Genomic DNA, 187,015 nt, shown 5'->3' with positions numbered 1-187,015 from the left:
CCCCCTGCTTGGTGGCATGGGCCCCACCCCACGATCAGGCGTCGTGGATGATGACGCCGCGGATGTTCTTGCCGTCCCGCAGGTCCTGGTAGCCCTGGTTGACCTCCTCCAGGCTGTAGCGGTGGGTGACCAGCTCGTCGAGCTTCAGCTGGCCGGCATCGTAGAGCCGCAGCAGCCGCACGATGTCGTACTGCGGGTTCGCCGAACCGAACAGCGAGCCCTTGATGGTCTTCTGGAACAGGGTCAGTTCCGTTCCGGACACGTGCACGGTCAGCTTCTCCGGATTGGCCAGGCCGGTGATGACGACGGTGCCGCCCTTGCCCACGATCGAGGTGGCCGCCGAGACGACCTCCTCGTCGACGGTGCCGACGAGGATCAGGGCGGCGTCGGCGCCCTGGCCCCAGCTCAGCTCGTTGACCTTCTCGGCCGCCTCGGCGGCACTCGCGAAGGCGTGCGTGGCACCGAACTTCAGGGCGGTGTCGCGCTTGAACTCCACCGGATCAACGACCACGACGTACTTGGCGCCCGCGTGCACGGCACCCTGGACGGCATTGACGCCGAGGCCGCCGATGCCGTAGATCACGACGATGTCGCCGGCGCGGACGTCCCCGGCGTACACCGCGGTGCCCCAACCGGACGGCACACCGCAGCCGACGAGCACGGCGGTCTCGAGCGGGAGCCAGTCGTCGACCTTGACCACCGAGTGCTGCGAGATGGTGGCGCGCTCGGCGAACGTGCCGAGCATGCACATCGCGCCGAAGTCGGTGCTGCCGGAATGGAACCGGAACGAGCCGTCCGGCATGCAACCCTCGAGGATGGTGGCGCCCATGTCGCACAGGTTCTGCCGGCCCGTCGAACAGTACCGGCAGGTGCCGCAGTTCGGGATGAAGCTGCACACCACGTGGTCACCGGGCTTGACCTTGGTGACGCCGGGGCCGACCTCCTCGATGATGCCGGAGCCCTCGTGGCCACCGACGATCGGGAAGCGCGGAGGCAGGTCCCCGTCGGTCAGGTGCAGGTCCGAGTGGCACAGGCCCGCCGCGGTGTACTTGATCAGCACCTCGCCGGGGCCCGGACCGTCGAGGTCGAGTTCCATGATTTCGAACGGCTTGCCGGTCTCGAGCAGGACTGCGGCTTTGGTCTTCATCGTTGTTCTCCTTGGGTGTGGCGGGTGACAGGGGTCAGAGGGCGATGTTCACGGCCTTGGTCTGGGTGTAGAGGTCCAGCGCTCCCGCGCCGAGCTCGCGTCCCCACCCGGACTGCTTGAACCCGCCGAACGGCATCGCGGTGTCGAAGCCGTTGTACTGGTTGATCCACACCGAACCGGCCTTGAGCCGCCGCGCGGTGCGGTGCGCCTTCGACAGGTCCCGGGTCCAGATGCCGGCGGCCAGCCCGTAGATCGAGTCGTTGGCCGCGGCGGTGATGCCCTCGTCGGCGTCGAACGGCATGGCGGCGACGACGGGGCCGAAGATCTCCTCGCGGACCACGCTGAAGTCGGGCTGCACGTCCACCAGCACGGTCGGTTCGACGAAGAAGCCCTTGTCGCCCCAGCGCTTTCCGCCGGTGAGAGCGCGTGCCCCGTCGGTCAGGCCCTCGCGCAGGTAGCCGGTGACCCGGTCCAGCTGCTCCTGGGAGACCAGCGGGCCGAGCTGGGTGGCCGGGTCGAGACCGGGGCCGATCTTCACCTTGCTCGCCGCCTCCGCGACGGCCTCGGTGAACTTCTCGAAGATGGGGCGCTCGACGAACAACCGGGTGCCGGCGACGCAGCACTGGCCGTGGTTGAACAGCCACGCATCGAGCGATCCGGCGACGGCGGCGTCGAAATCGGCGTCGGCGAAGACGATGTTCGGGCTCTTGCCGCCGAGTTCGAGAGAGACCTTCTTCAGGTTTCCCTTGGCGGCGTCGACGACCTTCTTGCCCACCTCGGTGGACCCGGTGAAGGCGATCTTGTCGACGTCGTCGTGGGCGGCGAGCGCGGCGCCGGCGTCGCCGAAGCCGGGCACGATGTTCACCACGCCGGGCGGGAAGCCGGCCTCTTCGAAGATCTCGGCGAGCAGCAGCGCCGTGAGCGGGGTCTGCTCTGCGGGCTTGAGGATGACCGTGTTGCCGGCGGCCAGGGCCGGCGCGAGCTTGAACGCGGCCATCAGCAGCGGGAAGTTCCAGGGCACGATGAGCCCGCACACGCCCACCGGCTCGCGCAGCGTGTAGGCGTGGAACTCACCGCCGGGCACGAACGGCATCGTGACGTTGACCGTGCTGCCCTCGATCTTGGTGGCCCACCCGGCGTAGTAGCGGAAGATGTCCGCCGACCACGCCGTGTCCACTGCCGCGGCGATCACGGCGGACTTGCCGTTGTCGAGGGCCTCGAGCTGGCCGAACTCCTCGGCGCGTTCGGTGAGCAGATCACCGACCCGCCAGATCATGCGCTCACGCTCGGCGGCCTTCATCGTCGGCCAGGGGCCCTCGTCGAACGCCTTGCGGGCGGCCCGCACGGCCCGGTCGACGTCTTCGGCGGCGCCGTGGGCGACGTCGGTGAGCTTGTCCCCGGTCGCGGGATCGTAGGTCGCGAAGACGCGACCCGAGGCGGCGTCGACCCATTCGCCGCCGATGTAGAGCTGCCTGGTCCCGGAGAGAAATTCCCGGACCCGCGGAGCGACGGTGTGCTCGGCAACAGCTGTCATGCCCAACCTCCTGAAGTAGTGTGACACGGGTCATACTGCTTCGGGCAGGCCTGCGGGAACTGTTCAAGGATTGGACAGTGCGCACATGTGCATACGACGGTCAGCCGGCGATGCCGAGTGCGCGGATCCTGCTGTAGAGCGTGGTGCGGCTGATACCGAGCCGCGCCGCGGCGTGCACCTTGTTGCCGCCGCTCTCGCGCAGCGCCTCGATGATGGCCTCCCGCTCGGCGCGCTCGCGCCCGCCCAGGCGTGAGACCCGGCTCGTCGCGCGGTACTCGACCGGCAGATCCTCCACCCGTACCGGCAGCGGGGACTCCCGCTCCGGGATGGCGGCCAGCACCGCCCGCAACTCGGCGAGGTTGCCGGGCCACGAGCGTTCCGACAGTGCCGTCAGGGCACTGGGGCCCAGGCGCAGGTCCGGCCGGTCGAGTTCCCGGGCCAGCGCGGAGGCCAGGTCGCCGAGTTCCCGGATCCGTTGCCGCAGCGCGGGCACCCGGACCTGGCCGGGGCAGCGCGCCAACAGTTCTCGCACCGGCGGGCGGACGTCGTCCAGGGGGTCCGCGGTGAGCACGAGGCGGGCCGCAGCCGGGTCGGAGAGCATCGACGAGAGCAGCGCCAGCACCGGATCCGGCGCCAGGTGCACGTGTTCGACGACCACGACGCCGCCGTCCGCCCCAGCGGCGACCGACAGCAGCCCGGCCGACCACTCGTGTTCGCCCTCGCCGACGATCCGGGCGGCGTCGAGGAAGGTGACGGTGTCACGTACGAGTTCCCTTGCGGCCCAGGTCCGCCCACTCCCCGGCTCGCCGAGGATCGCCACGCCACCGGTGCGCCCGCGCAGCCGTCCGAGCCGCTGCCGCAGCCGCGTCGTCGCGTCCTGCGCGACGTCGCTGCGGGGCACGGGTTCCCGCGCGGCGGCGGCGTCGAGCAGGAACAGCGCCCCACTGCCGATGCCCGGGATGCGGTCGATCCGCAACCGGGTGCGCCCGCCGGCGGACAGCGCGAAGTCCATCGTGCGGGACTCCCCCGCCGGCAGGTCGACCGCGATCGCGCGCAGCGCCGCGTGGTCGGCGGGCACGAGCAGTTCCACGGCGGCCTTGTTGGTGAGCATGATGTCCTCACCCATGGCCGCGACCGCGACGCCGCGCTGCTGCGCGGCCCGCTGGAACGCATCGACCACCCGCCGGTCCGATTCGCGGGCCCCCTCGAGCAACCGCGCCTCGATGTCGCGGGCCGCGCGGGCGAGGAACGGCACGAACAGCGGATTGGCGATCTTGCCGGCGGCGGTGATGTCGAGGATGCCTTCGATGCGGCGGGTGACGGGATGCACGAGCGGGTGCCCGTAGCAGCTGAAGTCCTTGAGGGACTCGAGGTAGTGCTCCTCGCCGTGCACCACGAGGCTCTGCCGGACCTCGAACGGGGTGCCGAGAGCGTTGGTGCCGTAGGTGTCCTCGCTCAGGGTCGCGCCGGGGACCACGCCGATCTCCTCCATGGCGCGCTGCATGGGTGCCGCGTCGAACAGCCGGGCCACGATCCGGCAGTCCCGGTCCACGAGGAGGATGCAGCAGCCCGTGCCGGCGAGCTGCGTGCGCAGCTCGTCGAGCACCGGCCGGGCGGCGTCGAGCAGCCGCCCGGCCGCGTCCGAGGGGCCCAGCAGGGTCGGCTCGGGGAGCCGTCCCGGGTCGATCCCGCTCAACTGCGAGCGTTTCCAGGACAGCGCGATCTCCGGCCGCAGACCGTTCACCCCCGCTCGGCCTCCCCGAGCAGGGCCGTGGACAGCTCGCGCATCTCGACCTTGCGGATCTTGCCGGTGACCGTCATCGGGAACTCGTCGACGAGGTGCACGTAGCGGGGAATCTTGTAGTGCGCGAGCTTGCCCGTGCAGTACTCGCGCAGCGACTGCGCGTCGAGCGGCGCCGCCCCCTCCCGCATCCGGATCCACACCATGAGCTCCTCCCCGTACTTCTCGTCGGGCACGCCGACGACCTGGGCGTCGAGGATGTCCGGGTGGGTGTAGAGGAATTCCTCGATCTCCCGCGGGTAGATGTTCTCGCCGCCACGGATGACCATGTCCTTGATGCGGCCGGTGACCGAGACGTACCCGTCGGCGTCCATGACGCCGATGTCGCCGGTGTGCATCCACCGGGCCTTGTCGATGGCCTCGGCGGTCTTGTCGGGCTGGTTCCAGTAGCCGAGCATCACCGAGTAGCCGCGGGTGCACAGCTCGCCCGGTTCACCGCGCGGCACGGTCAGGCCCGTGGCCGGGTCGACGATCTTGACCTCGAGGTGCGGGCCGACGCGGCCGACGGTGGACACGCGCTGGTCGATGGTGTCGTCGCTGCGGGTCTGCAGGGACACCGGCGAGGTCTCGGTCATGCCGTAGCAGATGGAGACCTCGGTCATGCCCATCCGCTCGATGACCTGCTTCATCACCTCGACCGGGCACGGGGAGCCGGCCATGATGCCGGTCCGCAGGCTCGACAGGTCGTGGGTTTCGAAGGTGGGGTCGGCGAGTTCGGCGATGAACATCGTCGGCACCCCGTACAGGGAGGTGCAGCGCTCCTCGGCGACGGCGGCCAGGGTCTGGGCCGGGTCGAAGGCGGGTCCCGGGATGACCATCGTCGCGCCGTGGCTGGTGCAGGCCAGGTTGCCCATGACCATGCCGAAGCAGTGGTAGAAGGGCACCGGGATGCACACCTTGTCGTTCTCGGTGTAGTGGCACAGCTCGCCGACGAAGAATCCGTTGTTGAGGATGTTGTGGTGGCTGAGGGTGGCGCCCTTGGGGAATCCGGTGGTGCCGGACGTGTACTGGATGTTGATCGGATCGTCGGCCGACAGGTCACGCTGGGCGGCGTCGAGCCGGGTGCGGTCCTCGGCGAGTGCGGCGCGTCCGGATTCGGCGAGTTCGTCCCATTCGGGGTATCCGAGCAGCACCACGTGCTCGAGGTCCGGGCAGTCGCCGCGCACCTCGGCGATCATCGCGGCGTAGTCGGACGTCTTGAAACTCGGCGCGGAGATCAGCATCCGGATCCCGGCCTGGGTGAGCACGTACTGCAGTTCGTGCGAGCGGTAGGCGGGGTTGATGTTGACCAGGATCGCGCCGATCTTCGCGGTGGCGTACTGGACGAACACCCACTCCGCGCGGTTCGGCGCCCAGATGCCCACCCGGTCGCCCTTGCCGATGCCGGCGTGCAGCAGACCGAGCGCGAGGGCGTCGACCTCCGCGGCCAGTTCGGTGTAGGTCCAGCGCCGGCCGGCGGCGCGGTCGACGAGCGCGTCGCGGTCGCCGTGGCGGGCGACGGTGCGGTCGAAGTTGTCGCCGATCGTGTCCCCCAGCAGCGGGGTGTTCCACGCCCCCGAGGTGTAGCTGGGCAATTCGGGTGTGGCGAAACCGGTCATGGGTGCTCCTGCAGTGTGCGCGGCCCGGGGCGAGCGAGGGGATCTCGTGGACTCGTCCACCATGCTCGTCGATCCGGCGCCGCAGGTGTTCGGATTCTGGACAGTTGGCGGTGCGGTGGCAGCACGAGGCGCCCTCCCCGGGGTGTCGGGGAGGGCGCCGGTGGGATCAGAGCGCTCGGTCGCGGGTCTCGACGAGGGCCTTGGTGCACACGAAGCTCAGCACGCCGAGCACGGAGAGCATGATGCCGATGGCGATGCCGCCGTAGGACGCCGCGAGGGGCGCGGCCAGCATGGGCGGAATCGCGCCACCCAGGACGCCGGCGAGGTTGTAGCCGAGTCCGGCGCCGGTGTACCGGTACCGGGTGTGGAACATCTCCGGCAGCAGCGCCCCGCACGGTCCGTAGGCGATGCCGAAGATGGCCAGGGTGACCATCATGCCGACGACGAACGCGACCGGCGATCCGGTGTCGAGCAGCGGGAACAGCGCCAGCGCCCACACGACGGAGAAGCCGCAGGAGATCATGATGACGCGCCGGCGGCCGACCCGGTCGGAGTAGAGGGCGGAGAGCACGATCGCGGCGCCGAAGACGAACGAGGCGACGATGCCGACGGTGAGGACGAACGGCCGGGAGAAGCCGAGGGTCTTGGTCGCGTAGCTGGTCAGGTACGCGGTGCCCATGTAGAAGAAGGCGAACATGATCGCCAGTGCGCCGGCCGAGAGGAGGATCTCCTTGGTCTGGTAGCGCAGGGCGTCGAGGAACGGCAGGGTGCGCTTCTCGGCCGGGGCGGCGGCGCGGGCCTCGCTCTCGGCCCGGAACACGGGGGTCTCCTCGATGGCGAGGCGCATGTAGAGACCGATGGCCACGAGAACGATGCTGAACAGGAAGGGGATACGCCAGCCGTAGTTGAGGAAGGCCTCGTTGGTGTCGCCGAGGGCCAGGCCGGTGAACAGGAAGGTGGCGCTCGACAGGGCGAAGGCGATGGCGGGGCCGAGCTGCGGGAACATCGCGTACAGGCCGCGTTTGCCCGGTGGCGCGTACTCGGCGGTGAGCAGCGTCGCGCCGGCCCATTCCCCGCCGACGGCGAAGCCCTGCGCGAATCGCAGCAGCACGAGGATGATCGGGGCGGCGACGCCGATCGTCTCGGCGCCCGGCAGCAGCCCGATGAGCAGGGTCGAGATGCCCATCAGCAGCAGCGTGGAGACGAGGGTCTTCTTGCGGCCGATGCGGTCGCCGAAGTGCCCGAACAGCATGGCGCCGACCGGGCGGGCGATGAAGGCGACGGCGAAGGTCGCGAACGAGGCGACCGTGCCGGCGGTGGCGCCGAGAGCCGGGAAGAACACCGTCGGAAAGACCAGGGCTGCGGCGGTTCCGTAGATGAAGAAGTCGTAGAACTCGATGGTGGTGCCGATGCAGCTGGCGATGGCGACGCGTCGGATGCCGGGTCCGCCCGGGGCGGGGGCGGTCGGCGCGGCGGGCTTCTGCCCCGCCGGTACCACGGGGGGTTCGGCCCCCGGTGTCGACACTGTGGTCACGTCTGTCCTCCGTATTTCCGTTCGAGCCGCGGCGGGCCTGCGCCGCGGGATGGAAGGAAAGGTAGTGATCCGTCTCACTCCCCCACTACCCCCGAAAGGGGGGTGGCTGTGAGCCGGATCACGTAGTTCGCCGAACGAAGGACTTGATCGTCGCAGGACGCCCCGCACCCGCACCACGCGTGGTCGTCCGCGCGGGAACCGCGTGGATCCCGAGGCACACGGTGGCCGAACAGCTTTCGCGCCGTCTACGCTCCGTTCATGGCGACGACGACCTGGGACCCGAGCGCCCCGGGGATCCTGGCACTACCGTCGGGCCGGTACGTCCGGGGCCGTGGCGTCCGACGTCCCCCTCCGGCCGGACCGCTGCCCGCCCTCGGGGTGTACCTCGCGGGCCGGACGCCGCCGGCGGTCCCGTGGGACGCCCGGTGGATCCGGTGGCCCGACTTCCGCCTCCCCACCGAGCCCGGCGCTGCCCGCCGGATACTGCACGAGGCGTGGCAGCGGTGCGCGAGCGAACGCGTCGAGGTCGCCTGCGGCGGTGGCCAGGGGCGCACGGGCACCGCCCTGGCCTGCCTCGCGATCCTCGACGGCGTACCGGCCGGCGAGGCCGTCGCCTTTGTGCGCGAACACTATTCGCACCGAGCAGTGGAGACGCCGTGGCAGCGGCGCTTCGTCGCCGCGTTCCGGTGACCGGCGGCGCCGGTCAGCGACCGGCGGCGCCGGCGAGCTCGGCGCGCATCTCGCTCCACACGGTCGCGTACGAGTCGATGTTCGGCGCCGTGGCCCACGCCAGCGCGCCGGACTTGACCTTCCCGAGCGCCTCGGCGAACAGGTCCTGATACCGCGACAGGCGCGGAACGAACGCCGACACGTCGTCGAAGAGGTTCTGCGCCTTGCGATCCAGCTCGATCAATTCGTCGAGGAAGTTGGCGGATTCCGGGTCGGCGAGCAGCGCGGAGAGCTCTTCGTCGAGCGGGCCGAACTGCTCGAACAGCTCCGCGAGAGAATCCTCGTCGATCGAGACGCGCTCCGCGTCGAGCTGATCGGTCAGTTCCGCGACCCCCGCGTCGGTCAGGGAGATGCCGTTGCCGGTCTCCTTCGCCTTGCCCTGCGTGACGAGCGCGTCGTACGCCGCCCGCCCGGACGCGACGGACACCCCCAGATGCGCCGCGATCACCTCGGCGGTGACGGTCTCCTTCAACCGCACCGTCTGCAGCAGAGCCAGCTCGTCGACATTGCCAGCGAACGCCATCGTGTCTTCTCCTCGTCGCCCGGTCGCGGGCGGTACGTGTCACCCGGTCGGGCGGAGTACATGATTTGGCGCTTCCGGTCACGATGTCAACCTGCCCACGCGGGTACGTCGCACTCTCGCCCCCCTACAACTCCCCCACCGTCGCGGAATCGAGCCGGTCCGCCCGCGTGGTGTCCTTCAGGTCCACACCGGAACGCCCGAGCCGGCGCGCCCCGTCGACCAGCCCCGCGACGACGCGCGCGGCCGCGGCATACCCGAGCCCCTCCGGCGGGTGGATGTTGGACACGCAGTTCCGCTCGGCGTCAGCCCGACCGGGCCGCGGCTCGTGGGTCAGGTACACCCCGAGGCTGTCGGCGACCGACAACCCGGGCCGCTCCCCGATCAGGACCAGCAGCGTGCGCACCCCCAGGGCGGCGCCGACGTGGTCGCCCAGCGCGACCCGTGCCGACGTCGCGATCACCGGCGGCGCCACGGACAGGTGCCGCGGCAGGGCCGCCACGACGGCCTCGAGCAGGGCGACGCCGTGCTCGGCCAGGGCCCGCGGCGAGAGCCCGTCGGCGAGGACCACCCCGACGTCGGCGCCGGTGCCGGGGACCGCGGACAGATCCTCGGGCAGGCGGCCCAGGTCCGGGCGGCGCAGGTACTCGCCGCGATCGCTCACCCGGCTGGTGACGACGATCGGCGCGCCGAGTCCGAGGCGTTCGACGTCGGTGGCCAGCGCCGGCACGTCGAGGGGCTGGTGCACCGCGTCGCGGGCCGCGGCGTGCGCGGCCCGGAACTCGAGCACCCGAGCGGTCGGGAGGCCGTCGCCGGCCCGGCCGAGCCCGATGCGGGCCTGGGTCGCCGACCGCAGCGGTGCCCAGAAGTCACGGTCGACGGGCCCGCTCACGCCGCACCTCCCGCGAGGGCGCGCAGCGGGGAGGCCGCCGCGTCCACCGGCAGGATATGCCCGGCTCCGTCCACCATGCCGAGCCCGGAGAGCCACCGCTCGAACTCGGGGGCGGCGCGCAGGCCCAGCGCGCGACGCACGTACAGCGCGTCGTGGAACGACAGGCTCTGGTAGCCGAGCATGACGTCGTCGGCTCCGGGCACCGCGATGACGAACGCGGCGCCGGCCACCCCGAGCAGGGTCAGGAGGGTGTCCATGTCGTCCTGGTCGGCCTCGGCGTGGTTGGTGTAGCAGACGTCCACGCCCATCGGCAGGCCCAGCAGCTTGCCGCAGAAGTGGTCCTCGAGGCCGGCCCGGACGATCTGCTTGCCGTCGTAGAGATATTCGGGGCCGATGAACCCGACCACCGTGTTGATCAGCAGCGGGTCGAGCGCCCGGGCGACGGCGTACGCGCGGGTCTCGAGGGTCTGCTGGTCGACGGGGCGTCCGCCCGTGCCGAGGTGCGCGCCGGCCGACAGCGCCGAGCCCTGCCCCGTCTCGAGGTACATGACGTTGTCGCCGACGGTGCCACGCCCCAGAGCGCGACCGGCCTCGTTCGCCTCCCGCAGCAGAGCCATGTTCACACCGAAGCCGGCGTTCGCCCCCTCGGTGCCGGCAATGGACTGGAACACCAGGTCCACCGGGGCACCGGCCTCGATGAGGCCGAGCGTGGTCGTCACGTGGGACAGGACGCAGGACTGCACCGGGATGTCGAAGCGCAGCCGCATCTCGTCGAGCAGGTGCAGCAGGTCGGCGGTGGCCTGTGGCGAGTCCGTGGCCGGGTTGATGCCGATGACGGCGTCGCCGCAGCCCATCAGCAGCCCGTCGAGGGTCGCGGCGGCGATACCGCGTGGGTCGTCGGTGGGGTGGTTGGGCTGCAGCCGGGTGCCGAGCCGGCCGGGCAGTCCGACGGTGGTGCGGAACGCCGAGGTGACCTCGATCGCGCGGGCCACCGCGATCAGGTCCTGGTTGCGCATGAGCTTGCTGACGGCGGCGACCATTTCGGGGGTCAGGCCGGGCGACATGGCGGCGAACGCCGCGGCCGCATCGGTTTTCGTGACGGTGTCGAGAAGCAGGTCGCGCAGTCCCCCGACCGTCAGGTGCTGCACGGCCCGGTAGGCGTCGCGGTCGTGATCGTCGAGGATCAGCCGGGTGACCTCGTCGGTCTCGTACGGCACCACCGGCTCGGCGAGGAACACGTCGAGCGGCACGTCGGCGAGGACCCACTGCGCGGCCGCGCGCTCGGCGTCGGATTCGGCCGCGCAGCCGGCGAGTTCGTCGCCGGAGCGGCGCGGGGTGGCCTTGGCGAGCAGGTCGACGAGGCCGTCGAAGGTGTAGGTGGTGCCGGCGAGATGCTGGGTGTAGACGCTCACTTCAGCTCGGCCCCCGCCTCGGCGAGCGCGGCGAACTCCTCGTCGGGCGAGTTCGCCACCAGCCGGTGCCGGCTGTAGAGCCCGAAGTAGGCCATGAAGGCGGCGAAGGCACCGAGGGTCCACAGGGCGGCGACGGGATCGACCAGGAAGGTGGCCACGACGGCGGCCGCGGCGACGACCAGCGCGAAGGAGGTGGTGACGACGCCGCCGGGGGTGCGGTAGGGCCGCGGCATGTGCGGTTCGCGCCGGCGCAGCACGATGTGGCTGACCATCATCAGCACGTAGCTCACCGCGGCGCCGAAGACCGCCATGTTGAGCAGCATCGCTCCCTCGCCGGTGAGCGAGAGCGCGAACCCGATCACGCCGGGGACGATCAGCGCCAGCACGGGCGCCTTGCGCTTGTTGGTCAGCGACAGGCTCGTGGGGAGATAACCGGCGCGGGAGAGCGCGAACGTCTGCCGCGAGTACGCGTACATGATCGAGAAGAAGCTCGCGATCAGGCCGGCGAGCCCGATGTAGTTGACCACCTTCGCGGCGCCGGAGTCGCCGAGGGCCTCGACGAGCGGGTTGCCGGACGTGGACAGGGCGTCGGCGCCGAGCGCGCCGGTGGCCAGGAACAGCACGGTCGCACCGGTGACGAGCAGCACCAGCATGGACACGATGATGCCCTTGGGCACGTTCTTCTCCGGCTCGGTCGCCTCCTCGGCGGCCAGGGGCACACCCTCGACGGCGAGGAAGAACCAGATCGCGAACGGCACGGCCGCCCAGATGCCGAACAGACCGAAGGGAAGGAACGACGACGCTCCGGCGGCGGTCTCGTCGACGGCGATGTCGGTCAGGTTCGCGGTGTCGAACAGCCCGACGGCGGAGACGGCGAACACCACGAGCCCGACGAGGGCGATCGCAGTGATCACGAACATCGCCTTGAGGGCTTCGCCGGCGCCGGTGAGGTGGATGCCGATGAACACCGCGTACACGGCGAGATAGATCCACCATCCGTCGGTGATGCCGAACAGGTTCAGCGACTCGACGTACCCGCCGATGAACGTGGCGATCGCGGCCGGGGCGATCGAGTACTCGATGAGAATTGCTGTGCCGGTAGCGAATCCACCCCACGGTCCGAGGGCGCGACGCGCGAAGGTGTAGCCGCCGCCGGCGGCGGGCAGCGCGGAGGACAGCTCGGCCATGCCGAGCACCATCGCGAAGTACATGGCCGCGATGACCACCGAGGCGACGAGCAGTCCACCGAATCCCCCCTCGGCCAGGCCGTTGTTCCAGCCGGCGTAGTCACCGGAGATCACGTAGCTGACACCGAGGCCCGCGAGCAGTACCCAGCCCGCCGAACCCTTTCTCAGACTGCGCTTTTCGAGATACGCACGACTCTCGGCGTGGAAGTCCGCGCCGTCGTGGTGGGCCGGGGTCTCGGCCCCGGTCCTGGGCGGGTCGGTCAACGACATGATCTCTCTTCTCGACGGAGGATGGCGACGTGTCGAGCGGGCACGTCGAGGACACCGCGCGTACTCACGGTACGAGCGGTAGGTACACACCGCGTCAGTACGCGGTCACGGAAGTGTTACGAGGAGGCGCCCCGGGGCGTCGGCACCGGGCACGCGTCGGCGGCCTCGGCCACGACGGTCGGCTCGGCGGCCGGCTCCGGACGGGCGCCGGCGGCCCACCGCTTGCCGAGCACGGGTGTGTCGCGGGCGAGGGCGTCGTTCTCGTCGGCGGTGAAGGCGCGGCCGCGGCTGAGGAAGCGCAACCCCTCGGGCGATTCGAGGCTGAACCCGGAGCCGCGGCCGGGCACCACGTCGAGAACGAGCTGCGTGTGCTTCCACGCCTCGAACTGGGACCCGGAGATCCACACCGGGACGGCGTCGGCGCCCGCGGGCAGGTCACCGGCCGTCGCCCCGACCTGCAGACGCAGGTCCAGCACCCCCAGCAACACGTCCAGGTCGCCGACGACGAAGTCGCCGTCCGGGTAGCACATCGGCGCCGACCCGTCGCAGCAGCCGCCGGACTGGTGCATCATCAGCGGCCCGTGCCGCTCGGCGAGACGGCGCAGGAGAGCAACCGCGTCGGCGGTGGCGACGAGGCGGAGCGGGACGGACATGGGGTGCCTTCCGGTTGTCGGCTTGCGCCTCCCCCGAGCGAATGTATCGCTCACCTCGACTGATCGAGTGGGCGATACATTCGCTCGACTCGGGGCAGGGCGGAATGGGAACGGCGCCTGCCACGTCGCAGGGGGATGACGTGACAGGCGCCGAGTCTTCGGATCAGAAGAAGCCCTGGGCCTTCGGCGCGTAGGACACCAGGAGGTTCTTCGTCTGCTGGTAGTGGTCGAGCATCATGTGGTGGTTCTCGCGGCCGATGCCGGACTGCTTGTAGCCACCGAACGCCGCGTGCGCCGGGTACTGGTGGTAGGTGTTGGTCCACACCCGGCCGGCCTGGATGGCGCGGCCGGCCCGGTAGGCGACCCCGCCGTCACGGGACCAGACGCCGGCTCCGAGGCCGTAGAGGGTGTCGTTGGCGATGGAGATGGCGTCGTCGAAGTCCTGGAAGGACGTCACGGAGACCACCGGTCCGAAGATCTCCTCCTGGAAGATGCGCATCTTGTTGTGGCCGCTGAACACCGTCGGCTGGACGTAGAAGCCGCCGGACAGGTCACCGCCGAGGTCGGCGCGCTCGCCGCCGGTGATCACCTGCGCGCCTTCGCTCTTGCCGATCTCGATGTAGGACAGGATCTTCTCGAGCTGGTCGTTCGACGCCTGGGCACCGATCATCGTGTCGGTGTCGAGCGGGTCGCCCTGGCGCACGGCCTTAGTGCGCACCGCGGCCAGCGACAGGAAGTCGTCGAAGATGTCCTGCTGGACCAGGGCGCGCGACGGGCAGGTGCACACCTCGCCCTGGTTGAGGGCGAACATCGTGAAGCCCTCGAGCGCCTTGTCCTGGTAGTCGTCGTTGACCGAGAGCACGTCGGAGAAGAAGATGTTCGGGCTCTTGCCACCGAGCTCGAGGGTGACGGGGATCAGGTTCTGCGAGGCGTACTGCATGATCAGGCGGCCGGTGGTGGTCTCGCCGGTGAACGCGATCTTGCGGATGCGCGGGCTCGAGGCCAGCGGCTTGCCGGCCTCGACGCCGAAGCCGTTGACGATGTTCACCACGCCCGGGGGCAGCAGGTCGCCGATGACGGAGATCAGGTACAGGATCGAGGCAGGCGTCTGCTCGGCCGGCTTGAGGACGACGGCGTTGCCGGCGGCCAGGGCGGGGGCGAGCTTCCACACGGCCATCAGGATCGGGAAGTTCCACGGGATGATCTGGCCGACGACGCCGAGCGGCTCGTGGAAGTGGTAGGCGACGGTCTCGGCGTCGATCTCGGAGATCGAGCCCTCCTGCGCCCGGATCGCGCCCGCGAAGTAGCGGAAGTGGTCGATCGCCAGCGGGATGTCGGCGTTGAGGGTCTCGCGGATCGGCTTGCCGTTGTCCCAGGTCTCGGCGAGGGCGATCGACTCGAGGTTCTCCTCGAGGCGGTCGGCGATCTTGTTGAGCAGGATGGAACGCTCGGCGACGGACGTCTTGCCCCAGGCCGGCGCGGCGGCGTGGGCGGCGTCGAGGGCCAGCTCGATGTCTTCCTCGGTGGACCGGGCCACCTCGGTGAACGGCTGACCGGTGACCGGGGTGACGTTCTCGAAGTACTGACCCTTCACAGGCGGTACCCACTGGCCGCCGATCCAGTTGTCGTAGCGGGACTGGAAGGACATCAGGGCGTCGGGCGAGCCGGGACGGGCGTACACGGTCATCGGTGTTCACTCCTCGGATGGTCTGGCACCCCCCATGCGGGGCGTGTGATCCGGAACACTACGAACGTGCGGGTTGCAACTACGTTGCGTAGCTCCGAACCTCAGATCCCGAGCTGGCGGTCCAGCAGCTCGATCCGGGCCTTGACCTGGGCGAACAGCGTCGAATGCGGATCGAGGGTGGTCAGGTACGCCTCCCATGCGGCGATGTCGTCGCGCCCGTGCACCGACGCGGTCCACCGCGCGAGCAACTGGGCGTCGCCGGCCCGGAGCAACGCGGCCTGCACCCGGGCGCGCAGCTCGTCCCGGATCTCCTCGATGCCGGGCGCGGCCGATCCGGGCAGCACCGGTCCGGCATACAGACGCACCGCCGTCGCCACATCGCCGCGATCGAGTGCGCCGCGGACCTCCGCGACGTCGGTGACGAGTTCACCCAGGAGCCGGTATGGGCGCGAGCCGAGCCCCTCGGGTCCGAAAACCTTTCGCAGGCGCGACATCTCGGCACGGATGGTGACGGAGTCGAGCTCGGCCTCGTCGAGCAGCACCGCAAGCCGGTCCGAGCTCAGGCCCTCGGGGTGTTCGGCGAGTAGCAGCAGGATCTCGGCGTGGCGCTGGGAGAGGGGGATCCGTTCGCCGTCGCGGTGCAGAGTGGGCCGGCCCGACCCGAACGTGTCGAGGCTCGTCCGGGCAGCCGACAACAGCCGCGGCGAGCTGAGCAGGTGCAGCCGCAGTTCCGACTCGGCGGCGGCGACCGTGGCCCGCACGAGCTGCAACACCTCCGGCGCGGCGACGCGGAGCCCGCCGGTGATGTCGATGGCGCCGAGGATCCGGCCGGTGCTCGGGTCGTGCACCGGCGCGGCCGAGCAACTCCATTCGTGCACGGTGCGGTTGAAGTGCTCGGCGGCGACGATCTGGACCGAGTGGTCGACAGCGAGAGCGGTGCCGGGCGCGTTGGTGCCCACCCGCTCCTCACTCCAGTCGGCGCCCTCGACGAAGCTCATCGACAGCGCCCGGTCACGGGCGGCGTGATCACCCTCGACCCACAGCAGCCGGCCCTGTTCGTCGCTGATCGCGACGAGCAGCCCGCTGTCGGCGGCGTCCTCCACCAGCAGCTTGCGCACGACGGGGCGGATCAGCGCCATCGGGTGCCCGGCCCGGTACCGCTCGAGGTCCAGGCCCGTGAGCAGGCTCGGCTGTTCGACGGCGTCGGGACTGATGCCGTTCCTGCGGCTGCGCAGCCAGGATTCGCGGACCACCGAGCGCACGGAGGCAGGTACGACCGACGTGTCGGCCGCGTCGAGGAACGAACTGTGCGCCGAGGACGCGCGTTGCGCCAGCTGCGACGGGTCGTCGCCGGGCCGCAGCGCCACCCAGGGGTTGGCCGAGCCGGATCGTTCGTCGGTCATGCGCTGCTGCTCATCTGCCGGTTCCTCCTCCGAACAACTGTAACCCGAGTCACAAGCACGTCCGGGTGCCCACCCGTTCGGCCAGCATCACGGCCGTCGCGTGCGGCCCACGGCTGGGCACCTGCGGGAACACGGACGTGTCCACGACGCTCAGCCCCTCGGCGGCGTGCACCCGGCACCGCTCGTCGACGACGGCCGAGGCGTCGCGGCCCATCCGGCAGCTTCCGGACAGGTGCAGCGACGTCCCGAGGTGCCGCTCGAGCCACGCGTCGCCGGGGTCGAACGCGTCCGGGTCGAGGCCGGTGCGGTCGACGACGTCGGGCATCGCCGCGAGCAGGTGCGCGGCGCGCGCCACCCCCTCGCGCAGGTCGGCACGGTCGGCCGGGTCGTCGAGGTAGCGGTAGTCCAGCAGCGGCGGCCGGAACGGGTCGGCCGGGTCGAGCCGGATCGCGCCGCGGCTGCGGGGCCTGGTGAGCACCACCCCCAGGACCGGGTCGGCGACGCCGCTACCGGGGACGGACGCGGCGAACGGTGCGGTGTAGGGGCGCAGCTCGAGGTTGCCGGCGTGCAGGACGACCTGCAGGACGGGGGCGGGCCCGGGCAGCGGCGCGCGGTACCGGTAGGGGACGGCGATCTCCGGGTGGTCGGTGTAACCCCTGCCCACGCCGGGGATCTCGATCCGGGGGGTGATGCCGTGGCGGGTGAGCTCGGCGCCGTCGCCGATGCCGGAGAGCATGAGCAGCTGCGGGGAGCCGATCGCACCGGCGGCGAGCACGACGTGGCCGGCACCGACGGTCTCGCCGTCCTCGGTCTCGACGCCGACTGCGCGCGCGCCCGAGAGCACGACCCGCCGCACGCGCGTTCCCGCGCGCACGGTCAGGTTCGGCCGGGCCAGCGCCGGCAACAGGTACGCGTGGGCGGGACCGACGCGCATCCCGTCGCGGATGTTGAGCGGGACGGGGCCCACCCCGTCCGGGCCGGGCGCGTTGAGGTCGTCCACACGGCGATGGCCGGCGGCGAGCGCCGCGTCGTGGAACGCGGCGCTGACCGGGTGCAGCCGCTCCCAGGGTGTGCGGGCGACGGGCACGGGACCGGCCGCGCCGTGCCATCGCCGGCTCACTCCGGTCTCCGCGGCGTCCACCGCGTCGGCGTCGGTCTCGGTGGCGCGGAAGTGTGGCACCACCCGATCGAACGACCAGGACGGCGGCCAGGCCTCGAAGTCGTCCGGGCGGGCCCGCACGAAGTACGCGCCGTTCACTGCGCCGGAGCCGCCCAGCAACCGGCCGCGGGTGACGACGGAGCGACGACGTCCGGTCAGCCGGGCCGGGTAGGCGCAGGTCCACGGGCTGTCCGGACCGACCGGCAGGACGGTCGCGTCGAGCACCGCGGGCGGGGTGTCGGCGGTCGTGCGGTAGCCGGGGCCGGCCTCGAGCAGCAGGACCGTCCGGTCGGGGTCCTCGCTGAGCCGGGCGGCCAGCACGCAGCCGCAACTGCCGCCGCCGACCACGACCACGTCGGCGTGCACGGGATCGGCCATGGATGCGGGTGCCCCGGCTCAGCCCCGGATGCGGGGCGCGAGCGCCGCCGGATCCCGGGCCTCGACCGCGCCCCACCACAGTCCGGCGCCGTAGGCGATGTCGTCGAGGCGCTTGTAGAACACGTAGCGCAGGGGGTCGAGGCCGCCCTCCTCACGGTGGCCGTACCAGTCCCACAGCCCCTCGGCGACGGCGAAGCCGAGGACCGCGCGACGCACCTTCGGCGAGACCACCGCGGCGACGAGCGTGACCGGCCAGTAGTGCCGGCACAGCGCGGAGGCGACCTGCCACATCCCGCCGACGAACCCCTGCGCGGTGAGCACCGCCGCGATGCGGGTCGGCTGGTCGAGTTCGGTGAACATCCGCCGCAGCCGGAGCATCGTCACCGACAGCGACGCGACCGAGCCGACGACGCCGAGGCGGGTGCGGCTCGCGGCGGCCACGCACGCGAACAACATCGACCCCGACATCGACATGGTGGGCACCGAGCCGGGGTGCCGGCTCGCGAGGGGCGCCGCACCCGTGCCGTAGAAGGCCTTGCGGGTGAACCACTTCCGGAATCCGACGCGGTGGTCGTGGGCCACGTGCGCCACCGGTTCGTAGCGCAGCCGCCAGCCGGCCTCCTGCAGCCGCCAGCACAGGTCCACGTCCTCGGCGACGTGCATGGCCTCGTCGAAGCCGCCGGTCGCGGTGAGCACGTCGCGGCGGACGATGATCGCGGCGCTCGGTACGTACGAGACCGGGCTGCCGGACTTGACGGCGGCCTCGCGGCGGCCGAGATCCAGCGACGAGCGCGCGTGTTCGTAGCGCCCCAGGGCGCCCTTGTCGGGCTCGAGCGCGACGACGCGCGGGGCCACCAGGGCCACCGCAGGGTCGGAGAAGTGCCCGAGCATCACCTCGAGCCATCCCTTCCGCGGCACCACGTCCGAGTCGAGGAATGCGACGAACGGCGTTGTGGCGGCGCGCAGTCCGGTGTTGCGTGCCGCGGCCGGACCACGGGATCGCTCGTGCCGCAGCACCCGGACCGACGCCCTGGCCGGGGCGGGCACCGGGACGTCGGAACCGTCGTCGACGACGATCACCGTCAGTCCCTCGACGGCCGCCAGCAACCGCTCGAGCCCGGCCGTGTTGTTCTTGACGGGAATCACGACGGTGACGTCGGACGTGGCAGGCAGGGCCGTGGGACGGGGGTTTCCGACCCCGGAGTCGAGCAGCCGCCGCGCCACGACGGCGGTCTGCGAGTCGACGACCTTCACGTAGCCGTCGCCGATCATCGCCGCGGCCGCCGGAGCGAGCTTGAGCATGCGGGTGGGCGAGCCCCCGATGAGCACGCGGCCGTCGGAGTAGGCGCGCACCCGCGGGTCGATACGGACGCCGAATCCGTCGGGCAGTCGGGCCGTGCTCGTCAACGGAGTCTTCCTTTCCCATCCGGCTCCCACCGGGTTACCTGTGCCGTTGCTCGATCGACGAGTTCGGCGAACCATCGTGCCCCCTGCGCCGCGCTCGCGGGCGTCGGATCCCCCAGCACGCCGTTCGCGGACACGGCGACGATACCGCCCTCGCGCATCCGTGGCATCAGGTCGGCGAGTGTGCCGGTGTTGCCCTTCTCGGCGCGGGCGGTGTCCACCACGCGCGGATCGAGGTGCAGCAGCAGGCTGGTCTCGGTGACCCCGGCGTGGGCGTCGCCGCCGGGCACGGCGAACGGCAGCCACGCCACGTCGCGGCCCTCGTAGCGCAGCAGGGACACGGCCCTGGTCAGCGGGTGCACGTTGCCGCCGTGCCAGTTGACGAACAGCAGGCGCGCGGCCCACCGGCACACCGAACGACCGTATTCGACGAGGACGGTCTCCATCGCCTCCGCGCCGAGCGAGACGGTGCCGGGGAAGCCCTCGTGCTCGCCGCTGGACCCGTACTCGAGGGCGGGCGCGACGAGCACACCGGGCAGGGCGGCCGTCAACGCGCGGGCGATGCGGGTGTCGGTGTCGAGCGGAAGGTGCGGCCCGTGCTGCTCGAGCGCGCCGACGGGAACCGCGACCGTGGCCCGGCCCGGCTCGAGGTCGGGCCAGTAGGCGGTGGCGAGTTCGCGGGTCACCGGTCCGATGGTAGGGGTGCACCCTCCGGGTCGCCGTCGGCAGTGGCGAGAGCGCGCTCGACCGGGGCCAGCGCCCCCTGCCGGTGGGCACGCTGAGCAGCGCGTTCGTCCGGGCCGGCGAGGCGCACCTGAATGGAAGCGGAGCACGGTGCCGCGGGGCGCGGCCGAGACGGCCACCTGCACGGTACTGTCGTGGTTCCAGCCCGCGGGCCGCCAGGTCAGGCGCACCCGGTCCCCCTCGTGGCGGCTGCGCAGCTCCCCCGGCGTGCCGTCGGCGCTGCGCCACTCGGCACCCGGGGCGCGCGGGCATCACTTCTCCTTCCTCCGATGGGCACGGACCTTGTCGCGGTTGCCGCACCGCGCCATCGAGCACCAGCGCCGCGTTCCCGCGCGGGAGGTGTCGGCGGAGACGATGGCGCAGTCGTCGGCGGCGCACCGCTTGATGCGCTCGGCGTACGGACCGGTCAACACCGCGACGAGTTTTCGTCCGTCCGGCGGTCGGTACGGACAGAATCGAGACACCGCGAGCGGAAGGCAGGCCGATGAGCAAGCTGCTGTACTCGGCGACCATGTCGGTCGACGGATTCATCGCCGGTCCCGGCGGCGACATGTCGTGGCTGGTGCCGTACCTGGGGCCGGATCCGGCGATCGACGAACTCGTCGGCGAGATCGGTGCGCTCCTCGTCGGCAACCGCACCTTCCGCGGCGACGACCCGCACAAGGGCACACCCGCCGAGGGCGAGGCGTTCGGTGGCGGCTGGAGCGGACCGCAGTTCGTGCTCACCCACCGCCCTCCGGCCGAGCCGGTCCCGGGCGTGACGTTCGTCGGTGACCTCCACGCGGCCGTGGCCGCGGCCACCACGGCCGCGGGCGGGAAATACGTCAACGTGCTCGGCGCCGACGTCGCCCGGCAGTGCCTCGAGGCCGGCCTGCTCGACGAGATCTTCGTCTGCATCGCGCCGGTCCTGCTCGGCGACGGCGTCCGGCTGTTCGACCGCCCGGGCGGAACCCCGCTCGCGCTGGAACGTCTCGTCGCGACCCAGGGGCCCGTTGCGACCGACATCCGGCTGCGGGTCGTGCGGTGAGGCCGCTATCCGCCTTCGACGGAACTCTCGTCGCCGGACGGCGGAGGGAGCCGGATCCCGGCGACGAGGCCGTGATGATCGGAGCCGGGCAGCTCGATCCGTTCGAGGGAGGTCGCCGTGGCGCCCCGCGTGAGGATGTGATCGATCCCGACGAGGGCCGGGTAGCGGCGGTCCGCCGGATACGTCGGCACGAGCCCGCCGCCGACCCGGTCCGCGGCGTGCACGTACCCGTCGTCGAGCAGGTCGCGGAAGCGGGTGTGCGAGTACGTCGCGTTGAAGTCCCCACTGACCACGACCGGGGCCGTGCCGGACACCGACTCGAGCTCCGCGTCCAGTCGTTCCAGCTCGGCCGCCCACGCCGGAGCGGGTGTCAGGTACGGCGGCGCGGGATGCACCGCGTACAGGATCAGCGGGCGTCCGGAACCGGTGTCCAGAGTCGCGGTCAGGTTCGTCGGCCCGAACCCGTCGAGCATCCGGCCGGCCGAGACGGGAAACCTGCTGTAGATCCCGGCGCCCGCACCGCCGGTCGGCGTCGGGGCCAGGAAGCGATGCGGAAGCAGGTCGTCGAGCCCCGCGACCTGCAGCGCGGCCACCGCGTCGTCGGTCAGCTCCTGGACGGTGAGGACGTCGATCTGTCGCTCGCGCACCGTCCGGACCAGCGCATCGGAGTCGGCCTGCCCGACCATGAGATTGGCCTGCATCACGCGGATGATGGGACCGGATGCGGCGTCCGGCCGGTCGCCCCGGACGCCCGGCAGGTACAGCGGTCCCAGGGTCCATGCGCCGGCCGCGCCGACGACGAGTGCCGACGCCAGCAGTACCGGTCGCCGGGCGAGCGCGGCGGCGATCGCGCCCGCCACCGTCCCGAGCAGCAGGTACGGCCCCAGCGACGCCCAGGCGATCACGGCGTTGTTCTCCACGTCTGAGGCGAAGGCCACGAGCGCGGTGAGCCCTAGCGCCGTCGTGACGACCGCGAAGAGGACGGCGATCCGTCGCGCCGGCGGCGGCCTCACCATCCGGCGTGACGGTAGGGCCGGATTCTGCGGCGGGGCCGTACCCGCAGCAGGTGCCGCCGCCACAAGGCTCGGCGACCCTGCACCACCACCGCGGGCGGCGGCTCCGAGACAGGGGCCGATTCCGAGTCAGGGACCGCGAACGCCCGATCGATCGCCTCGAGCGCGGTGGCCAACGCCTCCGCGTCCCCACCGACGTCCGGATGCAGCCGTTTGGCCGCGGTCCGGCGCGCCCGGCGGCGTTCGCGCTCTGTTTCGCTCACCATCATCACAACCTCGCATGCCGCAACCGCGCCGAGCTGCCGGCCCCCGATCCGGGACACCCGTCGGCACCGCTACCGGACTGAGCGGGCGTTCCGCCGGAGATCTTCAGTATCGCGCACCTCCCCCCGGGACGGGAGTGCGCAGCGACGTCCGCGCCCCGAACCCACCCGCGTCCGTGGTTCGGGCGCGCGGGAGCCGGCGGGTCACGCCGGGACGAGACCCGCCGGTGAAGGATCGGGCCCCGTCGCCGAGGGCCCTATCGGCGTGCTCAGTTGTTCGGACCGAGGCTCTGCCTGTCGTCCGTCGTCGGAGGAACGGTCGGTTCCATGGTCGCCGGAGCGGATGCCGCAGCCTCGGTCAGCGGTACACCGGTGGCAGTGCCGGTGTCCGTGCCCGAACCGCGGTGGGCCGCCTTCTTCGCCAGCGCCTCGACCCTGTGCTGCACCTGTGGCACCTTGTCTTTCGCGGTGTGCGTCGCACCGCTCACCTTCTCGTGCACCGTGGGGTTGTGCCAGAGGCCGAGGGACTGATCCCTCATCTTCTCGTAGGTCTTCCGCCCGGCACGGGTACCGAGGACGAAGCCCACGGCCGTCCCGGCGGCGAAGATCACTGCTCGGACCGTGATTTCTCTTCCTTGTTCGACGAGTGCCGAGATTCGATTCGGAGGCCGTGACGAATTCCTACGGACCGGTCGCCTCTACCCGGTCGGCGCCGCCACCGCCGCGGGTACGGCAACCGACGGCGTGTGTGCCGGCGCAGACCAGCACTACGACCACCGTCCACAGCAGTGATCCGAACACCCATATGCCGACGGTGATCCCGCTGCCCACCCACAGGCCGTCGAGCACCGCGATCGACAACGGCTGCAGCACCAGCGCGTCCTCGTCACCGACAGCTTTCCCCTGCATTCGACCGCTCCTCGCCCTGTCCCCCTGTGAACCGCGAGCCCCCGCCTCTTCTCAGCGCCGTCGCCTCACCCCGCAACCGCGATCGATCCCCCCGACGAGGATGCCCCGGGAAGCCGATCCGAGGAAAGCCGACCACCCCGTCGCCATCCGGAAACTGCTGGGGCAAAACCGAGTTCAAGACCGGAGAGGTGGCGGTACCGATGTCGCCGCGCACGTGGATCGCCGGAGGCCGCCCGATTCGTCGATCCACCGCCGTATCGAACTGCTCGTGCTCGAGAACTCACCGAGCGCCCCGCCGAGGTCCGCACCGGCCCGTGCGCGAATACAGCAGCACCATCGCAACCCTCCGGTCCCGGTCCCCTGCCAGGACCAGCCTGGCACGTGGCCCTGCAACACATCCCGGAGTCGGCGACCGCCCGCCCTGTCACCCGTCACAACGATAGAGCAGGCAGCGGGGCTGTCGCAGAGGAACGGAGCCCGCATGTTCTGGGCGGCCCCTGGACACGCCGGTAGTCCGCGCGGCAGCACGGGCGGGCCGATGTCGCCGACAATGTCGTTGTCGGGATCGCCCGCACCGGCATGTATGGGTACACCACGGCGACGACAGGATCGGAGGGCCGGAAGTGGTTGTCGCGACACTCGGCCGACGTCGGATCCTCGCCTACCGGGCCGCGGCGCAGGGACTCGACCGGACCTCCGCCGGGCGAGACCGGGTGCTTGCGCTCGGAGTGCAGGACACCCCGTACGGATCGGCCCGCGACGCGCTCGCCGCACGATCGGACGACGCCGCGACAGAACAGGATTCGCTCGTCCTCGTATGGTCGTGGCGCGGGGCGCCGCACCTGCATCGACCCGGCGATCTCGCGTTTCTCGCCGCGGCCCTCTGGCCGGTGAACGACACCGACGCCACGACACGTATCGGGACCGGGCAGATCCGCGAGGGCGCCCAGCGCGGCCTGCGCGCATTCACCGAGGCGGCCGAGGCCATGGGCGCCGCGCTCACCGGCCCGATGACCAAGGGAGAGCTGAGTGCGGCGGTCAGCGCGGCGGTTCCCGCCGACCTCACCTATCACTGCCCCTCGTGCAGATCCCGACACATCTCCGGTGCGCTGTTCCAGCAGGTCGGCCTCGCGGCGCGCGTGCGGGTCTGCCCCCAGGGCCGCAGCACCCACCTCGACGTCCTGCCCACAGGGATCGGACCGGATGCGGTGCCCGAGCGCGCCGAGGGCACCGCTGCCGCCCTGCACCGGTACGCCGTCGTGCTGGCGCCGGTCACACCGGCCGGGCTGGCGGCCTTCCTGGGCACCGACATCGCAACGATTCGCGCGGTCCTGCCCGACGATCTGGTTCCGGTGAACGGCCCGGCCGGGAAGGGCCTGGTGCCGGCCTCGGCGGTCGCTGACCTCGACGGGGCCGCCGACGTGCGAGCGACCCGCCTGCTGCCGCCCGGCGATCCGTGGCTGCAGGCCCGGGACAGGGAGTTCCTGGTGCCGGACCGAGCGCGCCGGAAGGCGATCTGGCGCCCGATCGGCAGCCCCGGTGTCGTCCTCGTCGACGGGGAGATACGAGGGATCTGGCGGGCGAGGGCCACGCCCCGGGACACGCTCGCGGTGTCGGTCGAGCCGTTCGAGCCGCTGTCCGTGCGGACGCGGGACGAACTCGAGGCCGAGGCGCAGCGACTGGCCCGCGCCCGGGAGCGCACCGGCGCGACGGTGGGGTATGCCGGCTGACGATCCGGCGACCGCGCCCGGACGTGCCACCGGATGTCGGGGTCGCCGTCGACAATGAACCGGTACCCCTGTCGATCCGGCCCCGTCCCGTTCGTCGTCATGTCGTACGGCAACTCTGCCGCACAGGACACTCACCCAACGAGAGGTGCTCACCATGAAGTACATGCTGCTGATCAACGCCGCATCGGCCGACGCAGGCGACCAGTGCAGCGTCGAGGAGTGGATGGTCTACGACAAGCAGATCCAGGAGACCGGAATCGTCGTTGCCTCGGAGTCACTCGCGGACCTGACCACCGCGACGACCGTGCGGGTCGGCCCCGACGGTGCGCGTGTCGGCCCCGACGGTGCGCGTGCCGTCACCACCGACGGGCCGTTCGCCGAGACGCGCGAGGTCCTCGGGGGCTTCTACGTCGTCGACGTGCCCGACCTCGACGTCGCGCTGGACTGGGCGGCCCGCTGTCCCGGGGCGCGCGGCGGCGGATCCGTGGTGGTGCGGCCGATCGCCGACTTCGGGCAGTGACCGCGACGGACGGGCCGGGCGCCGGCGCCCGGGTCGACGCCGCCGTGGAAGCGGTGTTCCGGGAGGAGCGCGGTCGGCTGCTCGCCGCGCTCGTCCACCGCTTCGGCGACCTCGATCTGGCCGAGGACGTCGCCGCCGAGGCGATCGAGGCGGCGCTGGTGCACTGGCCCGTCCGGGGCGTACCGGCCAAGCCGGGGGCCTGGCTGCTGACGACAGCGCGGCGCAAGGCCGTGGACCGGCTCCGGCGGGATCAGGTGTACGCCGCCCGGCTCGCCGTTCTGCAGGTGGATTCGGAACGGGCCGCCCCCTCCCCCACCCCGGACACCGGCAGTGAGATGCCCGACGAACGCCTGCAGTTGTTCTTCACCTGCGCCCACCCGGCGCTGCCGGCCGAGGACCGGGTGGCGCTGACCCTGCGGTGCCTGGCCGGGCTCGAGACACCCGAGGTGGCGCGCGCCTTTCTCGTCCCGACCGCGACGATGGCCCAGCGGATCGTGCGGGCGAAGAAGAAGATCCGGCAGGCCCGCATCCCGTTCCGGGTGCCGGATCCGGACGAGCTGCCGGAGCGACTGCCGGGCGTGCTACAGGTGCTCTACTCGGTCTTCACCGAGGGATACGTAGCCAGCTCGGGACCGGACCTGCAGCGTCTCGACCTCGCCGAGGAGGCGATCCGGCTGGTCCGGATCCTGCGCCGACTGCTGCCCGGCGAGCGGGAGGTGACCGGGCTGCTCGCCCTGATGCTGCTGACCCATGCGCGACGCGACGCCCGGACCGGCCCGGACGGCAAGATCGTTCTGCTCGCGGACCAGGATCGCGCACGGTGGGACCACGCCCTGATCGCCGAGGGCACCGCCCTCATGCCCGTGGCGCTGACCGGCGGCCCGCCGGGCCCGTACGGAGTGCAGGCCGCGATCGCGGCGCTGCACGACGAGGCCCCCGGCGTCGCATCCACCGACTGGCCGCAGATCGTCGCGCTCTACGACGTCCTGTCCGCCCTGGCACCGTCGCCGGTCGTCGCGGTGAACCGCGCCGCGGCGGTGGCGATGCGCGACGGTCCCGAGGCCGGCCTGGCGCTGCTCGATGCACTCGCGGACGAGCCCCGACTGCGCGGCTACCACCCGTATTCCACGGCGCGCGGCGAACTGCTGCACCGGCTCGGCCGCGACGACGAGGCCGCCGTCGCCTACCGGCGGGCGCTCGAGCAGGCCGGAACCGAACCCGAACGGGAGCACCTGCGCCGGCGGCTGGACGAGACGGGCCGGGCGTGACCGGGACGAACCCGCGTCCATTCGGGCGCCGACACCGCCCGCACCGACACCGCCGGTGCAGTGACCCGGGCCCGCTGCCGGCCGAACACCCAAGCCCGAGCATCGAATCGGCGCTGGTGCCGGCGGTCGGACCCCGATCGCTTCGGGGGTCGGGGAGGACGGTCAGTGTGGGGCGGCGGTCGACCCACCGGATCGATTGCCGAACGGATGGCGCCAATCGGGTGAGCTGGACGGCGAGCCCCCGGACGGCGAGCCCCCGGGCGGCGGCGGGGCGGCGCTGCCGGGCTGCGGTGCGGAGGACCGGTCGTACTCGTGCCTCGCGGCGGTGGTCTCGAGGCGGGATTCTTTCAGTTCGCGGCGAGCGAGCCGACCTCGGCGCGAGGTCCGCTGCGCACCGGCGAGCAGGAGACTCAGCCCGACCGCTCCGACCGCACCGACGACGATGCCGTAGAGGAACAGTGCCCCGGTCGAACCGGTGACGTGGTATCCGAATACGACGAAGCTGTCGTCGGTCAGTGCATGGGCGGCGCCGGTGTTGCCCAACACCCCGGCCACACCGATGATCACGGCGGCGAGCAGAACGACGAGTCCGAAGATGATGAGCATGACGGCCTCCGTGGCCCGGGGAGTATGTATCTCTCCAGTCAACGCCGGGTTCTCACCGTTGTCGACCCGGCTGTCGTGGAAGTCGTTGCTCCTGCCGCTAGCCGTCGAAGCCGCTGCGGGCGGCCCAGCCCGACGCGGCGAACGACCGTCGCAGGGCGGCGCGCAGGCCCGCTTCACTCGCAAGTGCTTTCATCGCGGACCGGTACTCGTGCGGGCGCCGGCCGACGAGCGCCGCGAACCCGGCACAGTGGCGCAGGAGCGCGGCGAACAGCGCCTCCTGGGACTGCAGCGGCAGCGGCGGCGCCCCCGGCGGCGCGAGGGCGCCCCACTTCGAGACGTACACTCCGAAGGACGCCGGCCGCTGCCCGCCGTCGATCTCCAGCGGGCACTCGTCGGCGGTCACGGTACGTCGCGTGTAGTTCGGCTCCGTCGCGTCGAGGCACGCGAGCTGGTCTCGATCGAGCAGCGACGCGAACACCGCGGTGCGGGTCCCCGGCCGCCGGAACGCGGTCGCCGCGACGTAGCCGGACACGCTGACGTGGGCGCTGTGCCCGACGGCCATGCCCACGACCGTCGCGCGCAGGAACGGCACGGTGGTATCGACGTTTCCGGCCGTGAACTTGCGCCGCACGACCGCCGGACACGCGTTGGAGCCCACCGCGACGACGAGGTGCCGGTCGCCGACGCCGGCGACGCCGGCCCGGCGCAAAGCCTCGTCGAGCGTCGAGTCCTCGCGCCCGTCCAGCCGTGCCGCGCCGAGGCCGGCGCCCGGGCAGGGGTGTGCCCGGTGATAGCCGTCCTCCCGGAGCAGGCCACTGCCCGGCGCGGCCGTCCCGGGATAGAGCCAGGGGGCGGCCGCGAAATCACCACAGTCCGTTCCGGCGGCAGAAGCCACCTTCCCAGTATGGCGCCGCGAACGCGCGGTACCCTCCGGCCGTGCAGATCGAACCGCGTCCCATCGACGACGCCGAGGTGCAGTCCCTGATCGGCGAGGTGCAGCTCGAGTACGTCCGTCGCTACGGCGGACCGGACCACACGTCGCTGCATCCGGAGGAGTTCACCCCGCCGCACGGCGTCTTCCTGCTCGCCCGCGGCGGCGGCTCGCCGGCGGGGATCGGTGGCTGGCGGGCCCGCGACTCGGCGCATCCGGGGCTGCGCGACGGCGACGCCGAGATCAAGCGCATGTACGTGCGGGAAGGCGCCCGCCGCCGGGGCGTGGCCCGACGGATCCTGGCCGAACTCGAACGCACCGCCGTCGAGGCGGGCCGGCGACGGATGGTGCTCGAAACCGGCACCGAGCAGCCCGAGGCTCTCGCCATGTACGCCGCGGCCGGATACGAGCCGCTGCCCGAACGGTTCGGCAAGTACGCGTACTCCGCATCGTCGCTGTACTTCTTCAAGGACCTCGCGCTGCCCGGCGACGACGCGCCCCGCGTCCGTCCCGCGCACGCGGCGGACCTGCCGATTCTGCAGGACATCGAGCGCGCGGCCGGCCGCGCGTTCGCGGACCTCGGAATGGACGCCGTCGCCGACGACCCGCCGCCCACGCTCGAGGAGCTGCACGAGTATGTGACCGGCGGGCGCGCCTGGGCGTGCCTCGACGGCCACGACCGCCCGGTGGCCTACCTGCTCGCCGATGTCGTCGACGGCAACGCCCACATCGAGCAGGTGTCGGTGCATCCGGACCACGCGCGCCGCGGGCTCGGCCGGGCCCTGATCGACCATCTCGCCGGCTGGGCGCGTGTCCGCGAACTGCCCGCGCTGACGCTGACCACCTTCGCCGACGTCCCGTGGAACGGGCCGTACTACCGGCGGCTCGGCTTCCGGTACCTGCGCGACGACGAACTCGGCCCGGGGCTGCGACAGATCCGGCGCGACGAGGCCGCCGGGGGCCTCGACCGGTGGCCCCGCGCGGCCATGCGACGCGAACTCTGAAGTCCTGCGCGGTGTCTCACGTGCGGCGCGGTACCGCGGCGGCCCAGAATCGCCGCACCAGGTCCGTCGTCTCGGCCGGCACCTCGAGCGGGACGAGGTACGCGGCGCCGTCGACGACGGCGCAGGACCCGTCGGGTAGCAGCAGGCTCGCCGCGCGTGCCTGCTCGGGCGTCCAGCCCTTGTGATCGCTGCCGGTGACGAACAGGGTCGGGACCGACAACCGTTCGAGCCGATCGGTGAGGTCGGGCCGGTGCAGCGAGATGGAGACGACGGCGTTGCGCAGCGCGGCCCGGTCCGCGTGGACGAGACAGTCCTCGACGAGTGCGACCGCCTCCGGGTCGCGCTCCCTCGTTGCGGCGGAGAGCAATACGTCCGTCACGCCGGACCGGATGAACCCGGCGGCGCCGAGCGCCCGGTAGGCGGCGAGGAGGAACAGCGTGCGTGCGCGCTCCGCCCGGTTCAGCGCCTGGACGGGCGTCCCCAGCGTCACCAGTGTCCGGCATCTCGACGCCCCGTCGGTCGCGAAGACGATGCCGACGTGGCCACCCCAGGCGTTGCCGACCCAGTCGACGGGTTCGTCGATGCCCAGGGCGTCGAGCACGGTGACGGCCGCCGCGGCGCATTCCCCGGTGGTGTAGCGCCGGCCGGGGTCACCGCTCGCCCCGTGCCCGGGCCCGGTGACCACGACGAGGCGCCGGTCGACCCCCAGCGCGTCTTCGACTCTGCCCCAGGATCTTTCGTCGACGAACAGGCTGTGCCAGAGCACCGCGGGCCGGCCCTCCCCGTGCACGCGGACGGCGAGCGAACCCACCTCGGTCGAGATCTTCTGCATCCGTGTCATGACCGCCACCACCTTCGGTGCGACTCGGGTTGACACTGTCAATTGCTATGGTCCCGCGGGAGGTTGACACTGTCAACAGGCGGAGCCGCGCACCGCCGGGAGGGGCTGGTGGACGGATGACCGACACGCTCGACGAACGCCTGCTCCGGGCCGCGCTCGAACTGCTGAGGGAGCAGCCGGCCGAACGCCTCAGCCTCCGCCGAGTGGCGCAGCAATTGGACGTGAGCCACCAGGCGCCCTACGTGCACTTCGGGAACAAGCGCCGGTTCCTCGCGGCCGTGGCGGGCACCGGGCTGCAGGGCGCCGCGGCGGAGGCGGCCGCCGCCGTCGAGGCAGCCGGATCCGATCCACGGTGCCGACTGCACGCGCTCACCGACGCCTACGTGCGGTTCGTCCGGGAGCGCCCGCACGTCCACGACCTGGCCTACGGGCCCACGGTCGACAAGGCCGATCACCCGCGCCTGCAACAGGCGGCCGCGGACTACTGGCGCCTGCTGCGCGGCACCGTGGCGGCCTGCCAGCCCGAGGGTGTCGAGGAGGCCGAGGTGCTGCGGCGGTGCGCCGCCACGTGGGGCACCGTCTACGGCATCGCCCGGCTGACCACACTGCACCAGATCCCCGCATCGGTCCCCGGCGACCGCGACGGCCTGTTGCACGAGGCCGTCGACGTGCTCCACCGGGGCTGGCAGGCCGGCGACTCGGCCGGGACTCCGGGACAGGACCCGTCTTCCCCGTCGCCGCCGGGTCGGCGGTGACCGCGCCGGCCCGACACCGCCGATAGCAGACTTGTTCTATTTCAAATAGAACAATATGCTTTGTCCCGTGCTCATCAGACTGGATCCGAACTCGCCGGACCCGTTGTTCGTGCAGCTGGCCGCGGCCGTGCGCGGCGCGGTGGCCCGGGGCGAGGTTCGGGCGGGCGAGCGCCTCCCCGGCGCGCGCGACCTCGCCGCATCGCTCGGCCTCAACGTCCACACCGTGTTGCGGGGGTACCAGCAACTGCGCGACGAAGGCCTAGTGGAGCTGCGCCGCGGACGCGGTGCGGTCGTCACCGACCGCGCCGAAACCGGTTATGCTGCTTTGCATTCCGCCGTCGCTCAGGCCATCGCGCACGCCAAGCGCGTCGGCCTGAGCGCCGACGACCTCGTCGACCTGATCAGAACGGAGTTCACATGACAGACGATCCCGGCACCGACCGGCGCCCCACCGGCCGCATCCTCCTCGGCTCCACGGCCGCCCCCCTGGCCGTCGCCGCTGCGGGCGCACTCGTGCTCCGGAGCTGGCATGCGCAGTTACCGGATCCGATCGCAACACATTGGAACCTCGACGGCACCGCCGACGGATTCGCCGGCCTCCCTGCGACGATCGCACTGTTGCTGGGGTTCGGCGTCCTGTTCGCCGCCCTCGGTTTCGGTCTCGCCCGGGCCGCCGACACCGACCCCGCCCTCACCCGCGCGGTCGCCGCGACCGTCACGGGGACGGTCGCTTTCGTGACCGCCCTGATCGTGCTGGTCACCGGCTCTCAGCGGGGACTCGCGGACGCCGCCGCAGCCTCGCCGCCGGGGACGTCTCTCCTCGCAGCACTCGGCATCGGCGTCGCCCTCGGGGCCGTCGCCGCCGCGGCGGTGCCCCGGTGGTCGCGCGGACCTGCCACTCCCCCGGCCGCCGACGCACCGCGAATTCCCGTCGGCGCAGACGAACTCGTCGCGTGGACCCGATCGGTGGCCACCGGCAACGTCACGACGATCGTGCTCGTCGCGGCGATCGGTATCGTTGCCGCCCTCGGCGTGCTCACACGCCTGTGGATCCTGCTGGGCCTGGCCGTGCTGCTCGCCGTGCTGGTCGCGCTGACCTGCTCGATCCGCGTCACCGTCGACGTCCGCGGGGTCACCGTCGCGGGCCTGTTCGGGTGGCCGCACCTGCACACCCCGCTCAACGCCATCGCCTCCGCCTCCGTCACCGACGTGGCACCGCTGAAGCACTTCGGTGGCTACGGATACCGCATGGCGGTACTGGGCCCGCTGCGCGGTGCCCGAGGGTTCGTCCTGCGCGGCGGCCCCGCGCTGGTGCTGCACCGGCACGACGGCGCGCGCACCCTGGTCGTGGTCGACGATGCCGCGACCGCCGCCGGACTCGTCAACACCCTCGTCGAGACAGGACCGATGCACTCCCACTAGATTCCGTGGAACGTGCCCCTGCGGGCGGCGCAGAACGAGGTTTTCGAGAGGCTCGCTGCCAGAGGATTCGCATCGTCTTGGCACAATCCCCAGGACAGCGCTGTGGTCCGTCTCGTGATCCGCAAGTGGTGACAGCTGCCGGCAGCCCGGGGCGGCGGGCCCGCGATTGTTCCCGATGGTGGTTGCTTTCGCTACGTGCAAGCGGGGACTTCGGGGGTCGCCGATCGGCACATTGGTGCAGGAGTTCTACCGCGATCATGCCGACGTGCCCTGGCCGCACCTGGGGGCGCGGCTCGCTGCCGCGAACACCCGCATCGTCGCCCTGGTCCGCGAGCTCGACAACGACGAACTGTACGGGGCGCCCTGGTGCCGCACGTACACCGCGGGGGGATGATCCAACTCAACACCTCGTCGCCCTACACCACTGCGCGCCGCCGCCTCCGCTCCTGGCTGCGCGACAACGGTCTGTGAACCGTCGCACCATCGACCGTGCGCACCGCTCGCGGTGACGACGCTGTGGTGGTCCGCTGCTGGACCGTATTTCTCACCTTGCCTGCCTCGCCGAGATCAAGCCAACCGACACCCAACACATCGACAACTGACCGGCGCAATTTCCGGCGCGGGACGCTGGTTCGCACCACCGACCCTCACCGCTGGAGGATTTCGGAGAGTCGCCTGATGCCTTCGGCGATCTGGGCTTCGGTTGCGGCCCCGTAGGAGAAGCGCAGGAACGGTGCGGGCGGTTCGTCCACGAAGAAGTGACTCCCGTCTCCGATGAGCACCCCGGCCGCGTACGCGGCGGTGCAGATCTCGCGGGTATCTGCGTCCTGGGGCAGCCTGGCCCAGAGGTGAATGCCACCGTGCGGGACGCACGGGATGCGGATGCCGGGCGTCGTGGCGTGGATCGCGGAGGCAAGTGCGTCGCGTCGCGTCGCGAGCTCTGCGCGCAGGCGTTTCAGGTGCCGGGGCCACACATTCGAGGTGAGGAGACCGCAGGCGATTTCCTGCACCAGCGGCGCGACGCAGAGGTCGTCGGCGGTGCGAGAGGCCCGGAGCCGTTCGCCTGCCGGGCCGCGCGCGATGACCGCGCCGAGCCTGAGACCTGGGGAGGCAGGCTTCGAAAGGGTGAGGATCGATACGACGTGTCCGTGGGGGTCTTCGGTGAAGAGGGGGGCTGGGGCCTGTCCGTCGATGCCGAGGTGTCTGGCCCAGTCGTCCTCGATGATGAACGCGCCGTGCCGGGCGGCGAGTTCGAGCACCTGCTTCCGGCGCTCTGCACTGAGGACCGCGCCGGTGGGGTTCGCGTAGCTCGGCTGGAGGTAGACCACTCGCGCTCGCGTGCGTTCGAGTTCGTCGGCGAGACGGTCGACCAGGATCCCGTCGGCGTCGGCGGGTACCGACGAGAGGTTGAGGCCCGCGCTCTGCGCAGCGAGGATCGCGCCCGGATAGCTCGGACTCTCGGTGATGACCGCCGACCCCGGCTCGGCGAGTGTGCGCATCGTGAAGACGAGGCCCTGCTGCCCGCCGGAGACCACAAGCACGTCGTTCGGGTCGGCGCGGTATTCGGAGGCGAGGATCCGCCGCAGTTCCGGCGATCCCGCCGGCGGCGTCATCATCCAGGCACGACCGCTCTTCGCCGCACGCGAGCCGATGCGATGCAGTTCCTCGTTCGGCAGTAGTTCGGGGGCGAGGTATCCCCAGGAGAGCGGGATGTGGTCGGGAGTACCGTAGCCGCCCAGGCGAGCGGCCCGGTCGGCGTCCACTCTGGCGCGGCCGAGCGCCTGAGACTGCCAGGAAAAGTCCGGTTCCGGTAGTCGTTCGCGGCCCGCCACGAACGTTCCCCGTCCGGGCTCAGCCCGGACCAGCCCGAATGCGCTCAGTTCCGAGAGAGCTGCCGAGACGGTGGCTGCACTCGCCTGGAACTCTCCCGAGAGTTCTCGCACACCTGGCAGTTTCTCCCCAATACGCATCGTCGCGATCCGCTGGCGGAGGCGTGCCGCAATTTCCGAGGCTCTGTTATCATTCGACATGAAACTAGTGAATAACGTTACTCAAGTTTCTGCAAGATTGTTACGCCATCGAGTGGGCGTGATGTCAGCAGTCTCGGTGGCGCACCGATGAGCCGGGGTTCCTCTGTGCTGCGGGATGTCTCAGTCTCCGCGGTCGTCGCGGGCTTCCTCTCGGCGCTCATCAACTTCGCAGGCCCGTTCCTGATCGTGCTCGAAGCCACCCGTGCCGCGGGTCTGAACGAGGCGCAGACCGCGTCGTGGGTCTGGGCGGTGGCGATCGGCAACGGCGTGTGCAGCATCGCGCTGAGCCTCTTCACCCGTATCCCGGTGATCGTCGCTTGGTCGACGCCCGGAGCGGCGCTGCTGATCGCCTCGCTCGGCGGCTTCTCGTTCGCCGAGGCCGTCGGCGCGTTCCTCGCCGCCTCGGTCGCCGCCGCAGTGGTCGGGTACACCGGCTGGTTCGGCCGGCTACTCGCCAGGGTGCCCGGCCCGGTGCTACAGGCTCTGCTCGCCGGGATCCTGCTGCCCTTCGTCGTGACCGCAGCGGGCGCCTTCACGAGCGCGCCGCTGATCGCGGGGAGCATCGTCGTCGCCTTTTTTCTCGGCAAGCGCTTCTTCGACCGATACGCAGTGCTCGCCGGACTCGTCGCCGGGCTCGCGGCGACCGGGGCGACCGGATCCTTGCGCGAAGTCGCGCCGTCGCTCGCGCTCGGCGGCCCTGTGTTCACGATGCCGGCGTTCACCCCGGCCGCACTCGTGAGCATCGCGCTGCCGCTGTTCATTGTCACGATGGCCTCGCAGAACGCACCCGGGCTCGCCCTGCTCCACTCGCAGGGGTACGAGCCGGACGACCGCCTGCTCGTCGGTGCCATCTCGACGGTCTCGGCGATCCTCGCGCCCTTCGGCTGCCACGGCATCAACCTCGGCGCGATCACGGCGGCGATCGCGCTCGGCCCCGAGTCGCACCCGGATCGCGCAAAGCGCTACATCGCGGGCCTCTCGGGCGGCCTCACCTACCTGCTCGTCGGCTCGTTCGGGGGCGTGCTCGTGGCCGGGTTCCAGGCGATCCCGAGCGAAACGGTTTCGGTACTTGCTGCCGTCGCCCTGCTGGGCTCTGCCCTCACCGCACTGAAGGGTGCGATGGGCGGCGATACCCACACCGGGATCGCGGCCCTGACCACGCTCGCGGTCACCATGTCGGGCGTCGTGTTCTTCAGCGTCGGTGCCGCGTTCTGGGGCCTCGTCGCGGGCAGCGCCGTGTACCTCCTCCTGGCCCCACGCCAGCTGGGAACCCGAGCAGGCAAGGCAAGAAAGGAGAACGCAGTGATGACGTGACCGAAGCCTGGGCGCGGCGCATCCCGCATCGAATATTCAATCCTCGCGGGCAGAGAACGCTCAGACAGTAGCTGGCAGTACCGCTCTGCCGAGACCTTCAACCACCGATAGGAGCCACCCATGGCAACGACCACAATTCCGACGATCCGGCCGCTCGCCCCTGCCGACGAGTGTCGCTGGCGTGTCCTCTTCCGCGAGTACCGCGAGTTCTACAAGCTGCCCGAATCCGAGGACATCGTCTCCCGCGCATGGGGATGGTTCATGGATCCCCGACACGAATGCAAGGCTCTCGTTGCGGAAGCGGACGGCGAGATCCTCGGGTTCGCACACCATCGCCGGTTCTCCTCGCCCTACACCGGCACCACCGGCCTCTTCCTCGACGACCTGTTCACCGACCCCGCAGCCCGAGGCCGGGGCGTCGGACGTGCACTGATCGGCCGTCTCACCGAGATGGCCACCGCCGAGGGTCGCGCCGTGGTGCAGTGGGTGACCGCCGAAGACAACCACCAAGCCCAGGCGCTCTACAACACCCTCGCCACGCGAACGAGCTGGGTTACCTACGAGGCCGAACCGTCTGCGAAGTGAGCACTGCACCATGAACCCGCTGTCGCCGGAGACCCTCTGAGTGGTAGCACAGGGCGGCGGAAATGCGAGTTGATCCATTGGCCTGCCCTCGACGGTATTGGGGCCGCCCAGAGCCGGCCCTAATACCGTCTAACCATGTCCTCCCTGCGGATCCTCGACCGGTATGTCGTCGACGATGATCGGTGCGTTGGCTCGTCTCCGTACCAGCCTCGAAAGCCGGTGCAGCAGCACCGCATCAGGCAAGCTGACGGAGTGACGGATCATCACATGCAGTGGCGTCCACCAACTCACCTGCCGGTGTTGGTGACCGAGTTGCCGGGTGAACGGCGCGTACCGACCCGACCCGACCCGACCCGCTGAACCTTGCACAGCGCCTGCGGGCCGGCCGGGAAAACCCCGACGAGCGAACCGGGTTCGACGACGACCGGTCCGGCCGCGGTGCGGCGCTCCCCGTCGCCCGCCGCGCGCCTGCGGGTCACCAAGCCAGCCCGAGATCGACGGCGGCCAGGCCGGCCCGCGTGCGGTTGTCCACACCGAGCTTGGCGTAGACGCGCTCGACGTGGTTGCGGGCCGTCTTCTCCGCGATGCACAGCTCGTCGGCGATCTGCCGGTTGGACCGGCCCCGGGCGACGAGCCGCAGCACCTCCACCTCGCGGGCGGTCAGCCCGGCCGGCCAGGGCGCGCGCCGCACCTGCCGGTGCCCGGCCGCCGTCAGCACCGCCTCGACCGCCTCGGCGTCGAGGCGCCCGCGGCGTGCCTCCTGCCGCAGGCGGTCCGCCGCGTGTTCGGGGGTGAGCGCACCGCGATGCGGCCGGGGTTCCCCGAAGCGCTGGTACGTCTCCGCCGCGGCGAGGAGGCGATCGGCGACACTCAGGTCGCGGCCGCGCACGCCGCTGGGATATCCGGAGCCGTCGAGGCGTTCGCGGTGCGTCGTCGCGACGGCGACGACGTCCTCCATGCCGGTGACGCGGCTGAGGATCCGCCCGGTCAGGTACGGGTACAGCCGGACCCGCTCCCATTCGGCGCCGGTGAGCGGACCGGGCTTCTCCCAGATCCGGTTGGACACCCCCATCCGGCCGAGGCCGTGCACGAGCCCGGCCCGGTAGAGCACCTCGACGTCCGTCGCCGGCAGGCCGCGCAGGCGGCCCGCGGCCGCGGTCAGGTCGGCCACCGCCCGTGAATGCCCGAGCAGGCAGGGAACTTTCAGGTCGACGAAATCCGCCATCGCCCGCAGCAGCGCGTCGAGTTCGTCGCCGGCGAGGACGCGCGCGCGGTCGGGCGCCCGATCCAGCGCCGCCGCCCACGCGTCCTGCTCGAGCAGACCGTCGGTGAGCTCGCCCGCGGCCTCCTGGAACACCCGCGCCACCCGCGGACAGAACTGGGTCCCGCTGCGCGCCCGCGCGACCTCGACGGCCCGCCCCGGACCGCCGGCCCGCAGATGGACCTCGGAGACCTCCGCGAGGTGCACGATGTGCATCTCGAGCGGGATGTCGTCGCCGCGCACACCCGCGGGCAGCCCGGCGCCGTCCCACCGTTCGAACGCGTAGGCCAGGGCCGCGCCGACCTGCCGGTCGAGCCCCACCCGGTCGGACAGCGTCCCCGCCGAGGCGCAGTGCGAACCGATCAGCTCGGCCATGCGACGGCGGGCGGTCAGCAGGAACGCGACGACCTCGACCCCGCGACGCGCGCCGTCGAGCCCGCGCCCGACGTGGCTGGTCAGCATCCGCAGGAACGGCAGCCCCGCCATGTCGACCCGGTAGGTGTCGGCGCGGAGTGCGATGTCGTCGCCGAACAGCTGCGCCAACTCGTGCGAGTCCGCGTGACATCCGATCCAGGCGACGAGGTTCGCATAGTAGATGACGGCCTGCTGCTGGGCGTCCAGGCCCATGCGCTCGGCGATCCGTCCGGCCAGCACGGCGGACCGCAGCATGTGCTCCATCGGCTGCCCCAGGCCCAGATCGATCGCCAGGGACAGCGCGGCGAGCAGCTCGGCGCGCCGCGGCCCGTCCCGCGGGCCCGGAGACGACTCGCTCCTGCGCTGCACGGCCCCATTGTCCTCCGCTGCCGGGGCCGGGGCGCCCGGCCGGACGGATGCCGAAGATGAGGCATCGGCCCCATGCTTCCGGTCACGACGCGGCGCACGATCGGGAGGACCGTATTCGTACGCCGAGGGAGGACGACATGAAGACCACACCGCAGACAGCCGCCGAGGAGCCCCGCGCCCTGCCCCGGGTCGCCGGCGAGCGGTTCACCGGGTACGCGGTGATCGGGGCGCCGTTCGCCAGCGGGCACTGTCTGGCGCTGCGCCGGTTCACCGCCGGGTCGGTGGGCCCCGCCTTCACCGCGGTCTGGCACCGCGACCCGCAGGGCCACTGGACCGTCTACAGCGATGCCGCGCCGGAGCACGGATGCGCCCGCTACCTCGGCGCCGCCCTGACCCGGACGGTGCGCACCGACGTCGCCGCCGAGTGGGCCGGCCCGTCCCGGTTGCACATCACGGCGGGCGACGACGTCGTCTGGGACGTACGGGTGTCCTCGTCGCCGGCCACCACCCTGGCGACCCTGGCCGGCCGGCTGCTGCCGGGCGGGGCGCGGCACAACCCCGCGGTCCTGGCCGCCGTGGCGCGCGTCGCCGGCCCGGTCCTGGGCGCCGGCCGGATCCGGCTCACCGGCGACGTGCCGAACGGACAGTGGTTCCGCGCCGCACCGCGCCGGTTGTGGTCCGCCCGCACCCTCGCCGCGGTGGTGGGCGGCGTCGACCTCGGCCCCGACGGGCCGCTGCCCGAACAGGAGCGGCTCGGCGATTTCCGGATTCCCCAGCGCGCCCTGTTCGCGACCGTCGATGCCTGGTTCGAGCCGTTCGATCCGCGGCGGCACGCGCCGGCGTCCCCGGGCGGTGCGCTCACCTGCTGACCCGCGCCGGCACTTGCGCGTGCGATGATCTTGTGGACCATCGAGGGGGTGCCATTGTCTGAAAGCATCGTGCCGGTGACGGGTAGACGAACCACGCGGGGGGCGTCCGAGGACCCCGTGTACGTTCCGCTGCGCAGCATCTCCGAGGCGGCGGCGACGCTGCAGGAGTCGGTGTCGCGGCAGAACGCCACGGACTACTACGAGGTCCGGGCGGCGATGGATGCGGAGTACTACTGGCGCGCCGTGGTGCAGACCTTTCAGATCGCCGACGAGTCGTTCCTGCACGCCTCGCGCGGCACCCAGGACGGTGCCGACATCTCGGCCCACGTCATGGCCCGCGCCGCGGACTGGGTGGCGAAGACGGAACTGGCCGTGGAGGGCTCCCGGATGTACGGGGCGCTGGTCGCCTTCACCCAGGGTGTGGGCGACGGGTACGCGGCGGTGGAGTCGTGGGCCGACGCCACCAAGCGCGCGAGCCGATAGGCCGCTGCGCGGCCGGTGCGTCCTTTGGGTTGCTCCTGCCGCCCAAAGGACGCACCGGGCTACAGCCCCACCGCCGCCCGCTCCCCCTCGACGATCGCGGCGTGTGCCCGTCGCGGCGTGACCGCGTCGCCGATCCGCACGACGTGGAAGGCACTGTCGCGCAGCGCTACCCAAAGCTCGTCCACGGGGTCCTGATGGGTGGCCACGACCACCGCGTCCACCGTGCGGGTGTGCGCGACGGCGGTCGGGTGGTGCCACAGCGCGACGTCGAGCCTGCCGCCGGTCTCGGTGACGGCGGTGACGAGCGTGTCGGTGAGCTGCGCGATGCCCTCGGCGTGTGCCCGGCGGGTCCAGCCCTCCATGTCGAGGGTCAGGCCGAGGTCCTGTCCGACGATCATCCCGGCCGTGCAGACCGTGACCGCGGCGCCGCGGCCGGCGAGCAGTGCGGCCACCGACGTCGCCTGGTGGAAGCCGACGTCGTCGACGACGAGGACGTCGCCCTGCGGGGACACGCGGCCGTCGAGCACGTCGCGGACGTCGACGACGAGCGCGGTGTCGCCGGCCCAGTCCGGGCGCCGCGGGCGCGCCCCGGTGGCGACGACGACCGCGTCCGGTCGGTGCTCCTGCACGAAGGCGGCGTCGACGTGCACGCCGATACGCATCTCGACGCCCGCGCGGCGGCATTCGACCTCGAGGCTGTCCACCATGCCGGCGAGTTCGCCGCGGCCCGGAGCGGTGGCGGCCGTGCGGATCTGACCACCCAGGGCGGGTGTGCGCTCGCACAGGGTGACCCGGTGCCCGCGCTGCGCGGCGGTCGCGGCGGCGCGCAGGCCGGCCGGGCCGCCGCCGACGACCAGCACGCGCCGGCCGGGGACCGCCGGATCGGGTAGCAGCTGCGCCTCGCGGCCGGCGCGGGGGTTCTCCACGCAACCGATCCACCGGCCGAGCCCTACCCGGCCGATGCACTCCTGGTTGCAGGCCAGGCACGGACGCACGGCCTCGTCGTCGCCGGCGAGGGCCTTGGCGGCGAAGTCGGGGTCGGCGATCTGCCCACGAACAACGCCGACGAGGTCGCAGCGCCCCTCGGCGAGGGCCGCCTCGGCCTGGGCGGGGGTGGTGAAGCGTCCGACGCCGACGACCGGCAGCCGCACCCGCCGCCGGATCGCGTCGGGCACGAACAACGCGTAGCCGTGGGGCGTGGCCATGGACGCCTCGATCAGGTGCAGCGTCTCGGTGGCCACGCCGATCGAGGTGTTCAGGTAGTCGACGTGCCCGCTGTCTTCGATCATGGCGGCGACGGCGACGGCGTCGTCGAGGGTGATCCCGCCGTCGGTGCCGTCGTGCCCGCTGAGGCGGACCCCCACGACCAGGTCGGACCCGACCGCCGCGCGCAGCGCCGCGACGACCTCGAGCAGGAACCGCGCCCGGTTCTGGAGCGGTCCGCCGTACCGGTCGGTGCGCAGGTTGGTGCCCGGGGACAGGAACTGCCGCACGATCGACGCCTGCGAGCACTGCAGTTCGACCCCGTCGAATCCGCCGGCACGGCAGTGCTCGGCGACGCGGGCGTACCCGCCGACGAGGTCGCGGATCTCGTGCTCCTCGAGCGCCTTGGGCACCTCCCGGAACAGCGGGTCGGGCACGGCGCTGGGCGCCCACAGCGGCAGGCCGGTGTACATGCCGCAGCCCTGGGCGCCGTTGTGGTTGAGCTGGGCGAAGATTCGCCCACCGCGGGCGTGCACGGCGTCGGTGATCCGCCGGTACCCGGGCACCACCGCGGGGTCGTACCCGCGGATCAGCTTCTCGTAGGGCCGGTCCGTCGGGTGCACGGTGTGCTCCTCCGAGACGATCAGCCCGGCTCCACCGCCGGCCCGCGCCGCGTAGTACGCGGCGTGCTGCGCGGTGGGCAGCCCGTCCTCGGCGAAGTTGGTCAGGTGCGCGGAGAACACCACCCGGTTGCGCAGCGTGACCGGGCCGAGCCGCAGCGGGGCGGCCAGCCGTGGGTGCGGTCCGGCGGAGCAGGTTTCGCTCACACCTTCGAGTTCCCCTGGTCGAGGGCCATCTGGCTGCCGGTGACGGTCCGGGCGCGGTCGCTCGCGAGATACAGCACGGCCTCGGTGATGTCGTCGACGTCGGCGATCGGCTTCTCGGTGAGGATCGGGGCGAAGCTCGGCAGCCAGTGCGGGTACTTCTCGAACAGCGTCAGCGCGCCCTGGTCGGTGCCCATCGGGGTGTTCACGCCGTACGGGTGGATGGAGTTGACCCGGATGCGGTATTCGCCGAGTTCCTTGGCGGCGCTCTGGGTCAGGCCGACGAGGCCGAACTTCGCGGCGGCGTAGTTGGCCTGGCCGGGCATGGCCTTCAGCCCGGCGACGGAACTCACGACGATGATCGACCCTCCGTTGCCGGCCTCGATCATGGCGGGCGCGGCGGCCTTGAGGGTCTTGAAGACGCCGGTGAGGTTGATGTCGATCAGTTCCTCGAACTGCTCGTCGGGCATCTCCCAGAAGCGGTTCCAGTTGCAGATGCCCGCGTTGGCGACGACGACGTCGAGGCGGCCGAACTGGGCGACGCCGTCGTCGACGACGGACTTCAGGGCGGCGCTGTCGCGCACGTCGGCGATGCGCGCGTGGATCTTCGCCCCCTCGGCCTCGACGAGCTGGACGGTCTCGTGGAAGTCGGCTTCGGTGACCGGTGCGTAGGAGTTGTACTCCGAGACGGGACCGGCGATGTCGACGCCGATGATCGACGCGCCCTCCCGCGCGAACCGGATCGCGTGGTTGCGCCCCTGACCGCGCGCAATGCCGGTGATGAACACGACCTTGCCGTCGAACTCGCCCATTCGTCGATCCTTCCGATCCGTAGCAGTCTGCAACAGGTTACAGTTCGGATCCGAGCGTGTGACCCTCCCGCACCGCCTGGTGGACACTTCGCGGCGCCAGGCAGTCGCCGATCCGCGTCAGCCCGGTCCGGTACAGGGTGTCCTCCGGCAGCCCCGGGGCGCAGTCGACGAGCAGCGCGCCGGCGACGTCGGTGCGCCGTCCGGTCAGCCGGTGCTCGAGTTCGACCGCGTCGGCGCCGACCCGTCGCACCGTGACCCCGAGGTGCCGGGCGACCCCGGCCCGCTGCAGCCGGGTGTTCGCCGCGACCAGGTCGCCCGTCGGCGCGAGCCGCGCCCCGGCGATCGGGTCCGTCGTGGCGTACGAGACGGTATAGCCCTGGGCGGCAAGCTGTTCCGCGATGCCCACCGCCACGGGACCGCCGACGGGATCCCACACCACGACCGGCCGCACGGCGATCGGGCCACCGGCCAGCAGGCCGGCTGCGGTGACGTAGTGGCCCTCCTCGGCCGGGTACTCGGGCGGCCGGTCCCGGCTGCCGGTGGCGAGCACGACGGCCTCGCCCGCGGCCACGGCGTCCTCGAGTTCGCCGGCGGTGACGGCACGACGGGTGTCGATCCGCACGCCGAGCGCGCGGCAGCGGGCCTCGAGCCAGTCGACGAGCGCGGAGAGCGTGTCGCGCCCCGTGCCCACCGCCGCGGTGCGCAGCATCCCGCCGACGCGTCCGGCGCGCTCGACGAGGCGGACCCGGTGACCGCGCTCGGCGAGGACCCGGGCGGCCTCGAGCCCGGCCGGTCCCCCACCGACGACGAGGACGTCCCGCGCGGCGGCGGCCGGAGGCTGCGGTGCGCGCGTCTCGTGCCCGGCCTCCGCGTTGCCGATGCAGCCGACCCGGGGATTGCGGAAGTCGCGCACCAGGCAGGCCTGGTTGCACAGCACGCACGGCCGCGGCGAGCGGCCCTCGCGCACGGCGGTGACGAGGTCCGGATCGGCGATCTGCGCGCGGGTCATCTCGACGAGGTCGCCCACCCCCTCGGCGAGGGCGCGCTGCGCGGCGGCGGGGTCGACGACGCTGCCCTGCAGGACGACGGGGACGGCGCCCGCCACCGCGTCGCGGACTGCGCGGCACAGTCCGGCGTTGAACCCGGCCGGTGTGTGCGCGTCGGGCCGGTACGCGCCGGGGGCGTAGAGGCCGCCTCGCACGACGGTGAGCAGATCCAGGTCCGGCGCGAGGTCGCGGGCGTGACCGGCGGCGTGCTCCGGAGTGATGCCGGCCCAGGGCGCCTCCTCGTCGCAGCTCAGGCGCAGCGCCAGGATCCGCCCGGGACCGAGTTCGGCGCGCACGGCCGCGACCACCCGCCGCAACAGCAACGACCGGTCGGCGCCGTAGCGGTCGGTGCGCCGGTTGGTCAGGCCCGAGAGGAACTGGCGCAGCAGCGCGGTCGGCCCGGCGTCCAGTTCGATCCCGTCGACATCGGCGGCGACCGCGACCGCGGCGGCGGCGCGGAATCCCTCGATCACCGCATCGATCTCGTCGTCGCCGAGCTCCATGGGCAGTTCCCGGACCGCGGGGTCCGCCACCCGCGACGGGGCCCACAGCGGTGCCTGGGTCCACGCGCTCGAGCCCTGCAGCCCGGCGTGGCCGAGACCGGCCAGCACCAGGGTGCCGTGCGGCCGGCAGGCGGCGACGACGGCGGCCCATCCGGGGCCGCACTCCGCGGCCAGGGGTGCCCGCTCGTAGGGCTGGTCGTGCGGGTGCACGGAGGCGACCTCGGTCACGAGCACCCCCGCGCCACCGCGCGCGCGGCGCTCGTAGTACGCCACGTGTTCGGACGAAAATCTCCGTCCGGCACCGAGATTGGTTTCGTGCGGCCCGAAGAGCACCCTGGCCGGCGCAGGGCGTCCGGCCAGGGTGATCGGTTCGGTGAGGGTGCCCATCGGCAGGTGGGACCGCTCAGATTCCGAGATCGCGCCGGAAGCCCGGCGGGACGACGATGTCGTCGGGGGTCAGCTCGTGGATCGACGTCTTGCCGAGGCCGATGAGCGCGGACCCGATGCCGCCGGCGAAGATGTCGAGGACGTTCTCCACGCCCGCCTGCCCGTTCGCGGCGAGGCCCCACAGGTAGGCGCGGCCGAGCATCACGGCCTTGGCGCCGAGGGCGAGGGCCTTGACCACATCGCTGCCGCGGCGGATGCCGCCGTCGAGCAGCACCTCGATGTCCTTGCCGACCGCGTCGGCGATCGCCGGCAGTGCCCGGATCGGGGCCGGCGTGCCGTCGAGGTTGTTGCCGCCGTGGTTGGACACCGAGATCGCGGTGACGCCCGCGTCGACGGCGCGCTTGGCGTCGTCGACCCGCATGACGCCCTTGAGCATGAACGGTGCGTCGCCCCACTGCTCCCGCAGCCACGCCACGTCCTCCCAGGTGGGCAGCGGGGTGCCCATCCACTCGCCGTAGGCGCCGAAGAACGTCGGGGCACTGCCGCCGGGCGGGGTCAGGTTCGGGGTGGTCAGGTCCGGCACCTTGCCGGTCTTCGCCCAGTCGAGCAGCCAGCTCGGCCGCAGGATGCCCTCGGGGGCGAACCGGAACATGGCCTTGAGGTCCATCTTCTCCGGGATGGCGGGGCTGCCCCAGTCGCGGCCGCTGGAGAACGACCAGTCCAGGGTCATGATCAGGCCCTTCGCGCCGGCGGCGCGGGCCCGCTCCATCCGCTGGACCAGCACGTCGCGGCTGCCCACCCAGTACATCTGGAAGAAGGTCTTGTCGTTGGCCGCGGCGACCTCCTCGATGGACTTGCTCGCGAACGAGCTCAGCCCCATCGCGGTACCGCGGGCCGCGGCGGCACGGGCGACGGCGACCTCGCCGTCCGGGTGCACCGCCTGCACTCCGGTCGGGGAGATCAGCACCGGCAGGGCGATGTCCTGACCCATCACGTGGGTGCCCATCTCCCGCTTGTCGGACAACCCCGCCACGTGCGGGGCGAAGCCGAGCTCGCCGAATGCCGTCAGGTTGTCCTCGACGGTGATGCCCTTCTCGGAGCCGGCCACGAGGGCGCCGTAGACGGACTTGGGGAGCTTCTTCTTCGCCCGTTGCTGCGCGACCGCAACGGTTTCGAACCATTCCTTGGACATGGATCTGCCTCTCCTACTTACACGAACGGGGCCGGCTAGTGCATTCCGGCGAGCGGGTTTTCGTCGCAGGCCCGCGACGGCGGGCGCACCATCAGCTGCAACGGGACGGGGGCGCGCGGGGTGCGGCGCTCACCGGTGCGCGAGTGGTCGACGCTGGACTTGGGCACGGTGCGATCGGCGCTGAGCGCGGATTCGCCGTAGCCCTGGACACATTCGGGATCCGGCCCGTCCATCGGCAGACCGGTGAAGAACTTCGCGGCCATGCAGCCGCCGCGGCACGAATCGTAGAAGGTGCACTTGCTGCAGGCCCCGCCGGTCTGCGGCGACCGGAGTTCGGTGAACAGCTCGGAGTGCTGCCAGACCTGCTGGAAACCGCCGTCCGACAGGATGTTCCCGGCGAGGAACTTGTCGTGGATGGCGAAGGGGCAGGCGTACACGTCGCCCACCGGGTCGATCAGGCACACCACCCGGCCCGCGCCGCACAGGTTCAGCCCCGGCAGCGCACCGGCGCCGTCGCTGCCACCGAAGGCGGACAGGTGGAAGAACGAATCGCCGGTCAGCACACCCTCGCCGTGTGCGACGAGCCAGTTGTAGAGCTGCCGCTGCTGCTCGTGGGTGGGGTGCAGGTCGTCCCACACGTCGACGGCACGGCCGGAGGGACGCAGGCGGGTGATGCGCAGCGTCGCGCCGTACTCGTCGGCCAGGGCCTTGAACTCGTCGAGCTGGTCGACGTTGTGCCGGGTGACGACGACGGAGATCTTCGCGTCGCGGAATCCGGCCTCGGCGAGGTTCTCGAGGGCACGCACGGCCATCGCGAACGAGCCGGGGCCGCGCACGGCGTCGTTGACCTCGGCGGTGGCGCCGTCGAGGGAGATCTGCACGTCGACGTAGTCGGAGGCCGCGAGCCGCGCGGCGACCTTCTTGTCGATCTTGACGCCATTGGTGGAGAACTTCACGCCCACCTGGTGCTCGGTGGCGTAGTCGACCAGCTCCCAGAAGTCCGAGCGCACGGTCGGCTCTCCGCCGCCGATATTGACGTAGAACACCTGCATACGCTGCAGTTCGTCGATGATCGCCTTGCACTGTTCGGTGGTCAGCTCGCGCGGATCACGCCGGCCGGACGAGGACAGACAGTGCACGCACGACAGGTTGCAGGCGTAGGTCAGCTCCCAGGTCAGGCAGATCGGGGCGTCGAGACCCTTCTCGAACTGGTCGACCAGGCGGCCGACCTTGGGCGGGCCGGAAGCTTCTCGTACTGCGGCGGATTCGAGCACAGAGGTCATGGGCTGCGTCCTCGTCGGTGGGGCGGGCGGGAGGGGGACCGGCGGGGTCTAGGCCGGCACGATCATGTGGGAGTCGGCCAGGGTGGCCAGCGCCCGCAGGTACGGACGTGCAGCCGACTCGTCGATTCCGTGCGCGGCGAGCGCGGCCCGCACGGACGGATGCTGGTGCAGGGATTCGACGATCTCGACGATCGTGGTGTTCTTCAGGAACGAGAGCTTGCGGGTCCCGAAGTGGTAGAGCAACGCCCCGAACGGCTCGGGGCGAAGCGCTACCTGCGGGTGCAGCCTCCACGTCGTATCCGGATCGAACCCTGCCGAGTCGACCTTCTGCGAGTCGAACACTGTGGTGGCGGCGTCGGCGGACACGATCAGTACACGCCGCACATGCCGTCGATGGACACCTCTTCCACGAGGGACTCCTCGACCAGGTCGGACTCGACGACGGTGTTGTCACGATCGGACATCAACTACCTCCTCGGATGGGGACTCCACGAGCGGAGCCCGGCGTCACAGACCCGTTGCGCTGTGACTCGGTTCACCACTGTAATGGCATCGAGTGCACAATGTCACCCATGGAAGGCTCACACCATGCGTAGCCGCCGGAAACCGTCCGCTCGGATAGGTCGCCGCCCCTCCACCACGAGAGAGGGGCTGAGCGCGATCGGGATCGAACTGTTCCGCGCCCGGGGATTCGACGAGACCAGCGTCGACCAGATCGCCGAAGCCGCCGGCATCGCCCGCCGCACCTTCTTCCGGTACTTCCCGTCCAAGAACGCGGTGCCGTGGGGCGACTTCGACGGCCACCTCGAACAGATGCGCGCCCACCTCGACGCACTGCCGGGCCACGTTCCCCTCGCCGAGGCGCTGACCTCGGCGCTGCTCGACTTCAACACCTTCCCCGAGTCCGAGGCGACGCTGCACCGCGACCGCATGGACCTGATCCTGCGGGTACCGGCGCTGCAGGCGTACTCGGTGGTGATGTACGAGGGCTGGCGCCGGGTGATCGCCGAGTACGTCGCGCGCCGCGTCGGCGCCTCCGCCGACGACCACTTCCCGCGCACCGTCGGCTATCTCGTGCTCGGCGTGGCGATGGCGGCGTACGAGCAGTGGCTCGCCGACGACTCGCTCGCGCTGCCGGAACTCTTGTCCGCCGGCATGCGCGCCCTCTACAGTGGCCTCGACGCGGCCGTCCCGTCCGCCGACGGTCCCGACGCGTCCCCCTCCTCGAAAAAGGCTGCGCTGCAATGACTGTGCTCGACTCACTCGCCCCCTGCCCGCCGGGCCGGTGGTCCCACGCCCACGTCACCGTCGAGAAGGTGAGCTCGGGCCCGATCGCCCTGCGCCGCGAGGGCGACCGGCTGCACGTGACCCACTCGCTCGGGCCCGACGACCTGAGTGAACGCCTCGTCGCCGGGGTCACCGCGTCGATCGCCGGCAGCGACCTCGGACAGGAGGAGTTCGAGTTGACGATGGTCGGGCTGGTGCGCTCCACCCTGCCCGACGCCCTCGACGCGTGGGTCACCTACTACCGCAACTCGCTCACCGAACTGCTGGACGGCACCGCCGGGTTCGCCCCGATCCACGACAAGGCCGCCGAACTCGTCCGCGGCCGCGTGCTGGATCTCGGCTCCTGCTTCGGATTCCTCCCCCTGCGCCTGGCGCGCGCCGGGATCGCCGTGACCGCCACCGACATCCTGCCCGGCACCATGACCCTGCTCGACGCCGTCGCGCCGCGGCTGGGCCTCGAGGTGGACACCGTCGTGTGCGACGCGGCCCATGTGCCCGTTCCCGACGACAGCGCCGACACCGTGACCGCGATCCACCTGCTCGAACACGTCGACGCCGCGACCGGTGCGGCCGTCGTCGCGGAGGCGCTGCGCATCGCCCGGGAGCGCGTGGTGATCGCCGTGCCGTTCGAGGACGAGGCCACCGCCTGCCACGGCCACGTGCGCACCTTCGACCTGCCCGCCCTGCGCACCCTCGGTGAATCCACGGGTCTCGCGTTCGAGGCGTTCGAGCACCACGGCGGCTGGCTCGTGCTCGACGCGCGCTGATCCTGAGTCGGCCTCCCACGCAGTGACCGAATGTCACATCGCAGCAGTCGGATCGACGCGATGTGACATTCGGTCGCCGCCGCGGGCGGTCACTGGACGACGAGGTCGCGGCGGCGCATGGCGCTCACCCCCGCCGTCGCGGTCGCCACGGCGACGACCAGCAGCACCAGCAGCGGCAGCGGGCGCATCTCTGCGGCCGGCAGGGCCGGGACGTGGACGAACGGCGACAGGTCCAGCACCGCCTGGGGCAGGTCCAGCAGGGCGCCGAGCTGCCCGATGATCAACCACACGGCGAAGACGCCCCATGCGACGCTCGACGCCCGGCGCGGCGCCACCCCGACGCACAGCACCGCCATCGCGCCGACCACGAGCACGGCCGGCACGAACGCCAGCGCGGCGGGCAGCAGATTGCCGAGCGGACCGGTGACGTCGCCGATCGTCATTCCGTAGGAGACGGCCAACGCGACGCCCGTGACGACCTGGAGCACAATCACTCCCACCGTCACCACGGCGATGTGCGCGAGCATCCACGGCACCCGCCCGAGGGCCGTCGACAGCACCGGCTCGACCCGGCCGGACGTCTCCTCCCCGTGCATCCGCAGCACCGCCTGCACCGCGTATCCGCTGGCGAACAACGCCATCATCAGGAAGATCATCGCGAAGTACGCGTCGGTGATCGCCTCGGCCCCGCCGCCGAGCTGCTTCATCATGTCGGCGACGGCACCCTCCTCGTCGAGGAAGTTGTCCATCTCGTTCGCGACGCTGCCGTAGGTGGCGGCGAGGACCGCAATGCCGAGCGCCCACCACATCAGCGTCGTGCGCTGCACCCGCCACGCGAAGCCCGCGGCGGTGGGCAGCCACGTCGCCGCGCGGTCCGGCCCCGGCCGCGGCTGCACCAGCCCGGCTCCGTGATCCCGTCTGCCGGTCAGCACGTACGCGGTCCACGTCGTCGCGACGGTGAACGCGGCAAACAGCAGCAGGATCCACCACGCGTCCACGTCGTACGGCCGGATCTGCTGCGCCCACCCGATCGGTGACAGCCACGACAGCCACATGCTCGTGACGCTGACCCCGCCCGGGTCGACGGTGCCCGCGCTGTCGCCGACGGCGCGAAGCAGGAACGCGACCCCCAGCGCCGCGCCGGCCAGCCCGTTCGCGGCCCGGGCACCCTCGGCGACCTGCGCGGTCACTGCCGCGACGGCCGCGAACGCGACACCGGCCGCCCCGGTGGCCGCTCCGAGCGCCAGAGACCCGGACAGCGGCAGTCCGAAACCGAGGGAGACGACCGTGAGCAGCAGCGCGAGCGCGACATTCGCCGCGGCGACAACGATCAGGGCGGCGGTGAGCAGGGCCCGCCGACCGACCACATTGGCCCCGACCAGTTCCGCGCGGCCGGTCTCCTCGTTCTGCCGGGTGTGCCGCACCACGGCCATGGTGCTCATCAGGCCCGCCGCCAGAGCGAGGAACAACAACGTCTGGGCCGCGACGACCGCTCCGAAGCTGTCGCCGGAGACCAGGCCGTTGGTGGCCAGCACCACCGGGGACACGGCGGAGCTGACGGCGATGAGGTGCAGGTCTTCCTGCGCCGGATAGAGCCCCTTCAGGCTCGACACCGAGATCGCGTAGACGATCGTGATCGCGGCCAGCCACACCGGCAGCTGCACGCGGTCGCGGCGCACCGCCAGGCGTACCAGCCGGCCGGTGCCGACGAAGGCGGCACTCATGCGCCGGCTCCCTCGCCGGCGGCCGGCCGGCCGTGCGCGAGCCGCTCGCCGGGCATGTGGATGTGCTCGCCCGGCAGTTCGTCGCCGTAGTGCCGCAGGAACAGTTCCTCGAGGGTGGGCGGGGTACTGGTGAGCGACGTGATGCCGAAGCCGAGCAGCTCGCGCAGCACCGGGTCCATGTAGGCCGTGTCCACCTCGCACCGCACCCGTAGTCCGTCCACCTGCAGGTCGTGCACCCCGGGCATCGCGTCCAGCCCGGCCACCGGGCGCACGGTGTCGGCCACCACCGAGGTGCGGGTCAGGTGCCGCAGTTCGGTCAGCGTGCCGGATTCGACCGTGCGGCCCTGCCGGATGATGGTGACCCGGTCGCACAGCGCCTCGACCTCCGCGAGGACGTGGCTCGACAGCAGCACCGAACACCCGTCGGCGACGGCCTCGCGGACGCAGTCCCGGAACACCTCGTCCTTGAGCGGGTCCAGGCCCGAGGTGGGCTCGTCGAACAGGAACAGTTCCACGTCCGAGGCGAGCGCGGCGACGATCGCGACCTTCTGCCGGTTGCCCTTCGAGTACGTGCGGGCTTTCTTGGTGGGGTCGAGCTCGAAGCGTTCGAGCAGTTCGGCACGGCGGCGTTCGTCGATGCCGCCGCGCAGGCCGGCGAGCAGATCGATCGCCTCGCCACCGGTGAGATTGGGCCACAGATTGACTTCGCCGGGCACGTAGGCGAGCCGCCGGTGCAGGTCCACCGCGTTGCGCCACGGGTCGCCGCCGAGCAGTTCGGCCCGGCCGGAATCCGCGCGCAGCAGCCCGAGCAGGACGCGGATGGTGGTGGATTTCCCGGAGCCGTTCGGGCCGAGGAACCCGTGTACCTCGCCCCGGCGGACCTCGAGGTCGAGACCGTCGAGAGCGCGGGTGGTTCCGAACGACTTGACGAGTTGTTCCACGGAGATCGCCGCCGACATGCTGCCGAGGCTACGCCCCTACCGGCGTCCGTGTGGCGACGAATCGCGGAGAGGGCGGGGTCGGGTGAACCCTCGCAAATCGGTCGCCTAGGCTTCGCCGGGATCACTGGTTTTCGAGGAACGGCACCGGTCGGTGCGCTGGAGAGGTGGGGGACGTGGCCGGACGGCTCGGTCGGGGAATCCGCAATGCGGTGGCGGGCGCAGTGGCGGCGTGCGCCGCGGTCGCCGGTGCCGGCACCGCGGTGGCCACACCCGTCTACCCGGCGTCGCCGACCGACCCCTTCTACCGCGCGGCCGCCGACGTCGCCGTCGCCCCTGCCGGCGATGCGCTCGAGGTGCGGCGCGTGCCCGCGCCGCCGGGCATCGTCGACGTCGAGGCGTGGCAGGTGCGTTTCCGGTCGACGGATTCGGCCGGTCACCCGATCCCCGCGGTGACGACGGTCCTCGCCCCCGTCGGCAAGGCCCCGGACGGCCCGCTGCTGTCGTTCCAGCACGTCATCAACGCCCTCGGCACGCACTGCGCGCCGTCGCAGACGCTGTGGGCGAGCGACCCGAACCTCGCCGTCCGGGAAGCCCCCGCCCTCAACCTCGTTCTCCGGCGGGGCTGGACGGTCGCGATCCCGGACCATCTCGGGCCGAACAGCGCCTACGGCGCGGCGCGCCTCGGCGGGCAGATCACCCTCGACGGCATCCGCGCCGTGCAGCGGGTCCCCGAGCTGCAGCTCGCCCACAGCCCTGTCGCGCTGGCCGGCTACTCCGGCGGTGGGATGGCCACCGGGTGGGCCGCGGCGCTGGCCCCGACCTACGCCCCCGAGCTGAACCTGGTGGGTGCGGCGATGGGCGGCGTGCCGATGAACATCCGCAAGATGGCCGAGGCTCTCGGCGAGAACCCGCACCCTGCCTTCGGTCTCGCGTTCGCCGCCGCGCTGGGTCTGGAACGCGAGTATCCCGAACGGATGCGGATCAGCGCCGACCTGACCCCGGCGGGTGTGGAGATGCGTGACGCGCTGGCCAACGCCTGCACCAACGACATCCTCGCGCGCGGCGCCGGGGGCAGCCTGCGGCAGGTGAGCACCAACGCCCGCCTGGCCGACGACGCCGCCGCGGTCGCCGTCGCGGAGGAGAACAGCCTCGAGCTGTATCCGGGCGTGCCGACCGTGCCGGTATTCGAATGGCACAGCCCCACCGACGCACTCATCCCGGTGGACGCCATCGACGCCACGCTCGACCGCTATTGCGCCGCGGGTGCGCCGGTACGCCGTGTCGAGACCCCGAGCCCCGACCACATGTCGGCGGCGGTGCTCGGCCTGCCGGATGCGTTCGAGTTCCTCGGCGAGCGGTTCGACGGGGTGGCCCTCACCGGGACCTGCTGAACTACGTACCGGGCTTCCCGCCCCCGGCTCGACGGAACCGTCGGGCCCCCCGGGGGGCGCGTCAGGCGTCGAAGCGCCGGCGGGATTCCTCGATATCGCGGAGGTATCGCTGCGTCCAGTCGCACATCCCGTCGACCGTCGCACGGAGCGCTCGCCCCGGCTCGGTGAGGCAGTACTCGACCCGCGGCGGAACCGTGGGATACACCGTCCGCTCGACCAGGCCGTTGCGCTCCATCATGCGCAGGTTCTGGGTGAGCATCTTGTGGCTGATGCCGTCGACGCCCTTGCGCAACTCGCTGAAGCGCAGGGTGCCGTCACCGATCGTTTCGATGATCAACAGTGCCCACTTGTTGGCGACGTCGGAGAAGATCTCCCGCGCCAGCGAGTCTGCTCGCGTCAGGTCCGCATCCTCGGGCAGGCCGCTGAGCTGCTTGGTCACCATCGAGTTCCCCAGTCACTGAAAAGTGCGTTCTTCCACGTCAGGGAACACTCTCCTACGGTTACCGAGTAACCACAAGTGACCGAGAGAAAGTGGGCAGCATGTCCATCACCCTGGTGAACCCGAACGAACTGCCGAAGATCGACGCCTACCGCCAGGTATCCGTCGCCACCGGCTCGAAGCTGGTCTTCATCGCCGGGCAAGTCGCCTGGGACGCCGACGGCAACACGATCGGCGCAGGTGACCTCGCCACCCAGGTCGAGCAGAGCTACCTCAACGTCGGAGCCGCCCTGGCCGAGGTCGGTGCCACCTTCGCCGACGTGACGAAGCTGACCGTCTACGTCGTCGACTGGACTCCGGACAAGATGAGTGGGTTCGTCGACGGCGTCGCCCGGGCAGCCGCGAAGCTGGGCGTCACCCCCGTAGCGCCGGGCACGCTGATCGGTGTCGCAGCACTGGCCTCTCCCGAGCACCTGGTCGAGGTCGAAGCCACCGCAGTCCTCGACTGAACCGAGTCGCCGCACCCATGCAACGTGTCTGCCGTCGACCACGACGGAACCTGCGAAAACCAAGCCGATCGGTCGCTTTTGCGGCAGGATCGACCAGGACACACGCACATCCGACAAAAAGGACACAGATGCGACCGATCGCCCGCGCCGCGCTCATAGCGGTGGCGTCCGTTCCCTTGGCCCTGGCAGCCCCCGCCCTCGCGTCGGCGGCCGGCGCCACGGACGTCACCTTCGCCTTCACCGTCAGCGGTTCGACCGTGACCAACACGATCACCAACAACTCGGGCACGCCCCTGGACTGCATGACCGGGCTCGCCCCAGCTCCCGGCGGAGTACTGCCACCGGTCGCCGAGGTCATCCGGAACGGTCAGACCCTGGGCACGTCGGCCGAGGTGCAGCCGGGCGTGACCACCCAGACCGTGACCGAGATTCCCGACGGCTCGTACGTCGTGCTCGCCTCGTGCTCGACGGACGGCCTGGCAACCATGTGGGTCTCCGACTACCCGGGCATCGCAGACCACCTGGCGCCGCTGCCCGTCACCGCCTACACCGTCCAGGAGGCCTCGCCCGTCGTCACCGTTCCCAGCACCCCGCCGATCTTCGGCAGCAGCTGACCCTCGCCCCGACCCGCGGCCTGCACCGATCACCGGTGCAGGCCGCGGACTCGTCCGGGCCGGGCACCGCACGCTGCGTCCACGCCCGCCCGCGCTGCACGGGCCTCGGCACGACCGGTCAGATGAGCCCGCGCTTGCTGGCGGCGTATACGGCCTCGGCGCGACGGCTCACCCCGAGCTTGCGCATGATGTTGCTCACGTGGAACTTCACGGTGGTACCCGAGATGAAAAGGCGCTCACCGATCTTCGAGTTCGACAGGCCCGCGGCCAGCAGACGCAGCACCTCGAGCTCGCGATCGGTGAGCTGTTCCTGCGGCGTGGTCTGCCCGTTGAGGGACCGCACCACCGCCGCGGCACTGCGCGAGTCGAAGGCGCTCTCGCCGCGCGACACCGCGCGGATGGCGCGCACGAGTTCGGTGGTGTCGACGTCCTTGACGACGTAGCCGCGCGCCCCGGCGTGCACGGCCCGCACGACCAGCTGCTCATCGAGGAATGTGGTGAGCACCAGCAACCCGAGGCCGGGGCGGGCCGCCGACAGCTGCCCGCACAACGCCAACCCCTCGTAGTCGGAGCCGGCCGAGAGCTTCAGGTCCATCAGCACGATGTCGGGCCGGACCCGGTCCACCAGCGCGACCGCCTCGGCCTCGTGCGACGCCTCGCCCACCACCGCCAGGTCCGGCTCCCGCTCGAGAATCGAGCGCAGTCCCTGGCGCAGGATCGCGTGGTCGTCGACGAGAACGATGCGGACCGTCCGGTTCACCGTCCCGGGAGGGGTTGCCACGTTCATCGCTGTGCTCCTGTCCGCGCCGCGTGTGCCGACGCCGCACTGTTCCCGTTGTTTCCGGTCGCCTCGTCGGCGCCCCGCTCCGCATCGACGGCCGGTTCGGGCACCGGGATGCGCACCGCCACCCGCACCCCGCCGAGGCGGGCGCGGCGCACCTCGAGGGTGCCGCCGAGCTCGTGCGCGCGGGCCTGCATGTTGGCCAGACCGCGATGCCGGCCGTCCCAGTCGTTGTCCGCAGCCAGGCGCAGCATCAGCCGCATCCGGGCCGGGTCCCCGTTGCCGTCGTCGGCGACCGCCAACAGCACCGAGTCGGGCCGGTAGGTCAGCCGCAGCACCACGCGCCGGGCATTGGCGTGCACCGCGGCGTTGAACAGCGCCTCCCCCGCAATGCGCAGCAGCGAATGTTCGGCCTCGCCCGGAAGTTCGACCGGCGTGCCGCCCACCCGGACCGTGATGTCGAGTTCGCCCGGCGTGTGCGCGACGCAGAGCTGCTCGAGCATCTCGGGCAGCGACGTGCGATCCGAGTCGGACGGGTGGTTGAGCGCGTAGATCGCCGACCGCAGCTGCTCGACCGCGCGCCGCGTGAGCTCCTTCGCCAGATCGAGGCGCTCGCCGCGCTCGGTGTCGGGAATGTCGCTGCGGCACACCTCGATCTGCATGCCGGCGGACAGCACGGCCTGGGTGACGCTGTCGTGCAGCTCCCGCGCGATGCGGTGGCGTTCCTCGTCGAGCGCCTGGTGCCGATGGGCGGCGCCCAGCTGCCGTTGGGTCAGCTCCAACTGCCGGAGCGTGGCCTCGAGTTCGGCATTGCGGGCCTGCAGGTCCGCCGCCGCCCGGTTCGCCTCCTGGTAGGCCTGCTCCGCGCGTTCGAGCAGCAACTGGCCCCGCTGGTAGAGCGCGGAATTCTGCAGCGCCACCGCGGTCTGGCTGGCGAGGATCGACAGCACGGCGTGATCGGTGCCGTCGAGCGTGCGGTGCTCCGGGGTCCACGCGGCGATCGCGCCGGCCACTCCGCCGCCGAGGACGATGGGCACGAACGCGTGATGGGTATCGACGGCCGCGTCCCGGCCGATCGACCCCGACCGGATGTCCTCGAGGCAGCGCACGACGTCGTCGGGCAGGGGCGGACCTTCGACGTTGTCGACGAGGAACGGGGTGGCGTCGGGGCCGAGGACCAGGCGGCGCGGCCCCGCGTCGGGCAGGGTGCCGTCGGTGAGGGCGAAGACCACCCATCGGGCGCTCAGGTGGGCGCGTGCCGCCTCCGCTACGGCGCAGATCAGGGTCTCGGGGCCCTCGACGGTGCGCACCAGGGCACGCGAGATCAGCTCGAGCGCATGCACGACCCGCTCGAGGCGTTCGGCGGCCCCGCGGTACTGGGGATAGAACGTGGGCTTGCCGGAGCGCAGGCCGGTCAGCCGGGACAGGTCGGGCGCGGTCACCGGGCACCGCCCGCCCCGGTCACAGCGCCGCCCGGAACAGGGCCACCATCTGCTCCTGGGTGGCCTCGCGCGGGTTGGTGGACATGCACGCGTCGCGCAGCGCGCCGGCGGCCAGGCGTTCGAGGTCGGTCGCCTGCACCCCGAGTTCCCGCAGCCCGCGCGGCACCCCGACCTCCCGGGCGAGCCGTTCGACCCGGTCCGCGACGGCGAGTGCCGCTTCGACGGCCGAGCCGCGGTGCTCGTCGAGTCCGAGAGCGGCGGCGATCGCGACGAACGGCTCGGGATCGGACGCGGCGTTGAACCGGATGACGTGTGGGAGCAGCACCCCGTTGATGACGCCGTGCGGCAGGTCGAGCAGGCCCCCGACCTGGTGGCTCATCGCGTGCGCGGCGCCGAGGATCGCGTTGGTGAAGGCCAGGCCGGCCTCGAGGCTGGCCTGCGCCATGATCGACCGGGCCGCCATCTCCTGCGGGTCCTCGATCGTGCGTACCAGCGTGTCGGTGACGAGCCCGACGGCACGCAGGGCGTGGTGGTCGGTGAGCGGGTTGTGGGCGCGGGAGACGAAGGCCTCCACGCCGTGGGTCAGGGCGTCCAGCCCGGTGGCGGCGTTCAGGTCGTCCGGCATCGTCGTGAGCAGCCGCGGGTCGATCACGGTCAGGTCCGGGACCAGCGAACGACCGATGATGGTGATCTTGGTGCCGCGGACGGTGTCGGTGACGACGCAGAACTGGGAGACGTCGGCGCCCGTGCCCGAGGTCGACGGCACCACCACCATCGGCGGGATCGGGGCCGCCGCCCGGTCCACGCCCTCGTAGTCGAGGATGCTGCCGCCGTTGGCGGCGAGCACCGCGATGCCCTTGGCGGCGTCGATCACCGAGCCGCCGCCGAGCGCGACGAGCACGTCGCAGCCGTGGGCCCGGTACGTCTCGTGCCCGGCCGTGACCTCGTGGTCCTTGGGATTGGGGGTGAGGTCACCCCACACGATCGGGGTGAGTCCCTGCTCGACGAGGTGGCCGCGAAGCTCGTCGGCCCAGCCGGCCTCGATCAGGCCCGGGTCGGTGACCAGCAGGGGCCGGACCGCGCCGAGCCGCACCGCCGCGTGCGCCGCCTCGACCAGCGAACCGATCCCGAACACGATCTCCGGGGCGTGGAACTTGGCCAGCGTCGTCGCGGTGTGCTCCGATGCGACGGCCACTGCGCACTCCTGACGATCCCGATTGCTGTGATCCAGCTTACGTGGCTTCGAGCCTAGCCCCTCCACGACGGGGCGGCACCGGGCCGAACGGCAGGTGCGGTACCTGCCCGATCGGGCAGGTACGCCCGAGTTTGCCCGGGAGCCTCCGGAGGCCGACCGCGGGGTGAAGACGAAGTGAATGCCACCACCGCGCCCCCACCGGAACGGGACATATAGGATGCACGTCGCAGGGGTGGACCGGATACGCAGGAAACGGGCTGCGCACCGGCGGAAACGACCCTGGGAGAGCATCATCGACGGCCGATGGATCGTGTGGTGGCACGAGGTGGACGGCGTCACATGGCACGTCCACGACGACGAGAACGCGGCGCTCGACTCGGCGTACCGGGCGCTCCACTCCGATCGGCGGGTCGGGGATCCGGTCATCGAACGCCCCAACCGCACCCTGGTGCTGGGCAGTGAGTTCGCCGCGTACGTCAGGGCGCGGGAGGACGCGGAGGGCCGCCTGGCGATCCGCGGCACCCACCGGGTCGAGATCCGGTACCCGCTCGGCGTGGACCGGTGGATCTCGCAGGGGTGGACGTCGGAGCGGCTCGCACGGGCGAACTACGACGAGGCCCTCGAGCACTTCCGCCCCGACCGGGTCCGGCTCACGAAGCGCGACCACTGATCCCTCGCCGGCCTACCTGTCGAACTCCACGATCGGCGCGCGGCGCACGCCGGAGATCGAGGCGTGCACGACGGACATCGGCAGGAACGCAAGGACGATCAGCAACATGGCGACCTCGTACGCCACGCTGCTGCGCGGATCCGGGTTGCCCTTCAACCGGCCGCGGAGCGCGGTCCATGCGATTCCGTGGGCGTTGCCGACCATGATCGCCCGTACCGCCCCGAGCATCCCCTCGGCGGCGGACTTCCCGTAGACATCCACGAGACGGTGCCACGACTCGGGCGTGGGGTTGCCCCGGGTGTCGGCATAGTGCTGGGCGAACAGGACCGCGGCGACCTCGGAGTCGGGAACGTCGTCGAGGACCCCCGACAGGATGTTCCGGATCTCGGCGCTGCTCATTCCGGCCTCGAGGGCCATCTTCGTGTGGGCGTAGGAGCAGGCGCCGCAGCCGTTCACCTCGGTCACCGCCAGCATGATCCGTTCGACGAACTCGGGGCTCAGCTCGGCGCGCTTCCTGGCACCGATCAGGTGCTTCATCGATCGAACGCCCCGGTAGAAGATCCAGTAGGCCTCACGGATCGAATAGTGCTTCTTCGCGAACTGCATCGTCGTCTTCCTCAACTGTGCCCGGGATTCCGATGTGCCGGAGCACTCTCCCGTAAGCCGGCCGGTCCGCCGGCGGTGGCGTGGGCGGACGGCGCACGCACACCCCGGGGGGTATTTACCGGTCCATGGTAACCATCGGCCGTTCCCCCGCCGGAGCGGGGCCGGAGGCGGCCGGCACGGGGCGCGCACTCAACGCAGTGCGTGCCCGAGCTCGGCCGCGCGGGAGAGCAACTGGGCGGCGTCCCGGGCGACGACGACACGGTCGCACTCCGGCGCGTACTCGGGCATCGCGCACGTTGCCTGGGCCCAGTAGCGCTGCGGTTCCGGGGTGACCCAGGCGAGCCGGTGCACGCGACGGCGCAGGTCCGCGAGACGGTCGGCGCGGGAGGGCAGGCCGTTGCAGCGGCCGTCGCCGACGACGAGCACGCTGGTGCGCGAGTCGACGATCCCGGCGTGCTCGGTGAGCAGCTCGTCGAGGACCCGGCCGTAGTCGCTGCTCGCCTCGAGGTCGAGGCCGGGGTGCGCCAGGACCGCGGCGAGGGCGCCGTCACCGGTGCTCGCCAGCAGCTCCCGCGTCACGTCGACGGGACGGTCGACGAAGGCCAGGACCCGGCAGCGGTGGGCCCGGCCGTGCATGGCCTGGGCCAGGCGCAGCGTGAACGCGGTGATCGGGCGCACCGACAGGGACACGTCGGCCAGGATCAGCAGCCGGACCCGGTCCGGACGCGGGGCGCGGACGATCAGGTGAAACGGTACGCCGTCGGTGCGCATCCCGGCGCGGGCCGTGCGGCGCATGTCGAGGCGGCCACGGCTGAACTCGCGCGGCACCGGCCGGGCCGGTCCGCGCATCCGCCGCAGCACCTCGTGGCACGCCAGCTCGATCTCGGCTCGGGACGCGACGTCACCGGCGGTGTCGGGGGCGTCGGGTTCGCCGTCCGGCAGCGGGCCGCCGAGTCCGGCCTGGGACAGTGCCGCGACGAACGCCTCGACGGCCTCGACGAGCCGGTTCAGCTGCGCCGCACTGAGAGGTTCGTCGGCCTGGTCGTCGCCGTAGGCACGACGCGGATCGTAGGCGTCGAGCCACGCGAGGATGGATTCCGGATCATCCCAGGACAGCGAGCCGACCACGGCGGCACCGGGATTCGCGGCCAGCTCGCCGACAGCGGCGGCGCCGGCCCGATCCACGTCGACGGTGTAGGTGACCCCGCGCCGCCCCGAGTCGGCTCCGGTGTCCACGGACAGGGCGGCGTCCGACGACGTCATGGAGACGTCGTCGTCGTCCTTGTGCGGATTGAAGCCCTTGTCCGCCTCGGGGGTGTCGAAGTGGTCGCCGACCTCCGCGGCACGATCGTTGTATTCGGCGTAGCGGGCGATCTCCGGATCGTCGTCGAGTTCGAGCGCGGTGGGCAGGGCCTCGGCGAACTGCGCCCGGGGCGTGGACTTCTCGCCCGCGGCCCCGGCCGCATCCGTCGCCGCGAACAGCGCGTCGAAGGCCCGGTCGAAGCCGGGCTGCTCGTGCGGGTACTTCGCGCACACCGCACGCAGGCAGGCCCGCAGGACGTCGCGGTCGCGGGCCCCGACCAGACCGAGCACGCGGCGCACCTCGATGGTCTCGGCGGGCGAGGCGGACACCCCGTGCCGGCGCAGCAGGCGCCCGAACACGGCGGCGACCACGTCGAGGGGATACGAGGTGCGCATCGTCGCCAGCGGCGTCACGGGCATCGCGTCACCGCCGCGCGCCGATGCCGACGCCGCCGCGGCCACCGCCGCGCCCCCGGAACACCGCGGTGGTGGTGTTGGCCGGCCGGGACGCGACGGTGGCCCGCTCGGGCCGCTCCCCCGCCGGTTCGGCCGGGGCCGGGGCGGCCTCGGCCGGACTCCCGTCGAGACGTGCGCGGACCAGGTCGGCGTCGCCGGTGTACTTGAGGAGCGTCGCGAGCAGGATGTCGCGGATCTGCCGGAGCGAGGTGTGGTCGCCGCCGCCTCGCCGCAGGACGGTCGCGGCGCGCGCGGCGTCGATCACCTCCGAGATGGACGGGCTCTTGCGCAACGGCAGGTCCCGGAGGGTGCGGGCCAGGTCCACCACCTCGGCGGCGGTCACCGTGTCGACCTCGGGGGCCCGGGCGGTGACGATCTCGCGCTCGCGCTCGGGGGTGGGATAACCGACGTGGTAGTGCAGGCAGCGGCGCTTGAGGGCGGGCGAGAGTTCGCGGGTGTCGTTGGAGGTCAGGATCACCCACGGCGAGGACCGGGCCGTGAAGGTGCCCACCTCGGGAATGGTGACCTGCCCCTCGGCGAGGACCTCGAGCAACAGCGCCTCCATGGACTCCTCGGTGCGGTCCACCTCGTCTACGAGGAGCACCACCGGTTCCGGGGAGAGGATCGCCTCGAGCAGGGGGCGCACGGCGAGGAACTTCTCGGAGTACAGGCCGAAGTCCTGCGCGGCGAGGAACCGGGACGCCTCGGCGACGTCGGGGTAGGCGGCGAGCTGCTCGCCGATGCGGTCGCGCAGCATCTGCACGTGCAGCAGCTGCTTGGCGTAGTCCCACTCGTACAGCGCCCGGCTGTCGTCGAGCCCCTCGTAGCACTGCAGCCGCACCAGCCTGCGCCCACCGGCGGCCGCGAGCGCCTTGGCCAGCTCGGTCTTGCCGACGCCGGCCGGCCCCTCGAGCAGCAGGGGCCGCTGGAGCGCGGTGGCGAGGTGGACGACGACCGCGAACTCGTCGTCGGCGATGTAGTCGTGGCGGCGCAGCGCGTCGGCGAGTTCCGGTCCGCTGGCGAAGCTGGTCATCGGTGCTCCTGTGTCGTCGGCACTCGAGGGAGGTGGGTGTGCCCGGGGCGGGTCGCCCCGCCCCGGGCACGGGATCGGTCGAGCAGGTGGGTCAGTAGGACCGGTTGATGCAGTGGTCGACGACCGGGATCATCGACTCGACCGTCACCTCGCGCGGGTTGCCCGGCGTGCACCAGTCGCCCTGGATGTGCTCGGAGATGGCCCGCACGGTCTTCTCGTCGCCCTTGATGACGTCGCCGCGGCCGGCGTACTTGCCGGTGTTCATGCGGTTCTTCTCGTACGAGTCGACGCGCACCTGACCGAAGTTGTCGGGGATCCCGACGTCCTTGGCGAGCCGGATGGCGGCCTCGACCGCGGCGTCCGCGGCCTGGACGGTGGTCATGTTGCGGGTGTCGACGCCCATCGCGGTGGCGATGCGGGCGTAGTGCTCGTAGCGCGAGGGCAGGTTGTACTCCCACACGCGGGGCAGGGCGATGGCGTTGTTGAGGCCGTGGTGGCTGTCGAAGAAGGCGGACACGGCGTGCGAGATGGAGTGCACGATGCCCAGGCCGCCCGAGTTGAAGGCCTGCGCGGCGATGTACTGGGCGTTCATCATGCCCTCGCGCGCCTTGAGGTTGCGCGGCTCGAAGGTGGCCTCGCGCAGGTGCTTGGCGACGAGTTCGATCGAGTACAGGGCGTTGCCGAGCGACGGAGCGAAGTCCAGCCGCGAGACGAACGGCTCGGAGCCGTGGGCGAGGACGTCGAAGCCGCAGTAGGCGGTGAAGTGCTGCGGGCAGGTGTAGTACAGCAGCGGGTCGTCGATGGCGAGGGTGACGATCGTGGCCTCGTCGAAGCCGACCCACTTGTGCGGGTGGTCCATGTCGGAGGTGTCGGTGATGACGTATGCCCAGGAGGTCTCCGAGCCGGTGCCGGCCGTGGTGGAGACGGCGATGTGCGGCGGGTTCTCCTTGTTGGTGGACTTGGCGAAGCCCTCGAATTCGTTGATGTTGCGGCCGTCGTGGGCGATGACCACGCGGGCGCCCTTCGCGGCGTCGTGGCTCGAGCCGCCGCCGACGGAGATGATGGAGTCGCACTTCTCCTGCTGGTAGAGGGCGGCGGCCTCCATGACGTTGTAGTCCTTGGGGTTGGATTCGACCTTGTCGAACAGGACGACCTCGACACCCTGGTACTCGATCTTGCCGATGAGCTCCTCGATGATGCCCGAGCCGCGCAGGCCGGTCGTCATCAGCAGGGTGCGCTTGAAGCCCAGGTTCTTCGCCTCGACACCGATGATGTCGTGGGCACCGACACCCATCAGCGCCCGGGGGAAGGGGTGGAACTCCTTGATGGGAAAGTCCCAGATCTGGTTGAGTTCGATGGCCATCGCGTTTCTCCTGGTGTGTCGGCCGGAAGTGGTGGTTCGAAGGGGGCGGCCGGTGTGACCGGCGTCTCTTCCCTTCCCCACTTTCGGGCTCGATCACGCTCACGGAAAGGGGTTCGAGCCCGAACCGTCCGGTCGCGGGACCGAAGCCGTCCGGTCGAGCGCGCGGGCCTACCCGTTCGGGCAGGTGCCGTTCCCGCTGATCGGGAGCCGACCGGACCCCGGCGCACCCCGTCCCGGTAGCGTCGTCTTGCTGATATCCTGAAACTAGAACGCGTTCTAGATTGCTTCACCCGCACCACGGAAGGACCGACCTGGCCATGACGACAGTCGAGGTGCCGCACGGCTCGCGATCCGCGATCCTGACCGTCTCCGCAGTCATCGAGGAGACGCCGGACTCGCGCTCGATCGTCTTCGACGTGCCGGCCGAGCTCCAGGACAAGTTCGCGTACAAGCCCGGACAGTTCCTGACCCTGCGCATCCCGAGCGAGCAGACCGGCTCCGTGGCCCGCTGCTACTCGCTGGCCAGCTCCCCGTACACCGACGACGCCCCCAAGGTCACGGTCAAGCGGACCGTCGACGGTTACGGGTCCAACTGGCTGTGCGACCGGATCTCCGCCGGCGACCGCCTCGAGGTTCTGCCGCCGTCGGGAGTGTTCACCCCGAAGTCCCTCGACCACGACTTCCTGCTGCTCGGCGCCGGCAGCGGCATCACTCCCGTCATCTCGATCCTCAAATCGGCACTGACCCAGGGCTCGGGCACGGTCGTGCTGGTCTACGCCAACCGCGACGAGGCGTCGATCATCTTCGCGGACGAGCTGCGGGCGCTGGCGGAGAAGTACCCCACCCGGCTCACCGTCGTGCACTGGCTCGAGTCCGTGCAGGGCATGCCGTCCGCCGACCAGCTCGCCACCCTGGTGACCCCGTACACGAGCCACGAGGCGTTCATGTGCGGACCCGGTCCGTTCATGGACGCCGTGCACCGGGCGCTGCAGGCCGCGGGCATGCCGCGCTCCCAGGTGCACGCGGAGGTGTTCAACTCCCTCGCGGGAGACCCGTTCGCCGACCACACCCCCGTCGAGGTGAGCGACGAGGAGGCGGCCGACGCCGCGACCGTGGAGGTCGAGCTCGACGGCGAGACCCACACGATCCCGTGGCCGCGCTCCCAGACCCTCGTCGACATCATGCTCGCCAAGGGGATCGACGTGCCCTACTCCTGCCAGGAGGGCGAGTGCGGCTCGTGCGCCTGCACCGTCCTCGAGGGCAAGGTCGAGATGGACAACTGCGAGATCCTCGACCCCGAGGACATCGAGGCCGGCTATGTGCTCGGCTGCCAGGCCCACCCGGTGACGGACACGGTCAAGATCGTCTTCTGAGACGGTGAAGGGACCCTCCGTCCGGCTCGTCCGGCTCGTCCGGACGGAGGGTTCTTCGAGTACGGGCCCGGCAATCCTCGCCTCAGACGAGAACCGGTGCCTCCGCGAGCTGTGCGCCCGGCCGCCGCGGGCCGCGCAGCGCCACGCCCGCCCCGGCCCCGAGCGCGAGTACGATCACGGCACCGCCGTAGCCCAGCGTCGTCGCGGTCAGCCCGAACGCGCCCGTCGCCAGGCCCGCGAGCACCGCGGGCACGGAGAACGCGAGGTAGCAGACGACGAACGTGGTGGCGAACAGGCGCCCGCGCTCGTGCGGCGCCGCCAGGGCGCCGATGACGTTCATCGCCCCCAGGAACGCCGCCCCCCAGCCGAAGCCCGCGACGGCGGTACCGGCGAAGTACGCGACGGCCCAGCCACCGAGCACGGCGGACACGACGACGCCGACGCCGGTGGCGAGGATCGCGGTCCCCGCGACGACGACGCGCCGCGGGTCGGAGCCGCGCAGCACCGTCGCGGCAACCGAACCGGAGGCGAAGAGGGTGAAGATCGCCAGCCCCGCGACGAGGCGGTTGTCGATACCGAAGACCGTGCCCACGATCGACGGGCCGAGGGACATGTAGAGGCCGCCGAGCGACCACGCCGACAGCAGACCGGGCAGGATCACCAGGTACGGGCCCCGCACGTCCGCCGGCACCGACGCGCTCGGCAGCAGGCTGCGCAGCGCGGCCCGGCGGGACGCGAAGCCCGGCGCGGGTGCCCGGTCGGGGACGAAGACGAGCACGACGGCCAGCGCCAGCGCGATCACGACGACGAGGGCATAGACGAGGACGGTGGGAAGGGGCGCGAACTGCACGAGCAGGCCCGCCCCCGCGGCGCCGAGGGCGAGCCCGAGCGACGGCGCCACGCTGTTGACGAAGGATCCGAGGCGCGGGTTCGGTTGCAGATCGATCACGGCGGCGCTCACGGCGCCGGTCGCCGCGCCGACCGCGAGACCCTGGAGCACGCGGGCCAGCACGAGCCAGCCCACGTCGTCGGCGAGGACGAACACGCCCATGCTCACCACGAGCAGCAGCAACGCCCCGATCAGGACCGGTCGGCGGCCGACGTGATCGGAGATCGAGCCGATCGTCAGCAGCGTGGCGAGCAGGGCGAGCGCGTAGACGGCGAAGACGGCGGTCAGCATTCCCGCGGAGAAACCCCATTGCTGCTGGTACAGCGGATAGAGCGGGGAGGGAGCGGACGACGACGCGGTGAGCAGGAAGCTGGCCGTGCCCACCGCCGCGAAACCGTAACGGCGTGGCAGGGAGCGGCCCGGCGTCGGCTCCGGCATCGGACCTCCTGAGAACTCGTGCGAGAACGGCCGACAGTTCGTTGGCCAAGGCAACGATCTAGTGGAACACACGTCCCGCGGAGATCATTCCCGCACCGGTCACCGATCCGTAAAAACCGCCTCCCAACTGCACGGGAGCGTTACCGCAGTGCAATCGCCCACACCATTGACCGACCGGTCGATCAGGTCTATACCGAAGGCAGGACACAATCCGCACTAGGAGGCTCGACATGTTCTCCGACAGCCGGCTACAGGACTACGTGGCCGTGATCCTGGGCGTCTTCACCGCCCTCTCCCCGCTGTGGGTCGCCAACGACAACACGACGATGTGGACCCTGATCGTCCTCGGCGTGCTGATCGCGCTGACCGGACTGGCGCAGATCGTCCGGCCCACCATGGCCGCGATCGACTACGCGATGGGCGTCTTCGGCGTGCTGCTGTTCCTCTCCCCCTGGGTCATGGGCTACACCGAGTACAGCGGTGCATCCTGGACGGCCTGGGTGGTGGGCGTGCTCACCGTGGTCGTCGCGGTGGCGGCACTGCCCGTGATGAGCGCCCGGATGCACGGACACGGCGGACTGGCCACGCACCACTGATCACGGCGCGGAAGGCCGTGACACCGACCTTCCGCACGCGGAGGGCGGGAGCCGAGGCTCTCGCCCTCCGTCCCACACCGCCCTCCGTCCCACACCCCGGCGCCTTCACACCCTCGCCTGTGCACCCGGAGGTGAACGCCATGAGCACCCCGGGCTCGACACCGCCGCGCCGTCGCGCGCGGCGGGACAACGCTGCGCGTGTCCACATCCTCGACGCCGCCGAGACCCTGTTCGCCGCCCACGGCTTCGACGCCACCTCGACGACCGCGATCGCCGTCGCCGCGGACGTGCCCAAGGGCCTGATCTTCTACTACTTCCCCACCAAGGAGTCGATCCTCGAGACGCTCGTCGCCGAGCGGCTGCCGGCCGAACCGATCCAGGACGTCACCGGCCTCGTCTCGCCCGGCGACCCGGCGGCCAGCCTCGTCAACCTCGACGCCGCCCTCGACCTGCGCACCCACCACTCCTCGCTGCTCCGGGTGATCTGGCGTGAGGCGGAGACGCACCCCGGTCTGCGCGCCCCTCTGCGCCGGCTGCGGACGTCCCTGCAGGAGGCCACCATGCGGGTGCTGCAGGCCAGCGTGCCCGGCCCGATACAGCCGGGCACCCTGCGCACCTGCGCGACGACGTGGGTGTCGGCGATGTTCTCCGCCGCCACGGTCGACCGGCTGTTCGGCCTCGACGGGCCCTCCCCCGACGAACTCGGCGGCATCGCGCGGCTCGTCGCCGCGGGCATGACCGGGATGGGTTGAGCAGGGCGGCGGATCAGCGCGTCTCGGCGCGGGGAGCCTCGTCGCCGGGCAGACCGGCGGTCGGGTCACCGATGCCGTCGACGAGCTGCCGGCCCGCCGGGAAGCTGAGGGCGCCGGGGGGCAGCTCGCCCGGCCTCCCGCTCAGGAACACCTCGACCCGCCCGCTGCCCGCCCACGGCCGGCCGAGGGCGTCGATGCGGCGCAGGGTCTGGGCCGCCACCGCCTCGGCGCTGTCGAACAGGCGCACACCGGGCGGCAGGTGCGCCGCGATGGCGTCGGCCACCAGCGGGTAGTGGGTACAGCCGAGGACGACGCCACCCACGTCGGGCGGGGTCCGCTGCGCTGCGGCCGCGATCGCCGCGGCCGCAGCGGTCGTGTCGCCGCGGTCGATGGCATCGGCGAGCCCGTGGCAGGCCACCCCCACCACGTCGCGGTCCCCGGCGAACCGGGCGACCAGGTCGGCCTGGTAGCGGCTGGCGGTGGTCGCGGCGGTGGCCCAGATCGCCACCGACTCGCACGCCGCGGCGGCCGGCTTGATCGCCGGCACGGTTCCGATCACCGGGATCTCGTCACCGAGCGTCTCGCGCACGTGCTCGAGCGCGGTCACGGACGCCGTGTTGCACGGCAGGACGACCACCTCGGCGCCTCGGGTGACGGCCCGCTCCGCGGTGCTCACGACCCGCTCGATCACCCAGTCCCCGGGCTTCGGTCCCCACGGGGCGCCGTCCGGGTCCATCGACAGCATCAGATCCAGTTCGGGACGCAATCGGCGCAGCCATGCAGACGTCGGCAGGAGGCCGAGACCCGAGTCGATGAGCGCAACGATCACCACACGAATCTAGCGCTCGCCGTCCCGGCGGCTAGGACGTGGGCGCGAGGATCTCCGTGATCGGCGCGCCCTCGGCGATCTTCCCGCGCATTTTCATCACCGGTCCGGCCAGTCCCGCGCCGACCACACCGGTGAGGCGACCGTCGCGCTCGTAGTAGGCGAGGAACTTGCGGCCGTCGTCGCGCACCACGTGCACGGTGTCGTCGGCGCGGACCGCGCCGAGGGCCTGGATCTTCACGTCGTACTGGTCGCTCCAGAAGTACGGCACCTGCGCGGCGTCGGCGACGGTGGACCCGAGCAGCGCACCGGCGAGCACCTTCGCCTGCTCCCCCGCGTTCGTCCAGTGCTCGAGACGCGCGCAGCGACCGTCCGAGACCTCCCAGGCCGCGACGTCCCCGACCGCCCACACGTGCGGGACCGAGGTGCGCCCCACGCCGTCGCACACCACACCGTTGTCCACCCGCACCCCCGAACCGTCGAGCCAGTCGGTGACCGGCACCGAGCCGATCCCCACCACCACCAGGTCCACGTCGAGGTCGGTGCCGTCGCTCAGGACCGCGCCGGTGACCCGCCCGTCGCCGCGCAGGGCGCGCACCCCCACGCCGGCCCGCACGTCGACACCTTCGTCGGTGTGCAACCGGGCCACCAGCGCGCCGACCCGCTCGCCGAGCACCGACGCCAGCGGCGTCGGCTGCGGCTCGACCAGCACCACGTCCATGCCCCGCGCCCGCAGGCTCGCCGCGACCTCGCAGCCGATGAACCCGGCGCCGACGATCAGCGCCCGCCCGCCCGGGACGACCGCCGCGCGCAGGGCCCGGCTGTCGTCCACGGAGCGCAGCACGTGCACCCCGGCGAGCCCGGCCGTGCCGGGCAGCCGCCGCGGCCGCAACCCGGTCGCGACGATCAACTCGTCGAACCCGAGGACCGCACCGTCGGACAGCGCGAGGGTGCGGGCCGCCGCGTCCAGCGCCTGCACCCGCACGCCCAGGCGCAGCTCGATGCGCTGGTCGTCGAAGAACTCCCGCGGCCGCAGGGTGGTGTCGTCGGTCCCGCCACGGACGACGTCCTTCGACAGCGGGGGCCGGTCGTAGGGCAGATGCGGCTCGTCGCCGATCAGGACGAGTTCGCCGTCGAATCCGCCGCGGCGCAGTTCCTCGGCGGCGCGCACCCCCGCCAGCCCCGCCCCGACCACGACGATCCGCTGTGTTCCCGTCTCACCCACCCGTTCCACCCTCTCCGCCAGCAGTGACCCACGCCACCGTAATCCGTGCAACTGTTTTACCAAATACATGGCCGTCCGGACAGGGCGCCGTTCGTGCGAACCGCGCGCCCCGCACCCGGGGCGGCCTGGAGTTACTACAGTCGGAGGGGACAGACCTTCATCCGGCAGGCCGACGAGGAGCCCCCATGACCAGCGACAGCGGCGCAGGCGTCAGCCGCGTGCAGTTCGGCAACGGAATCGCGCCGGGACCGGTCGACACCCAGGGGCGCACCATCATCGCCGACGCGGTCGTGGCGAAGATCGCCGGAATCGCGACCCGCGAGATCAGCGGCGTCTACGACGTCGGCGCCGGCACCGCACGCGCGGTCGGGGCCCTGCGGGACCGCATTCCCGGCGCGCGGATCAACCACGGTCAGGGCGTCGCCGTGGAGGTCGGGGAGAAGCAGGCCGCGATCGACATCGGCATCGTCGCCGAATACGGCGTGGCCCTGCACGAACTCGCCGTCGCGATCCGCCACAACGTGATCGCGGCCGTCGAACGGATGACCGGCCTCGAGGTTACCGAGGTCAACATCACCGTCTTCGACGTCGTGCTGTTCGACGAGACCACCGGTGTCGCCGACGACCTGAAACCCCGCGTCCAATGACCACTCCCGCCGAGCCCGCAGAACTCGCCGCGGCCGCCGCCCGGACCGTGCCCGGCGTCGCCGACCTCCACGGCGGAGCCTTCGGCGAGGTCGCGACCTATCTGCCGGGCCGGCGCGTCACCGGGATCCGCCTCGGCTCCGACAAGTGCGCGGTACACATCGTCGTCGAGTACCCGGCCGACCTGTACGCCGTCGCGGCCGCCGTCCGCGCCCGGCTCGAGCCGCTGCTCGGCGTCCCCGTGGACGTGACCATCGAAGACCTACGGATCCCGTCACCCGACGGCGAGCACCCGACCAGTGAGGTGACCCAGTGAACCACACCCCTGTCAGCAACACCGCCGTCGGACTCCTCGCGGGACTGCTGCTGGCCCTCGCGGGCATCCTCGGCGGCTTCAGCGGCCTGCTGTTCGGCATCCTGCTCGGCGCCCTCGGCATGGCAATCGGCGCGCACCGGGACGGGCTCCTCGACCTGGGCGCTCTGCTGCGGAGCCGGGGCCGTGGCTGACCCCACGCCCACCGACCCGAGGACCCTGCCGGCCCAGGCCGGCGGCGACGCGGTCGCCACCGAGACGATCGACCCCGTCGGGCACCGCGGCCAACTGGTGATCAAGGACCGCGCCGTCGAACGGATCGCCGCGGCCGCCGCCCTCCAGGTGCCCGGCGTGGTTCGTCAACGTGGTGGCCTGAGCCTGTTCACCGGGCGGGACCTGCCCCGCGCCGACGTCACCACCGGCGGCGGCGCCGTCGCGATCAACCTGTACATCGCCGCGGAATGGCCCTACGACGCCGCCGCCCTCACCCGGCGTGTGCACGACGCGGTGGACCGTCAGCTCCACGAGCTGACCGGCCTGCCGGTGCACGAACTCAACGTGCTCGTCGCGGCCACGTCCGTCGCCGGGCCGGCCGAGCGCAGCGAACCGGCGGTGCCGGTCGAGTACACCGAGGCCGATATCGTCGCCCGGACGGAGTACCGGGCCCCCGTACCGGTCGTCGCGCCGCTGCCGCCCCTGGCCCATCCGGCCGCGGCCCCGGCGGCCGCGCTCATCGCCGTGGGTGCTCTGGCGCTCGCGTTCGCCGCCGCCCGGGAACTGCTCATCGTCCGCGGCACGTACGCGGGCGCGCCGTGGCTGCGGAACTCCTTCGAGTGGTTCGGCCGGCTGCACTGGCAGAGCTGGATCGCGCCCGTCGCTGCGGTCCTCGTGCTGCTGGGTGTCGTGCTCGTCGTGGTGGCGGTCAAGCCGCGGCGCCGCACCCACGTGCCCCTGCAGGTGTCCGGTCCAGTCCCGACGGTGTGGATGCGCCGGACCGACCTGGCCCGGATGTGCAGCGCCCACGCGTCCACGCTGCCCGGTGTGTACGCGGCCCGCACCGTCGTCGATCGCCGTCGCGCGCTCGTCAGCGTCGTGGGCTCGGGTGAGGAGTCGACCGCCGATCTGGTCGCCGCGGTCCGGGGCGCGGTGGCGCCGAACCTGGCTCTGCTCGCCGAGCCGATCGCTCTCGTGGTGCAGGTGCACCGGCTGAGGACGGCGCGATGAAGCTGCGCACCGTCCTGGTCAACCGGATGCTCACGTTCGCCGTGGGCGCCGCGCTCCTCGGCGCCGGGGCCTTCGCACTGGCCTGGGTGTGGCAGGTGCGCTTCGCCCGGGAATGGCTGGCCCGCCTGGACCGGCCGCGCATCATCGACATCCCGGACCAGTCCTGGTGGGAGGGCGCGTTGTGGACCGCCGTCGCGGTGGGCGTGACGATCGGGATCGTGCTCCTGGCGGTCAACTTCTCCCGGCGCCGGACGTCGCGGGTGCAGCTCTACGACGAGGTCACCGAGGCCACCCTGGCTGTGGAGCTCGGACCGGTGGCCGACGGCGTCGCCGGCGAGCTCGCGGCCCTGCCCGGTGTGCGGGCCACGCGCAGCCGGGCCGTGGTGGAACGCCATCTGCCGACCCTGTCGATCACGGTGTACGCGGACCCGAACATCGACGTCGCCGACTTCACCGCTCGCGCCGAGGAGACCGCCGAGCGGGCCGCCCGGGCACTGGGCGGGGCCCGCGTGGCGACGCAGGTACTGCTGCACCTGGATCCGGCCCACCCCGAATCCGGCGGACAGGGGTAGGCCGCCGAGCGAAGGTGGCATTTCGTCGGCGTACGGAGATGAACGATACATTCGCTCGTTCCCCGGGGACGGAAACGCCGAACGGCGCCCACCCCGAAGGGTGGACGCCGTCCGACGTCAGCGAGAACTAGCTCACTTGATGATCTTCGTGACGCGACCGGCGCCGACGGTGCGGCCACCCTCGCGGATCGCGAAGCGCAGGCCCTCGTCCATGGCGACCGGCTGGATCAGCTTGACGGACATCTCGGTGTTGTCGCCCGGCATGACCATCTCGGTGCCCTCGGGGAGGGTCACAACGCCCGTCACGTCCGTGGTACGGAAGTAGAACTGCGGACGGTAGTTGTTGAAGAACGGGGTGTGGCGGCCACCCTCCTCCTTGTTGAGGATGTAGGCCTGGCCCTCGAACTCCGTGTGCGGGGTGGTGGTGCCCGGCTTCACGACGACCTGGCCGCGCTCGACGTCCTCGCGCTTGATGCCGCGGACCAGCAGACCGACGTTGTCGCCGGCCTGGCCCTGGTCGAGCAGCTTGCGGAACATCTCGATGCCCGTGACCGTGGTCTTGGTCGAGGTCGGCTTGATGCCGACGATCTCGACTTCCTCGTTCACGTTGATGACACCGCGCTCGATGCGGCCGGTGACGACCGTGCCACGACCCGTGATGGTGAAGACGTCCTCGACGGGCATGAGGAACGGCTTCTCGGTCTCACGGACCGGGTCCGGGATCGACTCGTCGACGGCGTTCATGAGCTCGAGGATGCTCTCGGTCCACTTCGGATCGCCCTCGAGCGCCTTCAGGGCCGAAACCTTGACGACAGGAGCCTCCTCGTCGAAGTCCTGCGCAGCGAGGAGCTCACGGACCTCCATCTCGACGAGCTCGAGGATTTCCTCGTCGTCGACCATGTCGGACTTGTTGAGCGCGACGAGGATGTAGGGCACGCCGACCTGGCGGGCGAGCAGCACGTGCTCACGCGTCTGCGGCATCGGGCCGTCGGTGGCGGCCACGACCAGGATCGCGCCGTCCATCTGAGCCGCACCGGTGATCATGTTCTTGATGTAGTCGGCGTGACCCGGAGCGTCGACGTGCGCGTAGTGGCGCTTCTCGGTCTGGTACTCGACGTGGGAGATGTTGATCGTGATACCACGAGCCTTCTCCTCCGGAGCCTTGTCGATCTGGTCGAACGCGAAGCTCTGGTTCAGCTCGGGGTACTTGTCGGCCAGCACCTTGGTGATCGCCGCCGTCAGAGTGGTCTTGCCGTGGTCGACGTGACCGATGGTGCCGATGTTCACGTGCGGCTTGGTCCGCTCGAACTTCGCCTTCGCCACTTGAGGGTCCTCCTGGACTGTTGTTGCTTGCAGTATGCAGCAGTGCGGTTGTTACTTACTTGGTCGTGCAGCCGACCGGTTCGGAACCGAGGTTACTCGCCGGTCGCCTTGGCGATGATTTCCTTCGAGACGTTCGAGGGAACCTCAGCGTAGGAATCGAACACCATGGAGAAGTTCGCGCGACCCTGGGTCTTCGACCGCAGGTCACCGATGTAACCGAACATCTCCGAGAGCGGAACCAGCGCCTTCACGACACGGGCACCACTGCGTTCCTCCATGGCCTGGATCTGGCCACGGCGGGAGTTGAGGTCGCCGATCACTTCACCCATGTAGTCCTCGGGGGTGGTGACCTCGACAGCCATGAGCGGCTCGAGGATGACCGGCGCGGCCTTGCGCGCGGCCTCCTTCAGGGCCTGCGAACCGGCGATCTTGAACGCCATTTCCGACGAGTCGACGTCGTGGTACGCGCCGTCGAGCAGGGTGACCTTGACGTTCACCAGCGGGTACCCGGCGAGCACGCCGTACTGCATCGCGTCCTGCGCACCGGCGTCGACCGAGGGGATGTACTCGCGGGGCACGCGGCCGCCGGTGACCTTGTTCTCGAACTCGTAGGTCGCGCCGTCCTCGCCCACGAACGGCTCGAGGGCGATGATGACCTTCGCGAACTGGCCGGAACCACCGGTCTGCTTCTTGTGCGTGAACTCGAGCTTCTCGACCTTCTTGGTGATGGTCTCGCGGTACGCCACCTGCGGCTTTCCGACGTTGGCCTCGACCTTGAACTCACGACGCATGCGGTCGACGAGGATATCGAGGTGGAGCTCGCCCATGCCGCCGATGACGGTCTGGCCGGTCTCCTCGTCCAGCTCGACGGAGAAGGTGGGATCCTCCTCGGCCAGCTTCTGGATCGCAGTGCCCAGCTTCTCCTGGTCGGACTTGGTCTTCGGCTCGATGGAGACCTGGATGACCGGATCCGGGAAGGTCATGGACTCGAGCACGATCGGGGCGTCCTGCGCGCACAGGGTGTCACCGGTCGTGGTGTCCTTCAGGCCGATCATCGCGTAGATGTGGCCGGCCACCGCCTCGTCGACCGGGTTCTCCTTGTTGGCGTGCATCTGGAACAGCTTGCCGATGCGCTCCTTCTTGCCCTTGGTGGCGTTGAGCACCTGGGCACCCGGCTCGATGCGGCCGGAGTAGACGCGCACGAAGGTCAGCTTGCCGAAGAACGGGTGTGCGGCGATCTTGAACGCCAGCGCGGAGAAGGGCTCGTCCTTGCTCGGCTTGCGGGTGAGGGTCTCTTCCTCGTCGCCGAGCTTGTGGCCCTCGACCTCGCCGATGTCGAGCGGGTTCGGCAGGTAGTCGATGACCGCGTCGAGCATGGGCTGGATGCCCTTGTTCTTGAACGCGGAACCGCACAGCACCGGGTACAGCTCGGAGGAGACGGTCAGCTTCCGGATGGCGCCCTTGATCTCGGCGACGGTGAGTTCCTCGCCACCGAAGTACTTCTCCATGAGCTCTTCGTCGCTCTCGGCGACCGTCTCGAGCAGCTTCTCGCGGTACTCGGCGGCCTTGTCGGCCAGGTCCGCGGGGATCTCCTCGATCGTCGGCTCGGCGCCGATGTCGACGGTGCCACGCCAGGTGTAGGCCTTCATCTCGACGAGGTCGACGACGCCGTCGAAGGCATCCTCCGCGCCGATCGGGAGCTGCAGGACCAGCGGCTTGGCGCCGAGGCGGTCGATGATGGTCTGGACCGTGAAGTAGAAGTCCGCGCCCATCTTGTCCATCTTGTTGACGAAGCAGATGCGCGGAACGTCGTACTTGGCGGCCTGCCGCCAGACCTGCTCGGACTGCGGCTCGACGCCCTCCTTGCCGTCGAACACGGCGACCGCGCCGTCGAGGACGCGCAGCGACCGCTCGACCTCGACCGTGAAGTCGACGTGGCCGGGGGTGTCGATGATGTTGATCTGGTTCTTGTTCCAGAAGCAGGTCACGGCGGCGGAGGTGATGGTGATACCCCGCTCCTTCTCCTGCTCCATCCAGTCGGTGGTCGAGGCACCGTCGTGGGTCTCACCGATCTTGTAGTTCACACCGGTGTAGAAGAGAATGCGCTCGGTCGTCGTGGTCTTGCCGGCATCGATGTGCGCCATGATGCCGATGTTGCGGACCTTGTTCAGGTCGGTCAGCACTTCCTGTGCCACAGGTAACCCCGCTCGTAGCTCGTGTCGGTCCTAGGGTGCGGACCAGTGTTCTCGGATGTTCAGCCGGCCTTCAGGGACCGACACAGTTGTGCGAACGGCCGGCCGGGAGGATTTCGGGAGTACCGGATCCGCCCGACCGGCATCGACTCACCAGCGGTAGTGCGCGAACGCCTTGTTGGCCTCGGCCATCTTGTGGGTGTCCTCGCGACGCTTCACGGACGCACCCAGACCGTTGCTGGCGTCGAGGAGCTCGTTCGCGAGGCGCTCGACCATGGTCTTCTCACGACGCTGACGCGAGAAGGTGACCAGCCACCGCAGGGCGAGGGTGGTCGAACGACCGGGACGAACCTCGACCGGCACCTGGTAGGTGGCGCCACCGACACGGCGGCTGCGCACCTCGAGGGCAGGCTTGACGTTGTCCAGAGCGCGCTTGAGGGTGACGACCGGATCGGTGCCGGTCTTCTCGCGCGCGCGCTCGAGTGCCTCGTAGACGATGCGCTCGGCGGTGGACTTCTTGCCGTCCAGCAGGATCTTGTTGACCAGCTGGGTGACGAGCGGCGACCCGTAGACCGGGTCGGCGATCAGGGGACGCTTCGGAGCGGGACCCTTACGTGGCATCAGCCCTTCTCCTTCTTCGCGCCGTAGCGGCTGCGCGCCTGCTTGCGGTTCTTGACACCCTGGGTGTCGAGCGAACCGCGGATGATCTTGTAGCGGACACCGGGGAGGTCCTTCACACGACCACCGCGCACGAGCACCATCGAGTGCTCCTGCAGGTTGTGACCCTCACCCGGGATGTAGGCGGTGACCTCGACGGAGCTGGTCAGACGCACGCGGGCGACCTTCCGGAGCGCCGAGTTCGGCTTCTTCGGGGTGGTGGTGTACACGCGAGTGCACACACCGCGGCGCTGCGGGCTGCCCTTGAGGGCCGCGGTCTTGACCTTGGCGGCCTTGTCGCGGCGGCCCTTACGGACCAGCTGATTGATGGTTGGCATCTACCGGCTTTCTCGTTGTCTGAAGACTGCTCGCACGAGCAACCTTGGCTGTTCTGAAATTAGGGATCCATCGGTTGGGGCAAGAGAGCCGCTGCCCCGCACCCACCCCTCGCGTGCACACGAGGTCGGGCGTGTCGCGTACCCCCACACAGGCAGCCGGGGGCTCGCTCCTGCGGTGATTCCACAGACCGCGCGCACGGCACTACCTCGCATAGGCACACAGATCGGCCCGGGCATGCCGGACACGACCCACAACGATACCCGGCGGCGCGGCGCAAGGTCAAAGCGAGCTGCGGGGGTCCGCTCGTCGCTCAACTGCTGAGGTCGAGGGTCAGTCGGGCCAGCGTGACGGCCGCCGCACACGGATCGGGAGGCACCGAGCCGGGCGCGTACTGCACCCACCAGCCGAAGATCCCCGTCGTGGACGCTCCGGCGGAGATGCCGCAGGACGCCGGGTCGTCGGGCGGGCGCATCAGCACGGCCCGCCGCCCCTCCACGGTCGTGTTCTCCACCGCGTATCCCAGCCGCTGCGCCGTCCCCCGCTCGGTGTCGAGGGACCCGGTCTCGAACCAGTTGAAGGTGACCTTCGCCGTCGCGCCCGCACCTGCGGTGTCCCACCGGCAGATCGCCCCGAAGAACCCGCGCTCGATCGCCTCGACACCGACCGCCTCCGCGATCTGCTCGTCGGTGACAGCATCGCACTCGGTGAGCAGGCGCGTGAACTCGGCGGAGGCGCCGCCCGCGCCGGCCCCCTCCGGCACGGCCTGCCCCTCGATCGTGCTGCCGCACCCGGCGAGCACCGCGGCCAGGGCCAGCAGCGACGGCAGCGTCGCCACCCGCGCCACCCGCGTCATCCGCGTCGTCCGCTTCACCGCTGTGCCCTTTCCGCGCTGAGCTCGGCCAGGTCGCGGGCCACCACGCACGCGTCCGCGGCCGGCGTGAAGAGCCCGTACGTGACGGACCAGTGCACGAAGTCGCCCCCGAACTGCACGCCGATCTCGCACAGCACGGTCTGCCCGAAGTCGTTCTGCGCCGAGCCCTGGAAGCCCGGGTTGCCGTCGATCTCCACGTCGATCGCGGGCCGGCCGATCAGGTCGGAACCGGCACGTTCGCGGCCGATCGGGCTGCCGCGGTACCAGGAGAACGTCACGCTCGGGCCGCCCGCCCCGACGAGTTCCCATTCGCATCCCACCGAGTTGCGGGTGACCTGCACGAACGACCCCAGCCCGAAGGCCCGGGCCACCTCGTCGTCGGTGACCGACCCGCATGCGCCGAAGAACGGGCCCGGCTCGGTCACCTGCAGAGTGGGCGACGCGCCGGCCGGACCCTCGGCCGGGTCCGAGCCGCACCCGGCGACGACGGCACCGACGAGTCCGAGGACCGCGACCGTGGCCAGCTTGGGAGGCATGCCACAAACCTAACCGGCCTGGTGCTGCGCCGCCGAACGCTGCCGGGCCGCGTCGAGCACCGTGTCGAGCTGCGCGGCCCAGTGCCGGACGATCTCGGCCCGGCGCCGCGAATCGTCGGTGAGGACGTCGGCGAGGCCGAGGCCGCGCGCGAGGTCGAGGGTGGCCTGCACCATGCGGTGCACCGTCGCGTCGGACTCGTCCACGCCGAGCTGCTCGACGGCGACGCGGTGGGCGACGCGGCCGAAGTGTTCCTCGAGGGGAACGATGCGGGCCCGCAGTTCCGGATCGGCCGCCGCGGCCGTCCACACCTGCAGCGCCGCCTTGAACAGGGTGCCGGTGTAGTAGCCGACGAGCCGGCGCACCACGGCCTCGGTGCGGGCGGCCCCGAGGGGCAGGTCCACGGTGTCGCGGCGGGCGAGATCCATACGACTGTCGAACATGAACTCGAGCGCCGCGGTGATGAGGTCCTCCCGGGTCGGGAAGTGGTGCTGGGCCGCGCCGCGGGACACGCCCGCCCGTTCGGCGACCACCCCCACCGTGGTCGCGCCCCACCCCAGCTCCGCGAGGCAGTCGATGCTCGCCTCGAGCAGCCGGCGGCGCGTGACCCGGCTCCGATCCTGCTTGGGCTGACGTGTCATCGCAGCGCGCCCCCGGCGGCGGAATCCGCGGGTGCGTCGTCCACCAGGACCCGTTCCATCTGGCGACGCCACACCGCCAGCTGGGGTTCGGTCAGCGGATCGCGGGGGTCGATGGCGTACCCGAGGGCCGCCCCGCGCATCGCCTGATAGATCAGGTCGCGCACCTCGACGAACCGGGGGCGGTTCGCGATCTCCGGACCGAAATTCGCGGTCGTCTGCTCCTTGATCATCCGGCCCAGGATGCGTTCGAGCGGCAGCAGCTCGGCCCGGAGTTCCTCGTGGCCGCGCGCGGCGAGCCACAGCTCCATCGACGCCCAGAAGTACGGCTGCCGGAAGTTCCACCACATCCGGTCGACCGCGGCGGCGATACGTTCGACCGGGTCGGCGGGCCAGGGATGGTCGCCGTCGAGGCCCTGGACCCCCTGGGCGGCGAGATGGTGCACGGCGGCGACGAGCAGGGCGTCCCGCGACGGGTAGTGGTGCAGCAGCCGCCCGCGGGACACGCCGGCCGCCTCCTGGATGCGCACGGTGGTGGCGTTGGAGTAACCGTGCTCGACGAGCACGGCCACCGCCGCGTCGAGGATCCGCTTGCGGGTGACGCGGCTGCGCTCCTGCTCGCCGCGACGGCGGACATCCGGGGACGGGCTGCTCATGGCGATCAGACTAGGCAGGTCGGCGCGTCAGCTCGCGGAGGGTGACCGTCGAGGCGAGACGCCCGGCCCGGGTGTCCTCGAGGGCCATGATGTTGATCGTGGTGACTCCGGCGGCCTCGAACGCGGCGAGGCGCTCGGCGACGTGACTGCGCGGGCCGACGAGGCACACGCCGTCGATCAACTCGTCCGGGATCGCCGCCTCGGCCTCCTTCTTCCGCCCGGCCAGGTAGAGGTCCTGAACGGTCTCGGCCTCGCGCTCGAAGCCGTAGGTGCGGGCGAGCTGGTTGTAGAAGTTCTTGCCCTTGGCGCCCATCCCGCCGAGGTACAGCGCCAGGTGGGGCCTGGCGCGGTCGCGCAGCTCGGCGACGTTGTCCCCGATCCCGACCTGGACGTTGACCACCACCTCGAGCTCCCCGAGCGCCGGGTCCCGCTTGGCCTTGCCTTCGGCGAGCGCGTCGCCCCACACCCGGTGCGCGTGCTCGGGGAAGAAGAACACCGGCTCCCAGGCCTCGGCGATCTCGGCGGCGAGGGCGACGTTCTTCGGGCCGAGCGCGGCGATCATGATCGGAATGCGTTCGCGCACCGGCTGATTGATGAGCTTGAGGGGCTTGCCGAGCCCGGTGCCGCGGTCGGCCGGCAGCGGGATCGTGTACTTGCGGCCGGCGTATTCGAGCTTCTCGCGCCGCCACACGGCCCGGCAGATGTCGACGACCTCGCGGGTCCGCTGCAGGGGCGCGTCGTACGGCACGCCGTGGAAGCCCTCCATCACCTGTGGGCCGGACGCACCGAGGCCGAGCACGAAGCGGCCGCCGGAGACGTAGTCCATGCCGGCGGCCGTCATCGCGAGCAGCGACGGCGTGCGGGTGTAGATCGGCACGACGCCCGTGCCGAGCTGCACCGTCGAGGTGCGCGCGGCCAGGTAGCCGAGCTGACTGAAGGCGTCGAAGCTGTACGCCTCGGCGACGAACGCGATGTCGAGTCCCACCGATTCGAGTTCGACGATCTCGTCGACGACCTGCCGGAAGTCGCCCGCGTAGTCGGGCTGGATGCCGAGTTTCATGACAGCCACTGTCGTACACCCACCACTATCCGGTCAACCCTGACCGTTTTACGGACCGTGTCACGAACGGCTCCACGACGGCGGCCGCTTCTGCAGGAACGCGGTCATCCCCTCGACCGCCTCCGCAGAGCCGAACAGCCGCGCCGACTGCTCCGCCAGCTCGTCGCCGTACCGGTCGAAGTCGGCGAGCATCCGCATCGTGGTGAGCCGCTTGGATTCGTCGAGCCCCTGCGGCGAGCATTCCCGCAGCTGGGCGAGGATCTCCCCCACCGTCGCCTGCGGATCGTCGGTCTCGACGGTGACCAGGCCGATCGCCGCCGCCACCTCCGGCCCGAACCGCTCACCGGTGAGGAAGTAGCGGCTCGCGGCACGGGAGGTGAGCCGCGGCAGCACCGTCAGCGAGATGATCGACGCCGCCAGCCCCAGCCGGGCCTCGGTCAATGCGAACGTCGACCGGGGCCCGGCGACGGCGAGGTCGCACGCGCCGACCAACCCCATGCCGCCGGCGCGCACGTGCCCGTCGATCCGCCCGATCACCGGCTTGGGCAGCTCCAGGATCGACCGCAGCACCGCCGTCATCTCCCGCGTCCGGGCGGCAGCCGCCGCCGCGGCGCCGCCCTCCGCGGTGCTCGCCTCGCTCAGGTCGGCGCCGGCACAGAAGGTGCCGCCCTCATGGGTGAGCACGACCGCGCGGACCCCGTCGTCGGCGGCCGCGTCGGCGAGTCCCTGCCGGAGCTGCGCCACGAGCCTGGCGGAGATCGCGTTGCGGTTGTGCGGCGAGTCGAGGGTCAGGGTGGCGAATCCCTCGCTCACGTCGTACCGGACGAACGTCTCGGACACCGGCGCTCCCCTCAGTACGACCGGGGCAGGCCCAGCGAGTGCTGGGACACGAAGTTGAGGATCATCTCCCGGCTCACCGGCGCCACCCGCGCGATCCGCGCCGCGCCGAGCATCGCGGCAAGCCCGTACTCGCGGGTGAGCCCACCACCGCCGTGCGTCTGGATCGCCTGGTCGAGCGACCTGATGCTGGCCTCGGCCGCGGCGTACTTGGCCATGTTCGCGGCCTCGGCGGCGCCGAAGTCGTCGCCGCTGTCGTACAGCACCGCGGCCTTCTGCATCATCAGCTTGGCCAGTTCGAGCTCGATCTTGCACTGCGCGAGCGGGTGCGCGATGCCCTGGTGCGCCCCGATCGGTGACTTCCACACGGTCCGTTCGTTGGCGTACCGCACCGCCGCGTCCAGCGCGTAGCGGCCCATGCCCACGGCCATCGCCGCGCCGAGGATCCGCTCCGGGTTCAGGCCGGCGAACAGCTGCATCAGCGCGGCATCCGGCTCCCCCACCAGCGCGTCCGCCGGCAGGCGCACGTCGTCGAGGAACAGGGTGAACTGGCGGTCCGGTTCGACGATGTCCATCTCCATCGGCGTCTTGACGAAGTTGTCCGCGTCGGTGGGGACGATGAACAGCGCCGGCCGCAGCTTGCCGCTCTTCGCATCCTCGGTGCGGGCCACGATGAGCACCGCGTCGGCCTGGTCCACACCGGAGATGTAGATCTTGCTGCCGCGCAGGATCCAGTCCTCCCCGTCGCGCCGCGCGACGGTGGTGATCTGGTGCGAGTTCGAGCCGGCGTCGGGCTCGGTGATGCCGAACGCCATGATCTTCGAGCCGTCGGCGAGCGCGGGCAGCCAGCGCTGCTTCTGCTCGTCGGTGCCGAACTTGGCGATGATGGTGCCGCAGATGGCCGGCGAGACCACCACCAGCAGCAGCCCGCAGCCCTGCGCGGCGAGTTCCTCCTGGACCAGGGCGAGTTCGTAGATGCCGGCCCCGCCGCCGCCGTACTCCTCGGGCAGGTTCACGCCCAGGAAGCCGAGCCGGGCGGCCTCGCGCCACAGCTCGGTCAGCGGTTCGCCCTTGCGGGCCTTGGGCAGCACGTAGTCGACGTAGTTGTAGCGCTTGGCCAGGCCCGCGACCGCGGCGCGCAGCTGCTTCTGCTCGTCGGTTTCGATGACGCTCATGGTTACTCCTCGATGTCGGCCGGGGCGGACGGTTCGCCGGACTCGGCGGGGGTGACGACGGCCAGCACGGCGCCCAGTTCGACCTGGGTGCCGACGGCGACGGGCAGCTCGGTGAGCACGCCCGCGGCGGGGGCCTTGACGATGTGTTCCATCTTCATCGCCTCGAGCCAGAGGACGGGTTGCCCGGCGGTGACCGCATCGCCGACCGCGGCCCCGATCCGGATCACCGACCCGGGCATCGGGGCGAGCAGCGAACCCGCGGCGACGTGGGCGGAGGGTTCGACGAACCGGGGGATCGCCCGCAGCCGCACCGGGCCGAGCGACGAGTCCACGTGCACCGCGTCGCCGTACCGCGCGACGTGGAACTGGCGGTGCACGCCGTCGATCGCGAGCACCACCCGGCGCTCGGTGTGCGCGACGAGGACGACGCCGGGGTGGTCGTCGACGATCAGGCCGGACCGGGTGAGCCGGTACCGCACCTCGTGTGCACCGCGGTCGCCCTCGTACCGTTTGACCTGCGGCTGCGACGGCAGGTTGCGCCAGCCGCTCGGCAGCCCGCGGGCGACCGTCGCGGCCGCGCGGTGGGCGGCGGCGTCCGCCAGGGCCGCGGCGAGCGCGGACAGCGATTCGGCCCCGGCGTCGGCGAGCGGCGCGGCGAGCGTGTCGAGCCCGTGGGTGTCGAAGAAGGCGGTGTCGGTGTTGCCGGCGAGGAATTCGGGATGCCGCAGCACGTTCACCAGCAGGTCCCGGTTGGTGCGCAGGCCGTGCACCTCGGCGCGGGCCAGCGACGTCGCGAGCATCCGCGCCGCGCGGTCCCGGGTCGGGGCGTACGCGATCACCTTGGCGAGCATCGGGTCGTAGTGCACGCCCACCGCCGAGCCGTCCTCGACGCCGGAGTCCAGGCGCAGCCCGGGCTCGCGCAGCACCTCGAACGCGGCGACGCGGCCGGGCAGCGCGAGACGGTGCACCGTGCCGGACTGCGGCCGCCAGTCCTGCGCCGGGTCCTCCGCGTAGAGCCGCACCTCGATCGAATGTCCGCTCGCCGGCGAGGGTTCGGGCTCGAGGCGGGCGGCGGCGGCGACCTGCAGCTGCAGGTCGACGAGGTCGAGGCCGGTGGTGCACTCGGTGACCGGGTGCTCGACCTGCAGGCGGGTGTTCATCTCGAGGAAGAAGAACTCGCCGTTCGCCGAACTCCCCGTCGCTTCGCTCGCCCCGGTCGCGAGGAATTCGACGGTGCCCGCGCCCTCGTAGTCGATGGCGTGCGCGGCGCGCCGGGCCGCCTCGAACAGCCGCTCCCGCATCCCGGGCGTGGCCTCGACGAGCGGCGACGGCGCCTCCTCGACCACCTTCTGGTGGCGGCGCTGGATCGAGCACTCCCGCTCCCCCACCGCCCACACGGTCCCGTGCCGGTCCGCGAGGACCTGCACCTCGATGTGCCGGCCCGTTTCGAGGAAGCGCTCGCAGAACACCGTCGGATCGCCGAACGCGGACTGCGCCTCGCGCCGGGCCGCGGCGAGCTGGTCGGGCAGCTCGGCCAGGTCGCGGACCACCCGCATGCCGCGGCCTCCGCCCCCGGCGGACGCCTTGATCAGCACGGGCAGGTCGGCTTCGGTCACCGCGGCAGGGTCCAGCTCGGCCAGCACCGGCACGCCGGCGTCGGCCATGATCTTCTTGGCCTCGACCTTCGAACCCATCCGGGCGATCGAGTCCGGGCCCGGCCCGATCCAGGTCAACCCCGCGTCGAGGACCGACCGCGCGAATTCGGCGTTCTCCGAGAGGAACCCGTATCCCGGGTGGATCGCGTCGGCCCCCGCCGCGCGGGCGGCGGCGATGATCGCCTCACCGCGCAGGTAGGTGTCGGCGGGGGCGGTGCCGGGCAGGCGCACCGCGGCGTCGGCCTCGGCGATGTGGGGGCTGTCGGCGTCCGCGTCGGAGAACACCGCGACGGTGCCGAGGCCGGCGCGTCGGCAGGAGGCGAACACCCGGCGGGCGATCTCGCCGCGGTTGGCGACGAGCACGGTGGTGACGGTGTCGGTGTGGTTCACTGCTGCCTCACATCCGGAAGACACCGAAGCTGTCGGTGCCCTCGATCGGCGCGTTGGCGATGGCCGACAGGCACATCCCCACCACGGTGCGGGTGTCGCGCGGGTCGATGACCCCGTCGTCGTAGAGCCGGCCGGACAGGAACATCGGCAGCGACTCCGCCTCGATCTGGTTCTCGATCGCCGCGCGCATCGCCTCGTCGGCGGCCTCGTCGAAGGCCTGGCCGCGCGCCTGGGCGGCGGCGCGTCCGACGATGGAGATGACACCGGCGAGCTGGGCGCCGCCCATCACGGCGGATTTGGCGCTGGGCCAGGCGAACAGGAACCGCGGGTCGAAGGCACGGCCGCACATGCCGTAGTGGCCGGCCCCGTAGGAGGCGCCGAGCAGGATCGAGATGTGGGGCACCTTCGAGTTGGAGACGGCGTTGATCATCATCGAGCCGTGCTTGATCATCCCGCGTTCCTCGTACTCGCGGCCGACCATGTAGCCGGTGGTGTTGTGCAGGAACAGCAGTGGCGTGTTCGCACGGTTGGCGAGCTGGATGAACTGGGTGGCCTTCTGGGATTCCTCGCTGAACAGCACGCCGCGGGCGTTGGCGAGGATGCCCACCGGGTAGCCGTGCAGACGGGCCCAGCCGGTGACGAGAGACGACCCGTAGAGCGGCTTGAACTCGTCGAAGTCGGAATCGTCGACGATGCGGGCGATCACCTCGCGCGGGTCGAACGGCACCCTGAGGTCGGGGGGCACGATTCCGAGCAGTTCCTCGGGGTCGTAACGCGGTTCGCGCACGTCGGGGTGGGGTTCGGGGCCCTGCTTGCGCCAGTTCAGGCGACGGACGATGCCCCGGCCGATCCGGATCGCGTCGGGCTCGTCGACCGCGTAGTAGTCGGCCAGCCCGGAGGTGCGGGCGTGCATCTCCGCGCCGCCGAGGGACTCGTCGTCGGATTCCTCGCCCGTGGCCATCTTCACCAGCGGCGGCCCGGCGAGGAACACCTTCGAGCGCTTCTCGATCATCACCACGTGATCCGACATGCCGGGAATGTAGGCGCCGCCCGCGGTCGAGTTGCCGAACACCAGCGCGATGGTGGGGATGCCGGCGGCGGACAGCTGCGTCAGGTCGCGGAACATGCGCCCGCCGGGGATGAACACCTCCTTCTGGGTGGGCAGGTCGGCGCCGCCCGACTCGACGAGGGAGATGACCGGCAGCCGGTTCTGCATTGCGATGTCGTTGGCGCGGAACCCCTTCCGCAGGGTCCACGGGTTGCTGGTGCCGCCGCGGACGGTGGGGTCGTTGGCGACGATCAGGCATTCGACGCCCTCGACGACGCCGATCCCGGTGACGGTGCTGCCGCCGACCGGGAACTCGGTGCCCCACGCCGCGAGCGGGGACAGCTCGAGGAACGGGGAATCCGGGTCGAGCAGCAGTTCGATGCGTTCGCGCGGAAGCAGCTTGCCGCGCTCGTGGTGGCGCCGGACGTACTTCTCCCCGCCGCCGGCGAGGGCCTTGGCGTGCTCGGTCTCGAGTTCGGCCAGTTCGGCGGTCATCGCCTCGGCCGCGGCGGCGTACTCCGCCGAGGCCGGGTCGACGGTCGTCTGCAGGATGCTCACGAGGTGTACCCCAATCGTTTCGCCGCGAGCTCGGTGAGGATCTCGGTGGTGCCGCCACCGATGCCGAGGATGCGCATGTCGCGGTACTGCCGTTCGACCTCGGACTCGGCCATGTAGCCGAGCCCGCCGAACAGCTGCACGGCCTGGTTCGCGACCCATTCGCCGGCCTCGACGGCGGTGTTCTTGGCGAAGCACACCTCGGCGACGAGGTCGCCGTCGCCGACGAGGGCTCGCTCGACGACGCGCCGGCCGTACACGCGCGCGACGTCGACGCGCCGGGCCATCTCGGCGAGGGTGCGCTGCACCGACTGCCGGGAGATCAGCGCCCGACCGAACGTCTCGCGGTCGCGGCACCACGCCACGGTGAGGTCCAGACACCGCTGTGCGCTCGAATAGGCCTGGGCCGCAAGGGCAATACGCTCCGAGACGAAGGCCTGGGCGATCTGCGCGAAGCCGCTGTTCTCGGTGCCGACGAGATTCTCGACGGGCACGCGCACGCCGACGAAGGACAGTTCGGCGGTGTCGGAGGCGCGCCAGCCCATCTTGTCGAGCTTGCGCGAGACGGTGAATCCTTCGGTGCCCTTCTCGATCACCAGCAGCGAGATCCCGGCAGCGCCGGGACGTTCGCTGCCGCCGGTGCGCACGGCGGTCACCACGAAGTCCGCGCGGCAGCCGGAGGTGATGTAGGTCTTGGCGCCGTTGACGACGTAGTGGTCGCCGTCGCGGACGGCGGTGGTGGTCAGGTGCCCGACGTCGGAGCCGCCGCCGGGTTCGGTGATCGCGAGGGATCCGATGAGCTCGCCCGCGAGGGTCGGCTCGACCCACTTCGCGATCTGCACCTCGTCGCCGGCGGCGACGAGGTGCGGCAGGGCGATGCCGCAGGTGAACAGGGAGGCGAAGGCACCACCGGAGGCGCCGGCCTCGTGGAATGCCTCGCACACGGTGAGGGTGTCCGCCGCGTCGCCGCCGGACCCCCCGACGGCCTCGGGGAATCCGGCGCCGAGCAGCCCGAGGGCGGCGGCCTTCTTGTGCAGTTCGCGGGGCAGTTCGCCGTCGCGCTCCCACGCGGCGAGGTGCGGCAGGACCTCGCGCTGGACGAAGGAGTGGACGGTCGAGCGCAGTTCGCGGCGTTCGGGGGTGTCCCAGATGCTCACTCGGGGTTCTCCATCTCGGTGTCCTCCAGGAGGGTCTCGGGGATATAGAGGTATCTGCTGCGCAGCCACTCGCCGAGGCCCTTGGCCTGCGGGTCGAAGCGGGCCTGCGAGGCGACGCCGCGGCCGAGGATGCCCTCGATCACGAAATTCACCGCCCGCAGGTTCGGCAGCACGTGGCGGGTCACGGTGAGATTCTTCGACTCGGGCAGAAGGGTTTTCAGCGCGTCGACGGTGAGGGTGTGCACCAGCCAGCGCCACTGGTCGTCGGTGCGCACCCACACTCCCACGTTCGCGTCGCCGCCCTTGTCGCCGCTGCGGGCGCCGGCGACGAGCCCGAGCGGCGCGTGCCGGGTGGGCCCGGCGGGTAGCGGTGCGGGCAGCTCGGGCTCGGCGACGGGTTCGAGTGGGCACGTCGGCGTGACGGGCGGGATCGGGACGCGGCTGCCGTCGGGCAGGACCGCCGTGTGCGGCACCTCGGCGGCGTCGACGTAGCCGGGGGTGAACACGGCGTACGGCTGGCCGTTGCCGGGCGGAGCGGTCAGCGAGAAGCCGGGGTAGCTGGCGAGCGCGTACTCGACGGCGACCGCGGAGAAGGCGCGGCCGACGACCTGCGGGTCGCGGTCGCGGACGGTGCAGCGCAGCAGGGCGCTGGCCGCCTCCTCCGTGTCGGCGTCCGGGTGGTCGGTGCGGGCGAGGGTCCACTCGAGCTCGGCCGGCCGGGCGGGCAGGCTCGCCTCCATCTGCCGGCGCACCAGCGCCGCCTTGGCCTCGATGTCGAGGCCGGTGAGGACGAACACCGCTTCGTTCCGGAATCCGGCGAGGGCGTTGAGGGAGACCTTCAGCGTCGGCGGGGGCGCCTCACCACGGACCCCGGTGATGCGGACCCGGTCCGGTCCGTCCTGGGTGAGCCGGACGGAGTCGAGGCGCGTCGTCACGTCGGGTCCGGCGTAGCGGCCACCGGTCACCTCGTACAGCAGCTGGGCGGTCACGGTGCCGACGGTGACCGCGCCGCCGGTGCCGGGGTGCTTGGTGATGGTGGAGCTGCCGTCGGCGTCGATCTCGGCGATCGGGAAGCCGGGCCGGTCGAGGTCGGCGATCTCGGTGAAGAACGCGTAGTTGCCGCCGGTGGCCTGGGTGCCGCACTCGATCACGTGTCCCGCCGCGACCGCGCCGGCCAGGGCATCGAAATCGTCCCGGGCCCAGCCGAAGTGGGCGGCGGCCGGGCCGGCGATCACGGAGGCGTCGGTGACGCGGCCGGTGACGACGAGGTCGGCTCCGGCGGTGAGACACTCGGCGATGCCCCACGCCCCGAGGTAGGCGTTCGCGGTCAGCGGCGGCGGATCGGCGGCCAGGCCGAGTTCGGCGGCGCGGGCGATGAGGTCGTCGCCCTCGACGTGCGCGACGGTGACGTCGAGTCCGAGCCGGCCGGCAAGGTCGCGCACGGCCGTCGCCAGCCCGGCGGGATTGAGTCCGCCGGCGTTGGCGACGATTCGCACGCCCTTGTCGACGGCGAGCCCGAGGCAGTCCTCGAGCTGGCGCAGGAACGTCTTGGCGTAGCCGAGGGCCGGGTCCTTCATCCGGTCCCGGCCGAGGATGAGCATGGTCAGCTCGGCGAGGTAGTCACCGGTCAGGTAGTCGAGTTCCCCGCCCTCGAGCATCTCGCGCATGGCCGCGAGCCGGTCGCCGTAGAAGCCGGAGCAGTTCCCGATGCGCACCGCGCGTCCGGTCGTGGGGGCGCTCACGCGGTGGCTCCTTCCGGGGCGCGGCCGCCGCCGGGCGGACCGGCGAACGCCTGCGCGAGATCGAGCCACGCCTCGGCGTCGGGTCCGGTGGCGACGAGGTCGGTGTCGGCCCGGTGGATCCGCTGGGTCACCAGCCGGCAGAAGTCGAGGGCGGATCCGGTGACGGTCTGGGCGGCGCCGTCGGGCCCCCAGGTCCACTCCTGCCCGTCGGGGGCGGTGAGGCGGACGCGGAACGGCTCGGCCGGCGGGGTGCGGTCGTGCACGGCGAAGGCGAAGTCGCGGGTGCGGACGCCGAGATGGGCGATGTGGCGCAGCCGGTGCGTGGGCGGGCGGGTGACGCCGAGCGCGTCGGCCACGTCGCCGCCGTGGGCCCAGGTCTCCATCAGCCGCGCCGTCGCCATGGAGGCCGCACTCATCGGCGGGCCGTACCAGACGATCTTGGTTCCGGCGGGGACGGCCGCGAGGGCGTCGGCGAGGGCGCGGCGGGCGGCACGCCAGTCGGCGAGCAACTCGGCCGGGGGGCGGCGGGCCTGTTCCCGCGCCCCGTCGTCGACGAACCGGTCCGGATCGGTGATCTCGCCGAGCCCGGCGACGAACGCCTCGGGGTCTTCGACGGCGGTGAGGGCGGCGCGATCGGTCCACAGCAGGTGGCCGATCTGGTGGGCGATGGTCCAGTCTTCGGCGGGGGTCGGGGTCGCCCAGCGCTCGTCCGGGAGGCCGGCGACGAGGGCGTCGAGGGACTCGCCCTCGGCACGCAGGTCGTCGAGAAGCGGTTGTAGCTCCGTCATGCGACCAGAGTCACACCCGGGGCGCAGAAAATCAAGCACTCGTGATTGTTTTTCTGGTTGCGGTCGCGCCTGCTGCCGATCGTGCTCCCGTGCGGCAACATTCGTCGCACACGGGACGGCGGATCCCCAGGGCCTCGGAGGACGGATGAGCGGCACAGCACCGGCGCCACGGGGCGGCAGCCGGACCGTGCCCGTTGCGGCCGTGCTCGGCTCGGTGCTCTCCCTGCAGTTCGGCGCGGCCTTCGCCAGCACCCTGTTCGACGACGTCGGCGCCCTCGGCACGGTCACGCTGCGGCTGACGCTCGCCGCGGTGATCCTGTGGGCGGTGGTGCGGCCGTCGGTGCGGCACTGGCGCCCGGCGCAGTGGCGCGGCGTGGTCGCGCTCGGGGCGAGCCTGGCCGCGATGAACGGCTTCTTCTACGTGGCGATCGCCCGGCTGCCGCTCGCGGCGGCGGTCACGATCGAGTTCCTCGGACCGCTCACCCTCGCGGCGGTGCTCTCCCGCCGCCCGCGGGACGCGCTGTGGGTGGCGCTCGCCCTGGCCGGTGTGGTGCTCCTCGGAGCGCGCGGCCTCGGCGGGGACGGCGACGCCCTCGACCCGGCCGGGGTCGGTTTCGCGCTGCTCGCCGCCGCCGGCTGGGCCTGGTACATCGTCGCGGGCTCGCACGTGGCCACCACCGTCTCCGGCGCGGCGGGCCTGACCGTCGCCACCACCGTCGCCGCGGCGCTCGTGCTGCCCCTCGGCCTCGGGACCGCCGGCGCCGGCCTGGCCGATCCCGCGATCCTGGCCGCCGGAGCGGCGGTCGCCCTGCTGTCCTCCGTGGTCCCCTACAGCCTGGAGATGCGGGCGCTGCGCGATCTGCCGAAGAACGTGTTTGCGATCCTCATCGCTCTCGAACCGGCGGCGGCGGCCCTGGCGGGCGCGCTGGTGCTCGGCCAGTGGGTCCAGCCCGTCGCGGCGGTAGGCATCGCGCTGGTGATCGTCGCCGGCGTCGGCGCCCTGCGCGGCAGCGGCGAGCCGCGCTAGCCGTCCGCGTCCCCGGGCGCGGCCTCCTGCCGCTCGTCCCCCGCCGGCTCGGCGCGTTCGTCCTGCGCGCGGTACGACGCGAGGAGCCGTCTTTCGGCGTCGCGCTTCGGGAAGGCGAAGAACACCAGGACCGCACCGGCGGCGACGACGAGAATGGCGGCGGCATACGCCTTCGTGTCCCCGTCCAGGAAGGCCGTGCGCGCGGCGGCCATGATGGCGTCGGCGTACTGCGGGTACCGCGCGGCGAGGTCGGCGGCGCTCGCGAACGACTTGGTCAACGCGGCCTGCGTCTGGTCGCTGATCTCGTCCGCCTCCGGCGACGAGGCGATCGCCGCCGAGATCGACGAAACGTATCCGGCGGTGAGCAACGCCCCGAGGATGGACTGCATCACGGCCCCGCCCAGATCGCGTTGCAGGTCGGCCGTCGCCGACGCCATCCCGGCCCGGGTCACCGGGACCGAGCCGGTCAGCGAGCGGGAGGCGGGCGTGCCTGCGAAACCGACCCCGATCCCCACGAGGGCGTACGCGAGGGCGATCTGCCAGTACCCGGAGGTCTCGTCCCACATCGTCAGCGCGACCGCGAGCCCGAGGAGGATGAACGCGTAGCCGAGCAGCAGGGTGGTGCGCGCACCCCGGCTCTCCACCATCCGGGCCGAGTACGGAGCCACCACGAGCATGCACGCGGCGGCCGGAAGGATCGTCGACCCGGCGGCGAGCGTGGAGTAGCCCAGCACGTTCTGCAGGAACTGCTGACCGACGAACATCGTCCCCATCAGGGTGCCGAACACGATGATGCCCGCCACCGCTGCCACCCAGAACGTCGGCCGCGCGGCCACCTTCAGGTCGAACAGCGGCTCGGGCACCCGTCGCTGCCGCCACACGAACACCGCGCCCGCCACGGCGGTGACGGCGGCGCAGACGAGCGCCGCCGTGCCTCGGCCGCTCTCGGGTGCGAGGTTGACCGTCAGGACGAGCGCCGCCACGAACAGCACCGACACGACCCCGCCGACATGATCGACCGGCCCGGAGGTCTCGTTGACGTGCGCGGGAATCAGCACGGCCGCCGCCACGAGGGCGACGGCGGCGAGCGGCACGGTGATCAGAAAGGCCGAGCCCCAGTAGAAGTACTCCAGGAGCAGGCCGGACAGCAGCGGTCCGAGCGCAGCGACCGCACCGCCGGTCGCCGACCACAACGCGATCGCGCGGGTCCGCGAGGCTCCCGACCACAGCGCGGTGATCAGCGCCAGCGTGGTGGGATACGCCAGCCCCGCGGCGAGACCACCGGCCAGCCGGGCCGCGAACAGCACCTCGACGCTCGGCGCGAAGGCCGCCACCAGACATGCGGGTATCGACAGCGCGACGCCGAGCACGAGCAGCTGCTTGCGCCCGTAACGGTCGCCGATCGCCCCCAGGTACAGCACCGACGCGGCCAGGCCCAGCGAATACCCGACGGCGACCAGGTTCAGTTCCGTCTGGCTCGCGTCGAAGGCCCGGCCGATCGCCGGCAGCGCGATGTTGGCAACCGAGAGATTGAGGTTCGCGACGGCGGCGACCAGGATCAACGTCGCGAGGACGGCCCCGGATCGCCGGGGGCTGCGATCGACCTCGACGGCCGTCACGGCCGCGACCCGTGGTACCGCGATGCGTCCATGTCCCACTCCCGGTGCCGGCTCGGCGCCACGCCGCGCTCGCTCGTACCCCCGGCGAGCTGTGTCCTCGACGATCATGATGACGCACCGGGCGCCGGATTCGGGCCGATCGCGACGATCGGTACGCGATCAGGCGCCGCGGACGATCATCCGCACCAGGTCCCCGGCCGGGCCGGCGAGCTTGCGGGGTGGGCGCCACACCGCGCGCAAGGTGCGGGCCAGATCCAGGCCCTCGACCTCGACGGTCCGCAATTCGCCGGACGCGAGGTGATCGGCCACGGCGAGGGTGCTGAGCACGGCCGGGCCGACGCCGCCGAGGGCCGCGGTGCGCACCGCGGCGCCGCTGCCGAGCTCGAGCAGCGGCGCCGGCCGCGCGAACTCCCGGAGGGCCAGATCCAGCGTGTGCCGCGTCCCGGAGCCCTCCTCGCGCACGACGAGCGGCGTCGCCGCCAGTTCGGCGACGGTGAGCGGACGCCGGCGCCGCGCCCACGGGTGCCCCGGCGTGACGACCACCACCAGCCGGTCCCGCGCCACCGGGGTGCTGTGCAGTCCCGGTGGGACGGTGGGAGCCTCGACGAACCCGACGTGGCACCGGCCCTCCGCGACCGCGTCGCAGACCTGCCGCGAGTTGTGGACCTGCAACTGGATCTGCACGTCGTCCCGGAGACCGCGGAAGCGGCCCAGCCAGCGCGGGATGAGGTGTTCGGCGACCGTCATGCTGGCCGCCACGGTCAGCTCGGCCTGCCGGTCGGCACTCAACGCCGCGGCGGCGTCGAGCAGGCGACGGGCGTCGGCGAGGGTCTGCCGCGCCCAATGCGCGACCACGGTGCCCTCCGGGGTGAGCGCGGAGCCGGCCCGCCCCCGGCGCACGAGCACGGTCCCCAGCTGCTTCTCGAGGCGGCGCACCGCCCGGCTGGCATTGGGCTGCGCGACGCCGGCGGCCCGGGCGGCCGCGCCGAGGCCGCCGTGGTCGTCGATGCCGACGAGCAGCTCCAGAGCGGCGAGGTCCGGCCAGCGAACCGTCGGCGAATGAGGTGACCGCGTCATGCGCGAATGATATGTCCGCCCACGACCCGGCGGTGTGAGGCAGACTGCAGGCCGTGGAACTTCGAGGGGTGGACGACGCGGCGGCGGTGCTCGCGGCCCAACCGTTCAGCGTGCTGGTCGGCGCCCGGGTCACCGCATACGAGCCGGGCCGCGCGGTGCTCGAGATCCCGCTGCGTCCGGAGTTGCTGCAGCAGTTCGGGTTCGTGCACGGCGGCGTGCTGGCCTACGCCGCGGACAATTCCCTGACCTTCGCGGCGGGAACCGTGCTCGGATCGTCGATCGTGACCACCGGGTTCACGATCGACTACCTGCGCCCGGGCCGCGGCACGCTGCTGCGGGCCGCGGCGACGGTCGTCGACTTGAGCCGGCGACAGGCGCTGTGCCGGTGCGAGATCGTCGCCGTGACCGAGGACGGCACCGAGACACGGGTGGCCGCGGCGCAGGGCGGCGCCCGGGTGATCGATCTCGACCGCCGTTCCGGCCGTGAGCCCGGATCCGGTTCGTAGGCAACGGCGCCGGCCCGGACGGATCGACTGATCGGGGACCGGAGAGAGGAAGACCGCGATGACGGATCACACCGCCGACGCCTGGGAGATCGCCGCGGCGTACGAGCGCTATGTAGGTCGCTGGAGCCGCCCGGTCGCCTCGAAGTTCCTGCAATGGCTGCCCCCTGCCGGCGCGGGCGCCGCGTGGTGCGATGTGGGGTGCGGGACCGGCGCTCTCGCACACGCCGTCCTTGTCGCCGAGGAACCGGCCCGGGTCGTCGGGGTCGAGCCGTCCGAGGGCTTCGCCGCGGCGGCCCGCACCACGGTCGACGATCCCCGCTTCGAGGTCCGGCCGGGTACCGCTGCGGCGATCCCGGCCGTGGACGGCGAGTTCGACCGCGTCGTATCCGGATTGGTCCTCAACTTTCTTCCCGATCCGATCGCGGGTCTTGTCGAGATGCGCCGCGTCACCCGAGCGGGCGGGACGATCGGCGGCTACGTGTGGGACTACGCCGAGGGCATGGAAATGATTCGCGCCTTCTGGGATGCGGCCGTCGAACTGGACGAGGCGGCGCGGGACCGGGACGAGGGTGTCCGCTTCCCGCTCTGCCGGCCCGATCCCCTCCACGACCTGCTCGCGTCTGCAGGTCTCACCGGGGTGCGGATCCAGCCCCTCGAGGTTCCCACCGTGTTCGCCGACTTCGACGATTTCTGGGCGCCGTTCCTCGGCGGTCAGGGACCCGCCCCCGGATATTGCATGTCGCTGCCGGCACGGCGCCGAGCCGAGCTGCGGACGGTACTCGATGCCCGCCTGCGCCGCGACCGAGCCGGTCGGATCGCGCTGACCGCCCGGGCGTGGGCCTTCCACGGCTCCGTGCCCGATTGACCCGGGAGTAGACCGCCCAGGCATACCTCGCGCTACCGCGGTGTGGCAGCGAGCGTGCCGTGGAGGTAGACGGCACGGATGCGTTGCAGCGCGTGGATGTCGATGGTCGCGTCGCCGTCGACGACGAGTAGGTCGGCGTCGTACCCGGCGCGGAGGGCGCCTTTGCGGTCGCTCAGACCGCAGGCATGTGCCGCCCGCGAGGTCGCGGTGGTGAGGGCCGTGGTGATGTCGGCGCCGCCGATGACCAGGTCGGCGACGGCCAGCGCCAGGATGCCGTGGGCCTTCCCGTCGCTGATGCCGGCGTCGACCCCGGAGACGACGTCGACCCCGGCGTTACAGAGCCGACCCGCCAACGCCTGTCGGGCTTCCCACGTCGTGCCGGTCTTCTGCTGCAGTGCGAGGACGGCGGGCGGCAGCGTCACATCGGGTCGTTTTCCCAGGGTCGGGCAGACGGCAATTCGGCTCCCGGCGAGTTGCCGGAGCACTGATTCGGGAAGGTCGATTCTGTGCTCGGTGAAGCAGCTACAGTGCTCGAGTCCGTCGACACCGGCCGCGATGGCCTGCCGGACCGCGGGTAGCCCGTGGGCGTGGGCGGTGACAGGCAGTCCGACGGCGTGGGATTCGTCGACGACGAGCCGGAGCTGGTCGAGGCGGTATTGGCAGGTGAGGACGTCGGTGCCGGCGGTCATGGTGCCACCGCTCGCCATGACCTTGACGATGTCGACACGACGATCTGCGCGATCGTGAATCGCAGCGCGGATCTCGTCGGGTCGTTCGGCGGCGCCGCCCATGTGCCAGCAGTGGCCCTGGTGGGTGGTGATCGGGGGGCCGGCCGCCACAACGGTCGGACAACGCGCGGGTGATTCCTGCACGAGTCGGTCCCGCCGGTCGACGACGGCCCAGTGTCGGTCGCCGAGGTCCCGCACTGTCGTGACACCGGCCGCGAGCTGATCGGCGAGACTGCGGTCGATGATCGCATCGAGTTCGTCGTCGGCGAGGCCGGGGAGCCGGTCGAGGGCGCCGTTGCGGGAGTCTCCGCAGAGATGGACGTGGCAGTCGACGAGCCCGGGCAGGACCGTAGCGCCGGGGTAATCGTGCAGTTGCCAGCCCACCGGCGGCGCGCATGTGGCGGGTTCCACCCCGATGATGCGACCGTCCCGGCAGAGCACCAGCGCCCCGTCGGGAAGTGTCCGCCCACCGTCGAATGCCCGCCGCGCCCGAATCGCCAGCAGGTCCTCGGCCGGTACTGCTCGTTCCACCGGGGCAGGCCGCGAGCGCGGCCCGTGACGTCCAGTGCCGGCGGCACCCATGGCCGTGTCGACGGCTGGTGGATGCACATGTTCACGGTAGTCTCCGGCGGTGCCGCTGTCGTCGGCTTCCGGCACCGGACACGGGACGGCGCGCATCGGCCCGCCTTCTCGAATGCGCCGCGGGAGGAGCGCCCGGTCTCGTCAGGAGCCTCGGCTCCTCGGCTGGAACGGCGACGGTGAGGCGGTCACACCTGCGACGTGACGATGAGCGTGGCGGCGGCGAGGGCCAGAACGACGACCGTGACGGTCAGGACGATGTTGCGCCACCAGTGATGCCTCGCGCGCCCCTCGATGAAGCGCCTCACCCGCGCCCGGTGCTCGCGCCCGCTCGTCACGAGCAGCACGAGCGCCGGCACCAGGCACAACAGGCCGATCACCACCACCACGGGCGCAGGGCCGGGCGCCAGGCGCAGGAACAGCAGGACCACCGCTCCCAGCCCGGTCGCCGTGCGCAGCCACGCGAGGGTGGTGCGCTCGGGCTGCAGCCCCGGGTCGTCGTGTCTCATCATCGGCCCGAACGCGGCGGCGCGGTCATATCAGGAGAGCCACGGCGAGGGCCACGGCGCCTACCGTCAGCATCGCCGCGAGCAGGAATGCGATCCGCGGCGGCGGCAGAGGACGTTCGGTGCGCATCGCGGCCTCGATCTGCAGCCAGCGCCGCAGGGCGGCGATCACCAGGATCGCGGAGAACACCAGCAACGTGCACGACAGCGTGGTCCGCACCACCGGCCCCACGACGTCGCCGGCGAAGGTCTCGAGCGCGACGGCCGCCGCGATGACGCCGAGCGCGGTGCGGATCCACGCGAGGAACGTGCGTTCGTTCGCGAGGGTGAAGCGGGCGTCGGGTTCGGCGCCTTCACGCAGCGCCCGCGGCCGCCAGTCGCGCAGAGGTCTGGTCACGCCGTCGACCCTATCCCGGTGCCGCCCGGGTAGACCGTCGAGGTGGGACGGCGAACCCGGTCAGGCGAGGGTGATTTCGCCGTTCTCGACGGTGACGGCCCTGCTGTCGAGGGGACGCGCGGCGGGTCCGTTCGCGACGGTGCCGTCGAGGTTGAACCGGCTGCCGTGGCAGGGACAGTTGATCGTGCCGTCCTGCACGGTCGCGACCGTGCAGCCCTGATGGGTGCAGATCGCGCTGAACGCGAGCACCTCACCCGCGGCCGGCTGGGTCACCACGACCTTCTGATCGGGGAAGACCTGTCCCCCGCCCACGGGAATGTCGGCGACGGCTGCGAGGGGCTGGCCTGCGGCCGCCTCGGCCGCCGCCCCGGTGCCGGCGTCCTCCGCCGCGGAGGTCTGCCCGGAGGCGGACTCGTTGCCGTAGGTGCTGCAGGCCGCCGTGGCGGCGACGGCGGCCACCCCGGCACCCAGGAGCACCGAACGGCGGCTGACGGGAAACTGCTCGAGATCCATTTTCCGGCTCCGATCGTGGGAGGGACAGTGGGGATGGGAGGGGCGGTGGGGCTGGAAGGGACAGTGGGGGTGGGACCGTCAGAACGTGACGCCCGTCGTGCGGAAGAAGTACAGCGCCGAGGTCGTCCACACGACCACGATCGCCGTGAACAGGGCACCGCCGGCCACCGGAACCGCCCATCCCGGCAGGCCTCGCCGGCTCAGCAGCAGCATCTTGGCCACGAACGCCCCGTAGAGGAGGCATCCCGCCAGCGAGTGCCACAGCACCCGCGGCTCGCCGGTGCGAAAACCGAGCGCGTACAGGCAGTGCACCGCGACGGGGACGGTGGCCAGCACCGCGAGTCGGCCCGACCACACGTGCAGGGTCCCGATCCAGCTCGGCGCCCGCAGTCCCGGCATCCGTCCGTACATCACGGCCGCCGAGGCGAGCTGAACCAGTGCGAGCACGCCGGCGAGGGTCGCCAGCCAGGCCTTGACGGCGGTCGGGCTGGAGAACCCGGCGACGTTGATCGAGAAGAAGGTCGGCTCGTGCACGCTGCCGTAGACACCGAGCCCGACCGCGACGAGGGCGCCCACCAGGAACGCGACCACGACAGGGGCCGTTCGCGGCGGTGCGACGGGATGGACCTGCGGTGTGCTCATCCGTCCTCCTCCCGGTGTCACCGTGCGGTGGCACCGTCAGAATGTGTCGCTGCCGGACACCGGGTCGGCGGTCACGACCACCCCGTCGACGACCGCCGTCCCGTCCGGCGCCAGGGCCGGGGCGGGCGCCGTGCCGCCGTCGCCGGCGCGGCGCACACCGGTGACCGTCCCGTTCTGCGTGACGATCCAGCTCGCCCTGACGTCGCCCACGTTCGCGAGGTAGAGGCCGGCCGGGGGTTCGGCCGGCGCGGCGTCGAAGGTCCAGCTCCGGTCACCGAGCCACAGGGTGCCGCGCACCGTCGTGCCGTCGAACTCGCCGTCGAGGCGGGCACCGTCTCGGCCCTCGAGCTCGAGCCTGCCGTCCTCCGCGTCGCCGGACAGCCACGACTCGACTGCGCTGCCGTCGCACGCGTATGCGACGGCGTCCTCGCCCTCGACGGCGATCGCGAGCGTGAGGGTTCCGGTGGCGACGGGGATCTGCGCGACGTAGGTGGCCTGCGCAGGGAAGGCCACGGCGGTCGAGGGCGCAGCCGTCGTGGTGGGGGCCGGCGCGGACGTGGCGGCCGGGCCGGGGGCGGGCGTGGGGCCTTCGTCCTCCTTGGAGACGTTGACCGCGAGCAGAACCGCGGCGAGCACCACCACCGCCGCCAACGTGATCAACGGCCCCCTGCGCACCATGGGGTCCCCTTGCCGGTCCGCACTTCAGTGATGATCTTGCGGTCGAATCTACTCCGCCGCGGCCCGCCTGCTCAGCGAATCGCCCGCATCAGTCGACGACGACGTCCGCACCGCGGGCCGCGGCCGGACGCGCCTTCAGCGGCTTGCGGGCGGGACCCTTGCTCACGGTCCCGTCCAGACGGAACCGGCTGCCGTGACAGTCGCAGACGATCTCGTCGGCCTCGACGCCGGTGATGTTGCAGCCCGAGTGGGTGCACAGCGCGACGAACGCCCGGTAGTCCCCGGCGACGGGTTGCGTCACCACGAGACGCTTGTCGGCGAACAGGACGCCGCTACCCACCGGGATGTCGGCCGCGGCGGCCACGACCGCGGCGTCCGGACCGGGCTCCGGCGGCGTGGTCGGTGCGGCGGAGGTGCCGTCGGCGCCACCCTGGTCGGCCTCGGCGCCGCACGCGGACAGGACTGCGGCGGCCGCGACCGCACCGGCACCGCCGAAGAGGGCGCGCCGGCACAGACGCGGCTGTCCAGGTGCCTCGTCCGTCGCGGCGGGGCCTCGGTGGGTGGGTTCAATGCTCATGGGGTCGTCCGTTCGGGTCGCCGTCGTGCTGCCGGAACGAGGTTAGCCGCAGACACGAAGAGGGGGCCGCGACGTACGTCACGGCCCCCTCGGGACGGCCGGCTAGTGGACGGCCACCGGCTGCAGTCCCTCCCCGGCCGGATGCTTGACGCGCGTGCGCGGCAGGAACAGCGCCGGGATCACCGCGAGGGCCATGAGGACGGTCGCGACGAGGAACGTGGTCGCGAACGCGTCCGCGAGCGAGGTGAGGATCGACTCCTGCACCGGTGCGGGCAGCTGTTCGAGAGCTGCCGGGTCCATCTGCCCGCCGCCCTCGGGCGCCCCCGCCGGGGTCGCCAGGCGGCTGCTCAGGATCACCGACATGGTCGCGGTGCCCACGGAGCCGGCGGCCTGCTGGACGATGTTCATCAGCGTCGACCCGCGGGCCACGCTCTGATGAGTCAGCGTCTGCAGCGCGGCCGTCATCGTCGGCATCATCGTGGCACCCATGCCCATGCCCATGACGAACAGCGCACCGAGCAACAGCACGTACGACGTGTCCGTGCCCACCTGCGTGAAGACGGCCATGCCGAGCGTGACGAGGGTCAGGCCGACGAGCACAATCTTCCCGGGCCCGATCCGGTCGACGAGCCGGCCGGCGACCGGCATGGTGAGCATGGCGCCGAGGCCCTGCGGCGCGAGCAGGATGCCCGCCGCCAGGGTCGACTCGCCCCGCACCTGGAGGAAGTAGCTGGGGAACAGCAGTCCTGCGCCGAAGAACGCGATCGCGAACACCGACATGGTGAGCACCGCGAACGTCAGTTGGCGGTTGCGGAACAGGTACAGGTCGATGAGCGGGTTCCGGGCACGCAGGGCGTGGAACACGAACGCGACGATCAGCACGGCGCCGATCGCGCCCGGAACGAGGACCCGCGTCGCGGCGACGGTGCCGACCTCCGGGATGGACGAGACTCCGAACAGGAACAGCGCCAGGCCCGGCGACAGGAGCGCCATGCCGACGAAGTCGAAGGACTCGGACCGGCTCGGGCGGTCCTTCGGCAGGATCAGCACGGAGGCGACGAGAGCCACGACGCCGATGGGCAGGTTGATCAGGAAGATCCAGTGCCAGCTGGCGGTGTCGATCAGCCAGCCGCCGAGGATCGGGCCGCCGATCGGGCCCAGCAGCATCGGGATGCCGAGCACCGCCATCACGCGGCCGACCCGGTGCGGCCCCGCGGCGTGGGTCATGATCGTCATGCCCAGCGGCATGAGCATGCCGCCGCCCAGGCCCTGCACCACGCGGAACCCGATGAGCGACGTGATGTCCCACGCCATGCTGCACAGCACGGACCCGGCGACGAACAGGACGAGGGCGGCGAGGTACAGACGCTTGGTGCCGAACCGGTCCGCGGCCCAGCCCGTGAGCGGAATCACGCTGGCCAGCGCCAGGGTGTAGGCGGTCATCGTCCACGCGACGGTCGCGTAGCTGGAGTCGAAGTCCTCCATGAACGTCGGCACGGCGACGGAGACGACGGTCACGTCGAGGATCGACATGATGGCGCCGAGCACCACCACCGACGCGATCTTCAGAACTGCCGCGTCGAGCTTGTCGCTCGCCGGCGCGGCGGCCGGGCCCGCATGGGGGGCTGTCATGGGTGGGTCCTCTCGAGGCGCGATGGCAGGCAGACCTGCCGGGATGGGATCGAGGGGCCGGGCACGGTCGTACCGTGCGGCGACGACCATCTCGGTGCGAGCCGCGTGTCACTGCCGGCGCGAGCCGCGTGTCACTGCCGGCGCGAGCCGCGTGTCACTGCCGGCGCGAGCCGCGTGTCACTGCCGGCGTGGGCCGCGTGTCACCCTCGACGTGCCCGGCGACCAGCGCGCGCCCCGACAGCGCGGCGGATCGACATCCCGGCCTGCGCTCCCCCGGCGGACGTCGCCGCGGGCGGTGCCGGGCACCGCCGAAAGATACTAGTCCCGACGCAGGCGGAGCCCCAACCGATTATCGGCGCACCAGACGCAGCAGGCTTCGCCCCGGCCGCGGGCGCCCGGCCGCGGTCTCGGTGAGGCGGGCGCGGTCGGTCAGCTTGACGCGCGGCCGTCCGGCGGCGCGGCCGGCCGCCCGCTCGGCCTCGTCGATCTCGTGCCATCCGCTCAGGCCCACCCGGGTGGGCCGCCGCTGCCCGAGCAGGCGATCGAGTTCCCGCCGGCCTCCGGCCGGACGCGCGAGCCGGCCGGCGTCGAAATCGGCGAGCAGGGCCGTGACCGTCTCCTTGGCGCACGCCTTGTTGGTTCCGATCACGCCGCTCGGACCGCGCTTGATCCACCCGGTGACGTACACGCCGGGTCCGGCAGCGGTGACCCGCCCGCCCTCGTTGGGGACGATCCCCCGTCGCTCGTCGAACGGCACTCCCGGGAGGGGGACCCCGCGGTAGCCGATCGAGCGCAGCACCAGCTGCGCGTCGAGGTGCAGGGCCTGCCCGGCCGGCCGGGCGACGAGCGCACCGTCGTCGCCGGCGATCAGGTCGTTGCGCACCGCGCGCAGTCCGGTGACCCGTTCGGTGCCCTCGATCTCGGTGGGCGACACGAGGTAGCGGAACACGATGCGCTTGTTCCCCGGCCGGGGCTCGCGGCGCGCGTACTCGCGCGCGAGCCGCATGCGCATCGCGACCGCCGGGTCCGCGGCGGCGAGCGCCGCGCTGTCGGGATCGAGCTCGAGCTCGGTCTCGTCGACGACGACGTCGACGCCGTTCAGATCGCCGAGGGCGAGGAACTCGGGGTTGCTGTAGGCCGCCTGGGCCGGGCCGCGGCGGCCCAGCAGGACGACCTCGCGGATGTTGCTCCGGCGCAGCGCCTCGAGGGCGTGATCGGCGATGTCGGTGCGGGCCAGCTCGTCGACGTCCATGGTGAGGATGCGGGCGACGTCGAGGGCCACGTTGCCGTTGCCGACCACGACCGCGCGTTCGCCGGAGAGGTCGAAGCTCCGGTCGGCGTAGTCGGGGTGGCCGTTGTACCAGGCGACGAACTCGGTGGCGGCGTGGCTGCCGGGAAGGTCCTCGCCGGGGATGCCGAGGTTGCGGTCGGCGGACGCCCCGGTCGCGTAGACGACGGCGTGGTGATGGGCGAGCAGCTCGGCGTGGTCGATGTCGCGGCCGACCTCGACGTCGAGGTGCAGGGCGAACGCGTCGCGGCGGAACGACCATTCGAACGACTCGGTGACGGCCTTGGTGCCGGGGTGGTCGGGCGCGACACCGCTGCGGACCAGGCCCCAGGGGGTCGGGAGCCGGTCGAACATGTCCACCTCGACGTTCGAGCGCTCGAGCAGTTCCTGCGCGGCGTAACAGGCCGCCGGACCGGCACCGACGACCGCGACGCGCAGGGTGCCCTGCCCCCGCGGCGGGGCCGGGACGGGCGTCAGCGGGATCCAGCTCTCGGGCATCGGGTGCGCCGTGTAGTAGTCGGCGTTGATGTCCTTGAACCGGGCCTGAGCCTCGGTGAGCCGGTCCTCCGGGAAGATCGCCTCGACCGGGCAGGCGTCCGCGCACGCGCCGCAGTCGATGCAGGCCTGCGGGTCGATGTGCAGCATCTCGGTCTGCGCGAACTCCCGCTCCTCGGGCGTGGGATGGATGCAGTTCACCGGGCACACGGCGACGCAGCTCGCGTCGTTGCAGCACGTCTGGGTGATCACATAGGCCATGTCGTGTCCTCGAAGAGCCGGGACCGGATTTCATGTGACATCCGGTAACAGTTAACTCCACTGTAGCCTCGGTGTCTCGCCCCTCGCAAGATTCGCTGCAGCCCTGCTCCGCAGCTGTCAGAATCGGCAGGGCCCGACGACGAGCAGGGGGACGAATGAGTTCGGACACGGCCGCGAAACCGGCACCGGAGAAGTCCGCGGCGGAGGACGCGCTGGCGCGACCCCTCGGGGCCGCTCCCCCGCCCGACGACGCGTTCCGGTCCACGCGCACGGTGCGCACCGGCGACGTCGACAGCCGGGAACGGCTCCGTCTCGACGGCGTGGCCCGCTACCTGCAGGACATCGGCACCGACAACCTCGACGCCGTCGACGCCACCGCCACCGACCCGCTGTGGATCGTGCGCCGCACCGTCGTCGACGTGCACCGGCCGGCCCGCTTCCGCGAACAACTCGAACTGCGCCGGTGGTGCGACGCCTTGTCCACGCGATGGGCCAACGTCCGCGTGCGGCTCGACGGCACCGGCGACGCCCTGATCGACACCTCGGCGTTCTGGATCAACATCGGGCCCACCAACGGGATGCCGGCCCGGATCAGCGACCGGCTCTGGGAGCACATGGCCCGCCATGCGGAGGACACCCGCCTGCGATGGCGGGCATGGCTGCCGCCCACGCCGTCCGACGACGCCGACGCCGGCACGGCCTTCCCGCTACGGGCCACCGATATCGACCCGTTCGACCACGTCAACAACGCCGCCTACTGGCACGGCATCGAGGAGCACCTGGCCGGCCGGCCGGAGCTGCAGACCGCGCCGTACCGTGCGGTGATCGAGCACCTTCGGCCGGTCGTCGCCGGCGACGCGCTGGTCCTGCGCGCCCGTCACGACACCGACTCGCTGACCCTGTGGTTCACGGTCGGCGACGAGGTGCGCGCGGTGGCACGCGTCGGCCGCCGGTGACCGCCACCACCTAGGGTGAACCCATGACCCGCACCCTGATCCTGTTGCGGCACGGGAAGTCCGCGTACCCGGACGGCGTCGCCGATCACGAGCGCCCCCTCGCCCCACGCGGACGACGCGAGGCCGGTCTCGCCGGACGCTGGCTGCGGGCCCACCAGCCCCCGATCGACGCCGTGCTGTGCTCGAGCGCGACGCGCGCCCGCAAGACCCTGGCGGAGGCCGCCGTCGAGATCTCCACGGAGTTCCTCGACGACCTCTACGAGGCCACGCCGGGGAAGATCGTCGACGCGATCCGCCAGGTCCCGGACGACGTGTCGACGCTGCTCGTGGTGGGCCACGAGCCCGTCCTGTCGGCGACGACGCTGCTGCTCGCGGACGACCACGACTCGGACGCCGCCCGTCAGATCATCGAGAAGTTCCCGACCTCCGCGGTGGCGGTGCTGGCGGTGCGGGGGCCGTGGCACGACCTGGGCCCGCGTGGTGCCGCCCTGGTCGACTTCCACATCCCGCGCTGACCGGGAATTGCCCTACCTCGCCGCGGCGGCGAGCGCCTCGAGATAGGCGTCGATGCCCCACGTCAGCGACAGCACGGTCGGCGGCGACACCGCGGCGATGAGCTCGGTGCCGTTGACCTTCGCGACCCGCCCGTCGGTCACCTGCTGCATGGTCCGCGCCCACGGCTGGGCGAGCGTGCGCTCCTGGGCCGCGGCGTCGTCGGCGTAGGAGAGCAGGATGTCGCTGGTGAGCTTGCCGGCCTCCTCGAAGCTGAGGGTGAAGTAGAAGCCGGACTCGTCGGCGCTCAGCTCGGCCACGCTGGGTGCGCTCACCAGACCGAGATCGGTGAGGAACTCCACGCGCGAGTCGGCCGGCTTGTAGACGTAGAAGGTGTCGCCGGTGTCCCACACCGCGGCAACGGTCCTGCCCCGCAGCTGCGGATAGGCTGCCGCCTTCTCCGCGATGGTGGCCTCGGTGTCGGCGATCAGCCGGGCCGCCTCGTCGGATCTGCCGAGCGCCCGCCCGACTGTGGCGACCACGTCGCGCCACGGGGTGGCCCACGGCTCGTCCGGGTACGCGACGGTCGGCGCGATCCGGCTCAGCGTCTCGTACTGCTCCCGGGTGAGCCCGGAGTAGTTGGCGAGAATGACGTCCGGCCGCGCCGCGGCGATCTGCTCGACCGGCACGTCCGTGCCGTCGTTCGGCAGGACGGCCGGTGTCTCGGCACCCAGCTCGGCGAGCCGGTCCCCGATCCACGGCAGCACCCCCTGCGCGTCGCCGCCGTAGGACTGGGCCGGGATGGCAACGGGCACGACGCCGAGCGCGAGCGCGGCGTCGGTGCTGCCGAAGCCCCACGTGACCACCCGCTCGGGTTCGGCGTCGAGCGTGGTGCTGTCGAGGGCGTGTTCGATCGTGACCGGGAACGCGCCTCCGGCCACGGACGACTCGCCGGCCTCATTGCTCCCCGACGAGCACGCGGTCAGGACGAACGTGAGAGCGAGTCCGGCTGCGGCGAGCAGCCTGGGGATTCGGGTCGACGGCACCGGCGTTCCCTTCGGGTTATTAGGAGTGCCTATCCAAACTAGTCGACGGCCGGCGCGGCCGTGTCGTCTACCCCGGAAACCAGGAAGGCCCCGCCCCCGAAGAGAAGAGGGCGGGACCTTCGTGGCCACGGCAGAGAGCCGGGCCGCAGCCGGTTTCCCGGCCGCGGCGACGGATCTACCGGTAGTCGCTGGAGTAACCGTAATCGTCGAGCGGAACCGCAGCGCCGGTGTTCTGGCCGAAGCCCTCCGGCGAGTAGTACTGATCCTCGTACGACGGGATCGCGTACGCGGCCGCGCGGGCCTCCTCGGTCGGCTGCACCTGGATGTTCCGGTACCGGTTGATGCCGGTGCCGGCCGGGATCAGCTTGCCGATGATCACGTTCTCCTTCAGACCGATCAGCTTGTCCGAACGGCAGTTGATCGCCGCGTCGGTCAGCACGCGAGTGGTCTCCTGGAACGACGCCGCCGACAGCCACGAATCGGTGGCCAGCGACGCCTTGGTGATACCCATGAGCACGGGACGACCGGCAGCCGGCTCGCCGCCCTCGGCGACGACCCGCCGGTTGGAGGCCTCGAACTCGCTGCGCTCGACCAGCGAACCGGGCAGGAACTCCGTCGAACCCGAGTCGATGATCGTCACGCGACGCAGCATCTGGCGCACGATGACCTCGATGTGCTTGTCGTGGATCGACACACCCTGGCTGCGGTACACCTCCTGAACCTCGTTCACGAGGTGGACCTGCACCTGGCGCGGACCCATGACACGCAGCACCTCGTGCGGATCGGCAGCACCCTCGAGGAGCTGCTGACCGACCTCCACGTGGTCGCCGTCGGCGAGGATGCCCTCGGTGCCGTTCGCCTTGCGGATCACGTGCAGACGCTGACGCTTCGACAGCTTGTCGTACACGACCTCCTCGCCGCCGTCGTCCGGGACGATGGTGATCTTGTAGAAGCGGTCGTCGTCCTCGAGGCGCACGCGGCCGGAGACGTCGGCGATGGGCGCCTTGCCCTTCGGGACGCGGGCCTCGAACAGCTCCTGCACTCGCGGCAGACCACCGGTGATGTCCTCACCGACGCCACCCTGGTGGAACGTACGCATCGTCAGCTGCGTACCGGGCTCACCGATCGACTGCGCGGCGACGATACCGACGGCCTCGCCGATGTCGACGAGCTTGCCGGTCGCCATCGAGCGGCCGTAGCAGGTGGCGCACACGCCGGTGCCGGTGTCGCAGGTCAGCACGGAGCGGACCTTGACCTTCCGGATGCCGGCGGCCAGCAGGGCCTCGATCGCCGGGTCGCCGAGGTCGCTGCCCCGGGTGACGACGACGTTGCCGTCCGCGTCGACCGCATCGGTGGCCAGCGTACGGGCGTACGTGCTGGTCTCGATGTGGGCGTCGCGCACCAGGCGGCCGGTCTCGTTGCCCGCGCCGTCGCGCTCGGGCTCGGCGATGACCATCTCGATACCGCGCGGGGTGCCGCAGTCGGTCTCGCGGACGATGACGTCCTGCGACACGTCGACCAGACGACGGGTCAGGTAACCCGAGTCGGCGGTACGGAGCGCGGTGTCGGCCAGACCCTTACGGGCACCGTGGGTGTTGATGAAGTACTCGAGCACGGTCAGGCCCTCACGGAACGAGGACTTGATCGGGCGCGGGATGAACTCACCCTTCGGGTTCGTCACCAGACCCTTCATGCCCGCGAGCGAGCGGATCTGGGTCATGTTGCCCGCGGCGCCGGACTTCACGATCGTGGGGATCGGGTTGTCGTCCGGGTAGTGCGCCTCCATGGCCTGACCGACCTCTTCGGTCGCCTCCTGCCACAGCTTGACGAGCGAGTCGCGCCGCTCCTCCTTCGAAAGGGCGCCACGAGCGAACTTGCGCTCGAGCTGATCCGCGGACGCCTCGTAGCGCTCGAGGATCTCCTTCTTCTCCGGCGGCACCAGCACGTCGGCCATCGACACGGTGACACCCGAGCGGGTGGCCCAGTAGAAGCCGGCGTCCTTGAGCTTGTCGACGGTCTGCGCGACGACGATCATCGGGTAGCGCTCGGCCAGATCGTTGATGATCGCGGCCTGACGCTTCTTCGGCATGACGTCGTTGACGAAGCCGTAGTTCACCGGCAGCAACTCGTTGAACAGCACGCGACCGAGCGTGGTCTGCACGGTCCAGCCGTCACCGTAGTTCCAGCCCTCGGGGAACAGCTCGGCCTCGACGTCCTTCGGCGGGCGCTGCTGCGTCAGGCGCACCTTGATCGGGGCCTGCACCGAGAGCACGCCGCGGTCGACGGCCATGATGGCCTCGGCCGGGGACGAGTACACGCCCTGCTCCGGCTCGTCGTCGGTGGCCGGCCGGTACGCGCCCGGCGCGTCCTCGACCAGGCGGGTCAGGTGGAACAGACCCGTCACCATGTCCAGACGCGGCATGGCGAGCGGACGACCCGACGCCGGCGACAGAATGTTGTTCGACGACAGCATGAGGATGCGGGCCTCGGCCTGCGCCTCCGCGGACAGCGGCAGGTGCACGGCCATCTGGTCGCCGTCGAAGTCGGCGTTGAACGCCTCACACACGAGCGGGTGCAGCTGGATGGCCTTGCCCTCGACGAGCTGCGGCTCGAACGCCTGGATACCGAGGCGGTGCAGCGTGGGAGCACGGTTGAGCAGCACGGGGTGCTCGTTGATGACCTCTTCGAGGACGTCCCACACCTGCGGGCGCTGCCGCTCGACCATGCGCTTCGCGGACTTGATGTTCTGCGCGTGGTTCAGGTCGACCAGGCGCTTCATCACGAACGGCTTGAACAGCTCGAGCGCCATCAGCTTCGGCAGGCCGCACTGGTGCAGCTTGAGCTGCGGGCCGACGACGATGACCGAACGGCCGGAGTAGTCGACGCGCTTGCCGAGCAGGTTCTGGCGGAACCGGCCCTGCTTGCCCTTGAGGAGGTCGGACAGCGACTTCAGCGGACGGTTGCCCGGGCCGGTGACCGGCCGGCCACGACGGCCGTTGTCGAACAGCGCGTCCACCGACTCCTGCAGCATCCGCTTCTCGTTGTTGACGATGATCTCGGGGGCGCCGAGGTCGATCAGTCGCTTGAGGCGGTTGTTGCGGTTGATGACGCGGCGGTACAGGTCGTTCAGGTCGGAGGTCGCGAAGCGGCCACCGTCGAGCTGCACCATCGGACGCAGCTCCGGCGGGATCACCGGCACCGCATCCAGAACCATGCCCATGGGCGAGTTGCCGGACTGCTGGAACGCCGCGACGACCTTCAGTCGCTTCAGGGCGCGCAGCTTCTTCTGGCCCTTGCCGCTGCGGATGGTCTCGCGCAGCGACTCGGCCTCGGCGTCGATGTCGAAGTTCTCGATGAGCTTCTGGATCGACTCGGCGCCCATCGCGCCGGTGAAGTACTCGCCGTAGCGGTCCTGCAGCTCGCGGTAGAGCAGCTCGTCGACGATCAGGTCCTTCGGCTTGAGCTTGGTGAAGGTGTTCCAGATCTCCTCGAGCCGGTCCAGCTCACGCTGGGCGCGGTCGCGCAGCTGACGCATCTCGCGCTCGCCGCCGTCCTTGACCTTGCGGCGGACGTCGGACTTGGCACCCTCCGCCTCGAGCTCGGCCAGGTCGGCCTCGAGCTTCTGCGCGCGGGCCTCGAGGTCGGCGTCGCGCTGATCGGCGACGGACTTCTTCTCGACCTCCATCTCGGCCTCGAGGGTCGAGAGCTCGTTGTGGCGCAGCTCGTCGTCCACTGCCGTGATGACGTAGGCGGCGAAGTAGATGATCTTCTCGAGATCCTTCGGCGCCAGGTCGAGCAGGTAGCCGAGGCGGCTCGGCACACCCTTGAAGTACCAGATGTGCGTGACCGGCGCGGCGAGCTCGATGTGGCCCATGCGCTCACGACGCACCTTGGCGCGAGTGACCTCGACGCCGCAGCGCTCACAGATGATGCCCTTGAAGCGGACACGCTTGTACTTGCCGCAGTAGCACTCCCAGTCCCGGGTGGGGCCGAAGATCTTCTCGCAGAAGAGGCCGTCCTTCTCGGGCTTGAGCGTGCGGTAGTTGATGGTCTCCGGCTTCTTGACCTCGCCGTACGACCAGTTGCGGATGTCCTCCGCAGTGGCCAGGCCGATGCGGAGTTCATCGAAGAAGTTGACGTCGAGCACGTAACTTCCTTTCCCCTTTACGGGTTTTGTTGCTGCTAGTTGTCGCTATCGCTGCCGGGGCCCGATGAGATACGCGCCGGCTGAGCGGGGCGTATCTCATCGGGTCGGCTCCTAGTTCGCGAGGTCGTCGACCGTGGCCGACTCGTTGCGGGAAAGGTTGATGCCCAGGTTGGCCGCCGCCCGCTCGAGGTCCTCGTCGTCGCCGTCGGCCATCGCGATGGCCGCGCCGTCGCTGGACAGCACCTCCACGTTCAGGCACAGCGACTGAAGCTCCTTGAGGAGCACCTTGAAGGACTCGGGGATGCCCGGCTCCGGGATGTTCTCGCCCTTCACGATGGCCTCGTAGACCTTCACGCGGCCCACCACGTCGTCCGACTTGATGGTGAGCAGCTCCTGCAGCGTGTATGCCGCACCGTAGGCCTGCATGGCCCAGCACTCCATCTCACCGAAGCGCTGGCCACCGAACTGCGCCTTACCACCGAGCGGCTGCTGGGTGATCATCGAGTACGGGCCGGTCGAACGCGCGTGGATCTTGTCGTCGACCAGGTGGTGCAGCTTGATGATGTACATGTAGCCGACCGACACCGGGTACGGGAACGGCTCGCCGGAGCGACCGTCGAACAGCGTCGCCTTGCCGTCGGGGCCGACCATGACCTCGCCGTCGCGGTTCGGCAGCGTGGAGCCCAGCAGGCCCGTCAGCTCGTCCTCGCGGGCACCGTCGAACACCGGGGTGGCGATGTTGGTGTTCGGCTCGGCGGCGAGCATGTCGTCGGACAGGTTCTTCGCCCACTCCGGACGCTCGCCGTCCCCGGCCACCTGGACGTTCCAGCCGGCCTTGCCGATCCAGCCGAGATGCGTCTCGAGGATCTGGCCGATGTTCATACGACGCGGAACACCGTGGGTGTTGAGGATGATGTCGACCGGGGTGCCGTCGGGCAGGAACGGCATGTCCTCCTGCGGGAGGATCTTGCCGATGACGCCCTTGTTGCCGTGCCGGCCGGCGAGCTTGTCGCCGTCCTGGATCTTGCGCTTCTGCGCCACGTACACGCGGACCAGCTCGTTGACACCCGGGGGCAGATCGTCGTCGTCCTCGCGCGAGAACACGCGGACGCCGATGACCTTGCCGGTCTCGCCGTGCGGCACCTTCAGCGACGTGTCGCGCACCTCGCGGGCCTTCTCGCCGAAGATCGCGCGCAGCAGCCGCTCCTCGGGGGTCAGCTCGGTCTCACCCTTCGGGGTGACCTTGCCGACGAGGATGTCGCCGTCGCGCACCTCGGCGCCGATGCGCACGATGCCGCGCTCGTCGAGGTCCGCGAGGACCTCGTCGGAGACGTTGGGGATGTCGCGGGTGATCTCCTCGGCACCGAGCTTGGTGTCGCGGGCGTCGATCTCGTGCTCCTCGATGTGGATCGAGGTGAGCACGTCCTCCTCCACGAGGCGCTGCGACAGGATGATCGCGTCCTCGTAGTTGTGGCCTTCCCACGGCATGATCGCCACGAGCAGGTTCTTGCCGAGCGCCATCTCACCGTTCTCGGTGCAGGGGCCGTCGGCGAGAACCTGGCCGGACTCGACGCGCTGGCCCTCGTCCACGATCGGCCGCTGGTTCGAGCAGGTGCCCTGGTTCGAGCGGTCGAACTTGCGCAGCCGGTAGGTGCGACGGGTGCCGTCGTCGGCCATCACGGTGATGAAGTCGGCGGAGACCTCCTCGATCACGCCCGACTTCTCGGTGACGACGACGTCGCCGGCATCGACGGCGGCACGCAGCTCCATGCCGGTACCGACGACCGGGGCCTCGTTGCGCACCAGCGGCACGGCCTGACGCTGCATGTTCGCACCCATGAGGGCACGGTTGGCGTCGTCGTGCTCGAGGAACGGGATCATGGCCGTGGCCACGGACACCATCTGCCGCGGCGAGACGTCCATGTAGTCGACCTCGGTCGCCGCGACGAACTCGACCTCGCCGCCCTTCTTGCGGACGAGGACGCGCTCCTCGGTGAAGCGGCCGTCGGCGTCGACCGGCGAGTTGGCCTGCGCCACGACGTGGCGGTCCTCCTCGTCGGCGGTGAGGTAGTCGACCTGGTCGGTGACGATGCCGCCCTCGACCTTGCGGTACGGGGTCTCGATGAAACCGAACGGGTTGACCCGCGCGTACACCGACAGGGAGCCGATCAGGCCGATGTTCGGGCCTTCCGGCGTCTCGATCGGGCACATGCGGCCGTAGTGCGAGTGGTGGACGTCGCGGACCTCGAGGCCGGCCCGCTCACGGGACAGACCACCCGGGCCGAGCGCCGAGAGGCGGCGCTTGTGGGTCAGGCCCGACAGCGGGTTGTTCTGGTCCATGAACTGCGACAGCTGGGAGGTTCCGAAGAACTCCTTGATCGCGGCCACGACGGGACGGATGTTGATCAACGTCTGCGGCGTGATGGCCTCGACGTCCTGGGTGGTCATCCGCTCGCGGACGACGCGCTCCATGCGGGACAGGCCGACGCGGATCTGGTTCTGGATGAGCTCGCCGACGGTGCGCAGGCGACGGTTGCCGAAGTGGTCGATGTCGTCGACCTCGACGGGAACCTCGACGCCGCCCGGCGCCGTCATGGTGGTCTCGCTCGCGTGCAGGCGCACCAGGTACTCGATCGTGGCGACGATGTCTTCCTCGGTGAGGGTCGACGCCTCGATCGGCTGGCCGGCGTTCAGGCCCAGCTTCTTGTTGATCTTGTAACGTCCCACGCGCGCCAGGTCGTAGCGCTTGTCCTTGAAGAAGAGGTTCTCCAGCAGGGTCTGCGCGCTCTCCTTGGTGGGCGGCTCGCCCGGGCGCAGCTTGCGGTAGATGTCGAGCAGCGCCTCGTCGGTCCCGGCCGTGTTGTCCTTCTCGAGGGTGGACATCATGATCTCGGAGAAGCCGAAGCGCTCGACGATCTGCTCGTTGGTCCAGCCGAGGGCCTTGAGCAGCACGGTGACCGGCTGGCGGCGCTTGCGGTCGATCCGCACGCCGACGGTGTCGCGCTTGTCGACGTCGAACTCGAGCCACGCGCCGCGGCCCGGGATCACCTTGACGCTGTGCAGGTCCTTCTCGGTGCTCTTGTCGACCGTGCGGTCGAAGTACACGCCCGGGGAGCGCACCAGCTGCGAGACGACGACACGCTCGGTGCCGTTGATGATGAAGGTGCCCTTGTCGGTCATCATCGGGAAGTCACCCATGAAGACCGTCTGGCTCTTGATCTCGCCGGTGTTGTTGTTGATGAACTCGGCAGTGACGAACAGCGGCGCCGCGTACGTCATGTCCTTGTCCTTGCACTCCTCGACCGAGGCCTTGACCTCGTCGAAGCGCGGATCGGAGAAGGACAGGGACATCGACCCGGAGAAGTCCTCGATCGGAGAGAGCTCCGCCAGGATCTCCTCGAGGCCACCGACGACGGGGCCGTCACCGCGCTCGGCAGCGAGCGCGCGCCAGCGCTCCGAGCCGATCAGCCATTCGAAGGAATCTGTCTGTAGATCGAGGAGCCCAGGGACTTCGAGAGGTTCGCGAATCTTCGCGAACGACACCCTCTTCGGGGCTCCGGGGATTCCGGCAACTGCCTTGGTCTGGCTAGAGACTGCCAAGATGCGTCCTTCCAGCACCTCACGCGGGCCGCTCCAACCGGTGCGACCGCCGCTGTACCTGCTTCTTCATGTGGGGCGTTATCGCTGGTCGCAACCCGAACGACAACCCCACCACGAAGTCGGCGGAACGAGCCCCGGAGGGCAACGCTCCCGGCGATGCGGTCGAGGGATGGACAGGAGGCAGCCAGCGCAAAGTCCGAACTTACACCCAAAAGTCGCAGATGTCGAGCGACGGCACGAAAAGAAGCGCCCGACCCCGGGCGCCCAGGACGCGTATTCGTGCGTGCGTACCGATAGAGTGACCGCTCACGCCGCCCGCGTCAAGAGCAACCAGGCCGATTGTCCCGTCGGAACGTCCGTCACCGGTCCCGGATCTCGGAGACCAGCCACTTGCCGTCGATCCTCTCCATCCGCACCAGCAGCGGCGCCGACGCACTGCCCTGGGCGACCGCGTCGCCCGTCGCGCTGACGCTGATGAACGCCGCGACCTCGGCGCGGTCGTCGTCGAGCATCGACGCACCGATGTGGTCGATCCGCACCTCCGTCGCGGTGTGCGTCTGCACCGCGGCCTGCTTGGTGACCTCCGCGGTCAGATCGAACTCCTCCCGCATCGGCGGGGTGAGGACCTCGCGGATCTCGGCGAAGTCCTGGTCGATCGTCTCGTGGTTGTAGCCGTGCATCGTCTCGATCGCATTGCCGGCGGCAGCGGTGACCTCCGCCGTCGCGGCGCTGTTGACCCACGCCTCGTTGCTCACCGTCGCGCCGGGACGGGCGGCAGCGACCGCGGCGAACGCACCGAGTGCGACCGCGGCACCGCCGAGGATCGCCACCGGGCGCCAGCTGCCGCGCGCGACGGTGCCGCCGGGCTGCTCCCCCGGCTCCGGCTCCGCTCCGGCGTCCCCGACCGGTGCCGGCGTGCGCAGGCCGGGACCGCTCTTCCGGGCCGTCTCGGACCCGGAAGCCGTGGGGGCTTTCCCGGCCGGCTCCACCGGGGCCGGTGTGGGCGCCTGCGGCGCGGTGGTCGCGGTCGTCGCGGGCCCGGTCGCCGCGGGTCCGGTGGTCGCGGGCCCGGTCGTCGCGGGCCCGGTCGTCGCGGGCCCGGTCGTCGCGGGCCCGGTCGTCGCGGGCCCGGTCGTCGCGGACCCGGTCGTCGCAGGCCCGGTCGTCGCGGACCCGGTCGTCGCGGACCCGGTGGTCTCGGGGCGGGCGGCACCGCCCGGGGCCGGGGTCCGGCCCGTTCCCGCGATCTTGGGCCGCCGGCCCCTCGGGGGACCCATCGGATTGGGCTTGCGACGCTGCGGGGGCACTACACACTCTCCTTCATGGCTCACTCGCCTCCGGCGGATCCGGGATCGGCCGGTGCGGGCGCAGGATCGCCCGGTGCGGGCGCGGGATCGGCCGGTGGCGCGGGTTGCTGCGCTCCTTCCACGGGGCCGCCGCCGAGCTGCACCGAGTCCAGCGGCTGGATCGTCTCCGCCTTCCAGATGTCGCCGTCCTTGCGCATCGCCACGTTCACGGTGACCTTGTTCTCGACGAAGTTGTCGGGCCAGGTGGTCTTCACCGCCAGGACAATCAGGGCGTTCGCCGTGTTCGCGTCTGTGTCCAGCGCCGTCAGGGAGCCGAACAGCACGTTCGCCGACATGCCCGTGCCCGTCTGTGCCACCTGCTGACGGATCTGCTGCTCCGTCGCGGCCAGGTCGTTGTTCAGGGCCTCACCGGTGATCGACGAACGCATGTTCTCGATCGACCGGTCGACGTCGGCGGCGTCGACGCTGTTGAGGTTGATCGCGGCCTGCATCGCCCCGGACAGGGCGGCGTCCCGCGCATCGGCCGTCGGGCGGTCGGCGAGCAGGGCCCGCCCCCATCCGACGCCGAACCAGGCGGCCGCCACGAGGGCGATCACCGCCAGCACGCTCACCACTGCCAGGACGATCCTGCGTATCTTGTCGCCGCCCGCCCCCGCCGTCTGCGGGGGACGGGACGTCGTGTCTGCGGTCACTGCACCAACCTACTTACCTACTTCGGGGTGACTCCGAGCAGCGGCGCGAGCTGCGTCGCGATCGGATTCAGATTGAGCTTGTCCGGATCCTGCTTCGGCGTGAAGTCCCACGGTTGGATCGTCGCCGGGTCGGCGAACACGATCCGGTTCGCGCTCCGCACGCCGGTGACGCTGCCCTGCGGGGCCTCACAGGACGCCTCCGTGTTGAACGGAAAGTCCTGTTGGGTGTCGTCGAAGTTGGGATCCCGGCGCTGCATCTCGTCGAGGATCGCCTGAGTGCCCTCGTACCCGAGGGTGCACGACGGCGGGTTGTTCGTCTCGAGCAGGATCCCCTGCCGGACCGCGCCGTCGCCGGGCGCCACCGTCCCGGCGCTGGCCGCCACGGCCGGCAGGAACGCGAGCAGCGGCTGCAACGCGACGGCCTGCGGGCCGAGCTTGTCGCCGAGCAGCGCCAGGTTCGTCAGGTTCGCCGTCAGGCCGGGGCCCGAGTCCGCGACCAGCTGAGTGAGCTCCTCGCTCGCCGCCGTCCCGGTCTCGAGGAGGCGACGGACGTCCGGGTCGCTGTCGCGCAGCTGCGCGGTCACCAGGTCCAGATCCGCGCTGAACTGCCGGATCGCCGACGCCTGCACCGACTGGGTGTCGAGCACCGTCCGACTGTCGCGGATCAGCGACACCGTCTGCGGCAGGTACTGCACACCGGCCTCGCTGAGCTGGGCCAGGGAGTCCACGAGGGTCTGCAGCTGGCCACCGCGGCCGTCGAACGCCGCCCCCAGTTCGGTCACCACCGTGCGCAGCGAGTCCACCGGCACCGACCGGACGAGCGCGTTCGTGCTCACCAGCAGGTCCTGCACGGGCACGGGCACGTCGGTGACGTCCTGCCCGATGACCGATCCCGCTTCGAGGTAGGGACCCTCGTCGGTATCCGGTTGCAGATCGACGTACTGCTCGCCGATCGCCGACCGGTTCGCCACCACGGCACGGGTGGACGCGGGGATCTGCGGCCCGCCGTTGTCGAGGAGCAGCGTGACGTCGATGCCGTCCTCGGTCAGGCCGAGTTCGCCGACCCGCCCCACCGGCACGCCCCGGTAGGTGACCTCGGCGTTGGTGAAGATGCCGCCCGAATCGGCGAACCGTGCGTGGACGGTGTACTGCCCGAACCCGAGCAGGTTGTCGAGGCGGACGTACCGCGCGCCGACGAACACCACCCCGAGCAGCGCGATCACCACGAACGCGACCAGCTGTATCCGCAGCATTCGCGATCTCATCATCGCCCTCCCCCGACTCCGAGCTGGTTCAACAGGCCCTCCAGCGGATTGGCCGGCACTGGGTCGTCGCCGGTGTCCGCCGCCGCGGCCGGCTGACCGGGCAACGTCACCCCCGGCGGCAGTTCGAGTCCGACGGGCAGCGTCGGCGCCGGCAGCACCGGCAGCAGCGAGACCGTCGGCCAGCCCGGCCTCGGCCCGTTGCCGTTGTAGTACGGGTTCGACGGATCCACGACGGGCTTGGGCTCGCCGAACTTCGGCTGCCGGTAGACCGGCTCGCCCTGACCGACGCCGAGCGAGGCCAGCGCGTCCCCGATCTGCAGGTCCACGGCGAGGAACAGGTTGACCGAGCCACCGAGGGCGATCTTCTCGACCCCGTCCGGGAACGGCACCGTCGGGATGAACGGCAGCGCCTTCACCAGATCGTCGCCGGAAGCGGCGAGCTGCTGCAGGGTGGGGCGCAGGGCCAGCAGGTCGGCGATGAGGTCCTCCTTGGACTGATCGAGCACGTCGGTGCCCACCGTCCCCAGGCGGTCGAGCTGGCCGAGCAGTTCGGTCAGCTGGGGCCGCTGCTGTTCGAGCACCGCGGTGGCCACCGGCAGGTCGTCGAGGATCGCCGCGATGCGGTCGTTCTGTTCCGCGACCCGGACGGTGAGCACATCGAGGCCGTCGAGGGCGCGGGTGATGTCGTCGCGTTGCTGGTTGAGACCGTCGATGAGCCGATCCGCCTGTTGCAGAAGGCTCTTCGTGGTGCCTTCCCGGCCCTCGAACGCGGTGGACAGCTCCTCGACCACCGGCTGCAGCTGGCCGACGCCGCCGCCGTTGAGCAGCAGCGAGAGGGCGCCGAGCACGGGCTCGAGTTCCGTGGCGTGCCGGGTCCGGTCCAGCGGAATGACGTCGCCGTCGGCGAGCAGTTCGCGCGACGGGTCGCTCGGCGGCGGACTTAGCTGGACGAACTTCTCGCCCAGCAGGCTGGTCTGCTCCACCGCGGCATACGCGTTGGCCGGCAGCTCCACTGCCGAGTCGACCACGATCCCGACGTCGGCGGTCCACCCGTCGGGACCGACGGCGACCGTCTCCACCCGGCCGACGGGCACGCCGTCCACCTTGACGGTGGACTGCGGCACGAGATCGAGCACGTCGTCGAACTGCACGGTCACGTGGATCGGGTCGGACCCGACGTCCGCACCACCGGGCAGGGGGAGGCTCGCAGCCCCGCCGCACCCCGACACCGCCAGGGCCGTCACGCAGGCCCCGGCACCGAGAATCGCCGAGCGTCTCACTGTCCGCCCCTCTCCAGGTCCAGGCGCGGTGACTCGACACCGGGCACCGTGCCGGGAACCACCCGGCGCTGGATGTTCTCGCCGCTCAGGACTCCGAACGGCAGGATCAGATCCGGGGTCCGGACGTCGTTGGTGATCTGCTCGGCGAGGCCGGAACACTGATCGATCAGCGGCTGCATCTGCCGGCCGAGCTGCTCGAACCTCGGGTCACCCGGCACGAGCCGACCGAGGTCGATGAGCTTGCACATCACGCCCGCCGGATCCTGCAGATCGGTCACCACCAGGCGGGAGGCGAGCGACCCGGACTCCGCGTCGTAGGAGTTGACGAGGTTGCTCACCGCCAGGGGCAGCAGGGTCAGCGAGTTCACCAGTGAATCCCGGTTGGCGGCAAGGTTGTTCGTCACCGGGACCAGAGCGTCCACGTTGTCCTTCAACGCCGCCTGATTGTCGTTCACGAACTGCGCGACCACCCCGAGCGACTCCGACAGCTGGTTCAGCGCGAGCCCGAGATTCTCCCGCTCGCCGGCCAGATAGCCCGACAGGTCCGACAGCTGCGCGTTGAACTCGCGCACCTGCTGATCGTTGGCCGCCAGCGCGGACACGAAGACCTGCAGGTTCTCGATGGTGCCGAACAGGTCGCCGCGCGACTCGTTGAGCGTGCGCGACGCGGCGGAGAGCTGCTCGATGGTCTGGCCGAGCGCGGCACCGTTGCCTTCGAGATTCTCGGCGCCGGTCTCCACGAACCGCGTCAGGGCACCGTCCTTGTTGGCGCCCTCGGGACCGAGCGCCCGCGACAGCTCGTCGACGCTGGCGTACAGCTGGTCCACCTCCACCGGGGTGGCGGTCCGTTCCCGCGGGATGACGGCGCCGTCGGCCATCGTCTCGCCACCGGTGTACACCGGGGCGAGCTGCACGTAGCGGTCCGCGACGACCGACGGGGTGATCTGCACGGCCTTGGCGTCGGCGGGGATGTCGACGCCGCGGTCGACACGCATGTCCACCCGCACCTGGTCCCCTTCGGGAACGACCGCGGTGACCTTGCCGACCTCGACGCCGAGGACCCGGACGCCGGACCCCTCGTACACCCCGACGGCCTTGTCGAAGTACGCCGTGATCTCGGTGGTTCCCATGCGGTTGAAGACCCACCACAGCACACCGGCGATCAGTACCACGGCCGCGGTGATCGCGGCGATCAGCAGCACCATCGGGCCGCGCCGTGAGCCGCCACCGGACTCGGCATGCGACATCAGTTCTCTCCCAACGTGCGAACCGGATCGCGGTATCCGGGGATCTCGGGCAATCCGGGCGGAATGAGGTTCACGACGACCTGGTCGAACCAGCGGCCGTTGCCGACGACATTCGAGTACAGCCGGACGAACGGCTCGTACAGCTTCATCGCGCGGTCCAGATCGTCGTTGCGGTCCTGCAGGATCTGCACCACTCCCCGGAGCTGGTCGAGCGCCGGGCCGATCGTCGCCTCGTTGTCGCGGACCAGACCGGTCAGCTCGGCAGACAGCCGCTGCGTGCCCGTCAGCAGCTGCGAGATGGCCTGCTGCCGGTTGTTGAGTTCTGCGATCAGCAGGGCGCCGTCGCTGATCAGCCGGTTGAACTCCGCGTTGCGGTCGGCGAGAATCTGCGAGGTCCGGCCGGTCGCCTCGAGCAGCCGTTTGAGCTCCTGGTCCCGGCTCGCAACGGTCTGCGAGAGCCGGGTGACTCCGTCGAGCGAGGCCCGGATGTCGTCCGGTGTCTGCGAGAACGCCTCCGAGAGCGTGTCGAAGCTCGTGGCCAGCTGTTCCGAGTCGATCTCGCCCAGGGTGGTGGCCGCGGACGAGAACGCCTCGATCACGTCGTACGGGGCGACGGTGCGCGACAACGGGATCCGATCGTCCGGGTCGAGCACCTCGGTGCCCCGCGGCTCGAGGGCGAGGTACTTCTGGCCGAGGATGGTCTTGATCTGGATCGAGGCCGAGGTGTCGTTGCCGAGCCAGGCGTCCTTGACCTTGAACGACACGAGCACCCGGTCGCCGTCGAGCTCGATGTCGGTGACCTGACCGACCTTGACTCCGGCGATGCGCACCTCGTTGGTGGGCTTGAGGCCGGCCGCCTCGGTGAACTCCGCCCGGTAGGTGGCGCCGGCCCCGATGATCGGCAGCGAGTCCAGGAAGAACGCCGACAGGGTGGCCAGCAGGACCACGAGAATCCCGAGGGCGCCGGACACGGCCGGACTGCGACGTGTGCTCATCGTCCCTGCAACTCCTGCATCCCGTCCTGCGTGCACCGCTTGGCGGCGTTGGTGTAGATCGGCTGGTTCACCGTGGGCAGGCCGGTCGGCAGGTTCAGGTACGGAACCGAACCCGGGCCGGCGATCACGTCGATGCCGCACAGGTAGAACTGGAACCACGACCCGTAGCTCGCGACCCGGCCCAGCTTCTCGAGCTTGACCGGAAGGGTGGCGAGGACCTCGTCGACCGCGTCGCGGTTGCTGTTCAGGTTCGCCCCGAGCTGCTGCACCGCCGTGACGGAGCCGGCGATGGCCGGCCGGGTCGGCTCGAGCAGATCGGCCGTCGCGTCCGTCAGCCCGGCCAGCGACTGCACGGCCGCACCCACCGTGTCGCGGTCGGCGGCCAGCCCGCTGACCAGCGCCTGCGTGTTGACGAGCAACGAGTCGAGCTGATCGTCCCGCTCGTTGATGTTGGTGAGCACCGAGTTCAGGTTGTCGATGACCGCACCGATCACCCGGTCCTTGTCGGCGATCGTGTTGGTCAGGCTCGCCGTCGTGCGCACCAGGTCGTCGATGGTCCCGGCCTCGCCCTGGAACACCTGGACTATCTGCGACGACAGCGTGTTGACGTCCTCAGCGCTCAGGGTCTGGAACAGGGGCCGGAACCCGTTGAACAGGGTGGTCAGGTTCACGGCCGGCTTGGTGCGCTCCAGCGGGATGGTGTCGCCACCGGTCAGCTTCATCCCCTGCATGCCCTCGCCCTGGTCGAGGGCGATGTAGCGCTGGCCGACGAGCGTCCGGTAGCGGATCGTCGCGGTCGTCGCGGCGGGCAGCCAGTCCCGGTCGGACATCGAGAACGTCACGCGCGCCTCGCGCCGGTCGACGATCTCGATCTTCTCGACCTGGCCGACGCGGACGCCGGCGATACGGATGTCGTCGCCCTTGTTGAGCGACGTCACGTCCGTGAAGATCGCGTGGAACTTCGTGCCACCGCCGCCGCCGAGGCTCGCGATGGTCGCCGCGAGCATTCCGGTGGCGAGGATCGTGACCACGGCGAAGACGATCAGCTTGATCAGCGGTGCTGCCAGGCCTCTCATCGGAAGCTCACCTCCGTTCCACGCAGTGCGGGCGCGCCCAGGCGCGTCGTCCAGGTCGGCACGTCCTCGGGCGCGATGCCCGTCGCCTCCGCGTACACGACGCCGAGGGTGTCCTGCTCGGCACGCGACCCGGTGTACGAGACCTGCGTCGTCGCCGGGGTCGTCCCGATCAGCTCGCCGACGTCGTCCGGCACCCCGGACCCCTCGGGCGCCGGGAAGTACGACATGGTCTCCGGGCCCGGGTTGCGGGACGGCACCTGGTAGGAGCCGTCGTTGACCGAACCGCCGGGGTACTGCGGGAAGAACCGGCCCGGGGCCGTGACGTTGTCGTAGCAGGTGGGGCCGCGGACGTCGAGCAGGCGCGGCTCGTCCTGGTTCGGCAGGTACCGGCCCTTCGGATTGACGAACTGGACACTCGCCCGCACGCCGGGGAACGGATCGTCGGCCGCGAGCACCCCCGCAGCCGCAGGTGCCGCGTCGGCGAAGCCCTTCAGCATGCACGGGTACGACGGCGAGTACCGGGCCAGCAACTGCAGGGCCTGCTTGGAGTCGGCGGCAATGCTGATGATCGAGCCGGCGTTCTGCTCGAGCAGCCCGGCGGTCGCCGACGACGCCCCCGTCGCCGTGACCAGCAGCGTCTCGAGCTGGTTCTCCTGTTCCACCACGGTGTTGCCGGTGGTGCGCAGGTTGTCGAGGGCGCTGATCAGATCGGGCGCGGCGTCGGAGTAGGTCTGGGAGAAGTCCGCGAGCCCGCGCAGGTCCTCCTGCACGGCCGGGAGCTCCACGTTGACCTCGCGGAACACCTGCTCGAGCCGGTCCACGGTCTGCCCGAGGGTCTCGCCGCGGCCGCTCAGGCCCTGGGCCAGGGCGCCGAGGGTGTTCGCGAGGTCCTGCGGCGGGATGGCCTCGAGCAGGGGCAGCAGCCCGTCGAGCACCTCGCCGAGTTCGACGGTCTCGGCGCTCGTGTCCTGCATCAGGGTGTCCCCCGCCTGGATCGGGCGCGCCGGCCGGTCCGGGAGGATCAGCGAGACGTAACGCTCCCCGAACAACGTCTTCGGTAGCAGCTGTGCGGTCGCGTTCGCGGGGATCAGGCCGGCCTTGTCCGGTTCGAGCGCGAGATGTGCGGTCACCGTCCCGCTCTCGGCCGACGTGCCGCGCACCTCGCCGACGATCAGTCCGCGCACCTTCACGTCCGCGTTCATCGGCAGCGCGTTGCCGACCTCGTCGGTCACGAGGTCCACCTCGACGACCTTCTTGAACGTCTTGTTGTACATCGCGATGGTGACGAACAGGAACAGACCCAGCACGACGAAGAACAGCAGGCCGAGAACCCTCCGCTTGAGGGTCGAGGGAGTCGGGTTCATCCGGCCACCCTCACGGTCGTGGTCGTGCCCCAGATGGCGAGGCTGAGGAAGAAGTCGAGCACGGCGATCGTGACGATCGCGGTGCGCACCGCACGGCCGACGGCCACGCCGACGCCCGCGGGGCCCCCACTGGCGTTGAAGCCGTAGTAGCAGTGGATGAGGATCAGGAAGAAGGCGAAGACGAGGACCTTCCCGAAGGAGTACAGCACGTCCTCGGGCGGCAGGAACAGATTGAAGTAGTGGTCGTACGAACCCGACGACTGCCCGTTGAACATGGTGCTGATCACGCGTGTCGCGAGGTACGCGGCGAGCAGGCCGATGATGTACAGCGGAATGACGGCGACGAAACCGGCGATCATCCGGGCGGTGACGAGGAACGGCACCGACGGCACCGCCATCACCTCGAGCGCGTCGATCTCCTCGCTGATCCGCATCGCACCGAGCTGGGCGGTGAAGCCACAGCCCACCGTCGCCGACAGCGCCAGGGCCGCGACGATCGGGGCGAGCTCACGCGTGTTGACGTACGCCGACAGGAAGCCGGTGAGCACCGAGGAGCCGAGCTGCTCGAGGGCGGCGTAGCCCTGCAGACCCACGACGACGCCGGTGAAACCGGACATCATGGCGATGACGCCGATGGTGCCGCCGATGACGGCGAGCGCGCCGCTGCCGAAGGTGACCTCGGCGAGCAGCCGCAGCACCTCCTTGCGGTAGTGGACGAGGGTGCGCGGGGTCCACGCGATGGCCCGCGCGTAGAACGACATCTGGTCGCCTGCCCGATCCAGCATGTCGAGAGGAGCGCGCACGATTCTGCGCCCGCGGAGCCAGATGACGTCTCCGCGGCCCTTTGCGATTGTCATCGAGTCAGGATCCCTTCGCCGGAACGATCTGCAGGTACACCATCGTCAGGATCAGGTTCGCGAAGAACAACAGAAGGAAGGTGATGACGACGGTCTGGTTGACGGCCTCGCCGACCCCCTTCGGTCCGGCACCGGGGTGCAGGCCCTTGTAGGCCGCGACGACGCCGGCGATGACACCGAAGATCGCCGCCTTGATCTCGGCCACGTAGAGGTCGGGCAACTGGGCGAGGGCCGAGAAGGACGCCAGGTAGGCGCCCGGGGTACCGCCCTGCAGGATCACGTTGAAGAAGTAGCCGCCGGCGATGCCGACGACGGAGACGAGTCCGTTGAGCAGCAGCGCGATGAGAACCATCGCGAGCACGCGCGGGACCACCAGGCGTTGCACGGGGTTGATGCCGAGCACCTCCATGGCGTCGATCTCCTCGCGGATGGTGCGCGATCCGAGATCGGCGGTGACCGCGGAGCCGGCCGCGCCGGCGATCAGCAGCGCGGTCACGATGGGACTGCCCTGCTGGATCACGGCCAGCACGCTGGCGGCGCCGGTGAACGACTCCGCGCCGAGCTGCTTGATCAGCGACCCGGTCTGCAGCGAGACCACAGCGCCGAACGGGATTGCCACGAGGGCGGTGGGCAGGATCGTGACGCTCGCGATGAACCACGCCTGCTCGATGAACTCGCGGAACTGGAACGGCCGGCGGAAGGTGTTCCGCACGACGTCGACGAACAGCTCGACGATGTTTCCGGCCTGGGTGAGTGCACCGTGTATCGGACGCACGAACGAGCTGGTGCCCGATCCGACCCCCATGTGTGCTCCTAGCTTCTGTGGCGGGCGGACTCGTCGTACCCGTCACCGGGGTACGCCGGGATGACCTGCGTGTCGTCGTCGCGGAAGGAATGCTCGGGGTAGGCCGGCGCGGCGTGCGTCCCGGCGGTCTCCTCGAAGGACTCGAGGATCGCCTGCTGAGCGGCCTCGGGCAGGGTGTGCAGGATGTGCCGCACCCGCTCCTGCCGGCGCCACACCGCCTGCCGCTCGGGCATCCCCGGGGTGGCCTTCATCTGCGGCACGATGCCCTCGACGTCCTCCACCCCACCCGCGTGGTGCCCGGCGTCTACGAGGGCCTGCTCCTGCGCCATCGTCGCCTCGTCCTTCTCCTCCGACATCCCGATCGGCCCGATCATCGTGCCGTTGAGGAACTGCTTGACCACCGGCTCGTCACTGGTGAGCAGCACCTCACGCGGACCGAACATCACCAGCTCCCGGCGGAACAGCATCCCGATGTTGTCCGGCACCGTCCGCGCCAGGTTGATGTTGTGCGAGACGATCAGGATCGTCGCGTCGATCTCGGCATTGATGTCGATCAACGTCTGGCTGATGTAGGTGGTGCGCACCGGATCCAGCCCCGAGTCCGGCTCGTCGACCAGGATGATCTGCGGATCGAGCACCAGCGCCCGCGCCAGCCCGGCCCGCTTGCGCATGCCGCCGGAGATCTCCCCGGGCAGCTTGTCCTCGGCACCGAGCAGACCCACGAGCTCGAGCTTCTCCATCACGATCTTGCGGACGTCGGACTCGGACTTCTTGGTGTGCTCGCGCAGCGGGAACGCCACGTTGTCGTAGAGGTTCATCGATCCGAACAGCGCACCGTCCTGGAACAGCACCCCGAACAGCTTGCGGATCTCGTAGAGCTCCTTGCTCGAGCACTGCAGGATGTCGGTGCCGTCGATGACGATCGAGCCCTGCTCGGGCCGCAGCAGACCGATCAGCGACTTGAGGAACACCGACTTGCCCGTACCCGACGGGCCCAGCAGCGCCGACACCTCACCCGCCGGCAGCGTCAACGTCACGTCCTGCCAGATCCGCTGAGACCCGAAGGACTTCGTCAACCCCTCGACAGCTACTTCGACTCCCACCATTACCTCCGCACGGCTCGATGCTGTTCCCCACTGTGGATTGCGTCACTGTAGCGCATCGAAGTGTTACCTGTGACACGGGATCCTACTAGCGAGTAAGAACACAGGTCAACTCGGGCATAACCCCCTTCGATCAGGGGGATGACCTGCGCTTATGCCGTCCCCGTGCGGCACCGAGGTCAACTTAGCGCGGATGGTTTCCGCGCGCTCGGCAAACCGGTCACGAATGCGCGAAAAGGCCGCTGCCCACGGACGTGAGTCCGTGGGCAGCGGCCTTGCCGAAGCGCTCGACCGCGGTGCGGTCGAGCAGCCGGGTTCGTCTTACTTGACGGCGACCTTGGCGCCGGCCTCTTCGAGCTTCGCCTTGGCAGCCTCGGCGGCATCCTTGGCGACCTTCTCCAGGATCGGCTTCGGAGCACCCTCGACGAGGTCCTTGGCCTCCTTCAGGCCGAGGCCCGAGACGATCTCACGGACGACCTTGATGACCTGGATCTTCTTCTCGCCGGCACCCTCGAGGATGACGTCGAACTCGTCCTGCTCGGACTCGGCCTCGGCGGCGGCGGCCGGGGCACCGGCGGCGGCGACGGCGACCGGAGCGGCAGCGGTGACCTCGAAGGTCTCCTCGAAGGCCTTCACGAACTCCGAGAGCTCGAGGAGGGTCAGTTCCTTGAACGCGTCGAGCAGCTCTTCGGTGGTGAGCTTCGCCATGGTGGCGGTCCTTCCTTGTGGATCCCATGTCGCTGATCCGCGACCGGATGGGATGCGCGCCGGGGCGCGCGGGGTGGGTGGGTCAGTGATTCGCGATGGTGCGGATCAGCTTGCGGCAGACTCCTGGTCCGCCATCTTCTCCTGCAGAGCGGCCGCGAGACGGGCCACCTGCGAGGCAGGAGCGTTGAACAGGCCGGCGGCCTTTGCCAAGTTGCCCTTCATCGCGCCGGCGAGCTTGGCCAACAGCACCTCGCGGGACTCGAGGTCCGCGATCTGGTTGACCTGATCCACGGACAGCGCAGCGCCGTCCATGTAGCCGCCCTTGATGACGAGCGCCTTGTTGTCCTTCGCGAAGGTCTTCAGGGCCTTCGCAGCGTCGACCGGCTCGCCCTTGATGAACGCAATGGCGGTCGGTCCGACGAACAGGTCGTCAAGGCCCTCGACGCCCGCCTCTGCGGCGGCGCGCTTGACCAGGGTGTTCTTGGCGACGGAGTAGGTGGCACCCTCTCCGAGAGCGCGTCGCAGCTGCGTCAGACTGGTCACCGACAGACCACGGAACTCCGTGATCACGGCGGCCGTCGAGTCCTTGAACTGCTCGGTGATCTCCGCAACCGCAGAAACCTTCTCAGGCTTTGCCATACTTCGCCTCCTCTCAGTAACAGTCGTTTTCCCGCTCGGGAAGTTCCACTCGAAATCCGCAAAATGCAAAACGCCCCGGTGCAGGGCACACGGGGCGTACAGAGAGAAAGACGGCATCGCAAGCGATGTCGTATCTCCCCTACCTCGTCCTCCTGCGTGGGCCGCCGGGCAATCCCGGACCTTCAACCGAGTCCGCAAGCGGATCCGGTGACCAACGGTCTTGGGTAGAACATGATCGGGGTGAAGATCGGCACGCGCCGAACTCCGCAGGCAAGCGTACCCGACCGGATGCGTGGACGCAAAACGGCCGGCACGGAGCAGTTCCGTGCCGGCCGTTTCGTGCGCTGACCGCGAAGACTGGAGACCAGCCTCCTACTCGGCGTCCTCCAGGAGGTTGCGAGTGCGCGACGGGTCCACCGGGATGCCCGGGCCGGTGGTGGTCGCGATCGTCACCTTCTTGACGTAACGCCCCTTCGCCGTGGACGGCTTCGCGCGCAGGACCTCGTCCAGGGCGGCACCGTAGTTCTCCACCAGCTTCGCGTCGTCGAACGACGCCTTGCCGATCACGAAGTGCAGGTTCGAGTTCTTGTCGACGCGGAAGTTGATCTTGCCGCCCTTGATGTCGGCGACAGCCTTGGCGACAGCCGGGGTGACCGTACCCGTCTTCGGGTTCGGCATCAGGCCACGCGGACCGAGGACACGCGCGATGCGGCCGACCTTGGCCATCTGGTCCGGGGTCGCGATCGCGGCGTCGAAGTCCAGCCAACCGCCCTGGATCCGCTCGATCAGGTCCTCCGCGCCGACGGCGTCCGCACCCGCGGCCTCGGCCTCGGCGGCCTTCTCGCCGACCGCGAACACGATGACGCGGGCGGTCTTACCGGTGCCGTGCGGCAGGTTGACCGTGCCGCGAACCATCTGGTCCGCCTTGCGGGGGTCCACACCGAGGCGCATGGCGACCTCGACGGTGGCGTCGTAGTTCTTCGACGAGGTCTCCTTCGCGAGCCGAGCGGCCGCGAGGGGGCTGTAGAGCGCCGAGGCGTCGATCTTCTCAGCGGCGGCGAGGTACGCCTTGCTGCGCTTTGCCATTGTTCTGTCCTAACTTGTCACCGGAAGGTGAATGGTTCGGTCGTGGTTGTCGAGCCTGGCCGGCCCTCCCACGGGTTCCTGCTCCGGGGCTTCGTCAGCCCTGCGGTGTCACAACGCGGGCGTCGCGGCACTCAGCCCTCGACCGTGATGCCCATCGAACGCGCGGTGCCGGCGATGATCTTCGCGGCGGCCTCGACGTCGTTGGCGTTCAGGTCTTCCTGCTTGGTCTTGGCGATCTCGCGCACCTGGTCCATGGTGACCTTGGCGACCTTGGTCTTGTGCGGCTCGCCGGAGCCCTTCTGCACGCCCGCGGCCTTCAGCAGCAGCTTGGCGGCCGGCGGGGTCTTCAGCTTGAAGTCGAACGAGCGGTCCTCGTAGACCGTGATCTCGACCGGCACGACGTTGCCGCGCTGCGACTCGGTCGCGGCGTTGTACGCCTTGCAGAACTCCATGATGTTGACGCCGTGCTGACCCAGCGCGGGGCCGACCGGCGGAGCCGGGTTGGCCTGACCTGCCTGGATCTGGAGCTTGATGAGCCCGGCAATCTTCTTCTTCTTCGGGGGCATCTCTATTCCTAGTTTCTTGCTCGGTGTGGTTCTTGCGTACTGCTATCGCAAGCTTGAGTGGGTCGGACCGTCAGATCTTCGACACCTGGTTGAAGGACAGCTCCACCGGGGTCTCACGACCGAAGATCGACACCAGGACCTTGAGCTTCTGCTGCTCGGCGTTGACCTCGCTGATCGAAGCCGGCAGCGTCGCGAACGGTCCGTCCATCACGGTGACGGACTCGCCGACCTCGAAGTCCACCTCGATGGCGGGCTTGACGGCGGTCGCGGCGCCCTCGGCGGTCGTGGCGGCGGCAGCGGCGGGCTTCTTCTTCGCCTGCTGCGGCAGCAGGAACTTCACGACCTCTTTGATCGTCAGCGGCGACGGGCGCGAGGTGGCACCCACGAACCCGGTGACGCCGGGGGTGTTGCGCACAGCGCCCCACGACTCGTCGTTCAGCTCCATGCGCACCAGGATGTAGCCCGGCAGGACCTTGCGGTTGACCTGCTTGCGCTGGCCGTTCTTGATCTCGGTGACCTCTTCGGTGGGCACCTCGACCTGGAAGATGTACTCGCTCAGGTCCAGGTTCTGCACGCGGGTCTCGAGGTTGGCCTTGACCTTGTTCTCGTAGCCGGCGTAGGAGTGCACGACGTACCAGTCGCCGGGCTCGAGCCGCAGCTGCTTCTCGAGGGCCTCCGCCGGGTCGACCTCCTCGGCCACCTCGTCGGCCTGTGCCTCTTCGGCCTGTGCCTCTTCGGTCACCTCGTCGGCCTGTGCCTCCACGGGCGCTTCGGGCTCGTCGCCGGCCGTCTCGTCGGTTTCGATGCCCGCCTCTGCCGACTCGTCGGCCGCGTCCGCGGTCACGGAGTCGTCAACAAAGACCTCGTCCGAAACGCGCTCTTCGGCCGAGGGCTCGTAGGAGTCGTTCTCGGGGGTGCTCACCGGGCACTTTCCTCTCGTCGATCACATTCGCCGGCACGCTGACGCGCTAACCGAACAACCAGCTGACGCCCTTCACGAACGCCAGATCCAATCCAAAGATGAGCGCGGTCATGACCGCCACGAAGACCACGACGACGGTCGTGTACGTGACCAGCTGCTTGCGATTCGGCCAGATCACCTTGCGGAGCTCGGCGAGGACCTCACGGAAGAAGCGCCGCAGGCGCTTGAAGATGTTCTCCGTGCCCTGGGCACCGGAGCGGGGGGCGGACTTGGCTGCCGCCTTCGAGTCGGGCCGCCGGGTGGCAGCCACCGCGGTCGACGCCGGAGCGGCCGAACGCCGCTGGGACCTCTTGCCGGTGGGAGCAGCGGACGCGGAGGAAGCGTCGGGGGTCGCGTCGGTCGCCGATCCGGCGTCGACAGGGTTGGAAGTCCCTGCGGTACCGCCGTCGCGCTTACCGCGCTCCTCGCTCACATCGTTCCTCTCGGTCGCTGGCCGTCCGGGGGCAGGGGCGACAGGACTTGAACCTGCAACCTGCGGTTTTGGAGACCGCTGCTCTGCCAATTGAGCTACGCCCCTTTGGTCGATGCCTCCGCCGGGAACCGGCGTCTCGATCGACCCATCTGCGACCACATGACACGCGCGCCACCCCGCGGACCGTCGAGGTCCTCGAGAGCAGCGCGCTGCGCTATGCGATCCCAGAAGTCTTAGTGTACTTCATAGCCCCGGGACAAACCCAATCCGCCCGGCCGGTCAGGCCAGACGGACCGTTGCCGTGGCCCGCCCGAAGATCTTACGCCCTTCGGACTTTGCCACGATCGCGACCACTGCTGTCTTGCTGTCCGCGTCCACCGACTTGACCTTGCCGGAGAACTCCACCTCGGCGGCCCGGTGGGCCTCGACGTAGACCGGACTGGTGAACCGAACGTTGTACTCGGTCACCGCTCCTGGGTCACCGAGCCAGTCGGTGACGAAGCCGGCCGCGATGCCCATGGAGAGCATGCCGTGGCCGACCACATCGCGCAAGCCGGCGAGCTTGGCGACCTCGTCGCTCCAGTGGATCGGGTTGGGATCACCCGACACACCCGCGTAGTTCACGAGGTTGCCGCGGGTGAGCGTGACCACCCGCCCGGGCAGCTCCTCCCCGACCGAGACGTCCTCGAACCTACGGAGCGACATGCATCATCACATCCTTGACTGCGTGGGCGATGTTCTCGTCCACCTCGCCACCGGTGCGGCCCACCAGGGTGGTCCACGTGGTCATCACGACGTTGTCGTGCTGATCCGTGATGATGTTCTTGGTGGTGATGATGTCGCTGCCGGCGGCCTGACGGAAGTCGTCGAGGTACACGTCGCAGAACAGTCGATCACCCACCTGGATGGGCCGGTGGAACACCAGCCGCTGGTCCGTCTGCATGATCTGGCTGAGGTCGTATCCGGTGACGACCTCGTCGAACAGCTTGCGCTGGGCGATCATGCCGACGATGGAGACGAAGGTCAGCGGGGCGACGAGGCCGTCGTAGCCGAGGCCCTTGGCCGCTTCCTCGTCGTGGTGCGCCGGATTGTTGTCCAGCACGGCACGCGCGTACTCGCGGACCTTCTCGCGCCCGACCTCGTAGAAGTCCTCGACGCGATAGTGATGGCCGACCATCGAGGCCGCATGTGCCGCTGCATCGAACTGGATCCCGGCCTGTTCGGTGCCGTCCACGACCGATTCTTCACTCACGGATATGCCCGTCATACGCAAAACTCCCGCAAATTCGCCCGGACGCCGGCCGGCGTGGGCGAGTTTGCGGAGAGCTCACGCGTCGACGTCGACCCTGTACGACTACTTCGACTCGCGGTGGGCGCGATGAGTGCCGCAGTTGGGGCAGAACTTCTTCAGCTCCAACCGGTCGGGGTCGTTGCGACGGTTCTTCTTCGTGATGTAGTTGCGGTGCTTGCACACCTCGCAGGCCAGGGTGATCTTCGGCCGAACGTCGGTTGAGGAGGCCACGGGATGCCTTCTTTCGCGTCAATCTGATCAACGACGATCAGGGTGGTTCATTCAACTTTGGTAGCGGTGACCGGACTTGAACCGGCGACGCAACGATTATGAGTCGTTTGCTCTACCAACTGAGCTACACCGCCTCGGTGTCGAGTGTCGCGAACAACGGCGGCACCACAATCCAGCGAGCCCCCTGACGGAATCGAACCGTCGACCTTTTCCTTACCATGGAAACGCTCTGCCGACTGAGCTAAGGGGGCGCGACCACCGTGAGCATCTCTGCTCGCTGCGGCCTCCAAAAGATTACACACACTCCTCTGCAGGAACAAAATCAGCAGCTCAGGGGCCATAAATCGGCTTTCCGGCCGCGTCCGCGAGCACCTGGCGAGGGGCTCCCCGGCCCCGGTCCGGGACGGGCCCTGTCTGGAAGCGCCCGCGGGACCCGGCACGGACGGCGTCCCGGAACCCGAACGACTGCATGCAGAACGGCCCCGATCCGTTCGGATCGGGGCCGTTCTGGTGGCAGGTGTAGGATTCGAACCTACGTAGGCGTAAGCCGACGGATTTACAGTCCGCTCCCATTGGCCGCTCGGGCAACCTGCCGGGCGCGATCGGGACCGTGTCCCTGGCGCGTTTGAAACAATACAACGCACACCCCCCTGTTGTGCAAACCGGGTGGACAGCGGCACTGCGCCACCCGATAGCGTCGGGGCGGCAACCCGTACAGAACCGATCCGAAGTGGAGTGCTCGTGGCTGATTCGTCGTTCGATGTGGTGAGCAAGGTCGACCGGCAGGAGGTGGACAACGCGCTGAACCAGGCCGCCAAGGAACTCGGCACCCGCTTCGACTTCCGCAACACCGGGGCGAGCATCGAGTGGAGCGGCGAGGAGTCCGTCACCCTGACCGCCGACACGGAGGAGCGCGTCAATGCCGCCCTCGAGGTGTTCAAGGAGAAGCTGATCCGCCGCAACCTCTCCCTCAAGTCCTTCGACGCCGGCGAGCCCACTCAGTCCGGCAAGGTCTACAAGATCAGCGGGTCCCTGGTGCAGGGCATCAGCACCGAGAACGCCAAGAAGATCTCCAAGCTGATCCGCGACGAGGGCCCGAAGGGTGTCAAGGCGCAGATCCAGGGCGAGGAGCTGCGCGTGAGCAGCAAGAAGCGCGACGACCTGCAGGCCGTGATCGCGCTGCTCAAGAACGCCGACCTCGACATCGCGCTGCAGTTCGTCAACTACCGGTAGGCCCCCGGGGCGCTACCCGCCGCGGGCCATGCGCTCGAGCCGGTCGATGCGCTCGGCCATGGGCGGGTGGGTCGAGAACAACCGGCTCACCCGCTCCCCCGCCCGGAACGGGTTGGCGATCATCATGTGCGACTGCGCGGCGATCCGGGGTTCGGGCGGCAGCGGCGCCGCCTGGGTGCCCCGCTCGAGCTTGCGCAGCGCCGACGCCAGCGCCAGCGGATCGCCGGTGAGTTCGGCGCCGGACTGATCCGCCTGATACTCGCGCGAGCGCGACACGGCGAGCCGGACGACCGTCGCCGCGATGGGCCCGAGCAGCGACACCAGCAGCAGAGCCAGCGGATTGGTGCCCTGGTCGCGGTTGCCGAACATGTTCGCAAACAATGCGAGATTCGCCAGCCCCGAGATCACCGCCGCCATCGCCCCGGCCACCGACGAGATCAGGATGTCCCGGTTGTAGACGTGCGACAGCTCGTGCCCGAGCACGGCGCGCAGCTCCCGCTCGTTCAGGAGCTGCAGGATCCCGGTGGTGCAGCACACCGCCGCGTGGCGGGGATCGCGGCCCGTCGCGAACGCGTTGGGCGCGTTGGTCGGGCTGATGTACAGCCGGGGCATCGGCTGATGGGCCGTGGTCGCGAGCTCGCGCACGATCCGGTAGACCACCGGCGCCTCCACCTCGGTGATCGGTTGGGCGTGCATCGCACGCAGCGCCAGCTTGTCGCTGTTGAAGTACGCGTAGGCGTTCATCCCGACGGCGAGAACGATCGAGCCGATCAGGATCGTCGGGTTCCGGAACAGGGCACCGATGAACACGATGAGGGCGGACATCCCGATGAGGAGCCCCGCCGTCTTCAGCCGGTTCGCATACCCGTGCACGTCACGCCTCTTCCCGATTCGTCGATCTTGCTCGAATGTTCAACGAAACAGGGCGGGGAGCGGGTTCCCCACCGTCACTCCCCGCAACGGCCGTCCCGGCTTCCGGGTCTACCCCACGCGCGCGATCGTGTAGTCGACAAGCCGTCGCAGGGCCTCGTTCGCCGGTCCCGGCGGCAGGGACGCCAGCTCTGCGCGGGCCTTGTCCGCGTACTCGCCCAGCGTCCGTTTCGCGGCGGCCATCCCCGGCGACCGTGCCAGGAGCATCAGGGCCTCGGCGACGGCGGCCTCGTCCTCCACCGGCCCGGCCAGTAGTTCCCGCAGCCGGTCGGCCTCGGGTCCGGACTCGCGGAAGGCGTAGAGCACCGGAAGGGTGTGGACCCCCTCACGCAGGTCCGTTCCCGGGGTCTTGCCGGACTCCACCGAGGCCGACGAGATGTCGATGATGTCGTCGGCGATCTGGAACGCGGTGCCGACGGCGTCGCCGAGCCGTTCCAGTTGCGCGATCTGTTCCGGATCCGCGCCGGAGAACGTCCCGCCGAACCGCCCGCTCGTCGCGATCAGCGAGCCCGTCTTCTCCCACACCACCTTGAGGTAGTGCTCGACCGGGTCCCGTTCCTTCCCGGTGCCGATGGTCTCTCGCATCTGCCCGGTCACCAGTTCGGCGAACGTCTCGGCGATGGTCCGCACGGCGTCGGGGCCGAGGGTCGACACCAGCCGCGACGCGTGGGCGAACAGGAAGTCCCCGGCGAGGATGGCGACGCTGTTGCTCCACCGCGCGTTGGCGCTGGGCGCCCCCCGGCGCATGGTGGCCTCGTCCATCACGTCGTCGTGGTACAGCGTGGCCAGGTGCACCAGTTCGACGGCGGTCGCCGCCGTGACGACCGCCGCATCGTCCGGCTCCGGCCCGAGCTGGGCGGTGAGGAGGGTGAACAGCGGACGGAACCGCTTGCCGCCGGCCTTGGCGAGATGCAGCGCGACCTCGGTCAGGAAGTCCTCGCCGTCGGACAGCTCCGAGATCAGCAGTTCCTCGACCCGGGCGAGGCCGTCCCGGACGGCGGCCGCCAGGACCGGATCGCCGAGGTCCACCCCGGCCACCACCGTGTCCGACGTCGCGCCGGACGGACCGGCGGACTGCGCCGCCCCTTCAGTGCTCACGATGAGATACCCATCCTGTTCTGTCGACCCGGCTGTTGCTGTCCGCTGTCGAATCGGCTCCACGGTAGTGAACCTAGCCGCTCCGCCGGTCGGCTACCTCCCCGAGGCACCGAAGCCGTGCCTGGAAAGATGGAGCCGTGGTGGCAGAACACGCTGCGTCCGAACCGCGGCACAACCTTCCCGAGATCCCCGACCGTACCGACGTGCTCGTCGTCGGCGCAGGTCCCGCAGGGTCGGCAGCCGCCGCCTGGGCGGCCCGCGCCGGGCGCGACGTGCTGCTCGTCGACGCCGCGACCTTCCCCCGGGACAAGACGTGCGGCGACGGCCTGACGCCGCGGGCGGTGGCCGAACTCGACCGGCTCGGCCTCGGCGACTGGGTGCGCACGCGCACCGTCAACCGCGGCCTGCGGCTCGAGGGTTTCGGCCGCAGCCTCGAGCTGCCGTGGCCGTCGGGTTCGTTCCCGGCGCAGGGCAGCGCCGTGCCGCGCACCGAACTCGACGACCGGATCCGCCGAGCCGCCGTCGAGTCGGGCGCCGGTATGGCCGAGGGCGCCAAGGCCGTCGCCGTCGAGCGCGACGGGGCGCGGGTGACCGGTGTGACCTTCGCGACCGCGGGCGGTCGGCGCACCGTCGCGTGCGAGCGGCTCGTCGTGGCGGACGGGGTCCGGTCCCCGCTGGGCAAGCTGCTCGGCCGGCAGTGGCACCGCGACACGGCGTACGGGGTCGCGGCCCGCGCCTACGCCACCTCCCCCCGCAGCGACGACCCGTGGATCACGTCGCACCTGGAGCTACGCGACGACGCCGGCGCGCTGCACCCGGGCTACGGCTGGGTGTTCCCCCTGGGTACCGGCGAGGTCAACATCGGAGTGGGCACCCTCGCCACCGCGAAGCGACCGGCCGCCGGATCGCTGCGGCCGCTGATCGAGCTGTACGCGTCGCGGCGCCGCGGCGAGTGGGGCCTCGGCGAGACCACCCGCGTGGCGTCGGCGCTGCTGCCGATGGGAGGTGCGGTGTCCGGGGTGGCGGGCCGGAACTGGGCCCTGATCGGTGATGCCGCGGCGTGCGTGAACCCGCTCAACGGCGAGGGCATCGACTACGGCCTCGAGGGCGGGCGGCTCGTCGCCGGCGTCCTCGGCGCGGACGACCTCACGCAGCTGTGGCCGGCTCTGCTGCGCGAACGCTACGGCCGGGCGTTCTCCGCGGCCCGCCGGCTGGCCGGCCTGCTGACGCTGCCGCGGTTCCTGCCGGCCACCGGGCCCGTCGGGATGAGCTCGACGGCGCTGATGACGGTGGCCGTCCGGGTCATGGGCAACCTCGTCACCGAGCGCGACGAGGATCTCGTCGCACGCGCGTGGCGGGCCGGTGGCGGCGCGTCGCTGCGGTGGGACCGTCGGCCGCTCTTCGCCTGACCCCGCCGGCCGAACGGTCCGGTCAGCGCACCGCCCGGTGCAGGGCCACGATCCCGCCGGTGAGGTTGCGCCATTGCACCGACCGCCAGCCGGCGGCCTGGATCCGCTCGGCAAGCTCGGGCTGCGTGGGCCACGCGCGGATCGACTCGGCGAGGTAGACGTAGGCGTCGGGGTTGCTGCTGACGGTCCGCGCGACCCGGGGCAGTGCCCGCATCAGGTATTCGAGATAGAGCACGCGCAGCGGGGCCGAGACGGGCGTGGCGAACTCGCACACCACGAGGCGGCCTCCGGGCTTGGTCACCCGCGCGATCTCCCGCAGTCCGGCGTCGAAGTCGGTGACGTTGCGCAGGCCGAACGAGATCGTGGCGGCGTCGAACACCGCGTCGGCGAAGGGCAGGCGCATCGCGTCGCCCGCGACCATCGGCACCTGCCGGAACGCGCCCGCCTGCAGCATGCCCTTGGAGAAGTCGGTGGCCACCACCCAGGCGCCGGACCGGCCGAGCTCCACCGTCGACACCCCGGTGCCGGCGGCAAGATCGAGGACCCGCTCCCCCGGCTGCAGGTCCAGTGCCGCCCGGGTGGCGCGCCGCCAGCTGCGGTCCTGCCCGAAGGACAGCACGGTGTTGGTGATGTCGTATCGCTGGGCGACGCCGTCGAACATCGACGCGACCTCGCGCGGATCCTTCGCGAGCGAGGCCCGCGACCCGTGAGTAGTTGCCACGGTCGAAACGTTACCGCTACGCGCTGCGCCGACGTTACCGCTACGCGCTGCGCCGCAGCGTGCCCGGCCGGACCGAGCAGACCTGCTCGTAGTGCCCGAGCAGTTCGTGGCACACCGCGGGCCAGGTGCGGCCGAGGACGCTGCGTCGCGCGGCCGCGCCGAACCGGTCCCGCAGCATCGGGTCGGCGAGCGCGCCCACCGCGCCCGGCAGCAGCTCGGCGAAGCCGTCGACCGGCAGCCGGTACCCGTTGCGGCAGTGGGCGACGAGATCGCGCGGGCCGCCCGCGTCGGGCGCGATCACCGGGACGCCGCTGGCGAGCGCCTCCTGCACGGCCTGGCAGAACGTCTCGTGCTCGCCCGGGTGGACGAACACGTCGAGGCTCGCGTAGGCGTCGGCCAGCGCGTCGCCGCCGAGGTGGCCGGTGAACACCGCCCCGGGCAGGAGCGGTTCGAGACGGGCGCGCTCGGGGCCGTCGCCGACGACGACGAGCCGGTAACGGGGGTCGGCTGCCAGGCCTGCGAGTCGTTCGACGTGCTTCTCCGGGGCGAGCCGCCCCACGAAGCCCACCACGAGCCGGCCGTCGGGCGACCATGTCCGGCGCAGGGCGGCGCTGCGCCGGGCCGGGGTGAAACGCGCGGTGTCGACGCCCCGCGCCCAGCGGTGCACCCGCGGGACGCCGTGTGCGGCGAGGTCCGCGGCGGCCGCCGTCGAGGGTGCGAGGGTGCGGTCGCACGCGCGGTGGATTCGGCGCGTCCACTGCCAGGCGGCGCGGGCCGCGAGCCCGAGCCCGTAGCTGGACGCGAATCCGGCGACGTCGGTCTGGTAGACCGCGACGGTGGGCAGGTCGAGCCGGCGAGCGGCGCCGAGGCCGCCGGCGCCGAGCAGGAACGGCGACGCCAGGTGCACGACGTCGGGGGCGAAGCCGCGCAGGATGCCGGTGAGCGCCGGCTGCGGCAGGCCCACGGGCAGGGAGCTGACCTTCGGGACGTGCACCGCCGGCACGCGGTGCACCGGGATCCCGTCGTGGTGGGCGGGGGCCGGGGGCTGGCCGGCGACGGTGTCGGGAGCGACGACCAGGGCCTCGTGGCCGTGGCGGTCGAGGTGCTCGAGCACGCGCAGCACCGAGTTGGTGACGCCGTTGACGTTCGGGAGGAAGGATTCCGCGACGATGGCTACTCGCACCGGTCCAGCATCGCGGCACGGCCGGTCGGTGGGAAGTGGCCGAGGTGTCCGCCGGGCGAAGTTCCGGCGAATCTTCTAGGCCGCGGCGGCGCTGCGCCGGCGGAGATAGGTCAGCACGGGCGTCGCGATCAGCCAGGTCACCACGATCACCGAGGCCGCGGGTACGAGTGCGACGCGCACGTCACGGCCGGTGACCCGCACGAGATCCGGGTCGGCGCGGGAGTATTCGACGGCGATCCGCTGGCCCGCGGTCAGACCCGTGGGGTACAGCACGCCGAGTTCGGGGTTGTGGGTGACGCCGTCGGGGGTGACGAAGCTGATCGCCGAGCGCAGCGAGCCGGCGGAGAGCACCTCGGCGGTGGCGGTGCCCATGTCGGAGCCGATGAGGTGATCGTTGCGCCACGCGCCGAGCACCAGGATCGCGGTGAGCACCGAGATGCCGACGGCCACGGCGAGCACCGCACGACGTGCCTTGTCGATCCCGCTCATGTGTCCGTCACAGCTGGGCACGCACGGCCGCGTGCAGTTCCCGCAGGCCGGAGCGGTCGGTGATGACCTCGAGCACCCGGATGCCGCCGGTGGGTGCGGTCCGGTCGGCCAGCGCGGCCGTCAGCGCGGACAGATCCACCCGCTCGTGCGGCACCCGGTAGGCGGCGCACAGCGCGGCGAGATCCATGCCGTGCGGCGTGCCGAACACGCGCTCGAACACGCCGGCGTACTGCGGGTCGCCCTGCTCGAGCAGCTCGAAGATGCCGCCGCCGTCGTCGTTGGCGACGACGACGGTCAGGTTCTGCGGGCGCGGTTCGGCGGTGCCGATCAGCAGGCCGGATGCGTCGTGCAGGAACGTCAGGTCGCCCATCAGGGCGACGGTGCGGCCCTGCTGGTAGGCCAGGGCGGCGCCGACGGCGGTCGACACGGTGCCGTCGATGCCGGCGACGCCGCGGTTGGAGAGCACCTTCACCCCGTCGCGGGGGTAGCTCACCAGCGCCGCGTCGCGCACCGGGTTGGAGGCGCCGAGCAGCAGCTGGTCCCCGTCGCGCAGCGCGTCGGTGACCGCCGCCGCGACGTGCAGTCCGGTCGGCTTCGGGTGGGCGTCGAGCTGGGCGCGCACCGCCTTGTCGGTGTGGGCGGACAGGTTCCGGCAGCGGTCCAGCCAGGCCGGGTCGGGGCGGCCGGTGACGACGGCGCGCGTGCCGGTGGCGAGGACGTTGCCGGACACGTCGGGCCAGCGGGGTCCGGTGGTGAGCGCGTACACGGCCACCGACGGGTCGGCGAGGAGCTTGGACACCGGCCGGTGCAGGGTGGGCCGGCCGGTGATGATCGCCTGCCGCGGCTTCAGCTGCGGCAGCGCCATCGGGTGCAACGGGAGACCGTGGAGCGGCGCGGTGGGTTCGGCCACGGTGGGCAGTTCCGACAGCTCGGGCCGGTAGGCGGAGCCGTGGCCGGAGATCACCACGGTGTCGGCGGTGATGTCGAGCTCCATCGGCACGTCGAGGGTGGCGTGCACGGTGGTGGTCCAGGCGCTGCCGTCGGGGCGGCCCTCGGGGACCGGGCCCTGGGGGTGGACGTCCGGGACGAGCGGCTCGCGCAGCGGGATGTCGAAGTGGACGGGCCCGGCGTTGCCGGAGCGGGTGCCGCGGGCGGCGGCGAGGACGCGGCTGACCGCGGAGCGCCACTCGCTGTTCTGCTCGATCCCTTCGGCCAGGCCGAGGCTGATGGTGGCGCGCACCTGGGTGCCGAACATGCCGAGCTGTTCGACGGTCTGGTTGGCGCCGGTGCCGAGGAGCTCGTAGGGGCGGTTGGCGCTGAGCACCACGAGCGGCACCCGAGCGTAGTTGGCCTCGAGCACGGCCGGCGCGAGGTTGGCGACAGCGGTGCCGGAGGTCATCACGACGGGCACCGGCCGGCCGGAGGCGACGGACAGCCCGATCGCGAGGAAGCCGGCGGTGCGTTCGTCGATGCGCATGTGCAGCCGCAGCCGGCCCGCATTGTCGGCGGCCTGCAGCGCGAAGGCCAGCGGCGCGTTGCGCGAGCCGGGGCACAGCACGACGTCGCGGACGCCGCCTCGGGCGAGTTCGTCGACGACGGCGGTGGCCTGGGCGGTGGACGGGTTCACGGCACCCAGAGTAGTGGGGACGGGCGGCACTCCCCCGGTGCCCCGGCGGCGCGGGGACGAGGGTCACAGCAAGAATGGGGCGATGCGCACCGTCTTCGATCCCACCGAGCTGGGCACCGGCCGCTTCTACCGACTGATGACCGCCACGATCGTGCCGCGGCCGATCGCATGGGTGTCCACCGTGTCGGCGGACGGAGTGCCCAACGTCGCGCCGTACAGCTTCTTCACCGTCGCCGCGGTCACGCCGCCGGTGGTGCAATTCACCTCGGTCGGGCGCAAGGACAGCCTCCGCAACATCGAGGAGACCGGCGAGTTCGTGATCAACGTCGCGACCGTGCCGCTGATGGAACGGGTCAACGCGACGTCGGCGGGCTTCGCGCACGACGTGGACGAGTTCGCGGCGGTGGGCTTGCGGTCCGAGCGCAGCGAACGGGTCCATCCGCCCCGGGTCGCGGAAGCACCGGCGGCGATCGAGTGCACGCTGCACCGGGTGATCGAGGTCGGGGACTGCTTTGTGGTGATGGGCGATGTGGTGGCCGTGTCGGTCCGGACCGACGTGCTGGCCGAGGACGGGATGCCGGACTTCGCGGCCCTGGCGCCGGCGAGCCGGCTGGGTCGCAACGAATGGGGCCTCACCCCCGCGGTGCGCCACCTCAACCGCCCCGAATGATAGGTTAGCCTCCGCTAATTTCGACGGAGGTTCGTATGGCCGTGCGCACCAAGACCACCCGCATCGCCCCGGCGAGCCGCGAGATCGTCACCGGCCGGGTGCTCGCCACCGAACGAATCGGGCCGAGCTTCGTGCGGGTGACCGTGGGCGGCGCGAACGTCGGGCGGATCGCACCCATGGGGTTCGACCAGTGGTTCCGGCTGTTCTTCCCGGCCCCCGGCCAACGGTCGCTGACCCTGCCGGCCACGGCGGGCCCGCAGTGGTGGCCCGAGATGCGGGCCATGCCCGAGGCCGTCCAGCCGATCCTGCGCAACTACACGATCCGTCGCTACCGGGAGGCGGGCGCGGGCCGGTACGGCGACACGGCCGAACTGGACATCGACTTCGCCACCCACGGCGACACGGGACCGGCATCGCAGTGGGCGCGCACCGCGCAGCCGGGCGCCGAACTGGCGCTGCTGGACGAGGGCATCATGTACCACCGCCCCGCCGAGGCGCGCTGGCAGATCCTCGTCGCCGACGAGAGCGCGCTGCCCGCGATCGCGGGGATCCTCGCGTCGTCCGCCGGGCGGCGCCACGCGGTGCCCACCGAGGTGTTCGTGGAGGTGGACGATGCCGGCGACGTCGCCGCCCAGGAGATCGTCCCCGGCCCGGGCGTCCGGCTGCACACGGTGGTGCGGCCCGGGCGGCACGCGCCGCCCGGGCCGCACGTGCTCGAGGCCGTGCGGGCCGCCGCGCTGCCCGACGGGCCGGGATACGCGTTCCTGGCGGGCGAATCGGGACTCGTGACGTCGCTGCGCCGGCACCTGGTGCGGGAGCGGGGCCTCGCCAAGTCCGCCGTGACGTTCACCGGCTACTGGAAGTTCGGCGCCGCCAGTTATTGAGGGTGGTGTCTTTCCGGACCGCGACCGGTCCGGAAAGACACCAGGTGTCTCAGCCGGCGTGCTTCTGCACCAGCGCGCCCACGCGCGGCAGGGCCTCGACGACGTGCTTCTGTGCCGACGGGCGCAGCTTCTCGTAGACCTTCTTGATCGCCGTGCGCGACGAGGCCTCGATGCGCGCGTCCGTCACACCGAGCAGCGCGTCCGCCACCGTCTCACCGCGGGCGGTGAGGTAGTCGGCGAACGCACCGTTGCCCGCGTAGTCCTGCCAGAACGGCTGGATCTTGGCGACGAACTCCGGCAGCAGCCCCTCGACGGCGCTGGGCACGATCGACGGGCCGAGCTTCGTCACCGCCGCGTAGCCGGCCTTGAGCGCGAGACCCGACGCGCCCTTCTTGTCCGACACCTCGGCGTCGATCAGCGCCTCGACGTCGGCGACAACCGCCGGGACCTTGTCGGCGCCGAGCAGGGCATCATCCAGAGCTGCAACCACTTCCACTGCCTCCGTAATGTGACTCGTGAGTACGAACGCCCGGAACGATATACGACGACCCGAGCCGCACCTAGTCGAGCGCGGCGCGGCAGCGCCGCACCCGGTCGAACCACCAGCGCGCCCGTTCCGGGTCGGCCCGCACGGCCTCGAGGAGCGCCGGATCCGGCGTCACCTCCCCCACCGGGAGCACCCCGCCGGCCATCGTCCGCGGCGCCGCCACGTCGACGGTGAAGAACCCGCCCGTGCCCAGTCCGCACGCGTACGGCAGTTCGGGCAGCGCGGCCGCCGAGGCCAGTCCGGCACCCATTCCCACGGCTGGGTCGAGCGCACTCAACACCACCACCGGCACGCCGTGGCCGGCCAGCTCGTCGGCCAGCGCCAGCAGCCGTCGCACCCCGCCGAGCGGGGCCACCTTGACCACCGCCACGTCGGCGCCGCCGGCCCGCACCACCCGCAGGGGATCCTCGGCGCGCCGGATGCTCTCGTCCGCCGCGACCGGCACGTCGGGCATCCGGCGACGCACCTCGACCAGTTCGGGCACCGTCGCGCAGGGCTGCTCGGCGTACTCGAGCGGGCCGTCGGCGACGAGCGCCGTCAGCGCGGTGACGGCCTCGTCGGCGCTCCACCCGCCGTTCGCGTCGATCCGCACGTGCGGGACGAGTTCGCGCACCGCCCGCACCCGCGCGACGTCCTGCGCCAGGTCCTGCCCGGGTTCGGCGACCTTGACCTTGGCGGTGCGGGCCCCCGGGAACCGGGCGAGGACGGCCGGCACGTCGCCGGGGCCGACGGCCGGGACGGTGGCGTTGACGGGCACGGTGTCCCGGCGCGGCGCCGGATGCCCGAGCCACGCGGATTCGAGGGCCGAACGCAGCCAGTGCGCCGCCTCGTCGTCGGCGTACTCCGGGAACGGCCCGAATTCTCCCCACCCGGCGGGACCTCGCACGAGCACGAGTTCACGTTCGGTGATGCCGCGGAACCGCACCCGCATGGGCAGCGACACCACGACGGCCGCGTCGAGGATCTCGTCGACGGCCGGCAGGGCCACGGCGGTCACGGCTGGCCGGGCAGCAGCTGGATCATCAGGGCCTCGCAGTCGGCGAGCAGCGTGCCGTCGCGGTCGCGCAGCTCGGCCGAGCAGAAGAGCTTGCGCCCCTCGACCCGGTCGACCCGCCCCTCCACGACGAGCTCGGTCGCGAGCGGGGTGATCTTGCGGTAGTTCACATGTAGGTAGCCGGTGCGGGCGATGGGATGGCCGGCCGCGTGGACCACCATGCCGAACAGGTCGTCGAACAGCAGTGGCAGGGTGCCGCCGTGCGCCGCGCTGTTGCCGCCGCGGTGGTAGAGCCGGAACATGCCGCGCGAGCGAACCGACTCCGCGTCGAACTTCTCGATCGTCCACGGCGGCATCAGCAGGCTGCCGCGACCGGGCAGGTCGACGTTGAAGCCGGCCGGCGACCTGCCCTCGGGCACGACGTGCGGCTCGAGCAGGTCCCCCAGGGCCTCGGCCTGCTCGATGGCCCGGTCGACGACGTCGTCGGGGATGTGGGTGGAGACGGCGAGATCCTGCAGCCGCCGCAGCGCCTCGACGAAGCGACCGTAGTTCGGTCCCGCCTTCACCGGCGTGTACACCGGAAACCCGCCGTGATGCTCGTAGTCGGCGTCGACCGTACGGTCTGTCTGCTCGCTCATAGCTGCACGGTATCGCCTGACGACCGTCGCGTCGGCGCAGAGGCCCGCGACCGGAGTTCTATGGTCGACGGGTGACTTTCAATCCTGAGCTGTGGCGGCCCGTACCCGGGTTCGAGAACCTCACCGACATCACCTACCACCGGCACGTCACGCAGGGCACCGTCCGCGTGGCGTTCGACCGGCCGGAGGTGCGCAACGCGTTCCGTCCGCACACCGTCGACGAGTTGTACCGCGCGCTGGACCACGCCCGCATGACGTCCGACGTCGGCGCGGTGCTCCTCACCGGCAACGGCCCCAGCCCGAAGGACGGCGGCTGGGCCTTCTGCTCGGGCGGCGACCAGCGGATCCGTGGGCGCAGCGGCTACCAGTACGCGAGCGGCGAAACCGCCGACACGGTGGACAAGGCCCGCGCGGGCCGGCTGCACATCCTCGAGGTGCAGCGGCTGATCCGGTTCATGCCGAAGGTCGTGATCGCCCTCGTCAACGGCTGGGCCGCCGGCGGCGGGCACAGCCTGCACGTCACGTGCGACCTGACCCTCGCCTCCCGCGAGCACGCCCGGTTCAAGCAGACCGACGCCGACGTGGGCAGCTTCGACGGCGGCTACGGCAGCGCGTACCTGGCCAAGATGGTGGGCCAGAAGTTCGCCCGCGAGATCTTCTTCCTCGGCGACACCTACACCGCCGAGGAGATGCACCACATGGGTGCGGTCAACCGCGTCGTCGACCACGCCGAGCTCGAGAACGTCGCGCTGGAGTGGGCCGCGAAGATCAACGGCAAGTCGCCGCAGGCCCAGCGGATGCTCAAGTACGCCTTCAACCTCGCCGACGACGGGCTCGTCGGCCAGCAGCTGTTCGCGGGCGAGGCGACGCGGCTCGCGTACATGACCGACGAGGCGGTCGAGGGCCGGGACGCGTTCCTGCAGAAGCGGGACCCGGACTGGTCGCCCTACCCCTGGTATTACTAGGGCCTTTTCGCGGCGAGGGGGAGGTTGTCGCGGTATCGCGCGAGTGGCTCCCGCGACAACCTCCCCCTCGGCGCCACAACCTCCCGATTGAAACGGCCCGAATCGGGCACACTCTCGATCATGACGGATCGCGAGCAACCACTGCCCGACCACATCCGACCCGACGGCGTGTCCGACGAGACGGTGGCGGCGGCCGGCAAACTCTCCGAAGCGCTCGAAACGGTGGAGCAGGCCCGCGGGAATCTGTACGCCTTCCACCAGCTGATGGGCCGCGCCGACCTGCTGCTCGGCGACGCCGTGGACAAACTCGCCGAGGCCGGTCACCGCGAACTCGCCGACCGGGTGCAGACGGAGATTGTCGGACGCAACGTCCTCGAGGGCCGGTGGACGTTCCAGATCGTGGAGGACTTCGACGACGGGTACTGGACGGAGTTCCGCGAGCTCGAGCGACAGGTGCGCGACGAACTGGTCCGCGGCCGCCGGCATCTGTTCGAGGCCGAGATGAAGGAGCAGCGCCGCACCCACGGGCGACGGGGGCACGAGGCGCGCCCGGCCGAGGAGGGCTGAGATGGAGATCCTCGGCAGCCGGACGATCCTGCGGCCGGGCGACTACGACGCCGCCCTGCGGTTCTACGGTGACGTCCTGGGCCTGGCGATCTACCGCGAATATCCCGGCGGAACGGTGTTCTTCGCCGGGCAGTCGCTGATCGAGGTGGCCGCGCACGGCAACACCGGGCGGCCCCAGCACTTCGAGGGTGCGCTGTGGCTGCAGGTGCGCGACGTCTACGACGTCGAGGCCGAGCTGGTGACGAGGGGCGTCCCGATCGTGCGGGGCGCCCGGCAGGAGCCGTGGGGCCTGCACGAGCTGTGGATCGCCGATCCCGACGGCATCCCCATCGTGCTGGTGCAGATCCCGCCGGACCATCCGCTGCGCCGCGACACCCGCTGACCGGTGCGTCCTTCGGGCTGCTGGGACAGCCCAAAGGACGCACCGGCCGCGTCAGCGGCCCGTCAGCGCGGCCGCGATCTGCTCGGTGTGTGCCTGCGACTCGTAGAGCTGGCGCAGCAGCCACAGTCGCAGCACTCGCGCGATCGCGCCCGCGAGATACAACGCGGCGCCGAGGATCGCGACGATCAGCAACGCCGTGGCGAGGATCTGGTACGACGCGATGTTGCGCAGGTCCGCCTGGGTGAGCGAGGCGAAGTAGACGACGAACGCCGCGACGGCACCGCCGATCATCAGCACGAGCCCGCCGATGCGCGCGGGACCGTCGCCCTTCGCCGCTCCGGTGTCGAGCTTCAGGTCTGCCGCGTCCTGCCGGAACTTGGCGCGCCGCTCCTCGGTGAGTGCGGTCATGGTCATCCTCCTAGGTAGCTGGTCGAAAGTTCGTTCTCGATGTCGGCGGGATCCCCGACCCGCACGACGCGGCCCTGCAGCATCAGCGCGGCCGACGTCGCGATGGGCAGCACCGCCCGCGCGAACTGCTCGGCGACGAGGATCGACAGCCCGTCCTCGACGAGCCGGCCGACGATGTCGTACATCTCGGTGACGATCCGGGGGGCGAGCCCCATGGACAGTTCGTCGAGCAGCAGCACCGTGGGGTCGGTGCCGAGAGCCCGGGACAGGGCGAGCATCTGTTGCTCACCGCCCGACATCGAGCCCGCGAGCTGGCCCCGTCGTTTCCCGAGGATCGGGAAGCGCTCGTAGGCGACGGCCTCGAGATCCTTCAGCGACACGCCGGTTCCGGTGGCGACCCACAGGTTCTCCCGGACGGTGAGGTTGGGGAAGATGCCCCGCCCCTCCGGAATGGTGCAGACACCGAGCCGGGCGAGCGCCGCGGCGTCGACACCGTTGACGACGCGGCCGGCAACGCGCAGCTCGCCGTGCTCGACGGGCAGCACGCCCGAGCACACCCGCAGCGTCGTGGTCTTGCCGCCGCCGTTGGGCCCGAGCAGGGCGACCACCGAGCCCGGCTGCAGCGCCAGGTCCACCCCGTGCAGCACCTCGATGGGTCCGTAGCTCGCCCGCACCTCGACCAGTTCGAGCAGCGGGGTCGGTTCGTCGCCGGGGACGTCGACGAGATCGGTGACCGGTGCGTTCATGCGACCTCCTCGGTTCCGATGTACGCGGCGATCACCGCTGGGTCGTTGCGGATCTGCTCGGGGCTGCCCGAGGCGATGAGGGCGCCGTAGTCGAGGACGTGGATGCGCGAGCACACCCGCATCACGAGCGGCAGGTCGTGCTCGACGAGGCAGATCCCGAGACCGTCGCCCGCGAGCCGGCACAGCAGGTCCGCGAAATCGTCGGTCTCCCGCTCCGTCTGCCCGGACGCGGGTTCGTCGAGCAACAGCACGCGCGGCCGGGTCATCAGTGCCCGCGCGACCTCGACGACGCGGGCGCGGCCGGTGGGGATGTCGGAGACGTCCCGGTCGGCGACGTCCGTGAGCCCGGTCAGCTCGAGCAGCCGGTCGGTCTCGGCGTCGATGTCGTGGCGGGCGCGGGTCGCGGTGCGGTGCATGTCGCCCGCGACCCGGAGGTTGTCGCGCACCGACAGCGACAGGAACAGCTCGAGCCGCTGGAAGGTGCGGGCCAGCCCGCGCCGGGCACGCTTGTAGGGCGCCGCCCGGGTGACGTCGACACCGTCGAGGATCACCTGCCCGGAGGTCGGTTTCTGCAGCCCGGTGACGGTGTTGAACAGGGTGGTCTTGCCGGCGCCGTTGGGCCCGATCAGGCCGGTCACGGCGCCCGCGGTGACGGCGATGCTCACGTCGTCGACGGCGGTGTGACCGCCGAACCGGACGGTGACGCCCCGGGTCTCGAGCAGGGTGTCAGACATGCGCGCTCAGCTCCTTCGCGACGGTCGCGGGGGGTTCGGCCGCCGGATGGGTGGGCCGTGCCGCGGGCAGCCCCAGTTCGCGGTCGAGGCGGTAGCGACCCTCGGCGGTGTACGGCTCGTCGAGACCGACGAGTTCCGGCGGGGTGATTTGCCGGCGGGCCTGCTCCTCGGGGTCCAGGACCGCGCCGGGCATCAGCCATTCGCCGATCACCGGGAGCAGGAACACGATCGTGATGGTCAGCGCCGCGAACCACCAGTTGCCCAGGACGCCCGTCAGGGCCAGGACGTAGAGCACCGCGATCACGGCGCCGCCGCCGTAGAGAACCGGCCGGGCGGACAGCAGACGGCGGTAGCCCTCCACCATCTGGTGCACGCTGCCCGAAGGGTTGTGGCCCACGCCGATGCCGATGAGCGCGGGGCTGACCGCGGCGATGTTGCCGAGCAGCAGGTACAGGCCCTCGAGCTCGGGCTGCGTCTTGGCGAGGTTGTTGAACGAGACCATGATGACCGCGAACCCGACGCCGGCCATGAGGCCGCCGAACAAGGCCCCGCTGACGTACCCGATGCCGGCCACCACGGTGAGCATGAGCAGGGTGAGACCCACGATGATGCTGAAGTTCTCGCCCGCGACCGCCCCGGTGGCACTGGACATGAGGACGCCGCCGAGACCGGCGATGGCGGCCGAGAGCATGAAGACGCTCAGCTTGAGGGTCACCAGGTTCTGCCCGAGCATGGCCGACGCGGCCGGGCTGTCCTTCATCGCCGCCAGGCGACGTCCGTAGCCGCCGTTGCGCAGAACGACGACACCGACACCGAGCAGCGCGAACAGGACCGTCGCCGTCATGAGGAACGTCGTCTCGTCCTGCAGGTCCAGCGGCCCGATCCGCAGCGGCGGGATCACGAGTGAGCCCCCGGTGAAGATCGAGAACTTCACGCCGAACAGTTCGTGCTCGGTGGTGTCGCGCAGCACCATGTTGGAAACGAAGACGCCGAATGCCATGGTGGCGAGCGCGAGGTAGAGACCGCGCAGCCGCAGGGCCGGAAGCGCGACGAGCCCGCCGACGAGCGCGGTGACGGCCACGGCGAGCAGCACCCCCCACACGGTCAGACGCTGGTCGAGACCGGTGCCGGTGATCCCGAAGTGGAACACGACGATCGTGGCGATGGCCCCGAACGACAGGGGTGCGAGGTTCATCTCGCCCGCGTACCCGGTGAGCAGGGTCAGCGACAGCGCGACGATCGCGAAGGTCATGCCCAGCGTGAACGTGGTGATCGCGGATTCCACCATGAGCAGGCGGACGAGATAGACGACGGCGACGAGCGCAACCGCCCACACGACGGCCTTGCGCACGCTCGGCACGTGGTAGCGCTCGCGGGTGCGCATCGCCGCGCCGCGCAGCCGGTCCTGGGGCAGGACGATCAGCACCACGAACAGCGCCACCATCGGCAGCGAGACCCGCAGGTTCGACGTCCAGGCCCAGGACGAGGGTGCGTAGCCGATCAGGTAGGCGCCGGCGAGGCCGAGCACGAGGGCGCCGACGAACGTGCGCGGGATCGAGCTGAGCCGGCCGAACATCGCGGCCGCGAACGCGTCGATGACGAGCAGGGTGAGCATGTTCGCCTCGAGGCTGCCGCCACTGATCGGGGTGATCAGCACCCCGGCGAGGACGGCGAGGGTGGAGCCGAGCGCCCACGAGAACGCGGCGATCCGTTCGGGGTTGTGGCCGTTGAGCCGCAGCAGGTCGGGGTCGTCGACGACGCCGCGCATGGTGGCGCCCATCCGGGTGCGCTGGAAGAGCATGCGCAGCCCGACCGCGATCCCGATGGCCGCGACCACGCACAGGATCTCGTGGACGCGGACGAACGCGCCGAGCACGCTGATCCCGGCGTCGTCGCCGAAGAACATGCCGAGCGAGCGGGGCTTCTCGGGATGCCAGAACCACTGGGACAGGAACAGCATCCCCAGCATGACCGAGACGGTCACGACGATCTTGGTGACCTCGGCGGTGTCCCGCAGGCCCCGCATGATCACGACGTACAGCGCCAGGCCCATGAGCGGCCCCGCGAGGAACAGCACCACGAGCAGGGCCAGCGGGACGGGCAGCCCCCAGCCGGCCGTGAGCTGCCAGTAGAGGAACGCACCGAGCATGGCCTGGGCGCCGTGCGCGAAGTTGAAGATTCCGGAGGTGTTGTAGGTCAGAACGAGCCCGGAGGCCGCGATCGCGTACACGGACCCGAGCACGAGGCCCAGGATCGTGAACGTCACGAATGTGTCCATGGTGAAGCCCTGTCGGTAGAGAACCGGTCGTGGGGAGGCGGGGCAGTGCCGTGCGGGCACCGCCCCGCCGGTCGGTGCAGGCCGGTCAGTCCTGCGGCTTGATCACGTTCGGGTTCATGAACTTGGTGGCGATCCGGTCGGGTCCGAGTTCGGTGCCCCACGTCTCCGGGGCGGTCTTGACGAGGTACGCGTCGTTGCACTCGAACTCGGCGGCGGTCTGCGGGAACGCCTGCGTGTACGTCTCGCCCTTCAGCGTGACCGTCAGACCGCAGCTGGCCGGCATGTTGGCACCCGGGTCGGTCACGGCGTGCAGTCCGCCGCCGTCCCACTCGTGGATCTGCGACAGTTCGTCGATCATGCACTGCCGGGTCAGGTCGGAGCCGCACTCCTGCGCCGCGGTCGCCCACAGCAGGAACGACGAGGTGGCCTGCATGCCGAGCAGCGCGGTCTTGCCGCCCTGCGCCCCGACAAGGTCGAGGTACTGCTGCACCGCCGGCACCTTGTCCGCGTTCTCGAGCATCTGGAAGGTCATGCCCGCGTGCAGGTTGTCGAGCAGACCGCCGGCGTTCGCCTCCTCGACGGTCTGGCCGTACCAGGTCGCCTCACCCATCAGGACGGGATCGATGCCCACCTGGTCGAGCGCCTTGAAGAAGTTCAACTCGTTCGGCACCGGCGACCGGGAGGTCCACAGGCCCTCGACGCCGCACTCCTTGAACTTCTCGGCGAACGGGACGTAGCTGGCCTCGCCGTCGTAGTTGATGGTGACGCCGCAGTTCTTCAGCTCGAACCCGGCGGCCTCGGCGATCGAGCGCACCTTGGTCAGCGATGTGATGATGGTCGGCATCGTGCTGCCGACGAGGTCGAACTTGTCCTTCAGGTCCGGCCGCAGCTGCGCCATCTGGAACCATGCCGAGCCGTTGGCGTAGTCCACCGGGAACGGCACACCCTGGTAGGTCATGGGGCCGTTGGCCGCCTCCGGCGACACCGTGAAGCCGGGCACCGCCGCGAGGTTGCAGGCCACGCGGGTCTGCTCGGCGGTCTGGTCCATCGCGAAGCCGTGACCGACCATCATGAACTCGGAGCGGCACGCGTCCTGCATGACGGAGTTGGCCTGGGTCATCGCTGCGTCGTAGTCGGTGCCGACGATCGTGCGCCCATTGATGCCGCCTTGGGCGTTGCACCAGTCGATCATCGCGGAGACGGCGTCCGACATCTCCTTGTTCAGGCCCGGGCTCTTGGCGTAGCCGCGGTCGTCGCCGTAGCCGATGCGGATCTCGGTGTCGGTCACGCCCTGGTCGGTGGCGCCCGCGGCGTCCCCCTCCCCGCACGGCGAGTCCAGGGTGCCGAACTTGTCCACCGCGACGGTATCGGCCGCGGCGGCCCCGGTCCCGGTCGCGCCGGCCCCGCCCGACGGGTCGGCGCCGCGTTCGCCGGCACAGGCCGAGAGCAGCGCCGTGGACGCCGTCAGCGCCAGCACGGTCCTGGCGAGTGTGTGCTTGTTCAAGGTCGGGTGTCTCCTTCGTCGCGGGGCTCCGTCCGGCGGAAGCTCCGGGGCGGTGTACTGCGGCGAAAGCTAGCCAGGGCCGGGAAGGGCGGGACGAGAGATTCCCGTTCAGTGAGACCTGTCGTGAAGCCGGTCACACGCTCCGCGCCGAGTGAAACTCCACACAGCGGGGAACCGGCGCACGCGGGCTGCCACCACCGGAAGGAGCCGGGGTGTCCGCGTTCACCTCGCTGTCGCTGTACTTTTACCCACCGGCTACCTCACAATCGGCAGATGTGACCGCAGAGCTTGTCGTCCTCCTGGTGGTGGTAGTCACTGCCCTCGCATTCGACTTCACCAACGGCTTCCACGACACCGGGAACGCGATGGCGACATCGATCGCCACCGGCGCCCTGAAACCGAAGGTTGCGGTCGCCCTCTCCGCCTCGCTCAACCTCGTCGGCGCGTTCCTGTCCGTCGAGGTCGCCGCGACGGTCGCCAAGGGGGTGGTCAACCTGGACAGCACCGGCGGCGAGGCCCTGCTGCTCATCGTGTTCGCCGGTCTCGTCGGCGGGATCCTCTGGAACCTCGCGACGTGGCTGTTCGGCCTGCCGTCGAGCTCGTCGCACGCACTGTTCGGCGGCCTCATCGGCGCCGCCCTCGCCTCCCTCGGGATCGACGGCGTGGTGTGGGACGGAGTGATCGGCAAGGTGATCATCCCGGCGCTGCTGGCGCCGGTGGTGGCGGCACTCGTCGCCACGGTCGGCACCTGGTCGGTGCACCGCATCACCCGTACGGTGCCCGACGACACCCGCGGTCACGGCTTCCGCATCGGCCAGATCGGTTCCGCCTCCCTGGTGTCGCTGGCGCACGGCACCAACGACGCGCAGAAGACGATGGGCGTGATCTTCCTGGCGCTCGTCGCGCACGGCAGCCTCACCGCAGAGGCGGAGATGCCGTTCTGGGTGAAGCTCTCCTGCGCCGTCGCGATCGCCCTGGGCACCTACCTCGGTGGCTGGCGCATCATCCGCACCCTCGGCAAGGGGCTGGTGGAGATCGCACCGCCGCAGGGCATGGCAGCGGAGTCGTCGTCGGCCGCGATCATCCTCACCTCGAGCCACTTCGGTCTGCCCCTGTCGACCACCCACGTGGCGACCGGTTCGATCCTGGGGTCCGGACTCGGCACCCGCTCCGCGAACGTGCGCTGGGGCGTCGCCGGCCGGATGGCCGTCGCCTGGCTGATCACGCTGCCGTCCGCAGCGCTCGTCGGCGCGCTGTGCTGGGGTCTGGCCCACCTGATCGGCGGCCTGTCAGGCGTGATCCTGGTGTTCGCGGTGCTGTGCGCGTTGTCGGTGCTGATGTACCTGCGGTCGCGCCGGCAGCCGATCGACGCCTCCAACGTCACCGCGGAATGGGACGGCAAGCTTGCTCCGGCTCCGGCTCCGGCCCCGACCCCGGCCCCCGAGGACGTGCCGGCCGCACCGACCACACCCACGGAGGGACGCCCGTGAACCTGTTGACGAACACCCTGAGCTCGCTGTGGCAGGTCGTCCTCGTCGGCCTCTTCTTCGGAGCGGGCCTGCCGGCCGTCTTCGCGCTGGGCATGCGATCGCTCGTCGCGGGGCGCGCCGGAGAGCAGGCCCGGCCGAACCCGCTCGGCATCGCCGGCGCCGTCGTCTGCTTCGCCGTCGTGCTGATCGCGATCGTCGCGGGGATACTGTTGCTGGCTTCGGACTTCCTGTCGAGCACCTTCGGCATCGACGTCTTCTGAGCCACCACTGTCCCGCCGTCCGTCCCACGAAAGAACCGCATTGCCCAAGTACTCGCTCCGTTCGGTCCTCGACTGGCTGCGCGCCGGCTATCCGGAAGGCATCCCGGCCAAGGATCACTTCGCGCTGCTCGCCGTGCTGCGGCGGCGCCTGACGGACGAGGAGATCGCCAAGGTGTGCGAGATGTCGATCGCCACGGCGCACGAGCATCCCGAGCGCTGTGTCGACTACGACACGCTCGAGCAGATCATCGCCGGCGTGCTGCACGAGGAACCGGCGGAGGAGGACCTCGAACGGGTCGCCGGGCACCTCGCCGCGGGAGGCTGGCCGGTGGTCGCCGAGGACGGGACCGTGGTGACCGGCGACGACGGGACGGACTGAGGAGGTGCCCCCGTGACCCTTCCACCGTTCCTCACCTCGATCATCGAGTGGCTGCGGGCCGGCTACCCGGAGGGCGTGCCGGAACAGGACTACGTACCGCTGTTCGCGCTGCTCAGCCGGCGGTTGTCGGAGGACGAGGTCGACCAGGTGGCGCACACCCTCGTCGACGACGGGGACCTGCCCATCTCGAAGACGGACATCGCCGTGCTGATCACGAAGATCACCAACGAGATGCCGCTCGAACAGGACATCGATCGGGTGCGCCGGCACCTCGAGACCGGAGGGTGGCCGCTCACCGGCCCCGCCACATGAATCTCGAGGTGCTGCCCGTCCCCCCCGGCGACGCCGTGCGGGAGGTGCTGCCCGCACTACGGCGCATGCTCGACGGCGACGGACCGGCCCTGCTCCCGGTGCCGGTCGCCGACGACCGGGAAATCCGGAGACTGACCGAAGCGCTGCGCCCGGGCGAACCCGTCGACGACGGCATCGGCCTGGTCGTCGCCACCTCGGGCACCACGGGCACCCCGAAGGGCGCCCAGCTGACCGCCGGGGCGCTGCGGGCCAGCGGTGACGCCACCCACGAGCGCCTCGGCGGACGCGGCTCGTGGCTGCTGGCGCTGCCGGCCCACCACATCGCCGGAATGCAGGTGCTGCTGCGGGGCCTGCTCGCGGGAGCCGGGCCCGTCGTGATCGACGTCGCCGGCGGCTTCGATCCGGCTCGGCTGCCGGCGGCGGTCGCCGCCATGCCCGGTGGGCGGCGCTACACGTCGCTGGTGCCCACGCAGCTGATCAAGGCCCTGGACCACCCGGACGCCGTCGCGGCCCTCGCCGACCTGGACGCGGTCCTGCTGGGCGGTGCCGCCACGCCCGCCCCGGTCCTGCGCCGGGCGCAGGACGCCGGGATCACCGTCGTCCGCACCTACGGGATGAGCGAGACGTGCGGCGGGTGCGTGTACGACGGGGTCCCACTGGCCGGGACCACGGTCCGGGTCGACGCGCAGTCGCGGGTGTGGCTCGGCGGGGCCACACTCGCGCGCGGCTATCGCGGTCTGCCCGATCATCCGGCGTTCGCCGAACCCGGCTGGTTCCGCACCGACGACGCGGGCGAGCTCACCGACGGCGTCCTCCGCATCCTGGGGCGCCTGGACGAGGCCATCTCCACGGGCGGCCTCACCGTCGTGCCGCAGGTCGTCGAGGCCGTCCTGCTCGAGCACCCCGCGGTACGCGAATGCGCCGTGATCGGATTGCCCGACCCCCGGCTCGGTCAACGGGTGGCGGCCGTCGTCGTCCCGGAGGGCGGCGCCTCCCCCACCCTCGACGACCTGCGAGCCTGGACCAGCGCGTCGCTGGACGTCACGGCGGCGCCGCGGGCGCTGCACGTCGTGCCGGCCCTGCCGTTACGCGGCCCCGGCAAGGTGGACCGGCGGGCACTGGTCGCCCGGTTCTCGTAGGCCGACCGGTTCGGCCGAGCGAATGTATCGCTCATCTCCTCGGGCCGACAGGATGGCACATTCGCTCGATGGCAGGATCGACGCATGGCAACCGCTGGTCAATGGCTCGAAGGCGCCCGTCCGCGCACCCTTCCCAACGCGATCGCACCCGTCGTCGCCGGCACGGGGGCGGCGGCCGCGCTCGACGGCGTGGTGTGGTGGAAGGCTCTCCTGGCGTTGGTGGTCGCCCTGGCGCTGATCGTCGGGGTCAACCTCGCCAACGACTACTCCGACGGCATCCGCGGGACCGACGACGACCGCGTCGGGCCGCTGCGGCTGGTGGGATCCGGGGCGGCGTCGCCGGCGTCGGTCAAGCGGGCCGCGTTCGCGTGTTTCGGAGTGGGCGCGGTGGCCGGGATCGCCCTGGCGATCACGAGCGCGTGGTGGCTGCTCCTGGTGGGCGCGGTGTGCATCGCCGGCGCCTGGTACTACACGGGCGGCCGCAACCCCTACGGCTACAGCGGGTTCGGCGAGATCGCCGTGTTCGTGTTCTTCGGGCTCGTCGCCGTGCTGGGCACGCAGTTCGTGCAGGCCGGCCGGGCCGACTGGGTCGGGCTGGCGTGTGCGGTGGCGGTGGGCTCGTTCTCGAGCGCGGTGCTGGTGGCGAACAACCTGCGCGACATCCCCACCGACACCGTCTCGGGCAAGCGCACGCTCGCGGTGCGGCTGGGCGACCCGCGGACCCGGACGCTGCACCTGATGCTGCTGGCCGTGCCGTTCGCGGCGTCGCTGGCACTGGTGGCGCGCACGCCGTGGGCGCTGGCGGGCCTGCTGGCGCTGCCGTTCGCGGTGCGCGCCCATGCACCCGTGCGGTCCGGCGGCCTGGGGTTGAGCCTGATCCCCGCGCTGCGGGATTCGGGCTTGGCGATGCTGGTGTGGGCCGTTGCGACCGCAGCCGCCCTGTTCCTGGCCTGAGGCGTCCCGCGCCCGGAACTTCAGTCCCGGTCGGGCACCAGCACGCCGAGCACCCAGTTGACGATCGAGATGATCAGCGCGCCCCAGAACGCGGTCCAGAAGCCCTCGACGGTCAGGCCGTAGTCGGTGAACTCGCTCAGCCACGCGGTGAGCAGGAGCATCAGCGCGTTCACGACGAGCGTGAACAGCCCCAGGGTCAGGATCAGCAGCGGCAGCGACAGCAGCTGCACGAGCGGCTTGACGAAGGCGTTGACGACGGTGAAGACGAGCGCGATCACCAGCAGGGAGATGATCTCGTTGGCGGCGCCGGTGCCGGAGCCGGTGAAGTCGATGCCGGAGACCCATTGGGCCGCCAGCCAGATGGCGACGGCGTTGAGGACCAGCCGGACCAGGAAGTTGATCATGCCGCCACTGTCGCACATTCCGGCCCCGGCGCGCGGTCGGGAACCGGTCGGTCAGGCGGCGCGACCCGGGTAGTCCCGCAGGCGGTCGCGGAGCGCCCTGCGGGACACGTGGGACTCGACGAGCGTGCAGGCGCGGTCGTCGTCGGAGCGCAGTACCCCGAGCAGGAGGTGCTCGCAGCCGATGACGCGGTCGCGGCGCGCGAGGGCTTCCCGCAGGGCGAGCTGCAGGGACTTCTTCGCGGCAGGATCGAACGGAAGGTGACCGGCAAAGGACCCCCGCCGGTTCCGGCCGGGTCCGCGGTCGAGGATGCCCTCGCCGAAGGTCTCCTCGAGCCGGGCCCGGACGGAATCGAGGTCGATGCCGATAGCACCGAGCGCGGCGGCGTCCTCGTCGCCGAGCACCCCGGTGTCCCGGGCGAGTTCGCTGCGCACGGTCTCGGCGGTGAGGCCGACGTCGGCGAGCAGGTGCCGCAGCGTCACGTCCGCGGTGACGAGGAGGCCGAGCAGCAGGTGGGCCGGCTCGATGCGGGGAGCGTTCAGCTCCCGGGCCTCCCCCTGCGCGGTGACGACGGCAGCTCGTGCGCCGGCGGTGAATCGTTCGAACACGGCGGATCACCCACGCTTCCGGTTGTACTTCTGGTGGACGGCCTGCCTGCTCACCTCGAGCGCGTCGGCGATCGCCTGCCACGACCAGCCCTGCCGGCGGGCGTTGTCGACCTGGATCGCCTCGAGTCGTTCGAGCAACCGTCGCAGGGCCCGCACAGCCCGCAGCCCCTCTGCGGGGTCGGGACTTCCGGCGGCGGCGGCGAGTGTGGTGGCCTCGGTCATACCGTCAATTTACGTTGACAAGCAGGCGGACGTCAAGAAGAGTTGACAAGCCGGGACGGAGCGCGACCGGCTCAGTACCGCGCGACGGCGCCGTCCACCGCACGCTGCAGTTCGTCCTGCACCAGGCGCGTGACGTCGCGAACCTTGCCGTCGAGGTCGGTGACGGGCTCGGTGAGAAACACGCTCGCCGGGCGCGACGGGTCCTTGCCGGGCCCGTAGCCGATACCGACGCACACCAGCGCGGGCCGCGCCCCCAGATCGCGCGAGCGGCGGACGATGTGCCCGATACCGGTCCCGAGCGGCTGCAACCGGGTCGGGTCCCCCTCGTTGCAGGTGCCCTCGGGGAAGATCGCGACACTGTCGCCATGATGCAGCCGGGCGGCGGAGACGTCCATCATCCGGCGCCCGGCGTCGGAGACCGCCCGCAGGCCGTGGTTCTTGGCCCGGAAGACCGGAATCCCGCCCATCATGTCGATCTTGCGGCGCTGCGACTCGTCGGCGAACAGCTCGTCCTTCGCCAGCACCCGCGTGCTGCCGATCACCGGGCGCAGCGGGGAACGCCACGCCGTCGCCGCGAGGACGTACTGATCGCTGTGGGTGAGGTGGTTGGCGACGATCAGGAGCGGCGTCCGAGCCCGGATGAGTTCGCGGAGGCGATCGCGGACCCGGTCGTCGCAGCGCACCCGGGGGCGGTACCGGGCGGCGAGCAGGGCGTAGGCCGCCCGGGCGACGGGCCGGCTCTGCCGGTGCTCGAGGTAGAAGTCGTAGACGGCTTCGTAGTTGTCCAGGGCCACGACGGGGCGTTCCATGCCCCCACGATACTCAACCTACGACACCGTAGGCTACGGCCTCGTAGGGTCGGGTGCGGCCGGGGCCGCGACGGCTCAGGCCTCCCACCTGCCGGTGGCCGCGAACTTCTCGAGCGTCGCGGTCGGGCCGGCCAGATCCATGCCCTCACCGGCCACCCAGCCGTCGTCGAAGTAGGTGCCCGCGTAGCGTTCCCCGCCGTCACACAGGAGGGTGACGACGCTGCCGCGCCGGCCGTCGGCGATCATCTCGGCGATCAGGCCGAACGCACCCCACAGGTTGGTCCCGGTCGAGCCCCCGACGCGGCGGCCCAGGCTCTCACTCGCGTGCCGCATGGCGGCGATCGACGCGGCGTCGGGCACCCGGATCATCCGGTCCACCACCTGGCCGACGAACGACGGCTCCACCCGGGGCCTACCGATGCCCTCGATCCGCGACGGCATGCCGGTGGTGTAGTCCACGGAGCCCGTCTCGTACCCGCCGTAGAACGCGGAGTTCTCGGGGTCGACGACGGCCAGCCGGGTGCGGTGGCGGCGGTACCGGATGTACCGGCCGACGGTCGCGCTGGTGCCGCCGGTGCCGGCGCCGACGACGATCCACTCCGGGATCGGATACTCCTCGAGCTGCAGCTGGGTGAAGATCGATTCGGCGATGTTGTTGTTGCCGCGCCAGTCGGTGGCCCGCTCGGCGTGAGTGAACTGGTCCATGTAGTGACCGCCCAGCTCGACGGCGAGCCGGCGTGCCTCGGCGTAGATCTCCGGCGGCCGGTCGATGTAGTGGCACTGCCCACCCTGCGCCTCGATGAGCGCAACCTTGGCGGGGCTGGTGTTGCGCGGCATCACCGCGACGAAGTCGAGGCCGAGCAGCTTCGCGAAGTATGCCTCGCTGACGGCGGTCGAACCGGACGACGCCTCGATGATCGGGGTGTCCTCGCGCACCCAGCCGTTGCAGATGGCGTAGAGGAACAACGACCGCGCGAGCCGGTGCTTCAGGCTGCCGGTGATGTGCGTGGACTCGTCCTTCAGGTACAGCTGGACGCCCCACCCGGGAGGCAGCGGATAGCGCAGCAAGTGCGTGTCGGCGCTGCGCTGGGCGTCGGCCTCGATCAGCTGGACGGCACGGTCCACCCAGTCCCGCGACGCGCTGCGATCGACGACGCCGTCACTCACCTACGATCCTCGCCGCGCAGGCGGGCCTGCAGGTCGGCCCGGTCGGCGCGCCGGCGCGCGTCGACGGACGCGATACTCTCGTTCACCCGGCGGCGCAGCGGCGCGAACACGACGAGCGAGAGCGGCAGCGCGATCAGCACCGCGAAGAGCGCGGCGACCAGCAGGGGGATCTCCACTCCGAACAGGCGGGGCACGTAGAGGATCACCACAGCGAGCACGAGGACGAGGGCCAGCCGGGCCAGCGAGTAGAGGGCGACGTCCCGGGCCAGGGTGCCCTTGCCGGTGCCGGCGTTGGCGGGCTGGTCAGGACGGTTCTGCGATGCTTCACTCACCCGTCCAGGGTAACCGCCGCGCGCGGGCACTCTGCTGGGCGACCGTCCGTTTTGTCTATTACTTCCGCTTTACCAACCGTAGACCGTTCGAGCAACCGGGGTATTCGGTGTCAACATGGCCACGTCGATCCGAACGAGACGAAACACCCGGAAGGACCATCGATGAGCGCACCCGCATTCAACGGCGCGAAGGAATCGCTGCTGACCCCCGGCCAGGTCGCGGCCCTGTTCCACGTGGACCCGAAGACGGTCACCCGCTGGGCCCACGCCGGCCGGCTCGGCTCGCTGCGCACCCCCGGCGGTCACCGCCGCTTCCGGGAGTCCGAGGTACTCGCGCTGCTGCGCTCCCTCACCACCGAAGCCACCCGCTGATCCGAGGAGACGGAGGCATCGTCGGGGACCCAGGCCACATCTGCACTCTCGCCACTACGAATAGACTGAAGGGGCAGGCCCGGCCGGCTGCGGAAACGCCGGCGGACTGCTCGCGGCGAGGAGGTGCGTGGTGCTCTACCTGTTGGCCATAGTCGGGGCCCTCACGATTGCGGTGCTGCTGTGGAAGGCGTTCGGTCCCGACCTTCGCTCCCGGCCGACCCGCGTGATCGGACCCGACGACGACCCGGACTTCCTGTGGGAGGTCGACCGGGAGTTCCGGCGCAGGTCCGCCGACGGCACCCCCGGACCCGATCAGGACCCCGGAGACTGATCTCCGGCCGAGTGACCTGCCCCGTCGCTGCGCTCGCCCCGGTGACCTGTCCCGTCGCTGCGCTCGCCCCGGTGACCTGTCCCGTCGCTGCGCTCGCCCCGGTGACCTGTCCCGTCGCTGCGCTCGCCCCGGTGACCTGTCCCGTCGCTGCGCTCGCCCCGGTGACCGCGACGCGGGAAGTCGGCGGCGACCCCCGCCGCGAGTTCCAGCAGAGCTCGCCGGGTGCGTGGCTGCAGCCGGGCCAGGTCCACCTCCGCACCCTCCTCGAGGTGCGGATCGAACGGCAGCACGTGGACGGCGCGGCAGCGCCGCGCGAAGTGCTCGACCAGCCGCTCCACGTCCACCTTGCCGGACCGGGGCCGCACGGCGTTGACCACCGCCACCGAGCGGGCCACCAGGTCCCGGTAGCCGTGGGCGTCGAGCCAGTCCAGCGTCGCCGAGGCGCTCCGCGCACCGTCCACCGATCCGGAGCTGACGACCACCAGCGTGTCCGCGTTCTCGAGGATCGCGCGCATCGCCGAGTGCATCAGTCCCGTGCCGCAGTCGGTGAGCACGATGTTGTGGAACCGTTCGAGGATTGCCAGCGCCCGCTCGTAGTCCCGCGCGCTGAACGCCTCCGAGACGGCCGGGTCGCTGTCCGAGGCCAGCACCTCGAGGCGATGCCGGTTCTGTGAGGTGTGGGCCCGGACGTCGCCGTAACGGTGGATGTGCGCCTCGTCGCGCAGCAGCGTGCGCACCGTGCCGGACGTTCGGTCGGCGACCTTCTGGCTGAGTGTCCCCCGGTCGGGATTGGCGTCCACCGCAACTACCCGGTCGCCCCGCAACGACGCGAACGTCGATCCGAGCGTGACCGTGGTGGTGGTCTTACCGACCCCGCCCTTCAGGCTCAGCAGCGCGATCCGGTAGCAGCCGTGCAGCGGTCCGCGCACCTGCTCGACCAGTTCGCGGCGCTGCCGGCCCCGTCGGCTGTCGCCGGGATCGATGCGCCCGCCGGTGCCGCGGTACACGGCCCGGCGCCACCCCCGCGCGGGCGCCGGCTGCACCCGGCTCACGAGAAGCGATGCGTCCAGATCCCGCGCCGACGGCTGCGCCGTCCCCGTCCGCCCGCCGTCCTCCGGCACCACGTCGTCCCCCGTCCCCGGTCCCCCACGGCCCGGCCGACGCGGACGATAACAGATCAGGTCAGGCCGGCGTACGAGTGCAGACCGGAGACGACCATGTTGATGATGAAGAGGTTGAACAGCATGGCGACGAAGCCGGCGACGTTGATCCAGGCCGCGCGCGTGTTGCGCCAGCCCGACGTCGCGCGGGCGTGCAGGTACGCCGCGTACATCACCCAGGTGATGAACGAGACGGTCTCCTTGGGATCCCAGCCCCAGAACCGGCCCCAGGAGGCCTCGGCCCAGATCGCGCCGAGGATGATGCCGGCGCCGAACAGCGGGAACCCGATGATGGTGGTGCGGTAGGCGAGACGGTCCAGGGTCTGCGCGTCCGGCAGGCGCTCGGCGATCCGGCCGAACACGCCGCGACCCTCCTCGCCCTTCGGGAACCGGATGCGCAGCAGGAACAGCAGGCTGGCGACGCCGGAGACCAGGAAGATGCCGCTGCCGACGCTGATGATGGTCACATGGATGGGCAGCCAGAACGACTGCAGGGCGGGCACGACGGGCGCGGCGTCGGCGTACAGCACGGTCGCCGCGAGGAACATCAGGATCAGCACCGGCACGAGCAGGTAGACCCACATGATCCGGTAGGCCGGCCGGCGCAGCACCACCAGGCCGAACAGCACCGCCGCGGCGCACGCCATCGACACGAACTCGTACATGTTGCCGAGCGGGAAGCGCTCGGTGGACAGCCCGCGCAGCACGATCGACGTGACCTGCAGGGCGGCCACCACGACGACGAGCGCGCGCCCCATGTTGCCGAGACGCTCGGACAGCGTCCGGCCCCGCGGCTCCTCCACCCGGCCCGGACCGTCCGGCGCCGAGGGCGGCTCGCCGGCCGCGCCGACGGCGACGAGAGTGCGCTCGCGCTCGGCGACGAGATCGGCCCGGTGCGAGGCGTACTCGGCGATCAGCAGCACCAGCGCGAGCACCAGCACCGCGAACGCCGATTCGAATGCCCAGTCGCTGTACTGCGCGAGAGTCTCGTTGAGGGTCATGCCTTCTTCTCCTGTGCTGCCTTCGCACGTGCGGTCGTGTCGTCGCCGAGCAGTCGGCCGGTCAGACGCTCGAACTCGTCACCCCATCCGGCCTGGTCGGTCCGGGCGAGACCACCGAGTTCTACTACGGTACGTCGTTCCCCGTCGGCCACTGTACCGGCCGGGTAGGCCCGCACCCAGATCCGGCGGCGCTTGATCAGCAACGACACCAGAAGCCCCACCATCATCGTGATCGCCGAAACCAGCACCCAGGTCTGCGCCGGGTCGTGCGAGACCTGCAGGTTCACGAAATCGGTCGCGCCGTCGAAGCGGATCTGTGTCCCGTCGGGGAGCGTCACGCTCTCCCCCGCGAACAGGTTCACCCGGTCCTGCTTGACCAGCCGGCCCTGGTTGATCAGCTCACCGTTGAGGGAGAACAGCGACTGCGGGGTGCCGGTGTCGAGACCCGTGTCGCCCTTGTAGATGTCGATCGCGACGGCGGGATCGGTCAGCGCCGGGTAACCGGAGGACAACAGGTTGCCGTGGAACACCGCGGTGGGCGCGAACAGGCCCTCGATCGCGATCTGGTTGCGCCGCCGCTCGTCGGGATCCGGGTACATCCCGCCCGGCGGGTCGAACCGCATCGCGCCGCTGCTGAGGAAGGTGGTCGCGTCGTCGGGCCGCCACTGCAGCGTCTCGGTGCGGGTCTCGCCGTCGGGCCACGTCACCGTGAAGGACGGCGCGAAGCCGTGGCCCTGCAGGTAGACGCGGTCGCTACCGACCCGCAGCGGGTGGTTCACCCGCAGCTGCGCGTCGCGCCAGGTGTTCGTCGTCAGGTCGGCCCCCGCCTGGTAGTCGATGTTCGAGGTGAACATCTCGGCCTGCCCGTTGTCGAGGTAGTCCGCGGAGAAGTCCTTCACGCGGATGCACATCGGAGTCAGGCCCGTGCCGTCGAGGGTGTTGCCCGCGCGGAACGAGTCGAACGCCGCCGGCGAGCTCGTGCAGAACTCCTCACCGTTGGCGACCAGGATGCGCTGGCCCTCGTAGCCGAACAGCTTGCCCACCGCGACCGCGGCGAGCAGACCCACCAGCGCGAGGTGGAACAGCAGGTTGCCGGCCTCGCGCAGGTACCCCTTCTCCGCGGAGAGCGTGAGCTCGCCGTCGCGCGCGCCGCGCCCGACGGCCGTCTCCGCGCCGCGCTCGGCGATGCGCCAGCCCCGCAACTGACCGCGCACCCGGGCGAGCACCTCCTCGGGCGAGGCGTCGACCGTGGTCTCGAGGTGGTGCGGCAGCCGCGACAGGTTACGCGGCGCCGGCACGGGCCGGGTGCGCAGCGCCCGGTAGTACTCCGTGCAGCGCGGCAGGATGCAGCCGATCAGGGAGACGAACAGCAGCACGTAGATCGCGGTGAACCAGAAGCTGCCGAACACGTCGAACAACTCGAGCCGGTCCAGGAGCGGCCCGAGGGCCGGGCGCGCGGCGATGTACTCGTCGACCTTGCCGGAATTGAGGCTGCGCTGCGGCAGCAGCGCGCCGGGGATCGCGGCCAGCGCGAGCAGGAACAGCAGCACCAGCGCGGTGCGCATCGACGTCAGGCCGCGCCAGGTGTTGCGGACGAACGCCGCGGTCCGACCGGCCGGGCCCTGCCGCGGCGGCGGGGTCGGCGACGGTGGGGCGGTGGGGGTGTCGGTGGCCGTCATATGGTGTTCGGCGCGGGTACTCCCTCGTTCCCGAGGGAGAAAAAACGCCGTCCTCCTTCCCGGTATCGGGGTGGTGTCGAGCACACGTGTCGGTGGGTGCGGCTACGGTGCCGGGCATGGGGGTGGAGGTGGTGCGCTACAACTACCGGCTGCGGCCGGGCCGCCTCGCCGAACGCGCCCTGCTCGACGAGTGGCATCGCTGCCGGTTCCTGTGGAACGAGGCGGTCCACCAACAGAAGGCCGGGGCGAAACCCACCTTCGGGAAGCTGAGCGCACTGCTCACCCGAGCCCGCAAGGATTCGTCGTGGTTGCGGGCCGGATCCCAGGTGGCCCAGCAGCAGACGTTGCGGACCTACGCCCGGGCCCTGGACGATTCGTTCCGGATCACCGGGCGGGGCCGGCCGCGGTTCAAGGCCCGCAAGAAGGCGTTGCCTTCGCTCGAGTACACCCGCCGCGGCTTCACCGTGCGCGAGGGCCGGTTGGTGCTGGCCAAGGGGGTCAGCATCGCGGTGGTGTGGTCGCGGGAGCTGCCGTCCGAGCCGTCGAGTGTGCGCATCACCCGCGATGCGCTGGGGCAGTGGTATGCCTCGTTCGTCGTCACCCGCGACCGCGTCCCGATGCCGGACGCGCCGGAGGGTTCGGCGATCGGTGTCGACTGGGGCGTGAGCAGGACCGCGACCACCACCACCGACGAACGGTTCGACCTGCCGCACCGGCAGCACCGCACCCGCTGCGCGGCGGAGTTGGCGAAGGCGCAACGCACGATGGCCCGTCGCCGCCGGGGAAGAGGCCGAACCCCGTCGAACGGCTACCGGCGGGCCCGTAAGCGGGCGGCGAAGATCCAGCAGAAGGCCGCGGGGCGGACCCGGCACGAGGCGCAGGCGTGGGCGCGGCGGGTGGTCGCCCATCATGCGGTGATCGCGGTGGAGGATTTCCGGCCCCGGTTCCTCGCCAGGTCCACGATGGCGCGCAAGGCCGCGGACGCGGCGATCGCCGCGACCAAGCGCGAACTCGTCGAGCGGGGCAGGCGGGCCGGCCGGAAGGTGGTGCTGGTGCGGCCCGCGTACACGAGCATGACGTGTTCGAGGTGTTTCGCGAGAGCCAAGCAGCCCCTCGGACTCGAGCAACGCATCTTCCGGTGCCCGGCCTGCGGCTACAGCGGATGCCGGGACCGGAACGCTGCCGGAGTGGTTCTGGCTGTGGCGGAGCGTGGCCACACCGGTGTCGACGACGTCAGACAAGCGGATCACCTCCTCGGTGGTGCGGTTGCGGCCTGAGCCGGGAATCTCCCGCCTTCAGGCAGGAGAGGCGTTAAATCGGGAGCGTGACCTCGGAAATAAAGGCGTCCCGGATCCAGGAGACGAACACGTCCCAGGCGCCGGTGACGAGGGCGATTCCGACGGCCATGAGCATGAAGCCGCCGACGAGTTGGACGGTGCGGGCGTGGGCACGCAGCCAGCCCACCCCGCGCAGGGCCCGGGCCGAGCCCAGCGCGAGAACGACGAAGGGCAGCCCGAGGCCGAGGCAGTACGCCACGATCAACGCGACGCCCCGCGCGGCGGTGGTGCCCTCGGTCCCCGCGGCCAGGGAGATCACCCCGGCGAGCGTGGGACCGAGGCACGGCGTCCACCCGAGGGCGAAGACGCCGCCGAGCAGCGGCGCGCCTGCCAGTCCGGAGATGCGCCGGGGTTCGGGGCGGGTGTCGCGCTGCAACGCCGGGATCAGCCCGACGAACACCAGGCCCATCACGATGGTGACCACCCCGCCGATCCGCATCAGCACCTCGCGGTTGACGGAGAGCACGGAGATCGCGCCGAACACCGACGCGGTGGCGAGGACGAACACGACCGTGAATCCGGCGACGAACAGCGCGGCGGCCCCGGCGACGCGCAGGCGCCCGTCGTTGCGGACGGTGGTGGTGCGCCCGCGCGCCTCGGCGGCGGTCACCGCGGGGGCCTCGGCACCCACGACACCGGCCAGATAGGAGAGGTAACCGGGCACGAGCGGCACCACGCAGGGCGACGCGAAGGACACGAGTCCGGCCAGCAGGCACGCCCCGAGGGCCAGCAGCAGCGGGCCGGACGAGGCGACCGACTGGAAGGTGTCCCCGATGCCCGCGGCGAGGACGGCCTCGCTCACGAGCGGACTACTGCTCACCACTGCACCACCCATGTCACTGCACCACCCATGTCACTGCACCACCCATGTCACTGCACCACCCATGTCACTGCACCACCCATGTCACTGCACCACCCATGTCACTGCTCGGACGGACTTTCCGCGGCGACGCGCTCGACGACCGGCTGCAGATCGCTCGCAAGCAGTTCGGTGAGGAACACGGCGGCGACGCGGTGGTCACGGTCGAGGACGACCGTGGTCGGGACGACCGAGGTCGGGTAGTTCGACCCCAGGGCGAGCAGCGAGCGCATCGACGGGTCGTAGATCGACGGGTAGCCCACCCGGTTGTCGACGACGAAATCCTGGGCCTTGTCGCGCTGGTTGTCGCGGACGTTGATGCCGAGGAACTGCACGCCCTGATCCTTGGTGGCCTCGTAGACCTGCTCGAGGTCGTCGGCCTCGCTGCGGCACGGGGCGCACCACTGGCCCCACACGTTGAGCACCACCACCTGGCCGGCGTAGTCGTCGAGCGACAGGGTCTGCCCCTCGTTCATCAGGTCCTCGCCCGACAGTGCACCGAGGGTGCCGCGGTCTGTGGGCGGGTCGTAGAAGATCCGGGTCTGGCCGCCGGGCGAGACGAAGTCGAAGGTGCCCCCGGTGGCGACGGCGTCGTCACCGGTGGCGCACGACGTGAGAGTGAGGCCGCAGGCCAGCGCCGCCGCCGCCAGCGCCGCCCGTCGCGTGGCCCGGCGCCTCATGCGCCGTGGACGGTCGGGTCCGAGGCCCCGGCCGGTTCGGAGTAGACGATGTCGACGAGGGTGTCGCCCTGGTACACCAGCGAGGTCAGCGACGCGAGGCTGCACTGGCGGTGCTGCGGGTTGTGCCACAGCCGCTCGCCCTCGAGGAAGCGGCGCAGCGTCCACACCGGCAGCTGGTGGCTGACGCACACCGCCTCCCGGCCGACCGCGGCGATGCGGGCGGCGTTGACGGCGGCGAGCATGCGGTGCGCGATCTGCAGGTAGGGCTCTCCCCACGACGGGGTGAAGGGGTCGCGCAGCTTCCACCAGTGCCGCGGCCGGCTCAGCGCCCCGTCGCCGACGGCGACCCGCAGGCCCTCGAACTGGTTGCCCGCCTCGACCAGGTTGTCGTCCGTCGCCACCGGCAGGCCGTGCTTGTCCGCGATCGGCTGGGCGGTCTGCTGGGCCCGCTCGAGCGGGGAGGCGACGATGTGCGCGATGTCGTGGTCGGCGAGGGCCGAGGCCACCGACCGAGCCTGTGCCTCCCCGGTCACGGACAGCCGGAAGCCGGGCAGACGGCCGTAGAGGATGCCGCTGGGGTTGTGCACCTCGCCGTGCCGGAGCACGTGCACGATGGTGCGGGTCTCGGACGGGGCAGGTTCGGTCACGTGGGAATTCCTCGGGTGTGCGTCGGGTGTGGTGGCGTGGGAGGGCCCGCTCAGACGGTGGCGGCCGCCGCGGCCTTCGCTGCGTGCGGCAGTGCGTCGGCGATGCGGGAGAACGCGTCGTCGTCGAGCACGGAGGAGACGAACCACGTCTCGAACGCGCTCGGCGGGGCGTAGACGCCGTGGTCGAGCAGCGCGTGGAAGAACGCCGGGAACCGCCACGTCTGCGCGGCCTTGGCCTGCGCGTAGTCGGTGACCGGGTCCTCGGTGAAGAAGACGCTGAGCATGGTGCCGGCGAACTGGACCCGGTGCGCGACGCCCTCGGCCGTGAGGGCCTCGCCGATCATCCGTCCGAGGGTGGTGGCGTTCCGGTCGAGCGCGGCGTAGGCGTCGCTGTCGGCGGCGCGCAGGCTGGCCAGCCCGGCGGCGACGGCGACCGGATTACCCGACAGGGTGCCGGCCTGGTAGACGGGCCCCGCCGGCGCGAGGTGGGCCATGACGTCGGCGCGGCCGCCGAACGCGGCCGCGGGCAGGCCGCCGCTCATCACCTTGCCGAACGTCATGAGGTCGCCGGCGACATTGTCGATGCCGTACCAGCCGGCCGGTCCCGCCCGGAACCCGGTCATCACCTCGTCCATGATCAGCAGCGCGCCGTGCTCGCGGGTCAGCTCGCGCAGGCCGGCGTTGAAGCCCGGCAGCGGCGGGACGGTGCCCATGTTGCCGGCGGCGGCCTCGGTGATCACCGCGGCGATCTTCCCCGGGTTGGCCACGAACGCCGCGCGCACCGCCTCGAGGTCGTTGTACGGCACGACGATGGTGTCTTCGGCCTGCGCACCGGTCACACCCGGCGACGTCGGCAGCCCGAAGGTGGCGACGCCGGAGCCGGCGTCGGCGAGCAGGGCGTCGACGTGACCGTGATAACAGCCCGCGAACTTGACGATCTTGGTTCGGGCGGTGAATCCGCGGGCCAGCCGCACCGCGCTCATCGTCGCCTCGGTGCCCGAGTTGACGAGCCGGACCTGCTCGACGGGTTCGATGCGCGCCACGATCTCCTCGGCGAGTTCCACCTCACCGGCGGTCGGCGCGCCGAACGACAGGCCCGTCGTGGCGGCGCTGCACACCGCGTCGACGACCGCCGGGTGCGCATGGCCGAGGATCATGGGCCCCCACGAACACACCAGGTCGACGTAGGAATTGCCGTCCACGTCGGTCAGCGTGTAGCCCGAGGCGGACGCGACGAAGCGCGGGGTACCGCCGACCGATCCGAATGCGCGGACCGGAGAGTTCACACCCCCGGGAATCACCTTCGACGCCCGGTCGAACAGTGCGGTGGATACGGAGTCGCGGGCGCGAGATGCATCGGGGGTCGCAGTCACGACCTCCAGTGTCCCAGTTTCGCGGGATTTGCCAAAAGGCGTGGACCCTGCAACGGCGGTCGTTCCGATAGGAATGTGACCATGGTCTCGTTCGACGACGTCCGGATCGCCCTCGCGGACCGTTTCCGGGTGGTCACCGCCGCGTTGTCCGCCGACGGTCGTGAGGTATTTCTCACCGGTCCGGTGGACGTCGGTGTCGACGTCGACGTCACCGTCGACGAACCGGGTCTGCCGGTGCGGTCGGTGCGGGGCCGGGCGATGGTGCGGACGCTGGCGGGTTCCGCGACCGGCCTGGGGATCCGGGGGACGACTCCCCCGCCGCGCGCCGGCATCGCGAGGCCGCGACCGGAGTGCGGGTGGTGCGAGCCCGCGGCACCGCCTCCGACCACCTGCTGTGCCTGGATCTCAGCGACCTTCCCCTCGTCGCGCAGGCGCTGCTGCTGCGCCTGGACCCGGTGCACGACCCCGACGAGTACTCGGCGTTGCGCCGCGTCACCGCCTCCCTCGCCGTCCCCTACTCGGTCGCGGACGTGCGGTCCGCGGCGGCGGCCGACCCCGCGACCGCGCGTCTCGCGACCCGCATCGACAACCTGGGGATCGCGGCGTGGGAGCTGTGGCGCCGGGGGGACGAACGCTCGGCCGCCGAGCTCGACCTGACGGCGGGCCGGTGCTTCGTGATCGATCTCGGCAGCCGGAACTCCCCCGGCGAGCGGGCCGCGGTGTCACTCGGCCTGCTGGGCCGGCTGTGGATGCTGCGGCGGCGCCGCCTACCGATGCTCCTGGTGGTGGACGAGGCGCACAACATCCTGCCGTCGGTCACGGCGGACCCGTTGTCGTCGAGCACCGCGGATCTGGGGGGTGCTCATCGCCGGCGAGGGCCGCAAGTTCGGGCTGCACCTGTTCGTCGCCACGCAGCGCCCCGGGAAGGTGCATCCGAACGTCGTGTCCCAGTGCGACAACCTGTTGCTGATGCGCATGAACGGCAGCACCGACATCGAGGAGCTCGCACACCTGTTCTCGCACGTCCCGCCGGCGATGCTGCACCGCGCCACGACGTTCGGGCTGGGCCAGGCCCTCTTCGCGGGACCGATCGCCCCGACCCCCTGCTGGCCCGCGTCGGGACGCGGGTCAGTCCGGAAGGCGGCGCGGACGTCCCGACGGACTGGGCGCATCCTGCAGCCGATACCGGCGTTCTCACATACCCACACGAGGGGCCCGAATCGTCCTAGTGTCAAGTCCATGACGACCACAGCTGAGCACATCCGCATCACCCTGGACGGCGCGTGGCGGCAGGCGCGCGAGCGGGCCCGCGCGGATCTGGACCGGCCCGAGTTTGCCCCGCACTACACGCCGGACCTGGACGCGGCCCGGGCGATCACGCTGAAGCAGATGCGGATGCTCGCCGAATCCGGCTATGCCCGGGTGGGCTTCTCCAAGGCGGTGGGCGGGGGCGGCGACGCCGGTGGCGCGGTGGCGTCGATCGAGATGCTCGCCATGTCGGACCTGTCGCTGATGGTCAAGGCCGGGGTGCAGTGGGGCCTGTTCGGCGGCGCGATCGAGAATCTCGGCACGACCCGTCACCACGAGCGCTACCTCGGCCCGCTCATCGACCTCGATCTGCTCGGCTGCTTCGCGATGACCGAGACCGGTCACGGCTCCGACGTCCAGTCACTCGAGACGACGGCGTCGTACGACCCGGGCACCGAGGAGTTCGTGATCCACTCCCCCACCCCGTCCTCACGCAAGGACTACATCGGCGGCGCGGCGCAGCACGCGACGGTCGCCGCGGTGTTCGCGCAGCTGATCACCGGGGGCAAGTCCCAGGGCGTGCACTGCTTCGTCGTGCCGATCCGCGACGAGAACGGCGACGACCTGCCCGGCGTCACCACCTCCGACTGCGGCCACAAGGGCGGCCTGCCGGGCGTGGACAACGGGCGGATCATGTTCGACCACGTGCGGATCCCGCGGGAAAACCTGCTCAACCGGTACGCCGACGTCGAGCCCGACGGCACCTATGTCTCGGCGATCGAGAACCCGAACCGCCGCTTTTTCACCATGGTGGGCACGCTCGTGCGGGGCCGGGTCACCGTCGGCGGCTCGGCGGGTGCCGCGGCCCGCGTCGCGCTGTCGATCGCGACGCGGTACGCGTTGCAGCGCCGCCAATTCAGCGCCCCGGGCGACGAGAAGGAGGTGCTGCTGATGGACTACCTGGTGCATCAGCGCCGCCTGCTGCCGCTGATCGCGAGGTCGTACGCGCTGACCTTCGCGCAGAACGAGCTGGTCTCGACCATGGACCGGATCCAGACCACGCCCGTCGACGACGTCGACCCGCAGGAGCAGCGTGAGCTCGAGGGCCGCGCCGCCGGACTGAAGGTCGCCAACACCGCCCACGCGACGCGCGCCATCCAGGAGTGCCGCGAGGCCTGCGGCGGCGCCGGATACATGGCCGAGAACCGGCTGACGGCGTTGAAGGCGGACACCGACGTGTTCACCACGTTCGAGGGCGACAACCACGTGCTGACCCAGCTCGTCGCGAAGGAACTGCTCACCGCCTACGCGGACGAGGTCCGCGGGATGAGCCCGGTGGAGTGGATGAAGTTCGCCGCCGTCACGGTGTCGGACATCGTCAAGAAGCGCACCGCCGCGCAGCAGATCCTCCAGACACTCGTCGACACCCGGAAGGACAACGAGGAGGACGGCAGCCTCTTCGACCGCGGCACGCAGATGGCGATGTTCGAGTCCCGTGAGCAATACCTGCTCTCGACGGCGGCGCGGCGGCTGCAGGCCGCGTCGAACCGCGAGGAGAACATGTTCGACGCGTTCAACTTCGTGCAGGACCACGTGCTGCACGCCGCGCAGGCCCACATCGACAGGGTCGTGCTGGAGGCGTTCGTCGCGGGCATCGACTCGTGTCCCGACGAGGCGGGCCGCGAGCTGCTGTCGGACCTGTGCGACCTGTACGCGCTGAGTGTCATCGACGAGGACAAGGCCTGGTACATGGAGCACCGGCAGCTGTCGGTGGAGCGAGCGAAGGCCGTGTCACGCGGCATCAACGAACGCTGCCGGACCCTGCGTCCGCACGTGACGACACTCGTCGAGGGTCTCGGCGTGCCGGAGCACCTGCTGGGGTCGGCGATGCTCGACGGCCCGGGCACGGACGCCGGTCGCCTCGGCTGACCCGCCGGGCCGGGTGCGCGGATCAGACCAGTGCCAGCACCCGGCACGGTCCGCCGGTGCCGCCGACGTGCTTGGGCGCGCCGACGACGACGGTCGCGCCGCGCGGTGGCACGGCCGCGAGGTTCGCCATCGCCTCGATGCCGTAGCGGCCCGCGCCGAGCAGCTCCACGTGGGCGCCGAAGTCGCTGCTGCTCGCCCGGTCGAGGCTGAGGGTGTCGACGCCGAGCCCCACGACGTTCCGTTCGTGCACGAGCATCCGCACGGCGTCGCGGTCGAAGCCCGGCGCGTGCGGGATACGCAGCGCGTCGGCGTTGACGAAGCGGGTGGGATCGGCAAGGCGGGCCTCCCAGCCCGAGTGCATCGCGACGAACGCGCCCGGCGGGATCGGGCCGTGTTGCTGTTCCCAGGCCGCCACGTCGGCGACGGTGAGAACGGAGTCGTCGTCCTGCGCGGCCTTGCCGGCGATGTCGACGACGGCGAGCGGGGCCACGAAGTCGCGCACCGGCAGCGCCTCGACGGTGGCGCCGCCGCGCACGATGTGGGCCGGGGCATCGAGATGGGTGCCGGTGTGCTCCCACAGCGACATCTCGTTGACGGCGAAACGCCCGGTGTCGAGCGTTGCGACGGGACGCATCGTGAACTGCTCGTTGCCGGGCCAGACCGGGAACTGCGGGGTCAGCGTGTGGGTCAGGTCGATCACCGCGTCGGCCCGCACGGGGGTGGTGTGCCCGCCGGCCCGTGCGGCGGGCGTCGCGGCGAGGCCCGCGGCGGTCACACCCACTGCGGTGAGGAAGGACCGGCGGCCGAATCGCCCTCGGCTGTCCTGGATCTCGCGATACACCCGGTCGAGCACCGTCGGTGAGCACATCGTCTCGCCCTCTCAGTCGGCGGCAGGTTCCACCAGCAGGACGCGGTCGCCGCTTCCGTTGTCCGTCGTGACGAGCAGCGCCCCGTCGGGCTGCGCGGTCACCGACCGCAGCCGGCCGAATCGGCCCTCGAGCGCGGTCGCGGTCTCGTCCACCGCGCGGCCGTCGGCGGTGAGTTCGAGGAACAGCAACTTCTCCTGCTGTTGGCTCGTGATCACCAGTGCGCCGTCCCACCCGTTCCAGCCGGCACCGGCGACGAACGTGCCGCCGGGAGTCGCGAGGGTGGGGGCGCCGGAACTCCACACGGCCCCGATCGCCCCCGGAACGCGGGCCGGGTCGGTCATGGGCACCGACTCGTCGTAGACGAACGGGAAGCGGTCGGGCCGGTAGCCGTAGTTGCCACCCGCCAGCAGCAGATTCACCTCGTCGTCACGGCCGGTGCCCTGCTCGACCGCATAGAGTTCGCCGGTGCCGGGACGCAGCGCCAGTCCCTGCACGTTGCGGTGGCCGAGAGTGAACACCGGGCTGTTCGGATCGGGGTTGCCCGCCGCGGGAGTGCCGTCGGGATCGATGTGGAGCACCTTGCCGCCCAGGCTGTTCCGGTCCTGAGGAACCTGGGGGTGGCCGGTGTCGCCCGTGCCGACGTACAGCGATCCGTCGGGGTGGGCGAGCAGCCGGCAGCCGCCGTGACGGCCGCCCTGCCCGACCGGGATGCCGGCGAGCACGGTGGCACCACGGGTCAATTCCGTCCATCCGGCATCGACCGTCCACGACTGCACGCGGATGTCGGTGCCGTCCGGGCCGCGACGACCCTGACAGCTGTAGAGGGTCCGGCTCGTCCCGAAATCGGGCGCCAGCGCCAGTCCCATCAGACCGGTCTCGCCCTCGGCGTACAGGTCGGACAAGTCGGCGCGCACGTCGCGGACGTCACCGTCCGGGCCACGGACCACGAAGCGGCCCTTGCGTTCTCCGGTGAGGATCGTCCCGTCCGGCGCAGCGACGACGTCCCAGGGCTTGCTCAGCCCCTCCATCAGCGGCGTCACGGTCAGCGCCGGCAGCGCGCCCGCCTCGGGTGGCGCCGCGTGGGCACTCGGCGGCCCTGCCGCGAGCACGCCCGCTGCGATCGCCGCCGCGCACCTCCCCGGGATTCGCACGCGCATCTCCTCGTCGCCGGATCCCGGCGATGTTACGGAAGGCGATGCGCCGGACGGCGACGACACGCGCGTCGGCGTCAGATTCGTTCGGGTTCCGCTGCGGAGGCGTCCGCCGGGACCGACCGGAGCCGGTGCGCGCGGGCCGGAACCGCACGGCGCGCGGCGAGCACGCCGAGCACCGCCACGGCAGCGAACCCGAACAGCAGCAGCCGCGCCGAGCGCACGTCGGACGGTTGTCCCGCGTTGACGAGGACGCCGGCCAGTGCTGCGCCGAACGCGTTCGCGATCAACTGGACCGTGTTGATCGCGGCGGACGCCTTGCCGCTTTCGCGCGGGCATCGGCGACGGAGTTCATCGCGCCGACCGCGAGGTGCGGCCACGCGATGCCGATGCCCGCGCCCGCGACGACCAGTCCCGTAACCCACGCCGCGACCGCAGCCGGTCCGGCCTCGTCACGCACGACGGCCGCCATGAGCGCGAGGCCGAGGCCGACGAGCACCGGAGCGCTCACCACGATGCGGTGCACGGTTCGTGGCGCGGACGCCGAGGCGCTCGGGATCTCGCCGAGCGTCCACCCCACCGCGAGCGCGGCGCCGAGGAAGCCGGCGGCCAGCGGCGCGAGGCCGGCGAGGCGCTGCCCGAACAACGGGACGAACGTCTCGGCGGTCGAGGCGACCGCCAGCACTGCGATCGTCAGGTACACCCAGCGCAGCCGGGCGGTGGTGAACGTCGCCGCCGGCAGGATGCCGTGCGGGCTGCGGCGGTCGACGGCGACGAACGCGACCACGGCAGCGGACGCTACCGCGATCAGGGCGATCGTGGGCGCACTGCCGGTCACGACGGCGGCCACGCTGACCGCCAGGGCCGCGGCGGTGAGCAGGGCCAGCGAACCGAGCGGAATCCTGCCGGCGTCCCGCGATCCGCGGGCGTGCGCCGGCAGGGTGAAGGGCACCGCGGCTGCGACCGCGAGCGTGCACACCAGTAGCGCGCCGAACGCCCATCGCCAGGCGTGGAACTGGGCGAACACACCGCCGACGGCGGGTCCCGCAAAGGTCCCCACGCCCCACATCGCCGATACGAGCGCCGCGCCGCGGCTCCAGAGGCGTTCGGGCAGTGCACTGTTCAGAACGGCGTAGCCGAGCCCGGCGAGCAGGCCGCCGCCGAGTCCCTGGACCGCCCGGCCCGCCAGCAGCGTCTCCATGGACGGGGCGAGCGCACACACGAGGGTGCCGGCCGCGAAGGTCCCGAGCCCCACGAGGTAGGCGCCCCGGGGTCCGCGGGCGGCGAGGAGCCGCGCCACGGCCGTCGAGGAGATCACCGACGCGATGAGGAACACCGTCGCCGTCCACGCGTAGTAGGCGTGGCCGCCGATCTCCTCGACCGCGGTCGGCAGCAGGCTCGTGGTGAGGTACACGTTGGTGGCGTAGAGGGCAACTCCGCCGGCGAGAACCGCTGCCGTACCGCGGTATTCGCGCCCGAGAAGTTCCGACCAGGCGCCGGCGCGAGTCGTGGATCCATGCATGACGGTGACTGTAGAGTCTCGAGTGCACTTGAGATCAAGCGCGGGGAACGGAGTCGTGATGAGCCGCACGAGCGAAGAACTGCTGGCGATCGGTGAGGTCTCCCGGCGCACGGGCGCCGCCGTGTCTGCGATTCGTTACTACGAGTCGCTGGGACTCTTGACGGCACACCGCACCGCAGGCGGCACGCGCCGCTTCCCCCGGCACACGATCCGGCGAATCTCGATCATCCAGTTGGCGACCCGGTTCGGCATTCCGCTCGCCGAGGTGGCCGAGGTGTTCTCGACGCTGCCGGCCGACAGGCCCCCGACCCGACGGGACTGGATGCGCATCTCGCGGGCCTGGCACGAGCGACTCGAGGAACGCAAGCAGGCGATCGACCGGATGCAGCGCGAACTGGCGGGGTGCATCGGCTGCGGCTGCCTGTCGCTGCAGGCGTGCACACTGTTCAATCCGGGCGATCGGCTGGGCGAGGACGGCGCGGGCGCGCGGCGCGTCGACCCGGGGGCCCGCTAGACGGGGGCGACCTGCAGGATCTTGTCGTCGGAGCCGTTGTCGGTGGTGACGAGGAGCGAGCCGTCGGGCAGCGGGGTGAGCGACCGCAGGCGGCCGTACTCCCCCTCGAGCAGCGTCGCCGACTCGGTGACGCTGCGGCCGTCGTCGGACAGGCGCAGCAGCAGGAGCTTCTCGTCCTGCTGGCTGCTGACGACGAGCGCACCGGACCACAGGCCCCACGCCGGCCCGGCTGCGAACGCCAGCCCCGGGGTGGCGATGGTAGGCGAGCCGGAACTCCACACCGCCGGAATCGCGCCGGGCACGCGCTCGGGATCGGTCATCGCCACCGATTCGTCGTACGTGCCGGGTTCGCGGTCGGGACGCCAGCCGTAGTTGCCGCCCGGCACGAGCAGGTTGACCTCGTCGTCGCGGCTGCTGCCCTGCTCCACCGAGTAGAGCCGGCCGGTACCGGGCTGCAGCGCCAGCCCCTGCACGTTGCGGTGGCCGAGGGTGAACACGACGCTGCGCGGGTCCGGGTTGCCGGGCGCCGGCGACCCGTCGGGGTTCAGGTGCAGCACCTTGCCGCCGAGGCTGGCCGGATCCTGCGGCGCCGTCGGGCGGGTGGCGTCGCCCGTGCCGATGTACAGGGTGCCGTCGGGGTGCGCGAGGATCCGGCAGCCGGCGTGGCGCCCGCCGCGGGCCACCGGCAGGCCCTCGACGACGGTGCGCTGCCGCGTCATCGTGGTCCAGCCGGGATCGACGGTCCAGGCGTAGACGCGGACGTCGTCGGGGTCGCGGTGCCCCTGGCACGCGTAGACGGTGCGGCTGGACTCGAAGTCGAGGGCGAGCGCCACGCCCATGAGCCCGGTCTCCCCCACCGCGTACAGGTCCGGCAGGTCGGCGCGCAGTTCCTCGACGCGGCCGTCGGGCCGCCGGACGACGAACCGGCCCGACCGTTCCCCGGTCAGCAGCGTCCCGTCGGGGGCCTGCACCACGTCCCACGGATGGTCGAGACCGTCGACGACGGTGGTGACGGTGACCCGCGGCGCGGCCGCCGACTCGGGGACCGCGCTCGGCGTACCCGAGAGCACCGTCCGCGCGGGCTCCTCCGGCGCACACGCCGTCAGGACGCACGCCAGCCCCGCAGCGCACAGTCCGTGGGCGATCCGCATGCCGATCGGGCTCCTCGGGCGATCAGGGTTTGAGAACGAGGCGGGCGATCGCGTCCGAGGCCTCCTGGATCTTCGCGTCGGCCTCCGGTCCGCCCTGCCGGGCGGCGTCGACGACGCAGCCGGCCAGGTGCGCGTCCAGCAGCTTGAGCGAGACCGTCTGCAGGGCCTTGGTGACGGCGGAAACCTGGGTCAGGACGTCGATGCAGTAGCGGTCGTCCTCGATCATCCGGGCGATGCCCGCGACCTGTCCCTCGATGCGGCGCAGGCGCTTGAGCAGGTCCTCCTGGTGCGGGGTGTATCCGGCCATACCCGCATCGTACCCCTAGGGGGTATTAAAGCAAGGGTGGATCGGCGCGCTCGGCCAGCACCGTCCCGAGTTCGGACCGCAACCGCCCGTGATCCTTGGCCCAGGCCCGCACCAGGGCGCCGCCGCGCAACCGCAGGCCGACGGCCGTGCGACCCCGCGGCACGTTCGACAGCTCCCCCAGCGGCCGGGCCGTCTCCCAGCGCTCGGGTTCGCGGGCCCGGGGATCGGCCGCGGGCAGCACCGCGTCGATCTCCTCGAGCGGCAGTTCCTCGGTGCCGAGGCGCAGCATCGTCGCGGTCAGCTCGACGCTCACGTGCCGCCGGGCCGCGACGACCGTCACGTACGCGAAACCGCTGAGGACGAGAGCGATCACCGGCAGGGAGACCCAGTGGACCACCGGCCCGGTGAGCAGCTCCACGGCGAGCACGACGACGCAGAGCACCGGGCCGAGCGCCACGGTGCGCCAACGCGCACCGGGCTCGTGGAATCGGGACTCGGCCGGCTCGCTCACGTCGCGATCAGGCGCTGAGCATGCCCGGAACGACGACCAGCACCAGTGTCACCACACCCAGGACGGCGATGAGGCCGATCAGAACCAGCTCACGACGACGACCGTAGGGCCGGGGCTCCACCTGCATGAAAGTCCTCTTCGCTCGTCGGGGACGGCCGCGCGGGCCGTGGGTCGTCAGACACCGTACTCCGCGCGCCCGTCGGGTCAGCTCGGGGGCAACCGAAGGAAGTACAGGTTCGGCTCGCGGCGGTGCATGAGCACGATCGCCCCGACCGAGCACACACCCTGCAGGATGCTCACGAGACCGATCACGAGTCCGGCCCCACCGCCCAGCGCACCGACGCCGAACACCGTGGGGATCGCCGTGAAGGTCAGGAAGACGCCGATCATCGTGAGCAGCATGCGCGCCCAGTTCCGGCCGCGGCGCATCGCGAAGACCACGAGCAGGAACAGGCCGGCGAACGCCAGGCCCAGGACGGCGGTGATCCCGAAACCCAACGGCAGCAACGACTCCACCGATTCCCGGGGCATCTCCACCGGGGGCGTCTGCCGGGCCAGCTCGGCCGTCATCTGGTCGACGAACTCGTCCCTGCGCTCCCACATCAGCGCCACGCTCGCCCCGAGGTACACCAGGCCCAGGGCCGCGACCGCACACCACAGCTGGAACGCGGTCTCCACGTCCACGGGGGTGGGGCGCCGCTCCCCCGGAGCCGTCCCGGGCGGCGTGGCCGGCGGCCCGGGCCACTGCGACGGTTCGGGCGTGCTCACGTGAGCCGGCCCGCGACCTCGGCCGCCCAGTAGGTGAGCACGATGTCGGCGCCGGCTCGACGGATGCTCGTCAGCGACTCCAGTATTGCCGCGTCCCGGTCGATCCAGCCGTTCTGCGCGGCGGCGGTGATCATCGCGTACTCACCGGAGATCTGATACGCCGCGACGGGCACGTCCGAGCGGTCCGCGACCTCGCGCAGCACGTCGAGGTACGACATGGCGGGCTTGACCATCACCAGGTCGGCGCCCTCGGCGAGATCGAGATCGACTTCGCGCAGCGCCTCCCGGCGGTTCGCCGGATCCTGCTGGTAGGTGCGCCGATCGCCCTCGAGCGAGGATCCCACCGCGTCGCGGAACGGCCCGTAGAACGCCGACGCGTACTTCGCGGAATACGCGATCTGCCCCACGTCCTGATGCCCCGCGGCGTCGAGCGCCGCCCGGATCGACGCGACCTGGCCGTCCATCATCCCGCTCGGACCGAGCAGGTGCGCGCCCGCCTCGGCCTGCGCGACAGCCATCTCCGCGTACCGCTCGAGCGTCGCGTCGTTGTCCACCTCACCCGAAGCGCCCAGGACGCCACAGTGACCGTGGTCGGTGAACTCGTCGAGGCACGTGTCGGCCATCAGGACCGTCGCGTCGCCGAGTTCGGCGCGCAGGTCGCGCAGCGCGCGGTTGAGCACGCCCTCCGGGTCGGTGCCGCCGGATCCGCGGGCGTCCTTGTCCTCGGCCCGCGGCACGCCGAAGAGCATCAGCCCGCCGACACCGGCCTCGACCGCGGCGGTCGCCGCGGCCGGCAGCGAGTCGGGGGTGTGCTGGTACACGCCCGGCATCGAGGGAATCTCGCGCGGCGCGTCGAGCCCGTCGGCGACGAACATCGGCAGCACCAGATGCCGCGGCTCGAGGGAGGTTTCGGCGACCAGCCGGCGCATGGCCGGGGTGGTGCGCAGCCTGCGGGGACGGACATCGGGATACATCGGCGGACTCACCTTCCATGCAAGCCGTGCGCGGTTTCGGTAGCGGCAGCCACCGGAACCGCGCACGGTGGGTCAGCGGCGGGCGCGGGACTTCTTGCGGGGCGGCGGCAGCGCGCCCTCGGCCCGCAGCCGGGCGGCGTGCTCGGCGAGCGCCTCCACCAGGGGACCGATCTGGGCGGTCTCCGGCTGCACGTCCACCCGCAGGCCGAACTCGATCGCGGTCTCCGCGGTCTTCGGCCCGATGCACGCGACGATCGTGCGCGCGTGCGGCTTACCGGCGATACCCACGAGGTTGCGGACCGTCGAGGACGAGGTGAAGCACACCGCGTCGAACCCACCGGTCTTGATCATCTCGCGGGTCTCGGCCGGCGGCGGCGCTGCCCGCACCGTGCGGTAGGCCGTCACGTCGTCGATCTCCCAGCCCCGCTCGCGCAGCCCCTCGGCGAGGGTCTCGGTGGCGATGTCGGCGCGCGGCAGCAGGACCCGGTTGACCGGGTCGAAAACGTCGTCGTACGGGGCGAACTCGGCTAGCAGGCCCTCGCTGGACTGCTCCCCGGAGGGCACCAGCTCGGGGGTGATCCCGAACGAGCGCACCTTGTCCGCCGTCGCCTGCCCGACACACGCGATCTTCACGCCCGAGAAGGCGCGGGCGTCGAGGCCGAACGCCTCGAACTTCTCCCACACCGCGCGCACCGCGTTGGTGGAGGTGAACACCACCCACTGGTAGCGGCCGTCCACGAGACCCTTGACGGCCCTCTCCATCTGGGCCGGGCTGCGGGGCGGCTCGACGGCGATGGTCGGCACCTCGATCGGGATGGCGCCGTGCGCGACGAGCCGCTCGCTCATCTCCCCGGCCTGCTCCTTGGTGCGCGGCACCAGCACCGTCCAGCCGTACAGCGCGCGGGACTCCCACCACGAGAGCTTGCCGCGCTGCGAGACGATCTTGCCGACGGTGACGATGAGCGGCCCCACCAACTCGGAGCCGGCATCGTTGAGCGTGGCGAGGGTGGCCTCGACGGTGCGCTGTTGACGGGTCGTGCCACGGACGGTGATCGCCGCGGGGGTCTGCGGCGCCAGCCCGTGCTCGACGAGGGCACTGGCAGTCTCCGCGAGGTGACCGGACGTGGCGTGCAGCACCAGCGGGCCGGGCGCGGCGGCGAGCGCCGCCCAGTCCACCTCGCCGCGCACGTCGACCTCGGTGTGACACGAGCCCAGGGCCATGCCCGCGTAGCTCGGCACGGCCGAGCCGGGGGTCAGGCCCGGCAGGACCTCGAACACCACCTGGGTGCGGGCGACGGCGTTGACCTCGGCGATCACCGAGTCGGTGGTCAGCGGGTCACCGGCGACGAGGCGCACGACGTCGTGGCCGTTCTTCGCCTCCGCGACGAGGGTCTTGGCGACCTCGGTGGGCTCGCCCAGCGCGGGACGCACCTCGGTGACGGGCTCCCCGGTCTCCGGGTCCCGGCCGGCGGTGGTACCGACGAGCGCGACCACCCCCTTGTCGACGTCGGGGTCGGTGAAGGCGATCGTCGCGCCCGCGAGCACATCGCGGGCGCGCACGGTCAGCAGAGCCGGGTCGCCCGGCCCAGCTCCCACGAACAGGATCCGTCCGGGATTGTGCTTGCGGACTCGGCTCATCGGTCATTCTCCAGTGCGGTCAAATCTGCGGTAAGGGGAAACCTGGGGTGCGGACGGAGGGCGTCAAACATCTGCGGTGCCCTGTTCCGGCGCGTCGTCCGCACGGCTGGTCATCAGCTCGCGCGCACCGAGATCGAGCAACTCGCGGGCCAGCGCCCGGCCCAGCTCCTCCGCGCGGTCGGGGTCGCCGACGGCGCTCGCGCGCAGCACGTCCGAGCCGTCCAGGGCGGCGGCGCAGCCGCGCACGGACAGTTCCTCGATCACGCGGCCGTCGTCGTCGAGGGATTCGACGACCTCGGCAACGGCCCCGACCGGGGCGGTGCAGCCGGCCTCGAGCTCGGCGAGCAGGGCCCGTTCGGCGACGACCGCGACGCGACTGGCGCGGTCGTCGAGGCCGGCGAGGATCTCGATCAGTGCGGTGTCCCCGGCGCGGCATTCGACCGCGAGGGCTCCCTGGGAGGGCGCCGGCAGCATCTGCACCGGCTCGAGCGACTCGGTGATCCGGTCGAGGCGGCCGATGCGCGAGAGCCCCGCGCGGGCGATGACGATGGCGTCCAGTTCGCCGGACGCGACCTTCCCGAGCCGGGTGTCGATGTTCCCGCGCAACGGTTGGATGTCGAGGCCCAGGCCCATGGCGGCGAGCTGGGCACGCCGCCGCGGCGCGGAGGTGCCCACACGGGAGCCGGGCGGCAGTTCGCCGAGCACCAGGCCGTCACGGGCGACGAGCGCGTCACGCGGATCCTCACGCGGCGGCACGGCCGCGATCACCAGACGCGGATCCTGCGCGGTCGGCAGATCCTTGTACGAGTGCACGGCCAGGTCGACGTCGCCGGCGAGCAGCGCCTCGCGCAGCTCGGCGGTGAAGACGCCGACGCCGATCCGCTCGACCGGGCCGGCGGTCACGTCGCCCTTGGTGGTGATGACGACCAGCTCGGCGGGATGGCCGGCGGCGATCAGCGCGTCCCGGACCGTGCCCGCCTGCGTGGTCGCCAGCAGGCTGCCGCGCGTTCCGATCCGCAGCGTGCGGCTGCCGGTCCCGGCTTCGATCCGGGTGTCCGATGCGACCTCGGCGCTCATGCCTGCCTTTCCTCTCGGGGAGCCCCCAGCGGCCCGGGAAACTGCTTTCGGGGAGACTGCAGCTCCGTGGTGACGGCCGGATCCAGCGCGGCCGAGAGATCGGTCGCGCCGCTCACGTCGGGCAGCGCGCCGAGCTCCTTCGCCACCGGGGTGGCGACGGCCTCGGCGGCACCCGGACGCAGTTCGAACAGCTCGCGCAGCGCCTCGGCGTACTGGTCGCCGCCGGGCGTGGACGCCAGTTGCTTGACGCGCACCGTCGGCGCGTGCAGCAGCTTGTCCACGACGCGGCGCACCGTGCGGGCGACCTCCCCGCGCTGGCCGTCGTCGAGCCCCGGCAACCGGGACTCGAGCCGCAGCAGTTCGCCCTCGACGACCTCGGCGGCGCGCTGGCGCAGGGCGGTGACGGTGGGGGTGACCTCGGCGAGGCGCTGGGAAGCGAGGTAGTCGGCGAGTTCGCCGGCGACGATCGAGCGAGCGGCCTCGGTGTCGGAGGCCGCGGCCCCGGCCGCGGGATCGCGTTGCAGCGACTCCATGTCGAAGACGGTGACGCCGGGCAGACCCGAGACGGCAGGCTCCACGTCGCGCGGCAGGCCGAGATCGCAGATCACCAGCGGGCGGGTGCTGCGCTCGGGCTGGGCGAGGGCCCGGTGCGCGTCGGCGAGGGTGACGACCGTACCGACGGCGCCCGTGCAGGTGACGGCCACATCGGCCTGCGACAACGCGGCGGCGAGCCGCTCGAACGGCATGACGTCGGCCTCGACGCCGTTGCCGCGTGCGGTCTCGGCGAGCCGCTCGGCGCGCTCGCGGGTCCGGTTGACCACCACGATGCGCCCGATTCCGGCGCGGGTGAGGTGCGCGACGGCGAGCCCGCCCATCGCGCCCGCGCCGATCACGGCGGCGGTGCGGCCGGCGAGACCGTCGAGCGATGTCGCGGCCTTGTCCAGCGCCACCGACACGACGGACGCACCCGCCGCGTCGATGCCGGTCTCGGTGTGCACCCGCTTGCCCACACGCAGCGCCTGCTGGGCCAGCTCGTGCAGGGCCCGGCCGGCGGCCTGCTGGGCGTCGGCGCTCGCGTAGGCGGTACGGATCTGGCCGAGGATCTGCTGCTCGCCGACCACCATGGAGTCCAGCCCGCTGGCCACGGCGAACAGATGCTCGGCGGCCGCCTCGCTGTAGCGCACGTACGCGTGCTTGTGCAGATCGACGAGGGTCAGGCCCGAGTGCTCGGCCATGAGCTCGCTGACGTCGGCCAGCGCACCGTGGAACGCGTCGACCACCGCGTAGATCTCCACCCGGTTGCAGGTGGAGACGATCATCGCCTCCGAGATGTGGTCGGAGGCCATCATCTTGTCGGTCAGCTTGGGTCGATCGGTGTCGGTGACGGCGACCTTCTCGAGGACCGAGACGGGCGCGGTCCTGTGCGAGACCCCGACGAGGAGAACACTCACGGCGCAATCACCGATCCGTTTCTTGTCGCTGCCGAGGCCACTGGGCTCGGCGTTCCTGATGCGGTGTGCCCGTTCGCGCTCGGCGCGGTGAGCCCCGACGCGGCGCGCCGGGTGTCGGTCAGGCCCGCGTGACTGCCGCCCGCCACCTGGGCGAGCGCGTCGTTGCGGGCGCTGTGGAACGAGAGGACCTGCATTTCCACGGACAGGTCGACCCGCCGGACCTCGACATGGTCGGGCACCTCGAGGGGCGCCGAGGCGAAGCTCAGCACGGACCGGACACCGGAGCGCACCAGCAGGTCGCACACACCCTGGGCGGCGTCGTCCGGGGTGGCGATGACGCCGATCGTGGCACCGAGTTCGCGGGCGGCCGCTTCGAGCCCGTCGACGTGGCGGATGGTGAGGTTCCCCACCCGCGTCCCCACCCGCGCCGGGTCCGCGTCGAACAGTCCGGCCATCGTGAACCCGCGGCGGTCGAAGCCGGCGTATCCGGCCAGGGCACAGCCGAGATTGCCGACGCCGACGAGCACCACGCGGTGCCCGCGGTCGAGGCCGAGTGCGTTCTCGATGCGGGCCTGCAGGCGCAGCACGTCGTAGCCGACGCCGCGTACCCCGTTGGGCCCGAGAAAGGACAGATCCTTGCGAAGCTTCGCGGAACCGACCCCGGACGCGGTGGCGAGTTCCTCGCTCGAGACGATGAGCGTGCCCTCGTCGGCAAGCATTCCGAGGACCCGCAGATACGTCGCGAGACGCGTCACAGTAGCCTGGGGGATGTCCCGCACAGGGACACCGGGAGACGCACCCCCGCCGACTCCGGCGACGCCGCCGCGGGCAGCGTCGCCCTGCGGGGGGTGCAGCTCTGTCACGTTCGTGGCTCCTCGTCCGGCCGACGGGTACACGTCGGTCCTCACGGTGATCCGGGGGATTCGTTCACACCACGGTAACCGCTTGTGAAGCCCTGCACAAAGTTGCTCGAACGGCCCCGAATGTGCTTCTCACCTGCACGACGGTTCCGCCCAGGGGGGCTCAACCGGCGAGATCGGCCCGCAACCGCGGCTCGTCGACCTCCCAGTAGCTGTGCTCACGGCCGTCGAGCAGCACCACCGGCAGACGATCGCCGAACTCGGCGCGCAGGTCGGGATCCGTTGAGGCAGCCCGATCGACGTCGATGCACGTCAGCCCGGCTCCGAACTCGTCGCACAGTTGCTCGAGCAGAGCCAGCGCCGGCGCGCAGGCGCCGCAGCCGGCTCGGACGAGGAGGGTGATCTCGTGGCGGGTGCCGGGTGTGGTGGCGGGTCCGGGCAGATGTTCGCTCATGGGATCAACTGTGCGTCATACCCCGCCGAGACGAACGTCACACCCACGGCCCACATGCGGCAACGCGCGGAGGGGGCCATGTCGCGGGCTAGGCTGGGGCGGTCTGCCACACACGACGGCCGGCCGCCGACAAACCGGCCGGCAGCACTCGACGGCGCGGCCGTCGCGCAACAGGGAGGTGCAGGTGCCGGAACGTCCAGTGCCACACGGCTGGGGATTCGGCGAGAACCTGGCCGGCCGCGTCAGCGAGACCCTGGCCGGCCTGATCCGGCCCGGTCGGCGTCGGCTGCTGAGCAAGTTCGGCCCCAGCGAGGCCGAGGTCCGCGCGAACCTCGCCGGCCAGGCGAGCGCCGACGCCGCTCTCGCGCTGCAGGAGGCCCGCACCGAGGCCGAGCCCGCCGACACCTCGACCACCCCCGTTCCGCAGGACCTGACCGCGGCCGCGTTCTTCGACGTCGACAACACGATGGTGCAGGGCGCGTCGATCATCCACTTCGCGCGCGGACTCGCCGCCCGCGACTACTTCACCAAGTCCGACCTGGCCGAATTCGCCTGGCAGCAGGTCAAGTTCCGGGTCACCGGCAAGGAGAACTCGGACGACGTCGCCAGCGGCCGCGAGAAGGCGCTGTCGTTCGTCGCCGGCCGGTCCACGGCGGAGCTGGCCCGCCTCGGCGAGGAGATCTACGACGAGATCATCGCGGACAAGATCTGGCCCGGCACCCGGGCGCTGGCGCAGATGCACCTCGACGCCGGGCAGCAGGTGTGGCTGGTGACGGCCACCCCGGTCGAACTGGCGAACGTCATCGCCGAGCGGCTCGGCCTGACCGGCGCACTGGGCACCGTCGCCGAATCGGAGGACGGCGTGTTCACCGGCCGCCTCGTCGGGGACATCCTGCACGGCCTGGGCAAGGCCCACGCGGTGCGGGCCCTGGCGATCCGCGAGGGCCTGAACCTCAAGCGCTGCACGGCGTACTCCGACAGCCACAACGACGTGCCCATGCTCTCGCTCGTCGGCACGCCGGTCGCCGTCAACCCGGATGCCGACCTGCGGGAGCTGGCGAAGACCCGCGGCTGGGAGATCCGGGATTTCCGCACGGCCCGCAAGGCGGCGCGCATCGGCGTGCCGACGGCGCTCGCGCTCGGCGCGGCCGGCGGAGCGCTCGCCGCCGCCCTCGGCCGGCGCCGCGACCCCGCCGCGTGACGCGGGACCCGTTCCCTAACCGAGAAAGACGTTGCGCCGCTTGGTGAGCAACCGGTACAGCGTCTGCTGGATGGTCTCCCGCACGTGGTCGGTGACCTCGAACAGCACCATCGGATCCTCCACCGAGGCGTCGTCGTAGACGTCGGTGGCGATCGGTGTGCCGAACTCGATGTACCACTTCGAGGGCAGCGGAACGATGCCCAGCGGGCCGAGAGCCGGGAAGAGCGGGGTGATCGGGAAGTACGGAAGGCCGAGGAGCCGGGCGATGGACGTGAGGTCGGCGATCTTCGGGTAGATCTCCTCCGAGCCCACGATCGAACAGGGCACGATCGGTGCCTTGGTCTGGAGCGCGGCCGAGACGAAGCCCCCGCGCCCGAACCGCTGTAGCTTGTAGCGTTCGCTGAACGGCTTGCCGAGCCCCTTGTAC

The 187,015-nt window shown here is 71.1% G+C and carries 185 protein-coding genes, 4 tRNA genes and 3 pseudogenes; 53 read left to right on the top strand and 139 right to left on the bottom strand.

All coding sequences use genetic code 11. The annotated features are described in order from the left end of the window. Positions 1–34: 34 nt before the first annotated feature. The 5 genes from ACWPOB_RS15105 to ACWPOB_RS15085 form a co-directional block, all read right to left on the bottom strand. A complete protein-coding gene (locus ACWPOB_RS15105) occupies positions 35–1,147 on the bottom strand; it encodes an NDMA-dependent alcohol dehydrogenase (RefSeq protein ID WP_100057576.1) in 1,113 nt (370 codons plus the stop codon). A 34-nt stretch (positions 1,148–1,181) separates the two neighbouring features. Beyond that, positions 1,182–2,681, bottom strand: coding sequence for an aldehyde dehydrogenase family protein (locus tag ACWPOB_RS15100; protein ID WP_100057575.1), 1,500 nt, complete (start codon positions 2,679–2,681; stop codon positions 1,182–1,184). Between the two features lie 100 nt (positions 2,682–2,781). Then, positions 2,782–4,425: a sigma-54-dependent Fis family transcriptional regulator gene (locus ACWPOB_RS15095; protein WP_455401316.1), complete on the bottom strand. Its 1,644-nt coding sequence runs from the start codon at positions 4,423–4,425 to the stop codon at positions 2,782–2,784. Beyond that, positions 4,422–6,080: an AMP-binding protein gene (locus ACWPOB_RS15090; protein ID WP_455401315.1), complete on the bottom strand. Its 1,659-nt coding sequence runs from the start codon at positions 6,078–6,080 to the stop codon at positions 4,422–4,424. Before ACWPOB_RS15090 ends, ACWPOB_RS15095 begins: the two co-directional genes overlap by 4 nt. 166 nt (positions 6,081–6,246) lie before the next feature. Further along, the gene (locus ACWPOB_RS15085; RefSeq protein ID WP_029544943.1) at positions 6,247–7,614 is read right to left on the bottom strand and encodes an MFS transporter; all 1,368 of its coding nucleotides are present in this window, start codon (positions 7,612–7,614) and stop codon (positions 6,247–6,249) included. Positions 7,615–7,872: 258 nt separating this feature from the next. Between ACWPOB_RS15085 and ACWPOB_RS15080 the strand changes: the two genes are divergently transcribed. Continuing rightward, positions 7,873–8,304 (top strand): protein-tyrosine phosphatase family protein, encoded by a 432-nt coding sequence (locus ACWPOB_RS15080; RefSeq protein WP_455401314.1) that lies wholly within the window; start codon positions 7,873–7,875, stop codon positions 8,302–8,304. A gap of 13 nt (positions 8,305–8,317) precedes the next feature. Here ACWPOB_RS15080 and ACWPOB_RS15075 read toward each other — a convergent pair whose 3' ends face one another. The 11 genes from ACWPOB_RS15075 to ACWPOB_RS15025 form a co-directional block, all read right to left on the bottom strand. Then, positions 8,318–8,866 (bottom strand): hypothetical protein, encoded by a 549-nt coding sequence (locus ACWPOB_RS15075; protein WP_100058171.1) that lies wholly within the window; start codon positions 8,864–8,866, stop codon positions 8,318–8,320. Between the two features lie 124 nt (positions 8,867–8,990). Next, positions 8,991–9,755, bottom strand: a complete 765-nt coding sequence (gene eutC, locus ACWPOB_RS15070; RefSeq protein ID WP_455401313.1) for an ethanolamine ammonia-lyase subunit EutC — start codon at positions 9,753–9,755, stop codon at positions 8,991–8,993. Beyond that, positions 9,752–11,167, bottom strand: a complete 1,416-nt coding sequence (locus tag ACWPOB_RS15065) for an ethanolamine ammonia-lyase subunit EutB (RefSeq protein WP_100057758.1) — start codon at positions 11,165–11,167, stop codon at positions 9,752–9,754. Before ACWPOB_RS15065 ends, eutC begins: the two co-directional genes overlap by 4 nt. Continuing rightward, positions 11,164–12,624, bottom strand: a complete 1,461-nt coding sequence (gene eat / locus ACWPOB_RS15060; RefSeq protein WP_455401312.1) for an ethanolamine permease — start codon at positions 12,622–12,624, stop codon at positions 11,164–11,166. Before eat ends, ACWPOB_RS15065 begins: the two co-directional genes overlap by 4 nt. A 116-nt stretch (positions 12,625–12,740) precedes the next feature. Next, complete coding sequence (locus tag ACWPOB_RS15055) at positions 12,741–13,277, bottom strand: DUF779 domain-containing protein (RefSeq protein ID WP_455401311.1); 537 nt, start codon at positions 13,275–13,277, stop codon at positions 12,741–12,743. 163 nt (positions 13,278–13,440) lie between these two features. Then, positions 13,441–14,964, bottom strand: coding sequence for an acetaldehyde dehydrogenase ExaC (gene exaC / locus ACWPOB_RS15050; RefSeq protein ID WP_006930896.1), 1,524 nt, complete (start codon positions 14,962–14,964; stop codon positions 13,441–13,443). Positions 14,965–15,065: 101 nt separating this feature from the next. Beyond that, complete coding sequence (locus tag ACWPOB_RS15045) at positions 15,066–16,367, bottom strand: helix-turn-helix domain-containing protein (RefSeq protein WP_006930898.1); 1,302 nt, start codon at positions 16,365–16,367, stop codon at positions 15,066–15,068. 49 nt (positions 16,368–16,416) lie between these two features. Then, a complete protein-coding gene (gene mftG / locus ACWPOB_RS15040; protein WP_455401310.1) occupies positions 16,417–17,904 on the bottom strand; it encodes a mycofactocin dehydrogenase MftG in 1,488 nt (495 codons plus the stop codon). 18 nt (positions 17,905–17,922) lie between these two features. Continuing rightward, positions 17,923–19,311: a mycofactocin biosynthesis glycosyltransferase MftF gene (mftF, locus tag ACWPOB_RS15035; RefSeq protein WP_029544959.1), complete on the bottom strand. Its 1,389-nt coding sequence runs from the start codon at positions 19,309–19,311 to the stop codon at positions 17,923–17,925. Then, entirely contained in the window at positions 19,308–19,994 is a 687-nt protein-coding gene (gene mftE / locus ACWPOB_RS15030) for a mycofactocin biosynthesis peptidyl-dipeptidase MftE (protein ID WP_455401309.1), read from the bottom strand. The genes mftF and mftE overlap by 4 nt, the downstream gene beginning before the upstream one ends. Positions 19,995–20,303: 309 nt before the next feature. Beyond that, a complete protein-coding gene (locus tag ACWPOB_RS15025) occupies positions 20,304–20,465 on the bottom strand; it encodes a CGNR zinc finger domain-containing protein (protein ID WP_455401308.1) in 162 nt (53 codons plus the stop codon). A 71-nt stretch (positions 20,466–20,536) separates the two neighbouring features. Here ACWPOB_RS15025 and ACWPOB_RS15020 point away from each other — a divergent pair, with 71 nt between their 5' ends. Then, complete coding sequence (locus ACWPOB_RS15020; protein ID WP_100057523.1) at positions 20,537–21,079, top strand: dihydrofolate reductase family protein; 543 nt, start codon at positions 20,537–20,539, stop codon at positions 21,077–21,079. A gap of 5 nt (positions 21,080–21,084) precedes the next feature. Here ACWPOB_RS15020 and ACWPOB_RS15015 read toward each other — a convergent pair whose 3' ends face one another. The 3 genes from ACWPOB_RS15015 to ACWPOB_RS15005 form a co-directional block, all read right to left on the bottom strand. Next, positions 21,085–22,095 (bottom strand): endonuclease/exonuclease/phosphatase family protein, encoded by a 1,011-nt coding sequence (locus ACWPOB_RS15015; protein WP_455401307.1) that lies wholly within the window; start codon positions 22,093–22,095, stop codon positions 21,085–21,087. 529 nt (positions 22,096–22,624) lie between these two features. Next, positions 22,625–22,966, bottom strand: a complete 342-nt coding sequence (locus ACWPOB_RS15010) for a YtxH domain-containing protein (protein WP_455401306.1) — start codon at positions 22,964–22,966, stop codon at positions 22,625–22,627. Between the two features lie 70 nt (positions 22,967–23,036). Further along, positions 23,037–23,264 (bottom strand): hypothetical protein, encoded by a 228-nt coding sequence (locus ACWPOB_RS15005; protein WP_051446102.1) that lies wholly within the window; start codon positions 23,262–23,264, stop codon positions 23,037–23,039. A 623-nt stretch (positions 23,265–23,887) separates the two neighbouring features. Between ACWPOB_RS15005 and ACWPOB_RS15000 the strand changes: the two genes are divergently transcribed. The 3 genes from ACWPOB_RS15000 (at position 23,888) to ACWPOB_RS14990 (ending at position 26,782) form a co-directional block, all read left to right on the top strand. Next, on the top strand, positions 23,888–24,994 hold the full coding sequence (locus ACWPOB_RS15000; RefSeq protein WP_100057527.1) for a DNA glycosylase AlkZ-like family protein: 1,107 nt from the start codon (positions 23,888–23,890) through the stop codon (positions 24,992–24,994). Between the two features lie 154 nt (positions 24,995–25,148). Continuing rightward, positions 25,149–25,514, top strand: coding sequence for a YciI family protein (locus tag ACWPOB_RS14995; RefSeq protein ID WP_455401305.1), 366 nt, complete (start codon positions 25,149–25,151; stop codon positions 25,512–25,514). Further along, positions 25,511–26,782, top strand: a complete 1,272-nt coding sequence (locus ACWPOB_RS14990) for an RNA polymerase sigma factor (RefSeq protein WP_455401304.1) — start codon at positions 25,511–25,513, stop codon at positions 26,780–26,782. Before ACWPOB_RS14995 ends, ACWPOB_RS14990 begins: the two co-directional genes overlap by 4 nt. 162 nt (positions 26,783–26,944) lie before the next feature. On the opposite strand, the gene ACWPOB_RS14985 is transcribed toward ACWPOB_RS14990, so the two are convergent. Continuing rightward, the gene (locus ACWPOB_RS14985; protein ID WP_100058296.1) at positions 26,945–27,388 is read right to left on the bottom strand and encodes a hypothetical protein; all 444 of its coding nucleotides are present in this window, start codon (positions 27,386–27,388) and stop codon (positions 26,945–26,947) included. Between the two features lie 97 nt (positions 27,389–27,485). Next, positions 27,486–28,283, bottom strand: coding sequence for a hypothetical protein (locus tag ACWPOB_RS14980; RefSeq protein WP_455401303.1), 798 nt, complete (start codon positions 28,281–28,283; stop codon positions 27,486–27,488). 41 nt (positions 28,284–28,324) lie between these two features. Between ACWPOB_RS14980 and ACWPOB_RS14975 the strand changes: the two genes are divergently transcribed. Then, positions 28,325–29,323: a GNAT family N-acetyltransferase gene (locus tag ACWPOB_RS14975; RefSeq protein ID WP_455401302.1), complete on the top strand. Its 999-nt coding sequence runs from the start codon at positions 28,325–28,327 to the stop codon at positions 29,321–29,323. A gap of 16 nt (positions 29,324–29,339) precedes the next feature. On the opposite strand, the gene ACWPOB_RS14970 is transcribed toward ACWPOB_RS14975, so the two are convergent. Then, positions 29,340–30,164: an alpha/beta fold hydrolase gene (locus ACWPOB_RS14970; protein WP_455401301.1), complete on the bottom strand. Its 825-nt coding sequence runs from the start codon at positions 30,162–30,164 to the stop codon at positions 29,340–29,342. Between the two features lie 116 nt (positions 30,165–30,280). On the opposite strand from ACWPOB_RS14970, the gene ACWPOB_RS14965 reads away from it, so the two are divergent. The 4 genes from ACWPOB_RS14965 to ACWPOB_RS14950 all read left to right on the top strand — a co-directional run bounded on the left by ACWPOB_RS14965 (position 30,281) and on the right by ACWPOB_RS14950 (position 32,735). Further along, complete coding sequence (locus tag ACWPOB_RS14965; protein WP_455401300.1) at positions 30,281–30,919, top strand: TetR-like C-terminal domain-containing protein; 639 nt, start codon at positions 30,281–30,283, stop codon at positions 30,917–30,919. Positions 30,920–30,986: 67 nt separating this feature from the next. Beyond that, on the top strand, positions 30,987–31,340 hold the full coding sequence (locus tag ACWPOB_RS14960) for a GntR family transcriptional regulator (RefSeq protein ID WP_455401299.1): 354 nt from the start codon (positions 30,987–30,989) through the stop codon (positions 31,338–31,340). After that, on the top strand, positions 31,337–32,341 hold the full coding sequence (locus tag ACWPOB_RS14955) for a DUF1648 domain-containing protein (RefSeq protein WP_455401298.1): 1,005 nt from the start codon (positions 31,337–31,339) through the stop codon (positions 32,339–32,341). Before ACWPOB_RS14960 ends, ACWPOB_RS14955 begins: the two co-directional genes overlap by 4 nt. A 265-nt stretch (positions 32,342–32,606) precedes the next feature. Then, positions 32,607–32,735: a hypothetical protein gene (locus tag ACWPOB_RS14950; RefSeq protein WP_455401297.1), complete on the top strand. Its 129-nt coding sequence runs from the start codon at positions 32,607–32,609 to the stop codon at positions 32,733–32,735. A gap of 253 nt (positions 32,736–32,988) precedes the next feature. Here the strand turns inward: ACWPOB_RS14950 and ACWPOB_RS14945 are convergent, their stop codons facing one another. Next, positions 32,989–34,371, bottom strand: coding sequence for an aminotransferase-like domain-containing protein (locus ACWPOB_RS14945; RefSeq protein WP_455401296.1), 1,383 nt, complete (start codon positions 34,369–34,371; stop codon positions 32,989–32,991). 87 nt (positions 34,372–34,458) lie between these two features. Here ACWPOB_RS14945 and ACWPOB_RS14940 point away from each other — a divergent pair, with 87 nt between their 5' ends. Further along, positions 34,459–35,685, top strand: a complete 1,227-nt coding sequence (locus ACWPOB_RS14940; protein WP_455401295.1) for a benzoate/H(+) symporter BenE family transporter — start codon at positions 34,459–34,461, stop codon at positions 35,683–35,685. A 120-nt stretch (positions 35,686–35,805) separates the two neighbouring features. Then, entirely contained in the window at positions 35,806–36,270 is a 465-nt protein-coding gene (locus ACWPOB_RS14935; RefSeq protein ID WP_006930966.1) for a GNAT family N-acetyltransferase, read from the top strand. Positions 36,271–36,745: 475 nt separating this feature from the next. Here the strand turns inward: ACWPOB_RS14935 and ACWPOB_RS14930 are convergent, their stop codons facing one another. Next, a complete protein-coding gene (locus ACWPOB_RS14930; RefSeq protein WP_455401294.1) occupies positions 36,746–38,314 on the bottom strand; it encodes an HD domain-containing phosphohydrolase in 1,569 nt (522 codons plus the stop codon). 137 nt (positions 38,315–38,451) lie between these two features. Between ACWPOB_RS14930 and ACWPOB_RS14925 the strand changes: the two genes are divergently transcribed. Together ACWPOB_RS14925 and ACWPOB_RS14920 are read left to right on the top strand one after the other, a co-directional pair. Beyond that, positions 38,452–39,183 (top strand): hypothetical protein, encoded by a 732-nt coding sequence (locus tag ACWPOB_RS14925; protein WP_455401293.1) that lies wholly within the window; start codon positions 38,452–38,454, stop codon positions 39,181–39,183. A 75-nt stretch (positions 39,184–39,258) separates the two neighbouring features. Continuing rightward, positions 39,259–39,666: a hypothetical protein gene (locus ACWPOB_RS14920; protein ID WP_455401292.1), complete on the top strand. Its 408-nt coding sequence runs from the start codon at positions 39,259–39,261 to the stop codon at positions 39,664–39,666. 59 nt (positions 39,667–39,725) lie between these two features. On the opposite strand, the gene ACWPOB_RS14915 is transcribed toward ACWPOB_RS14920, so the two are convergent. From ACWPOB_RS14915 to mftA, 7 genes are read right to left on the bottom strand one after another with little or no spacing between them, the layout of a single operon-like run. Beyond that, positions 39,726–41,696, bottom strand: a complete 1,971-nt coding sequence (locus ACWPOB_RS14915) for a mycofactocin system FadH/OYE family oxidoreductase 2 (protein WP_455401291.1) — start codon at positions 41,694–41,696, stop codon at positions 39,726–39,728. Continuing rightward, a complete protein-coding gene (locus ACWPOB_RS14910; protein ID WP_455401290.1) occupies positions 41,693–42,505 on the bottom strand; it encodes a mycofactocin-coupled SDR family oxidoreductase in 813 nt (270 codons plus the stop codon). Before ACWPOB_RS14910 ends, ACWPOB_RS14915 begins: the two co-directional genes overlap by 4 nt. Positions 42,506–42,542: 37 nt before the next feature. After that, the gene (locus ACWPOB_RS14905) at positions 42,543–44,441 is read right to left on the bottom strand and encodes a mycofactocin system FadH/OYE family oxidoreductase 1 (RefSeq protein ID WP_455401289.1); all 1,899 of its coding nucleotides are present in this window, start codon (positions 44,439–44,441) and stop codon (positions 42,543–42,545) included. 16 nt (positions 44,442–44,457) lie between these two features. Continuing rightward, on the bottom strand, positions 44,458–45,633 hold the full coding sequence (mftD, locus tag ACWPOB_RS14900; RefSeq protein WP_100058004.1) for a pre-mycofactocin synthase MftD: 1,176 nt from the start codon (positions 45,631–45,633) through the stop codon (positions 44,458–44,460). A gap of 35 nt (positions 45,634–45,668) precedes the next feature. Then, positions 45,669–46,916, bottom strand: coding sequence for a mycofactocin radical SAM maturase (gene mftC, locus ACWPOB_RS14895; RefSeq protein WP_100058005.1), 1,248 nt, complete (start codon positions 46,914–46,916; stop codon positions 45,669–45,671). 48 nt (positions 46,917–46,964) lie between these two features. After that, entirely contained in the window at positions 46,965–47,258 is a 294-nt protein-coding gene (gene mftB, locus ACWPOB_RS14890) for a mycofactocin biosynthesis chaperone MftB (RefSeq protein WP_170914118.1), read from the bottom strand. A gap of 26 nt (positions 47,259–47,284) precedes the next feature. After that, positions 47,285–47,380, bottom strand: coding sequence for a mycofactocin precursor MftA (mftA, locus tag ACWPOB_RS14885; protein WP_065922321.1), 96 nt, complete (start codon positions 47,378–47,380; stop codon positions 47,285–47,287). Between the two features lie 124 nt (positions 47,381–47,504). Here mftA and mftR point away from each other — a divergent pair, with 124 nt between their 5' ends. Together mftR and mftM are read left to right on the top strand one after the other, a co-directional pair. Next, entirely contained in the window at positions 47,505–48,164 is a 660-nt protein-coding gene (mftR, locus tag ACWPOB_RS14880) for a mycofactocin system transcriptional regulator (protein ID WP_100058006.1), read from the top strand. Further along, positions 48,161–48,970, top strand: coding sequence for a mycofactocin oligosaccharide methyltransferase MftM (gene mftM, locus ACWPOB_RS14875; protein ID WP_050035574.1), 810 nt, complete (start codon positions 48,161–48,163; stop codon positions 48,968–48,970). The genes mftR and mftM overlap by 4 nt, the downstream gene beginning before the upstream one ends. A gap of 89 nt (positions 48,971–49,059) precedes the next feature. Here the strand turns inward: mftM and ACWPOB_RS14870 are convergent, their stop codons facing one another. Both ACWPOB_RS14870 and ACWPOB_RS14865 read right to left on the bottom strand, forming a co-directional pair. Next, entirely contained in the window at positions 49,060–50,694 is a 1,635-nt protein-coding gene (locus ACWPOB_RS14870) for an ABC transporter permease (RefSeq protein ID WP_455401288.1), read from the bottom strand. Beyond that, positions 50,691–51,653: an ABC transporter ATP-binding protein gene (locus ACWPOB_RS14865; RefSeq protein WP_455401287.1), complete on the bottom strand. Its 963-nt coding sequence runs from the start codon at positions 51,651–51,653 to the stop codon at positions 50,691–50,693. The genes ACWPOB_RS14870 and ACWPOB_RS14865 overlap by 4 nt, the downstream gene beginning before the upstream one ends. Positions 51,654–51,808: 155 nt before the next feature. On the opposite strand from ACWPOB_RS14865, the gene ACWPOB_RS14860 reads away from it, so the two are divergent. Beyond that, positions 51,809–53,026 (top strand): lipase family protein, encoded by a 1,218-nt coding sequence (locus ACWPOB_RS14860; protein WP_455401286.1) that lies wholly within the window; start codon positions 51,809–51,811, stop codon positions 53,024–53,026. Between the two features lie 61 nt (positions 53,027–53,087). Here the strand turns inward: ACWPOB_RS14860 and ACWPOB_RS14855 are convergent, their stop codons facing one another. Continuing rightward, complete coding sequence (locus ACWPOB_RS14855; RefSeq protein ID WP_100057298.1) at positions 53,088–53,468, bottom strand: winged helix-turn-helix transcriptional regulator; 381 nt, start codon at positions 53,466–53,468, stop codon at positions 53,088–53,090. A gap of 98 nt (positions 53,469–53,566) precedes the next feature. Between ACWPOB_RS14855 and ACWPOB_RS14850 the strand changes: the two genes are divergently transcribed. Together ACWPOB_RS14850 and ACWPOB_RS14845 are read left to right on the top strand one after the other, a co-directional pair. Next, positions 53,567–53,974 carry a RidA family protein gene (locus ACWPOB_RS14850; RefSeq protein ID WP_100057301.1) on the top strand — a complete coding sequence of 136 codons (408 nt, stop codon included), beginning with the start codon at positions 53,567–53,569 and terminating at the stop codon, positions 53,972–53,974. Positions 53,975–54,102: 128 nt separating this feature from the next. Beyond that, positions 54,103–54,588: a hypothetical protein gene (locus ACWPOB_RS14845; protein ID WP_455401285.1), complete on the top strand. Its 486-nt coding sequence runs from the start codon at positions 54,103–54,105 to the stop codon at positions 54,586–54,588. A 118-nt stretch (positions 54,589–54,706) separates the two neighbouring features. Here the strand turns inward: ACWPOB_RS14845 and ACWPOB_RS14840 are convergent, their stop codons facing one another. From ACWPOB_RS14840 to ACWPOB_RS14830, 3 genes are read right to left on the bottom strand one after another with little or no spacing between them, the layout of a single operon-like run. Further along, on the bottom strand, positions 54,707–55,375 hold the full coding sequence (locus ACWPOB_RS14840; RefSeq protein WP_006932871.1) for a MadR family response regulator transcription factor: 669 nt from the start codon (positions 55,373–55,375) through the stop codon (positions 54,707–54,709). Beyond that, positions 55,372–56,811 (bottom strand): MadS family sensor histidine kinase, encoded by a 1,440-nt coding sequence (locus ACWPOB_RS14835; protein ID WP_006932869.1) that lies wholly within the window; start codon positions 56,809–56,811, stop codon positions 55,372–55,374. The genes ACWPOB_RS14840 and ACWPOB_RS14835 overlap by 4 nt, the downstream gene beginning before the upstream one ends. Before the next feature lie 19 nt (positions 56,812–56,830). Beyond that, positions 56,831–58,006 carry an iron-containing alcohol dehydrogenase gene (locus ACWPOB_RS14830; protein WP_100057296.1) on the bottom strand — a complete coding sequence of 392 codons (1,176 nt, stop codon included), beginning with the start codon at positions 58,004–58,006 and terminating at the stop codon, positions 56,831–56,833. Between the two features lie 325 nt (positions 58,007–58,331). Here ACWPOB_RS14830 and ACWPOB_RS14825 point away from each other — a divergent pair, with 325 nt between their 5' ends. Beyond that, positions 58,332–58,676, top strand: a complete 345-nt coding sequence (locus ACWPOB_RS14825) for a hypothetical protein (protein WP_455401284.1) — start codon at positions 58,332–58,334, stop codon at positions 58,674–58,676. Positions 58,677–58,688: 12 nt separating this feature from the next. On the opposite strand, the gene ACWPOB_RS14820 is transcribed toward ACWPOB_RS14825, so the two are convergent. From ACWPOB_RS14820 to mdo, 4 genes are all read right to left on the bottom strand, one after another. Next, positions 58,689–59,282 (bottom strand): carboxymuconolactone decarboxylase family protein, encoded by a 594-nt coding sequence (locus ACWPOB_RS14820; RefSeq protein ID WP_455401283.1) that lies wholly within the window; start codon positions 59,280–59,282, stop codon positions 58,689–58,691. A gap of 189 nt (positions 59,283–59,471) precedes the next feature. Next, positions 59,472–61,004, bottom strand: a complete 1,533-nt coding sequence (gene madC, locus ACWPOB_RS14815; protein ID WP_455401282.1) for a MadC family VWA domain-containing protein — start codon at positions 61,002–61,004, stop codon at positions 59,472–59,474. Between the two features lie 4 nt (positions 61,005–61,008). Further along, positions 61,009–62,073 (bottom strand): MadB family AAA-type ATPase, encoded by a 1,065-nt coding sequence (locus ACWPOB_RS14810; protein ID WP_455401281.1) that lies wholly within the window; start codon positions 62,071–62,073, stop codon positions 61,009–61,011. Positions 62,074–62,164: 91 nt separating this feature from the next. Further along, positions 62,165–63,436 (bottom strand): NDMA-dependent methanol dehydrogenase, encoded by a 1,272-nt coding sequence (gene mdo, locus ACWPOB_RS14805; RefSeq protein WP_003937677.1) that lies wholly within the window; start codon positions 63,434–63,436, stop codon positions 62,165–62,167. Between the two features lie 317 nt (positions 63,437–63,753). Between mdo and ACWPOB_RS14800 the strand changes: the two genes are divergently transcribed. Further along, a complete protein-coding gene (locus ACWPOB_RS14800; protein WP_455401280.1) occupies positions 63,754–64,809 on the top strand; it encodes a 2Fe-2S iron-sulfur cluster-binding protein in 1,056 nt (351 codons plus the stop codon). Positions 64,810–64,891: 82 nt separating this feature from the next. On the opposite strand, the gene ACWPOB_RS14795 is transcribed toward ACWPOB_RS14800, so the two are convergent. Then, positions 64,892–66,136, bottom strand: coding sequence for an MFS transporter (locus tag ACWPOB_RS14795; protein WP_455401279.1), 1,245 nt, complete (start codon positions 66,134–66,136; stop codon positions 64,892–64,894). 230 nt (positions 66,137–66,366) lie between these two features. On the opposite strand from ACWPOB_RS14795, the gene ACWPOB_RS14790 reads away from it, so the two are divergent. Together ACWPOB_RS14790 and ACWPOB_RS14785 are read left to right on the top strand one after the other, a co-directional pair. Beyond that, on the top strand, positions 66,367–66,732 hold the full coding sequence (locus ACWPOB_RS14790) for an SPW repeat domain-containing protein (protein WP_100058826.1): 366 nt from the start codon (positions 66,367–66,369) through the stop codon (positions 66,730–66,732). A gap of 140 nt (positions 66,733–66,872) precedes the next feature. Then, entirely contained in the window at positions 66,873–67,484 is a 612-nt protein-coding gene (locus ACWPOB_RS14785) for a TetR/AcrR family transcriptional regulator (RefSeq protein ID WP_455401278.1), read from the top strand. Positions 67,485–67,497: 13 nt separating this feature from the next. Here the strand turns inward: ACWPOB_RS14785 and ACWPOB_RS14780 are convergent, their stop codons facing one another. Both ACWPOB_RS14780 and ACWPOB_RS14775 read right to left on the bottom strand, forming a co-directional pair. Then, on the bottom strand, positions 67,498–68,313 hold the full coding sequence (locus ACWPOB_RS14780; protein ID WP_455401277.1) for a glutamate racemase: 816 nt from the start codon (positions 68,311–68,313) through the stop codon (positions 67,498–67,500). Between the two features lie 31 nt (positions 68,314–68,344). Beyond that, positions 68,345–69,535 (bottom strand): NAD(P)/FAD-dependent oxidoreductase, encoded by a 1,191-nt coding sequence (locus ACWPOB_RS14775; protein WP_455401276.1) that lies wholly within the window; start codon positions 69,533–69,535, stop codon positions 68,345–68,347. Between the two features lie 185 nt (positions 69,536–69,720). Between ACWPOB_RS14775 and ACWPOB_RS14770 the strand changes: the two genes are divergently transcribed. The 5 genes from ACWPOB_RS14770 to ACWPOB_RS14750 are packed head-to-tail and all read left to right on the top strand — an operon-like array spanning position 69,721 to position 72,289. After that, entirely contained in the window at positions 69,721–70,182 is a 462-nt protein-coding gene (locus ACWPOB_RS14770) for an Asp23/Gls24 family envelope stress response protein (protein ID WP_100056959.1), read from the top strand. Next, the gene (locus ACWPOB_RS14765; protein WP_100056958.1) at positions 70,179–70,496 is read left to right on the top strand and encodes a hypothetical protein; all 318 of its coding nucleotides are present in this window, start codon (positions 70,179–70,181) and stop codon (positions 70,494–70,496) included. The genes ACWPOB_RS14770 and ACWPOB_RS14765 overlap by 4 nt, the downstream gene beginning before the upstream one ends. Further along, a complete protein-coding gene (locus ACWPOB_RS14760; RefSeq protein ID WP_003937668.1) occupies positions 70,493–70,687 on the top strand; it encodes a hypothetical protein in 195 nt (64 codons plus the stop codon). Before ACWPOB_RS14765 ends, ACWPOB_RS14760 begins: the two co-directional genes overlap by 4 nt. Next, a complete protein-coding gene (locus ACWPOB_RS14755; RefSeq protein ID WP_455401275.1) occupies positions 70,680–71,717 on the top strand; it encodes a DUF6286 domain-containing protein in 1,038 nt (345 codons plus the stop codon). The genes ACWPOB_RS14760 and ACWPOB_RS14755 overlap by 8 nt, the downstream gene beginning before the upstream one ends. Next, entirely contained in the window at positions 71,714–72,289 is a 576-nt protein-coding gene (locus tag ACWPOB_RS14750) for an Asp23/Gls24 family envelope stress response protein (RefSeq protein ID WP_100056957.1), read from the top strand. Before ACWPOB_RS14755 ends, ACWPOB_RS14750 begins: the two co-directional genes overlap by 4 nt. A gap of 132 nt (positions 72,290–72,421) precedes the next feature. Here the strand turns inward: ACWPOB_RS14750 and tuf are convergent, their stop codons facing one another. The 16 genes from tuf to ACWPOB_RS14670 form a co-directional block, all read right to left on the bottom strand. Continuing rightward, the gene (tuf, locus tag ACWPOB_RS14745) at positions 72,422–73,612 is read right to left on the bottom strand and encodes an elongation factor Tu (RefSeq protein ID WP_455401274.1); all 1,191 of its coding nucleotides are present in this window, start codon (positions 73,610–73,612) and stop codon (positions 72,422–72,424) included. 92 nt (positions 73,613–73,704) lie between these two features. Continuing rightward, positions 73,705–75,807 carry an elongation factor G gene (fusA, locus tag ACWPOB_RS14740; protein WP_455401273.1) on the bottom strand — a complete coding sequence of 701 codons (2,103 nt, stop codon included), beginning with the start codon at positions 75,805–75,807 and terminating at the stop codon, positions 73,705–73,707. Between the two features lie 147 nt (positions 75,808–75,954). Continuing rightward, the gene (gene rpsG, locus ACWPOB_RS14735) at positions 75,955–76,425 is read right to left on the bottom strand and encodes a 30S ribosomal protein S7 (protein ID WP_003937663.1); all 471 of its coding nucleotides are present in this window, start codon (positions 76,423–76,425) and stop codon (positions 75,955–75,957) included. Next, a complete protein-coding gene (gene rpsL / locus ACWPOB_RS14730) occupies positions 76,425–76,799 on the bottom strand; it encodes a 30S ribosomal protein S12 (RefSeq protein ID WP_003937662.1) in 375 nt (124 codons plus the stop codon). The genes rpsG and rpsL overlap by 1 nt, the downstream gene beginning before the upstream one ends. Positions 76,800–77,110: 311 nt before the next feature. Beyond that, complete coding sequence (locus ACWPOB_RS14725; protein WP_455401320.1) at positions 77,111–77,653, bottom strand: DUF3558 domain-containing protein; 543 nt, start codon at positions 77,651–77,653, stop codon at positions 77,111–77,113. Between the two features lie 14 nt (positions 77,654–77,667). Further along, positions 77,668–78,207 (bottom strand): DUF3558 domain-containing protein, encoded by a 540-nt coding sequence (locus ACWPOB_RS14720; protein WP_006936212.1) that lies wholly within the window; start codon positions 78,205–78,207, stop codon positions 77,668–77,670. A 9-nt stretch (positions 78,208–78,216) separates the two neighbouring features. Further along, complete coding sequence (locus tag ACWPOB_RS14715; RefSeq protein WP_455401272.1) at positions 78,217–78,846, bottom strand: TetR/AcrR family transcriptional regulator; 630 nt, start codon at positions 78,844–78,846, stop codon at positions 78,217–78,219. Then, positions 78,843–79,499: a TetR/AcrR family transcriptional regulator gene (locus ACWPOB_RS14710; RefSeq protein ID WP_100056952.1), complete on the bottom strand. Its 657-nt coding sequence runs from the start codon at positions 79,497–79,499 to the stop codon at positions 78,843–78,845. The genes ACWPOB_RS14715 and ACWPOB_RS14710 overlap by 4 nt, the downstream gene beginning before the upstream one ends. A 10-nt stretch (positions 79,500–79,509) precedes the next feature. After that, complete coding sequence (locus tag ACWPOB_RS14705) at positions 79,510–80,559, bottom strand: LLM class F420-dependent oxidoreductase (protein ID WP_006936209.1); 1,050 nt, start codon at positions 80,557–80,559, stop codon at positions 79,510–79,512. 60 nt (positions 80,560–80,619) lie between these two features. Further along, positions 80,620–81,399 (bottom strand): enoyl-CoA hydratase family protein, encoded by a 780-nt coding sequence (locus ACWPOB_RS14700; RefSeq protein WP_455401271.1) that lies wholly within the window; start codon positions 81,397–81,399, stop codon positions 80,620–80,622. A gap of 11 nt (positions 81,400–81,410) precedes the next feature. Continuing rightward, positions 81,411–82,571: an acyl-CoA dehydrogenase family protein gene (locus ACWPOB_RS14695; protein ID WP_100059005.1), complete on the bottom strand. Its 1,161-nt coding sequence runs from the start codon at positions 82,569–82,571 to the stop codon at positions 81,411–81,413. A 2-nt stretch (positions 82,572–82,573) separates the two neighbouring features. Beyond that, the gene (locus ACWPOB_RS14690) at positions 82,574–84,616 is read right to left on the bottom strand and encodes an ATP-binding protein (RefSeq protein WP_455401270.1); all 2,043 of its coding nucleotides are present in this window, start codon (positions 84,614–84,616) and stop codon (positions 82,574–82,576) included. A 7-nt stretch (positions 84,617–84,623) separates the two neighbouring features. Next, entirely contained in the window at positions 84,624–86,222 is a 1,599-nt protein-coding gene (locus ACWPOB_RS14685; RefSeq protein WP_455401269.1) for an acyl-CoA carboxylase subunit beta, read from the bottom strand. After that, the gene (locus ACWPOB_RS14680; protein WP_455401268.1) at positions 86,219–87,376 is read right to left on the bottom strand and encodes an acyl-CoA dehydrogenase family protein; all 1,158 of its coding nucleotides are present in this window, start codon (positions 87,374–87,376) and stop codon (positions 86,219–86,221) included. The genes ACWPOB_RS14685 and ACWPOB_RS14680 overlap by 4 nt, the downstream gene beginning before the upstream one ends. Continuing rightward, complete coding sequence (locus tag ACWPOB_RS14675; protein ID WP_455401267.1) at positions 87,373–89,118, bottom strand: acyclic terpene utilization AtuA family protein; 1,746 nt, start codon at positions 89,116–89,118, stop codon at positions 87,373–87,375. The genes ACWPOB_RS14680 and ACWPOB_RS14675 overlap by 4 nt, the downstream gene beginning before the upstream one ends. Continuing rightward, complete coding sequence (locus tag ACWPOB_RS14670) at positions 89,115–89,906, bottom strand: TIGR03084 family metal-binding protein (protein ID WP_455401266.1); 792 nt, start codon at positions 89,904–89,906, stop codon at positions 89,115–89,117. Before ACWPOB_RS14670 ends, ACWPOB_RS14675 begins: the two co-directional genes overlap by 4 nt. A 145-nt stretch (positions 89,907–90,051) precedes the next feature. Here ACWPOB_RS14670 and ACWPOB_RS14665 point away from each other — a divergent pair, with 145 nt between their 5' ends. Further along, positions 90,052–90,933 (top strand): EamA family transporter, encoded by an 882-nt coding sequence (locus tag ACWPOB_RS14665; RefSeq protein WP_455401265.1) that lies wholly within the window; start codon positions 90,052–90,054, stop codon positions 90,931–90,933. Here the strand turns inward: ACWPOB_RS14665 and ACWPOB_RS14660 are convergent. Then, positions 90,930–92,552: an MFS transporter gene (locus ACWPOB_RS14660; RefSeq protein WP_455401264.1), complete on the bottom strand. Its 1,623-nt coding sequence runs from the start codon at positions 92,550–92,552 to the stop codon at positions 90,930–90,932. The two genes, ACWPOB_RS14665 and ACWPOB_RS14660, sit on opposite strands and share 4 nt — an antisense overlap. 159 nt (positions 92,553–92,711) lie before the next feature. Continuing rightward, the gene (locus ACWPOB_RS14655; protein ID WP_455401263.1) at positions 92,712–93,629 is read right to left on the bottom strand and encodes a LysR family transcriptional regulator; all 918 of its coding nucleotides are present in this window, start codon (positions 93,627–93,629) and stop codon (positions 92,712–92,714) included. 68 nt (positions 93,630–93,697) lie between these two features. Here ACWPOB_RS14655 and ACWPOB_RS14650 point away from each other — a divergent pair, with 68 nt between their 5' ends. Together ACWPOB_RS14650 and ACWPOB_RS14645 are read left to right on the top strand one after the other, a co-directional pair. Beyond that, positions 93,698–94,135, top strand: coding sequence for a PaaI family thioesterase (locus tag ACWPOB_RS14650; protein WP_455401319.1), 438 nt, complete (start codon positions 93,698–93,700; stop codon positions 94,133–94,135). Between the two features lie 58 nt (positions 94,136–94,193). Beyond that, a complete protein-coding gene (locus tag ACWPOB_RS14645) occupies positions 94,194–95,000 on the top strand; it encodes a class I SAM-dependent methyltransferase (protein ID WP_455401262.1) in 807 nt (268 codons plus the stop codon). A 32-nt stretch (positions 95,001–95,032) separates the two neighbouring features. On the opposite strand, the gene ACWPOB_RS14640 is transcribed toward ACWPOB_RS14645, so the two are convergent. From ACWPOB_RS14640 to ACWPOB_RS14600, 9 genes are all read right to left on the bottom strand, one after another. Beyond that, complete coding sequence (locus ACWPOB_RS14640) at positions 95,033–96,259, bottom strand: amidohydrolase family protein (RefSeq protein WP_455401261.1); 1,227 nt, start codon at positions 96,257–96,259, stop codon at positions 95,033–95,035. Positions 96,260–96,495: 236 nt separating this feature from the next. Further along, on the bottom strand, positions 96,496–96,816 hold the full coding sequence (locus ACWPOB_RS14635; RefSeq protein WP_100058277.1) for a DUF202 domain-containing protein: 321 nt from the start codon (positions 96,814–96,816) through the stop codon (positions 96,496–96,498). Positions 96,817–96,841: 25 nt separating this feature from the next. Next, positions 96,842–97,210 carry a YidH family protein gene (locus tag ACWPOB_RS14630; protein ID WP_455401260.1) on the bottom strand — a complete coding sequence of 123 codons (369 nt, stop codon included), beginning with the start codon at positions 97,208–97,210 and terminating at the stop codon, positions 96,842–96,844. A gap of 60 nt (positions 97,211–97,270) precedes the next feature. Then, positions 97,271–97,723, bottom strand: coding sequence for a QcrA and Rieske domain-containing protein (locus tag ACWPOB_RS14625; RefSeq protein WP_455401259.1), 453 nt, complete (start codon positions 97,721–97,723; stop codon positions 97,271–97,273). Between the two features lie 78 nt (positions 97,724–97,801). Continuing rightward, entirely contained in the window at positions 97,802–98,365 is a 564-nt protein-coding gene (locus ACWPOB_RS14620) for a DUF6529 family protein (RefSeq protein ID WP_100058280.1), read from the bottom strand. A gap of 36 nt (positions 98,366–98,401) precedes the next feature. After that, entirely contained in the window at positions 98,402–99,043 is a 642-nt protein-coding gene (locus ACWPOB_RS14615; protein WP_455401258.1) for a hypothetical protein, read from the bottom strand. Between the two features lie 88 nt (positions 99,044–99,131). Then, complete coding sequence (locus ACWPOB_RS14610) at positions 99,132–99,620, bottom strand: QcrA and Rieske domain-containing protein (protein WP_006931276.1); 489 nt, start codon at positions 99,618–99,620, stop codon at positions 99,132–99,134. Positions 99,621–99,722: 102 nt separating this feature from the next. Continuing rightward, positions 99,723–101,252, bottom strand: coding sequence for a DHA2 family efflux MFS transporter permease subunit (locus ACWPOB_RS14605; RefSeq protein ID WP_100059007.1), 1,530 nt, complete (start codon positions 101,250–101,252; stop codon positions 99,723–99,725). A 349-nt stretch (positions 101,253–101,601) separates the two neighbouring features. Then, positions 101,602–103,296, bottom strand: coding sequence for an FAD-dependent oxidoreductase (locus tag ACWPOB_RS14600; protein WP_455401257.1), 1,695 nt, complete (start codon positions 103,294–103,296; stop codon positions 101,602–101,604). A gap of 155 nt (positions 103,297–103,451) precedes the next feature. On the opposite strand from ACWPOB_RS14600, the gene ACWPOB_RS14595 reads away from it, so the two are divergent. Together ACWPOB_RS14595 and ACWPOB_RS14590 are read left to right on the top strand one after the other, a co-directional pair. Continuing rightward, positions 103,452–104,252, top strand: a complete 801-nt coding sequence (locus ACWPOB_RS14595; protein ID WP_100056845.1) for an acyl-[acyl-carrier-protein] thioesterase — start codon at positions 103,452–103,454, stop codon at positions 104,250–104,252. Positions 104,253–104,275: 23 nt separating this feature from the next. After that, complete coding sequence (locus tag ACWPOB_RS14590; protein ID WP_455401256.1) at positions 104,276–104,767, top strand: SixA phosphatase family protein; 492 nt, start codon at positions 104,276–104,278, stop codon at positions 104,765–104,767. 12 nt (positions 104,768–104,779) lie between these two features. Here the strand turns inward: ACWPOB_RS14590 and ACWPOB_RS14585 are convergent, their stop codons facing one another. From ACWPOB_RS14585 to ACWPOB_RS14455, 27 genes are all read right to left on the bottom strand, one after another. Beyond that, entirely contained in the window at positions 104,780–105,790 is a 1,011-nt protein-coding gene (locus tag ACWPOB_RS14585; RefSeq protein WP_455401255.1) for an iron-siderophore ABC transporter substrate-binding protein, read from the bottom strand. Positions 105,791–105,965: 175 nt separating this feature from the next. Beyond that, positions 105,966–109,937 carry a DNA-directed RNA polymerase subunit beta' gene (locus ACWPOB_RS14580; RefSeq protein ID WP_455401254.1) on the bottom strand — a complete coding sequence of 1,324 codons (3,972 nt, stop codon included), beginning with the start codon at positions 109,935–109,937 and terminating at the stop codon, positions 105,966–105,968. Between the two features lie 111 nt (positions 109,938–110,048). After that, complete coding sequence (rpoB, locus tag ACWPOB_RS14575) at positions 110,049–113,555, bottom strand: DNA-directed RNA polymerase subunit beta (RefSeq protein ID WP_100056843.1); 3,507 nt, start codon at positions 113,553–113,555, stop codon at positions 110,049–110,051. 341 nt (positions 113,556–113,896) lie between these two features. Next, a complete protein-coding gene (locus ACWPOB_RS14570; RefSeq protein ID WP_455401253.1) occupies positions 113,897–114,844 on the bottom strand; it encodes a hypothetical protein in 948 nt (315 codons plus the stop codon). Between the two features lie 20 nt (positions 114,845–114,864). Further along, complete coding sequence (locus tag ACWPOB_RS14565) at positions 114,865–115,458, bottom strand: hypothetical protein (RefSeq protein ID WP_455401318.1); 594 nt, start codon at positions 115,456–115,458, stop codon at positions 114,865–114,867. 95 nt (positions 115,459–115,553) lie between these two features. Further along, complete coding sequence (locus ACWPOB_RS14560; protein WP_455401317.1) at positions 115,554–116,801, bottom strand: MCE family protein; 1,248 nt, start codon at positions 116,799–116,801, stop codon at positions 115,554–115,556. Next, positions 116,801–118,081, bottom strand: coding sequence for an MCE family protein (locus ACWPOB_RS14555; RefSeq protein ID WP_455401252.1), 1,281 nt, complete (start codon positions 118,079–118,081; stop codon positions 116,801–116,803). Before ACWPOB_RS14555 ends, ACWPOB_RS14560 begins: the two co-directional genes overlap by 1 nt. Further along, positions 118,078–119,328 carry an MCE family protein gene (locus ACWPOB_RS14550; protein ID WP_100056098.1) on the bottom strand — a complete coding sequence of 417 codons (1,251 nt, stop codon included), beginning with the start codon at positions 119,326–119,328 and terminating at the stop codon, positions 118,078–118,080. Before ACWPOB_RS14550 ends, ACWPOB_RS14555 begins: the two co-directional genes overlap by 4 nt. Continuing rightward, positions 119,328–120,323 (bottom strand): MCE family protein, encoded by a 996-nt coding sequence (locus tag ACWPOB_RS14545; RefSeq protein WP_100056097.1) that lies wholly within the window; start codon positions 120,321–120,323, stop codon positions 119,328–119,330. Before ACWPOB_RS14545 ends, ACWPOB_RS14550 begins: the two co-directional genes overlap by 1 nt. Next, complete coding sequence (locus ACWPOB_RS14540; RefSeq protein WP_100056096.1) at positions 120,320–121,399, bottom strand: MCE family protein; 1,080 nt, start codon at positions 121,397–121,399, stop codon at positions 120,320–120,322. Before ACWPOB_RS14540 ends, ACWPOB_RS14545 begins: the two co-directional genes overlap by 4 nt. Beyond that, positions 121,396–122,763, bottom strand: a complete 1,368-nt coding sequence (locus ACWPOB_RS14535) for an MCE family protein (RefSeq protein WP_100056095.1) — start codon at positions 122,761–122,763, stop codon at positions 121,396–121,398. The genes ACWPOB_RS14540 and ACWPOB_RS14535 overlap by 4 nt, the downstream gene beginning before the upstream one ends. Further along, the gene (locus ACWPOB_RS14530) at positions 122,760–123,620 is read right to left on the bottom strand and encodes an MlaE family ABC transporter permease (protein WP_455401251.1); all 861 of its coding nucleotides are present in this window, start codon (positions 123,618–123,620) and stop codon (positions 122,760–122,762) included. Before ACWPOB_RS14530 ends, ACWPOB_RS14535 begins: the two co-directional genes overlap by 4 nt. A gap of 4 nt (positions 123,621–123,624) precedes the next feature. Then, positions 123,625–124,425: an MlaE family ABC transporter permease gene (locus ACWPOB_RS14525; RefSeq protein WP_006931311.1), complete on the bottom strand. Its 801-nt coding sequence runs from the start codon at positions 124,423–124,425 to the stop codon at positions 123,625–123,627. A gap of 8 nt (positions 124,426–124,433) precedes the next feature. Further along, positions 124,434–125,531: an ABC transporter ATP-binding protein gene (locus tag ACWPOB_RS14520; RefSeq protein WP_455401250.1), complete on the bottom strand. Its 1,098-nt coding sequence runs from the start codon at positions 125,529–125,531 to the stop codon at positions 124,434–124,436. Positions 125,532–125,849: 318 nt separating this feature from the next. Beyond that, entirely contained in the window at positions 125,850–126,236 is a 387-nt protein-coding gene (gene rplL, locus ACWPOB_RS14515) for a 50S ribosomal protein L7/L12 (protein WP_100056094.1), read from the bottom strand. Between the two features lie 105 nt (positions 126,237–126,341). Beyond that, complete coding sequence (rplJ, locus tag ACWPOB_RS14510) at positions 126,342–126,875, bottom strand: 50S ribosomal protein L10 (protein ID WP_006940886.1); 534 nt, start codon at positions 126,873–126,875, stop codon at positions 126,342–126,344. Positions 126,876–127,247: 372 nt separating this feature from the next. Continuing rightward, positions 127,248–127,961 (bottom strand): 50S ribosomal protein L1, encoded by a 714-nt coding sequence (rplA, locus tag ACWPOB_RS14505; RefSeq protein ID WP_100056093.1) that lies wholly within the window; start codon positions 127,959–127,961, stop codon positions 127,248–127,250. Positions 127,962–128,092: 131 nt separating this feature from the next. After that, positions 128,093–128,527 (bottom strand): 50S ribosomal protein L11, encoded by a 435-nt coding sequence (rplK, locus tag ACWPOB_RS14500; RefSeq protein WP_003937618.1) that lies wholly within the window; start codon positions 128,525–128,527, stop codon positions 128,093–128,095. 70 nt (positions 128,528–128,597) lie between these two features. Next, the gene (nusG, locus tag ACWPOB_RS14495; protein ID WP_455401249.1) at positions 128,598–129,449 is read right to left on the bottom strand and encodes a transcription termination/antitermination protein NusG; all 852 of its coding nucleotides are present in this window, start codon (positions 129,447–129,449) and stop codon (positions 128,598–128,600) included. Positions 129,450–129,495: 46 nt separating this feature from the next. Next, the gene (gene secE / locus ACWPOB_RS14490) at positions 129,496–129,921 is read right to left on the bottom strand and encodes a preprotein translocase subunit SecE (RefSeq protein WP_100056091.1); all 426 of its coding nucleotides are present in this window, start codon (positions 129,919–129,921) and stop codon (positions 129,496–129,498) included. A gap of 32 nt (positions 129,922–129,953) precedes the next feature. Then, positions 129,954–130,026: transfer RNA gene (locus ACWPOB_RS14485), tRNA-Trp, on the bottom strand. Positions 130,027–130,200: 174 nt separating this feature from the next. Next, complete coding sequence (gene hadB / locus ACWPOB_RS14480) at positions 130,201–130,626, bottom strand: (3R)-hydroxyacyl-ACP dehydratase subunit HadB (protein ID WP_100056090.1); 426 nt, start codon at positions 130,624–130,626, stop codon at positions 130,201–130,203. Further along, on the bottom strand, positions 130,613–131,188 hold the full coding sequence (gene hadA / locus ACWPOB_RS14475) for a (3R)-hydroxyacyl-ACP dehydratase subunit HadA (protein ID WP_006940869.1): 576 nt from the start codon (positions 131,186–131,188) through the stop codon (positions 130,613–130,615). Before hadA ends, hadB begins: the two co-directional genes overlap by 14 nt. Positions 131,189–131,275: 87 nt before the next feature. Beyond that, the gene (gene rpmG, locus ACWPOB_RS14470) at positions 131,276–131,443 is read right to left on the bottom strand and encodes a 50S ribosomal protein L33 (RefSeq protein ID WP_003937613.1); all 168 of its coding nucleotides are present in this window, start codon (positions 131,441–131,443) and stop codon (positions 131,276–131,278) included. A gap of 58 nt (positions 131,444–131,501) precedes the next feature. After that, positions 131,502–131,577: transfer RNA gene (locus ACWPOB_RS14465), tRNA-Met, on the bottom strand. A 44-nt stretch (positions 131,578–131,621) separates the two neighbouring features. Next, a tRNA-Thr gene (locus tag ACWPOB_RS14460) sits at positions 131,622–131,694 on the bottom strand. A gap of 257 nt (positions 131,695–131,951) precedes the next feature. Then, positions 131,952–132,037 (bottom strand) — tRNA-Tyr (locus ACWPOB_RS14455). 147 nt (positions 132,038–132,184) lie between these two features. Between ACWPOB_RS14455 and ACWPOB_RS14450 the strand changes: the two genes are divergently transcribed. Further along, entirely contained in the window at positions 132,185–132,676 is a 492-nt protein-coding gene (locus ACWPOB_RS14450) for a YajQ family cyclic di-GMP-binding protein (protein ID WP_006940864.1), read from the top strand. A 12-nt stretch (positions 132,677–132,688) separates the two neighbouring features. On the opposite strand, the gene htpX is transcribed toward ACWPOB_RS14450, so the two are convergent. Both htpX and ACWPOB_RS14440 read right to left on the bottom strand, forming a co-directional pair. Beyond that, a complete protein-coding gene (gene htpX, locus ACWPOB_RS14445) occupies positions 132,689–133,549 on the bottom strand; it encodes a zinc metalloprotease HtpX (RefSeq protein ID WP_100056089.1) in 861 nt (286 codons plus the stop codon). 108 nt (positions 133,550–133,657) lie between these two features. Beyond that, positions 133,658–134,704, bottom strand: coding sequence for a polyprenyl synthetase family protein (locus tag ACWPOB_RS14440; protein WP_455401248.1), 1,047 nt, complete (start codon positions 134,702–134,704; stop codon positions 133,658–133,660). 137 nt (positions 134,705–134,841) lie between these two features. Between ACWPOB_RS14440 and ACWPOB_RS14435 the strand changes: the two genes are divergently transcribed. Continuing rightward, entirely contained in the window at positions 134,842–136,113 is a 1,272-nt protein-coding gene (locus ACWPOB_RS14435) for a geranylgeranyl reductase family protein (protein WP_455401247.1), read from the top strand. Positions 136,114–136,135: 22 nt separating this feature from the next. On the opposite strand, the gene ACWPOB_RS14430 is transcribed toward ACWPOB_RS14435, so the two are convergent. From ACWPOB_RS14430 to menD, 4 genes are all read right to left on the bottom strand, one after another. Next, positions 136,136–136,834, bottom strand: coding sequence for a demethylmenaquinone methyltransferase (locus tag ACWPOB_RS14430; protein ID WP_100059087.1), 699 nt, complete (start codon positions 136,832–136,834; stop codon positions 136,136–136,138). 40 nt (positions 136,835–136,874) lie between these two features. Further along, complete coding sequence (locus ACWPOB_RS14425) at positions 136,875–138,017, bottom strand: glycosyltransferase family 4 protein (protein ID WP_455401246.1); 1,143 nt, start codon at positions 138,015–138,017, stop codon at positions 136,875–136,877. Positions 138,018–138,092: 75 nt separating this feature from the next. Continuing rightward, positions 138,093–138,506 (bottom strand): DUF3592 domain-containing protein, encoded by a 414-nt coding sequence (locus tag ACWPOB_RS14420; protein WP_043802286.1) that lies wholly within the window; start codon positions 138,504–138,506, stop codon positions 138,093–138,095. Positions 138,507–138,513: 7 nt separating this feature from the next. After that, entirely contained in the window at positions 138,514–140,133 is a 1,620-nt protein-coding gene (gene menD / locus ACWPOB_RS14415; protein ID WP_455401245.1) for a 2-succinyl-5-enolpyruvyl-6-hydroxy-3-cyclohexene-1-carboxylic-acid synthase, read from the bottom strand. Positions 140,134–140,215: 82 nt separating this feature from the next. On the opposite strand from menD, the gene ACWPOB_RS14410 reads away from it, so the two are divergent. Both ACWPOB_RS14410 and ACWPOB_RS14405 read left to right on the top strand, forming a co-directional pair. Further along, positions 140,216–140,803, top strand: a complete 588-nt coding sequence (locus ACWPOB_RS14410) for a flavin reductase family protein (RefSeq protein WP_455401244.1) — start codon at positions 140,216–140,218, stop codon at positions 140,801–140,803. A gap of 35 nt (positions 140,804–140,838) precedes the next feature. Beyond that, a complete protein-coding gene (locus ACWPOB_RS14405; protein ID WP_455401243.1) occupies positions 140,839–141,687 on the top strand; it encodes a siderophore-interacting protein in 849 nt (282 codons plus the stop codon). A gap of 49 nt (positions 141,688–141,736) precedes the next feature. Here the strand turns inward: ACWPOB_RS14405 and ACWPOB_RS14400 are convergent, their stop codons facing one another. From ACWPOB_RS14400 to ACWPOB_RS14390, 3 genes are all read right to left on the bottom strand, one after another. After that, positions 141,737–142,177, bottom strand: coding sequence for a DUF6918 family protein (locus ACWPOB_RS14400; RefSeq protein ID WP_006940846.1), 441 nt, complete (start codon positions 142,175–142,177; stop codon positions 141,737–141,739). Positions 142,178–142,247: 70 nt separating this feature from the next. After that, the gene (locus tag ACWPOB_RS14395) at positions 142,248–143,231 is read right to left on the bottom strand and encodes an o-succinylbenzoate synthase (RefSeq protein ID WP_455401242.1); all 984 of its coding nucleotides are present in this window, start codon (positions 143,229–143,231) and stop codon (positions 142,248–142,250) included. Beyond that, on the bottom strand, positions 143,228–143,866 hold the full coding sequence (locus tag ACWPOB_RS14390; RefSeq protein WP_100057058.1) for a PaaI family thioesterase: 639 nt from the start codon (positions 143,864–143,866) through the stop codon (positions 143,228–143,230). The genes ACWPOB_RS14395 and ACWPOB_RS14390 overlap by 4 nt, the downstream gene beginning before the upstream one ends. A 71-nt stretch (positions 143,867–143,937) precedes the next feature. On the opposite strand from ACWPOB_RS14390, the gene ACWPOB_RS14385 reads away from it, so the two are divergent. The 3 genes from ACWPOB_RS14385 to ACWPOB_RS14375 all read left to right on the top strand — a co-directional run bounded on the left by ACWPOB_RS14385 (position 143,938) and on the right by ACWPOB_RS14375 (position 145,780). Next, positions 143,938–144,831, top strand: coding sequence for a 1,4-dihydroxy-2-naphthoyl-CoA synthase (locus ACWPOB_RS14385; RefSeq protein WP_100057057.1), 894 nt, complete (start codon positions 143,938–143,940; stop codon positions 144,829–144,831). A gap of 117 nt (positions 144,832–144,948) precedes the next feature. Beyond that, on the top strand, positions 144,949–145,398 hold the full coding sequence (locus ACWPOB_RS14380; protein ID WP_102800518.1) for a hypothetical protein: 450 nt from the start codon (positions 144,949–144,951) through the stop codon (positions 145,396–145,398). A 1-nt stretch (position 145,399) separates the two neighbouring features. Beyond that, positions 145,400–145,780, top strand: a complete 381-nt coding sequence (locus ACWPOB_RS14375; protein ID WP_006935877.1) for a VOC family protein — start codon at positions 145,400–145,402, stop codon at positions 145,778–145,780. A 51-nt stretch (positions 145,781–145,831) separates the two neighbouring features. On the opposite strand, the gene ACWPOB_RS14370 is transcribed toward ACWPOB_RS14375, so the two are convergent. From ACWPOB_RS14370 to ACWPOB_RS14350, 5 genes are all read right to left on the bottom strand, one after another. Continuing rightward, a complete protein-coding gene (locus tag ACWPOB_RS14370) occupies positions 145,832–146,188 on the bottom strand; it encodes a hypothetical protein (RefSeq protein ID WP_455401241.1) in 357 nt (118 codons plus the stop codon). Between the two features lie 2 nt (positions 146,189–146,190). Then, on the bottom strand, positions 146,191–146,934 hold the full coding sequence (locus ACWPOB_RS14365) for an ABC transporter ATP-binding protein (RefSeq protein ID WP_100057055.1): 744 nt from the start codon (positions 146,932–146,934) through the stop codon (positions 146,191–146,193). Further along, positions 146,931–147,668: an ABC transporter ATP-binding protein gene (locus ACWPOB_RS14360; RefSeq protein WP_455401240.1), complete on the bottom strand. Its 738-nt coding sequence runs from the start codon at positions 147,666–147,668 to the stop codon at positions 146,931–146,933. The genes ACWPOB_RS14365 and ACWPOB_RS14360 overlap by 4 nt, the downstream gene beginning before the upstream one ends. Next, positions 147,661–149,946, bottom strand: a complete 2,286-nt coding sequence (locus tag ACWPOB_RS14355) for a branched-chain amino acid ABC transporter permease (RefSeq protein ID WP_455401239.1) — start codon at positions 149,944–149,946, stop codon at positions 147,661–147,663. Before ACWPOB_RS14355 ends, ACWPOB_RS14360 begins: the two co-directional genes overlap by 8 nt. Positions 149,947–150,031: 85 nt before the next feature. Next, positions 150,032–151,450: an ABC transporter substrate-binding protein gene (locus tag ACWPOB_RS14350; protein WP_455401238.1), complete on the bottom strand. Its 1,419-nt coding sequence runs from the start codon at positions 151,448–151,450 to the stop codon at positions 150,032–150,034. A 275-nt stretch (positions 151,451–151,725) separates the two neighbouring features. Between ACWPOB_RS14350 and ACWPOB_RS14345 the strand changes: the two genes are divergently transcribed. From ACWPOB_RS14345 to ACWPOB_RS14320, 6 genes are all read left to right on the top strand, one after another. Beyond that, positions 151,726–152,940: an anion permease gene (locus ACWPOB_RS14345; protein ID WP_455401237.1), complete on the top strand. Its 1,215-nt coding sequence runs from the start codon at positions 151,726–151,728 to the stop codon at positions 152,938–152,940. Next, positions 152,937–153,200 (top strand): hypothetical protein, encoded by a 264-nt coding sequence (locus ACWPOB_RS14340; RefSeq protein ID WP_006935886.1) that lies wholly within the window; start codon positions 152,937–152,939, stop codon positions 153,198–153,200. Before ACWPOB_RS14345 ends, ACWPOB_RS14340 begins: the two co-directional genes overlap by 4 nt. Positions 153,201–153,240: 40 nt before the next feature. Continuing rightward, the gene (locus ACWPOB_RS14335) at positions 153,241–153,579 is read left to right on the top strand and encodes a DUF3349 domain-containing protein (RefSeq protein ID WP_455401236.1); all 339 of its coding nucleotides are present in this window, start codon (positions 153,241–153,243) and stop codon (positions 153,577–153,579) included. Between the two features lie 12 nt (positions 153,580–153,591). Beyond that, positions 153,592–153,891, top strand: coding sequence for a DUF3349 domain-containing protein (locus tag ACWPOB_RS14330; RefSeq protein ID WP_006935891.1), 300 nt, complete (start codon positions 153,592–153,594; stop codon positions 153,889–153,891). Then, positions 153,888–155,030, top strand: a complete 1,143-nt coding sequence (gene menE, locus ACWPOB_RS14325) for an o-succinylbenzoate--CoA ligase (protein WP_455401235.1) — start codon at positions 153,888–153,890, stop codon at positions 155,028–155,030. Before ACWPOB_RS14330 ends, menE begins: the two co-directional genes overlap by 4 nt. Before the next feature lie 84 nt (positions 155,031–155,114). Next, positions 155,115–155,984 carry a 1,4-dihydroxy-2-naphthoate polyprenyltransferase gene (locus tag ACWPOB_RS14320; RefSeq protein ID WP_100057727.1) on the top strand — a complete coding sequence of 290 codons (870 nt, stop codon included), beginning with the start codon at positions 155,115–155,117 and terminating at the stop codon, positions 155,982–155,984. Between the two features lie 20 nt (positions 155,985–156,004). Here ACWPOB_RS14320 and ACWPOB_RS14315 read toward each other — a convergent pair whose 3' ends face one another. The 6 genes from ACWPOB_RS14315 to ACWPOB_RS14290 form a co-directional block, all read right to left on the bottom strand. Next, positions 156,005–156,388, bottom strand: a complete 384-nt coding sequence (locus ACWPOB_RS14315) for a phage holin family protein (protein ID WP_006935897.1) — start codon at positions 156,386–156,388, stop codon at positions 156,005–156,007. Between the two features lie 51 nt (positions 156,389–156,439). Beyond that, entirely contained in the window at positions 156,440–156,994 is a 555-nt protein-coding gene (locus tag ACWPOB_RS14310) for a Clp protease N-terminal domain-containing protein (protein ID WP_455401234.1), read from the bottom strand. 6 nt (positions 156,995–157,000) lie between these two features. Beyond that, on the bottom strand, positions 157,001–157,216 hold the full coding sequence (locus tag ACWPOB_RS14305; protein ID WP_003937583.1) for a hypothetical protein: 216 nt from the start codon (positions 157,214–157,216) through the stop codon (positions 157,001–157,003). Between the two features lie 71 nt (positions 157,217–157,287). Continuing rightward, on the bottom strand, positions 157,288–158,025 hold the full coding sequence (locus tag ACWPOB_RS14300; RefSeq protein ID WP_100057729.1) for a lysophospholipid acyltransferase family protein: 738 nt from the start codon (positions 158,023–158,025) through the stop codon (positions 157,288–157,290). Positions 158,026–158,100: 75 nt separating this feature from the next. Next, positions 158,101–159,192, bottom strand: a complete 1,092-nt coding sequence (gene cds1, locus ACWPOB_RS14295; protein ID WP_100057730.1) for an L-cysteine desulfhydrase Cds1 — start codon at positions 159,190–159,192, stop codon at positions 158,101–158,103. Continuing rightward, on the bottom strand, positions 159,189–159,524 hold the full coding sequence (locus tag ACWPOB_RS14290) for a DUF4229 domain-containing protein (protein ID WP_100057731.1): 336 nt from the start codon (positions 159,522–159,524) through the stop codon (positions 159,189–159,191). Before ACWPOB_RS14290 ends, cds1 begins: the two co-directional genes overlap by 4 nt. A 162-nt stretch (positions 159,525–159,686) precedes the next feature. On the opposite strand from ACWPOB_RS14290, the gene ACWPOB_RS14285 reads away from it, so the two are divergent. Beyond that, a complete protein-coding gene (locus ACWPOB_RS14285; RefSeq protein ID WP_006935908.1) occupies positions 159,687–159,896 on the top strand; it encodes a BldC family transcriptional regulator in 210 nt (69 codons plus the stop codon). A 127-nt stretch (positions 159,897–160,023) separates the two neighbouring features. Beyond that, the gene (locus ACWPOB_RS14280; RefSeq protein WP_100057732.1) at positions 160,024–160,227 is read left to right on the top strand and encodes a hypothetical protein; all 204 of its coding nucleotides are present in this window, start codon (positions 160,024–160,026) and stop codon (positions 160,225–160,227) included. Between the two features lie 173 nt (positions 160,228–160,400). Here the strand turns inward: ACWPOB_RS14280 and ACWPOB_RS14275 are convergent. From ACWPOB_RS14275 to resB, 3 genes and pseudogenes are all read right to left on the bottom strand, one after another. Further along, positions 160,401–161,309, bottom strand: a pseudogene (locus ACWPOB_RS14275) (MinD/ParA family ATP-binding protein); the annotation flags it as partial. 95 nt (positions 161,310–161,404) lie between these two features. Then, a complete protein-coding gene (ccsB, locus tag ACWPOB_RS14270) occupies positions 161,405–162,388 on the bottom strand; it encodes a c-type cytochrome biogenesis protein CcsB (protein WP_455401233.1) in 984 nt (327 codons plus the stop codon). Beyond that, positions 162,385–164,067: a cytochrome c biogenesis protein ResB gene (resB, locus tag ACWPOB_RS14265; RefSeq protein ID WP_455401232.1), complete on the bottom strand. Its 1,683-nt coding sequence runs from the start codon at positions 164,065–164,067 to the stop codon at positions 162,385–162,387. The genes ccsB and resB overlap by 4 nt, the downstream gene beginning before the upstream one ends. A 116-nt stretch (positions 164,068–164,183) precedes the next feature. On the opposite strand from resB, the gene ACWPOB_RS14260 reads away from it, so the two are divergent. Beyond that, positions 164,184–165,344: an RNA-guided endonuclease InsQ/TnpB family protein gene (locus tag ACWPOB_RS14260; RefSeq protein ID WP_455401231.1), complete on the top strand. Its 1,161-nt coding sequence runs from the start codon at positions 164,184–164,186 to the stop codon at positions 165,342–165,344. A 34-nt stretch (positions 165,345–165,378) separates the two neighbouring features. On the opposite strand, the gene ACWPOB_RS14255 is transcribed toward ACWPOB_RS14260, so the two are convergent. From ACWPOB_RS14255 to hemL, 4 genes are all read right to left on the bottom strand, one after another. Beyond that, complete coding sequence (locus ACWPOB_RS14255; RefSeq protein ID WP_455401230.1) at positions 165,379–166,239, bottom strand: cytochrome c biogenesis CcdA family protein; 861 nt, start codon at positions 166,237–166,239, stop codon at positions 165,379–165,381. 86 nt (positions 166,240–166,325) lie between these two features. Next, entirely contained in the window at positions 166,326–166,943 is a 618-nt protein-coding gene (locus tag ACWPOB_RS14250; RefSeq protein ID WP_100057936.1) for a TlpA disulfide reductase family protein, read from the bottom strand. Further along, on the bottom strand, positions 166,940–167,590 hold the full coding sequence (locus ACWPOB_RS14245; protein ID WP_100057935.1) for a histidine phosphatase family protein: 651 nt from the start codon (positions 167,588–167,590) through the stop codon (positions 166,940–166,942). Before ACWPOB_RS14245 ends, ACWPOB_RS14250 begins: the two co-directional genes overlap by 4 nt. A 50-nt stretch (positions 167,591–167,640) precedes the next feature. Beyond that, a complete protein-coding gene (gene hemL / locus ACWPOB_RS14240) occupies positions 167,641–168,963 on the bottom strand; it encodes a glutamate-1-semialdehyde 2,1-aminomutase (RefSeq protein ID WP_455401229.1) in 1,323 nt (440 codons plus the stop codon). A 356-nt stretch (positions 168,964–169,319) separates the two neighbouring features. Here hemL and ACWPOB_RS14235 point away from each other — a divergent pair, with 356 nt between their 5' ends. Beyond that, positions 169,320–170,192, top strand: coding sequence for a hypothetical protein (locus tag ACWPOB_RS14235; RefSeq protein WP_455401228.1), 873 nt, complete (start codon positions 169,320–169,322; stop codon positions 170,190–170,192). Positions 170,193–170,202: 10 nt separating this feature from the next. After that, positions 170,203–172,140, top strand: coding sequence for an acyl-CoA dehydrogenase family protein (locus ACWPOB_RS14230; RefSeq protein ID WP_455401227.1), 1,938 nt, complete (start codon positions 170,203–170,205; stop codon positions 172,138–172,140). A 22-nt stretch (positions 172,141–172,162) separates the two neighbouring features. Here ACWPOB_RS14230 and ACWPOB_RS14225 read toward each other — a convergent pair whose 3' ends face one another. The 3 genes and pseudogenes from ACWPOB_RS14225 to ACWPOB_RS14215 all read right to left on the bottom strand — a co-directional run bounded on the left by ACWPOB_RS14225 (position 172,163) and on the right by ACWPOB_RS14215 (position 175,682). Next, positions 172,163–173,008: a cyclase family protein gene (locus ACWPOB_RS14225; RefSeq protein WP_455401226.1), complete on the bottom strand. Its 846-nt coding sequence runs from the start codon at positions 173,006–173,008 to the stop codon at positions 172,163–172,165. Between the two features lie 12 nt (positions 173,009–173,020). Then, positions 173,021–174,166 carry a PQQ-dependent sugar dehydrogenase gene (locus ACWPOB_RS14220; protein WP_455401225.1) on the bottom strand — a complete coding sequence of 382 codons (1,146 nt, stop codon included), beginning with the start codon at positions 174,164–174,166 and terminating at the stop codon, positions 173,021–173,023. 71 nt (positions 174,167–174,237) lie between these two features. After that, positions 174,238–175,682, bottom strand: a pseudogene (locus tag ACWPOB_RS14215) (MFS transporter). A 58-nt stretch (positions 175,683–175,740) separates the two neighbouring features. Here ACWPOB_RS14215 and soxR point away from each other — a divergent pair. Then, entirely contained in the window at positions 175,741–176,196 is a 456-nt protein-coding gene (gene soxR, locus ACWPOB_RS14210; RefSeq protein ID WP_455401224.1) for a redox-sensitive transcriptional activator SoxR, read from the top strand. Here the strand turns inward: soxR and ACWPOB_RS14205 are convergent. The 10 genes from ACWPOB_RS14205 to ACWPOB_RS14160 all read right to left on the bottom strand — a co-directional run bounded on the left by ACWPOB_RS14205 (position 176,193) and on the right by ACWPOB_RS14160 (position 185,387). Next, the gene (locus ACWPOB_RS14205) at positions 176,193–177,347 is read right to left on the bottom strand and encodes a PQQ-dependent sugar dehydrogenase (protein WP_455401223.1); all 1,155 of its coding nucleotides are present in this window, start codon (positions 177,345–177,347) and stop codon (positions 176,193–176,195) included. The two genes, soxR and ACWPOB_RS14205, sit on opposite strands and share 4 nt — an antisense overlap. A 22-nt stretch (positions 177,348–177,369) precedes the next feature. After that, entirely contained in the window at positions 177,370–177,654 is a 285-nt protein-coding gene (locus ACWPOB_RS14200; RefSeq protein ID WP_003937563.1) for a metal-sensitive transcriptional regulator, read from the bottom strand. 25 nt (positions 177,655–177,679) lie between these two features. Then, positions 177,680–178,165, bottom strand: a complete 486-nt coding sequence (locus ACWPOB_RS14195; protein ID WP_455401222.1) for a hypothetical protein — start codon at positions 178,163–178,165, stop codon at positions 177,680–177,682. A 204-nt stretch (positions 178,166–178,369) separates the two neighbouring features. Further along, positions 178,370–178,849, bottom strand: a complete 480-nt coding sequence (locus ACWPOB_RS14190) for a hypothetical protein (protein WP_100057432.1) — start codon at positions 178,847–178,849, stop codon at positions 178,370–178,372. Between the two features lie 80 nt (positions 178,850–178,929). Continuing rightward, positions 178,930–179,907, bottom strand: coding sequence for a porphobilinogen synthase (gene hemB, locus ACWPOB_RS14185; RefSeq protein ID WP_006935956.1), 978 nt, complete (start codon positions 179,905–179,907; stop codon positions 178,930–178,932). 72 nt (positions 179,908–179,979) lie between these two features. Beyond that, positions 179,980–181,545 (bottom strand): bifunctional uroporphyrinogen-III C-methyltransferase/uroporphyrinogen-III synthase, encoded by a 1,566-nt coding sequence (locus ACWPOB_RS14180; protein ID WP_100057433.1) that lies wholly within the window; start codon positions 181,543–181,545, stop codon positions 179,980–179,982. A gap of 63 nt (positions 181,546–181,608) precedes the next feature. Continuing rightward, positions 181,609–182,622 (bottom strand): hydroxymethylbilane synthase, encoded by a 1,014-nt coding sequence (gene hemC / locus ACWPOB_RS14175; protein WP_455401221.1) that lies wholly within the window; start codon positions 182,620–182,622, stop codon positions 181,609–181,611. Next, positions 182,619–184,073, bottom strand: a complete 1,455-nt coding sequence (locus tag ACWPOB_RS14170; protein WP_455401220.1) for a glutamyl-tRNA reductase — start codon at positions 184,071–184,073, stop codon at positions 182,619–182,621. Before ACWPOB_RS14170 ends, hemC begins: the two co-directional genes overlap by 4 nt. Then, entirely contained in the window at positions 184,070–184,936 is an 867-nt protein-coding gene (locus tag ACWPOB_RS14165; protein WP_455401219.1) for a redox-sensing transcriptional repressor Rex, read from the bottom strand. Before ACWPOB_RS14165 ends, ACWPOB_RS14170 begins: the two co-directional genes overlap by 4 nt. A 160-nt stretch (positions 184,937–185,096) precedes the next feature. Continuing rightward, the gene (locus ACWPOB_RS14160) at positions 185,097–185,387 is read right to left on the bottom strand and encodes a glutaredoxin family protein (protein ID WP_455401218.1); all 291 of its coding nucleotides are present in this window, start codon (positions 185,385–185,387) and stop codon (positions 185,097–185,099) included. A 184-nt stretch (positions 185,388–185,571) separates the two neighbouring features. Between ACWPOB_RS14160 and ACWPOB_RS14155 the strand changes: the two genes are divergently transcribed. Continuing rightward, positions 185,572–186,588 (top strand): HAD family hydrolase, encoded by a 1,017-nt coding sequence (locus ACWPOB_RS14155; protein ID WP_455401217.1) that lies wholly within the window; start codon positions 185,572–185,574, stop codon positions 186,586–186,588. Positions 186,589–186,603: 15 nt separating this feature from the next. Here ACWPOB_RS14155 and ACWPOB_RS14150 read toward each other — a convergent pair. Then, positions 186,604–187,015 (bottom strand): annotated as a pseudogene (locus ACWPOB_RS14150) (hypothetical protein); the annotation flags it as partial.

The sequence above is a fragment of the Rhodococcus sp. 2H158 genome, assembly GCF_053764755.1.
This window is presented reverse-complemented; position numbering and strand designations above follow the sequence as displayed.

Excerpts from the sequence above, each read along its gene's own strand:
- rplA (WP_100056093.1), bottom strand. The coding sequence starts at position 127,961 with ATGGCAAAGCGCAGCAAGGCGTACCTCGCCGCCGCTGAGAAGATCGAC.
- ACWPOB_RS14970 (WP_455401301.1), bottom strand. The coding sequence starts at position 30,164 with ATGACACGGATGCAGAAGATCTCGACCGAGGTGGGTTCGCTCGCCGTC.
- ACWPOB_RS14785 (WP_455401278.1), top strand. The coding sequence starts at position 66,873 with ATGAGCACCCCGGGCTCGACACCGCCGCGCCGTCGCGCGCGGCGGGAC.
- ACWPOB_RS14300 (WP_100057729.1), bottom strand. The coding sequence starts at position 158,025 with ATGGAACGCCCCGTCGTGGCCCTGGACAACTACGAAGCCGTCTACGAC.
- ACWPOB_RS14200 (WP_003937563.1), bottom strand. The coding sequence starts at position 177,654 with ATGGCCGGATACACCCCGCACCAGGAGGACCTGCTCAAGCGCCTGCGC.
- ACWPOB_RS14285 (WP_006935908.1), top strand. The coding sequence starts at position 159,687 with ATGAGCGCACCCGCATTCAACGGCGCGAAGGAATCGCTGCTGACCCCC.
- ACWPOB_RS14205 (WP_455401223.1), bottom strand. The coding sequence starts at position 177,347 with ATGCGGATCGCCCACGGACTGTGCGCTGCGGGGCTGGCGTGCGTCCTG.
- ACWPOB_RS14355 (WP_455401239.1), bottom strand. The coding sequence starts at position 149,946 with ATGGACACATTCGTGACGTTCACGATCCTGGGCCTCGTGCTCGGGTCC.
- mftG (WP_455401310.1), bottom strand. The coding sequence starts at position 17,904 with ATGGCCGATCCCGTGCACGCCGACGTGGTCGTGGTCGGCGGCGGCAGT.
- hemC (WP_455401221.1), bottom strand. The coding sequence starts at position 182,622 with ATGAGCGCCGAGGTCGCATCGGACACCCGGATCGAAGCCGGGACCGGC.
- ACWPOB_RS14655 (WP_455401263.1), bottom strand. The coding sequence starts at position 93,629 with ATGACGCGGTCACCTCATTCGCCGACGGTTCGCTGGCCGGACCTCGCC.
- ACWPOB_RS14790 (WP_100058826.1), top strand. The coding sequence starts at position 66,367 with ATGTTCTCCGACAGCCGGCTACAGGACTACGTGGCCGTGATCCTGGGC.
- ACWPOB_RS14810 (WP_455401281.1), bottom strand. The coding sequence starts at position 62,073 with ATGACCAGCTTCGCCAGCGGACCGGAACTCGCCGACGCGCTGCGCCGC.
- ACWPOB_RS14315 (WP_006935897.1), bottom strand. The coding sequence starts at position 156,388 with ATGATCAACTTCCTGGTCCGGCTGGTCCTCAACGCCGTCGCCATCTGG.
- exaC (WP_006930896.1), bottom strand. The coding sequence starts at position 14,964 with ATGACCGTGTACGCCCGTCCCGGCTCGCCCGACGCCCTGATGTCCTTC.
- ACWPOB_RS14605 (WP_100059007.1), bottom strand. The coding sequence starts at position 101,252 with ATGACAGCCCCCCATGCGGGCCCGGCCGCCGCGCCGGCGAGCGACAAG.
- eat (WP_455401312.1), bottom strand. The coding sequence starts at position 12,624 with ATGTCGTTGACCGACCCGCCCAGGACCGGGGCCGAGACCCCGGCCCAC.
- ACWPOB_RS15105 (WP_100057576.1), bottom strand. The coding sequence starts at position 1,147 with ATGAAGACCAAAGCCGCAGTCCTGCTCGAGACCGGCAAGCCGTTCGAA.
- ACWPOB_RS14945 (WP_455401296.1), bottom strand. The coding sequence starts at position 34,371 with ATGTCGAATGATAACAGAGCCTCGGAAATTGCGGCACGCCTCCGCCAG.
- ACWPOB_RS14870 (WP_455401288.1), bottom strand. The coding sequence starts at position 50,694 with ATGAGTGCCGCCTTCGTCGGCACCGGCCGGCTGGTACGCCTGGCGGTG.
- ACWPOB_RS14865 (WP_455401287.1), bottom strand. The coding sequence starts at position 51,653 with ATGTCGGCGGCGATCTCCGTGGAACAACTCGTCAAGTCGTTCGGAACC.
- ACWPOB_RS14225 (WP_455401226.1), bottom strand. The coding sequence starts at position 173,008 with ATGTGCTCACCGACGGTGCTCGACCGGGTGTATCGCGAGATCCAGGAC.
- ACWPOB_RS14770 (WP_100056959.1), top strand. The coding sequence starts at position 69,721 with ATGACCAGCGACAGCGGCGCAGGCGTCAGCCGCGTGCAGTTCGGCAAC.
- ACWPOB_RS14855 (WP_100057298.1), bottom strand. The coding sequence starts at position 53,468 with ATGGTGACCAAGCAGCTCAGCGGCCTGCCCGAGGATGCGGACCTGACG.
- ACWPOB_RS14940 (WP_455401295.1), top strand. The coding sequence starts at position 34,459 with ATGAGCCGGGGTTCCTCTGTGCTGCGGGATGTCTCAGTCTCCGCGGTC.
- hadB (WP_100056090.1), bottom strand. The coding sequence starts at position 130,626 with ATGTCGCTCCGTAGGTTCGAGGACGTCTCGGTCGGGGAGGAGCTGCCC.
- ACWPOB_RS14840 (WP_006932871.1), bottom strand. The coding sequence starts at position 55,375 with ATGAACGTGGCAACCCCTCCCGGGACGGTGAACCGGACGGTCCGCATC.
- ACWPOB_RS14710 (WP_100056952.1), bottom strand. The coding sequence starts at position 79,499 with ATGAGCAGCCCGTCCCCGGATGTCCGCCGTCGCGGCGAGCAGGAGCGC.
- ACWPOB_RS14995 (WP_455401305.1), top strand. The coding sequence starts at position 25,149 with ATGAAGTACATGCTGCTGATCAACGCCGCATCGGCCGACGCAGGCGAC.
- ACWPOB_RS14545 (WP_100056097.1), bottom strand. The coding sequence starts at position 120,323 with ATGAGCACACGTCGCAGTCCGGCCGTGTCCGGCGCCCTCGGGATTCTC.
- ACWPOB_RS14560 (WP_455401317.1), bottom strand. The coding sequence starts at position 116,801 with ATGAGATCGCGAATGCTGCGGATACAGCTGGTCGCGTTCGTGGTGATC.
- ACWPOB_RS15100 (WP_100057575.1), bottom strand. The coding sequence starts at position 2,681 with ATGACAGCTGTTGCCGAGCACACCGTCGCTCCGCGGGTCCGGGAATTT.
- ACWPOB_RS14370 (WP_455401241.1), bottom strand. The coding sequence starts at position 146,188 with ATGACCGCACTCACCGAGGAGCGGCGCGCCAAGTTCCGGCAGGACGCG.
- ACWPOB_RS14925 (WP_455401293.1), top strand. The coding sequence starts at position 38,452 with ATGAAGACCACACCGCAGACAGCCGCCGAGGAGCCCCGCGCCCTGCCC.
- ACWPOB_RS14365 (WP_100057055.1), bottom strand. The coding sequence starts at position 146,934 with ATGAACGCACCGGTCACCGATCTCGTCGACGTCCCCGGCGACGAACCG.
- mftA (WP_065922321.1), bottom strand. The coding sequence starts at position 47,380 with ATGTCCGATCGTGACAACACCGTCGTCGAGTCCGACCTGGTCGAGGAG.
- rplL (WP_100056094.1), bottom strand. The coding sequence starts at position 126,236 with ATGGCGAAGCTCACCACCGAAGAGCTGCTCGACGCGTTCAAGGAACTG.
- rplK (WP_003937618.1), bottom strand. The coding sequence starts at position 128,527 with ATGCCCCCGAAGAAGAAGAAGATTGCCGGGCTCATCAAGCTCCAGATC.
- ACWPOB_RS14305 (WP_003937583.1), bottom strand. The coding sequence starts at position 157,216 with ATGACCGAGGCCACCACACTCGCCGCCGCCGCCGGAAGTCCCGACCCC.
- ACWPOB_RS14910 (WP_455401290.1), bottom strand. The coding sequence starts at position 42,505 with ATGGGCGAGTTCGACGGCAAGGTCGTGTTCATCACCGGCATTGCGCGC.
- ACWPOB_RS14615 (WP_455401258.1), bottom strand. The coding sequence starts at position 99,043 with ATGGTGCGCAGGGGGCCGTTGATCACGTTGGCGGCGGTGGTGGTGCTC.
- madC (WP_455401282.1), bottom strand. The coding sequence starts at position 61,004 with ATGCCCGTGACGCCGCTGGCGACGATGCGCACCTCGTATCCCCTCGAC.
- soxR (WP_455401224.1), top strand. The coding sequence starts at position 175,741 with ATGAGCCGCACGAGCGAAGAACTGCTGGCGATCGGTGAGGTCTCCCGG.
- ACWPOB_RS14230 (WP_455401227.1), top strand. The coding sequence starts at position 170,203 with ATGACGACCACAGCTGAGCACATCCGCATCACCCTGGACGGCGCGTGG.
- ACWPOB_RS14260 (WP_455401231.1), top strand. The coding sequence starts at position 164,184 with ATGGGGGTGGAGGTGGTGCGCTACAACTACCGGCTGCGGCCGGGCCGC.
- ACWPOB_RS14765 (WP_100056958.1), top strand. The coding sequence starts at position 70,179 with ATGACCACTCCCGCCGAGCCCGCAGAACTCGCCGCGGCCGCCGCCCGG.
- ACWPOB_RS14255 (WP_455401230.1), bottom strand. The coding sequence starts at position 166,239 with ATGGGTGGTGCAGTGGTGAGCAGTAGTCCGCTCGTGAGCGAGGCCGTC.
- ACWPOB_RS14670 (WP_455401266.1), bottom strand. The coding sequence starts at position 89,906 with ATGACGGAGCTACAACCGCTTCTCGACGACCTGCGTGCCGAGGGCGAG.
- ACWPOB_RS14905 (WP_455401289.1), bottom strand. The coding sequence starts at position 44,441 with ATGGGCACCCTCACCGAACCGATCACCCTGGCCGGACGCCCTGCGCCG.
- ACWPOB_RS14220 (WP_455401225.1), bottom strand. The coding sequence starts at position 174,166 with ATGCGCGTGCGAATCCCGGGGAGGTGCGCGGCGGCGATCGCAGCGGGC.
- ACWPOB_RS14610 (WP_006931276.1), bottom strand. The coding sequence starts at position 99,620 with ATGAGCATTGAACCCACCCACCGAGGCCCCGCCGCGACGGACGAGGCA.
- ACWPOB_RS14410 (WP_455401244.1), top strand. The coding sequence starts at position 140,216 with ATGCGCACCGTCTTCGATCCCACCGAGCTGGGCACCGGCCGCTTCTAC.
- mftM (WP_050035574.1), top strand. The coding sequence starts at position 48,161 with ATGACTGTGCTCGACTCACTCGCCCCCTGCCCGCCGGGCCGGTGGTCC.
- ACWPOB_RS14250 (WP_100057936.1), bottom strand. The coding sequence starts at position 166,943 with ATGAGGCGCCGGGCCACGCGACGGGCGGCGCTGGCGGCGGCGGCGCTG.
- ACWPOB_RS14800 (WP_455401280.1), top strand. The coding sequence starts at position 63,754 with ATGACGACAGTCGAGGTGCCGCACGGCTCGCGATCCGCGATCCTGACC.
- ACWPOB_RS14540 (WP_100056096.1), bottom strand. The coding sequence starts at position 121,399 with ATGAGAGGCCTGGCAGCACCGCTGATCAAGCTGATCGTCTTCGCCGTG.
- ACWPOB_RS14635 (WP_100058277.1), bottom strand. The coding sequence starts at position 96,816 with ATGAGACACGACGACCCGGGGCTGCAGCCCGAGCGCACCACCCTCGCG.
- mftD (WP_100058004.1), bottom strand. The coding sequence starts at position 45,633 with ATGTCCAAGGAATGGTTCGAAACCGTTGCGGTCGCGCAGCAACGGGCG.
- ACWPOB_RS14160 (WP_455401218.1), bottom strand. The coding sequence starts at position 185,387 with ATGAGCGAACATCTGCCCGGACCCGCCACCACACCCGGCACCCGCCAC.
- ACWPOB_RS14715 (WP_455401272.1), bottom strand. The coding sequence starts at position 78,846 with ATGACACGTCAGCCCAAGCAGGATCGGAGCCGGGTCACGCGCCGCCGG.
- ACWPOB_RS14360 (WP_455401240.1), bottom strand. The coding sequence starts at position 147,668 with ATGTCTGACACCCTGCTCGAGACCCGGGGCGTCACCGTCCGGTTCGGC.
- ACWPOB_RS14820 (WP_455401283.1), bottom strand. The coding sequence starts at position 59,282 with ATGCAGTTCGCGAAGAAGCACTATTCGATCCGTGAGGCCTACTGGATC.
- ACWPOB_RS14600 (WP_455401257.1), bottom strand. The coding sequence starts at position 103,296 with ATGGCCTATGTGATCACCCAGACGTGCTGCAACGACGCGAGCTGCGTC.
- resB (WP_455401232.1), bottom strand. The coding sequence starts at position 164,067 with ATGACGGCCACCGACACCCCCACCGCCCCACCGTCGCCGACCCCGCCG.
- ACWPOB_RS14955 (WP_455401298.1), top strand. The coding sequence starts at position 31,337 with ATGACAGACGATCCCGGCACCGACCGGCGCCCCACCGGCCGCATCCTC.
- ACWPOB_RS14595 (WP_100056845.1), top strand. The coding sequence starts at position 103,452 with ATGAGTTCGGACACGGCCGCGAAACCGGCACCGGAGAAGTCCGCGGCG.
- ACWPOB_RS14645 (WP_455401262.1), top strand. The coding sequence starts at position 94,194 with ATGACGGATCACACCGCCGACGCCTGGGAGATCGCCGCGGCGTACGAG.
- ACWPOB_RS15080 (WP_455401314.1), top strand. The coding sequence starts at position 7,873 with ATGGCGACGACGACCTGGGACCCGAGCGCCCCGGGGATCCTGGCACTA.
- ACWPOB_RS14720 (WP_006936212.1), bottom strand. The coding sequence starts at position 78,207 with ATGCCTCCCAAGCTGGCCACGGTCGCGGTCCTCGGACTCGTCGGTGCC.
- mftC (WP_100058005.1), bottom strand. The coding sequence starts at position 46,916 with ATGACCTCTGTGCTCGAATCCGCCGCAGTACGAGAAGCTTCCGGCCCG.
- ACWPOB_RS14375 (WP_006935877.1), top strand. The coding sequence starts at position 145,400 with ATGGAGATCCTCGGCAGCCGGACGATCCTGCGGCCGGGCGACTACGAC.
- ACWPOB_RS14390 (WP_100057058.1), bottom strand. The coding sequence starts at position 143,866 with ATGAGCGAGCAGACAGACCGTACGGTCGACGCCGACTACGAGCATCAC.
- rpsL (WP_003937662.1), bottom strand. The coding sequence starts at position 76,799 with ATGCCAACCATCAATCAGCTGGTCCGTAAGGGCCGCCGCGACAAGGCC.
- ACWPOB_RS15075 (WP_100058171.1), bottom strand. The coding sequence starts at position 8,866 with ATGGCGTTCGCTGGCAATGTCGACGAGCTGGCTCTGCTGCAGACGGTG.
- ACWPOB_RS14850 (WP_100057301.1), top strand. The coding sequence starts at position 53,567 with ATGTCCATCACCCTGGTGAACCCGAACGAACTGCCGAAGATCGACGCC.
- rplJ (WP_006940886.1), bottom strand. The coding sequence starts at position 126,875 with ATGGCAAAGCCTGAGAAGGTTTCTGCGGTTGCGGAGATCACCGAGCAG.
- hemB (WP_006935956.1), bottom strand. The coding sequence starts at position 179,907 with ATGTATCCCGATGTCCGTCCCCGCAGGCTGCGCACCACCCCGGCCATG.
- mdo (WP_003937677.1), bottom strand. The coding sequence starts at position 63,436 with ATGGCCATCGAACTCAACCAGATCTGGGACTTTCCCATCAAGGAGTTC.
- ACWPOB_RS14665 (WP_455401265.1), top strand. The coding sequence starts at position 90,052 with ATGAGCGGCACAGCACCGGCGCCACGGGGCGGCAGCCGGACCGTGCCC.
- mftR (WP_100058006.1), top strand. The coding sequence starts at position 47,505 with ATGCGTAGCCGCCGGAAACCGTCCGCTCGGATAGGTCGCCGCCCCTCC.
- ACWPOB_RS14965 (WP_455401300.1), top strand. The coding sequence starts at position 30,281 with ATGACCGACACGCTCGACGAACGCCTGCTCCGGGCCGCGCTCGAACTG.
- ACWPOB_RS15055 (WP_455401311.1), bottom strand. The coding sequence starts at position 13,277 with ATGTCCGTCCCGCTCCGCCTCGTCGCCACCGCCGACGCGGTTGCTCTC.
- ACWPOB_RS14705 (WP_006936209.1), bottom strand. The coding sequence starts at position 80,559 with ATGAAACTCGGCATCCAGCCCGACTACGCGGGCGACTTCCGGCAGGTC.
- ccsB (WP_455401233.1), bottom strand. The coding sequence starts at position 162,388 with ATGACCCTCAACGAGACTCTCGCGCAGTACAGCGACTGGGCATTCGAA.
- ACWPOB_RS14520 (WP_455401250.1), bottom strand. The coding sequence starts at position 125,531 with ATGGTGGGAGTCGAAGTAGCTGTCGAGGGGTTGACGAAGTCCTTCGGG.
- ACWPOB_RS15020 (WP_100057523.1), top strand. The coding sequence starts at position 20,537 with ATGAGCAAGCTGCTGTACTCGGCGACCATGTCGGTCGACGGATTCATC.
- ACWPOB_RS14935 (WP_006930966.1), top strand. The coding sequence starts at position 35,806 with ATGGCAACGACCACAATTCCGACGATCCGGCCGCTCGCCCCTGCCGAC.
- ACWPOB_RS14750 (WP_100056957.1), top strand. The coding sequence starts at position 71,714 with ATGAAGCTGCGCACCGTCCTGGTCAACCGGATGCTCACGTTCGCCGTG.
- ACWPOB_RS15045 (WP_006930898.1), bottom strand. The coding sequence starts at position 16,367 with ATGACCGACGAACGATCCGGCTCGGCCAACCCCTGGGTGGCGCTGCGG.
- ACWPOB_RS14590 (WP_455401256.1), top strand. The coding sequence starts at position 104,276 with ATGACCCGCACCCTGATCCTGTTGCGGCACGGGAAGTCCGCGTACCCG.
- rpsG (WP_003937663.1), bottom strand. The coding sequence starts at position 76,425 with ATGCCACGTAAGGGTCCCGCTCCGAAGCGTCCCCTGATCGCCGACCCG.
- ACWPOB_RS14985 (WP_100058296.1), bottom strand. The coding sequence starts at position 27,388 with ATGCTCATCATCTTCGGACTCGTCGTTCTGCTCGCCGCCGTGATCATC.
- ACWPOB_RS14625 (WP_455401259.1), bottom strand. The coding sequence starts at position 97,723 with ATGGATCTCGAGCAGTTTCCCGTCAGCCGCCGTTCGGTGCTCCTGGGT.
- ACWPOB_RS14525 (WP_006931311.1), bottom strand. The coding sequence starts at position 124,425 with ATGGGGGTCGGATCGGGCACCAGCTCGTTCGTGCGTCCGATACACGGT.
- ACWPOB_RS15005 (WP_051446102.1), bottom strand. The coding sequence starts at position 23,264 with ATGCAGGGGAAAGCTGTCGGTGACGAGGACGCGCTGGTGCTGCAGCCG.
- ACWPOB_RS15015 (WP_455401307.1), bottom strand. The coding sequence starts at position 22,095 with ATGGTGAGGCCGCCGCCGGCGCGACGGATCGCCGTCCTCTTCGCGGTC.
- menE (WP_455401235.1), top strand. The coding sequence starts at position 153,888 with ATGAATCTCGAGGTGCTGCCCGTCCCCCCCGGCGACGCCGTGCGGGAG.
- ACWPOB_RS14180 (WP_100057433.1), bottom strand. The coding sequence starts at position 181,545 with ATGAGCCGAGTCCGCAAGCACAATCCCGGACGGATCCTGTTCGTGGGA.
- ACWPOB_RS14550 (WP_100056098.1), bottom strand. The coding sequence starts at position 119,328 with ATGTCGCATGCCGAGTCCGGTGGCGGCTCACGGCGCGGCCCGATGGTG.
- ACWPOB_RS14535 (WP_100056095.1), bottom strand. The coding sequence starts at position 122,763 with ATGAACCCGACTCCCTCGACCCTCAAGCGGAGGGTTCTCGGCCTGCTG.
- ACWPOB_RS14620 (WP_100058280.1), bottom strand. The coding sequence starts at position 98,365 with ATGAGCACACCGCAGGTCCATCCCGTCGCACCGCCGCGAACGGCCCCT.
- ACWPOB_RS14420 (WP_043802286.1), bottom strand. The coding sequence starts at position 138,506 with ATGAGCGGGATCGACAAGGCACGTCGTGCGGTGCTCGCCGTGGCCGTC.
- ACWPOB_RS14530 (WP_455401251.1), bottom strand. The coding sequence starts at position 123,620 with ATGACAATCGCAAAGGGCCGCGGAGACGTCATCTGGCTCCGCGGGCGC.
- ACWPOB_RS14405 (WP_455401243.1), top strand. The coding sequence starts at position 140,839 with ATGGCCGTGCGCACCAAGACCACCCGCATCGCCCCGGCGAGCCGCGAG.
- ACWPOB_RS14320 (WP_100057727.1), top strand. The coding sequence starts at position 155,115 with ATGGCAACCGCTGGTCAATGGCTCGAAGGCGCCCGTCCGCGCACCCTT.
- ACWPOB_RS14695 (WP_100059005.1), bottom strand. The coding sequence starts at position 82,571 with ATGAGCGTCATCGAAACCGACGAGCAGAAGCAGCTGCGCGCCGCGGTC.
- ACWPOB_RS15090 (WP_455401315.1), bottom strand. The coding sequence starts at position 6,080 with ATGACCGGTTTCGCCACACCCGAATTGCCCAGCTACACCTCGGGGGCG.
- ACWPOB_RS14795 (WP_455401279.1), bottom strand. The coding sequence starts at position 66,136 with ATGCCGGAGCCGACGCCGGGCCGCTCCCTGCCACGCCGTTACGGTTTC.
- ACWPOB_RS14845 (WP_455401285.1), top strand. The coding sequence starts at position 54,103 with ATGCGACCGATCGCCCGCGCCGCGCTCATAGCGGTGGCGTCCGTTCCC.
- ACWPOB_RS14725 (WP_455401320.1), bottom strand. The coding sequence starts at position 77,653 with ATGACGCGGGTGGCGCGGGTGGCGACGCTGCCGTCGCTGCTGGCCCTG.
- hadA (WP_006940869.1), bottom strand. The coding sequence starts at position 131,188 with ATGACGGGCATATCCGTGAGTGAAGAATCGGTCGTGGACGGCACCGAA.